The sequence below is a fragment of the Kitasatospora sp. NPDC101108 genome (assembly GCF_055584725.1).
The window spans coordinates 173,014-337,550 of record NZ_JBVJLM010000004.1; the positions used below are offsets into that span (position 1 = coordinate 173,014).

At 71.4% G+C, this 164,537-nt stretch carries 139 protein-coding genes, 1 tRNA gene and 8 pseudogenes; 63 read left to right on the top strand and 85 right to left on the bottom strand.

The genetic code is table 11. The annotated features are described in order from the left end of the window. Nucleotides 1-276: 276 nt before the first annotated feature. Genes ACZ6Z8_RS11640 through ACZ6Z8_RS11650 form a run of 3 tightly spaced genes read left to right on the top strand, consistent with a single transcriptional unit; the run spans nucleotide 277 to nucleotide 1,405 of the window. On the top strand, nucleotides 277-648 hold the full coding sequence (locus tag ACZ6Z8_RS11640; protein ID WP_465608579.1) for a phage holin family protein: 372 nt from the start codon (nucleotides 277-279) through the stop codon (nucleotides 646-648). Further along, on the top strand, nucleotides 645-1,133 hold the full coding sequence (locus tag ACZ6Z8_RS11645) for a DUF3618 domain-containing protein (RefSeq protein ID WP_465608581.1): 489 nt from the start codon (nucleotides 645-647) through the stop codon (nucleotides 1,131-1,133). Before ACZ6Z8_RS11640 ends, ACZ6Z8_RS11645 begins: the two co-directional genes overlap by 4 nt. A gap of 5 nt (nucleotides 1,134-1,138) precedes the next feature. Further along, a complete protein-coding gene (locus ACZ6Z8_RS11650) occupies nucleotides 1,139-1,405 on the top strand; it encodes a DUF4235 domain-containing protein (protein WP_465608583.1) in 267 nt (88 codons plus the stop codon). A gap of 130 nt (nucleotides 1,406-1,535) precedes the next feature. Here ACZ6Z8_RS11650 and ACZ6Z8_RS11655 read toward each other — a convergent pair whose 3' ends face one another. The 3 genes from ACZ6Z8_RS11655 to ACZ6Z8_RS11665 form a co-directional block, all read right to left on the bottom strand. Then, nucleotides 1,536-2,252 (bottom strand): hypothetical protein, encoded by a 717-nt coding sequence (locus ACZ6Z8_RS11655; RefSeq protein WP_465608585.1) that lies wholly within the window; start codon nucleotides 2,250-2,252, stop codon nucleotides 1,536-1,538. After that, nucleotides 2,249-4,483: a hypothetical protein gene (locus ACZ6Z8_RS11660; RefSeq protein ID WP_465608587.1), complete on the bottom strand. Its 2,235-nt coding sequence runs from the start codon at nucleotides 4,481-4,483 to the stop codon at nucleotides 2,249-2,251. The genes ACZ6Z8_RS11655 and ACZ6Z8_RS11660 overlap by 4 nt, the downstream gene beginning before the upstream one ends. A gap of 97 nt (nucleotides 4,484-4,580) precedes the next feature. Further along, entirely contained in the window at nucleotides 4,581-5,042 is a 462-nt protein-coding gene (locus ACZ6Z8_RS11665) for a hypothetical protein (protein ID WP_465608589.1), read from the bottom strand. Between the two features lie 318 nt (nucleotides 5,043-5,360). On the opposite strand from ACZ6Z8_RS11665, the gene ACZ6Z8_RS11670 reads away from it, so the two are divergent. Together ACZ6Z8_RS11670 and ACZ6Z8_RS11675 are read left to right on the top strand one after the other, a co-directional pair. Then, nucleotides 5,361-5,825, top strand: coding sequence for a hypothetical protein (locus ACZ6Z8_RS11670; RefSeq protein WP_465608591.1), 465 nt, complete (start codon nucleotides 5,361-5,363; stop codon nucleotides 5,823-5,825). Nucleotides 5,826-6,191: 366 nt separating this feature from the next. Further along, nucleotides 6,192-6,947 (top strand): hypothetical protein, encoded by a 756-nt coding sequence (locus tag ACZ6Z8_RS11675; RefSeq protein WP_465608593.1) that lies wholly within the window; start codon nucleotides 6,192-6,194, stop codon nucleotides 6,945-6,947. A 144-nt stretch (nucleotides 6,948-7,091) separates the two neighbouring features. Here the strand turns inward: ACZ6Z8_RS11675 and ACZ6Z8_RS11680 are convergent, their stop codons facing one another. Beyond that, nucleotides 7,092-7,655 (bottom strand): TetR/AcrR family transcriptional regulator, encoded by a 564-nt coding sequence (locus ACZ6Z8_RS11680; RefSeq protein ID WP_465608595.1) that lies wholly within the window; start codon nucleotides 7,653-7,655, stop codon nucleotides 7,092-7,094. Nucleotides 7,656-7,738: 83 nt separating this feature from the next. Between ACZ6Z8_RS11680 and ACZ6Z8_RS11685 the strand changes: the two genes are divergently transcribed. Together ACZ6Z8_RS11685 and ACZ6Z8_RS11690 are read left to right on the top strand one after the other, a co-directional pair. Beyond that, complete coding sequence (locus ACZ6Z8_RS11685; RefSeq protein WP_465608597.1) at nucleotides 7,739-8,623, top strand: NAD(P)H-binding protein; 885 nt, start codon at nucleotides 7,739-7,741, stop codon at nucleotides 8,621-8,623. 1,046 nt (nucleotides 8,624-9,669) lie between these two features. Then, the gene (locus tag ACZ6Z8_RS11690) at nucleotides 9,670-14,247 is read left to right on the top strand and encodes an HAD-IC family P-type ATPase (protein WP_465608599.1); all 4,578 of its coding nucleotides are present in this window, start codon (nucleotides 9,670-9,672) and stop codon (nucleotides 14,245-14,247) included. Between the two features lie 572 nt (nucleotides 14,248-14,819). On the opposite strand, the gene ACZ6Z8_RS11695 is transcribed toward ACZ6Z8_RS11690, so the two are convergent. Both ACZ6Z8_RS11695 and ACZ6Z8_RS11700 read right to left on the bottom strand, forming a co-directional pair. Then, nucleotides 14,820-15,143 (bottom strand): hypothetical protein, encoded by a 324-nt coding sequence (locus ACZ6Z8_RS11695; RefSeq protein WP_465608601.1) that lies wholly within the window; start codon nucleotides 15,141-15,143, stop codon nucleotides 14,820-14,822. A gap of 129 nt (nucleotides 15,144-15,272) precedes the next feature. Beyond that, entirely contained in the window at nucleotides 15,273-16,004 is a 732-nt protein-coding gene (locus ACZ6Z8_RS11700; protein WP_465608603.1) for a DedA family protein, read from the bottom strand. Nucleotides 16,005-16,751: 747 nt separating this feature from the next. Here ACZ6Z8_RS11700 and ACZ6Z8_RS11705 point away from each other — a divergent pair. Continuing rightward, on the top strand, nucleotides 16,752-17,015 hold the full coding sequence (locus ACZ6Z8_RS11705; RefSeq protein ID WP_465608605.1) for a hypothetical protein: 264 nt from the start codon (nucleotides 16,752-16,754) through the stop codon (nucleotides 17,013-17,015). A gap of 39 nt (nucleotides 17,016-17,054) precedes the next feature. Here the strand turns inward: ACZ6Z8_RS11705 and ACZ6Z8_RS11710 are convergent, their stop codons facing one another. After that, nucleotides 17,055-17,327, bottom strand: coding sequence for a hypothetical protein (locus tag ACZ6Z8_RS11710; RefSeq protein ID WP_465608607.1), 273 nt, complete (start codon nucleotides 17,325-17,327; stop codon nucleotides 17,055-17,057). A 150-nt stretch (nucleotides 17,328-17,477) separates the two neighbouring features. After that, complete coding sequence (locus ACZ6Z8_RS11715; RefSeq protein WP_465608608.1) at nucleotides 17,478-18,344, bottom strand: hypothetical protein; 867 nt, start codon at nucleotides 18,342-18,344, stop codon at nucleotides 17,478-17,480. A gap of 670 nt (nucleotides 18,345-19,014) precedes the next feature. Here ACZ6Z8_RS11715 and ACZ6Z8_RS11720 point away from each other — a divergent pair. Next, nucleotides 19,015-19,140, top strand: a complete 126-nt coding sequence (locus ACZ6Z8_RS11720) for a hypothetical protein (protein WP_465608610.1) — start codon at nucleotides 19,015-19,017, stop codon at nucleotides 19,138-19,140. A 70-nt stretch (nucleotides 19,141-19,210) separates the two neighbouring features. After that, nucleotides 19,211-19,333 carry a hypothetical protein gene (locus ACZ6Z8_RS11725; RefSeq protein ID WP_465608611.1) on the top strand — a complete coding sequence of 41 codons (123 nt, stop codon included), beginning with the start codon at nucleotides 19,211-19,213 and terminating at the stop codon, nucleotides 19,331-19,333. Nucleotides 19,334-19,421: 88 nt separating this feature from the next. Here the strand turns inward: ACZ6Z8_RS11725 and ACZ6Z8_RS11730 are convergent, their stop codons facing one another. The 3 genes from ACZ6Z8_RS11730 to ACZ6Z8_RS11740 all read right to left on the bottom strand — a co-directional run bounded on the left by ACZ6Z8_RS11730 (nucleotide 19,422) and on the right by ACZ6Z8_RS11740 (nucleotide 21,401). Next, nucleotides 19,422-20,288 (bottom strand): NmrA family NAD(P)-binding protein, encoded by an 867-nt coding sequence (locus ACZ6Z8_RS11730; protein ID WP_465608613.1) that lies wholly within the window; start codon nucleotides 20,286-20,288, stop codon nucleotides 19,422-19,424. Nucleotides 20,289-20,319: 31 nt separating this feature from the next. After that, nucleotides 20,320-20,763 (bottom strand): hypothetical protein, encoded by a 444-nt coding sequence (locus ACZ6Z8_RS11735; RefSeq protein ID WP_465608615.1) that lies wholly within the window; start codon nucleotides 20,761-20,763, stop codon nucleotides 20,320-20,322. A gap of 119 nt (nucleotides 20,764-20,882) precedes the next feature. Then, nucleotides 20,883-21,401: a MarR family winged helix-turn-helix transcriptional regulator gene (locus ACZ6Z8_RS11740; protein ID WP_465608617.1), complete on the bottom strand. Its 519-nt coding sequence runs from the start codon at nucleotides 21,399-21,401 to the stop codon at nucleotides 20,883-20,885. 177 nt (nucleotides 21,402-21,578) lie between these two features. Between ACZ6Z8_RS11740 and ACZ6Z8_RS11745 the strand changes: the two genes are divergently transcribed. Next, entirely contained in the window at nucleotides 21,579-21,842 is a 264-nt protein-coding gene (locus tag ACZ6Z8_RS11745; protein WP_465609150.1) for a hypothetical protein, read from the top strand. Between the two features lie 155 nt (nucleotides 21,843-21,997). Here the strand turns inward: ACZ6Z8_RS11745 and ACZ6Z8_RS11750 are convergent, their stop codons facing one another. The 3 genes from ACZ6Z8_RS11750 to ACZ6Z8_RS11760 form a co-directional block, all read right to left on the bottom strand. Beyond that, entirely contained in the window at nucleotides 21,998-22,375 is a 378-nt protein-coding gene (locus ACZ6Z8_RS11750) for an STAS domain-containing protein (protein WP_465608618.1), read from the bottom strand. A 1,404-nt stretch (nucleotides 22,376-23,779) separates the two neighbouring features. Then, the gene (locus ACZ6Z8_RS11755; RefSeq protein ID WP_465608620.1) at nucleotides 23,780-24,241 is read right to left on the bottom strand and encodes a hypothetical protein; all 462 of its coding nucleotides are present in this window, start codon (nucleotides 24,239-24,241) and stop codon (nucleotides 23,780-23,782) included. 549 nt (nucleotides 24,242-24,790) lie between these two features. Next, complete coding sequence (locus ACZ6Z8_RS11760; RefSeq protein WP_465608621.1) at nucleotides 24,791-25,795, bottom strand: AraC family transcriptional regulator ligand-binding domain-containing protein; 1,005 nt, start codon at nucleotides 25,793-25,795, stop codon at nucleotides 24,791-24,793. A 184-nt stretch (nucleotides 25,796-25,979) separates the two neighbouring features. Here ACZ6Z8_RS11760 and ACZ6Z8_RS11765 point away from each other — a divergent pair, with 184 nt between their 5' ends. Continuing rightward, a complete protein-coding gene (locus tag ACZ6Z8_RS11765; RefSeq protein ID WP_465608623.1) occupies nucleotides 25,980-26,810 on the top strand; it encodes an oxidoreductase in 831 nt (276 codons plus the stop codon). 139 nt (nucleotides 26,811-26,949) lie between these two features. Here ACZ6Z8_RS11765 and ACZ6Z8_RS11770 read toward each other — a convergent pair whose 3' ends face one another. Next, nucleotides 26,950-28,203: a low temperature requirement protein A gene (locus tag ACZ6Z8_RS11770; protein ID WP_465608624.1), complete on the bottom strand. Its 1,254-nt coding sequence runs from the start codon at nucleotides 28,201-28,203 to the stop codon at nucleotides 26,950-26,952. A 309-nt stretch (nucleotides 28,204-28,512) separates the two neighbouring features. Here ACZ6Z8_RS11770 and ACZ6Z8_RS11775 point away from each other — a divergent pair, with 309 nt between their 5' ends. After that, entirely contained in the window at nucleotides 28,513-29,154 is a 642-nt protein-coding gene (locus ACZ6Z8_RS11775; RefSeq protein ID WP_465608626.1) for a hypothetical protein, read from the top strand. A gap of 113 nt (nucleotides 29,155-29,267) precedes the next feature. Here the strand turns inward: ACZ6Z8_RS11775 and ACZ6Z8_RS11780 are convergent, their stop codons facing one another. The 4 genes and pseudogenes from ACZ6Z8_RS11780 to ACZ6Z8_RS11795 all read right to left on the bottom strand — a co-directional run bounded on the left by ACZ6Z8_RS11780 (nucleotide 29,268) and on the right by ACZ6Z8_RS11795 (nucleotide 31,595). Continuing rightward, nucleotides 29,268-29,543 carry an HU family DNA-binding protein gene (locus tag ACZ6Z8_RS11780; RefSeq protein WP_465608628.1) on the bottom strand — a complete coding sequence of 92 codons (276 nt, stop codon included), beginning with the start codon at nucleotides 29,541-29,543 and terminating at the stop codon, nucleotides 29,268-29,270. Nucleotides 29,544-29,742: 199 nt separating this feature from the next. Beyond that, the gene (locus ACZ6Z8_RS11785; RefSeq protein ID WP_465608630.1) at nucleotides 29,743-30,162 is read right to left on the bottom strand and encodes a DUF8189 domain-containing protein; all 420 of its coding nucleotides are present in this window, start codon (nucleotides 30,160-30,162) and stop codon (nucleotides 29,743-29,745) included. A gap of 35 nt (nucleotides 30,163-30,197) precedes the next feature. Next, nucleotides 30,198-30,728 (bottom strand): annotated as a pseudogene (locus tag ACZ6Z8_RS11790) (AfsR/SARP family transcriptional regulator); the annotation flags it as partial. 156 nt (nucleotides 30,729-30,884) lie between these two features. Then, entirely contained in the window at nucleotides 30,885-31,595 is a 711-nt protein-coding gene (locus ACZ6Z8_RS11795) for a TetR/AcrR family transcriptional regulator C-terminal domain-containing protein (RefSeq protein ID WP_465608632.1), read from the bottom strand. A gap of 169 nt (nucleotides 31,596-31,764) precedes the next feature. Here ACZ6Z8_RS11795 and ACZ6Z8_RS11800 point away from each other — a divergent pair, with 169 nt between their 5' ends. Then, nucleotides 31,765-32,448, top strand: a complete 684-nt coding sequence (locus ACZ6Z8_RS11800) for a DUF4386 domain-containing protein (RefSeq protein WP_465608634.1) — start codon at nucleotides 31,765-31,767, stop codon at nucleotides 32,446-32,448. A gap of 558 nt (nucleotides 32,449-33,006) precedes the next feature. Continuing rightward, entirely contained in the window at nucleotides 33,007-33,606 is a 600-nt protein-coding gene (locus tag ACZ6Z8_RS11805; protein WP_465608636.1) for a hypothetical protein, read from the top strand. Nucleotides 33,607-33,777: 171 nt separating this feature from the next. Here ACZ6Z8_RS11805 and ACZ6Z8_RS11810 read toward each other — a convergent pair whose 3' ends face one another. Together ACZ6Z8_RS11810 and ACZ6Z8_RS11815 are read right to left on the bottom strand one after the other, a co-directional pair. Further along, nucleotides 33,778-34,737 (bottom strand): M56 family metallopeptidase, encoded by a 960-nt coding sequence (locus ACZ6Z8_RS11810; RefSeq protein WP_465608638.1) that lies wholly within the window; start codon nucleotides 34,735-34,737, stop codon nucleotides 33,778-33,780. A 10-nt stretch (nucleotides 34,738-34,747) separates the two neighbouring features. Continuing rightward, nucleotides 34,748-35,152: a BlaI/MecI/CopY family transcriptional regulator gene (locus tag ACZ6Z8_RS11815; protein ID WP_465609152.1), complete on the bottom strand. Its 405-nt coding sequence runs from the start codon at nucleotides 35,150-35,152 to the stop codon at nucleotides 34,748-34,750. Between the two features lie 121 nt (nucleotides 35,153-35,273). Here ACZ6Z8_RS11815 and ACZ6Z8_RS11820 point away from each other — a divergent pair, with 121 nt between their 5' ends. Beyond that, complete coding sequence (locus tag ACZ6Z8_RS11820; protein ID WP_465608640.1) at nucleotides 35,274-36,047, top strand: ABC transporter ATP-binding protein; 774 nt, start codon at nucleotides 35,274-35,276, stop codon at nucleotides 36,045-36,047. 2 nt (nucleotides 36,048-36,049) lie between these two features. After that, the gene (locus tag ACZ6Z8_RS11825) at nucleotides 36,050-38,602 is read left to right on the top strand and encodes an ABC transporter permease (RefSeq protein WP_465608642.1); all 2,553 of its coding nucleotides are present in this window, start codon (nucleotides 36,050-36,052) and stop codon (nucleotides 38,600-38,602) included. 168 nt (nucleotides 38,603-38,770) lie between these two features. Here ACZ6Z8_RS11825 and ACZ6Z8_RS11830 read toward each other — a convergent pair whose 3' ends face one another. Then, entirely contained in the window at nucleotides 38,771-40,303 is a 1,533-nt protein-coding gene (locus ACZ6Z8_RS11830) for an endonuclease/exonuclease/phosphatase family protein (RefSeq protein WP_465608644.1), read from the bottom strand. A gap of 405 nt (nucleotides 40,304-40,708) precedes the next feature. Then, complete coding sequence (locus ACZ6Z8_RS11835; RefSeq protein WP_465608646.1) at nucleotides 40,709-41,077, bottom strand: carboxymuconolactone decarboxylase family protein; 369 nt, start codon at nucleotides 41,075-41,077, stop codon at nucleotides 40,709-40,711. A gap of 132 nt (nucleotides 41,078-41,209) precedes the next feature. Between ACZ6Z8_RS11835 and ACZ6Z8_RS11840 the strand changes: the two genes are divergently transcribed. Next, nucleotides 41,210-42,160, top strand: a complete 951-nt coding sequence (locus ACZ6Z8_RS11840; RefSeq protein WP_465608648.1) for a LysR family transcriptional regulator — start codon at nucleotides 41,210-41,212, stop codon at nucleotides 42,158-42,160. A 686-nt stretch (nucleotides 42,161-42,846) separates the two neighbouring features. On the opposite strand, the gene ACZ6Z8_RS11845 is transcribed toward ACZ6Z8_RS11840, so the two are convergent. From ACZ6Z8_RS11845 to ACZ6Z8_RS11855, 3 genes are read right to left on the bottom strand one after another with little or no spacing between them, the layout of a single operon-like run. After that, entirely contained in the window at nucleotides 42,847-43,719 is an 873-nt protein-coding gene (locus tag ACZ6Z8_RS11845) for a haloalkane dehalogenase (RefSeq protein ID WP_465608650.1), read from the bottom strand. A gap of 34 nt (nucleotides 43,720-43,753) precedes the next feature. Beyond that, nucleotides 43,754-44,158: a pyridoxamine 5'-phosphate oxidase family protein gene (locus tag ACZ6Z8_RS11850; RefSeq protein WP_465608652.1), complete on the bottom strand. Its 405-nt coding sequence runs from the start codon at nucleotides 44,156-44,158 to the stop codon at nucleotides 43,754-43,756. Continuing rightward, complete coding sequence (locus ACZ6Z8_RS11855) at nucleotides 44,155-44,847, bottom strand: NAD(P)-dependent oxidoreductase (RefSeq protein ID WP_465608654.1); 693 nt, start codon at nucleotides 44,845-44,847, stop codon at nucleotides 44,155-44,157. The genes ACZ6Z8_RS11850 and ACZ6Z8_RS11855 overlap by 4 nt, the downstream gene beginning before the upstream one ends. A gap of 77 nt (nucleotides 44,848-44,924) precedes the next feature. On the opposite strand from ACZ6Z8_RS11855, the gene ACZ6Z8_RS11860 reads away from it, so the two are divergent. Then, nucleotides 44,925-45,551: a TetR/AcrR family transcriptional regulator gene (locus tag ACZ6Z8_RS11860; protein WP_465608656.1), complete on the top strand. Its 627-nt coding sequence runs from the start codon at nucleotides 44,925-44,927 to the stop codon at nucleotides 45,549-45,551. 174 nt (nucleotides 45,552-45,725) lie between these two features. On the opposite strand, the gene ACZ6Z8_RS11865 is transcribed toward ACZ6Z8_RS11860, so the two are convergent. Next, a complete protein-coding gene (locus ACZ6Z8_RS11865) occupies nucleotides 45,726-46,322 on the bottom strand; it encodes a hypothetical protein (RefSeq protein ID WP_465608658.1) in 597 nt (198 codons plus the stop codon). 48 nt (nucleotides 46,323-46,370) lie between these two features. Continuing rightward, complete coding sequence (locus tag ACZ6Z8_RS11870; protein WP_465608660.1) at nucleotides 46,371-47,042, bottom strand: FadR/GntR family transcriptional regulator; 672 nt, start codon at nucleotides 47,040-47,042, stop codon at nucleotides 46,371-46,373. Between the two features lie 97 nt (nucleotides 47,043-47,139). Between ACZ6Z8_RS11870 and ACZ6Z8_RS11875 the strand changes: the two genes are divergently transcribed. Next, complete coding sequence (locus ACZ6Z8_RS11875) at nucleotides 47,140-47,577, top strand: RidA family protein (protein ID WP_465608662.1); 438 nt, start codon at nucleotides 47,140-47,142, stop codon at nucleotides 47,575-47,577. Between the two features lie 115 nt (nucleotides 47,578-47,692). Then, nucleotides 47,693-48,193: a cupin domain-containing protein gene (locus ACZ6Z8_RS11880; protein ID WP_465608664.1), complete on the top strand. Its 501-nt coding sequence runs from the start codon at nucleotides 47,693-47,695 to the stop codon at nucleotides 48,191-48,193. Between the two features lie 539 nt (nucleotides 48,194-48,732). Here ACZ6Z8_RS11880 and ACZ6Z8_RS11885 read toward each other — a convergent pair. The 8 genes and pseudogenes from ACZ6Z8_RS11885 to ACZ6Z8_RS11920 form a co-directional block, all read right to left on the bottom strand. Further along, nucleotides 48,733-49,641, bottom strand: coding sequence for a class I SAM-dependent methyltransferase (locus ACZ6Z8_RS11885; protein ID WP_465608666.1), 909 nt, complete (start codon nucleotides 49,639-49,641; stop codon nucleotides 48,733-48,735). Nucleotides 49,642-49,803: 162 nt separating this feature from the next. Then, complete coding sequence (locus ACZ6Z8_RS11890; RefSeq protein ID WP_465608668.1) at nucleotides 49,804-50,943, bottom strand: hypothetical protein; 1,140 nt, start codon at nucleotides 50,941-50,943, stop codon at nucleotides 49,804-49,806. 5 nt (nucleotides 50,944-50,948) lie between these two features. Further along, entirely contained in the window at nucleotides 50,949-53,039 is a 2,091-nt protein-coding gene (gene fxlM, locus ACZ6Z8_RS11895; RefSeq protein ID WP_465608670.1) for a methyltransferase, FxLD system, read from the bottom strand. A gap of 23 nt (nucleotides 53,040-53,062) precedes the next feature. Beyond that, nucleotides 53,063-54,322: a lanthionine synthetase C family protein gene (locus ACZ6Z8_RS11900; RefSeq protein ID WP_465608672.1), complete on the bottom strand. Its 1,260-nt coding sequence runs from the start codon at nucleotides 54,320-54,322 to the stop codon at nucleotides 53,063-53,065. After that, nucleotides 54,319-56,259, bottom strand: coding sequence for a lantibiotic dehydratase (locus ACZ6Z8_RS11905; RefSeq protein ID WP_465608674.1), 1,941 nt, complete (start codon nucleotides 56,257-56,259; stop codon nucleotides 54,319-54,321). The genes ACZ6Z8_RS11900 and ACZ6Z8_RS11905 overlap by 4 nt, the downstream gene beginning before the upstream one ends. Before the next feature lie 70 nt (nucleotides 56,260-56,329). Continuing rightward, nucleotides 56,330-57,316: pseudogene (locus ACZ6Z8_RS11910) on the bottom strand (lantibiotic dehydratase); the annotation flags it as partial. A gap of 90 nt (nucleotides 57,317-57,406) precedes the next feature. Continuing rightward, entirely contained in the window at nucleotides 57,407-57,577 is a 171-nt protein-coding gene (locus ACZ6Z8_RS11915; protein WP_465608676.1) for an FxLD family lanthipeptide, read from the bottom strand. A gap of 64 nt (nucleotides 57,578-57,641) precedes the next feature. After that, the gene (locus ACZ6Z8_RS11920) at nucleotides 57,642-58,490 is read right to left on the bottom strand and encodes a TauD/TfdA family dioxygenase (RefSeq protein ID WP_465609154.1); all 849 of its coding nucleotides are present in this window, start codon (nucleotides 58,488-58,490) and stop codon (nucleotides 57,642-57,644) included. Between ACZ6Z8_RS11920 and ACZ6Z8_RS11925 the strand changes: the two genes are divergently transcribed. Beyond that, nucleotides 58,410-59,213: a hypothetical protein gene (locus ACZ6Z8_RS11925; RefSeq protein WP_465609170.1), complete on the top strand. Its 804-nt coding sequence runs from the start codon at nucleotides 58,410-58,412 to the stop codon at nucleotides 59,211-59,213. The two genes, ACZ6Z8_RS11920 and ACZ6Z8_RS11925, sit on opposite strands and share 81 nt — an antisense overlap. A gap of 147 nt (nucleotides 59,214-59,360) precedes the next feature. On the opposite strand, the gene ACZ6Z8_RS11930 is transcribed toward ACZ6Z8_RS11925, so the two are convergent. The 9 genes and pseudogenes from ACZ6Z8_RS11930 to ACZ6Z8_RS11970 all read right to left on the bottom strand — a co-directional run bounded on the left by ACZ6Z8_RS11930 (nucleotide 59,361) and on the right by ACZ6Z8_RS11970 (nucleotide 65,556). After that, nucleotides 59,361-59,795 carry an ATP-binding protein gene (locus ACZ6Z8_RS11930; RefSeq protein ID WP_465608678.1) on the bottom strand — a complete coding sequence of 145 codons (435 nt, stop codon included), beginning with the start codon at nucleotides 59,793-59,795 and terminating at the stop codon, nucleotides 59,361-59,363. Between the two features lie 37 nt (nucleotides 59,796-59,832). After that, complete coding sequence (locus tag ACZ6Z8_RS11935) at nucleotides 59,833-60,339, bottom strand: hypothetical protein (RefSeq protein ID WP_465608680.1); 507 nt, start codon at nucleotides 60,337-60,339, stop codon at nucleotides 59,833-59,835. Nucleotides 60,340-60,521: 182 nt separating this feature from the next. Next, the gene (locus tag ACZ6Z8_RS11940) at nucleotides 60,522-61,730 is read right to left on the bottom strand and encodes a helix-turn-helix domain-containing protein (protein WP_465608682.1); all 1,209 of its coding nucleotides are present in this window, start codon (nucleotides 61,728-61,730) and stop codon (nucleotides 60,522-60,524) included. A 125-nt stretch (nucleotides 61,731-61,855) separates the two neighbouring features. Then, nucleotides 61,856-62,512, bottom strand: a complete 657-nt coding sequence (locus tag ACZ6Z8_RS11945; protein ID WP_465608684.1) for an HAD family hydrolase — start codon at nucleotides 62,510-62,512, stop codon at nucleotides 61,856-61,858. Between the two features lie 182 nt (nucleotides 62,513-62,694). After that, complete coding sequence (locus tag ACZ6Z8_RS11950; protein ID WP_465608686.1) at nucleotides 62,695-62,877, bottom strand: hypothetical protein; 183 nt, start codon at nucleotides 62,875-62,877, stop codon at nucleotides 62,695-62,697. A 14-nt stretch (nucleotides 62,878-62,891) separates the two neighbouring features. After that, nucleotides 62,892-63,515, bottom strand: coding sequence for a helix-turn-helix domain-containing protein (locus tag ACZ6Z8_RS11955; protein WP_465608688.1), 624 nt, complete (start codon nucleotides 63,513-63,515; stop codon nucleotides 62,892-62,894). Between the two features lie 512 nt (nucleotides 63,516-64,027). Next, nucleotides 64,028-64,300 carry a hypothetical protein gene (locus ACZ6Z8_RS11960; protein ID WP_465608690.1) on the bottom strand — a complete coding sequence of 91 codons (273 nt, stop codon included), beginning with the start codon at nucleotides 64,298-64,300 and terminating at the stop codon, nucleotides 64,028-64,030. Further along, a pseudogene (locus ACZ6Z8_RS11965) lies at nucleotides 64,297-64,886 on the bottom strand (DUF4913 domain-containing protein). The gene ACZ6Z8_RS11960 and the pseudogene ACZ6Z8_RS11965 overlap by 4 nt, the downstream one beginning before the upstream one ends. A gap of 58 nt (nucleotides 64,887-64,944) precedes the next feature. Next, entirely contained in the window at nucleotides 64,945-65,556 is a 612-nt protein-coding gene (locus ACZ6Z8_RS11970; protein ID WP_465608692.1) for a hypothetical protein, read from the bottom strand. 596 nt (nucleotides 65,557-66,152) lie between these two features. Here ACZ6Z8_RS11970 and ACZ6Z8_RS11975 point away from each other — a divergent pair. The 7 genes from ACZ6Z8_RS11975 (at nucleotide 66,153) to ACZ6Z8_RS12005 (ending at nucleotide 73,356) form a co-directional block, all read left to right on the top strand. After that, the gene (locus tag ACZ6Z8_RS11975) at nucleotides 66,153-66,716 is read left to right on the top strand and encodes a hypothetical protein (RefSeq protein WP_465608694.1); all 564 of its coding nucleotides are present in this window, start codon (nucleotides 66,153-66,155) and stop codon (nucleotides 66,714-66,716) included. 283 nt (nucleotides 66,717-66,999) lie between these two features. Next, a complete protein-coding gene (locus ACZ6Z8_RS11980) occupies nucleotides 67,000-67,173 on the top strand; it encodes a hypothetical protein (protein WP_465608696.1) in 174 nt (57 codons plus the stop codon). Between the two features lie 601 nt (nucleotides 67,174-67,774). After that, on the top strand, nucleotides 67,775-69,712 hold the full coding sequence (locus tag ACZ6Z8_RS11985) for a GMC family oxidoreductase (RefSeq protein ID WP_465608698.1): 1,938 nt from the start codon (nucleotides 67,775-67,777) through the stop codon (nucleotides 69,710-69,712). A 91-nt stretch (nucleotides 69,713-69,803) separates the two neighbouring features. Next, on the top strand, nucleotides 69,804-70,910 hold the full coding sequence (locus tag ACZ6Z8_RS11990) for a ferritin-like domain-containing protein (protein ID WP_465608700.1): 1,107 nt from the start codon (nucleotides 69,804-69,806) through the stop codon (nucleotides 70,908-70,910). Nucleotides 70,911-70,928: 18 nt separating this feature from the next. After that, nucleotides 70,929-71,450: a hypothetical protein gene (locus ACZ6Z8_RS11995; RefSeq protein ID WP_465608702.1), complete on the top strand. Its 522-nt coding sequence runs from the start codon at nucleotides 70,929-70,931 to the stop codon at nucleotides 71,448-71,450. Next, a complete protein-coding gene (gene iolE / locus ACZ6Z8_RS12000) occupies nucleotides 71,447-72,364 on the top strand; it encodes a myo-inosose-2 dehydratase (RefSeq protein WP_465608704.1) in 918 nt (305 codons plus the stop codon). The genes ACZ6Z8_RS11995 and iolE overlap by 4 nt, the downstream gene beginning before the upstream one ends. After that, nucleotides 72,364-73,356, top strand: coding sequence for a sugar phosphate isomerase/epimerase family protein (locus ACZ6Z8_RS12005; RefSeq protein WP_465608706.1), 993 nt, complete (start codon nucleotides 72,364-72,366; stop codon nucleotides 73,354-73,356). The genes iolE and ACZ6Z8_RS12005 overlap by 1 nt, the downstream gene beginning before the upstream one ends. A 255-nt stretch (nucleotides 73,357-73,611) precedes the next feature. Here ACZ6Z8_RS12005 and ACZ6Z8_RS12010 read toward each other — a convergent pair whose 3' ends face one another. After that, complete coding sequence (locus tag ACZ6Z8_RS12010; protein WP_465608708.1) at nucleotides 73,612-74,334, bottom strand: TNT domain-containing protein; 723 nt, start codon at nucleotides 74,332-74,334, stop codon at nucleotides 73,612-73,614. Between the two features lie 629 nt (nucleotides 74,335-74,963). Between ACZ6Z8_RS12010 and ACZ6Z8_RS12015 the strand changes: the two genes are divergently transcribed. Then, a complete protein-coding gene (locus ACZ6Z8_RS12015) occupies nucleotides 74,964-75,398 on the top strand; it encodes a cupin domain-containing protein (protein ID WP_465608710.1) in 435 nt (144 codons plus the stop codon). 418 nt (nucleotides 75,399-75,816) lie between these two features. Then, the gene (locus ACZ6Z8_RS12020; RefSeq protein ID WP_465608712.1) at nucleotides 75,817-76,365 is read left to right on the top strand and encodes a hypothetical protein; all 549 of its coding nucleotides are present in this window, start codon (nucleotides 75,817-75,819) and stop codon (nucleotides 76,363-76,365) included. On the opposite strand, the gene ACZ6Z8_RS12025 is transcribed toward ACZ6Z8_RS12020, so the two are convergent. Then, a complete protein-coding gene (locus ACZ6Z8_RS12025; protein ID WP_465608714.1) occupies nucleotides 76,355-77,458 on the bottom strand; it encodes a hypothetical protein in 1,104 nt (367 codons plus the stop codon). The genes ACZ6Z8_RS12020 and ACZ6Z8_RS12025 overlap by 11 nt on opposite strands. Before the next feature lie 323 nt (nucleotides 77,459-77,781). Between ACZ6Z8_RS12025 and ACZ6Z8_RS12030 the strand changes: the two genes are divergently transcribed. Next, nucleotides 77,782-78,087: a hypothetical protein gene (locus ACZ6Z8_RS12030; RefSeq protein WP_465608716.1), complete on the top strand. Its 306-nt coding sequence runs from the start codon at nucleotides 77,782-77,784 to the stop codon at nucleotides 78,085-78,087. A 328-nt stretch (nucleotides 78,088-78,415) separates the two neighbouring features. Further along, nucleotides 78,416-78,523, top strand: coding sequence for a carboxymuconolactone decarboxylase family protein (locus ACZ6Z8_RS12035; protein WP_465608718.1), 108 nt, complete (start codon nucleotides 78,416-78,418; stop codon nucleotides 78,521-78,523). Between the two features lie 418 nt (nucleotides 78,524-78,941). On the opposite strand, the gene ACZ6Z8_RS12040 is transcribed toward ACZ6Z8_RS12035, so the two are convergent. The 4 genes from ACZ6Z8_RS12040 to ACZ6Z8_RS12055 are packed head-to-tail and all read right to left on the bottom strand — an operon-like array spanning nucleotide 78,942 to nucleotide 90,531. After that, the gene (locus tag ACZ6Z8_RS12040; RefSeq protein ID WP_465608720.1) at nucleotides 78,942-80,114 is read right to left on the bottom strand and encodes a hypothetical protein; all 1,173 of its coding nucleotides are present in this window, start codon (nucleotides 80,112-80,114) and stop codon (nucleotides 78,942-78,944) included. Between the two features lie 22 nt (nucleotides 80,115-80,136). Continuing rightward, nucleotides 80,137-83,841 (bottom strand): hypothetical protein, encoded by a 3,705-nt coding sequence (locus tag ACZ6Z8_RS12045; protein WP_465608722.1) that lies wholly within the window; start codon nucleotides 83,839-83,841, stop codon nucleotides 80,137-80,139. A gap of 46 nt (nucleotides 83,842-83,887) precedes the next feature. Further along, complete coding sequence (locus ACZ6Z8_RS12050; RefSeq protein ID WP_465608724.1) at nucleotides 83,888-86,167, bottom strand: hypothetical protein; 2,280 nt, start codon at nucleotides 86,165-86,167, stop codon at nucleotides 83,888-83,890. Then, complete coding sequence (locus ACZ6Z8_RS12055) at nucleotides 86,164-90,531, bottom strand: DUF6603 domain-containing protein (RefSeq protein ID WP_465608725.1); 4,368 nt, start codon at nucleotides 90,529-90,531, stop codon at nucleotides 86,164-86,166. Before ACZ6Z8_RS12055 ends, ACZ6Z8_RS12050 begins: the two co-directional genes overlap by 4 nt. A 1,135-nt stretch (nucleotides 90,532-91,666) precedes the next feature. Between ACZ6Z8_RS12055 and ACZ6Z8_RS12060 the strand changes: the two genes are divergently transcribed. After that, nucleotides 91,667-92,959: a DUF4241 domain-containing protein gene (locus ACZ6Z8_RS12060; RefSeq protein ID WP_465608727.1), complete on the top strand. Its 1,293-nt coding sequence runs from the start codon at nucleotides 91,667-91,669 to the stop codon at nucleotides 92,957-92,959. Between the two features lie 332 nt (nucleotides 92,960-93,291). On the opposite strand, the gene ACZ6Z8_RS12065 is transcribed toward ACZ6Z8_RS12060, so the two are convergent. The 3 genes from ACZ6Z8_RS12065 to ACZ6Z8_RS12075 all read right to left on the bottom strand — a co-directional run bounded on the left by ACZ6Z8_RS12065 (nucleotide 93,292) and on the right by ACZ6Z8_RS12075 (nucleotide 96,236). Further along, a complete protein-coding gene (locus tag ACZ6Z8_RS12065) occupies nucleotides 93,292-93,552 on the bottom strand; it encodes a hypothetical protein (RefSeq protein WP_465608728.1) in 261 nt (86 codons plus the stop codon). Between the two features lie 240 nt (nucleotides 93,553-93,792). Beyond that, a complete protein-coding gene (locus tag ACZ6Z8_RS12070; RefSeq protein ID WP_465608730.1) occupies nucleotides 93,793-95,577 on the bottom strand; it encodes a hypothetical protein in 1,785 nt (594 codons plus the stop codon). 260 nt (nucleotides 95,578-95,837) lie between these two features. Next, nucleotides 95,838-96,236, bottom strand: a complete 399-nt coding sequence (locus ACZ6Z8_RS12075) for a nuclear transport factor 2 family protein (protein ID WP_465608731.1) — start codon at nucleotides 96,234-96,236, stop codon at nucleotides 95,838-95,840. A gap of 618 nt (nucleotides 96,237-96,854) precedes the next feature. Here ACZ6Z8_RS12075 and ACZ6Z8_RS12080 point away from each other — a divergent pair. Continuing rightward, a complete protein-coding gene (locus tag ACZ6Z8_RS12080; protein WP_465608732.1) occupies nucleotides 96,855-97,328 on the top strand; it encodes a hypothetical protein in 474 nt (157 codons plus the stop codon). On the opposite strand, the gene ACZ6Z8_RS12085 is transcribed toward ACZ6Z8_RS12080, so the two are convergent. Both ACZ6Z8_RS12085 and ACZ6Z8_RS12090 read right to left on the bottom strand, forming a co-directional pair. Next, a complete protein-coding gene (locus tag ACZ6Z8_RS12085; protein WP_465608734.1) occupies nucleotides 97,252-97,995 on the bottom strand; it encodes a hypothetical protein in 744 nt (247 codons plus the stop codon). The two genes, ACZ6Z8_RS12080 and ACZ6Z8_RS12085, sit on opposite strands and share 77 nt — an antisense overlap. Further along, entirely contained in the window at nucleotides 97,996-98,583 is a 588-nt protein-coding gene (locus tag ACZ6Z8_RS12090; RefSeq protein WP_465608736.1) for an RNA polymerase sigma factor, read from the bottom strand. Nucleotides 98,584-98,905: 322 nt separating this feature from the next. Between ACZ6Z8_RS12090 and ACZ6Z8_RS12095 the strand changes: the two genes are divergently transcribed. Both ACZ6Z8_RS12095 and ACZ6Z8_RS12100 read left to right on the top strand, forming a co-directional pair. Next, nucleotides 98,906-99,511 (top strand): GNAT family N-acetyltransferase, encoded by a 606-nt coding sequence (locus ACZ6Z8_RS12095; protein ID WP_465608737.1) that lies wholly within the window; start codon nucleotides 98,906-98,908, stop codon nucleotides 99,509-99,511. Nucleotides 99,512-99,885: 374 nt separating this feature from the next. Next, nucleotides 99,886-101,079, top strand: coding sequence for a zinc-ribbon domain-containing protein (locus tag ACZ6Z8_RS12100; RefSeq protein ID WP_465608738.1), 1,194 nt, complete (start codon nucleotides 99,886-99,888; stop codon nucleotides 101,077-101,079). A gap of 162 nt (nucleotides 101,080-101,241) precedes the next feature. Here the strand turns inward: ACZ6Z8_RS12100 and ACZ6Z8_RS12105 are convergent, their stop codons facing one another. Then, entirely contained in the window at nucleotides 101,242-102,174 is a 933-nt protein-coding gene (locus ACZ6Z8_RS12105) for an NAD(P)H-binding protein (protein ID WP_465608740.1), read from the bottom strand. 366 nt (nucleotides 102,175-102,540) lie between these two features. Between ACZ6Z8_RS12105 and ACZ6Z8_RS12110 the strand changes: the two genes are divergently transcribed. Then, nucleotides 102,541-103,452, top strand: coding sequence for a helix-turn-helix domain-containing protein (locus tag ACZ6Z8_RS12110; protein WP_465608742.1), 912 nt, complete (start codon nucleotides 102,541-102,543; stop codon nucleotides 103,450-103,452). Between the two features lie 98 nt (nucleotides 103,453-103,550). On the opposite strand, the gene ACZ6Z8_RS12115 is transcribed toward ACZ6Z8_RS12110, so the two are convergent. After that, on the bottom strand, nucleotides 103,551-104,045 hold the full coding sequence (locus tag ACZ6Z8_RS12115) for a hypothetical protein (protein ID WP_465608744.1): 495 nt from the start codon (nucleotides 104,043-104,045) through the stop codon (nucleotides 103,551-103,553). A gap of 462 nt (nucleotides 104,046-104,507) precedes the next feature. Between ACZ6Z8_RS12115 and ACZ6Z8_RS12120 the strand changes: the two genes are divergently transcribed. Beyond that, nucleotides 104,508-104,626 (top strand) — tRNA-Arg (locus ACZ6Z8_RS12120). Between the two features lie 175 nt (nucleotides 104,627-104,801). Here the strand turns inward: ACZ6Z8_RS12120 and ACZ6Z8_RS12125 are convergent. Next, a complete protein-coding gene (locus tag ACZ6Z8_RS12125) occupies nucleotides 104,802-105,296 on the bottom strand; it encodes a hypothetical protein (protein ID WP_465608745.1) in 495 nt (164 codons plus the stop codon). A gap of 276 nt (nucleotides 105,297-105,572) precedes the next feature. Here ACZ6Z8_RS12125 and ACZ6Z8_RS12130 point away from each other — a divergent pair, with 276 nt between their 5' ends. Both ACZ6Z8_RS12130 and ACZ6Z8_RS12135 read left to right on the top strand, forming a co-directional pair. Continuing rightward, nucleotides 105,573-105,905, top strand: a complete 333-nt coding sequence (locus ACZ6Z8_RS12130) for a metalloregulator ArsR/SmtB family transcription factor (RefSeq protein ID WP_399867651.1) — start codon at nucleotides 105,573-105,575, stop codon at nucleotides 105,903-105,905. Further along, the gene (locus ACZ6Z8_RS12135) at nucleotides 105,902-106,648 is read left to right on the top strand and encodes a DUF2071 domain-containing protein (protein WP_465608747.1); all 747 of its coding nucleotides are present in this window, start codon (nucleotides 105,902-105,904) and stop codon (nucleotides 106,646-106,648) included. The genes ACZ6Z8_RS12130 and ACZ6Z8_RS12135 overlap by 4 nt, the downstream gene beginning before the upstream one ends. Nucleotides 106,649-106,676: 28 nt before the next feature. Here the strand turns inward: ACZ6Z8_RS12135 and ACZ6Z8_RS12140 are convergent, their stop codons facing one another. Both ACZ6Z8_RS12140 and ACZ6Z8_RS12145 read right to left on the bottom strand, forming a co-directional pair. Next, nucleotides 106,677-107,840: an alpha/beta hydrolase family protein gene (locus tag ACZ6Z8_RS12140; protein WP_465608748.1), complete on the bottom strand. Its 1,164-nt coding sequence runs from the start codon at nucleotides 107,838-107,840 to the stop codon at nucleotides 106,677-106,679. Between the two features lie 401 nt (nucleotides 107,841-108,241). Beyond that, the gene (locus tag ACZ6Z8_RS12145; RefSeq protein ID WP_465608750.1) at nucleotides 108,242-109,192 is read right to left on the bottom strand and encodes a GntR family transcriptional regulator; all 951 of its coding nucleotides are present in this window, start codon (nucleotides 109,190-109,192) and stop codon (nucleotides 108,242-108,244) included. Between the two features lie 172 nt (nucleotides 109,193-109,364). Here ACZ6Z8_RS12145 and ACZ6Z8_RS12150 point away from each other — a divergent pair, with 172 nt between their 5' ends. From ACZ6Z8_RS12150 to ACZ6Z8_RS12165, 4 genes and pseudogenes are all read left to right on the top strand, one after another. Further along, a complete protein-coding gene (locus ACZ6Z8_RS12150) occupies nucleotides 109,365-110,930 on the top strand; it encodes an MFS transporter (RefSeq protein WP_465608752.1) in 1,566 nt (521 codons plus the stop codon). Nucleotides 110,931-111,454: 524 nt separating this feature from the next. Beyond that, nucleotides 111,455-113,098 (top strand): transaldolase, encoded by a 1,644-nt coding sequence (gene tal, locus ACZ6Z8_RS12155; protein WP_465608754.1) that lies wholly within the window; start codon nucleotides 111,455-111,457, stop codon nucleotides 113,096-113,098. Between the two features lie 193 nt (nucleotides 113,099-113,291). Continuing rightward, nucleotides 113,292-115,520, top strand: coding sequence for a transketolase (gene tkt / locus ACZ6Z8_RS12160; protein ID WP_465608755.1), 2,229 nt, complete (start codon nucleotides 113,292-113,294; stop codon nucleotides 115,518-115,520). Nucleotides 115,521-115,771: 251 nt separating this feature from the next. After that, nucleotides 115,772-115,912, top strand: a pseudogene (locus tag ACZ6Z8_RS12165) (undecaprenyl diphosphate synthase family protein); the annotation flags it as partial. A 299-nt stretch (nucleotides 115,913-116,211) separates the two neighbouring features. On the opposite strand, the gene ACZ6Z8_RS12170 reads toward ACZ6Z8_RS12165, so the two are convergent. Together ACZ6Z8_RS12170 and ACZ6Z8_RS12175 are read right to left on the bottom strand one after the other, a co-directional pair. Next, entirely contained in the window at nucleotides 116,212-117,216 is a 1,005-nt protein-coding gene (locus ACZ6Z8_RS12170; RefSeq protein WP_465608757.1) for an AI-2E family transporter, read from the bottom strand. 248 nt (nucleotides 117,217-117,464) lie between these two features. Further along, nucleotides 117,465-117,635 (bottom strand): hydrophobic protein, encoded by a 171-nt coding sequence (locus ACZ6Z8_RS12175; RefSeq protein WP_465608759.1) that lies wholly within the window; start codon nucleotides 117,633-117,635, stop codon nucleotides 117,465-117,467. A 136-nt stretch (nucleotides 117,636-117,771) separates the two neighbouring features. Between ACZ6Z8_RS12175 and ACZ6Z8_RS12180 the strand changes: the two genes are divergently transcribed. Further along, complete coding sequence (locus tag ACZ6Z8_RS12180) at nucleotides 117,772-117,945, top strand: CsbD family protein (protein WP_465608761.1); 174 nt, start codon at nucleotides 117,772-117,774, stop codon at nucleotides 117,943-117,945. A gap of 322 nt (nucleotides 117,946-118,267) precedes the next feature. Here the strand turns inward: ACZ6Z8_RS12180 and ACZ6Z8_RS12185 are convergent. From ACZ6Z8_RS12185 to ACZ6Z8_RS12200, 4 genes and pseudogenes are all read right to left on the bottom strand, one after another. Then, nucleotides 118,268-118,447 (bottom strand): annotated as a pseudogene (locus ACZ6Z8_RS12185) (peptide ligase PGM1-related protein); the annotation flags it as partial. A 9-nt stretch (nucleotides 118,448-118,456) separates the two neighbouring features. Next, a pseudogene (locus ACZ6Z8_RS12190) lies at nucleotides 118,457-118,723 on the bottom strand (epoxide hydrolase family protein); the annotation flags it as partial. 31 nt (nucleotides 118,724-118,754) lie between these two features. Further along, nucleotides 118,755-118,964 carry a tautomerase family protein gene (locus ACZ6Z8_RS12195; protein ID WP_465608762.1) on the bottom strand — a complete coding sequence of 70 codons (210 nt, stop codon included), beginning with the start codon at nucleotides 118,962-118,964 and terminating at the stop codon, nucleotides 118,755-118,757. A gap of 86 nt (nucleotides 118,965-119,050) precedes the next feature. Then, nucleotides 119,051-119,818, bottom strand: a complete 768-nt coding sequence (locus ACZ6Z8_RS12200; protein ID WP_465608764.1) for an SDR family oxidoreductase — start codon at nucleotides 119,816-119,818, stop codon at nucleotides 119,051-119,053. An 86-nt stretch (nucleotides 119,819-119,904) separates the two neighbouring features. Here ACZ6Z8_RS12200 and ACZ6Z8_RS12205 point away from each other — a divergent pair, with 86 nt between their 5' ends. The 3 genes from ACZ6Z8_RS12205 (at nucleotide 119,905) to ACZ6Z8_RS12215 (ending at nucleotide 123,704) form a co-directional block, all read left to right on the top strand. After that, nucleotides 119,905-120,765, top strand: a complete 861-nt coding sequence (locus ACZ6Z8_RS12205; protein WP_465608766.1) for a helix-turn-helix transcriptional regulator — start codon at nucleotides 119,905-119,907, stop codon at nucleotides 120,763-120,765. A 281-nt stretch (nucleotides 120,766-121,046) separates the two neighbouring features. Beyond that, nucleotides 121,047-121,634 (top strand): signal peptidase II, encoded by a 588-nt coding sequence (lspA, locus tag ACZ6Z8_RS12210; RefSeq protein ID WP_465608768.1) that lies wholly within the window; start codon nucleotides 121,047-121,049, stop codon nucleotides 121,632-121,634. Nucleotides 121,635-121,964: 330 nt separating this feature from the next. Next, complete coding sequence (locus ACZ6Z8_RS12215) at nucleotides 121,965-123,704, top strand: LPXTG cell wall anchor domain-containing protein (RefSeq protein WP_465608770.1); 1,740 nt, start codon at nucleotides 121,965-121,967, stop codon at nucleotides 123,702-123,704. A gap of 286 nt (nucleotides 123,705-123,990) precedes the next feature. Here ACZ6Z8_RS12215 and ACZ6Z8_RS12220 read toward each other — a convergent pair whose 3' ends face one another. Continuing rightward, nucleotides 123,991-124,356 (bottom strand): hypothetical protein, encoded by a 366-nt coding sequence (locus tag ACZ6Z8_RS12220; RefSeq protein ID WP_465608772.1) that lies wholly within the window; start codon nucleotides 124,354-124,356, stop codon nucleotides 123,991-123,993. A gap of 332 nt (nucleotides 124,357-124,688) precedes the next feature. On the opposite strand from ACZ6Z8_RS12220, the gene ACZ6Z8_RS12225 reads away from it, so the two are divergent. Continuing rightward, a complete protein-coding gene (locus ACZ6Z8_RS12225) occupies nucleotides 124,689-125,567 on the top strand; it encodes a hypothetical protein (protein ID WP_465608774.1) in 879 nt (292 codons plus the stop codon). Between the two features lie 90 nt (nucleotides 125,568-125,657). After that, on the top strand, nucleotides 125,658-129,887 hold the full coding sequence (locus ACZ6Z8_RS12230) for an AAA family ATPase (RefSeq protein WP_465608775.1): 4,230 nt from the start codon (nucleotides 125,658-125,660) through the stop codon (nucleotides 129,885-129,887). A gap of 154 nt (nucleotides 129,888-130,041) precedes the next feature. On the opposite strand, the gene ACZ6Z8_RS12235 is transcribed toward ACZ6Z8_RS12230, so the two are convergent. After that, complete coding sequence (locus ACZ6Z8_RS12235; protein ID WP_465608777.1) at nucleotides 130,042-131,310, bottom strand: YncE family protein; 1,269 nt, start codon at nucleotides 131,308-131,310, stop codon at nucleotides 130,042-130,044. Between the two features lie 227 nt (nucleotides 131,311-131,537). Here ACZ6Z8_RS12235 and ACZ6Z8_RS12240 point away from each other — a divergent pair, with 227 nt between their 5' ends. Continuing rightward, nucleotides 131,538-132,110 (top strand): hypothetical protein, encoded by a 573-nt coding sequence (locus tag ACZ6Z8_RS12240; RefSeq protein WP_465608779.1) that lies wholly within the window; start codon nucleotides 131,538-131,540, stop codon nucleotides 132,108-132,110. Nucleotides 132,111-132,308: 198 nt separating this feature from the next. Here ACZ6Z8_RS12240 and ACZ6Z8_RS12245 read toward each other — a convergent pair whose 3' ends face one another. Continuing rightward, nucleotides 132,309-135,911, bottom strand: a complete 3,603-nt coding sequence (locus tag ACZ6Z8_RS12245) for a WD40 repeat domain-containing serine/threonine protein kinase (RefSeq protein WP_465608781.1) — start codon at nucleotides 135,909-135,911, stop codon at nucleotides 132,309-132,311. Nucleotides 135,912-136,181: 270 nt separating this feature from the next. Further along, nucleotides 136,182-137,060 (bottom strand): GNAT family N-acetyltransferase, encoded by an 879-nt coding sequence (locus ACZ6Z8_RS12250; RefSeq protein WP_465608782.1) that lies wholly within the window; start codon nucleotides 137,058-137,060, stop codon nucleotides 136,182-136,184. A gap of 510 nt (nucleotides 137,061-137,570) precedes the next feature. Here ACZ6Z8_RS12250 and ACZ6Z8_RS12255 point away from each other — a divergent pair. Further along, on the top strand, nucleotides 137,571-138,545 hold the full coding sequence (locus ACZ6Z8_RS12255; RefSeq protein ID WP_465608784.1) for an alpha/beta hydrolase: 975 nt from the start codon (nucleotides 137,571-137,573) through the stop codon (nucleotides 138,543-138,545). A gap of 689 nt (nucleotides 138,546-139,234) precedes the next feature. Here the strand turns inward: ACZ6Z8_RS12255 and ACZ6Z8_RS12260 are convergent. The 3 genes from ACZ6Z8_RS12260 to ACZ6Z8_RS12270 form a co-directional block, all read right to left on the bottom strand. Further along, complete coding sequence (locus ACZ6Z8_RS12260; RefSeq protein WP_465608786.1) at nucleotides 139,235-139,528, bottom strand: hypothetical protein; 294 nt, start codon at nucleotides 139,526-139,528, stop codon at nucleotides 139,235-139,237. A 302-nt stretch (nucleotides 139,529-139,830) separates the two neighbouring features. Beyond that, nucleotides 139,831-144,459 (bottom strand): caspase, EACC1-associated type, encoded by a 4,629-nt coding sequence (locus ACZ6Z8_RS12265; RefSeq protein WP_465608788.1) that lies wholly within the window; start codon nucleotides 144,457-144,459, stop codon nucleotides 139,831-139,833. A gap of 35 nt (nucleotides 144,460-144,494) precedes the next feature. Then, entirely contained in the window at nucleotides 144,495-144,899 is a 405-nt protein-coding gene (locus ACZ6Z8_RS12270) for an effector-associated constant component EACC1 (RefSeq protein ID WP_465608789.1), read from the bottom strand. Between the two features lie 417 nt (nucleotides 144,900-145,316). Here ACZ6Z8_RS12270 and ACZ6Z8_RS12275 point away from each other — a divergent pair, with 417 nt between their 5' ends. Beyond that, nucleotides 145,317-145,748 carry an alpha/beta fold hydrolase gene (locus tag ACZ6Z8_RS12275; RefSeq protein WP_465608791.1) on the top strand — a complete coding sequence of 144 codons (432 nt, stop codon included), beginning with the start codon at nucleotides 145,317-145,319 and terminating at the stop codon, nucleotides 145,746-145,748. A 103-nt stretch (nucleotides 145,749-145,851) separates the two neighbouring features. Further along, the gene (locus ACZ6Z8_RS12280) at nucleotides 145,852-146,949 is read left to right on the top strand and encodes a hypothetical protein (protein WP_465608793.1); all 1,098 of its coding nucleotides are present in this window, start codon (nucleotides 145,852-145,854) and stop codon (nucleotides 146,947-146,949) included. 53 nt (nucleotides 146,950-147,002) lie between these two features. On the opposite strand, the gene ACZ6Z8_RS12285 is transcribed toward ACZ6Z8_RS12280, so the two are convergent. Further along, nucleotides 147,003-147,536 (bottom strand): CbrC family protein, encoded by a 534-nt coding sequence (locus ACZ6Z8_RS12285; RefSeq protein ID WP_465609156.1) that lies wholly within the window; start codon nucleotides 147,534-147,536, stop codon nucleotides 147,003-147,005. A gap of 33 nt (nucleotides 147,537-147,569) precedes the next feature. Next, nucleotides 147,570-147,782: pseudogene (locus ACZ6Z8_RS12290) on the bottom strand (hypothetical protein); the annotation flags it as partial. A gap of 142 nt (nucleotides 147,783-147,924) precedes the next feature. Here ACZ6Z8_RS12290 and ACZ6Z8_RS12295 point away from each other — a divergent pair. Next, on the top strand, nucleotides 147,925-148,209 hold the full coding sequence (locus ACZ6Z8_RS12295; protein ID WP_465608795.1) for a DUF6221 family protein: 285 nt from the start codon (nucleotides 147,925-147,927) through the stop codon (nucleotides 148,207-148,209). 639 nt (nucleotides 148,210-148,848) lie between these two features. Then, complete coding sequence (locus ACZ6Z8_RS12300; protein ID WP_465608797.1) at nucleotides 148,849-148,998, top strand: hypothetical protein; 150 nt, start codon at nucleotides 148,849-148,851, stop codon at nucleotides 148,996-148,998. 381 nt (nucleotides 148,999-149,379) lie between these two features. Here ACZ6Z8_RS12300 and ACZ6Z8_RS12305 read toward each other — a convergent pair whose 3' ends face one another. Next, nucleotides 149,380-149,604: a hypothetical protein gene (locus ACZ6Z8_RS12305; RefSeq protein ID WP_465608799.1), complete on the bottom strand. Its 225-nt coding sequence runs from the start codon at nucleotides 149,602-149,604 to the stop codon at nucleotides 149,380-149,382. A 318-nt stretch (nucleotides 149,605-149,922) separates the two neighbouring features. Then, the gene (locus tag ACZ6Z8_RS12310) at nucleotides 149,923-150,315 is read right to left on the bottom strand and encodes a hypothetical protein (protein ID WP_465608801.1); all 393 of its coding nucleotides are present in this window, start codon (nucleotides 150,313-150,315) and stop codon (nucleotides 149,923-149,925) included. A 1,043-nt stretch (nucleotides 150,316-151,358) separates the two neighbouring features. Between ACZ6Z8_RS12310 and ACZ6Z8_RS12315 the strand changes: the two genes are divergently transcribed. Then, a complete protein-coding gene (locus tag ACZ6Z8_RS12315; protein WP_465608803.1) occupies nucleotides 151,359-152,306 on the top strand; it encodes a S41 family peptidase in 948 nt (315 codons plus the stop codon). A 542-nt stretch (nucleotides 152,307-152,848) separates the two neighbouring features. Further along, a complete protein-coding gene (locus tag ACZ6Z8_RS12320) occupies nucleotides 152,849-152,989 on the top strand; it encodes a hypothetical protein (protein WP_465608805.1) in 141 nt (46 codons plus the stop codon). Nucleotides 152,990-153,641: 652 nt separating this feature from the next. On the opposite strand, the gene ACZ6Z8_RS12325 is transcribed toward ACZ6Z8_RS12320, so the two are convergent. Both ACZ6Z8_RS12325 and ACZ6Z8_RS12330 read right to left on the bottom strand, forming a co-directional pair. After that, nucleotides 153,642-154,127: a hypothetical protein gene (locus tag ACZ6Z8_RS12325; RefSeq protein ID WP_465608807.1), complete on the bottom strand. Its 486-nt coding sequence runs from the start codon at nucleotides 154,125-154,127 to the stop codon at nucleotides 153,642-153,644. A gap of 186 nt (nucleotides 154,128-154,313) precedes the next feature. Then, nucleotides 154,314-155,132 carry an AraC family transcriptional regulator gene (locus ACZ6Z8_RS12330; protein WP_465608809.1) on the bottom strand — a complete coding sequence of 273 codons (819 nt, stop codon included), beginning with the start codon at nucleotides 155,130-155,132 and terminating at the stop codon, nucleotides 154,314-154,316. A gap of 104 nt (nucleotides 155,133-155,236) precedes the next feature. On the opposite strand from ACZ6Z8_RS12330, the gene ACZ6Z8_RS12335 reads away from it, so the two are divergent. Both ACZ6Z8_RS12335 and ACZ6Z8_RS12340 read left to right on the top strand, forming a co-directional pair. Further along, complete coding sequence (locus ACZ6Z8_RS12335; RefSeq protein ID WP_465608810.1) at nucleotides 155,237-155,971, top strand: alpha/beta fold hydrolase; 735 nt, start codon at nucleotides 155,237-155,239, stop codon at nucleotides 155,969-155,971. 96 nt (nucleotides 155,972-156,067) lie between these two features. Further along, nucleotides 156,068-156,336 (top strand): annotated as a pseudogene (locus ACZ6Z8_RS12340) (hypothetical protein); the annotation flags it as partial. 159 nt (nucleotides 156,337-156,495) lie between these two features. Here the strand turns inward: ACZ6Z8_RS12340 and ACZ6Z8_RS12345 are convergent. Beyond that, complete coding sequence (locus ACZ6Z8_RS12345) at nucleotides 156,496-156,924, bottom strand: hypothetical protein (RefSeq protein WP_465608812.1); 429 nt, start codon at nucleotides 156,922-156,924, stop codon at nucleotides 156,496-156,498. Between the two features lie 228 nt (nucleotides 156,925-157,152). On the opposite strand from ACZ6Z8_RS12345, the gene ACZ6Z8_RS12350 reads away from it, so the two are divergent. Next, on the top strand, nucleotides 157,153-157,575 hold the full coding sequence (locus ACZ6Z8_RS12350) for a hypothetical protein (protein WP_465608814.1): 423 nt from the start codon (nucleotides 157,153-157,155) through the stop codon (nucleotides 157,573-157,575). Nucleotides 157,576-157,722: 147 nt separating this feature from the next. Beyond that, entirely contained in the window at nucleotides 157,723-157,866 is a 144-nt protein-coding gene (locus tag ACZ6Z8_RS12355) for a hypothetical protein (protein WP_465608816.1), read from the top strand. A gap of 313 nt (nucleotides 157,867-158,179) precedes the next feature. Here ACZ6Z8_RS12355 and ACZ6Z8_RS12360 read toward each other — a convergent pair whose 3' ends face one another. The 4 genes from ACZ6Z8_RS12360 to ACZ6Z8_RS12375 all read right to left on the bottom strand — a co-directional run bounded on the left by ACZ6Z8_RS12360 (nucleotide 158,180) and on the right by ACZ6Z8_RS12375 (nucleotide 163,899). Then, complete coding sequence (locus tag ACZ6Z8_RS12360; RefSeq protein ID WP_465608818.1) at nucleotides 158,180-159,550, bottom strand: outer membrane protein assembly factor BamB family protein; 1,371 nt, start codon at nucleotides 159,548-159,550, stop codon at nucleotides 158,180-158,182. Between the two features lie 718 nt (nucleotides 159,551-160,268). Beyond that, nucleotides 160,269-160,766 carry a hypothetical protein gene (locus ACZ6Z8_RS12365; RefSeq protein ID WP_465608820.1) on the bottom strand — a complete coding sequence of 166 codons (498 nt, stop codon included), beginning with the start codon at nucleotides 160,764-160,766 and terminating at the stop codon, nucleotides 160,269-160,271. 694 nt (nucleotides 160,767-161,460) lie between these two features. Next, a complete protein-coding gene (locus ACZ6Z8_RS12370) occupies nucleotides 161,461-161,673 on the bottom strand; it encodes a hypothetical protein (protein ID WP_465608821.1) in 213 nt (70 codons plus the stop codon). 369 nt (nucleotides 161,674-162,042) lie between these two features. Next, nucleotides 162,043-163,899: a hypothetical protein gene (locus ACZ6Z8_RS12375; protein WP_465608823.1), complete on the bottom strand. Its 1,857-nt coding sequence runs from the start codon at nucleotides 163,897-163,899 to the stop codon at nucleotides 162,043-162,045. Nucleotides 163,900-164,537: the final 638 nt, after the last annotated feature.

A 164,537-nucleotide genomic window follows, 5' to 3' on the forward strand; every position in this document is an offset into this window, starting at 1 on the left:
CGGGGGGAGCGCCGACCAGGCGCTTCGGCCTGGTGACACTGCGGGAGCACCGTACCGGGGCAGGTGCGGCCGCGAAGATACCGGTCACAGGCCGGCCTGAACTCGCGCGGGCGGGGTACTCGCGCCCTTGGCGGGGGGTCGGGCGAGTGACGCAGCCCGATCCACGCCGTCCGATCCGGTAGGGATCCACAGGGACGGGAGGTGAGCGCCGTGTCGAGCACGCGGCAGCAGCATGCCGGGTCCGCTCCGAGCGTGGACCGTCGGGGCCAGGAGCCGGTGGGTGAGCTGGTACAGCGGGCCTCGCAGCAGCTGACCGAGCTGGTGCGGGCCGAACTGCGCCTGGCGCAGGCGGAGATGAAGGAGAAGGGCAAGCGCTACGGCAAGGGCGGAGGCCTGCTCGGCGGCGCCGGCGTGGTCGGCTTCCTGATGGCGCAGGCGCTGGTCGCCACCGTGATCGCCGCCCTGGCGTTGGCGCTGCCGGTCTGGGCGGCCGGGCTGATCGTCACAGCGGTGCTGGGTGCGATCGCCGCGGTGATGGCCATGAGTGGAAAGAAGCAGGTCGACCGGGCCGGGACACCCGCGCCCGAGCTGGCCGTCGAGAACGTGAAGGCCGACGTGGCCGAGATCAAGGAGAGGGCACACCGATGACCCAGCCGCCTCACGACGAACCCATCGCCTCCAGCACGGAGGAACTGCGCGAACAGGCCGAGCGGACCCGGGCCCAACTCGGGGAGACGGTCCAGGCGCTGTCGGCCAGGACCGATGTCAGGGCGCGCGCCCAGGAGAAGGCGGCCGAGGTCAAGGAGCAGGCCGCCGCGAAGGCCGGCGAGCTGAAGGAGCAGGCCTCCCTCAAGGGCGGGGAACTGAAGGCGAAGGCCGCCGACCTGGCCCACCAGGCGCAGGACCGGCTGGCCGATCCGGTCAAGGACAGGGCCGCCCAGGTCGCGGAGCAGGCCCGGGCCATGGCCTCCGAGGTCGGTGACCTGTGGGAGGAGAAGGCGCCCGAGCCGGTGCGGGAGAAGACCGCCCGGGGGGCGCAGCTGGTCCGGGACAACCGCACGGTGGTGGTGGCGGCGGCAGCAGCGGGGCTGGCCCTCGTGGTGTGGCTGGCGTGCCGCCGCCGGAAGGGGTGAGCCGGGTGAAGGCATCGAAGGTCGCCTACAAGCCGGTCGGTCTTGCGCTCGGCGCCCTCAGCGGCCTGGCCGCGGGAGTGCTGTTCCAGCAGGCGTGGAAGGCGCTCGGTCACGACGACGAGGCCCCGGACGCCACCGACGAAGACCGTTCCTGGCGGGAGGTGCTGCTCGCGGCCACGCTCCAGGGCGCGATCTTCGCCGGGGTCAAGGCGGCCGTCGACCGCGCCGGCGCCACCGCCGTCCGCCGCTTGACCGGAACCTGGCCCGGCTGACGCGGACGAGTCGGCGGAAGGCCTGGTAGGACACGAACATCCGGCGAACTCGCGGGCCATGTTCGACGGAGCGGCCGACGCGGTGGACGCTCCGTCGAACGCGCCCGGAACTCGTCACCCTCCGGTCCGGTCAGGAACCGGTGATGGCGGGGACAGGTGGCGGATCGGCCGGGAGTGTGACGCCGGTGCACGGGTACTGCTGGGCGAACGCCTTCGCCAGCTTGAGCACGATCCGGGCGTCGGCCTGGCGCACCTCGGCGGGCGGCGGTGCGGGCGGGAAGCTGGGGTTGCCGGCTGCGCCGATGGAGATCCGGGCGTAGCCGGTGGCGGACTGCCCGGTGTAGGGGTCGCGGAAGCCGCAGGGGATGGCCAGGTCGAGTGAGTAGCCTTCGGCCGCTTGCCAGGCGGTGTTTCCGCTGCCGAAGGAGAGCGGCCGCACCGCGCCGCGGCTCGCGTCCAGCGCGCGGGCCTCGGTCAGCTGGCTCTCCGTGTGGAGCGCGATGGTGGGGCCGTTGCCCAGGTAGGTCGGTGCCGGGCCGCCGTGCCAGGCCAGCTCGCAGTGGTAGCCGGCACCGCCGGCCGACTGCGCCGGTTGCAGCGTGCGGGTGGTGGTCGCGGCGGTCAGGGTGCCGTTCCCGCCGCCCGCCAGGGGGCGGAGGTCGTCGGCGTCCAGCACTCCCCAGCAGGCCTGGGCGGGCAGGCGGGTGACGGGCTGCCAGGGCTGGCGGACCAGCAGTGTGACGCCGACGGCGACCAGCACCGCCGCCGCCGCGATGCCGGTCCGCGCCCGGAACCGCGCCCGGAACCGCGCCCGACCGGGCCGGAGCCCGGCGGACGCGCCGCTCACTTGCCCGCCTGGTGGTAGGAGCTGTCCACGGCCAGTCCGCTGTTGTAGGCCTGCTGGGCCTGGGTGGCGGCGTTCAGGGCGGTGTTCCCGTTCGGGTCGAGACCGGCGTTGCCGAGCGCCTGCTGGACCGCCTGACCGACCGCCTTGTGGCCCTGGTCGACGAGCGCGATGTTCGCGGTGACGCTGGTCTGGGTGCTGTCGTGCTGGTACTGCGTGCCGATGTTCGTGATCATGTTGCTGACCTGGTCGTTCGCGATGTCACCGAGGAGCGGGACCTTGCCGACCACGCTGCCGAGCGTCTGGCTGTAGATCGTCTTGGCGATGTCGGTGTTGCTGGAGATCGACTGGTTGTAGGCGGCGTCCGCCGCCCAACCGGCCTGCGAGACCGCGTTGGCGCGCGCGTTGCTGAGGATGCCGCTGACCGTGCCGGTCTGGGCGGCGACACGGTTGAGGTTGGCGCCGAGCTGGTCGGAGGTCTGCCCCGGCTGGTGCACCTGGGTCTCCAGCTGGGCGGCCAGGTAGCCGTTCTGGGCCTGCTGGAGGGTGCCGTAGGCGCCCGGGTCCCGGGCCAGGGTGTCCAGCAGGTGGTTGGCGTTGTCGGCGTTGAGGTTCGCCGGGGTGCCGAAGACGCTGAGCTGGTTGCCGACCGGCGCGTTGACGGCCTGGTTGACGTCGCCGATGTAGGAGGCGGTCATGTTCGCCACACTGCCGTTCATGCTGGAGAGCGGGCCCTGCAGCAGGCTCGGGTCCTTGCCGAAGGTGTTGACCACCTGGTTCATCACGTCGTCGGTGGCGGCGGTGTGCGGCGGCAGCGGGGTGCCGTTCGGCGCGTCCCACGGGACGCCTGTGGTGGCGGCCTGGAGCGCGTGGCCCAGCGCCGTCGGCTCGTAGGTGAGGGTCGCCTTGTAGTTGGGGTCCGTGACGCCGGTGTCGGACAGGATCGGGTTCTTGCTGCCGTCGGTGAGGAAGCCCAGGTAGCCGTTGGGCGCCGTGCGGCCGGTCGGGGCGCCGTCGGCGTTGTAGAGCGTCTCCGGGTTGTGGAAGAAGTCCGTCGCCGCCGCCGGGCTGTGTCCCAGCGCCTCCAGCACGCCCGTCATGGGGTTGAAGCCGGTGCCGTTGCCGAGGAAGTTGGTCTTCAGGACGCCGTTCGACACGGGCTGCGGTCCGGCCTGCCGCCACATGTCGGGGTTCTGCTGCGTCAGCTGGGTGACGTGTTCCGCGATCGGGTTCAGGAAGTGCGGGTCGTAGTTCCCGGTCTGCAGGATGCTGGCCAGGAACTGGTAGCCGTACGGCTGCAGGCTCAACGGCCCTGAGCTGACCACCTGGATCCGCTGGGCGCCCGCCGCGCGCAGCTGGGCCTCCCACTGGTCGGAGAGGTGCGGCTGGTTCCGGGTGTTGGTCGCGCTGGCCAGCGTGGTGCCCAGTTGTCCCTGTAGGTCCTTCAGGATGGCGAGGCGGGCCGGGTCCGGCGGCTGGGCCCGGCTGGACAGCACGGAGAGCTGGCCCCAGAACTTCAGCGTCTCCTGCGGGCCGAGGTCGTTGTAGAAGGCCGTGGCGAACGACGGGTCGTTGCCGTGCGCCTTCAGCAGCGCGTTCAGCTGGGCGAGCTGGGTGTTGGAGAGGTTGTTGCCCTGGGCGGCGAGGGCTGCCGCCTGGGCCGCCTCCTGCTCCGAGATCCCGCCGATCGGCGTGGCGTTGAACGACTGCTGGTCGGTGCCGGTGTCGGCCGCCAGCGCGGCCGCCGCGGCCTGGTCGGCCTCGGTGGCCTGCTGCAGTACGGAGGTGAGCCGGGCGCTGATCGCTTTCGCCGCCTCATCCATGGACTGCTGGTAGTCCTGGCGGATCCCGGCGTTGCGCGGGAGGTTCGCCGGGGTGCTCCAGGTGACCTGGCTGCCGTCGGCGGAGATGGTCAGGCCCTGGGTCTGCGCGTCCGTCTGGATCTGCCGCAGCGTGTTCTGGAAGGAGACGAACTGGTCATGGGCGGAGCGCAGCGCCTTGGCGAGCGCGCTGGTCTCCTCGAAGGCCGCGTCGATCTGGGTGCGCGCCTGGTTGAGCCGGCCCGCGGCGGCCTGCGAGGCGGGACCGGACCAACCGCTGGCGGCCAGTGGGGTGACCACCCCGCTCTGGAAGTCGGATTCGTACTCCCACCTGCGGACCAGTTGCTCGACGTCGGTGGCGGCCGTGTCCAGCGCCGACAGGTTGGTGTTGGCGAGCTCGTCGTACGTGACCATGGCGGTTTTCCGCTTCCCCGTTCCCCGTTGGTCTTTCGCGTGCTGATGCCGTGCTGATGCCGTGTGCCGTGCCGTGCCGAACCGGTGCCGTGCCGTGTCAGCTTCCAGAGGCCCGGAAATGACCCCGGTTGGCGTTCTCGGTGCCGGTGTAGCCGTTGGCGTTGTCCTGCAGGCTCTGCCCGATGTTGATCAGGTTCCCGCCGAGGGTGAGGAACTGCAGCTCCCAGGTCTGGTGCGCCGTGGTGATCGCACCGCCGATCGCCCAGCCGGTCATCGCCGTCGCCGCGGCGAACATGGCGTTGCCGGCCGGGTTCTGGCAGTCGGCGGTCATCTTGCTGCCCAGCTGGGAGGCGTTCTGCCCGGCGGTCCGCAACGCCTCGGGGTGCACCACCAGTTGCTGCCCGCTCGCACCGGCGGGCGCCGTCGCGCTCCCGCCGGTGGTGATCGGGGCCGGCGTGCCGGCGAGGTCCGGGAACTGCTTCAGCGCCTCGGGCGTGAGATTCCCGGAGCTGTCGTACATCCACGGATTCAGCTCGCGGTTGAGATCCCGGTCGGCCATGGTCTCGCTCTCCCCCTGCCGGACACCGGGGTCCTGCGAGAACCCGTCACCGGTGCCCGTCCTGTGGACACGGGACGATACCTCGCCCGACGGCACAGCCACAGCCCCTGGGACGTAAGGGAATTCCGGAGGTTCGGGGTGCGACTCCCGACGTCGGCGGCGGGCCGTCGGCCCCGTCCCTTCTCCTCCCACCGCTCGTCGTCCGAGAACCTTCGCCGTCCCACCGAGAACCAGGGCGAAGGCCCGGGTGCGGCACTACGATCAACTTCGTGTGCCGAACACCGGTACGACACGTGAACACAGCAGGGGGGAACCACGATGAAGCGGGCGAAGACGCGGGCGCTCACCGCAGCGGCCGGAATGCTCGGGGTGACGCTGGCGTTCGCCGGGACGGCATCGGCGCAACCGGCCGATCCGGCACCGGCCTCGGACGAGCCCTTCGGTCATCCGGGGACCGGCCAGATCCTGCCGCCGGCCCCGGACGAGGACACCATGTTCTCGATTCCCGACTGGGTCGGGAACGGCAGCGCGGTGACGGCGTCGGTGACCGAGACGCTGCCGATCGCGGTCACCGTCGGCTGTCAGGGCGGCGGTTCGGTGCAGGTGCACGTCGGCGGTCTGGCGCCGGCCGACTTCACGGTGCAGTGCCCGGTGGACTCCGTCGGCGTCGGGTCGGTGGACATCCCCGCCCGCCCCGGCCGGGACTTCCAGTTCACCGTGCACACCTCGGACCCGTCTATCCACTGGGGCATCAACGCCCTCCAGGTCCGCCCTGCCCACTGATCCGGCCCCCGGGCCCCGCTCGGCCCCGGACGCTCGGGGCCGGTGACGGCCGCACCCGACGCGCCCGGCCCGACGCGCCTGGCCGGGCGCGCAGTTCGCGATCGGCGGTGACCACCACGCGGGCCCGCGCCGGATCCTTGGCGCGGGCCCGCGGACCGGCTCCCGCAGGTGCTCGCGTCCGTGCCGCACTTGCCGGCTCGCCCGCACCCGGCGCCGGGGGCAAGGGGCCCGCCTGGTTCGCCGCCGGGAAGATGGCCCTGACGGCGCATCGGCTGTCTGGTGGGGTTCTTGTTGGCGGACGCGGGAACGGGGTAGAGATCGCACAGCCCCTGCGACAGATCGCGTGGGCGGAGGAGACGAGGAACCGTGGCAGAAGACCGTTTCAGTGACACCATCGCCCAGCTGGAGGCGGAACTTCCCGGCATCGAGGCGCGACGGCGGCGCCTGGAGGACGAGCTGACCGCCGCCGTGGCCCGTGAGAACGCCGTACGCGGCGCCATCCAGAGCCTGCAGGCCCTGGCCGGACTGCCGGCCTCGCAGGACACCGCACCGGTGGGCAGTGTCCGGGCGCAGGCGGACGCCATCGTCGGCGACCAGCTGCAGCAGATCGAGGCCGAAGTCGGGGCGGCGCCGGACCGAGGCGGGGAGCAGGCCGAGAAGACCACCACGGCCACGGACGCGGCCACGAAGACGGCGAAGAAGGCCACCGCCAAGAAGGCGGCGCCCGCCAAGAAGGCGGCCTCCGCGAAGAAGGCGTCGCCCGCGAAGAAGACCACGGCGAAGAAGACCACCGACGGCGCGCGGCGGCGCACCCCGGCGAAGAAGACGGCCGCAGCCCCGGGCACCGAGCCGGTGCGGACCGGCGCCGCACCGGCCACCGGGGAGAGCGAGAAGGCCGCGCCCGCGCCCGGGCGGCGAACGACGGGTTCCACCTCCGAAAACGTGCTGGCCGTGCTGGCCGACGCCCAGGGACCGCTGCGCGCCCGGGAAGTGACCGCCCGGCTGGGGATCGAGGAGTCGGCGGACAAGGTGAACGCCGTGCGCACCGCGCTGGAGCGCCTGGCCAAGGCCGGCCGGGCGCAGCGCTCGGGCCGTGGCCTGTACGCGAAGCTGGACCGCTGACCCGCGGGCCCAGCCCTGCCGACGGCCGGCTCGCGAATCCAGGATGCCGGGAGGCCGCCACCTGTGGGTGGCGGCCTCGTGGTACCGGCGCCCCTTCAGCATCACCTTCGGCGGGTGGAATTCCTCCGACACCGCTCTGACGGGTCAGGGGTCGTGGCGGCGTATGCCGTCGAGGAAAAGTGCTACGTGCCTGCGCCAGTCGCCGGTTCCCGTCATGTTGGCCATGGCGCCACGGGTGATGAGGACGAAGTCACCTGGGTGGAAGTCGGCACGCAGGCGACCGGCGTCCACGGCGCGCCGCACGATGCGTTCGGTGATCGCCGAGAACTCCGTCTTCTCGGCGGCGATGTCGCGCCAGCGTGGCTCCTCCGGGCCGAGGAGTGCGAAACGGAACGCGGCGTCGGCCTCAACCGATTCCAGGTAGCCGTAGAGCAGCGTCTCGAACGCCGTCCAGGGATCCCCGGCCTCGTCGGCGGCGCGGGCGAGGGCCGTCATCGCCTCGAACCGGCGGCCGATGATGGCCGCCAGCAGCGCCTGCTTGTCGACGAAGTGCCGGTACAGGGTGCCGACGCCCAGACCGGCGAGCTCGGCGATCTCGTCCATCTGTACGGCGTCGCCCCGCTGGGCGAAGAGCGCGCCGGCGGCGTCGAGGACGGCCTCGCGGTTACGCCGGGCGTCGGCGCGCAGCGGACGTTCGGGTGCGGTCATGGTCATCCCACTCTAGTTGACGATGCGAGGAGGCCGGATCTACATTCGGAACCGGAGTTCAGGTTCAGGTTACGGAGGAATCGATGATCGTCGTCACCACCCCGACCGGGCAGATCGGCAGCCGGCTGGTCCGCCGGTTGCTCGGCCAGGACCGGGAAGTCCGGGTCATCGTCCGGGACGCCTCGCGCCTGGACGACTCCGTCCGTGAGCAGGTCGAGACCGTCGTCGGCTCCCACGACGATCCGGCCGTGCTCGACCAGGCACTGCCCGGGGCCGAAGCGCTGTTCTGGCTCGTCCCGCCGAACCCGCAGGCACCGAGCGCCCAGGCGCACTACGTCCACTTCGCACGCGTGGGCGCCGCCGCCGTCGCCCGTCACGGCGTCGGCCACGTCGTCGGGGTCTCCAGCGCCGGCCACGACTGGCCGGTCCCGGCCGGCGTCCTGTCGGCGGCCTTCGCGATGGACGCCGAACTGAGCGCGTCCGGTGCGGCGTACCGGGCGCTGTCCATGCCCTTCTACATGGAGAACCTCCTGCGACAGCTCGACGCCATCTGCGGTCAGGGCGCCTTCTCCCTGACCTGCGCGGGCGACCGGCCGCTGGCCTCGATCGCCACGCGGGACATCGCCGACACCGCCGCCGGCCTCCTCGCCCACCCGTCCTGGACCGGACAGGAGAACCTGCCGGTGTTCGGCCCCGACCGGCTGACCCCCGACGACATGGCCGAAGTGATCAGCCAGGAACTCGGGCGCCCGGTCGCCTACCGCCGCATGGGCGTCGACGACTACGCCTCGCTGCTGCGTTCCCAGGGCGCCGGCGACCAGGCCGTCAAGGACCTGACCGAGGCTTTCGCCGCGCAGGACCAGGGCATCTACGACGCGGACTGGGCGACGGCCAAGCCCACACGGACGGACTTCCGCACCTGGTGCAGGGACGTCCTCAAGCCGGCCGCGGACGCCCACACCTCATGACCCGACCAGGACCCGGACCGGCGCAGCGCCGCACGCGCTGCGCCCACGGTCGGTCATAGCCGGTCATAAGCGCGACATCGGGCTGGTCACTGCCGCGTCGTGACCGGTCCAGCGCAGCCACACCGAGCCGCGCACCAGTCGGGAGGCGAGGACCGGGCGGCCAAGGTCCCGGCCGGCCGTCCCGTAGCGGCGGTCGGCTACCGTCCACCTGCCACCTGCCACCTGCCACCTGCCACCTGCCACCGCGGCGCGCGGCCAGGACCGCAGAGATCTCCGGGCTTGCCGCAGCGGCGCCCGCAGCCGCAGCCGCAGCCGCAGTCCCAGCCCCAGCCGGAGCCGGCGGCCGCGCGCGGCCTGTCGGTCTGCCGCGTCCCGCATGTGGGCGCAAGTTTTTGCGCGGATGGAGTATTCGGCGGATTTCGGGGGAGCCGAAGAGGACAAGTCGGACGGGTCGGTTGATGGCCGAGGCGGGTGGAGGAGCCAGGTGAGTCAGGGGAACGATCGGTCCTTGTCGGTGTTGGGACGGCCTGTGGCCTCGGTGTCGTCGGTTCTCAGTCAGATGCCCGGTGCCGGGGTGGCCAGGCAGGTGGTGGGCGGCGCGCTGGACAGGGTCGGCTCCGTGTCGCCCCAGGCGCGTCGGGTGGCGGTGTATGTCGGCGCCGGTGTGCTGGGGGTCGCGGGTGTGGTCGAGTGGCCGGTCGCCGTCGCGGGGGCTGCCGCGGTCTGGCTGACCCGCCCACGGCCTGAGGCCGCCACCGATTCAGCGACGCCACCGGCTGAGCAGGGGGACTCGGCACCTGTGCCGCCCGCGCCCGAGCCACACGGCCGGAGCAGGAGGGCGGCGAAGGACTCCTCATCTGCCAGAGCCCGTGGCCGAGCCACTTCTGCGGCCGACGCGCCGCCGGCGAAGAAGGCACACCCCCGTCGCCGCGCCGACGGCTGATCCGCGCCGCGCCGCCGAGGGGCTTATCGGCCCGCAACTCGGCTGCGCGGTCGGCTCACATTCCCCCGGTCCCACCACACCGCACGGAGAGTTGGACGCACCCATGCAGTTGTTGACACGCTTGCCGTTGGCCGGGCTGGGCTCGGCGCTCGCCATTCCGCTGCGCGCCGCGCGCGGGGCCTGCGTGGTGGCGGAGGCGGGGCTCGAGGCGGCGGGTGCGGCCGTGGACGCGGCGGTGAAGGGAGCCGGCGCGCTCAGTGAGACGGCGGTGCGCGTGACGCGGGTCGCCCGCAGCACCGTGACGCCTGGGCCGGGTTGGCAGGCCGGCGAGCGCGCCCATATCGCGCTGCGCCCGGCCGCCGGGGCGCGCAGGTCAGCGATGGAGGCCGCGGCCAAGAAGGTCGCCCGCACCTTGCTGGATCATCCCGATGTGCTGCTCGCCTACTGGGACAGTGGACTGTCGAGGCTGGTGGTCGAGGCGAGCGCGGAGGCGGCCATCGACCGGGTGGCGGCCAAGGCCGCGGCGGTGGCCGCTCGCCACGGCTTGCTCACCGACGGCGATCCGGTCGGGGACGAGCTGACGCACCCGGGGGATGCCACCGCGGTACGCACCGTGGCGGCGGCACTCGCCCTGGATACGCTCGGCATCGCGGTCGCGGTGGCGGGCCGGGTGACACGACAACGGCGCACACCCGAATGGGCCACCGCCGCCGTCACGCTGCTGCGGGAGGATCCGCGGGTGCGCGCGACAGCCCGCAGGCACCTCGGCAGGCCGGGCGCCGATCTGCTGCTCGCCGCGGCCAACGCGGCCGTCCACGCTCTGGGCCAGTCGCCGACCTCCCTTGCCCTGGACGCGGGCTTGCGGGCCGGCCAGCTGGTGGAGGCCGTGGCGCGGGCAGCCGCCTTCGACGCCGCCCACGACCTGCTGTGTTCCCCGGATCGCCTCAGCGTGGGGACGGGTACGGCTGTTCCGCGGCCCCAGCGCCGGTATCCGGCCGACGACTACGCCAACTCGGCGGCCACCGGCAGTCTGATCGGCGCCGCCGCCACCCTTGTGTTCAAACAGAACGCCCGGGAGGCAGCCCATGCGGTGCTGGCCGGCTCGCCGAAAGCCGCCCGCTACGGCCCGGTGGCTTATGCGAGTGCGGTGGGAAGCGTGCTGGCCCGTACCGGCGTCCTGGTGCGTGATGGGGACCGGCTCCGGCACCTGGAGATCGTGGACACCGTGCTGCTGCACCCCAGTGCCCTGCGCGGCACGCGCCGCGTCGTCCTCGAAGTGAACGCCAACGTGGCCGACTGGGACTGCGACCGACTGTGGAAGGCCGCCTGCGCAGCCCTCCGGACGTCGGACGACGCCCTGCCGCCAGGCCCCCCAGCAGAGCTTCAGTTGCGCCCGGTGCCCGGCCAGGAGTCAGCGCCAACGGGGCTGATGGTCGCCGCCAGCCACGGCCGGGACGTCGGCACGGTCCTGGTCGGATGGGAACTCGACCCGCTGGCCGAGGCAGTCCTGGACGCGGCACGCCAGGCAGACCTGCACGTCGCCATGGTGGACGACCCCGCGTTCGGTGACTTCACCGCGCTGGCGGACGAAGTCGTCGACGCGCAAACGCCGTTGGCCGACTTCGTGCGGGACCGACAGGCCAAGAACCATGTCGTGCTCACCATCGCCCGCCTGGGCGGCGATCGCAGCGCCGGCGAGGGCCTCACCGAAGCCGACCGCGAGGTCCTCGACGGCCTGCTGCGCAGCGATCTGGCCGTCTCGGTCACCGACGAGGGCAGCGCCGTGGTGTGGAGCGCCGACCTGCTGGCGCTGAACGGCCTGGAGGGCGTGTGCCGCCTGCTGGCCGCCGTACCCGGCGCGCAGGCGGTCGGCCGGAAGTCCAAGGTCCTGGCCCAGTCCGGTGCGGCCCTGTCCGGTCTGCTGGTGGCCACCCGGCGCTCCAAGCGCCGCACCAGTCCTCTCGCGCTCGGATTCCAGCTCGGGCCGGTCAACGCGGCAGCCGCAGCAGCCCTGTTGATCGGGTGGCAGGCGTCGCTGAAGCTGGCCGCGACCGGTGCGCCGCAGCCACGGTCGCGGGTTGCCTGGCACGCCCTGGAGCCGGACGAGGCGCTGGCGCGCCTGGCTCGCGCTCACCACCGGGCGCCGACAGCGCTGGCCACCGCGAGGCAGTACATTCGTGACGCCCTCCACTCGGCCTCCGACCTGTCGCTCTTCGCCCCGCTGCGGATGTCGACGCGGCTGGCGAGCGCGGTGATGGCCGAACTCGACGATCCACTCACGCCCGTCCTGGCGGTCGGCGCGGCCGCTTCCGCGATCGTGGGATCCGGCGTCGACGCCCTCCTCGTGACGGGGGCGATGGGCATGAATGCCGTAGTGGGCGGAGTGCAGCGGCTGCGGTCGGAACGCGCCCTCGCAGCACTGGCGGCAGGTCAGAAGCAGAAGGCCCGTTTGGTCCCCGACACGCCCCCGGACGTGGACGTGGACGCGGTCGCACCGCCCACCGTGGACGCGGCACGCCTGGTCGTGGGTGACGTGATCGAGCTGGGCACCGGTGACGTGGTGCCGGCCGACGCACGCCTGATCGAACTCGACAGCCTGGAAGTGGACGAGTCGTCGCTGACCGGGGAGTCCCTGCCAGTCAGCAAGCAGCTCGACGCCACACCGGGGGCGGCGGCCGCGGACCGGCTGTGCATGGTCTTCGAGGGCAGCACGGTGGTGTCCGGCCACGCAAGGGCCGTGGTGGTGGGCACCGGCGAACAGACCGAAGCCGGACGGGCCATCGCGCTGGCCTCCCGCAGCACTCCCGCCGCCGGGGTACAGGTACGCCTGCAGGAACTGACCCGCAAGGCGCTGCCGCTCACCCTCGCCGGCGGCGCCGCGGTGACGGCGTTGACCCTGCTGCGGGGACACTCGATCCGGCAGGCCATCAGCGGTGGTGTGTCGGTTGCGGTGGCCGCCGTGCCCGAAGGCCTGCCGCTGGTGGCGACGGTCGCCCAGATGGCCGCAGCGCGCCGGCTCACCCGACGGGGGGTCCTGGTACGCACCCCGCGCACCCTCGAAGCCCTGGGCCGGGTCGACACCATCTGCTTCGACAAGACGGGCACCCTGACCGAGAACCGCCTGCGGGTCGCCCGCCTCACCACCGCCGACGGCGTTGTCCACGAGCCGGACAGCCACGACGGCGCCGCCATCCTGCAGCTGGCCGCTCGGGCGTGTCCGCTCGCCGACGACGAACACGCCGGCCACGCCCATGCCACGGACGAGGCCGTCCTGGCCGCCGGCGACCCAGGAGCGGACTGGACACAGACGGAGGGCCAGCCCTTCGAAGCCAGCCGCGGATACGCGGCCGCCACCGGCCACACCGCCGACGGGGCGCACATGTTGGTCGTCAAGGGCGCCCCGGAGGTGGTCCTGCCCCACTGCGACCACCTGCCGCCGAACACCGACCGCACCGGACAGGACCTGGCGGCCCAGGGACTACGCGTCCTGGCAGTCGCCCGCCGCCCGCTGACGCCAGGTCAGGAAACGGACGCCCTGAGCCAGCCACTGGAGGCGCTGGAGTTCGTCGGGTTCGTCGCGCTCGCGGACACCCCGCGCGCCAGTTCCGCCGCGCTGGTGGCCGGTTTGCGTGAGGCAGGGGTGAAACCGGTCATGCTCACCGGCGACCACCCGCAGACCGCGCTCGCGGTAGCCCTCGCACTGGGATGGCCCGAGGAAACGACGGTCGTCACCGGGGACCAGTTCGCGTCCCTGGACAAGAAGGGCCGCGCCCGCTTGGTGCGCGACGCGGCAGTGGTGGCCCGCGTCGCACCCGAGCAGAAGCTACAGGTGGTGCAGGCACTGCGGGCCGCAGGACGGGTCGTGGCCATGGTCGGGGACGGCGCGAACGACGCAGCCGCGATCCGCGCCGCCGACGTGGGCATCGGCATCGCCACCCGCGGTTCGGCCGCGGCTCGCAACGCCGCCGACCTCGTCCTCACCCATGACAATCTGGCCGTCCTGGTGGACGCGTTGGCCGAAGGCCGGGCCCTGTGGCGCAGCGTGGCGGACGCGATCAGCATCCTCATCGGCGGCAACGCCGGCGAGGTCGGCTTCACAGTGCTGGGCACACTGCTGTCGGGCGCCTCGCCGCTTTCGACCCGTCAGCTGCTGCTGGTCAACCTCCTGACCGACATGTTCCCCGCCATGGCCGTGGCGGTCACCCCGAGCGAGGAAGGGGCCCGCCAGGGGTCCGAGGCGGCGGACGACACCCCGGCGGGCACCGCGGCCCTCGGATCCCCCCTGACGCGCCAGATCCGCCAACGGGGCGTCCTCACCGGCCTCGGCGCGACCACCGCATGGCTCATCGGCTCCCTCACCCCCGGCAGCGCACGACGTACCAGCACCATGGCCCTGTGCGGAGTGGTCGGCGCCCAACTCACCCAGACCCTCGCCGGCAGAGAACACAGCCCGCTGGTCCTGGCCACCACCGTAGGCTCTGCGGCCGCCCTTGTGGGTATCGTCCAGACTCCGCTGCTCAGTCACTTCTTCGGCTGCACCCCACTGGGGCCGGTCGCCTGGACCGGCGTCAGTGCAGCCGTCGCCGTTGCCGCGCTGGGCCCTTGGATCTGGGATACCGCCGAACAGTTCCTGCCCGATGTCATGGCGAGGCTGCGCTCCGACGTCCGGACGACCACTTGACCGTAGTGGCACCGGACAGACGGACGGGTACGCGCTCGCTGAGCTCGGCCGCGGTGGGGCCCGCTGGTGCGGGAGAAAGCCGGTGGAGGACCGCACGGGGGCGGACACGCTGTCGGTCGGACGGCGCGGGTGACTTCGCGGGCGGTGGGGTCCGAATCGTCGCGCTGCCAGGCGGTCGGTGCGGCGGCCACCGCGAAGCCGCCGCACCCGTCGCCGGGACGGCTCTGCTATCGCACCGCGAACGGGCGGCCATCCACCAGGCGAGGCGAAGCCATCGACGAGTACCGGCTCGACGCCTGGATCACCGCTCACCGGGCAGACGCTCACCGTCCAGTACCCGAACCGGGCGAAGAGGAGTCTGCGATGCCATGGGGTCATGTCCGCCATCCCGCCCACGCGCCCGAGCACCATCACCCCGTCTACCGGACGGCTGGGCGCCTGCTCCGCTTCCTGCCCTGGGTGGGGCCGGCTCTCAGGGTGCGGCGCGCGCTCAGGCGCGGGCACTCCCACTGAACACGACCGCTCCCCGCGCCGCCGGCCCGAAGTGCCTTCCGGGGGGCGGAGGTCCTGAGTCAGGGCCGGCTGTCAGTGTGGCCGCACACCCAGGCCAGCGCGTCGTGGACACCCTGGTTGTAGTCACGGGGCACGGTACGTTCCACCTGGTTCTCCAGGGCCACGTTCGCCGCGTCCACCTCCGCGGTCAACACTTCGTTGCCGGGCAGACCCTCGGTCCGCACACCGGTGACCGGCCCGCCGTCACCGCGGCCCAACGCCCACAGGTAACCGGCCAGGGCGCCCCTGGACCACTGCGTCCGACGACGGTCCGTCCCCGCGCCCGCCTCCAGTTCGGCGAAGGCCCGCTCCACCTCGGCGGCCTTCCGCACTCCCACTGTCACCCCGGAATCCGCGGGTCGGCTATCAGTCATGGAGGGCGTATAACCGCTCGACGGCCTGGACATGCCCGGCCGCCACACAAAGCACCCTGCATTGGCAAGACCGCGCGGCCGGCTGCACCGGCCGGCCCGTCAGCCGGTACCCGGGTGACGGTGGTGCCCGCCGCTGGGGCGACTGCCGGCGTCAGCTGCCCGCCCCCGGCGTTCGGGGCGCCGCGAAGTCGCGGGGTCGTCGACCGCCCGCCGCCGGCGTCGTCGCCACAGTGTGTGGAGACCGAATCCTCCAGCGAGCAGCGCCGCGGCGGGCAGGAGCAGGAGCTGGTAGCGCACGGCCTGGTGATAGAGCGGGCCGATATCGGTCCCGGCGCCGTAGCCGAGCGCGGCCCACACTGCGGTCCAGACAGCAGCACCCACCACGTTGGCCGCGCAGAAGCGGGTGTGGGGCAGACGATTGGCGCCGGCGAGCAGACCGTTGGTCTGGCGCAGCACGTCGAAGAACCGGGCGGCGAAGACGATCGGCAGGCCGCGGCGGCGGTAGAAGTCCTCCGCGCGCTCGTATCGCCGCGGGGTGAGGCCCACGTAGCGCCCGAAGCGCTCGACAAGTGCACTGCCCTGGTGGAGACCGAGCAGGTAGGCACCTTCAGCGCCCGCGGTGGCGGCTGCCCAGGCGACCAGAGCGACGACCACCACATTCATCCGGCCGCTGCCCGCATACACCGCGGCCACAATCAGCACCGTCTGCCCGGGGACCGGCACGAGTGCGTTGTCCAGGCCCACCAGCAGTGCCAGGGCGGCGTACCCGCCCCGGTCCAGCAACGGCTCGAGATGCGCCAGGGCCCCCGGCAGACCGGGACCGGCGCTCACCGCCGGCCCGCCGCTTCCACCCGCGGGCTTCCAGCCGCACTCCGGCCGCCAGCCAGACGCCACCCGCACGTCCGCCCAGGCGCGTGAAGGGCCAGCGGCGCCGCGAGCCCCACCGACACCAGCGGCACACTCATGGTCATGGTCATGGTCACTACGAAAGGCTCCCAGAGAATCGTGGCCGGACATCGTGCCTCAGCGCTTGCCCGATCAGTTCGGACACACGCCGCTGCCGACCGGGCGAGCGGAGTCGGGAAGGCCGCGGCCAACAGTGTCTGTGGGTTCTGGCCAAAGGCCCTGCCGCCGCCCATGCCCAGGTGAAGACCCGCACCGCGTCGTAGCGCCCACCGGCCCCGTGGTGGGCGAAGCCCGAGGGCGACCGGGCCGCGGGGGGCCGCAACCGACCCCCCGGGCCGGCGCGCAGACCACGGCGCATCTGCGCGATCCAGCACGCGACGGACCCCGCGGTGACGTGGCTCCCCCCGAAGAACCCGCATCCCGGCTGGTGATATGCGGTGCCCGCCGAGCGCCGCCCGGCAAACCCGGCGCTCGCTCCACCCATCCGATCGCGCACCGGCACCCCGACTCCGTCTGAGCCGGGCGTTTCAGCGCGAGGTCCGGGCGTGGCGCGGCCCGCGGACCCGGTCGGGTCGGACGATGGCGGCTCGCAATCGGCGACCATGACGGGCGGACGAGGGAGCGGTCGCCATCAGGACCATCGAGAGCGCGATCGGGACCACCAGCAGGACCATGGATACGGGCATCATTCACGCCTCCAGGAATCATCGGCATTCGGCTCTGGTACGCAACGCCTGCCCCGCATCACCGGGCTCATTCAGCTTCTCAGCGGTACTGATCGCCGTCCGCGCGCTCTCCACCCCTCCTCTGACCCGCGAACGCTGCATCAAGCGCCTGAAGAACTGGCGCGGCCTGGCCACGCGCTACGAGCAGACCGCCACCGTCTACCGAGCCGGACTCCAGATCGCCGGCATCTACATCTGGTCCGCCCACTGATCCGACAGAAAGGGCCAGCCGCAACCAAACCCGGCTCGGTCACCGGGGCCGGTGGTGGTCCCAGGTGCTCATGACGCACTCGTACAGGTAGGCGCAGGCCTCATCCTCGGCGTCGAAGACCGCGAGATCGCGCTGCTCACCGCGCTCGAAGCACTCGATGTACCAGAGGCCGTCGAGCGCCTGGGTCAGCACCGGCACCGATTCCGGGATGAACACGAAGGACTTCAGATCCCGGGTGTTTATGCCGTACCAGCGATCGGGGACCCCGGCTTCCCGCAGGGCCGCCAGAAGCTGGTGACGATTCATGTGCACGCCGTTCCGTCCTCGTCGAGGAGACGCCCGCCGTGCAGACCCCTCAATTTGCTCGTCGCGATGCTACATGCGCCCGCGTCGTGGCCCACGGTCCACCCGTAGCGATTGAACAGCCCGGTCCGCACCCGAAGTCGGCCCCTCCAATGGGGGCTACCGGGTACCCGGTAGCAGTTCGACGCGGAGGTCGGCGCTTTCCTGGAGGACGTAGACCGGGTCGTAGTCGTGCTGCCAGTCCAGTGGGAGCAGGTCGTAGCGGCCTCCACGCGTGACCAGCAGGCGCAGTCCCTCGTACCGACAGTGGTAGAGGGTGTCGATCTCAGCGCCAAGGCACTGCTCGTGGAGTGATCGGTGGGGGCTGAGCTTGAGGCTCTTGGTGCTGAATACCACCACTGCCGTCCGATCCTCGATGGTGCGGGCGTCGGCCTCGGCGTCGCTGTGGCCGATCCGGGCCGCAATCAGGGCGACTGCCCAGAGCAGGAAGAGGCCTGCCGCGAACACCGGGACGGCGTGGCGAAGCATCCCCTTGGGCCGGTGGCCGCCGTTGGCGGACCTGGTCTGGCCGAGCACGAGCCCGACCGCGATGGTGGTCGGGGCGACCCAGCCCCAGCCGCGCAGTTGGAGCGGCCGCCAGGCGAGCAGCAGGAGCACGCCGAGCAGCAGCACCATGACGTGCCGACGTGCGATGGCGTTGAGCGAGCTGTGAGCGATCCGCTGCGTGGGCCTCGGCAGTCGGGGCAGCAGGTCCGGGACCTGTAACACGAGCAGGGTGACGGAGAGCAGGATGAGCAGCGGAAGGGCCAGCAGTCGCAGGCTTTGGATCACCAGCTCGGGGAAGGTGAACCCGATGGAGATCGGCGAGAGGTGGAAGTAGCCGTAGTAAGCGCTGTCATAGAGCACGCCGGCGTAGAACATCAGCGCCGCGACGAAGGATGCCTGGGCGGCCACCGCCTTGAGGAGCCCTGCCGGCGTCGCAGCCTGGTCGGTGGTGCCCGGCTTCCGGACGGGCGGCTTGGTCACGGGGTGTGGGACGACGGTCCGCTGCCTTCCGGGGGGCTGGCGGTCGTGGGGCACGTCAAGTGGCCCGGAGACGGGGACGGGCAGTTGGGGGGCGGGTAAGCCGTGGACGGGGTGAGGCCATTTCCGGGGGTGTGCGAATTGGTCTTCGTGCTGGGTGATTGCAGCGGTGAGAACTCGCTCCCACCGCCCCCACCGCTCGGCGAGGCCGAGGCGGACGGTGAGAGCTCGCCCCCTCCGCCGCCCCCTCCGCCGCCGCCCGCGCCGCTCGGCGAGGCCGAGGCGGACGGTGAGAAGTTGCCCCCTCCGCCGCCCCCGCCGTTGGGGGAGGCCGAGGTGGTCTGCTGGTGGGCCGGGCTCGAACTCGTCCCACATCCGGTCAACGCCAGCCCCAGCCCCAACAAAGCCGCAACCACCCTGGTCCGTTCGAATCCGCGCCCTCGCATGCGCACCCCTCTCAGCCTGCGAGGACATTAGCGCCGCACACGAACGGCCACCCGAAGGCTCGCCCCCGAGTCCCCCGAACGCGAAGGCCAACAGCCCCGTGGTCCCGGACGACCAGGTCGGTAGAGAGCGCGAAGCACGACGAAAGGGTCAGGCGGCTCACCGCGGCCGGTCGGCGAGCTATGCGTCGGGGCAGGCCGACCCGGGTCACCGCCCGGCCCTCACCAGCGTGTTGGACGCTGCCGCGCTCAGGGTGACCCCCGGCGCCGGCGCCAGCCACGGTTCGCACCTGCTCGCCGACCCCGCACACGACCTCGCCGGCCCCGCCCAGCGCTGGACCCAGGTCCTGCAGTGACTGGAGCAGGTCACCCGCGGTCGTGCCGTGCCGTCGTGGGCGCGGAGGAAATCGGCATCGCGAGCGGGCGGTGGGCGGTCGTGATCAGCGGTCCGGTCTCCTCGACGCGGCCGGCCACGGCGTGGACTTCGCCGATCCCCGGGTGCGTGACCCGTTCACCGCGTTCCTGCTCACCGGCCGGCTGCCCGGCTGACCCGGAGCCTCGGCGGACGGGCGGGGGCGGGGACCGGAGCAGCGTCCGGTTCCCGCCCCCGCCCGGCCTGGGCCGCACGCGTCCGGGCTCAGCGGAAGGCGTCGAGGTGTTCGCGCAGGAACGCCTCCAGGGTGCGCGGCGCACGCCCGGTCAGCCGGGTGGTGGTGTCGTCCGGGCTCTCCGGGCGGAGCACCGCGAGCTGCTGGATCTCCACCACATGGGCGGCCAGCCAGGTGGGCATCCCGGCCCGCTCCACCAGGTGCGCGTGGAACAGGGCCGGCGGCAGGTCGAGGTAGTTGACCGGTCGGCCGATCAACTCACTCAGCAACGAGGTGAGTTCGGGGTAGCTGTACGCCCTTCCACCGGTCAGCGGGTACGTGCCGCCGGCGAGTTCGGGGCGGGTGAGGACGGCTGCCGCCGCGTCGCCGATGTCGCGGCAGTCGATGTAGTTGCAGGGCGCGTCGCCCATCGCTCCGTGTACCAGGCCGGCGTGGGCGACGCCGGGCGCCAGTAGGAGCAGCTTCTGCATGAACGCGTAGGGCCGCAGGACCGTCGCGGTGACGCCGGATGCCCGCAGGTACCGCTCGATGCGGTGGTGGCCGCGCGAGACGGCGACGGGAGAGTCCGGTTCGGCGGCCGGGGCGGACACCTTGACGATGTGGTCGATGCCTGCCGCCAGCGCCTGGTCGACGACGCGCAGCTCGTGCTCGACCTGGTGGGGGCCGTTGGCCATGGTGAGGAAGAGCTGCCTCGCGCCGTGGAACGCCGCGCGCAGGGATACGGGGTCGCCCGCGTCGGCGGGCACCGCCTCCACGAGGTGGCGGGTGCGCCCGTCCAGGCCTCCGAGCAGGCGGTCCGGGTCGCGGCTGAGCGCCCGTGCCGGAACGCCGAGGCCGGTCAGACTGCGCAGGGTGGCACCGCCGGTGGCACCGGATGCTCCCATGATGACGATCATGTCGTGTTCCTCTCGGATGGGTGGGGGTTCGTCAGGGGTGACGGCGGGTGCCGCGCCAGCGCCAGGTGATCATGGTCGCGGCGATGGTGGCGGAGATCGGCAGGTCGAGGCGGAGCCGGGCGGGCCAGGGGCTGCCGGCCAGCGCCGGAACGTCCGGCAGCCAGCGTGCGCCCGCCCAGCCGAGCAGGGACGCGAGCACGGCGGCACCGAGTCCCGCCCCGGCCGCCAGCAGCAGGCGTGGCGCGCGGGCCGCCCAGGAGTCGTCCGGACGGCGCCGCAATCTGGCGCCGAGGGCGCCGGCGACCACGGCCGACGTGCCGGCGATGGTGGTGAGCGCCGCGATCACCAGCTGCGGCTGACCGCTGGCCACTCCGCCGGCCGCGGCCATGACGGCCGGCATGGCGTAGGCGACCAGCACCTCGCGCCACAGGACGAACGGGCGTGGTGGGCCGGCTGATCGGGATTTCGTGGGCATGGGTCCTCCAAAGTGATTAGGTAGCTAACTATTAATGCTTAGGCGCCTAACTTTATGGCCGTGAAAAAGGCGGCGGGCGGCACCCGGGAGAAGCGTGCCGACCCGCCGTGGGGCGTGCCTCAGTCGGCGGTCAGCGCGTCCATGCCGTCGACCAGCCTGGCGAGCAGGCCGAGGAACACCGCCCGCTCCTCGGGCGAGAGTCCGCCGACCATCGCCTGCATCCGCCGGTAGTGCTCGGGGGCCAGGTCGCGCAGACGCTGGGCACCGCGCGCGGTCAGGATGACCACGTTGCCCCGCCCGTCCTCGACCGCCGGGCGGCGGGCGACCAGACCCTCGCGCTCCAGGCCGTCGACCAACCCGGTCACGGTCGCCCGCGAGACGCCGAGACTGGCGGCCAGCTGGGAGGGCGACTTCTCGCCGCCGTGGTCCTCCAGGTCGGCCAGTAGCCGGTAGCGCCCGGTGGACAGGCCGAATCGCGCGAAGTGCGCTTCCCCCGCCTGGCCGAGCCGGGCACCCGCGGCCATGAGCCGCGCCGCCACCAGGACCGCCTGCGGATCGGCCGTGAGGCCGTACCGGGCGATCTGCCGGCGGGCCTGGTCGAGACTGGGGGCGCCGTGCGCCGCGTCCTGCTGTGCCATGCAAGTAATATGGCGCCTAATCAGTTTCCTGTCAAACGTCTTCCGTGAGGCCGTCCGCCGGCCGGTTCCGCCGAGCAGCCGGGGCCCGGCCGGCGGCCCGGACGTGTCACCGTGCGCGGCGCCCGCGCGGGCCGTGGACCTCCGCGGCTGCCGCCGGCCTTCATCGACGTGGGCCAGGTGGAGACCTTCCGGGGCGAGGCGCTGACGTACGCGATGCGGCTCGCCCAAGCCGGGGCGCCGGTGGAGCTGCACATGTGGCCGGGCGAGCGGCACGAGGCGGCACCGCAGGCGGCCGGTCTTCCGGCTCGCCATCACCGCCCGGTTCGCCTATCTGCGGCGGGTCCTGGGCTGAGGCCGTGGGCGTGCGGTCGGTGCGGTCGGTCTCGTCCGCAAGCCGGACGGGGCGCCGCCGCGAGCACGGTCGGGTGCCGGCCCCGATGACGTCGCCGACCCGGTCGCGGCCCGCTCCGCCGTCCTGGCGCCGAAGCGTTCCGGGGGTCCGTCGCGGGTCGGCCGTTCGGCCTGTGCGGCGAGGGCCTGGGCCTACGCGGGCATGCTCCCGCGTGCCGGTCCGGGGTGGCGGGCGCCGGGAGTGGTCATGCGCGTCCTTCCGCGAAGTCGGCCTCGTCGGCGCAGGGCAGGGGCCGGGCGGGCAGGACGTCGAAGACGGTGTCGGTGTCGGTGATGTCCAGCAGGCGGGCCACCTGGAAGCTGGGCGCGGCCAGGCGGAAGGCGATACCGGCCCCGGTGGCGGCGAGGCGGGCGCGCAGGAGTTCGTTGAGGCCGGAGGAGGAGCAGAAGCCCAGGGCCGAGCAGTCGATCACCAGCGTCCGCGGCAGGGGCGGGTCGGTCAGGGCGCCGTCGAGGGCTGCGGCGAGGACGGGGGCGGTGTCCAAGTCGGCCTGTCCGGCCAGCGCGAGGACACGGGTGCCCGCAGGTGCCGGGCAGCGGCGGGTGGTCAGCGTGGTCGGCATGTCCGTGCTCCTTCCGGCATCGGAACGTCGCCGTGGCGGTGGTTCTGCATCGACCGTGGGCCCTTCGAGTGTCCTCCCGCAGCCCGGAAAGCGAAAACGCTTCCGGCCGGGCACCCCGGAAGCGGAGCCCGTCGTGCCGACCGGTGCGGGGCGTACGGCCCGGCCCTACGCGCCAACACGCTCGGCAGCGGCCCCTCGTTTCCGGGCACCCGGCGCAGTCGCTCAAGCGGCGGGAGGTGTACACCGTGGACGCCGAGGCACAGGCGGCGCTTGCGTCCCAGGGCAAGATCAGTTCCTGTTCGTTCTACTTCCCGGGCCGCCGGCGGCGTTCTCGGGCGGGCGCGACTCCTTGTGTCCGCCGCAGGGTGACCAGAGCGACCACCGCTGTGACCATGGCGGCCACGCCGGACAGGAGCCCACCGACCGCCGTGACGAGCCCCGCGATCTGGCTGGTCTGATTCGTCGGTGCCGCAGGTGCCGATGCCGGAGGCGACTGAGCGGGTACTGATTCGGCGCCTGATGGCGATGCCTGGCCGGTGGGTGCCGGCGTAGCGGGTGTCGGAGCGGTGGGTGCCGGAGACGCCGTTGGCGTACCGCCTGGTTCTGGAACCACGGCCTCGTGCGCGAGCAGAGTGAGCCCGATGGCCAACAGGAGGGCGGCCAGGAACGCAAGACCCGCCGCGATTGTCAACCGCCGGGTGAACCACCGGGGACGCCGGCGTGCTGCTGGCGGTTGGGACCAGCGCTCAGACCTCGGTGGTTTCATTCGATCACCGTAGCGACGCGTGGTCCCACTGGTGCTGTACGACGCGGATGCTGCCCAGGCGGGACGGCTGGTAGCCCTCGGTCGGCCCTACAGGGGTAAGGGAGGTCGGGTGGCCGGTGGTGGCCGTTGAACGGGCCGGGTCGCGACCGTTCCGCTGGGACAGGACGCCTGCGAGAAGCCGTGAACCCCGGGCTCGACCGTGACGCTCTCTCCTGGATACATGGTGACAATGGGCCTGGTCGCTGACGGGACGGCAGCTGCGGATGCGCTGCCGATCGGGGGCTACGCACACCGTCAAGGTCGCGCCGGTCACTGCCCGGACCCTTCCATGCCGATCTCACTGCTACGCCTTGGAGTTGGGCCCCTGGGCCGACCCAACCAGCCACCGGCCAGGGCAGCACTTTCCTCAGGCAGTGAGGTGATCCGGCCGACGGCACGGCCGCGGCGGCCTGCGGGCCAGCCGGTGTCAAGGGCGGCGTGGGGCGGCTCGCACACCGCTGATCGGGCGTCCGGGCGGCGCGTCCGGACGCCACGGCGGCGTCCGTCGTGGCGTCCAGGGTGGGCAGCGCGCGCTCCGGCTCGCCGAGTACCGAGCCCGGGTCGTTGCCGGTTCCCGGGCTCGGCCGCCGCGAGGCGCGTCAGCAGTTCACCGGCAGTTCCAGGGTGACCGGGACCGGACCTCGATAGGCGCCCGACACCGCGAAGGAGGCGTGCACGACCGAGCCGCACGGCACCGTGGCAGCGATGCCGTCCACCCGCACGGTGCTGACCGTGAACACGGTGCGCCCGGACACCGCGCCGAGTGATCCCCCACCGCTGGTCTCCGCCGACAGCCCGGTGATCAGTTGCTGCGGTGCCGGCGGCCACGGCGTCCCCGGCGAGGGCGGGCCCGCCAGCCCGATCTGGCCGTACACCACGACGCGGTCGCCGGTCACCTCCGCGCACACCCTGGTGGACAGACCGGCCTGCAGGCCGGACCAGCCGCAGGTGGTTGTGGTGGTGGCAGGGGCCTGCGGCGCGTCGGCGAGCGCCGGAACGGGGGTGGCAAGGAGCGCGGCGGCACCGGTCGCGGCGGCCGCGATACGCGAGACGGGGTTCATGGGCTTCTTCCTTCGAGAGCTGGGAGGCGTTCGCGAACTTTGATGATGTGGCACATGTGATATTTCATTCGCGCCACGACAAGAACTTTGGCAGATGATTCGAAGGGCGAATGCCACTTTTGCCTTGGAAGTATAGCTATGGCCAAAACTAAGCCTTTGATGGCGTGTTCCCACCTGGACAGGCGAACGCCCATCGCACCCCGGGCGTCGCCTCGTTGAACCCGGGATGAACCGCCTCCGCGCCACCGGGACGGATCCGCCGCCCTTCGTCCGCCACCCGTACCGGCCGGCGGACGAAGGGATCAGCGCGTCCCGCCGCGCAGCCCGGCTGGCCCACCCGGCCTGTGGTTCCTTCCGTGGGACACGTCCGTGGGACACGCCTGTTGGCACCTATCGGTCAGGCTTCTTGCAACCAACCGTGAACCGTCAGTCTTCTCGCCCCGGTCACCGCGCGCACAGCCGGCCCAGGGACGCGCGGCTCTCCTCGTCCGCGGCGCGGTAGACCAGCAGGCGCATGCCCCCGGGGCGGATGGGGGCCGTCGGCGGCCGTCATGCGTGGGTGAGGTGGGTGTCGGTGCGGGCGGCTTCGGGGGTGGTTCCGGTCCAGCGGCGGAAGGCGCGGTAGAAGGAGTTGGTGTCGTCGTAGGCGAGGAGGTAGGCGACCTGGGAGGTGGGCAGGGAGCGGTCGGCGAGGTAGCGGCGGGCGAGCTTCTCGCGGGTGTCGCCGAGGACGGCCTGGTAGCTGGTGCCCTCCGTCTGGAGTTGTCGCTGGAGGGTGCGGGGGCTGGTCAGGAGCTGGGCGGCGACGGCGTTGATGGAGCGCCGGCCCGCGGGCAGCAGTTCGTGGAGTGCGGCGCGCACCCGGTCGGTCGTGGTGGCGGACGCTTCGAGTGCGGAGAGGCGGCGGCGCAGTTCCGGCGCGAAGAAGGTCCACATCGACTCGTCCTCGGTCAGGAAGGGCAGCACGGCGTCCTCGGGCGAGAAGGTGACGGAGTCGGTGCTCCCTTCACGGATCGGCGTGCCGAAGTAGGCGGTCGTCTCGGGGGCGGGCTGCGGGGGCCGGCGCATGGTGACGCGGGTCGGGTGGACCTCGTGCCGGGTGCCGATACGGGCCAGGGCCGCCCAGAAGGCGAGTTCGACGCCGGTCAGCAGCGGTGGCGGAGGCGGGCCGTCGGGCCAGTGGACGGCGATCGTCAACCCGTCGGCCCCGCCGGCGGTGACGTCCAGCTCGACCGGGCCGATGAGTGGTTTGAAGGCGGCGATGCGCTCGGCCGCGGTGCGCAGGTCGGCGCTGCACAGCGCTGCGAAGATCGGCGGGTTGAACGCCTCGACGGACAGTGCCCGTCCGATCCGCACCGCGAGGGCGGGATCCGCCGCCTCGGCGTCCAGTGCGTCCCAGAACCGGTAGTACTCCTCGGTCGTCATCGTGACCGGGCCGTGCGCGAAGACGCCGGCGGGCAGCTGCGCCCGCCGGAGTACCCGGGCGAGGGATATCCCGATGTCGCGCAGGAGCGCACGGGTCCCCGGGTCGAGGGTGAACCGCTCAGAGGCCATGTCCTCAGGGTAGGCCTCCGTAGTCGGTGGGAGGCATGCCGCGCGCGCCGTTGCGCATGCGGAAGACGCCACCGCCTGGTGGCGTGAACGGCAAGAAGAAGGGCGTTGTCGGCTAGTTCCCCGGCGGGGGCGGCCCCCTACCGTGGACACCACGAACTCCGCCCCCCTTCAAGGATGAGATCCCATGACCACCAAGACCGCCCTCGTGACCGGTGCCTCCTCCGGCATCGGCGAGGCGACCGCCCTCAAGCTGATCGGCCTCGGCTACACCGTCTACGGAGCCGCCCGCCGCACCGACCGCCTCCAGAAGCTCGCCGAGCGCGGCGTGCGCCCGCTGGAGATGGACGTCACCGACGACGACTCCCTGCGCGCCGGGGTCGAGCGCGTCATCGCCGAGACCGGCCGCATCGACGTCCTGGTCAACAACGCCGGGTACGGCTCGTACGGCGCGCTGGAGGACGTCCCGCAGGAGGAGGCGCGCCGCCAGTTCGACGTCAACGTCTTCGGTGCCGTGCGCCTGACCCAGCTCGTCCTGCCCCACATGCGGGCCCGGCGCAGCGGGACGGTCGTCAACGTCACCTCGATGGGCGGGAAGATCCACACTCCGCTCGGCGGCTGGTACCACGGCTCCAAGTTCGCCCTGGAGGGCCTCAGCGACTGCCTGCGGGTCGAGGTCAAGCCGTTCGGGATCGACGTCGTCGTCATCGAGCCCGGCGGCATCGCCACCGAGTGGTCCGGCATCGCCGCCGACCAGTTGGAGAAGTCCTCCGCCGGCGGTGCCTATGCCGGCCTGTCCACCGCAGTCGCGGCCTCGATGCGCTCCGAGACGATGGCCAGGCGCATGTCCCAGCCCAGCGTGATCGCCGACGCCATCGGCAAGGCCGTCACGGCCCGCCGGCCCAGGACCCGCTACGCCACCGGTTTCGGCGCCCGCCCCCTGATCGCCCTGCGGCGCCTGCTGCCCGACCGCGCCTTCGACACCCTGATCTCCCGGTCCATGGGCCTTCCGCGCTGACGCCGCGGGAAAGGGCCGCCACGAGCGGCCCTTCGTGCGGCCCGGTGCCCAGCTGCTCCGCTCCCTCGACACGCACCGAGAACGACCTGCGGGTGCTGCCCACGACCGCCTACGTGTTCCGCCCCGGGGCCGATCGGTGTCAGTCGGTCGGCCGCTCGTTGATCAGGGAGCCTTCGCGCAGCCATCGGAGGAACGCGAAGACCCAGGTCGCCAGCAGGAGGAGCGCCAGGGTGAGCGCGAGGAGCCAGGGGGCGGGGCGCGACCATCCGGCGATGAGGGCGACGGCGGCGGCCAGGACGAGCGCGGCCCGCACCGCCCGGTAGGCGCGGGCGTAGCGGTGGTAGTCCGTCAGGGTGGGCAGGAGGATCACGGTGGTGAGCAGCATGACGGCCACTGACCCGGCGGTCAGCCAGCTCACCGGGACGGGTGTGCGGTGGTCGGCGGCGTGTTCGACGAGTGCGACCATGCCCGCGCCGGAGGCCGCCACGGCCATGGTCAGCGGGAGGTGGGCGAAGATCCACGTCGCCAGGCTCCGGCCGGTCTCGCGGGGCTTCCGCCCGGCCACGAGGTCGGCGTGGTTCCACCAGAAGCCGAAGCCGATCGTGAGCCCGAGCAGCCCCGTAGCCGCCGCGCGTGTGCCGCGTTCGGTGCCGGTCAGGCCGTCCACGACGCCGATGACGACCTCGCCGAGGACGATGATGATGAACAGCCCGAACCGCTCGACCATCGGGTCGGTCACGACGTCGTAGCTCGGTCCCCTGCGCCACACCGCGATGACGGCGCACGCCACGGCGCACCACCCGACCACGAACACCGCCCACGCGACGAGCCGGCCGCCGGGCGACATCGGAGCCGACCCCGCGATCACGACGATGCCCGCGGCCACGGCGGCCAGGTAGCGTCGGGGCGTCGCACGCAGCTCCGGCGGGTCCTGCCGGTACACCGAGAACCACTGGTAGCCCAGCAGGGCCAGCAGCACCGCGTACAGCACCGCCAGGGTGCGGCCGTCCCCGCCACCGGCGTGGCCGGTGTAGACCGCCATCAGCGCCAGCAGCAGCATCTGCACGAACACCAGCGAGCGGGTGTGCCCGTCCTCGCGGCCGTGCATCTCGTAGAACAGCGACCCGTTCAGCCACGCGATCCACACCAGCCCGAACACCACCGCGAACGTCCCCGCACCCCGCCAGGAGACGTCCTGCGCGAGCGCGTGCGCCGCCTGACCGACCAGCACCACGTAGACGAGGTCGTAGAACAGCTCCAGAAAGCTGACGCTGCGCCCGGCGTCGACCTCGCCGTGGCGCCGGGGTGGACGGAAGAGCCACCGCCGGGTCCCGGCTCCCAGGGGAACAGCCGCCGGGCCGGCCGGGCGCGACTTCGGTTCACGGTCTGGCATCTGGGTCTCCCTGCGCGAGGCGGCCGGACACGGGGGAAGCGATGGTGACGCCCGTGCCGTCCCGCCGGCGGCGGGCACGCCGCGAAGTCGACGGGGCCGGCTTCCCGCGAGCGCGGGCGGGGCCGGTTCCTCCCGTCAAGGGCGGGATTGCGGGCATCCGACGCGCAGTTCCGGACAACATGGTGATGTGTCCATGCCGTGAACAAATCGGCCGCGTCGGCCCCGGTTAGGGTCGCGGCAGCTCCACAATCCGGCACCGTACGGCCGTCGTGCGGTGCCGCACGGACCTGCTGATGGGAGTGGTGTGACGTGATCAGAAGACATCACCGACTGCTGGACCGTTCGTCCTGGGCTGCCCTCGGGGGCCGGCTCGCCGCCGTGGCGGGGGTGGTCGCGCTGCTGGCGGCCGTCCTCACCGGCACCGCGGCGGGCACGGCGAGCGCCGCGCCCGCCGCGGTGCCACCCGCTGCCTCCGCCTCCTCCGCCCCGTCCGCCCAACTGGCCGGCATCGGCTGGATCTGCCGGGGGACGCCCGTGCCGCCCGGCCACGTCATCACCGCGTACGACGCCACCCGCTGCAGCGGAGCCGGCGGCTCCTACGTGCAGCCCCCGCAGGACCCGCTGTGGATCTGCGCCAGCTCGCCGATCCCGGCGGGCTACGTGCTCACCGACCACAACCCCAGCAGCAACACCTGTCTCGGGGACGCCTGGCTCATGCGAGTGGTCACGGACGGCGTCTGGACCTGCGCGGGCTCGCCGATCCCGGCCGGGTACGTCATGACCGGCCACTCCAGCACCGGTTGCCGCGGCATCGGCTCCTGGTTCCAGCAGCTGGCTGCGCCCGGGCTGTCGATCTGCCCCGGCAACACGGTCCCGGCCGGCTACCACCTGGGCACCTACAACCGTGCGGGCTGCGCGGGCCTGGGCTCCTGGGTCCTGCTCCGCAACTGACCCGGATCGGCGGCGCCGCCCCGGGATCCGCATGTTCTGCCTCGATCCGGCGCAGTGCGGGATTCCGCCGACCGCGGCCCGGGGCCTTCTGGGCACCCGGGCCGCGGCTGCCGCTACTTCACGGCTTCCTTGAGCTTGGAGCCGGCCGTGGCCTTGACGCTGTAGCCGGCCGGAATCTCGATCGGCTCCCCGGTCTGCGGGTTGCGGGCCTTACGGGCAGCGCGGTGGGTGCGCTCCAGCGTCAGGAAGCCGGGGATCAGCAGCTTCTCGTCGCCTTTGAAGACGATCTCTCCGGCGATCTCCGCGAACGCCGAGAGGACGGCGTCGGCGTCCTTCTTGGGAAGGCCGACCCGCTCGGAGATGGCTGCCACGAGTTCGGTGCGGTTCATCGTGCCTGCTTTCGATCACGGTACTGGTCCCACCGCATGCTGCCAGATGCTCCGGGCAGACCGGTCAGCAAGACGAAGCGGCGCGCCGTGCCGTCGAAGAGGACACCGGCGCGCCGCGCTGATCGCGGTCACCGTTTTCCGGCCCTGCCGGCTGTCACGGACGGCCGCCGGCCTGCCCGCGCGGCCGCGCCGCGGCAGGTCAGTTGCCGGCCAACTGCCAAGCGCCGAACGGCTTGTCCGTCCCGGCCGCGGTCTGCCTGCTGACGTGCAGAGCGGCGTCGCGACCGAGGGCCAGGACCGTCTCGCGGTCGGCGCCGTCGAGGGTGACCGAAGGCGCTCCGACGATCACGTTTCCGAGATCCGGCCAGGTGCTCGCGAAGCCCGTGTCGGCCGCGGTCTGCGAGGTCGTGCTGACCCCGCCACCGCCGTTGCGGGTGGCCACCGTCATCCGGCCGTCGCCACCGGTGACCACGGACACGCCCTCCGCGCTGACCGGTCCGCCCATCGGGCTGGGCGAGGTCGTCCAGGTGCCGTCGGACTGCACGTACTGCGTCGCCACCTGCGCCGTGCCGCCCTGGTCGTAGAAGATCTCCAGCCGGCCGTCGGCGTTCTTGCCCACCGTGATCGGACCGGCCGGCGCGGGGCCGAGGGCGCCGTTTCGGCGTGCCGCCCCAGGTGCAGCTCGGCCTCGAAGTGCCATTCCAGCGTCTGGAGACGGCCCTGGCCCAGGTCCCGCACCTCCGCGGCCAGCCCATGGAGTACCGGCAGGTCCGACAGCGGCTCGCCCCGCCACAGCGCCAGCGCGGCCCCGGTCCGCTGACTGACGGTCCGCCAGTCGCGCCTGGTTCGGGCGTCCTGGGCCTGAGCTGTCAGATCGGCGAACTCCTGGACGTCCGACTCCCCCTCGGCCACACGAAGCAACACGCCCCTGGGTGTGGATGTCAGCCGTGACGGCCCTTCGGCGCCCAGCGTCGACCGGAGCCGCGCCAGGTGGTTGCGCAGCGAGTCGGCTGCGGTCGCGGGCGGCTCCTCACCCCAGAGGGCGTCCTGCAGGTCGCGTTGGGACACCACGCGATTGGCCTGGAACGCCAACGCGGCCAGCAGCGCGCGCCGCTTGGCACCACCCAGCGCGAGCACCCGCCCGTCCTGCCTGACAGCCAACGGGCCGAGCAAACTGAACTGCATGCATCCCCCCAGCACACACCGTACGAACCGCCCAGCGGGCGGCAAAGGCGGATGCTATACGGGAGGACCGGCCTGGCACCGGCCGAGGTGTGCCGGCGGCATCAGAGCGGTGGGGGGAGGACTGTTGCACTCCAACCGGCAGATACTGCCGGCGCGTCAGAGTCGCTCGGCGGACGTCCAGCCCTGCCGGTGGAGTCGTTCGAAGCCGTCCAGCAGGAGGTCCAGGGCGAACTCGAACTCGAACTGGTCGTCACAGCCCTGGCCCACGACCGATTCGCTGTCGTGCGGGCGAGCCAGCACGATCTCGACGATGTGCGGGTACCGGGCGGCCATCTCACCGAGCAGGGCCGCCTGCGCCTGCGGGTCGGCGTCGGCCGGAGCCGGGCTCGGCGAGGCCGGGAACAGTTCCTGGGTGAACCCCCAGACGCGGCTTCCCAGGGCATGCATCGCGTGGTGGGTGAGGTCGGCGGACAGCCCCCCGGCCCGGAACATGCCGATGACCGAGTTCAGGTAGTCGAGTACGCCGGGGGTCGGGCTGGTTCGGGACTCGATGACGCGCGAGGCCCAGAGATGGCGCAGTAGTGCTCGTCGTGCCGAGAGGATGCGACGGCGGATCGCGCTCTTCCAGTCCGTGTCGGCGGCCGGGGGCTCGATCTCGCCGACGATGACATCCACCATGCCGTCGAGGAGCTGCTCCTTGTTGGCCACATGCTTGTAGAGCGCCATCGGCACGACGTCCAGCTCGTGCGCCAGGCTGCGCATGCTCAACGCCTCGATGCCGGCGCGGTCGGCGAGTGCGACGGCGGCACGCAGCACACGCTCCCGGTTGAGGGGCGTCCGGCGTGCCGCCGCTGTCTGCTGGGCCATCTGCTGACCACCTCCCGTTCGACCGGTCGTCGCCGATCCATCCTTGACAGGTGTACGCGGTACACCCTACCTTGGCGCACAGGTGTACGGCGTACACCTGAGTGGCGCGTTCCACCTCACCCAAGGAGTCCCGGTGGCCTCACCAAGGAAGCTCGCGACAGCGGCGGGCGTGTGCTACCTCGTCACCCACGTCACCTCGATCGGCGGGCTCATCCTGTACGGCCCGGTGCTGCACAACGCCGACTACATCGCCGGCCGCGGCGCGGACACCCGGGTGCTTCTGGGCGCCCTGTTCGAGGTGGTTCTCGCCATCGCGATCGTCGGCACCGCGTTCACGCTGTTCCCCGTCGCCCGGCGGCACAGCGAAGGCCTCGCCGTCGGTTACGTCGCCCTTCGCACCCTGGAGGCCGCCGTCATCACCGTCGGCATTGTCAGCCTCCTCGCGGTCGTGACGCTTCGTCAGAGTCCGCCGCAGGGTGCGGATCCGGCCTCGCTCCTCGTCACAGGCAGAGCGCTGGTCGCCGTCCATGACTGGACATTCCTGCTCGGGCCCAACTTCGTCTGCGGAGCCAACACGGTGGTGATGGCCTGTCTGATGTACCGCTCGCAGCTCGTGCCGCGCTTCATCGCCGTGCTGGGGCTGATCGGCGGCCCGCTGATCTTCGCCTCCGCGATAGCCGAGTTGTTCGGCCTCTACCCGCAGGTCTCGGGGGTGGGATCGCTCACCGCGATCCCGGTGTTCGCCTGGGAGTTGACCCTGGCCATCTGGCTCATCACCAGGGGATTCAAACCTTCTGCCGGCGCGATCGACGCCACCACCACCCCTTCGCCGGCGGGCAGTGAGCGCCGCTGACGGGCTCGTGGGCTCGCGTGTTCAACTGTCGCCGGCGGTGGACGGGGACGACGAGGCGCGCTGAACGCCAGAACCAGGCCAGGGCGCTGATCAGCCTCCGACTGCCGGCGACCCGCTCGGCGCGCCGTCGCTTCCCGGAGCGACTGAACTTCCTGCTGTGACGCTTCTGCTCCTCGGCCCCGACGGCGAGCCGCGCTGCACCCGGAGCGCGGCCGCTCCGGACCGGGGGTGAAGGTCACTCTCGGCCGCGCAGCTGACGTTCCCTCGGCGGTGCGGGGGAGGGCCCTGGGGCTGCGAGCCGTCGGCCGCCTGGGGCTGCGAGCCGTCGGCCGAGACCGCGCTCGACAGCTGCGAGCTCCGGTCGCCGGCCGGCGTGGCGGAGTGTGGGCCAAAGGGAGGCGCTGGGCCGGGAAGGTGAAACTGATCATCCGAAGACAGACTGTTCCCTCGCACGGGTTACATGACGGTGGTGCGGAGAAGCCGCGGCGGGCCGCCGGTCCGACACGCTCCGCAGCTGTCCAGGGGACGCCCGCGTGGCGTCCGGAAGGAGATGGACCCGTGCAGAACCCGCGCCAGGCCCGAACAGCCGGCCGACGTACCCGCAACCTCTCGCCGCGAGCCCGGACCGTCGTGGTGGCCGCCGGTGCCGCGCTGCTCCTCGCGACCGGCCCGGCGGCCTCGGCATCGACGCCCCACACCCGTGCGGCAGTCATCGACGCCGCGTGCAACGCCTCGGGTGCCGTGAGGTTCGATCCTCCGGTGACCGACTCCCCGCACGAGGTCAGAACCGTCGGACACGCCGCCTGGACCGGCTGCAAGGACGGCAACAACCAGGACACGGCAACGGGCGACGGCTCCGTCCGGCTGGTCGGTACGGAGATCGTGAGCTGCAACTCGGCGGACACCGGCAGTGGCTCCGTCACCTTCGAAGTGTCCTGGAGCAACGGGGAGAAGAGCCGCATCACCGCCAGGCCGAGCCTCGACAGCCGCCAGGACGGCGAAGCCCTGATCAGGGAGCAGGGCACCGTGGAGTCCGGTGCCTTCGCGGGCGACCACTTCCTCGCGACCGTCGAGGGCGGCACCACCAGCCCCGAGAGGTGCGAACGCTCGGGTCTGACGGGTCTGCGGGGCGGGGGCACGGTCGTCTTCTGGCGCTGATCCCGGCCACGGGGCGGACCGGTGCCGTGTGGGGCGGGCGTCGAGCGTGGTGCTCGGCGCCCGCCCCACACGCGCACGCGGGTACCTGCAGCCCGCCGCGACGGCCGTCCTTCTTCGGACTGCGGTGGGTCTCGGAGCCAGCGGTTTGCCGCCCTGGCGGGCGGTGTCGCATCAGCTGGCGCGTGCAGCTGCGTGCTTGGCCAGTTCGAGGAGGGTTTCGAGGTCGTGGGCGGCTTCCGTGGCGCACAGGACGGTGGCCGTGACGAGGCCGGCGAGGGCGAGGGCGGACCAGGCGTGGTGGCGCGGGGCGGGGGCGAGCAGGGCGGTGACGCGGCGGGGGACGGGGCCGAGGCGGCTGGGCCGCAGGCGGCCGAGCAGGCCGAGGGCCGCGGCGGGGATGCGGCTGCGGGCGCGGGTGCTGCGGGCGGCGAGGGCGGCTTTGCCGATGGTGCGGGCGACCTGCTCGCGGTCGCTGATGGTGGTGGCGGCGTCCTCGTCGGCCCAGCGTTCGATGGTGAAGGTGACGGTGCTGGCCAGTGGGCGCAGGAGGGGGTTGGCGGCGGCGGCGAGTTGGGCGAGGGCGACGAACAGGTAGTGGTGGTGGGTGAGGTGTGCGCGTTCGTGGGCGAGCAGGATCCGGTGCTCGGCCGGGTCGAGGGCGTCCAGCATGCCGGTGGAGACGACGATACGGCCGGGGCGTCCGGGGATGGCGTAGGCCTCGGCGGCCGGATCGTCGACGATGACGAGCTGGTCGCGGCCGGGCAGGCAGGCGGCCTCGCGCGCGGCCTGGACGAGAGTGCGGGTCCGGTGCCAGAGCATGCGGCCGGCCGTAGCGGCGAGGGCGGACAGCAGCGTGCCGGCGAGGACGGCCGCGGAGAAGGACGCGGGGTCGTGGTGCTGGGCCGCGGTCGGTGACCAGTGGTCCTGGGCGAGCCGGGCGAGGAGGGGGATGCGGATCAGGCCGGTGATCGCGAGCATGCCGAGTGCCGCCGTGCTGCCGGCGGCCAGCACCAGGGCGCCGACGGTGAGCAGCCAGGTCGCCTGGCGGGGTGGCAGCTTCTCTCCGGCCGGCCGGGCGAGCAGGGCGGCCAGGAGTGGGAAGAGCAGCGGCAGGTAGACGGCGACGCGCATCGGGTCGGACCTACTTCCCGCTGTCCAGGAGCCGGCGGAGGAAGTCCTCGTCGGCGTCGGACAGTTCGTCGACGAAACGGGTCAGGACGGCTTCGCGGTCGCTCCCGCCCTCCAGGACCCGGCGCATCTTGCGGGCGGCGAGGCCGGTGTCGTCGTCGTCGGCGGCGGCGTAGGCGAACGCCCGGCCGCGCTTGGCCCGGTTCAGCCGGCCCTTGTCGTGCATGCGGGTCAGGGCGGTGACGACGGTGGTGTAGGCGAGCTTGGGGTCGACGCGTTCGAGGACCTCACCGGGCGTCAGGGCGTCGGGGGCCGCCCGGCGCAGAGCCGCGAGGATCTCCGCCTCCAGCTCGCCCCGGCCCCGCCCCGTGGCTGCGGTGGGTTCGTGTACGCCCACGGACTTGGTCACCTCCGGCATCATCTTCTACATTCCACGTAGAAGTTCTACGTTCTCTCGTAGAAGTTACTTCCTTCCCCCAGCAGTCTGCCATGCCCGCGTGCGCCCCCTGCGGGCGGCGAACCCCAGGAGGACGTGCCCCGTGAGCACAGCAACGGCGACCGGTGCCCCGCCCCGGACCATCGCGGCCCGCGCCGAGGACCTGACCAAGGCCTACGGTTCCGGCGAGACACGGGTCGTCGCCCTGGACGCGGTCGGCGTGACCGTGCCGCGCGGCGAGTTCCTCGCGATCATGGGCCCCTCCGGCTCCGGCAAGTCCACTCTCATGCACTGCCTGGCCGGCCTCGACACCGCCACCGGCGGGCACGTCTTCATCGGCGACACCGAGATGACCGGACTGAAGGACAAGAAGCTCACCCAGCTGCGCCGGGACAAGATCGGCTTCATCTTCCAGGCCTTCAACCTGCTTCCCACCCTCACCGCGTTGGAGAACATCACGCTGCCGATGGACATCGCCGGCCGCAGGCCCGAACAGGCGTGGGTGGACCGGGTGATCGACACCGTCGGCCTCACCGGGCGGCTGAAGCACCGGCCCGCCGAGCTGTCCGGCGGCCAGCAGCAGCGCGTCGCCTGCGCCCGCGCCCTGGCGGGCAAGCCGGAGATCATCTTCGCGGACGAGCCCACCGGCAACCTGGACTCCCGGGCCGGAGCCGAGATCCTCTCCTTCCTGCGCAGCTCGGTGGACGACCTCGGGCAGACCATCGTGATGGTCACCCACGACCCGGTCGCCGCCTCCTACGCCGACCGTGTCCTGTTCCTCGCGGACGGCCGGATCGTCGACGAACTGTCCGACCCCACGGCGGACTCGGTGCTCGACCGGATGCACGAGTTCGACGGCGCCGGACGGACCAGCTGACGATGATCAAGGCAAGCATCCGCACCTTCCTCGCCCACAAGGCCCGGATGGCGCTGTCCACCCTCGCCGTCCTGCTCGGCGTCGCCTTCGTCTGCGGCACCCTGGTGTTCTCCGACACCATCAACGTCGCCTTCACCAACATCGCCGGCTCGACCGCCGCCGATGTCACCGTCAAGCCCAGGCAGGCCTTCACCCCCGAGGTCGAGGACCGCGGACTGTCCGGCGAGACCCCCACCCTCCCCGCGAGCGCCGTGGCCAAGGCCGCCGCCGTCCCCGGTGTCAAGGCCGCGCACGGCCAGGTGAGCCTGCAGAACCTCACCGTCGTCGACAAGGACGACAAGCCCGTCGGCCCCACCACCGGCGCCCCGACGTTCGGCCAGAACTGGTACGACGACCCCCAGATCCACCTCGCGCAGGGCCACGCCCCCACCAAGGCCGGCGAGATCGTCCTCGACCAGGCCAGCACCCTGCACAAGAACATCCACCTCGGCGACCCGCTGCACATCCTCACCCCCACCGGCTCCGTGCCGGGCACCCTGGTCGGCATCGTCACCTACCGGACCGGCAACCCCGGCGTGACCATGGCCTACGTCGACACCGCCACCGCGCAGAAGCAACTGCTCGGCAAGCCCGACCAGTTCACCGGCATCACCGTCGACACCGCCCCCGGCACCAGCCACACCACCGCCCAGACCGCGATCAAGGCCGCCCTCGGCGACGGCTACTCGGTGGCCACCAAGGAACAGCAGGCCACCACCGCCGCCCAGCAGATCAGCTCCTTCCTCGGCGTCGTCACCACGGCCCTGCTCGGCTTCGCCGGACTCGCCGTCCTGGTCGGCATCTTCCTGATCCTCAACACCTTCTCCATGCTCGTCGCCCAGCGCACCCGCGAACTCGGCCTCCTGCGCGCCCTCGGCGCCGGACGCGGCCAAGTGCTGCGCTCGGTCCTCACCGAGGCGCTGCTCCTCGGCGTCATCGGCTCCACCCTCGGCCTCGGCACCGGCATCGCCCTGGCCGCCGGCCTCACATCGCTGATCTCCGGCTTCGGCGTCGACCTGTCCGGCACCGCCCTGGTCATCAACCCCGTCACCCCGGCCGCCGCTTACGCCGTCGGCGTGCTCGTCACGCTGCTCGCCGCCTACCTCCCGGCCCGGCGCGCCGCCCGGATCTCCCCGATGGCCGCCCTGCGCGAGGCCGCCACCCCGCCCGCCCCGAAGCTCGGCCGCCGCACGGCGCTCGGCGCAGTGCTGCTCGCGGCCGGCGGAGGCCTGCTGTACGGCGCTGCCACCCACCACGCCACCATCATCACGGCGGGCGCCCTGCTCGGCAGCGGCATCGTCACCTCGCTCCTCGCCCTGGTCGTGCTCGGCCCGGCGCTCTCCCGCGTGATCGTCCACGGGCTCGGAGCGCCGTACCCGGCACTCTTCGGCGCGGTCGGCCGGATGAGCCGCCTCAACGCCGTCCGCAACCCCCGCCGCACCGGCGCCACCGCCGGCGCGCTGATGATCAGCCTGTCCCTGGTCGGAGCCGTGGCCGTCCTCGCCGCCTCGCTCACCACCTCCGTGGACAAGGACGTCGACAACACCTTCGGCGCCGACTACGTCCTCTCCGGCAACGGCGCCACCCCGATCGGCCACGAGGTCACCGACAAGGTCAAGGCCATCCCCGGCGTCCAGGCCGTCACCCGACAGCGGTATGCGGTGGCCCATCTGAACGGCTTCCAGCTCGTCGTCTCCGGTGTGGACGTCGCCACCGTCGACCAGGCCGTCAAGCCGCAGTACGTCCAGGGCTCCACCGCCGACGTCGCGGCCGGCAAGGTGATGGTCGACCAGACCACCGCCGCCGCCGACCACCTCTCGGTCGGCTCACAGGTCGAACTCCACTTCCTCAACGGCAACGTGGGCACCCTGACCGTCGGCGCCATCTCCAAGCCCCCGGCGGGCGCGGGCAAGGACGGCGGCAGCTGGGAGGTGTCCCTCGACACCCTCACCAAGTACGCGCCCGAGGCCCAGGACTTCACCCTCTACCTCAACACCGCACCCGGCGCAGACCACTCGAAGGTCCAGGCCGCGCTGGACAGCGCGCTCGCGAGCCACCCCCAGGTGACCGTGCAGAGCCAGGCCGACTACAAGAAGTCGATCACCGGCCAGGTCGACACCGTCCTCTACCTGGTCTACGGCCTGCTCGGCCTCGCGATCGTCATCGCCGTCCTCGGCGTCGTCAACACCCTCGCCCTGTCGGTGATCGAACGCACCCGCGAGATCGGCCTGCTGCGCGCGGTTGGCACCTCCCGGGGTCAGGTCGGCCGGATGGTCCGCCTGGAATCCGTCCTGATCGCCGTGCACGGCGCCCTGCTGGGCCTGGGCCTCGGCCTGGCCTGGGGCATCGCCGGACAGAAGGTCCTGACCCTCTACGGGATCACCGCGCTCAGTATCCCGTGGACCACGATCCTGGCCGTGCTCGTCGGCGCGGCCCTGGCCGGCCTGGCGGCGGCCGTCCTGCCCGCAGCGAAGGCGGCCCGCACCCGGGTCCTGACCGCCATCGCCGGCTCCTGAGGGCCGGGGCGGGGGGAGTCAGCGGGCGCGGACCGGCCTCGCCCTCCGTGCGAGGCCGGTCCGCCTCAGGCCGGGCCTCGACCCCGAGACGGGCGCACGCCTCCAGGGGCCCGGCGATCGCCCCCCGGTCGTCGCCGCGACGGGCGACCGCCCACGGAGCCCGCGGCTTCAGTCGTGGTCGATCCGGTACGTGGTGATGACGGCGGCGTGGTCGGAGGGCCAGTCGTTGAAGTGGAAGCGCGGCGGCTGCTTCCAGGAAGGGTGTTCCACCGCCGGGACGTTGTGACCGGTCACCCAGGCGCGGGAGGCCAGGGCCCGGAGCTTGCGGCCGCGGTGGAAGATGAAGTCGATGCGGTCCTGTGGTTCGACGCGGTCCAGGGCCGTGCGCCACAGGGCGGTGGGGGACCAGGTGAGGCCGGGGTGCGCGTCGGCGTCGGGGTGGACGGCGCGGTACGAGTCCTCGAAGCCCGCCGACTGCAGCAGGTAGGTGGCCGGCCAGCCGACCCGGGGCACGTCCGCCATGTCGGGGGTCCAGTCCAGGTGGGACGGGCAGTTGAAGTCGCCCAGGAGGATGACGGGGCTCTCGTCGGCGTCCGTGATCCAGTCGTGCAGCTTGCCGAGGATCTTCTCCATCTCGTCCTGGCGCTTGGACTCCAGCTCCATGTCGTCGACTTCCCGGGTGTAGCGGCGCTTGCCGATCGGCGCCGCGTCCGGGCCGTACGACTGGTAGTCCAGGTGCACGGTGCACACCTGGACGGTCAGGTCGCCGATCCGGACGACGGAGCGCAGGAACTCGGTGTCGTGACCGCTGCCGACCAGGTCGATGGGGTAGCGGCTGATCAGGGCCACGTCCTTGTCGTCCCCGGGGTCGTCGTGGATGCGCGGGTACTCGTGGACGTACCAGCCCAGCGCCTCGGCGAGCCGCCGGGCCGTACCCGGTTCCTGGTAGCGGTGCACCTCCTGGAAGGCCACCAGGTCGACGTCCTGTTCGAGCAGGAAGCGCAGCACCTTGTCCTCGCCGTTCCAGACCTGCGTCGCGTCGTACCACAGGTTCCAGGTGGCGACCCGCAGTTGGTCGGCTCTCGGGGCCCAGGCGGCGCGCACGGGGACGGTGACGGCGACGCTCGTGGTGCGGGGCGGTTCGGCGTCGTCGCGTGCCGTGACCACGATGTGCCCGGCTCGCCCCGCGGCCGTCACCGGCGGGTCGGCCGTGACGGTCCCGGAGACGGCGTCGACGGCCAGCCAGTCGTCCCCGCTGTGCTTCTCGTACCTGACGGTGCGCTGGAAGGTCTTCAGGAGGCGCCCCACGGGGACCGTGCACCGTTCGCCGACGACGGTGTTGGCGGTGGTGAGGGAGTCCACCAGGAAGTGGGGGCTGTCGAGCAGTTCGAACTCCGCCTCCGGCACCGGCAGCGGTGGCACCGCCGCCGGTTCGCCGTCCACGGGGTGGGCCAACAGCCTGACCACGTAGGAACCCGGTGCGATCGACTCCCCCGGGGAGTCGGTGGACGTGCCGGAGAACCGGACGGTACCGGCCCGGTCGGGCGCGGGCTGGTAGGTGAGGAAGTCGGACAGCGACCCTGTGCCCTTCGGATACAGCGCGACCCGGTGCTGACCCGGCACGTCCGTCTCGTAGTACACCAGGATGTCCTCGCCCGGCCGCAACGGCTCACTGGAGTACAGGCACACTCTGTTCGGCACCGCTGCTCCCATCCACGGACGCCACCGCGCGTCTCGTCGTGCTCGTTCCCCGGCACGGAGGTCCTCCACGGGGCCGGGCAGGTGAGGGACAGACTGGCAGGCGGCGCCCGCCACGGAGCGTTCATCTGGTGTGTATACGGATCGCCGGCCCGGATCTCACCCGAACGTCCCATGCCGTCGGCGACGGACCGATCGAAGCCGGCGCAACGAGCCCCCAGGAGGGAGGGAGGGCGCCGGCTCCTCGGGGGGCGGCGCCTTCGCCGTGCCGGCCGCGCCCGGTATTCGCGGCCGGCCCCTGGGCACTTCGACACACAACTCCGGACCACGCGCGCATCCCGGGCAGGGGCGTTCCGAAGCCCTGGTGATCACGTGGGTTCGCCGGTCAGAGGTGGTGCGTGGCATGGCCTACGAGGGTGACGACGTGACCGGGACCGAGTGGCCGTCGTAGAGCTTCATCGCCTGCAGGCCATGAGCCAGCGTCCCGCCGGCACGCACCGATGCGGCGACGAAGATGACCTCCGCGAGTTCCTCGGGGGTGACGCCGTGTCGGCGGGCCTGGGCGGTGTGCACGTCCAGGCAGTACGAGCACTGGGTGGTCAGTGCCACGGCGATCGCCACGAGTTCACGGTACTTGCGTGGCACGGAGCCGTCTCCGCGGTCGACGACCTCCTGGAACGACTGCCAGGCGGCGAACTCCTCGGGAGCGAGGCGACCGACCTGCCGGGCGCGTCGCAGGTCGGACGGCTCGGCGTAGCCGTGGCTGTGCTGGTGCATGCGAGTGCCTCCGTTGGTGAGCGGGAGTAGGGCGCGAACCGTTCGATCGCCCGGGACCAGCTCACCAGCGCACCCGTACGGCCGTCCAAGACTGTTTCGGTAGTCCTCGGACCGTCTCGATATGGTGCACGTATGGATCTTCGCCGCCTGCGGTATTTCGTCGCCGTGGCCGAGGAGTTGCACTTCGGTCGCGCGGCTGCGCGGCTGCACATGTCGCAGCCCCCGCTCAGTCAGCGCATACGTGAGCTTGAGAACGAGCTCGGCTGTCAGTTGTTCCAACGGTCCGCGCAGGGCGTACGGCTCACCGAGGCCGGTTCCGTTCTGCTGGGCGAGGCAAGGGAGTTGCTCGACGCTACGGAGCGGGCGCGGGAACGGGTACGGGAGACGGGCCGGCGGCGCACCATCGTGGTGGGCACCGTTGCCGGAGCCGGCCTCGAATTCGGCCCCCGCGCGGCCGCAGCCTTCCGCCGGACCCATCCCGACGCTCAAGTACGGCTGTGCGAGGCGGACATCAGCGACCCGACGGCGGGGCTGCGCTCCGGTCGGGTCGACGTCGCTCTGACTCGGCTCCCGTTCGACACCGCAGGCCTCACGGTCCGGCTGCTGGAGACCGAGCCACTGGTCGCGGCGGTTGCGGCGGACGACCCCGTGGCGCGGCGGTCCCGTCTGCGGGTCGACGACCTGCTGGGCCGACCGTGGATCCGCCTGCCCCAGGACGCCGACGCCGCCTGGCGGCGGTACTGGCTCGGCGAGGCCGACGGCGGCGAGGCGGTGGAGCGGTCTGCGGGCGCCGGCTCGGGGCCGGTGGTCCGCACCGTGTCGGAGTGCCTGCACGCCATCGTGTGGCAGGGTGCCGTCGGCATCCTCCCCGCCGGCGCGATCCACCGCCACCGAACCGAGGGCGTCGCCTTCGTCCCGCTGACCGACTACCCGCCGAGCCGAGTCGTGCTCGCCTGGCCGTCAGAGGTCCCCGACCCTGCGGTCCTCGCCTTCGTCGAGGCGGTCGGTGCGAGCACCGTTCCGGACACCGACGGAGCCCCAGCTACCGCCTACGACCTCCTCAACCGGCCGCCGGGCTGCTGATGATGCGGACCGTCCTGGTTCGGCCGTCCGAACATCGGCGGGCGGGGCAGCAGTCCGCTGATCGAGACGGGGACGCGCGCATGCGCCTCCCGGCGGTCACGCGTATGTCGGTGCCGGTGCCGGTGCCGGTGCCTTGCCGCTGATGCCGTGCGCCGAGTCAGGAGGCGGTGGTGACCTGCCGCAGGACGGCGAAGTCGCGGCCGGGTGTCACTTGATGAACACGCATGGGGGCGGGCTCCATCCTGTGACGGGAAGTCTCCGGTCTCTGCGTAGCCGAATGCTTACGCAATGAAATCATGAGGAGTGGTCTCGGCGGTGGTCACCGCCGGCTACGTGGCCACCGTCGCGGGCGCCGCTGCGGACCTCATCGCGGGTCACCCGTAAAACGATCACCCCATCGCCCCCATGCCCACCCCGGGCACGGGGGCGACGCGCGTTCTCGGGGTGCTTCTCCGTCACCGTCAGGGGCTGCTCGTCGCCGTGTCGATCATCCGGTGCGACGACGTCGCGCCGGCGCCCGCAGTTCCCCCGCGGATGGCCACCCACGACCGCCGGCGCGCCACCACGGGCCTGATCATCGCGGATCGGTAGGGGATCGGTAGGGGAGACGACCGACTCGACCGCACACCCGTGGGCGACAGCTCAGCCGCCCCGGGACGGCCGGCACCCGCCGTGGTCGAGGACACCTACCCGCGTACCAGCCCGTGGCGGTCCGCCCAGGCGTTGATCGACGCGGCCAGCTCCTTGGGGCGGTCCTCCGGGGAGTGGTGGCCGGCCGGGCCGTGGCGAGAGACCTCCAGGCCCGCGATGTTCTTCTCGCACCAGGCCACCGCACCCTGGTCGGTCATCGCGCCCGGGCCAGGCTCGAACGCGGCGAGCAGCTTGGGGACTTCGGGGCTGGTGGCCAGCCAGTCGTCGTAGTGCTCGACGCGGGCCACGACATCGGCGGGCTTGCCGTCCAGCGGCATCATGCGCGTCCACGCCAGCACCGGGCGGCGGCTCTGCGGGGTCGGGAAGGGGCGGCGGTAGACCTCCAGGTCTGCGGGGTCGAGCGGCGTGGCCAGCGTCTGCGGGAGCCCCTCGATGAACAGCGACTTCTCCAGGATCATCTCCTCGCCCACCCCGGGGGTGCGCAGGAGAGTGAACAACTCCCGTCCTGCCGCCGGGAACTCGTCGCCGACCAGCGGCTTGATGATCGTCTCGGTGAAAGCGAGGCCGCGGACACGGTCCGGGAGACGGGCGGCTCGGTCGAAGGCGAGCGCGCCGCCCCAGTCGTGGCCGACGAGGACGGCCTCGGCAAGGCCCAGGGCGTCGAACCAGGCGTCGAGGTAGCGGGCGTGGTCGTCGAAGGAGTAGGCGATGTCCGGCTTGCCGGAGTCGCCCATGCCGATGAGGTCGGGGGCCAGCAGGCGGCGGCCGGGTGCGGCCACACCGGGCAGGACGTTCCGCCACAGGTGGGAGGAGGTGGGGTTGCCGTGGAGGAAGACGAACGGAAGCCCGTCGGGATCGCCGGACTCGCGGTAGTGGAGGGTGGAGTCGAGGACGGGGATGGTGGGCATCGCGGGGTTCCACTTCGCTTTCGGTGCGGGGGATTCAGAGGTTGAGGCTCAGGACGCGGTCGACGGCGATCTCGATGACGACCAGGTCCGGTGGGGCCGGCGGGTCCGCGCGGTAGCGCGCGGTGTAGCGGCGGATCGCCTCGGCCAGGCACGCGGGATCGGTGGTGACGGCGGCCCGGCCTTCGAGGGTGACCCAGCGGAAGCCGTCCGCCTGACAGAGCGCGACGCGGGCCGCCGGGCTGCCCGCCGCCACGTTTCGGGCCTTGCGGGCTCGCGCCCGGGTGGTCACCCGGACCAGGCCGGTGGCCGCGTCGAAGGTGAAGCGGACCGGGGTGAGGTGCGGGGTGCCGTCGGGGCGCAAGGTGGTGAAGGTGGCCGTGTAGGGCCGATCGAGGAACGCCCTTGTGGCGGCCGAGAGTTCGGCGGTTGCCCGGCTCACTTCTTCTTCACTCCCTCGTGCCAGATCAGCTTGGCGATGTTCGGCTTCACGGCCGTGGTGATGACGCCCATGTGCGCACGGACGTACCTCCGTTCCTCCAGCTCGCGCAACATGCTCGCGGCGAGGTCGGCACGGGCGGTGAAGACACCGTCGGCGCTGGTCTCGGCGGTGTGGAAGTCCGTGACGACGGGGTGCTCGAAGAGGCCCGAGGGTCGGACGAGGGTCCAGTCGAGGTCCGTCTGACGGATCACGGCCTCCATGCGGCGCATGTCTTCGTGGAGGGTGCGGCCGAGGCGCCGGTTTACCAGCGGGTCGAGCACGTGGTTGAAGAAGTGCGCGCCGGTGGGACGCCAGTTCGGGTCGGCGATGCTGGAGCTGACGGCGAGCAGCCGCTTGACGCCGTGCCGGGTCATGGCCCCGGTGATGGCGGTGGCGCTCGCCGAGTACGTGGTGATGGTCTCCTTGCTGAAGCGCGCGCCCAGCGCGGACAGGACGGCGTCCGTCCCGGCGATCGCGGCGTCGACAGCCGCCGGATCGGTGGCGTCGGCGACCGCCACCGTGAGGCCGGGCCGCTCGGCGACGGAGCCGACGCGGCGGGTCACGGCGACGACCTCGTGGCCGGCCGAGAGAGCCTGGTCGGTGAGGTGGCGGCCGGTCGGTCCGGCGGCGCCGAAGACTGCGATGCGCATGGTGTTGGGCCATCCCTTCGTGTGGGTCCTGGAACGCCCTTGACTGTGCCAACCACGAAACGCAAGGCTCAACGCCGATGAATAACTCCGCCCGTACCCCCGCCCGCACCCGTGGCCGCCCCCGCGGCAACCCGCCGACCCGCGAGTCGATCGTCTCGGCGGCCCGCGCGTTGTTCCTGGAACGCGGCTATCGGCGCACCACCCTGCGCGCGGTGGCCGAGGCTGCCGGGGTCGACCCGGCGCTGATCGCGTACCACTTCGGGTCGAAAAAGGGCCTGTTCGCGGACGTGATGCAGTTCCAGTGCGCCAACGCGCTGGCGGTGGACGAGGTCCTCGGCGGCGAGCCGGCCACCCTCCCCGACCGTCTGATCGACGCGGTGACGGACCTGTGGGAAGACGCCGACTTCCGTCAACTCACCACCCAGGGCGACGAGGCTGCCGAAGTGCTCCGCGAATACCTGGAACACGAGCTGCTGGCCCGACTTGTTGAATTTCTCGGCGGCCGGGACGCTACTGCCCGTGCCACGGCCGTGGTGACGATCCTCGGCGGCCTCATCTACACCCGCTACCTCAACCCGCTGCCCACCCTCGCCACCCTCACCCCGGCCGAGACTCGTCACGTCCTCACCCCGGCGCTGCGCACGGCACTGGCCCCGAGGCCACGCACCGTGGCGACCACCGGAGCGGCCGGTCGGATCTCTTGAATGCGGTCGAACGGATTCTCCCCAGCCCCCTCGACGCGCTCCCGCGGCCGGCCCGCTCCTTCTCCGGCGGCGCCGCGGCGCGGTGCGGTGCGGTGCGCAGGGCGTCTCGATCGAGCTGGTCATGGTCATCCGCAGCCCGCACGGATTCCCAGCAGAGACGCTCTGGGTGGGGGCTCAGGCCACACGCTCGGCCAAGGCGTGGAAGGAGGCGCCGACCGGCTGCCACGGGAGGGTGACACTCCAGCCGTGGGCCGGCAGCACCTCGGCCGCGGCGCGCTCCGCCTTCGCGCGAACATCCTGCTCGTCGATGCGCACCCCGATGACGACCGGGCGTAGCGCGATGCCGGGTCCGAGGGACGTGATGACCACCGGGCCGTCGTCGCTCTGCCAGTAGTCGTGGAGCGTGTTCTCGGACACCATGACGTCGCAGTACTCGCCCCGCACGGTCTCGGCGGTGGTGGAGATGATGGCCGTGTGACCGACGACGGGGCGGACGCTCGTGTCCGCGAGGAGGACGGCCGCCACTTTGTCCGCGCGCCGCTGAAGCTCCGGCAGGTACTCCTCGATGATGTGGTCGGGGTGATCCGCGCCGTACCAGTGGAGCAGGTCGCCGCGGGTCGCGACGACTCTCTCCTGCGGCCAGTGGGCGGCGGCGGCATCCACCTCGACGCACGGGATGCAGGCGTGCCGTGACACGTACAGGGCCGTGTCCTCGTCCGAGGTGTCCAGGAGCCGCCGGACCTGGGACACGGTGATGTCGATACTCGGCATCGGATGCTCTCCTTGTTGCTGTCACTTGCCCGAGTGGAAGACCCTTGTTCAGCCCTGTGGCGGGGTGAGTGCCTTGAGGCTGGGGCGGATCGCTGCCGCGGCCGCGGCAGCCGCCGCGGCTTCATCTCCGGCCTCGATCGCCGCCAGCAGCGCGTCGTGGGGCTCGGCACCGCTCTCCTGGATCACGTCCTGGCTGCGCAGCGCGTGCAGGCTGTCGTGGAGCCGACCGACGAAGAAGCGGTAGCACTCCAACAGCACACTGTTGCCTGCCGCCTCCACCACGGCCAGGTGGAAGCCGGCGTCAGCACGGGCGAACTCCTCCGGCGTGACGGCGCGATGCCGGGCAGCCAGCAAGCTGCGCAGCCGCCGCAGGTCGGCTTCGGTGCGGCGGATGGCAGCGAGCTGGGCCGCCTGAACGTCGAAGCCGAGCTGAACCTCGAACACTTCGCGTACGTCGGCGGTTCCGAACCGGCGCAGCATGGGGGCGGGGTCGGCGGTGGAGACCACGTAGGTGCCGGCACCCTGCCGGGTCTCCAGTACGCCCAGGTGCACCAGGGCCCGTACTGCCTCTCGGATCACGGTACGGCTCACCCCCAGCTCCTCGGTGAGCCGCTGCTCGGTCGGCAGCCGGTCCCCGATCGCCCATGTGCCCTCTGCCAGAGCCTCGATGAGCTGTCCGACGACCTCGTCGACCGAGGACCTGCGGCCGATCATGCGCATGGGGGCTCCGTTTCCCGCCGGTTGCAATCTTCCGACCCCAGAGTATCCTGATCACCTGCTCATCATTCATCAGTCATCATACAAATTTGGAGCTGCAGTGAAGCAGTTCGTCACGCCCGAGTCCCTGGCCTGGGCCGCACAGTTGCGCGAGGACACGGGGGTGGATGCGATGCCGTTCGCCCCGGCGGTCGTCACCCGCGGCGACACCGTCTGGCTCTCGGGCGCCACCGCCTATCCGCTCGTACATCAGCACCCCCACGGGGAGGCCGAGCCGACAGTGCCCGACAGCATCGCGGAACAGACCCGGGCCTGCCTGGAGAACCTGCTCATCGCGTTGAAGGCGGCCGGCGGTGACCTCCAGGACATCGTCAAGGTCACCATTTTCAACACCGATATGGACGCCCAGAACGAGGTCAACCGGGTCTATGCGGAGTTCTTCGGCGAGCACAGGCCGGCACGCAGCCATATAGGTGTCAACCGGTTGGTCAGCCCTGAGCTGAAGATCGAGATCGAGGCCGTAGCAGTACTCGGCTGACAGTGCGCGGCCCCTGGCTGTGGCGTGTCGCCGGATCAGGGCGCGAGGGGGTCGCCACCGGAGCCGGCTCAGTGGCTCCTGCCTCTCGGCCAATCACATACTGCAGGAGCAAGTGATGTCTCTTTTCATCCCCGACTTCGACGGAACCGTCGTTGTGCGCTCTGCCGACGCCGAATTGGTAGGAAGGGGCGGCCCGGTAACCAACCAGTTGCTCGTCGACAGCTCCGCCACGGGCGGTGCACTCTCCAGCATGCGTGTCACCCTCGGCAAGGGTGCGGACGGCGCCCGCCCGCACCACCACGGCAAGTCCGCCGAGATGTTCTACGTCCTCGACGGCACCGCCCAGCTCCTGTCCGGCAGCCAAGTGGTCACCGCGGAGCGCGGGGACGTCGTCGTCGTACCGCCCGGTACGCAGCACGCCTTCGCCGCCGCACCCGGCGAGATCGCGGACATGCTGGTCATCATCACGCCCGGAGTGGAGCGCTTCGAGTACTTCCGCCACCTTGAGCGCATCCGCTACGGCAAGGTGCCGCCGGAGAGCCTCCTCGACGTCCAGGAACTCTACGACTCGTACTTCGGAACGAGTTCCGTCTGGAACGCCGCACGCGAACAGTAGTGCTCGGCGCAACAATGCCCGTGACGTGCGGATGCCGAGGCCTGTGACGTTCGGCGCGGAGAGGACCTCGCCGGGCGTCCGGTCGTCCAGGGCGAAGGCAGCGACCGGACGCTCCGAGCTACTTGTCACTCGCCGGCGCCTCGGGAGGGCTGGGCCTGGACGACGGTTGCCATGCTGACGCGACACCAGCCGCAGGAAGGTCCGCTTGCTGATCTGCTGCCCAGCGGGCGTCAACTCCGCGACCCTGGCGGCCTCGTGTTCCACCGGCGTCCGCCAGGCCGGGGCGTACTCCGGTCGCGGAGACGCGTCCTCTTCCGCGTCCGGCGGCAGGCCGGTCAAGTGAGACCGAACCGAACCACCCGAACGGGGCGAAGACCCCGCTGTCCCGTCTCAAAGGAGCCGGTCCGGGTCCGGGGCTGTGACCTGTGGCGATCAGACCGGTTGAGACGGAGAGCGAACTGAAATCTCCGTTGATCAGGTTCGGCGCGCGTGCATGGTCCTGCTCGTCCCGGTTGATCTGGTCCCGTACGGATCGATGCTCAGCTCTTCCCGGTAGCTTCCAGTTGGAAGTGCCACACGACCGCGATCGGGGAATCGTCCAAGGCCGCGGCCGACGCTTCCGGGCACCAGTGCAGCAGGTCCCAGGACACCTGGGTCGGGAGCGGGTCCGGGGCGGTGTCGGGGGCGAAGGAGTGGCGCGGGCGGCGGGGTTCCTCGCAGTGTCGGACCTGGAAGCCGAGCGGGAGGGCCGCGGCGAGGTAGGCGCTGAGCGGGCGGTGGTACTCGGTGAGGAGGGACGGGCGGCCGTCCGGGCCGGGACGGCGGGCCGTGGTTGGCCTGAGGTAGGACACCAGCAGGTGGGCGTCGGAGATGACGAGGTGTCCGCCGGGTCGTAGGACCCGCGCGAACTCCGCCAGCACGGGGGCGAGGTCGGGGACGTGGGTCAGAGCGAGCGCGCAGACGACGGTGTCGACGGCGTTGTCGGGAACCGGCAGCCGGTGCAGGTCGGCCTCGTGGAAGTCGACGTCCGGCAGGCGCCTGCGGGCCTGCGCGAGCATGTCAGGTGAGGTGTCGACGCCGATCACGCGGTGACCGAGTTCATGCAGGTAACCGGTGTGACGGCCGGTGCCGCAGGCCGCGTCCAGCGCCGAGCCGACGGGCAGACCGTCAAGGATTCGCCGGACGACCGGCTGCTCGACGTCGATCATCTGGTTGCCGGGGGCGTCGTAGTGCGGCGCCCAGGACCGGTAGACGTCGGCTGCGCTGATCGTGTCCTCACTCGCCGTCACGCCCTCGGCCTGCGCGAGGGCGGGTGTGTCCAGCAAGGCGCGGACCTCAGCGATCCGGGCCTCGACGAACGCCCGGTCGGCGCTTCCCTCCCGGAAGCCGCGCAACAGAGCGGCCCCCTCGACGCCCAGCAGATACCCCAACGGGCTCAGGTAGGTCACCCCAGGGACGGTACGGGCCCTGCTCCGACGGCTCCACCGGTTTTCCGGCGCTCCGGGCAGACGTCGTCGCCAGACCGGTCGAGAACTGCCGCGGTGCAGCCGCTGGGACGCCGCGGAGGAGGGCCGCACGGCCCGGACGGACTGGTGCGGATCGCCGATCCGCTACTGGCCGCCGGCCACTTCGCCTGGGCGCTCAAGCGGATTCCCTCTGGGCGAGCCGGGGTCGGGCGGGGACTTTTCGAGCACTCCGCGCGCGTGCTCCAACGCCTCCTCCAACCGGTTGCGCAGGGCGTCCGGCAGGGTGGCGGAGCCCAGTGCGCGGGCGGCGAGAGCCCGTTCGAGTGTGACGCCCTGGACTGGGTCGAGATGGCGTCGGACGCCCTCGTGGGTGAGAAGGTCGCGCAGCGCGTAGCCGTCGCCGGATTCATCCGTTCGGCTGGTCAGGTGGGCGAGGAGGTTTCGGGCGGCGGGTGTGTCGGGGTCGGCGGCGTCGAGGGCGGTCAGCGCGAGGCGGGTGGTGAAGACGGTCAGGCCCTTGTCCGGCTGGAAGGCGATGCAGTGGCCGATCGCTCGGTCGGCTGCCCGCTGGTCGCCGGGGCGGCACAGTGCGGTGAGCACGGCGGTGACCGCGTCCTCCCACGGGTCGCCGGGCTCGGTGTCCTCCAGCAGGGCGAGGGCGCCGGGCAGGTCGCCGGTGGTGGCGCGGGCGAGGACGGCGACCTGGCGGCCGTCGAGGATGCGCCGGCCGATGCCGCGTTGTTCCTCGATGTGGCGCAGGGCCTCGCTCCAGCGGCCGGCGGCGGTGAGGGCGCGGGTGCCGTCCGCGATCACGACCCGCCACAGCCATGCCCGCACCTCGGCGCGCTGCTGGTCGGTCTGGGTCAGGTCGGCCGGGACGGTGACGCCGTCGAGGACGGTCTCCGTGGCAGCGGTGACGGCGCGGTAGAGGTCGAGGAGGAACTGGTGGCCGCGCCGGTGGTGGCCGACGCGGATGTGGAGGCGGGCGAGGTTGACGATCGGCTCGAGTCCGCGGATGGCGCTCATCGCCGGTAGCGGTCCCCGGGGCAGGTAGAGGTCGGCGTGGCGGTGGCACAGCTCGCGGGCGTACTCGGGCAGGCCGAGATCGGAGGCGAGGAGCGCTGCCTGGTTGAAGACGGTGGATGCCTGGCCCGGATCTGCCTGCCGGGAGGCCGTGTCGGCCAGCTCGCGGAGCCGGCCGACACGGGCGTTCAGGGGCAGGCACACGGGCCGGATCCTGGCGACCAGCGGGAAGCGCTGGGCGACGGGTCCGGTCGGGTGCACGGCGGTTACTCCCAGGTGATGGTGATCGGGTGGTTCGGGCGCTCCAGGACGAAGTGGCCGGCCGCCGGGTCGGCGGCATCGGGGGTGTCGGGGAGGGCGATGCGCAGGGTGTGGTCGCGGAAGCCGGTGTTCCAGACGCGGATCTGCTCGGCGACGAGGCCGGCGAGCACGGCGCCGTCGGGGCCGTGGCCGATCACGCCGGTTTCGTAGGTCTTGCGGCCCTCGGCGGTGGGCTCGCCGGGGCGCAGGGTGAGGTAGGCGAGGGAGCCGTCCTGGACCGTGGCCATCGCGCCCCAGCCGAACATCGGGGTGGCGACGCCGCGCTCGCGTGCGGCTCCGGTGACGCTCATCCGCATCAAGGAGTTGGGCAGGGTCAGGGCCAGCCACAGGTCCTGGTACTCGTACGTGGTACCGGCGGGGATGGTCACCCCGGTCCAGGTCTCGTGGCGTCCGCTGTCGAGGACGCCGAGCAGCATGGAGGCGCCGACCGCCGCGTCCTGGTCCTTGTGGACCTGGAGGGTGACGTCGCCCTCACCGGTGAGCTGGACGGTGCGGCGGGCGTCGTCCATGCTGCCGCGCAGCGGCATGAAGACCGCGAGCTGGTCGTCAACCGACACCCAGCCGTCCTTGCCACGCTCGAAGGCGATCACCCGGCTGGCGGTGCCGCGAAGCCGCAGCGGCAGCACGATCCGGCCGGTGGGCTTGACCTGCTCCAGCCACGGGGTGGGCATCTCGCTGGTGCTGACGGTGGCGATCAGCCGGTCGAACGGGGCCGCGGTCGGGTGGCCGAGCGCGCCGTCGCCGAGGACCGCGTCGACATTGGTGATGCCGGCGTCGACGAGGTGCTTGCGGGCGCCCTCGACGAGGTCCTCGTCCACGTCCACCGCCACGACGTGCCCGTCCGGGCCGACGATGCGGCCCATGTAGGCGGCGTTGACGCCGGTGCCCGCTCCGGCCTCGAAGATCCTCTCGCCGGGCCGGCCGTCGAGCTGCTCCAGCATCAGGGCGACGATCGCGGGCTGGGAGGCGGCGCTGATCTGAGTGCCGGAGCCGTCAGCCTTGGTGTAGGTGGGATTGTCCGCGTACGCGGCCTCCAGGGGAAAGCCGGGCAGGAAGCGCTCGCGGGGCACGGTGCGGAAGGCGTTCTCCACCGCGGCGGTGCGGATGGCGCCCTGGGCGAGCAGCCGGTCGGTGAGAGCGGCGCGCAGCTCCTCAGCGGTCGGGGTGGCGGAAGCGGTGTCGCTGCTGAGCGTAGTCATGTGGGTGACCCTAGTAGTGGTGCGGAAGGTGGGCATCGAGGGCGCGGGGCCCTCATCGGAGTGGAAGACGGAGTCCAACGCCCGTGCGGCCATGGCGGCTTGGTGGTCGACCGGCAGGCCGGCGCGGTTGGCGTGGAAGAGGAGGTGGTGCGCGAGGACCGCCCGGAGCCCGCGGGTGAGGTGGCCGTCGCGGGCGAGGCGGGCGAGGTCCTGGCCGACCTGTTCGAAGGCGTGGACCCAGCCGCCGTGGTGGGCGAGCGGGTTGGTGTCGCGGGTGAGCGCCAAGGTGTCGAGGCGCATCAGGTGGCGCGTCGCGGAGGTAAGGGTGGCAGCCCGGTCGGGTGCGACGGGCTTCGGGGCGTCCCGGAGCATCGCGAACTGGGCCCAGACGTCGCCCTGTTCGTACCAGTCGAGTCCGGCCGCGCGGAGCATGGCGGAGATGAGGACGACGACGGTCTCGGTGCGGCCGAGGGCGGGCGGGTTCGGCTCGGCGGCGCGGGCCAGCAGGTGGCGGCTGTCGGCGTGGAAGAGGCGGTGGGCGATCTCCATGCCCTCGGGGCCGCCGAACGCCGCGGTCTCGGGTTCGTAGATCACGGTGGCCCAGCCCGCGAGAAGACCCTCCTCGGCGAGGGTGTCGAGCAGGGAGGTGAGGACGGGTACGGGGGCGGCGGCCCGGTAGCGCAGTCGCAGGCCCTTCTTGCGCATGTACCACCAGTCGTCCAGGTCTCCGTTGTCCTGGGCGAAGGTGAGGACGGGGGCCAGGTGGTGGGCGGCGGTCTGTTCGACGGTGGCGGGGTCGGCGAAGGTGAGGTCGTGCTGGATCCAGCCGGTGGTCATCGGAGCGGTCCTCGGTCGGGTGGTCAGGAGATGAGCAGGCATGCGTCCCAGTGGGTCGCGGGAGTGGTGCCGGTGGCGGGGGCGAGCAGGGCCAGGGCGGTGCCGGCGGCGCCTTCCAGGAAGGCCGGCCCCGCGCTCGTCAAAAGGTGGCGGGCCTGCTCGTCGGGGTCGGCGTGCGGCGGGTGGGTCGTGTCCAGGAGCAGGGCGGCGGCCGAGCGCAGCCGGCTGGCGTTGCGAGGGGAGGCGTCGGCGGCGGCGCGCTGGGCGATGTGGGCGAGGCCGGCGTAGCCGTGGCAGGCGGACAGGTCTGTGGTCGCCGCGAGGGCCTTCGGGTCCACCAGTGCGGTGGCCAGGGCGCTTTCGGCGTCGTGGCGCAGGTGCGGGCCGTCGAGGGCGACGGCGGCGAGCTGCAGGGCGCGGGCGATGCCGGCGGTGCCGTAGCACCAGCTCGGCCGCTGCGGCGGAAGAGGTCTGCGGTCCGGACCGGTCAGGTCTGCGGGGGTGATCCAGTACGGCCAGGCGTGGCCATCGCGCCAGCGCTCCAGCCAGGCCAGGACGGTGCGGATCGCCTCGCACTGGCCGTCGACCTCGATGCCGCGCCGCAGCGCGAGGGCGAGGATCGCGAGCGGCCCGGCGATCCCGTGCGCGAGACCGTTGTTGGCGTGCCCGCCGGGGAACCGTTCGTCCCTCGCGCCGGACGGGCCGGCGAGGGCCCACCAGCCCGGCAGGACGTCCCCCTCATGCTTGACGTCCTCGGTCAGGCGGACCAGGCAGGCCAGGACCTGCCGGACGGTCTCGCCGTCGGGGGAGCGGCGCAGGAGGATCGAGCCGATGCCGGCCAGCCCCCGGATCGTGTCGAACTCGGCGAGCCGGGGCAGGTCGCCGCGTTCGATCCGGGCCTTGGCCTGCTCGCAGCGGCGTACCGCGGCGGCGGACACGACCTGGTCGAGGTGGTCGAGGGCACGCTGGTAGGAGCCGGGGCGGGCCTGGGCGGCGCAGGTGAGGGCGTGGGCGAGCGCCGGGGCGCCGTAGTAGAGGTAGCTGTCCGCTCCGCTGGTGACCGGGACGCCGGCCGCGACTGACAGCCAGGCCCTCACCGGCTCCCACGGGCCGAGGCCCACGGCGGCGCGCTCGATGTGGAGCAGGGCGATGCCCGGGGCGCCGTGGGCGAGGGATTGCGCCCACTGTGGACGCGAGGACCAGGTGGCCGGCATGGTCGCCGGGGTCGCGAGGAGCGTGGCGATCCGGTCGGACAGCCGAAGCGCTGGGTGCGGGGTGTTCACACGTCACCGTTTCGGGAGAGGCGGGCGAGGGCGGCTGCGCGGGCCAGGTACAGGACCTGGGCCTCGTCGTCGAAGTCGATGCGGTGTGCGCGGACGGAGGAGCAGTGCAGCAGTGAGCCGAGGACGTCGTCCGCGTCCACCCCCTGGGTGTGGGGGCCTGGGAAGAAGCGGCGGTAGGCGTCGAGGGCCTGGTGGCGCTCCGCCCAGGCGTCGACGATGACGACGCCGCCCGGTTCGTCGCGCAGTGCGGTCCAGCCGTTGGCGGGATCCGCGAGGCGGACCGCCTCGGCGAACACCTGCCGGGCGACGGGCGTCGGGGGCTTGGCGGGGACGTTGGTGACCAGCCAGCGCAGCCCCGCGGTGGCCGAGCCGGTGAAGCCGGCCGCGATGGCGACCGTGTGCGCGGCAAGCAGCGCGCGCCGTCTGGGGAGCACGGGCTGGGACAGCTGGGCGAGCGCAGCGGTGGAGTCGGCGCGGAAGACCTGTTCGGCGGCGGCCCAGGCCGGACCTTCGCCCCACCGGCCGGTCTCCGCATAGGAGGTCGGGTAGACGACTTCCGACAGCAGCCCGGCCTGGTGGAGTTCGGCGGTCCAGGTGCTGATCACGGCGGCAGTGGGGCCGAAGGCGTCCGGGCCGGGCAGCGCGATGCGCAGCCGCAGGTGCTGGCGTGGGTCGCGGAAGCGGACGAACCACCACTTCGGCCGGCCGAGGCGCCGCAGGAGGTCGGGCAGGTGGTGGGCGAGCACGGTGTCCTGGCGTTCCAGGTCGCCGTAGAGGGAAGCGAGGAGCACCCGGGAGGTGCCAGGGGCGTCGCCGTGGCCGCGCCGCAGGATCCGGGCCGGGGTGGGCTTGGGCAGGCGCGGCCAGGCCGGGGGCCGGGTGGCCGTGACCGGGATGGCGATCTCGTGAGCCCGGCCGCCGGCCCAGCCCAGATCGGCCGGGTCGGGGTCCTCGACGAGGATGGCATGCGGGGTGGAGCGTAGATGTTCGCGCAGCAGGACGCGGTGACCGGGATGGTCGAGGTCCAGGGGCAGGCCCTGGCTGTCGGCGGCCAGCGTGACGTGCCGGGCGACGCGCCGCCGCACGAGCCACGCCGAGAGCGCCTTGTCCCACTCGGCGAACCCGGCAGAGCGAGCGGGGAGTTCGGTGGCGGTCAGCCGCCAGGAAGCCGCGGAGATGATGACGCGGCCGTGCCGCAGCCGGGGCCGGAACGGCAGCGAGCCGAGGCTCCCCCATGAGAAGCGGGTGACCTGGGCGGCATGGGCGCGGGACAGCTCGGTGATCAGCCGGGCCAGCGGCGGGGTGTGGGTACGCAGGTTCAGGGCGTGGGTCGCGGCGGCCTCGATCCGCACCCCGAGCACCGGAGCGGCCAGGTACATGCGCCGCCCGTCGCAGCCCACCGCCAGGTCCTCGGGACTGAGGACGCCCTCGGCCGCGCGGCGGTGTTCGGCGAGGCTGATCACCAGCTGACCGGTCGCCACGCTGCGGGCGACGTGCCCGCTCGCCCCGTCCAGCGGCGGGTACGAGAGCTGCGCGGTGACGGCGTGTTCGTCCATGGTCGGCAGATTCGCCAGCAGATTGGTGAACGCTGTGCGATGCGCGGGGTCGAGGAGGTGGAGGAAGCGGCCGACCGAGACCCCAGCGGCGCGGGACGCGGAGACGACCTCCAAGCGGAAGGCGCCACGGTCGAGTGCCTGCCGGGTGGGGGCGTGGATGCGGCCGAGGATCTCCAGGTGCGGGGGCCAGCGCGGATCGTCCGGGCCGAGATCGAGCGAGGCCACAGCGGCGTCATCGAGCAGGACCTCGCGCTGGCCGTCGAGCGCTGCTTGCTGGGCGAGGGCAGCGAGCCGCTCGTCGCGTTCGTCGAAGCGCGGCCGGTCGGCCGCCCGGGCGCCCGGGTAGCCGTCGGGCCAGCCGATCCCGCTGTCGGCCACCATGTCGAGCAGCGGGCACCAGCGCGCCGCGGCCGTACCGCTCGTAGAAGCGCTGGTGGTAGGCGCGCCAGGCTGCGGTTCCCGTGGGAGCAGGGCTGAGGCGGGTCAGGAGGTGGGCGGCGCGGGCGGCCTCGTCGGCGACGGCCTGCGGGAGGACGATGTCGGCGTCCAGTCGCAAGTCGACGGCCGATCCCGCGGGATCGGTGCCCGTGGTGCGCAGGTTGTCCAGGATCGCGGCGACGCCCGGCAGTTCGCCGGCAGCCGCGCCGTCCAGGGCGGCGCGCAGATGTGTGACAGGATCCGGGTCGGTGGCCGGCGCGTGCAGGCTGGTGATCAGCGCGCGGTGGACGACGAGTTCGGTCAGGACGTTCGCGACCTGCTCGGCGGATGCGGCGGAGAACGCGGCGTGGACCTTGTCGGCGAGGTCGCGGAAGCGGACCGGGTGGCGGGCGGCATCCAGGGCGAGTGCGACGGGGCGGGTGCGGCGCAGGGTCGTCTCGGCGGCTGCCGTGCCCAGGCCGGGCCGGGAGAGCGGGCGGTGCGGAACGACGAGGCGCTCGCCGCGTACCTGGACGGTGTTGTTCGCGGCCACGTCCAGGAGGTTCAGCAAGCCGGGGAGATGCTCCAGCTGTCCGATCGCCTTGACGAGTCGGGCCGCTGAGACCGTGCGTGCAGCGCGGTGTCCGTGGCCCCATCGCACGGTGGATGCCGGGGCGAAGGAAGCGCCTTGCACGCCGGCGAAGTAGCCGTACGGGGTGGGGCGGCCTGCCGCGCGCAGCACGTAGCGGGCGGTGGAGAGTGCGGCGCGACGCACTTCGCGGGGTGCGGGGTTGACGGCGGCGGTGAGCTGGCGGACCTGCTGCGCGAGGACAGGGCTGGCCTGTTCGAGGGCTGCGGCGAAGCTCTCGTCCGCCCATACCTCGCGCAGCCACTGCTGCTGACGGGCGGGCAGGCCCGCCTCGTCGAGGTCCGGCCAGGCGGGCACCGAGGGGGCGGGGTGCGCGACGGCGCGCACGAGGGCCACACCGGCGGCGCGGTACGGGGAAGCGGCTGGGCGCATGAGTGGCGGACCTCGGGTCGGGTGGGTGGATGAGGACGGGATGGCGGCCGGTGCCGCGGCGGTGCTTACGCGCGGCACCGGCCGGGTGGGTCAGTGCAGGCCGGTGGTGCAGGCGCCGCAGGTGCTGCCGCAGCCGTCGTCGGTGAGGACCTGCAGGCTCGCCGCGTCGGCGGTCTCGACGGTGCGGACGTCGAGGTCGAACTCGTCGCCGACGGCGTCGGGCGTGGTGGCCCTGAACTCGGCCGTGATCTTCCGGGTCATGGTTTCTCTTCCTTGAGGGTTTCCCTTGCGGGACCTGGGGCCGGGGTGCGGGATGCACCTCGCGTCACCAGGAGACGGTGGGGCGGCCGAGCCGCCCGTCGGCGTTCGGCTCTGCTGCGGTGGGGAGTTGGTCGCTCAGGCTGCCCGTGGGCTGGACGTTCGTGCGCGCGACAGCTGGGTGCGACGCGGACCACGGCGCGGGGAAGCCGGGGCCGAGACCGAGCTCGGGGTGTGGTTCGCCGAGCGCACGGAGCATCAGCCGCTCGCCCGAGAAGGCGGTGCGGCCGTGCAACAAGCGGTGGTTGTCCAGCACGACGCCCTGCCCGGGGGCGAGGCGCAACCGCTGGGTGTTCCGGTCGAGGGTTTGGCGCAGGGCGGCCAGGTGCGCTTCGGCGTCGGGCGAGAAGCGGGCGAGGTCGTCCTGCCGCAGCCGCAACTGCCAGCGGCCGTCGGGTAGCCGCTGGAGGACCGGCGCGAAGAGGCCGCCCGATCCGCCGAAGTAGGCGGCCCTGTCCGCGGCGAGCGCCTCGATGACGGCCGGGTGATGCGCAGCCAGCTCGGCCAGGACGGCTTGGCCGTCCACCAGCAGGGTCTCGCCGCCCGCATCGCCGGCCCGCGCGCACGCCAGCAGGAGCAGCCGGGGTGGAGCCGGGTGCTGTGCGCACTCGGTGTGCAGGGCCAGGGCTTCGCGTCCCAGCCCGGCGAAGCCCGGCCGTCCGTCATGGCGGCCGGTGTCGCGGATCACGGTCAACCCGTCGGGGTCGGCATCCCGATGCTGCCATAGCGAGGACATCAGCCGACCGGCCGCGAGGAGTACCTCGTCGCACCCGAGATGTCGGGACAGGCCACCACCGCGGTCGCCGAGCTGTGGCCGCTGGTCGCCCGCCTGGAGGCCCGAACCGCCGACGGCCACGTCGACGTCGACACCCTGCGCCTGCTCGCGAGGGCCCGCGTCGGCCTCGGCGTCGCGCTCGGACACGTGCTTCCGGAAGAGCGCCTGGCCGTCGCGGCCCGTTGGACCGGCAAGGGACTGAGCGTCGCCCGGCGCCTCGGTGATCCGGGCCTGCACGCCCACGCACTGCGCCACCACGGCAATGAACTTCGCAAGTCCGGGCTGCACCTTCGTGCGCTGGACCGGCTCGGGCAGCCACGTGACACCGCCCGTACCGCCACCGAACGCGCCGAGGCCATCGTCCTGCTCGCCCGCGCCGCCGGAGCCGCCGGGAACACTGCTGTCTTCGACGCCGCCTTCGATGAGGGGCGCCGGCTGCTGGACGATGTGGCGCCTACCGCGTTGTTCTCCGAGTTCACCCTCCACGAGGTACGCCTCCGCGGCCTCCTGGGCACCGGCCGGGTCGCCGAAGCGGTCCGGCAGCTCGACCAGGCGCCGGCCGCCGGTCTCACAGCGACGTCCCAGTGGCGGATCATCGCGGCGATCACGGCCGGTGAGGTGCTGCTGCGGAAGGGAGACCCGACGGGCGCCGCGCACCAGCTCCGCGCCGCGGTCGACGGCGCAACCCTCCACCGCCTGCCCCACCAGCTCCAGCGCGTTCTCCGGGCCGGCCGCCGTCTGCCCGAAGTCAGGGAACGGGCGGACGGTGCCCTGGAACGGCTGAGAGCCGAGATAGCCGCCTGATCCCCATCGCGGTGGAACAACGATGAACACGGCGGATCACATCCCTTGAACAGGCGGGCGACTCGCTTTGAGCGAGCAGCGAGCAGCGAGGCGTGGGCGGTGGGGGTACCGTTCGGTCTGCGGACCGCGGCCCCATTCGGAGCGCCGTCAGACGTGGGTGGTGGGCAGGTCAGCGTGGACGACCTTGCCTCGGGGCCAGAGCTGAACGCCCCACTTGGCGTTGGTGAGCGTGTGAACCAGGTCGAGACCGCGTCCGGACTCGGCGTCGGGACCGGCATCGATCCGCACCGGCAGGGACGCCGACCCGTCGGAGACCAGCAGCCGTACGGTGCGGTCGGTCGGACGTCGGATGGCGACGACCATGTGCGTCTGACAGCCGGTGCCAACCGCGTTGGCAACCAGCTCGGAGACGATCAGCAGGGCGTCGTCGATCAGGTCGGGCAGCTCCCACTCGGTGAGCTTGGCGCGGACGAGGCGGCGGGCCGCTGCGGCCGACTGCGCGACGTACGGCAGGCGCACGGTCGCCGGGCCCGGCACCGCCACGACGGCGGCCTCTGCGACGAGTTCCAGCGTGGTGGTCATCGCCGAGTCCGCGCGGGTCGTCCGACGCCCGTCCAGGTCAGCATCCGATGGCCCTCGGATCGGCACCGAGTCCGGCTGCGCGGCGCGGGGTGAACAAGCCGGCGGCCGAAGACGTGAGCTCGCGGCGTCGCCAGCGTTCTCCCGGAGACCGGCGCGACGGAATCGCGCCGGTGGAGACAGCAGGGCGGGCGGCAACGGTGAGGAACGCGCCGCGCTCGCGCAGGACGGCACCCAGCCGGTCAAAGGCAGCGGCATGCTGGGTGGGAGCCGCCGCGGGGTCGTCGTGGACCATGCCGTGCGTCCAGGTGACGATGCCGGCCACGACGTGCTCGGACAGCGCGTCGGTAACGGCCTGCCACCCGGGCCGCGAAACGAGGGGCTGCGCGGGGGCGCTGTCCACGGCGAGCAGGGCCACGCTCCACTGACGGGCTTCGACGAAGACACGCACGTGGGCAGCGATGAGGTCGGCGGCGGGTGCGTCCTCGACGCAGAGGTAGAGGGCGACGGGAACGCGGCCGATCAGTCGTTGGTGATCGTTGGTCATGCAGACCACTGTCACGGCGGAATCACCCTCAGTGAAGACGCGGGGCGTGGTAGCGGGCGAAGTCGCAGGTGCCCGACTACCACGGTCCGTGGTACCCGTTCGGATAGCGCCTGCCGGGTGCCACGGACCGTGGTTGCCACATGTTTCCGCTGCTCACGGGGCACCACGCCCCGACGCGGTCCCTACCTGATGACCAGCGGTACCCCGGCGGCCTGCGCGGCACTGCGCGCCATCGACACCGACACGTCGGCGATCCGGTCCGTGATCACGCCGGGAAGGGCCTGGTGCCGAACCCACGCAGGGGCCATCCGGCACGCTTCCTTCAAGGCTGCCGCAGCGGCGTCCCACTGCCGTGTCTCCGTACGCGTCAGCGCCACGTCAAGGTGGAACCGCGCCCGGGTCGCCAACGGCATCTCCGGGTCGAGGCGGGTAGTCTGGATCAGCCGCAGTGCGGCGGAGGTGTCGCCGAGTGCCATCGCCACCGACAGGGCCTGCGTGGCCGCGTAGGACGGCCCGAACGGCTGACCTTGGTCGCCTCGGGCATGTTCGCAGCCGATCCGCGCAGCGACGGCGTGGGCCTGGCTCAGGTAGTCGCGGGCGGAGTCCGCCCCCGCTCCGCCCCGTGACGCGGCGACGGCTGCGTTGGTGACGAGCTGCCCGTACACGCTGAGCCGGTCGGGGTCGCTGTCGGACATCCTCGGTTCCACCTTGGCCGCAGCGCGCTCCGCGACCTGAACGCCCTTGGCCGTGTGTCCGTCCCGGAGGCAGATCCACGACAGCGAGGCCATCAGGTGGGCCGACCGCAGGTCGTCGCCGATTCGCTCTGCGACGTTGCGCCCGTGGGTGATCGCCGTGTAGCCGAGGTCGCGGGCACCGAGGACGTTGGCCATGACGGCGGCGGTCTGGAAGGCGTCGGCCAGCACCCCGCCGGCGGCTGCGCGCCGGTCGGGCTCGGCGGCGTCGTAGAGGGCCCACGCCTCGGGCAACAGCCGGGAGAGGATCGCGCCGAGCTCCACGTACCGGGCGCTCCAGAACGCGGCGTCCGCCCGCCGCGCGGCGTCCCGCAGATCGTCCAGGCTGCCGGGCTCCACGTCGGTGCTGATGCCGAGGCCGGTGTCGTGCACGGCCGCCGAGACCGCCCGGAGGGCGGCGCGTTCGTCCAGCTCCATACCCCGCCGGGGAGACTGCTGACCGAGGATCACCGACACGTCCGTGCCGAGGCCGACGGCCACCTTCAGCAGCGACGGCAGCGACAGGGTGCCGCCCTGTTCCAGCTTCCGGATCGTGCCGAGGGACACCCCCGACTTCTCCGCCAGGGCCTCCTGCGTCACGGCTCTGCCGCGCAGGATCTTGACTCGTTCCGCCGTGGTGCGTTCTGCCCAGAGGGTCATAGGCTGACTCCGTCTCAGGTTGTGGCCTTCCCGGGACGGTACCCCCGCAGGGTGGGGGTGTGACAGAGAACGGTCACGCCCCGTACGTCAGTTGACGTGCGGGGCGCGGCCGGCCCGGCAAGTGCTCAGACACGGGCGCCGATGCCGAGCAGGGCCGCCACCCGGGCAGCGGTGCCGGGCTGCCCGTCGGCGAGCACCGTCGTGATGCCGAGCGCTTCGGCCGGCGGAAGGTTCACCCGGTGGTCGTCGACGAACACGCACGCTTCGCCGGGAAGTCCCATGCGGTCGAGCGTCAGCTGGTAGATCGCCGGGTCCGGCTTCGCGAGGCCCTCCCGCTCGGACACCACCGTGACGTCGAACAGTTCCCACACCCCGCAGGCGGCGTACGGGTCGTACGGGTCGAGGCCGAAGCTGTTCGACAGCATCGCAACCATGTATCCGGCCTCGCGCGCGGCCTTGGCAAGCGCCACCATGTCGGCCGCCGGCTGGACGTCGGCCCACGCCCGGCCCATCAAGTTCTCGTGATCGCTCAGCCCTAGATACGGTGCCGCCTGCCGGTTCCACTCCGCCTGGCTGAGGGCTCCCCGCTCAAGGTCGACATACAACTGCCGGACCACCGGGTGCGTGTTCAGTGTGCGCCGCCACGCCTCGGGGTCGAGTCCCTGGCGGACACACCACTCCCGGTGCACCTGGAGCGCATCCGTGGTCAGAACCCCGGCGAAGTCCAGGATCAGGCCCCGATACGTGGACGGAGGCGTATCAGTGTCACTTGACTGCGCCATGATGAATCCCTTCTCGGTGCGTCGCTGTACCGCGAAGGTACCCGCCGTCCGACGCGGTGGGACACGGCCCGGTGTTCTCAGATCCGCGGGGCACCGGGCCGTCGCGGAGCACTCTGCAAGGAATGTGAGCTCCAGCCGTTCGACCGGGTGACATCGCCCGGTTCATGGGGCCAGTGGTTGGCCTATATCGCGGCCGGGAGAGGTCGCGCGGTCAGCTCGCTGAGGTACTCGGCGGCCTTGCGCGTGTGGTAGATCAACGGGCGCAGGTCGGCCGGCATTTCCGTGGACCGCTTGAGCAGGAGGACGGCGCCCATGATGGAGTCGTGCCAGTGGACCGGTGCGGCGACGGAGTCCCAGCCGGTCATGCACTCCTGACGGCTCACCCCGAAGCCCAGCTGTCGGATCTCGTCGAGGGTGGCCGCGAGTGCGTGTTGTCACGGATGACGCCGGGGCCTGCGGTGGGCGGCACTTCCTCGGCAAGAACGAGGTCCTGGATGGTCTGTGGGAGGTAGGCGAGGATGACGCGTCCGGAGGCCCCGGTACGAAGGGAACGGGAGACCGAGACGACGTCGGCAGCCGACATCCCGACCTCGGCGGGGTCCATGTCGCCGATGACGTAGTCGGTGCAGAGCCGCTTCGCGCCGCCGAAGGGCGCGAGGACGTACAGCAGGGCGAGGCCACCGGTGGTCTGGTGGAGGTGTTCGAGGATGCCGTGCGTCGAGGCGGCACTGGGCGAGTGGGCCATCGCCTGGACGCCGGCGCGGGCAGTCCCAGTGCCGAGTCGGTAGCGTCCTCGGCCGACCTGCTCGAAGACGCCGTCGTTGACCCCGGTCTGCAGGATGCGGTGGGTGGTGGCGTCGTCGAGGCCGGCGGCGCCCGCGATGGCCCGGAGCGAGTGCACGTCGCTGGGGAGGCGGGTGAATGCCTGCTGGACGGCGAAGGCGCGGGCCGCGAGCGAGGAGGGTGGCTTGCTCGGCGCGGTGTCCTGGCGCTGCGCGGGCACGGTGCCGGACGCGGGCCGTCGGCCGCAGGCGCCGCACGCACATGTCGGGTCGTACGGCCCGGAGCGTGCGGGGTACGGGCCGGAGGAGAAGTAGTCGGTGCGGCGGAAACTTCCTTGGGCCGCCGGTTCGAAGGCGGAGACGATCAGGTCACCGGAGCGAACCCCGTCGGGGGGGGACGACTCGAAGGGCTGGGCTCGCGAGGATGCGGCGGGAAGCGCGGTGCCTGGTGCTGGTGGTGACGATGACCGGGTGGAAGTCGACGCGATGGGTACTCCTCGTGGTGCCCCTTCCGATGGGTGGGCCTCGAGCGGTGGGCAGGCCGGGGTCGGGCAGGTGGCCTTGCCCGTCGTTGACCTGCGGTTTCGGCTACATGAGTACGTTGGCATGCGCTGCGCCGGAGGTCGTAGTCGTTTCCGGCCGTCGGCGGTCTGCCGTGGGCGAACTGGTCGGCGGGGCGGGGGATATCGAAGACCGGTGCGAGCGCGTTCGGCGGGCAGCCGCGGTTGATGAGCTAGTGCTGCGCGAACGCGAAGGTGGCGTGCTGCTCCCGGTGCATGCTGAACAGGCCTCGGCTGCTGTCGCGGTCGATGTCGAAGGAGACGATGTTGGCCTTGTTGGGGTAGTCCCAGGTCGCCGTCTTGTCGAAGGCGATGGTGAAGCTGCGCTCGCCCACGTCGTGGTGGGAGATGAGCTGGAAGTCGTTCTCCCAGGGGTAGTTGTGCGCATGGCCGGGTGACTCGTCGGCGGGCGTGAGGCCGTCGAGGTGGAGGCCGAGGGTGTTCATGCGGCGAGTCCCAGCTGATCGGGGGTGGACAGGAGGCGGTGGGCCAGCCGGGACGGGCTGGTGGTGCAGGCGGCGAACGGGCCGTCCGGGGAGCGAAGTTGGGCGATGGCGTGGTCGAGGTGGTCGCGGTGCCAGGTCGAGGGACCGCTCTGGCCGGCTTCGGCGGCGGTCAGCTGCTGCCAGGCCAGCCACAGCGCGTGGAGGCGGGCGACGGCCTCGGGGTGCTCGTGCCACTTCGCGCACCAGGGGCGGGTGGAGCCGATCTCCGGCCGTAGACGGGCAGCAGGATGTGGGTGACCCAGAACGAGAGCTCGGCCAGCTCGGCGGCGTACTGCGCGCCACCCATCGCGAGGATGAACAGCGAGGGGGCGGCTGTCGGCGTGTCCTCGCTGGCGGGGCCCGGCTCGGCGCGGCCGGGCCCACGGGTGTCCTCGGCTTCGGAGCCGAGTCGGTCGAGGATGACTCCGTGCTGGCGGACCTCGGCCATGGTGCGGTTCAGGGCGCTGACGAGGTCGTCGAGGTCCTCGTCGGGGATGCGGATCGGCTCGGGTTCGGCGGCGCCTGGCATCGGGGCGGACTGGGACATGGCACATCCAGGGGGTGCGGATGGACGGGGACGATGAGGGCGGAAGGCGTTCTTCTGGTCATGGCCGGGCCAGCATCAGCGCCGCCGCCGTCCGCAGATCGTCGGCGTGCCAGAAGGTGGGGCTGCAGGCGTCGAGCAGTGTCTGCGTCCGCTCCACCAGCGCGAGGACCACGTCCACGTCGGCGGTCTCAGCAGCCGCCTCCAGCACGTCGACCATGACTGCGGGGCAGAGGGGCGATATGCCCGGACGGCGCAGGAGCGCGTCGAGCCGGTCCAGGTCGCCACGGACGACCTCGGGGACCAGGATCGCCGTCAGCGGCCGCGGCCCGCCCCGGTCGTACCCCGGAGCGTGGGGTCCGTGGAGCGGGGCGAGGTCCTCCAGACGGTCGACGAGGTCACCGGCCCGGACATGGTCGCCGGCCGCGGTGGCCACCTCCAGAAGGAGGGCGAGCACCCGTGAGGACGCACTGCCCGCGGCCCGGTCGGCGAAGTCGAGCGCGCCGCGGAAGTCCCCGGTGTCCGCCAGCGCTTTCGCCAGGAGGGCCCAGATGATGCTCCAGTTGTGCGGATAGCGGACCCGCTCCGCCAGCGCGAGGGCCCGGTCGAGTTCACCGGCCCTGGCCCACGCCGGCACCAGCGCGACCAGGGCAAGATCGTGGCAGTCCCTCACACGGATCGACCAGCGCCAGCAGCGCTTCGCCCTGCTTGGGCTCGTCGCTGATCGTGAACGCCAGCTCGGCCGCACGCGCGAGGTGACCGGTCCGGGCGAGTGCACTCAGATGCCACAACGGAACGGGCTCGCGGGCACCATCCGCGTCCCGTGCTGCCAGCAACCGGAACAGGGTCACCAAACAGGGTGTGAATCCGCCCGGAGGACGCCCTTTCCGGCATCACCCTCCCGAGCGAGGCCGTAGCGCCGCTCACGCCACCGCTCCATGAACAGCTCGTAGCCCCACTCGGCCATGCCCTTCTGCATACTCACCTCGCCCCCGGTCGCGTCCTGCCGCTGGCCCGTAGCGTAGAGCCTGCTTCTCTTTCGGGCCCGCGGCCGGGGCCGATCTTCGCGGGGGTCACGAGGGTTCCAGGAGGAGATCCGTGGGCCGCTGATCCACTCCCCCATGCGTTGGAACATGACGGTGGAGGCATCCGCCTCCGCGGCGGGACGCGTCACGTCCGTCGCGGAACCCCCACGCGTTCCCCATCGTCTCCCCAGGGGAGGGCGGGACCCCGCACGACGGGGGCGGGCCGTGGAGGCGGGGAGGGCGCGTGAGCGAACACGAGGCGGCGCTGGCGGTGGGAGCTGCCGGCGGCCTGGGCCCATACCGGAGCTTCGCCGTTCCGCAGTCCACGGTCGGCGACGGGTTCTTCATGATGACGGGCCTGTTGTTCCTCGGGTTCTCCAGCCGCGCGCTGGTCCTCGGTGCCCCGCTCTGGCCTGACGGGGTACTCCTCACCTGTTGTCTGTTCATGGGATTGGGCATGGTCGGCCTCGCCCTGTGGCCCTGTTTCGAGCGACGCCGAGGAGGCCGCCTGGAGCGCGTCTACTGCTTCGAAGATGGCCTCGTGATCGGCAGTGGCCACACCATGCGCCCCATCCGCTGGTCGGACGTCACCATCACCAGTGAGGACTGGGAGTCGGGGAGCGGCGAGTACCGTCATTCGGGCACGAGCCGCACCCTCACCACACCCGACGGCACCGTGGTCGCACGGTTCACCGGTCGGGAACCCGAGCGGGTCGGCGGCTTCCAGGTGATGCTCCTCCACCAGGCCGCCACCGAACGTGAAGCCGTCCACCCGACGCCGAGTGACGCCCGACCCACCGAAGCCTGAGCGAGCAGTCACGCACCGACCGCGGAGCCGACATCGACTCCGCTCGGCTGACAATTGGCGAGAGCCGGGATGCATCCGAGCGGCAAGGGCGTTTCAAAGGCCGGTGATCACGTGAGTCCGTAGGTGGCGGCGGTCCAAGGGGGTGGTCAGGCCGTCACAAACGCAACGAAGCTCCGGTTGGACGGGGTGACCTTCCCAAGTCGCCTCGTACCGCCGGAGCTTCGATGTGTCGTCAGTCTGCCACCGTCTGTCTGGTCAAGTGACCCGCTCTGGAGGGCACCAGATGCCCGCGGCCCACCTCACAGCAACCGGCGCGCCCGAAGGCGGCCTGCTGGAGGAGCCGGTCGGCGACGCCGACCTGGACGAGGGAAGTGTCCTCGCGGCTGACGAGGACGGCTTGCTGGGCGCGGCCGGCGAGGTTGCCGGGTTCGGCGGGCTCGTCCGACGTGGGGGCTGATTCGACCAGGCGGCCGTACGAGACCAGCACGTGTCTCCGGCATGCACAGCTCCAACAGCCGTCACGGTGAGCACCATTGCGGTGCTGAGCGCGGTGACCGTCATCGTCAAGGTCGGCCGGCCTCACCATGGAGGGGCAACCCCGAGAATGGTCACTTCTGACTGCACACGAACGGTGGATTTACCGAAAGTCCCCCGCCGTGGCAGGGTGGAACGGTTGCGCCACATGAAAGCCTTGCACTGAGCCTCCCTCCGTGATTTCTGGTGGATCGCAGAGGGGTGTTCGGCATGCTCGATCGCCAAGCTGAGTTCCCTCTTATATTACGTATGCGAATGATTGGACAATGCAGTGAGCGGCCGCAGTTGGCGACACATTGCCCGGGACTGCGGGAAACGTCTCGGTGGTTCATCGGCCGGCGTGGCGACAGGTGCTTTCACGTCTCCAGCTTGAATCCCATCCCGGGTTTTTCTTTCGTGCCGGTGGCAGTGGCGTGCCCTCGAGAATCATTCGATCGCCATCTGTGCCGGTGGATGGTGAGATCTGTTACCGGGCTTTCTGCCCGTCATCGGGGTGAGTCCACCCCAGACGCGAAGGGGTATCAATGGCGTTTTACGACGATACAGAATCGGTGATCTTCCCGGCCGGTGCCGCGACACGGACCAGCGCCGCAGAGGCTGCGCAAAACGAGTGGGACGCCGTAGTCGTCGGTGGTGGCATGTCGGGTTCCATCATCGCCGAGCAGCTGGGCCAGGCGGGCTACAAGGTGGTGATCCTCGAAGCCGGCCCGGGCAAGGATCTGGACCTTGCCGAGTACGAGTCGTACCTGTCGCGGTTCTACGGCGCGATCGTCAAGGACAACCAGTCCCCGTACCCCTTCAACCCGAATGCGCGGATGCCCAGGAGCACCGACACCATGCCGGTGAATCCCAGCACACCCCGGGACGACTTCTACCTCGTGCAAGAGGACAAGTACTGCACGGACACCACCTTCACCCGGGTTCTCGGCGGCACCTCCATGCATTGGGAGGGGAAGGCGCTGCGCATGCTTCCCGAGGACTTCGACCTGCGGACCAAGTACGGCCAGGGCCTGAACTGGCCACTCAGCTACGACGACCTGGAACCCTACTACCGACGGGCAGAGGCCGAACTGGGCGTAGCCGCCGAAGTCGAGGACCAGGCGTATCTGGGAATGCATTTCCCGGAGGGGTACGTGTACCCGATGCACCGCATGCCACCGTCCTATCTGGACCAGGTGGTCGCCAAAGGCGTCGACAAAATGCAGGTCACCCTGGGAGAGGACAAGTACGAGCTCCAGGTGCGGAGCTTTCCGCAGGCCCGTAACGGGGTGCCGAACGCCGCGTACGACGGCGGCAAGGGCTTCGTCCCGGTCGGCGCGGTGAGCACGAGCCAGGTGAACGAGGGCGAGCGGTGCCAGGGCAACACCAACTGCGTCCCGCTCTGCCCAGTGCAGGCCAAATACCACTCGGGGAAGACGCTGGCGAAGGCGCTCAGCAGGGGAAATGTCACGGTCGTGACGCAAGCCGTCGCGTCCGAAATCGAGATCGACGACTTTGACCAGCGGGTGACCGGGATCACCGTCAAGAACTACGAGTCGCTCAATTCCCCTGAGTACGAGGAGTACACGGTGAGGGGCACCGTCTACATCCTCTGCGCGCACGCCATCGAGAACGCCCGGCTCATGCTGGCCTCCGACATGCAGCGGATGAGCCGAAGCCAGCTGATCGGCCGCAACCTGATGGACCACGCGTACCTGCTGACCTGGGGCCTGCTGCCCAAGCCGGCCGGCACGATGCGGGGCACGGTCTGCACCAGCGGGATCACCGACCTGCGCGGCGGGCGGTTCCGCGGGAACCAGGCCGGATTCGGCGTGGACATCCACAACGACGGCTGGGGTTGGGCGACCGGTTCGCCCTACACGGACCTGGTCGAACTCGTGGACCGGCAAGACCTGTTCGGGCCGGAGTTGCGCAGAAAGCTCGGCGACCGGATCTCCCGGCAGCTTCTGCTGGCCTTCATGATCGACCTGCTGCCCGACCGGAACAACAGGGTCACCGTGGACGAGCAGTACAAGGACGCCCTCGGCAACATGAAGCCGGTCGTGTCGCTCAAGATCCCGCCCTACACCATGCGGGGCGCCGCGTTCGCCCGCAAGCTCGCGACCGACATCTTCAAGGAGCTCGGTGCCGAGGACAGGACCACGTACGACAGGAACCGCTACAGCGCCGTCGAGCACGACGGCCAGTGGTACAACATCCTGGGCGGCAACCACCTGGCGGGCACTCACATCATGGGGACCGACCCGACGAACTCCGTGGTCGACCACACCCAGCACTCGTGGGACCACGACAACCTCTACCTCGTCGGGCCCGGCAGCATGCCCACGATCGGGACGTCCAACATCAGTCTGACCATGGCGGCGCTCGCCTTCCGCAGCGCGTCCCACATCGTCAAGTACCTGCGGACCGCGAAGGCGCCGGCCGTCATCAGCAGGTCGACGGCTCACGGATCGGCGGGTTGAACGCCACCCCGCCCACCACCCACCGCCACCACCCACTGCCCATGATTGGGGGAACATGTCCGTTCCGGAATCAGGTCCCGCGCACGACCCCATGATCCAGACCATCGATGACCTATACACATACCTCCAGAACGGGCTCCAGTTGGAGCATGCGACGCTGCCGCCCTACCTGACCGCGCTCTACTCGCTCCATCCGGGGAAGAACTCGGATGCCTGGCACGTCATCAGGGTCGTGGCCGTCGAGGAGATGCTGCACCTCACCCTGGTCGCGAACGTCCTGAACGCCGTGGGCGGGAAGCCGGACCTCATCAGGTCGAAGTTCGTGCCGAATTACCCGACCAAGCTGCCGTGCGGCCCCGACTACTTCGAGGTGCATCTGCGGCCGTTCTCGCCCGCGGCTCTCGAAACGTTCCTGAACATCGAGAGGCCCGCCCCGGCGGTGATCGATGCGGACAGGGTCGTGCCGATGGACTGGGCGGCCGTCGGGCTGACCTCCAACGGCGCGGCGCCGTCGCCGGAGGAACTCGCGGAACTCGAGAAGTCCGGGACGATCCTCGGCCTCGTCCCCGGAGACCCCTCCCTGCGTTTCAACAGCATCGGTGAGTTCTACGAGGAGATCATCCGGGGCATCAACCACCTGGAGGACCAGGCCCGCGAGGCGGGAAAAACGATTTTCACCGGCGATCGCGCTCGCCAGGTGACCCCCGAATACTTCTACTCCGGTGGCGGTGAGGTGATCAAGGTGACCGGCCGCGACACCGCGGTCGAGGCGCTCACCCTGGTCGCGGAGCAGGGCGAAGGGCTGTACGGCGGCATCTTCGACAGCAAGGACGAACTCGCCCACTACTACCGGTTCCAGCAGTTGGAGAAGGGGCGGTACTACCAGAAGGGCGATGAGCCGGACGATCCTACCGGCCCGGATCTGCACGTCGACTGGAACGCCGTCTATCCGGTGAAGCAGGACATCAAGCTGGCGGACCTCGGGAAGGACCCGGAAATCCTGGCAGCGGCCAAGGAGTTCAACCAGTTCTACGCCACCTTCCTGAGGGAAATCCATCGGGCTTACAACGGTGAGCCCGACCTTCTGCTCAGTGCGGTCTGGGAGATGTTCCGCGTGCGCGACAGCATGAACCGGCTCATCCGCAACCCGCTGACGGGGCATCCCGGGGCGAACGCCGGCCCGACATTCGAGATCTAGACCGTCGAAGGAGGCGGCATGACGCCAGCAACGACCACAGATGAGAATCTGCGCGAATTCGTGAAGTACTCCGCCGGGGTGACCGGATTCAGCGAGTTCGACCTGTGGGGGACCGGCCACGCGGAGGAGTACTACGAAACGGTCGTGAAGGGAGCAGGGCCGGATGCGATCCAGGAGGCGGTCTCTTCCGATCATTCTGCCCTCTCCGCCATTCCACTCGTGAAAAGCATCATCAAGCTCTGGTACGTCGGTGTCTGGTACGGCCCGGAGCTGGTGGGCCGCGAGGACGTGGCGGCCTGGTCGGCGCCCGGACGGAGCGGGGCGAAGCCCGCCGTCTCGGACGACAGCCAGCCCGAGGAAGGCCGCGAGCGCGGCTGGGACGAACGCACGTCCCCGTTCGTCGTCTCCCCCGACGCCTACACCGAGGGCCTGTTGTGGCGGGCGATCGGCGCTCACCCGTCCGGCGCCAAGGCGCCGGGCTACGGATCGTGGGCCAGTCCACCCGTACTCGAAGAATTCCAAGAGGAGGAAGTGCAATGAGCGGCGCTGTTACGAGCCTGGGTCCCGACAAGGTGTCACTCGGCGTGACGCCGACGCTGTGGTGGAACGACGACTTTCCGCAGATCGACATCGGGATCCCGTTCGAGCAATGCGTGAGCGAGATGGCGCTCGCGGGATTCCAGGGCTGCAGCATCGGCCACAAGTACCCGACCGACCCCGCCGTGCTCAAGAAGGCCCTCGAGCTGCGCGGCCTGAAGGTGTCCGAGCCCTGGGTGAGTACCTACTTCACCATCGGCGAAAAGGACCGGACCATCGAGAACTTCAAGCGGCAGCTGGAGTTCCTCGAGGCCGTGGGCGGCCGGGACATCGTGGTCGCGGAATTCGGACTGTCGTCGCATTTGCAGCCCATCCCGGTCTTCGAGCACCGGCCCGTGTTCACCGACACCGAATGGGACCTCCTCGCCCGGGGGCTCAACGAAATCGGCGAGCTCGCCGCGCTCAAGGGGATGCGGCTCTGCTACCACCACCACATGGGCACCGGCGTACAGACGGCCGAGGACGTCGACAGGCTGATGGAGAACACCGACTTGGAGTTCGTGTATCTGCTGCTCGACACCGGGCATCTCCGGTTCGCGGGCGACGACCCGCTCGCGACCGCGGAAAAGCACGGCAGGCGCATCAAGCACGTTCACCTCAAGAACGTCCGCCAGCCCGTGGTCGACAAGGTGAAGAGCGACCACCTGTCCTTCCAGGAGGGAATCCTGCAGGGCGTCTTCACGGTGCCAGGCGACTCGGAAGGGGCGATCGACTTCAAGCCCGTCCTCTCGGCGCTGGGACGAGTCGACTACGAGGGATGGCTGGTCGTCGAGGCCGAACAGGACCCGGCGGCGGCGCACCCGCTGACATACGCGAAGATGGCCCGCCGCTACCTCGCCGAAGTCCTGGGGTGGTGATGATGAAGACGCACGACATCTATCTCAGCTTCTTCATGTTCACCCTCGACCTGCGCCCGGACGACCCCGTGTACACCCAGGTCATCGTCAGGCACATGAAGGAGCTGCGGGAGATCGGGTACGCGGGTTTCGACCTGCCCGTTCTCCCGCCCACGTCGGGCGACCCCCACGCGGACGTACCTCGCTACGAGAAGCTCAGGAAGGCTCTCGACGCAGCCGGCTTGGAGGACGTGGGGCTGACCACCAACGTGGCCACGACACCGGCCTTCAACCCCACCTCGATGGTCCCTGAGGAACGCGAGGCGGCCCTGGCCTACCTCAAGTCCAGGGTGGACATCACAGCGGCCCTGCGCAGCACCATCATGGCCGGCCCCGTCCTGTTCCCCTACAACGTGTTCCCCACCCACAACGGCCAACCGCTGTGGAGCGACGCCCTGCAGGACTGGCTGCAGCCCCGGTACCGCATCGCGCAGCCGCTCTTCGAGCAGCTCGGCGACTACGCGGCGGAGAAGGGCGTCCAGGTCGCCATCGAACCCGTGGACCACTGGGAGACCCCAGCCCCGAACATGGTGCGCGACGTGCTCGACTTCCTCGCCGGCGTGAGCACCCCGCACGTCGGCGTGTGCGTGGACAGCTCCCACGTCGTCCTCGGCAGCAGCGGCCCGGAGGCGTACCTCCGCGACATCCAGGACGCCGCCGCCCAACGGCGCCTGCACTACGTGCAGGTGTCCCCGCCGGACCGCGGCGAGGTCGCGGACAGCTGGATCCCCTGGCGCGAGTTCCTCGAGCCCGTCCTGCCCGAGTACGACGGACCGCTGCTGATCGAAGTCTTCAACGCCATCCCGGCGTTCCTCTCGTCATTGCGGCTGACCCGGCGGAAGTTCTGGATCCCCGGGGAGGACGAGCCGGTTCCGGGCGTGCCGAGCGCTTACGACGTCGCCGAGGACGGGATCAAGAAACTGCGCGGCGAGTTGGGGCCGCTCTGCACCTGACGTGATCCGGGCCGCCCATCGGCGGGGCCCTGGCCGTCTTCGGGTGCTCGGGGATCGGGCCCCGGCTGTGCTTGCCGTGCTTTCGCGGCAAGCGTCGCCTCACCTCCGCCGCGGGCGCCGCGGCTCCCCCGACCGGCTGCTGTTCTCGGGTCCTGGTCGGAGGAGGGAGCCGCGGCGCCCTGCGGCGCTCTTCTTCGGGGCGCGAGAAGCCGACAGCATCCTCGGCCTGCGCTCGTGCCCGTAGCGGACGGGGCGTCAGGCGCCGGTGGGCGTCACCGTGCACTGGTCGTCGGGAACGACCTCGAGGTACTTCTCGGCGATGAGGACGTCGATCTTGTAGTCGCCCTTGAGCTCCTTGGGCTTGAGCGTCCTGTCCAGCCACTCCTGGATGCCGCCGCCGGGCATGTTGAAGAAGGCGGCGGTGTGCCCGCGTTGGACGTCGAACGGTTTGAGGGCGTTCAGGCAGTGGTAGGGCTCGCCGTCCTGGTCGGCGTTGAGTGCGTCCGGGGTGAGCGAGCGCTGGGTGAACGGGGTGCCGGGGTCGGAGAGGTAACCGCCCTTGAGCGGGCCGAAGCGGTCCAGCTTGGTGCCGACCGGGACGGTCCACTTAGTCATGTCGACCTTGCCGTTGAGCTTCTGGAAGCCGCGATCGGGGGCGTACTGCCACTGGCCGTTCTCCGTGCCGTACAGCTTGACGAAGTGGGTGGCGCTGAGGCCGCCGAAGCGCTGGTAGCCCCGGAGCAGGGTGGCGACAGGCTCAGTGTTGGGCAGCTCGGCGGGGCCGAGTCGGGGGTCGTCGCAGTAGTACCCCGGGAGTAGGTTCGGCGGGCCCGGCCAGGTCGGGCAGTCGTCGGGAAGGGCGGCCCGGACGGCCCCGGGGACCGCTGCGGGGCGGGCGACGGCGTCCCCTACGGCCGCGACGCCGGTGAGTGGCAGGGCGCAGGCCAAGGAGGTGGTGAGCATCAGGCGAAGGCGCATACGGCGCTCCGTTCTGTGTGAGAAAGGGCCATGACGAAACGTAGTGGAATGTGTGCGAATTATTTCAGCGACACGGCCGCGCTCCGATTGGCCTGCACTCTGGTGGGGTCGGCGGTGGGCGCATGAGATAGGGCGCGCGGCAATGTCTCCAGACGCGCGGCGCGCGACGGTCGGGCGGTCGGCCATCTCAAGCCCTCGCTCTCCGTTCGAGCGTGGAGCTCCCTGGCGCTGCGACTGGTGCCGGAGCAAGAAGTCCTGCTGGGGGCGGGACAAATGCCCCCGTTGTGTCGTCGGCGGGAATGTCGGCGGCAGGGCGGGCGAAAGCATGCTTCACCCCGCACCGGGCCGCCATTCGGCTCAGTCCCCGCGTGGCGACGAAGATGACGCCCCGGGCGGCGCGACCATGACAGATCCGCATGCGAACCCGTCTGGTGGGGGCAAGCGAGGAAGGCATATCCCCATGGGGTTGCATGACAAATTGGACAAAGCTCTTTGCTGACCACGGCGCCCAGCGCAAGGCCCTGGAGCCGGCTGTCATCCCACTAAAAAGGTAAGGATTGCTCCAACTGGCTTTGTGCGTCTCGCATTACCGCCGCGGTAATCCTTCACTGCACCGGGAGATTCCCCCCATGAACACTGCCCTGCGTACGGCGGTCACCGTAGTGGTGACCACCGCTACCGTCCTCATCTGCGCGCCCGCGCACGCCACACCGCCGGGGCCTGGCATCTCTTCCCGGCTCATCGCTCAATGGACGGTCGGGGACACCGATTACATCGTGCGGGAGGCAACGATCCCGCACGGCCAGGCCACCGGCTGGCACTACCACGACGGCCCCCTCTACGCCGTGGTGAAGCAGGGCACGCTCAGCCACTTCGACTCCCACTGCGCCTCCGACGGCGTGTACCCCCAGGGCAGCCTCTTGCAGGAGCCTGCGGGATCCAACCACGTGCACATCGGCCGCAACCTCGGCGACACCGATCTCGTCCTCGACGTGCTCTATGTGCTGCCGCACGGCGCGCCGTTGTCCGAGGACGCTCCCAACCCTGGCTGCTCCTTCCAGTGATCACGCCGGGGGCAGGGTCTGTTCGGCCCAGATGGTGTTGCCCCGCCTGGTCTGGCGGCTGTCCCAGCGCTGGGTGAGCTGGGCGGCCAGAAGCCGCCCTCGTCGAAGGCGTGGGCCCGGCGCAGTTGCGGTGAGTGGCTGTTGTCGTTCCGATCTGGAGGGGTGCTGGTCGAACGCGATTCTCGATCGGGTGAGTTCTGCGGTGGCCGTGCATGAAAGCAGGGCCTCTTGGTAGCTCGAAGGGTGTGACAGCCTGTCCGACGGGCCGAGTCAGGCCTGTGGCTGTCCGGGGCCGCCCATGAGGCGGGCGCGGAGGAGGGCGGCAACCCGATGTCAGGCCGGCATGCCACCATCACACCACCACGAGGAGAGAAGGGGAGCCACCGTGAGCTTCTTGGGGATGTGGTGCCTGATACCCATGCACGCCGACACCGTCGCGCACTACAGGACACAACTGGCCCCGGCCATCGAGGCCCACGCCGCACTTCCCGAATCCAGGGACCTCCTTCAACGGTGGAACCAGGCGGGCAGCGCGGAAACGTTCATGCATCAGTTCATCGACGCCGCCGGCCCGTCCGCACTGGACGAGAGGATCTGCCTCGTCTACGAGGCCTGGGAACGCGGCTACGACAAGGCCCTGCCCCACCTCGCGGTTTCCGTCCGCAAGGGCTACCCGGCAACCGCCATGGCCTTCGCCCTCGGACCTGAGCGCAATGCTGAACTACCCGGCTGGTTCGGAGACCTCATCCTCGCCCCCGAACAAGTCCTCCAAACCCTCCCCGCCGTCGAACGAGCCTTCACCTGGACCACCGAGACCCGACGCCGGGCCGAGCGGCTCCTCGCCGCCGCCCTCTACCCGGAAGGCGACCGGGAAGACATCGACGCCCTTCTCGACGGCGTACCCCCGATCTGGCGCGCCGCAGCACGCGCCGGCCACGGCCTACTCGGAGCGCACTTCATTCCCTGACCGCGCCAGCCGTCCGAGCCGTACCTCCCCTGAACCAACCGCACCCGACTCGGCCCGGCCAGCCCGGGCCAGCCCCGGCCAGCGCCACCACCCCAACGCACCGCACGTCGGAGACGACGATGACCCGCACGACCCCGCAACGCCCCGTGAACGTGGAGCAGCTCTTCCCCGAACTGGCGCCGCTGCGCCGCGACGCCGTACGCCTCCACCCGCGCGCCGGCAGCCCGTCCCCGGCCGAGAGCTCGGTCGGCGGGCCGCTGCTGTGGCCAGCAGATGAGCCGTGGCCGCTCTGTCCGAGCACCAGCCACCCGGGGGCGTGGGGACAGCCCGCGACGGAGGGGCCGGTGCCGATGGTGTCCGTCGTCCAGATCCACCGACGGGACGTGCCCCAACTCGACTTCCCCGCCGGGACGGACCTGCTCCAGGTGCTCTGGTGCCCGTTCATCGTCGACCTCTGCCCGGAGCCGACGCCGCGGGTGGTGTGGCGAGTTGGGTCGGCCCGGTTCATGGAGCTGTAGCGGGCGACGGAGAAGAACGCGGGCCGGTCGGTCCTTCCCAGTCCCAGGGGATTCTTGGCGCCGACGACTCCCGGGGCGGCCTGGTCGGCCCAGTTGCTGTGGGCGTAGAAGTCCTTGATCCGGTACCAAGCGCGGCCCAGGTTCTCCAGCACCTCGCACCTCGCCCGTCCCGGTCGGTCGTTCCACGTGCAGGCGGGGGAGATGGAGGTCTGGGCGGTGATGACGTGCCCGTTCGCGTCGACCAGCCGGTCCGCGGCGGCGAGGGTCCTCCTGACGTGATCGACGGAGCCCTCGACGCAGTCGATGATCTCGGCATCGGCCTGCGCACGGGTGCGGGGGTAGCGGCTGTCGTACCGGGGGTCGAGGTAGTCGGCGTTGCCGCAGTGGAGCTTGCCGATGCCGAAGTACTCGCCGTGGTCGTTGGCGACGATGGTGCCCGAGTTCCCGTCCGCCATCCCCGTCAGCGAGTTGGGGTGCCAGCCCTCGGGTCCCAGGGCGGCCCGGGTGACTTTCTCGTGGCTTCCCCCGCTGAAGGCCTGCGCCGGTGTCGCGGCGCCGAGGGTTACGGAACACAACGCGAATTGCCACAGAACGTGCGGCCCGCGCCAAGCCGCCTGGCCGTCGCGTCCTCGACCGGCACGTCCCGGTCCACCGCGACGACCTGGCCGGCTACCTCATCGACCTCGGCCGCATCGACGACGCCGTGGCCGTCCTCCAGCAGCAGTCGAACCGGCGTTTGCGCCAAGATCGCGGTGCGGCAGTCCGAGCTGCCGCCTCAGTCCTTCGACGACCAGGAGCCTGTATGTCGGTCGAGCTCGACATCCCGGAGTTTCCCCATGAGGAGCCTCCTGGCGGAATCACGTGCCGGCACAAGCCCTGGCACGGTGTCCTCGTCAGAGTGGACCGGATCCCTTTCAAGGCCGGAGACAAGCTCACCTTCGAGGTCACGGTCTGCAGCGATTCTTCCGGGCAGAGCCCGGCCGTGACGATCGAGGGCGTCGTGGGCGTCACCGCTGACACCACCACGGTCGACTACACCATCCCGTGGGACGGCGTCCTGGACGCCGTTGACGAGGGTTCCATCACGGTCTTCTACAGCCTTGCCCCTGCCGACGGCGGCGAGCCATCGACCTCCGAGGGCGCCATGGTCCGGTACTCCCGCCGACTGCCCAGCGGCGCCGTCTGCGGCCCGGACCACAGCTGAACAATCACCGGACTCCAGGTACGGGGCCTGCTGACGTGCCGTGACCGAGGGGGCGGGTCGTGCCTGCTCGGACCCCGGTGCCGCGGGTCAGCCGGACTCGTTCCCATGTGATTGTTCAGCTGAGGGAGCCAGCTCCGCTCTCTCCCTGCTCGGCCGTGCCGTGCCGGCTGAACACCCTGGAATCAGAACCACTTCGCAGCAGCGATCGTCAGCCGTCGTTCTGCGACTTCGTGTGTCTCGTGAGACACGTCTCAGCGAGCGTCTCGCCGCAGAGGCAGGCGCAGCCATGCGGGGCGCCCATAGCCCTGTACCGCGGTTACCGCCCCGATTGCCGCAGACCCAGTGCTCGAACTGCCTCGACGTACACACCGCCCAGGCCCGCCGGCACGGCGTCACCGCCGAGGAACTCGCGGAGGCCATCACGCACCACCTCTGACCGGCGGACCCACATGATCCCCGAGACTTCGGAACGCCCCTGCCCGGGATGCGCGCGTGGTCCCCGGAGTTGTGTGCAGAAGTGCCCAGGGGGCTGGGGAGGCCGAGGATGATGTCGGCGGCGCGGCCGGTGGCAGGTGACTTTCCCCCGATCGTCGGCACCCAGTCTCCCGGTCCACGGTACTGGAAGCCCGAGGGATGCTTGCAGATCGCGATGACTCGACTGAGTTCGTCCTGTTCTCCGGCCGTGCGCTGGAGAGCACGCCGGGGGCGGCAGCGGTCATTTCGGCCGACCTGACGGCACGTACGGCGGCGCAAGATGCCGCGCGGCCGCTCCCCGGACGCTCCGGGCGCTCGGGAAGTGGGGCTTGGAGCCTGTACCGTGCGACCTGCTGCCCGGTCAGTGGCACAGCGCCCGCTCAGACCGTGCCCTTCTTGAGCTGTTGCTGGGTCTCGTAACCGAGGGTACCGACGTTGAGCTCGCCCCGGACGAACGTCCAGCCCGTCTGGTCCTCTCCCTTGATGATCTCCACGATGCCTTTGCTGAGGCGGATCTTGGAACTGGGGTGGAGGAGCCCGGAGTGCACCAGATCGGTGTCCACGCTCTGGACGCGGAGGCGTGCCTCCCCCGGGGTGCCGTTCGAGTCCGGCCCGGTACTGATTCCGACGACGGTGTTGTCGAGCTCAATCCGGGTCGAGTAGAGGTAGCTGCAGACCTTTCCGGTTTTGACGAGCTGGGTGGCTGTGACCTGCTCGTACTCCGGGTTGGTGGCGGTGAGGGAGAGGGTGGCGTACTCGACGACGGTGTGGGCGTGGGAGCCGCCCGGGTCGACGGCGGAGGCGAGGAGGGTGAGGGTGGTGTCCCGGGTGACCGGAGCGGCGAGTTCGTGGGTCGTCTGGTCGCCCTCCCACAGGATGTCCCCGGTGCTGTCGTGGAGGCGGAAGAAGGTGCCGTTGCTCTCCCAGGTGAGGCGGACCTTCTCGTCCCGGCCGAACCGGGTCTTGGGTACCAGTTCGCGCTTGGTGTCGGTGGCGATGAAGTTGCTCAGGTAGAGCGTCGGCGAGCTGACCGGGAGGTGCATGGTGCGTCGGCGCTTGTCCCGGTCTCCCTGCTGCTGCGGGCCGGAGTGTTCCTGGATCGCGTATTCGAGCCGCCCTTCGGTGTGGTGCAGCGGGCCGTGGAGGAGGACGGTCACCGGCATGCCGAAGGGGGTGTTGGCGCCCTTCTTGCGGGTCAGGACGTAGCGCCAGTACGTGTGGCCGGTCGCCTGCGAGGTTTCCAGGGTGGGGGGCGTGATGCTCCAGTCGTCGTTGCTGACGGAGCTGTCGGGTTTGGTGGTGAAGTAGGCGCGGCCGTCGCCTCCGCTGCCGGCGACGGAGAGGTCGATCTGGTCGCAGTACACGGTGTCCTTCTTGGCGGGCAGCATGATGCTGAGGGAGAGGCGGTTGTAGGTCGGGATGGTGGGCCCGACGCTCGCCTGGAGGGGGGAGGGACCGCTCGCCGGTAGGTAGCGCAGCAGCAGTGGCTGGTCGGAGGTGCCGGCGGCGACGGGGGTGGGTGTGGGGGCGGGTGCGGGGGTGGGGGCGGACATGGTGTGGCCTCTCGACGGGGTGTCAGGACTTCGGGCGGGGGGCGGTGACGTGCAGGACGCCGTCTCTGAGCGTGGGGACCGCGTCGGGGAATTCGGCGTCGGGCGGTGCCTGGGTGAGGGCGTGGTGCACCCATGACGGCGTGGCGCGTTCGGACCACGTCCAGGTGGTGTGCTTGGTGTCGGGGTGCGGGACGGGAAGGGCCTTGGTGGCGGCGACGGCCTTCGGCTGGGCGAGCAGCGGGCCGAACGTGAAGGTGGCCTGGAACTGTGGGAAGGCGGTGTCGAGGACCTCGGCCGGCACGCGCAGTTCGGTGGTGGGGGTGAGGCCGGCGGTGGCGTGGACGGGGGCACGGGGGTCGACCAGGAGGAGGAGAGGGGTGGGGCGGGGGTCGGCGAACGCCAGGCTCGGGTAGTTGCCGTGCAGGCTGGTCTGGCCGAGGGGACCGATGGGGACGACGTAGCCGCCGGCCGTCCGGGGCGTGCCGACGCTGTGGAAGCGCTGGAGGTTCCAGTCGGTGCCGGTGTGGGTGTAGTAGCCGATCAGACCGTCGTCGCGGGCGGCCCGGTCGCCCAGGCGCACCGGGAAGCGGTAGCGGGCGAACGGCGGCGTCGGCCGCTTGGCCTGGTCCGTCTCGGGGAGGGTGGTCTTCCAGCCGGCGTCGTACAGCGGCGGGCCCTGGAGGGTGAGACGGAGATGGGCGGGGACGAGGGCGAGCGGGCGGCCGAGGAGCACCGAGAGGTTCTGGTCGGCGCGGTGGCCGAGCGGGTCGTTGGTCCACAGGGTGGAGTCGATGGCGTCGAGGAAGGCGGTGAAGCTGCTCGCCGTTTGCAGGGCTGGGGAGTTGACCAGGGCGGCCAGCAGCGGTGCGCGCCGTGCCACGTGGTCGAGGGTGGTGATCGGGCCGGTCGGCGGTGCCTGCCAGGCGGCCTGGTCGGTGGCGGTGCGTCGGACGCTGCCGAGGGGGGAGCCGTCGGGTGCGTGCAGCAGCAGGCTGTGGTCGAGGTGGTTGGGCAGCAGCCAGCCGGCGAGGGGTGTGGCGGGAGACGCGGGGGTGAGGTCGAGACGGGCGGGCTGGAGGGCGCGCGGGGGGAACTGCGCGACCGCGGCGACGCGGTCGTTGAGGCGGCGGCCGGCCGGGGTGGCGAGGGGAGTGTCGATGACCAGGGGGAACTTGTCGGCGTCGTGCAGGCCGCCTGCCTCAGGGGTGATGACGGACAGAACGCGGCCGAACTTGTCGTAGACGGTGAGGCTGGTGAAGTACGTCTGACCGGAGCGCATCGCGACGAAGGGCGCCGAGTTGCCGGCGTCGAGGTACGCGGTGGTGCTGACCGCGCCTCGGTAGCGGGCGGGGACGGGGCCGTCGGCGCTGCCCTCCGGGTAGCCGACGAGGTCGGCGATGCGCGCGTCCTGGTGTGCGCCGGGGCGGCGGAAGGTCCGGGTGTCGCGGGCGGTGAGGCGTTCGTTGAAGCCGGTGAGTTCCTGGGTGAGGTAGCCCCAGCGCGAGATGTCCTTCAGCCAGGTCTCCAGCGGGTGCTGCCCGCCGGTGTGGTAGCGGGTGACCGCGTCGCGGAGACGGGCGCCGAAGAGGGAGCGGGCGTGCGGCCCCAGGGGGGTGATGCCGTCCACGGGCACGGTGACGAGGTCCTGGGGGCGCGGGTTGCCGGTGTAGTGGTAGTCGGTGCCGTCGAACGTCCAGTACGGATCGCCCGTGCCGTCGGGGGTGTGCGGGATGTGCTGGTAGACGGCCTTCCATTCGAGGAGGAAGGGCTGCCAGGGCTGGGACCACAGGGTCAGACCGAGAGCGGGGAGTGTGCCCTTGTAGGCGCTGCGGGAGGCGATGGCCTCCCGGATGGCCTTCTCGGTGACGGTGGTGTGGGCCGTGGCCAGGGCGGGCGCGTTGCCCGGGTCGAGGAGGAAGTGCTCCTCCAACAGGCCGCAGGTGGGTTCGGGCGTGGCGGGGTGGAGGGTGGTGCTGGGCATGCCGCCCCCACCGGTGCACTTCACGCTGACCGTGGCGGTGCCGACGGCGAGTTGCCGGATCAGGGGAGTGGAGGTGTCGGAGACCAGGCGGACGGGGAGGGGCTGGTCGTCGACGGTGGTGTCCGGGGGCGGCTGGAGCCCGGCCAGGGCGATGACGGGGTTGGTGGGGAGCCAGTAGGGCTGCCGGGGGACGGCCTTGAGGGTGGCTCCCGTGGGCAGCCCCTTGGCCTTGGCGAAAGCCGCGATGCCGGCGCGCAGCGCGTCGTTGCGGTCGGGACGGCCCGGCAGCGGCTGGGGCACTTTGGCGGCCAGCTCCCGGACCTTCGCGCAGAGGTCGGCGAGTTGCTTGACCATGGTGGTGCCGGTCTCGGTGTAGAGCTGCTTCTCCATGACCGCCGAATGGGGAATGCCCTCCTCGTCCGGGACGGGGAAGAGGTGGGGCAGCAAGTGGTACTTGTGCCACAGGGAGTTGACCAGCCACTGGTGGGTGTGCAGTTCCGCGAGGGCGGCGTCCAGGGCCTCCTGGTCGTCGTTGAGGTCGGCGAGCCAGGGCAGCGGCGCCAGGGCCTCCGCGGGCGTCTCGGCGGCGGGCGGCGGGTCGACGACCCAGCGGTCTCCTCCGCCGAGCGCGGTGAACGTGGCGTGGTGGAGGCGCCGGGCCACACGGGCGTCGCCGCCCGGCTCGTCGGCCGTGGGCAGCAGATCGTGGAGGAAGGTGCGCAGCAGCTGGAGTTCGGTGACGGTCGGTGGTTCCTTGGCCGAGTGCAGGGCGCGCGCGGCCAGGGCGTGGAACGCGTCCTCGGTGGTGTTCCCGAGGGCCACGTCCAGGTGGGCGTCACGCTTCACCTCCGCCAGCGGATCGGGGCTCGGCGGGCTTCCGGTCGGATCCCACGGGAGGGACAGGGCGTTGCCCGCGTACACGCTGCGGACGGCGCGGGTGCTCGCGCCGGTGCTCCAGCCGAGGCGGGCCAGCAGCTGCGGGTAGTCCTTGTCGGAGGTGCGGCCGGGCGCCAGGACGTCGGCGGCGGGGTTGGCGTACCAGCCGATCAGGCTGTAGCCGAGGGTGTCGGCGGAGGTGATGTCGGTGAGGTCGTCGTAGAACGAGAAGACGTTGCCGTTGTGCGGGACGTAGGTGGCGAAGTAGGGGTTGGCGGGGCCGACGGCGGTGAGGAACTGCGGCAGGGTCGGGACGCGTTCCGCCCATGACTCCGCGCGGAAGGCGCGGCCCACGGAGACGAGGTTCGCGTCCTTCACGTCGTTTCCGTCGCGGTCCGTGACCCCGCCGGGCTCCACGTTCCGGCGGTACGGGTCCTTGCTGTCGCGCCAGCCGGTGACGACGGCGTCGGGCACCAGGAAGGGACTGGACCGGTCGGGGGAGTCGTCGCCCACCTTCTCGGCGTAGGGGCAGTCGCTCTCGACGACCCAGGACCGAACCCGGCGGGTCGAGCCGCCGCTGAAGCGGGTGAGCAGCCAGCGGTTGGGCACCAGGGGGAAGTCCACGGTGCCGGTGGCGGGGTCCTGGACGCCGTGGCGCAGGCCGGCGGGCAGAGTCCAGTGCAGGTGGACCCCCGTGCCCCGGTGCGCCTCGTCCTCGCTCCCGGCCTGGCCGGCCTGGGGTTCCGGGCTGCCGTACCACTCAAGCGACTGGTACGTGGGCTGCCAGGCACGGAAGGCGTCCCGCTTGCGCAGCTGGGCGTTGACGACGAGGGCGTCGAGGGAGAGCGGGACGACGAGTGTCGGCTTCATGCAACGACCCTTTCTGGGACGGCTCCCGCGGCGGAGCCGGTCGCGGTCACGGGCGGACGAAGGTGAGCGATTCGGGGGAGCGGACCAACTGGCACGCCAGGTCCGCCGCGTCGACGGTGATGGCGGTCTTGTCGTGCAGGCGCGAAAGCTCGTCGGCCAGGTGCTTGCGCAGCGCCGTGACGTCGAGGACCCCGGAGGAGCCGGCGGACCGGCGCAGGTGGTCGGTGACCCGCACCCACACGTCGGTGGCCTTGCCGACCTCTGTCTTCGGCAGCAGGCGGCGCAGCACGACCGACCCGGTGTCGTCGGTGCCGAAGCGGAAGCCGTCCGCCGGCTCCGCGAACTGGACGCTGTGCGGGGTGCCGTGGAAGAGGCAGAGCAGAACGGTGGGCGAGAGGTGGGCCATCCGCAGGACGGGCAGCGTCGCCTTGCGTCCGGCGTCCTTGAAGGCACGGACGGCGAGGTGGGGCCAGCCGGAGACGAGATCGGAGCGCAGCAGCAGCCCGGTGATCGAGCCGAGGTCCTTGAGCGGCGGGGTCTGCTCGGCGACCCCGCGTTCCTCGCTGCGGTGAGCGGTGGCGGCCGTCAGCGCGGCGTCGCGGATGACGTCGTTGACGGTCTCGGCCTGCAGGGTGTCGCGGCTGGATTGGGTGCCCAGACTGAGTGCTCCGCTGACGAGCGCGTGGGCCCAGTTGGCGTCGTACCGGAAGAACCGCAGGGAAGCGACGGGGAGCATGGCGGGATCCGGCACCAGGTAGCCGAACGGCACCGGGTGCAGGAGGAGCAGCCGGGCGATCCACCGTGCCGGCGGGATGAGCGCGGCGCCCAGCGCCTCCTTGATGGCCCGCCTGGTCGTCTCCTTGGCCAGGAAGTCCGCGAGGGACAGGGAGGACGGCCGGGGTGCGGGCGGCGACCAGCTCTGCGTCGGCTTGACGGGCCGGCCACCGACCGTGGCCAGCAGTCTGCGCTTCTCCAGGAGGGTGAAGAAGGCCGCCTGGGTGCTCGTCGGCCGGACGCCGTCCGTGGTGGGGAAGTGGACGCTGACCTCCCGGTGGTACAGCTCGTCGGCGATCGCGCGGGCACGGCGTTTGAGGTCGAGGAGGCGCTGGGCGAAGGCGGTGTCCGCCAGTGCCAGGACCCGGCCGGCCTCGAAGGCCGCGGCCAGGGACAGGTCGAAGGTGCCCCAGGCGGGCTCGTAGGCGGCCAGCGCGTCCGCGGTCCGTGCCGTCCTGGCCCGTTCGACGGTGGCCGGGGCGACCGGTGTGAGCGGTCCGCGGTACCACGCGAAGGTGCTCTCGCCGGAGCGTGCGTGGTAGGGCAGCGGGACGAACCCGTCCACCAGCCGCTTGCGTACCTGCTGGTGCTCGGGCTCGGCGCGGGTCGCGGGCAGGGGCAGGCGCAGCAGCATCCGTTCGCGGGTGTTCCTGGTCCCGTCCGGTTGGCGGGTGAGTTCTTCGGCCAGCGTGCGGAACGCCTCCCGGTCGTCCGGGCCGGACCAGAACGTCCAGGAGTGCAGCGAGAGCAGGGCCACCGCGGTGTACGCGCCCAGGTCGGGCTTGTCGACGAGGTAGGTCTTGTAGCCCTCCAGGGACACCAGGTGCGCGATGTTCTTCACCGCCGCCGCGCCGTCCGCGGTGCGGGGCGTGCTGGGGAAGCGGTTGGCCGTGACCACGGAGAACAGGCCGTCCTCCCGCAGGCCGAGGATCGGGCGGTCGCCGGTGTTGGCGGCGCGGCAGTGGGTGAGGAGGGCCACCTCCTCGGCGCGCGGCAGCAGACGGGCGAAGTGCGCGGTGGGTACCTGGATGTAGCCGCACGGGTCGGTGTCCCGCACTCCCTTGGCCTTCCTGAGGCCGACGGGTCTGAGCACCGTGGAGCCCGCCTGTGAGAGGAAGGCGCCGACGGTGCTGGAGAGCGTCCGCGTGGGGGACTGTTCGCCGCCGAGCAGCTCGTCGTCGGTGAGGACCAGCAGTGCCAGCCACGGACGGTCGCGGCTGGAGTCGCCGGGCGCCATCGCGCGCTCCCAGGGCAGTATGGGGTCGGCCAGCACGGCGTGCGGCAGGACGTGGCCGTAGCGGCCGCGGCTGTTGGCCGGGGGCGAGGTGGCGAGCACGCTTGCGGCGTCCAGGGAGAACTGGGCGCCCCGGACCTCGATCTCCTGGACGCTGGTGTACCGGTCGGAGACGGCCGTGCCGTTCTCCTCCAGGACGTGGGAGGCCGTCACGCGCCAGGTGCCGGACTGCAGCGCCGGTGTGTAGTGCGGGTGCAGTTCGAGGTCTCCCGGCGCGATGCCGTCGCTCGCGGCATGCCGGAGGGCGTCGGTCGTCACAGGCTGCTCGCCTTCTGGATCAGGGGCTGGTCGTGGAACAGCTGCCCGGCCTCGGCGGCCATCTTCCGCATGCCGTCGTCGGGCAGGACGTGCCGCACCGCGCTCTCCGCGGCGTTCCGGAGCTCCCTGCGGTCGGTGCTCACCTTGGTGCTCGCGATGGTGTTGCCGATCGTCTTCACCGCGTCCTGGGAGGCGGTGGGGAGGAAGGCGCTGCTGGCGGTGGTGGGGAGCGGCAGCAGCGCGCTGTCCGCCAGCGGTGCGTCCGCGTATGCGCTGATCCTGAACTCCCCGCGTGACGCGGCCAGTTGGGGTCGAGGTGCGCGCAGCTCGTAGCCCGTGTACCGGCGGGGCACGCGCTCCGCGCCGGGCCCGGCGGGGGTGTGGGTGAAGGGCTTCGGGGGCTTGCCCCACAGCGCTGCGGGGAGGTCCTGGTGCTGGGGGCGGACCGTCCAGCCGTCGTCGGCCGGGCGGCCGTCGTGGTGGACGGTCACGCGGTGCACGCCGACCAGTCCCGTGCGGTCCATCGGCCGGACGTCGACCAGCTCCTGGGTGAACGTCCGCTTGAGGGGGTCGTCCTTGTCCTTGGTGTCCACGGACGTCGTGCCGATGCGGAGGTGGCTGGCGGGGATGGCCGACTGGGTGGTCAGCCGGAGGTCCCGGGCCCGCACGTACCAGGTTCCGGTGGCGTCGTCCTTGTGTTCCAGGCCGCTGAGCGGCGTGATCGTCACCACCGTGGGCTTCTTCGGCAGCATGCCGGCGATCTCGGTCCACTTCAGCGCCTCGGCGGGCAGGGCCGTGGGGCCGGCGCCGAAGGAGATGGTCTTGGAGAACGGGCCGAAGTGCGCGGTGACCGTCCCGCCGGTCGGTGGTCCCCACAACCGCAGGTCGGCGTCGGCGGAGACCTTGATCGTCTTGTGCGTGATTCCCAGGTCCATCCGGTAGGAGGCGCCGACACTCACCGTGATCTTCGCGGCGAACGCGAACGGCTGCCAGGACATCAGCACGTCCGCCCGGGCGCTGAACCAGGCCCGCACGTCCCCCGAGTGGAAGGAGACGTCCAGGCACATCCCGGCCATCGCGCACGACGGTGTGATCGCCAGGTACGCCTGGGCGGTCACCGACACCGTGTCGCTGACCGCCCAGTCGATCCCCAGCCGGGGTACCGCCGGATAGTGGGCCGGCGCCCTGAACGCCGGGTGGTAGCCCCCGAGGGACACCACGAAGTCCCCGGCGTGCGGGCTCGTCCCGAACCACGCCCCGCACGCGAAGCCGCCGGTCAGATGGCACTCCGGGGTGAGCAGGTAGGAGGTCGGGGACAGCTGTGCCGCCAGGGTGAACACCCCCTCGGTCGGCCGGCACACCCCCTCGATGCCGAGCTCGGCGAACACGTAGGGGCGTGTCGCGGGCAAACCCTCTGCCTTGAGGGGGAGTTGGAGCGTGGAGACGCCGAGGAGCGACAGCACCACCTCGTTGCCGAACTCGGCCGCCACCAGCAGCCGGGAGTTCATGATCTTGAACGAGGTGAACTCCACGCCGACCGCCAGCCAGTAGCTGCCCTGCCGCGGTGCGATCCAGGGGCGTGCCCGGCCACCATCGACGGCCGGCTTGCGGCCCGCGAGCACGTCCAGGACGTCGGAGGGCTTGTGCGCGGTGCCCCGGCCCAGCGCGAGCAGCGGAAAGCCGGTCACCTCCTCGACCGTGGGCAGCGTCAGCGTCCGGTTGAAGCCGAAGCCCGCCATCAGCCCGGTCACGTAAGCGAAGGGCGGCCCGCCCAGCGGGCGGTTCAGCTGGGCGAAGACGAACAGCGAGGGCTCACCCGAGGTCAGCTGCGCGTACGAGCCCACCGCGGCCAGTGCGAACGACGGGGCGCTCAGGGTGGCCGCTCCGTCGAACTGGAACTCCACGTTCTCGCGGAGCGCGTCCTGCGGCAGCCGCAGCAGCGCGCCGCCGATCTTCACGGGCGGCGCCTGGTAGGACAGCCCCAGCCCGGCCAGGTCGAAGGCGGGCCGGAACCGGTCCAGTCGCGAGCCCACCGCCAGCCCGTCCAGCGAGAACTCCAGCGGGCCCATCGACAGCGCGGCGTCCAGCGCGAACAGCAGCGCGCCCTTCTGGTACAGCAGCCCGACGCGGTTCAGCTGGACCATGCCCAGCTTGCGGTTCACCGTCGCCCACGCCGCCGCCGAGGACCCGCTGGTCACGTCGGTGGGGGAGGCGATGGCGGGGGAGACGACGCGGCCCTCCAGCACCTCTCCGGTCGCCTCGCCGGGGGCCGGGTCGCGCCGCGCCGGAGCGGCCAGGGTCGGCGCCGGAGGGACGCCGGCCGTCAGCGGGACGGTTCTGCTCTCCACCCTCAAGGTCGCACTGGCCGCCAACCCCTTCGCGACCCCCGTGCGGGGCAGTCCCGGCGCGGAGGCCTCCGCCAGGGCTGCGTTGACCACTTTCGCCGCGGGCGCCGTGATCGTGCCGGAGCTGTACAGGATCTGGACGTCCTCCAGTCCCAACGCGTCGCCGGCGGGCAGGAGATCACCGACGAGCGGGAGGGCGGACAGGCCGAGACGCCCGGTCACGTCCACACCGAGGCAGGTGGTGCGCGTCGAGTCGGCGACCACCCGGACCACCTTCAGTCCGAAGGGCTCGATGGTCAGGTCGGCGGGGATCCGGGCGGCCGCGTCCGGAGCGAGGGCGTGCACCAGGTCACGGAGCGAGACCTCGCCGCCCCGGCTCGCCATGCGGTACGTCCCCACCAGCACCGAGGTCGTGCCCTCGCTGCGGTGACGCACCTCAAGCGAGAAGTCCCCCACCTGGAGGGTGCCGCCGTAGGTGACCGTCGAGCCCCGCTTGACCGCGGAGAGCACGGCATCCGCCGTCATGCCCGGTGCCAACTCCAGCGATCCGTGACAGCGGACGGCCATCTCGCTCCTGCCGTGGGTGAACGACAGGGCTTTCGCTTTCAACGACCGCAGCGGCTCCGGGAAGTCCTTCACCTCGACCCCGAGCGCCTCGGCGGCAGCCACCAGCAGTTCCCCGCCCGTTCCGGTGACGACGCCGGAGAACTCCCAACCACCCTCCTGGCCACTGGTGTGCCAGGCGCTCACCTCCATGATGAGCGGCTTCTTGCGGCCGATGGCCACGGTGCCGCCGAACCGCGCGGAGACCCGGTTCCCCTCCCGGACCACGAGCAGCTCCAGTGCCTTGACGGTGGGTCCGCCGCTCAGGCTCCAGGTGCCGCCGAGCCGCACCGACAGGCTCTGGGTGCCCCCCAGGCCGGCGGTGAATTCCAGGCCGCTGACGGTCAGCCCCTCGGGAATTCCGTCGCGCGGGGCCCCCAGGCCCTCCAGGAGTTGGCCGAGGGTGAGCGTGCTGAGGAGGGAACCGGTCACTTCCAGGTCCGCGACCCGTACCGCCCCCTCGAAGGCCATGGTGTGCGAGCTCTTCGGCAGGGCGAAGGTCAGCTGGAGGGCGATGTCCGCCCAGGCCACGGAGAACGTCGTCCGGTCGCCCGACTTCTTCCTCAGGCCGTAGCTGAAGCCGGTGATGCCGGTGGCCTTGTACACCTTGAGGAGTTCGTCCCGAGCGGTCTGGTCGAGCGATGCGCCCCCGGGAAGCTTGGTCGCCAGGTCCGCGAGTGCGAAGGCGTCCTTGGCGGAACGCACCGTCACCTCCCACAGGAGGGGGCCCAGTGCCGCCGCGGCCATGGTGACCGCAACGCCCGCGAACGAACTGCCGGTGAAACGGAGCGAGGCGTCGCCCGCCGCCGTCACGGTGAAGGTGACCTCGGAAACGGTCGGTCTGTGCGCCAACTCGGAGGGCGTCACGGACGGCCACGCCTGGGACTGCAGGATCAGCCGCAGGGTCAGCGTGGTGCCCTCGATCCGTGCCGGGCCGGACCCCGCTCGGCCCTGTGCCTGCTCCTGCTCGAACGTGGCCAGCAGATCGCGCAGCCGCGGCGGCAGCCGGGTGTCCGACGCCTTCAGCGTCGGGGGCGACCCGAGCGTGTTGTTGATGTGCTCCTGGAGCTGCTTGAGGTCCACCGACTCCTGGGCCGGCGCACCCGCCACCGGCTGTCCTTCGCCGCCGTGGACGGCGATCGCGCCGGTCGTTCCGCCGGACCGCTTCTCGTACAGGCAGCCGTCACGAATGATCTTCTGCGCGGCAGGACGCGGGAATGGTTTGTCCTCGTAGAGGTACTTGCCCCCCTGGTGAGCCGTGGTGACGTCGTTCCATTTCCTGAAGATACGGTCGAAAGTCGGCGGCGGAACCTCGAACAAGTGCGCACCGAGATTTGCCCCGATCTGCTCGGTCTGCTCGATCCCGTCCCCCCAGGATCTCCTCTGCAGTTCATGGAACCCGTCGAATCGGGCCATCTCGGAGGTCATTCTCATCAAGAGGTGGGCCGGCAGCTCCGCTGCCGCGGTTTCCGCGATACCGGCCGTTCCGTTCAGCACCGCGTCGCGGTACCGCACCAGGACGCCGAGCCATTCGTCCAGGAGGCCGGGGGCGAGCTCCGCGCGGCCACAGTGTTCCACATACCGTTTGGCGAACCAGCGATGCTCGGGCGGTACTTTCGTGCCCTCCGGATGGCGTGGATTCGATGTCGCTTTTCCGTCGGCACTCTTGTCCACGAAAGGAACATAGGGATCACTGTCATCGACCGTGTAACCGGCGCCGTAAAGACTCCGAGTGTCCCAGTAGATCTCGACCGTTCGGCGGCGGCTGCCCGAGACCTCGAACACGACCCTGCAGAGTTCCTCGTCCTCCCTGCCTTTCGTCGGAACCCGCCAGTTCCTGTACCTTTCGCGCAACCACTTGATCAGGTCGTCGTACCGCGCGAAACGCGGGATTCCGGCGGGGATCGAACGGATGACCGCTTCATTTTCCGCCTGCCGGCCAGCCTGGTATTTTTGAACATTTTCTTTCCCCATGAAAGGTACTCATCTCCCTCTTCTGGCGAATCGTCACGGGCCGGTGTCCGCGGAGCGGAACGTCCGGCATGGGGGCGGTCAGGGGAGGCGAGGCTCCGGTCGCCGGCGGCCGAGGACGAGCGGCCGGATGCGAGCCGGACGAGACGGCTGGTCCGAGGCCTGTGAGGACCACTCCCCGGGAGCAGGCCGTACGGCGCCCGTGGGGAAGACCTGCCCAGCGCTCCGGGGCCGGAGGCCCGGTACGGCGCAGGATCACCCGACCAGCGGCGACTGAGCGCCTGGACGGCGTGGTCCTCGCCGCCGCCGACCGGGTCCCTGGGCAGGGCGCTGGGCTGAGCTCCTGGGCAGGGCCGTGCCACCGTGCTCCCGGGACGCGCCCCGGGTGTCGGCTCCGGCGCGCCGTGCCCCTCGCTGGGCGGGTCGGTCCGGTGCAGCCGGTCGTGAGCAGGCCCGCCACGAGGGCGCGGAGTCCGGAATCGCCATCGGGCTGTCCCGCCCGGCTCGCGGCCGGCAGCGACTCCGTCGGACCCGGTCTCTATGGTGATCCACGGAGCAGGTGGCTCGATGGAAGGCAGTGATGACTGAGGTGCACAACGACATGCTCGTCGAGGCGTTCTACTGCGACGGGTGGGATGCCCTGAACCGTTCGACGGTCCGGCCGATCCCCCGCGAGGAGGCCGCCCGTCGGGACGCGGCAGGCGAGCCGTACGCGGTCATGCTCGCCGCCCTCGGGCAGGAGCTTCCCGTCGCGGTGCTGCATGTCGCGTGGAGCGAGCACTACCTGGGCCTGTGGCGGTTCGACTCCTTGGGCCGCCGCGTGTTCGAAGCCGACCTGCGCAGGCTGGAACCGACACGGCTGTTCCTGCGCCACCTGGCCGAGTGGCGATACGAGCAGCAGGATCTCCCCGACCTCTCGGACGAAGCCTGGAGGCGGACCATCGATCTGTACCCGGACGGGAAGAACAGCCAGGGGCTGTACCCACGCGGCCGGCTCGGGGGCTCGACGCGTACCCTGGTCGACCTGCCGCGCGACCTGTGGTGGCTGCAGGTCCCGGAATTCGGGCGCTGGGAAAACCTGCTGACAGCACCCCAGTTCGGGCTGCAGGGAACGTTCACGCTCGTCGAGGAGACCGCGGACATCGCACCGCAGCCGGCCACTGGTGTGGCGGAGCCTTTCGGCTGGCGGCCGCCGGTGCCGGCGGCCGCGCCCTGGCTCGATGAGTTGTTCACTCCTGGGTTCAGGTTCACGCACCGACACCGGTCGAAGCCGCTCACCATCGAGCCGGTGAGAACGGTGACCGAGATCGCTCTGCCGACAGGGCAGCTGGCGGTCTGTGACCCCTCGTACCTGCCCGACGGCATGGAGGGTGACCCGCTGGTGGTCGAAGTTCCGTCCGGCGTCTACCCGGTGCAGGAGACCGGCGCCAGCTACGAGGACGAAATGTTCGGCGACCGCTTCACGGCCCGCGACACATTTGCCGTGCGTCTGCTGGTGAGCGAGAAGCCGACAGCCAGCTGGACGATGGCAGTCCCGCCGGGCAAGGACCTGAGGCTGCTGCGTGACGGCCAGTACTTCGGCTTCGGTGTCGACTCCGCCACGGGCTGCTTCGTCGAAACCACCGCTCGAACCGAACTGGGCCGCCGCTACATGCGGGCCCTTACCTCCGGCGGCGGCGAAGGCGTCCACGACACCGAAGACGGCTACAGCAGGGTGACCGACGACGCTACCGGGGCAGAGCTGGTCACCTTCGTGCTGGGCGGAGACGGCGTCTACCCGGTCTGGGTGGGACGCGACGACGCGGGTGAGGTCACGGCGGTCGTAGTGGCGGACAGCTTCGAAGTCGGCTGTCTGGAACCGTTGGCCCCATGAGCAGGGGTACCAAGCTGCGAGTACGTGGCCCCGATCCGACCAGGTAACCGAGCTCCGGCAGATGCACACCCGGCTGGCGCGTCGGGCCGCTGTCCGCCGCGCCCGGACACGACCCAGGGCCGCCTGTCGGCCTATGGATCGTGCCCGGCCCGACAGAAAGTCCGTCAGCCGACGGTCCGGGCGCTTTCTGCCGCTCGGGCAACAGCTCGGCTCTCACCGGGCACCCAGGCCCAGCCGGCCTCGGCGTAGGCACGGACGAGCTCTTCCAGACCGTCGCCGGCCTTGGGCAGCGGGGCGTGCAGCACGACGACGATCCCCGGCTCCCGGTCGTCTCAGACCGGTTGAGGGTAGTGCTCGACCACCCGGACGGTGTGGAACGGGTAGCCGCCCTTCGCCGGCGTGATGTACGGCCTCTCGTGGATCGGCCCCACCAGCAGGCTGACCAACGACAAGGAGTCGCCGACGGCGGGCACCGCCAGCGCCGTGAATCCGTTCTCCTTCACCGCCGAGCAGATGTAGCCCTTCGACTCCCCGCCCGGCCCGGGGGCGGGCTGCTCCCAGAAATCGACGCGCACACCGATTGTTACCGTCATGGCCGCCATCCTGCCGCCGCGGTGCCCGCCGTGGGGCCGAAATGCCCGAGGCTTCACGCCGGACCGAGGCGGCATGCGCCGGAGACCGGTGGGTGCGACGGCAGTTGCGGACCGCCTCCGCCCGGGCGGGCGGCAGGGATCTGCTCGCCGGCCCGAGCGGCCGTCCGGTGCAGGTGCTGTGCGGCTGGCCGCTCGGGAGATGGCTGCCCTGGTCCGCCGCCGACGGCCCGCAGCCGCTTCTCATCGGCCACGAGCCGCACCGCACCCCCGGATGCCGCCCTGGGTCTGTGCAGCTTCGGGCCCGCTCGTCAGGTCTTGCTGTTGGTGAGGTGGCGCCCGATCAGACCGACCAGGATCTTGCCCGTCGGACCGGCGGTGTCGTCGTAGAAGTGGATGCGGGGGGGAGATGGAGCCGCGGACATCGAGTTTGATGTGGGCCTCCATCAGAATCGAGCCTTCGGAGCGGACCTGTCTGGGCACAGGTAGGACTCGTTCGTCGGCCCACTGGTTGAGGGTTTCCTCGGACTCGACCATGGCGACGGTGTTGCCCGAGATCACGACGGCGCCGCGGGGGCTGCGCAGGCAGAACTCCCGGAAGTTGCCCTTGAACCCTTCGTCGGTGGAGATCTCCGCGTAGCTGCTGAGGGCCTGGAGGGCCAGCCAGGCCTTTCGGGCCCAGCCCGGGACCTTGCGGGTGTCGGTGTCATCGAGGAGCAGGGTGCGGGAACGGTCGCCCGTGAACTGGACGCCCGGGAGTGAGGCGATGCGGTCGAGGACTTCCTCGAAGGTTCGGGGTGCGTCTTCGGTGTCCTGCTGGGCGTAGGCCTCGTTGCCCGCACCGAGCGACATGAGGAGGATCCGCAGCCGGCTGATCTCGCGGTTGGCCCGGTCCAGGAGGTCGAGCGAGTCGAGGTGCTGGGCGAGTTCGCTGTCGTTGTTGGCCTCGGAGGCGGTGAGTTTGGCGTTGGCGTCGTTGAGCTGGTGCTGGAGGCTGAGCTGCATGCGCTGCTGGCGGGCGATCTCCTCGTCGCGGGCGGACACCATGGCGGTCAGGCGGCTGACTTCGCTGCGCGCCTCGGCGGGGTCGAGGTGGGCCGGTGACGGCTCCGCCCGCCGCTGGTGGGGCAGCGGTACCGGGCTGGTGTTCAGCAGGACGAGCCCGGCGAGGCGCTCCGGAACGGGCGAGTCGAGCGTGTGCTCCTGGACCCCGCTGGCGATGTGTCTCCACGCCTCGTCCCGCCGGTCGTTCAGGCGCTGGTAGGTCAGGAACCGGTGGCGGTACCCGTCGGCGGCCCAGGCCGGATCGACGCCGGGCAGGTAGGTGCGCACGGCGCCGGGGGCGACCCAGTGGTCCGGTCCGATCTCGCGCCGGAACGCTTGGACGGCGGCCTGGTCGGTGAGCAGGAAGAGCGAGGCGAAACCGGCAGCGCGGTCCCAGGCCTTGTCGGTACGCCGGGTCCAGTGTTCCGACGGCTGGTGGGGGCGGGCGGCGACGATGACCGGGCGGCGGCGGTCCTGGTGGGTGAGGACCTCCAGGAGGTGGTCGACGTCGCCGGTTCCTATGTGCTGAGGGGAGGCCGTCAGCCGCGTCACCGGCGCCCAGCCGCCGTCGGCCTCGGGGGCCAGGCCGTCGATGACGGGAAGCGCGGCGACGAGCTCCCGGATGATCCGGGGCGGCCCGCTCGCCGGCAGGCTCCCACCGCTGTGGCATTCGAGGTCGATCGCCACCAGACCGGTCCCGCCGCCGTCGGGACCGACGGCGGTGAGCGTGGTCGTCCACCGCTGGGCCCGCTGCTCGATGAACTGCAGGCGCAGGCCCACTTCGTCACCGTCGGGGCTGTAGGAGCCGACGACGTCGAGGGTGGTGCTGGCGTCGAGCTGATGCTGACCGGAGGAGCCGAGGGCTTCAGTGCCGTAGCCCTTGCTGTCCAGCCAGGCGGCGGCGTTCCCGCGGACGGTCTTGAAGATGTCCGGCCGCTCCTCGGTGTCGGTGCAGTCGATGGTCAGGGTGGTTCTGTACAGCATGGTGCTGCGGAACACGGGCAACTCCGGCGATGCGGGGACTCGGGTGCGTCCGGAGCGTAGCGTCAGCGCGTGATTCCCGTAGCTGGTTCGGGAGTTGGCGTGATTCGGCGGCTTCCGGCCGGCTCGCCGGCCGCGGTCGCGGTGCCACCGATGACGGCGGCCGCTCGCTGAGGCGGCCGCGCGGCTTCCGCGAAGTCACCCGGCCCGTGCCGCGGTGGCCGGCAAGCCGTGACCTCGCGGAGGCCGTGCCTTGAGCCGGGTCACATCACGGAGTCGGTCTGCAGTGGGCCCGCAGTGACACGGAGCGTCCGGATGCGCACCGGCTCTTCCTGGTCGAGGTAGAAGATGTGCATGAAGGGGGCGCGCACCACCCGCTCCGGTTCGGTCCTCCTGGCCATGACCGCCTCACCGCGCAGCAGGCGGACGCCGTCGCCCGCGGTCCAGAACTCCAGGACCTCATGGCTGATGACCAGCGGTGCGTCGATCTTGACGAAGAACTCCTTGATGGCCTCGACGCCGTGGATGTGCGCGGTGCCGAAGTACATGTCGGTGTCGTCGGTCAGTGGCGCGAAGCCCTTGCCGAACTCCAGGGTGTCGATGGCGTCCATGAACTGCAGGACCCAGCCGGGGACGGTTGTCGCTCGTGCGGTGTCTGCCATGGTGCGGACTTCCTGATCGGACTGCGGCGCACGGCCCTTGCCCACCGTGCCTTCCCCACTCCCGGCGATCTGAACGCCGCCTTCCGGCGGGGACGTCACTCGCCGAACGCCGCCCTTCCCTACTATCGTCGTACGCCTGTTCCGGTCCCGCCCTGCCCGGCGACCTCGTCGCCGAGGCCCGCTGCTTCCAGAACACCTGACAGGGGCAGGGCGCGCGCCGGCCCGGTCGGGTGCGGCGCGTGCACCATCGGGAATCGGCTATTCGCGCAGTCGTTGCCCAGGGCATGGCGAAGATCATCACGCTCGGCGCGCTCTCCCTGTCCCTGACCGCCCTCGCCGCCCCGGCCCCCGGCCCCCGGCCCCCGGGCTAGCATGGCGCGGCAGCGGACCGAGGGGGGAGCGGATGGTCGAGTGGGACGGCGTGGCGGAGCGGGGCGTCTACAAGGACGTCTATCTGGCCGAGCGGGACCAGCTGTCCGATGCGGCGCACAGGGGCGACTGGCCGGCCGTGCTGGCGCCGTCGCGAAGTCGCCCGGCCTGGCCAACACCCGTCGTGTCGGCGGCCGCAGCGGCTGGGCGCCGCTGCACCAAGCCGCCTGGCACAACGCCCCGGCCGAGGTGGTCCAGCAGCTGTTGGACGCCGGCGCCTGGCGTACCCTGCGCTCGACGGAGGGGGAGCGCCCCGCCGACGTCGCCGTCCGGCTCGGCCGCGACGCCCTGCTGCCGCTGCTGGAACCGGCGCCCCTGCACCAGGTGCCGGAGCCGGACCTGCGGGCGATGGAGCACTTCCTGCACGCGCTGATCCGGGTCCGCACCGAGTACTACGCCGTCACGACGGCGCTGGTCCTCCCGCAGGTCTGCGTCCTGACCGAACTGCCCGACGCCGAGCTGTGGTTCAGCGTGCCCGGCATGTACGGCGGCTTCGGCATCCGCCTGGAGGAAGCCGAAGCCGCGCCCCGCCTCACGGCCGCTGCCGGCCCCGCCGTGAGACGACCGTGGTGGCACAGGCATGGCTCTACTGGAAGTGAACCGTGCCGGGCGGCGGGGCCGGCAGGCAGTCCGGACCCGACCCGTCCAGCAGACCTGCCGTGATCACGCCGTAGGCGTGGGAGGGGTCGGTCTTGGCGAGGGGGAAGCCCACCATGAGCAGCTTGCCGGCGGGGATCTTGCTGGGGCGGATGTAGAGAACGGTCTTGCCGTCCTCCCCACCGATGTCCCAGCCGTCGGCCGGCAGGCTGGTGCCGCCGGGGGAGGGGTGCGCCGAACCGGGCGGGGCCGAGCGCGGCGTTTCGCCGCGGGGCGGCGCCGCGTTCGGGGAGGCGTTCGGGGACGAGGACGGGCTGGCGGACGGGGACGAGGACGGGCTGGGGGACGCGGTCGGGGCGTGACCGCCCCACGGGGTGGCGCAGTCGGGGTCACCGGCCAGCACACGGCTGTGAGCGCCGATGCGGTCCAGGTCCTTCTGCAGCCTGCCCAGGTCGATCTTCCCGGCCGGGTTGACGATGGTGAGTTTGACGAGGTCGTTCCCGTCGTTCTGCAGGGTGTAGGCGGCCGCGGGCTGGCTCGGCAGCACGGTCAGGGCGACGCCTGCCACGGCGGCGGCCAGGCCCGAGGCCAAACCGACCGGGACCCAGCGCACGCGGACACCACGGCGGGGTCGGGCCGTGGCCGACCGGTCGGGGTGCGGGCTTTCCGCCCGCTGCTGGACATGGTTCTTGAGCTCGTGCATCAACCGCTCCTCGAAGCGTTCGGCGTTCATTCAGGCCTCCACAAGGGACGAGGGGGACGGAGAGGATTCGGGATTGGCGCCGGGCTGCTGGAGGGCCTTGCGAGCCCGGTGCAGCCGGACCCTGGCAGCCACGGTGCTGATACCGAGTGCCTTGGCGGCCTCGGAGACGCTCAGACCGTCAACCGCCACCAGTTCCAGCACCTCCCGCAGCCCGCGCGGCAGCAGAGTGATGCGTTCCAGCAGCTGTCGCGAGGCGCGCTCGGCGTCGATGCGCTCCTCCAGCCGTGCGATGTCATCGCCGTCCAGCAGTCGGTGGCCGGCTATTCGGCCCTCGGCCGCCCAGACCCGCGCCGCGCGCCGTTCCTGGGACGCGGCCACGTTGCGGGCGATGCCGTGCAGCCAGGCGATCGGCGTGCCCAGCTGCGGCCGGTACCCGCCGGCGGCGGAGATCGCCGCGAGGAAGACCTCGGTGACCAGGTCGGCCGCAGCGTGCGGGTCCCGGGCCCGCCGGGTCGCGTACCGCAGCACCGCTTGCACGTGCTCCCGATAGAAGGCCTCGAACGCCTCCGGATCCTCACCGATCCGCGCGACCAGACCGCTGTCCGGCGGTTTCCTCACATCGACTCCCTTGTCCGTCCGTCCCCCACATCTCCTCTTGGCGACGCACGACAGGAGCGTTACATCCGAACCAGACCGACTTCGAGGCCCAGGACTCGGGGGGCCGGCATGTGAGGCGATGTCATGTCTGTCGGCATCGGACCGGGCCGCGCGAACGATTTCGCCGATGCCGCCTTGGCGGTCGACTTCCACGACCGGCACGCCTTGCCGAGCGGGGGAGGCGACAGTGCACAGGGATCGCGGCGGCGTGGGCGGGCGCCCGTTCGCGCGGGCGAGCGGAAAACAGTTGCCGCCGGCCGGGCGGGCTGCTCGAATCGCCGCCGTGGACACCTACATGGAAACCGAGCGGATGACGCTCCGCCGCTTCACCGGGGCGGACGTCGACGCCCTGGCCGCCTTGCACGGTCACCCCGACGTCATGCGGTACATCGACGACGGCCGCCCGGTGCCCAGGGCCGTCGTCGAGCAGCAGCAACTGCCGCGCATCCTCCGCGAGTACGCCGACCTTCCGAGCGGTCAGGGCTGCTTCGCCGCAGAAGAGAAGTCATCCGGGGCGTTCCTGGGGTGGCTCTCGCTCCGGCCCGCGAGCAGCGTCGGCCTGAATGGCGGATCGGAGCTGGGATATCGCCTGCTGCCATCCGTCTGGGGCCTGGGCCATGCCACCGAAGGCGCGCGGGCACTGGTGCGATACGCGTTCACCGAGCTGGCGGTGGACCGGATCGTGGCCACCACGATGACGGTCAATACTGCCTCAAGGCGGGTCATGGAGAAGGCCGGCTTGTCCTTCATCCGCACCTTCTTCGAGGAGTGGCCTGAGCCAATCGGGGGAGCAGAGCACGGCGATGTGGAGTACGCGGCCACACGCGAGACCTGGGTCCGGCAGCACGGCGACCGGTTTCAACCAGGGCCACACATCCACAGGTCTTGACAATTGCCTGTAGTCGGCTCCGGAAGTCCGGGGGCTAATCTCTGATAATACGTCAAAAAGCTGATCGACAAGCTTGTATAGACTGTGCACGACGGGCGTGGAGGACACGCTCGCCGCAATAGTCAAGCGCTTGCAGCAAGTCCAGGACGGCAAGCGAGCCACGGCCACTGCGGCGGACGAAGCGGCCAAGGCCGGCGCGAAGTAGACAGACGGCACCTCACCGACACGGTCATGGAGGCCGGCGGCGGGGCGTCTGGTCTCACGGGCCGGTACGTCGGGAGAGCGCGGGGAGGGCGTGGGGACGCGGGAGTCGGCGTTCCTACGGAACCGGCCGGCAGCCCAAGAAGAATGGTCGCAATCAGGGAGGGACAGGTATGGCGCGTTCGTTGGGTGTGTCACTGGCTGAGGCGTATCCGCAGGTCGCCGCGATGTGGCTCCAGGAGCGCAACGGCGGGCTGACGCCGCAGAACGCGACTCCGAAGATGCAGGTCGCGGTGTGGTGGCGGTGCACGGCCGGGCACGAGTGGGAGGAGAACATCTCCAACCGCACCGCGCTGCCGAAGTGGAAGAACGGCGACGTCGCGGCCTGCCGGGAGTGTGTCGGCTACCGGGTCTCCTACGCGTACCCCGTGTGCGGGCACACCGCGATGGTCACCCCGGAGGCGGCGGCGAAGAAGCACGGCCGGTGCTGGAAGTGCCAGCAGGAATGGTGGCGGGAGAGCGAGCCGCGGATGAAGGCCGAGCTGTCGGCTGCGGCGAAGGCCGCCGCCGGCCGGGCGGCCGAGCTGCTGGACGCCGTTGCCCCGGCGCCGGATGTCCCGGCACCGCTGGCGACCGAGTGGCGATGGTGGGCGGCCAAGTACCTCCAGGGCGCCATCGCCGCCGAGGAGGTCATGGGCAAGGACGGCGAACGCGACCGGGTACTGGCGAAGGTGACGGCCGCCGCCGCGAACCTGCTGCCCTCCACGGCGGACGCCGGACGGGCCGCGGCCCAGGAGGGCGTGCTGCGGATTCTCGACCAGGCGCACTGGGCCCAGGGCTGGCTCCACCAGCTCACCGGACGCGGGCCCCGCCGCGCACCGCAGGACCACTTGGAGAACCTGGCCTGGCTGCTGGGCGAGGTCCTGGCCGACTGGTCACAGAGCGCCGCCGACGCGGTCGCCGCGAACCGGGCGGACGGCCACGCCCCGCCCACCACCGCCGAACTCACCCGGAGCCTGACCCGGGCGGTACTGTCCCTGAAGGACGAGTTCGTCCGCGACAGCCCGCTGGAGCATCTCGCGCGCGCCTACAAGGAACTGCGGGTGCCCGTGGTCCCGGACGGCAAGGGCCGGTACGGCCGCCTGGACGTGACGATCTGGACGCCGGGCGGCACGGACATCGTGGTGGAGATCGACTCCGCGCCGAACGCGGCCTCCGCGCAGAAGCTCGCCTTCGCCCGCGATGCCGGAGCCTTCCCGCTGTGGGTCCGCTTCGGCTCCGGCGGCATCGAGAAGATCGACGGTGTGATGGTCCTGGACATCCGCGACGCCGTACGCGGCGTGTGCGCGGCAGGAAGCGGCGGCTGAACACGCGGGCCGGGCGCGCGGCGGGGCTGCCTCCCGGCGCCCGGCCCGCGGCCTGACGGCGTGATGATCAAGGCGGACCGTGCGATCCTCGGCGCCACCGGCTACTGACCGGGATCTCACACCAGCACCTGGCCGAGCTCATCACCGAGCTCATCACCGAGCTCATCGCCGAGCTCGCGTCCGGCTGGCCGGCAGGCCGGGGGCCGGCGGCATGCCGCCCGTGGACGAGCGCGTCAACGGGCTTCCGGTGAATTCGCCTGCGTGTTCCTCGCACCACTGGCGGAAGGTGCGGGGTGCGATGCCGGTGAGGTTGGTGATGTCGTCGGTGATGACTCCGGCGCGTCCGGCGCGGAAGAGCTCGTTGAGGTCCTGCACGGCTGCGGCCATCTCGGGCGGGGTGCCCTGCTCGATGCTGTGCTGGGCGAACTGTTCGGGGGTGAGCGGCACGAACTCGATGGTCCGTCCCAGGACGTCGGCGAGGATCTCGACCTGCTCGCGGGCGGTGAGCGCCTGCGGGCCGTTCAGGATGTAGGCGCGGCCGGCGTGGCCGTCCCGGGTGAGGGCAGCGGCGGCGACGCGGGCGATGTCGTAGGTGTCGACGGGCACGGTCCTGCCGGGATCGCTGGCGTCGTAGACACGGCCCTCGTCGCGGATCGTGGGCAGCCACCACGTCGCGTTCGACATCAGGGCGTTGGCGCGCAGGTAGGTGACGTCGAGCCCGGAGGCGCGGAAGACCTGGTCGCGGCCGGCGATCCTGGCTCCGATCACGGGCAGCGGTTCCAGGACGGTACCGATGGAGGACAGCACCACGATCCTGCGCACTCCGGCGGTGCGGGCGGCCTTGATCATGTTCTCGGCCTGTGCGGGCAGCGGGGCGAGCTGCATGAAGAAGACGCCGTCGACGCCGCGGGCGGCCGCGGTCAGGCTCTCGGCGTCGTCCAGGTCGCCGACGGCGATGTCGATGCCTGCCGGGATCAGTTCGGCGCGAGAGGCACTGCGGACCAGGGCCCGCACGTGATGGCCCTGCTCGTGGAGCTGGGTGATCAGGGAGCCGCCGACGTTTCCGGTGGCTCCGATGACGAGGAAGGAGGACATGACGGATCCTTTCGGGATCGATGTGTCTGCTTGACGGTCTCGGCGGCGCGGTCGACGGACTCCTGTGAGGTCACGTCCACCGCCGGGAAGTGTGCGCCGATGCGCTCGGCGGCGGGCTTGCCCAGGTCGGGCTTGCGGGCGGCCGAGGTGGACGCGGTACCCCGCCTCCACCGGACGGCGTGCCGTCTCCAGGCCGACGCCCTTGTTGCCGCCTGTGACCAGGGCGACCGGCGCGTCCGTGGCCGAAGTGTTCATCTCCGGCTTCCCTTTCGCTCGGCCCGGATCGAGTCTGGCCTGCGGGAGCCGGGGCAGGGTGGCCCAGATTGGGCCACCCAAGGAACCGGGCAGCGCGTCGACAATCAGACCATGAGCACCGAGAATGCAGCTGTGAGCGAGGGACCGGATCTGGCAACGATGTTGCGCTCCTGGCGCGCCCGGGTCCGCCCGGAAGACGTCGGCTCCCCCTTCGCCCGAGGCACCCGCCGCACCCCGGGGCTGCGCCGCGAGGAGGTCGGCTGGCTGGCCGGTGTCTCACCCGACTACGTCAAACGCCTCGAACAGGGCCGCGCGCACCCCAGCGCCGACGTCCTGCGGGCTCTCTCCCGCGCACTGCGACTCACCGACGCCGAGTTCAAAATGGCCTGCCGACTCGCCGGCCACGCCGCTGAGCTCGACGGGACCGTCCCCCAACTGATCGGCCCCAGCGTGCAAAGGCTGCTCAGTCGGCTCTCCGACGTGCCGATAGCGGTCTTCGACGCGGCCTGGACCCTGCTGGAGCACAACGACCTGTGGGCGGCCCTGCACGGCGAGACGCGACGCCGCGCCGGCCGCGAGACCAACCTGGTCTGGCGCACCTTCCACAACGACCCCGGCAGGATCCGGCACCCCTCCCCGGAGGACCACCGGGCCTCCCTGGTCGCCGACCTGCGCGACGTCGCCTCCCGCTACCCGGCCGACCGCCAGCTGGCCGCCATGATCAGCGACCTGCGCCGGTCGAACACCGACTTCGCCCGACTGTGGGACGGCTCCGCCGTCGCGCACCACGTCAGCCAACGCAAGACCGTCGACCACCCCCAGGTCGGCGCGATCGAACTCGACTGCGACGTGCTCTCCCTCCACGGCGCGGACCTGCGCATCATCGTCTTCACCGCCGCCCCCGACAGCGAAGCCGCCGAAAGACTCCGGCTCCTGACCGTCATCGGCCTCCAGGACATGACCTCGCCAACCCCCAGCTCACCCGCCCACGCGAAGGACCGCGGCGGCCTGGGAACCGCCTGAGCCCTGGACACCGCCTCACCAGCGAGGGGTGGGGAGCCAAGCCCGGCAGATCGACGAACTGCGCACCTTCTACGAGGACATCGCCAACGAACTGCGCCTCACACGCGCCCCCCGTCCAGGACTCGCAACGCGGTTCGTGCCGCCTGTCCGTCGTCGGTTCGTGCCAGTTCCTCCAACGCCCGACGATCGGCCCACCCGAACACCTCCCGCAGTTCGGGAGTGAGATCGAATCCGATCTCTTGAGCAACCCAGTCCGCGATCACCGGGGCGTCCGCGACGACCGCCGGATCAGTGGCGATCTCCGGCCCGAGGAGTGAGAGACCTCCGTCGTTGGCTCCGTAAGCGAGCGCCAGCGCCACCAGGGCCCAGCGGGCCGTCCGGTCAGCGGGATCACGGGCCAACCGTGCGCCGGCGTAGTCGTGCAGCTTGTGGATCGTCACGTGATCGTTCGCCCAGCCACGCCAGAACCCATCGTCGCGTGGCAGTGCTTCCAGAGCCGATAGGCCGTCACGCAGAGCCCACACCATGCGCTCAGCGAACTCGGCATGGCCAGTGTCGAATCCGGACTGTCGTAGCTGCTCGTCGATGTCCACTTGGTCCCGGTCTTGCTCGGTGCTGTCCTGCTCGCCGCTGTCCGGGCCGCGCGTCGGTGTCCGCCTGGCCCTGGTCCTCCTCGGTGCTGTCCTCGCTGCCTCGCCCCTGCTGCATTCTGCCTCTGTCGGCCCGCTCCGGGGCCGCCGCGCCCGCCGGACCGGGGCGCCGCCGTGCGGCGCTGCGCATCGGCCTCGCTTCCGCCCGCCGTCCGGTGCGGCGCCGGGGGCCGGGTCTGGGTCGGGCTGTGGGGCGATCCTTCTGCGGTCTCGGAGGCCGATCGGCCCGGGAAGCCCGAACTCGCGGACAAATGCTGCCCCTGGAAAGGCTGCCCCTGGAAGGGCTCTGGCACAACTTCTGTGGACCTACTGCAACGGTTGCCGACACTGGATAAGGGCTCGCTGCGCAGAGGGCGGTCCTCTATCGTGAGCCGGAGCGGGATGGCGCGCAATCTCGCGGGCTGCGGTGCCGTGGCAGAGCGGCCCATTGCGATCGACGTGGGCGAGGTCCCGCTCACGGCGACTGACGGGGACGGGGCGGGCCTGCCCCTATCTGTCCGCGGGTTCGAATCCCGTCGGTACCGCAGCCGACCTGCGAGCTTGTCCAGCACACGCCCTGCGGCGCCGCTCCAGGTCCCTGCACACGCCACTGGGGATCCGGTGGAGGAGCCACGCTGAGGCCGCGTTCGGGATCTGACTTTGTGGCCTCTGCCGGGCCGGTGCTACCGGCTCCCGGTCGAGGACGGGGTATCGGCCCGCTCAGCCGAAGCCGACCTCGGTGAAGCAGCAACCTCCGCGCTCGGCGGCGGAGAGGACCTGGACGGGCGTGAGCTGCGGGGCACGGCGGAAGTACTGGCGGAAGCCCGATGCGCGGAACTCCAGGTCGAATGCGTGGCCTTGGATGTGCCATTGCGGCCAGTCCTGCTTGCCGTCGTCCGGAGCCAGCTGGTGCACCTCGTCGATCTCCAGCTCCGGGTGCATGCCTTTGAAACCGAGGTCGCCCTCAAGGTCCCAGACCTCCTCGAAGACGAGCGTCGCAGGGGCGATCCAGAAGGAGAAGTTCCCGGCCGGCTTGACCGGGTGGACCCAGCGGACGATGTAGTCGAGATCGAGCAGAAGCCGCGGCAGGATGTCATCCGTCTGCTGCACGTACAGGCCGTGGATGGTGGCGTCGTGCCAGCCCATCTCCTTGAAGTCGGCATCGCTCCAGACGCTCTTCGCGAGACCTGATTCCTGGTGGCTGCCGCTGTTCATGCCGGCATCCAACCAGACCGTGCATCTCCAGCTCCCACCGGGTGACGGTGTGTGTCGTCGTCAAGCGCGGACCAGGCCGTGAGGCCGGTCGGCCCCGGGTGAGTCGACGGACCATGATGCCGATCACCTCCCGGCGGATCATGGTCTCGGAGCGGGCCGGGCTGGTCTCGTAGGCCCGGGCGAGGTGGCGGTGGGCGGCGAGCGGTGAGCCCGGCCGAGGGCGAAGGGCTGCGGGAACCCTTGTTAGATACTTAGCCAAGATGCTAAATATGAGGTATGACAGAAGCTCAGGATGAAGCGGGAGCCTTCCGTGCTCTCGCCGATCCGACGAGGCGCCAGATCCTTGAGGACCTCAGGGGCGGTGAGCTCGCGGCCGGCGAGATCGCCGCCAGGTTCGCGATCAGCGCGCCCTCCATCTCACGACATCTCGGCGTGCTCAAGGGAGCCGGACTGGTCACCGAGCGTCGGGAAGGCAACCGGATCTTCTACGCGCTGGCCGAGGATCGCCTGGCCACGTGCATCGGTCGGTTCCTCAGCGCCGTCTGCCCCGAGCAGATCGTGCTTCGCCACACCAAATGGCGCCCCGGGGCGCAGAGCGAGGGGTCATGAGGCAGCCGAGAGTGGCCAGCGTCGTCGAACGACGGCTACTGGTGAACTACCGAGTCGCCCCGGATGTCGCGGCACGCCTGCTCCCCGGGCCACTGCGCCCGCAACTGGTGCACGGCCACGCGGTCGCCGGCATCTGCCTGCTGCGCCTGGGGGGTGTCCGGCCCACCTGGGCGCCCAAGGCGTTCGGACTGCGGAGCGAGAACGCGGCACATCGGATCGCCGTCGAATGGGACGGACCGGACGGCGTCGAGACCGGCGTCTACATCCCACGGCGCGACACCGCCTCGCGGCTCAACGCCTGGGCCGGAGGCCGCATCTTCCCCGGTGAACACGGCCGCGCCGACTTCGAGGTGCACGAGACGCCTGGTCAGATGCGCGTCGCACTGGCGACACGGGACGGCGACACCCGGGTGGATGTCACCGTCGAGCTGTCCGACGAACTGCGAGGCAGCGAGCTCTTCGCCGATCTCGCCGAGGCTTCCCGTTTCTTCCGGGCCGGGACGAAGGGCTTCTCGGCCACCAGCTCCGGCCGTCACCTGGACGGTATGGAACTGCGGACCGACGTCTGGCACGTGGAAGCCGGCCGGGTGCGCTCCGCCGCGTCGTCCTTCTTCGACGACCCGGACCGCTTCCCCTCGGGGAGTGCGACCCTGGACTGCGCTCTGGTCATGCGCGACATCCCCGCCCAGTGGCGGCCACTCCCGGCCATGGCTTCCGGGCGAGATGCCCAACTCGCCGACTGAGGTGGTCAATCACCCTGAAGCGTGTCTGCTAAGGGAGTTGGACGGTGACCTCCGGCTCTTCCGGCGACGGTCCGTCGAACAGCGGCTCACACATCCCCTTCAACTGCTCGTCGAAGAAGGCACCGAGGTAGGTGCGGGTGATCGCCAGGCCGCGTGTCGGGTCGATCGCTCCGGGGGCGCTCGGCATGCCCACGGCCCGGGCAAGCAGCGGGAGGTCGCTGAAGGTGCCGTGGTCGGCTCCGGCGACGGTGAGGCGGCGCTTCCAGCCGTTCAGGTTGGTCCAGGCGTCGTCCCAGGTGGTGTCCGTCTCGTCGTGCTGGGCGCCGAACAGCAGGAAGGGGCGCCCGCCGAGCCCGGTGGTCGGGACCGGCGCGAAGAAGGTGCCGTCCATGTTCACGCCCGCCCGGACCCGGGTGTCGGCGGCCATGGTGGTGGCGGCGGCGTCACCGCCGATGGAGTGGCCGGCCATGCCGATCCGGTGGCGGTCGATCAGGCGGGCACGCTGCCACGGCGAGCGTTCGGACGTCAGCTGGTCGATGACGAACGAGGCGTCCTTGGCGCGGCTCTCGGCGATGGCCGGCAGCCCGCCCGCCGGCGGCTGGCGGCAGATGGCGCAGGCGAGCGTGTGGCCGTCCGGGAAGGTGACGCCCGCGGACTCGTAGGTGTGGTCGATCAGCGCGACCACGTAGCCCTGGCTGCTCAGGTCTTCGGCGATGCTGGTGAACAGGGCGCGCGGGAAACCGAGTCCGGGCGAGAGCAGCACCAGCGGGAACCGGCCGCCCGCCGGGCGGGCGTCCGCCCGGGCCCAGGTGCCGACGGCAGCCAGTGCCTCGGGCGGCACCACGCGGTTGGGGGTCTTCCACGCCAGCAGCAGGCGGGCCTCCTCGGTGGTCATGTAGGGCACGGGTGTCCCGCTGCCGGGCCGCGCCGGGTAGTACATCGACACCATCAACTGCCGTGCGCCGGCGGACGGAACCCACGGGTCCTGCCGGTGCTGGTCGACGAGGTGCAGCAGGTCGCGCCCGACGGCGTACGGTCCGGTGGGGTGGGGCAGGGTGGCCATCGGCGCGGCCGAGACGGCCGCGGCGGGTGGTGCGGCGGGTGCGGCGAAGGCGGGGGCCGCGGCGACGATCGGCAGCGGCAGGACGAAGGCGAGTGCGGCGGTCACGGCCGCGCGGCGGAAGCTGTACATGACTCGAACCTAGGCTTCGGGCAAGGTAATTGACGTCAGCTCGGGGAATGACCGCAGCATCCGCTTCCGGGTGGACCGGGCTCCTCCCACGGGCGGACGGCGCCTCTGCTCCACCCAGCCACAGCCCGGCCGCCACCGCGCACTTCCGCACCTGCGGCGCAGGGGAGCTCGCTTGGTGATCTGCTCCACCAGCGCGGCCCATTGCGAGCCGGCCTCGCGGATCCCGCAGCCACCGTTGCTCGCGCCGCGCCCGGAGGGCGAGGAGGCCCCCGCAGCGGAAGGCCCGCTGCGGGGTCTGTGGGGACGCCTCACGGGAAAGGGCCGTTGAGGCTTCAGAAGCGCTCGCTTCGGCGCCCGGCCCTGGTCCTGTGCCCGGCCGTTTGCGCTGGTCGGGCGCGTGCTCAGGCCCGGCCCTCGATGAAGACGCCGAGCCCGTCCAGGGTCCGGGCCAGCGAGAAGGTGAAGAGCTGGTCGAGGTCGTAGTCGAAGCCCTCGCCGTCCAGCTCGCCGAGCACCTTGGCGAAGGACGGGAACTCGCCGCCGGCGAAGACTGCGGCCAGCCGGCCCTCCTGGGTGGCCATCCACTCCTCGTCGGTGAGCTGGTCGCCGCGCCGGTCGGCGGCCTGGAGGTCCAGGTTGACGGCCATGCCGCGGACGAAGGCGAACATCAGGATGTGGATGTAGAGCTTGGCGGCGGCGTCCAGCCGGCAGCCGTCGAGCGAGGCGACCACCCACTCGCCGTGCCTCAGCGCGTTGGGCAGCGGCGTCGGGCGGGTCAGCGAGATGGTGCCGCTGAGCCAGGGGTGCCGGCGGAAGATCTCCCACTGGCGCATCGCCAGTGCCTCCAGCCGCGGCCGCCAGCCGGTCAGCGAGTCGGGCGGCATCGGGTATTCGCCGAGCACCTGGTCCGCCATCAGGTCACCCAGCTCCTCCTTGCCGGCCACGTGCCGGTAGAGCGCCATCGGGGCCGCGCCCAGCTCGGTGGCGAGCCGGCGCATGGTGACGGCGGCCAGGCCCTCGGCGTCGGCGACGGTGATCGCGGCCCGGACGATCCGCTGCCGGGAGAGCGCGGCGGAGGAGGGGGGAGCGGGTGCGGGCGGGGTGCGGTCCGCCTGCGCGGGCGCCGGATCCCCCGCCACCACCGTGCCCGAGCCGGGCCGGGGCCGAACCAGCCCCTCCTGGCGCAGCGCCGCCAGTGCCTTGGTGGCGGTGGCCATCGCCACGCCGTACTCCTTGGTCAGCTGCCGGGTGGAGGGCACCCGGTCGCCCGGGCGCAGCGCGCCCGTGGTGATCCGCCGCCGCAGCTCGGCGGCGATGGTGAGGTAGGGCGGCAGCTCCGGCTGGATCGTCATGCCGACGAGTGTACTAGTGCATCGCAGACGGGATATCTCGAACTTCCGGTTGCTGCGCCTAGTGCGCCGCGCGTACTCTGTACGCATCGCCAAGCGTACTAAGTACGCGGGCCAAGCGGACCGCACGCCCTGCGGTGCCCGCCCGTATCCGGCGTCCTCTGGGGGGACCGTAATGACCGCTCGACACACCACCGCCCGCCGGCCCTGGCTGGCGCTGACGGTGCTGATGCTTCCGCTGCTGCTGGTCTCGATGGACGTGTCGGTGCTCTACTTCGCCGTCCCGTTCATCAGCCAGGACCTGCACCCGAGCAGCACCCAGCAGCTCTGGATCTTCGACATGTACGGCTTCGTGCTGGCCGGCCTGCTGCTCACCATGGGGGCGCTGGGAGACCGGATCGGCCGCCGTCGGCTGCTGCTGGTCGGCGCGCTCGGCTTCGGCGCCGCCTCCACCCTGGCCGCCTACTCGACCAGCGCGGCCACCCTGATCGCGGCCCGCGCCGTACTCGGCGTGGCCGGGGCCACCCTGATGCCGAGCACCCTGGGCATGATCCGCAACCTGTTCGCCGACGAGCGCGAGCGCGGCAAGGCGATCGCCGTCTGGACGGCGGTGACCAGCGGCGGCATCGCGGTCGGACCGGTGCTCAGCGGCGTGCTGCTGGAGCACTTCTGGTGGGGCTCGGTCTTCCTGATCAACCTGCCCGCGATGGTGCTGCTGCTGGTGCTCGGCCCGGTGCTGCTGCCGGAGACCCCGCAGCTGCGCGGCGGCCGGTTCGACCTGCCCGGCGCGCTGCTCTCGCTGGCCACCGTGCTGCCGCTGATCTACGGCATCAAGGAGCTGGCCCGCAACGGCTTCGCCGCGCTGCCCGCCGCCGCGATCGGCGTCGGCCTGCTGGTCGGCCTGGTCTTCGTCCGCCGCCAACTGACCCACCCGCACGCGCTGATCGACCTCGCCCTGGTGCGCAGCCGCGGGTTCTCCGCCTCGATCGCGATGAACGTGCTGGGCATGTTCGGGATCGTCGGGATGGCCATCTTCGTCACCCAGTACCTGCAGCTGGTGCGCGGCATGAGCCCGTTGACCGCCGCGCTGTGGAGCGTGCTGCCGAGCGTGGCGGTCGGCGGGGTGGCGCCGCTGGCAGCGGTGCTGGGCCGCAGGTTCGGCAAGGCCGTGGTGATCGCCGGCGGGTTCCTGCTGATGGCCGCCGGCTTCGCTCTGCTGGCCACGGCCGGCGCGCACTCGCCGCTCTGGCTGGTGCTGGTCGCGGCGAGCGTCTACGCCAGCGGCGGGGTCGGGCTGATGTCGCAGGTCAGCGAGGTGGTGATGGCCGCCGCGCCGACCGAGCGGGCCGGCACCGCCTCGGCCCTCCTGGAGTCCGGCACCGAGCTGGGCGGGGCGCTCGGGATGGCGGTGCTGGGCAGCGTGGGAACCGCGCTCTACCGCTCGCGGATCGACGGGCAGCTGCCCGCCGACCTGCCCGCCACGGCCCGCGGCGCGGTACGCGACTCGCTCGGCGGCACCGAGGGCGTGCTCGCCCAGCTGCCGGAGGCCGTGCGCGGTCCGGTGCTGGCGGCGGCCCGGAACGCCTTCTGCGGCGGGATGCAGGGCGCGTCCATCGCGACGGCGGTGCTGATGGTGCTCGGTGCGGTGGCGGCACTGGGGCTGCGCCGGGCGCTGGCGGTCGGCGCGGCGGGCGGCGGTGGCCCGAAGGAGCAGGAGCCGCAGGACCACGTGCTGGTCTGAGCGGGAGCGGGGCCGTCCGGTGGACGGCCCCGCTGCCCGAGCCGGGGAGGAAAGAACAGCTGGCAGCGACACCCAGATGGTGCCGGCCGGCCGTGTCCTCATCAGGACTTATCGGCGCGTCGGGCTGGGAGGGACCGAGGGGGCCGAGCGGTGCATGAGGTGGGTTGGCGGGGGTAGCCGGAGGTCGCGGGCGGAACGAGGCGCGCGGGTCACCCCCGGACTTCCGCGCGCCGCCTCTCCCGCGTCCGTGACCACGGACCTGCGGTGGCTGCTCGCCGGTGGCTGCGTCGGTGCGTCGGTGCGGCCCTCTTCACCGCAGCCGGGGCCCTGGGCGGCGTACGCCAGCGGTGTACGCCAACCTCTGGGGTCGGTGCGGCCGGGCCGAGCAGTGAGTGAGGAGAGCGAATGGGGAGACACGCGAGATAGCGGGTGCCATTGCCATGAGTCCGTTCACCGGGCGGGGAGCATCTGCAAGACGTACGGCTTTCCGACCTGGCAGCACCGCTCCACCTGGAGGTTCTCGCATGTCTGTTTCCGCTTCGTCCGATCCTCTCGCCGAACTGTACGCCGCAGGCGTGTCGGTGTGGCTGGACGACCTGTCCCGCGAGCTGCTGGCCGGCGGGGAACTGAAGAAGCTGATCGCCGGCAAGCACGTGGTCGGGGTCACCACGAATCCCACGATCTTCGCCTCGGCGCTGTCGAAGGGCGACCGGTACGACGACCAGCTGGCGCGCCTCGGCGCGCAAGGAGCGGAGGTCGATGACGCCGTCTTCGCGCTGACCACCGACGACGTGCGCGAGGGCTGCCGGGCGTTCCGGGAGGTCTACCGGAGCAGCGGCGGGGTGGACGGGCGGGTCTCGATCGAGGTCGATCCGCGGCTGGCCCGCGACGCCGATGCCACGGTCGCGCAGGCGGTCAAGCTGTGGGAGACGGTAGCCGAACCGAACCTGTTCGTGAAGATCCCGGCGACGAGCGAGGGACTGGACGCGATCACCGCTGCCATCGCCCGGGGGATCAGCGTCAACGTCACGCTGATCTTCTCCCTGGACCGGTACCGGAAGGTGATGGACGCCTACCAGACCGGTCTGGAGCAGGCGCTGGCGGCGGGGCTCGACCTGTCGGGCATCCACTCGGTCGCCTCCTTCTTCGTCTCGCGCGTCGACACCGAGGTCGACCGCCGCCTCGACGCCCTGGACAGCCCGCAGGCCCGGGCGCTCAAGGGCAAGGCCGCGGTCGCCAACGCACGGCTGGCGTACCGGGCGTACGAGCAGGTGGTGGCCGAGGCGCGCTGGCAGCGCCTGGCCGCGGCCGGGGCGAACGTCCAGCGCCCGTTGTGGGCGTCCACCGGAGTCAAGAATCCGGACTACCCGGACACCATGTACGTCCAGGAGCTGGTCATCGCCGGTACGGTCAACACCATGCCCGGCGCCACGCTGGCCGCGTTCGCCGACCACGGCACCGTGCCGGCCCACGCACTGACCGCCGAGGACTACGCCGCCGCCGAGGCCCACCTGGCGTCGCTGGCGGACGCCGGTGTCGACTTCGCGGACGTGACCGACGCCCTTGAGCGTGAGGGGCTGGAGAAGTTCCAGGTCAGCTGGGCGGAACTCGGGGCCTCAGTGGGCCAGGGGATGCGCTCCGCCACCGCGTCCACGGACAGTGGTCCGAACGGTGCCGGCCTGCTGGCGATCTACCTCAACGACCACTACGCCGGTGCGACCGGTGGCCTGGAGCTCTTCCAGCGCGCCGCCGGGGCCAGGAAGGACAAGGAGGAGAAAGCGGTCCTGACGGAGCTGGCACGCCAGGTGGAGGAGGACCGGGCCGCGCTGGCGCGGATCATGGCCGACCTCGACGTGTCCGTCGACCGAACCAGGGTCGCCCTGGGCTGGATCGCGGAGAAGGCCGGGCGCCTGAAGACCAACGGTCACCTCTTCTCCCGCTCCCCGCTCAGCGACGTCCTGGAAGCGGAGGCCATGCTCCTGGGCGTCCTGGGCAAGGCATCCGGCTGGCGCACCCTGCGCGTCCTGGCCGACACCGACCGGCGCCTGGACGCCTCCCAGCTGGACACCCTGCTGGAACGCGCCGAGCACCAGAGCACGGCCCTGGAAGAGCTGCGGGTCGCGGCAGCCAACCGCGCGCTCACCCCCCGCACCGCGCCCAGCAGCTGATCGCCCCCGCGACGGTCCCGCACCTGCGCCATGGCGGGGGGCCGTCACGCCACACCCGCAGGTCGACGCACCACACGCGGACGGCAGCGGACACGAAGCCCCTGAGCGGACACGAAGTCCCTGAGCGGACACGAAATCCCTGATACGGGCGCCGCTGCTCGGCGCCCACCGGCTTGACGAAGGAGCAACGGCAATGGCGAACGAACAGACCGGCGGCACAGCACGACGCGACGGGTCCCTGGCGCTCCCGGTAGCGGAACGGGCCGGCTGGGACGAGGTGGACGTGCGGGCGGTGGACACCGTGCGGCTGCTGGCGGCGGACGCGGTGCAGAAGGTCGGCAACGGCCACCCGGGCACCGCGATGAGCCTGGCCCCGCTGGCCCACCTGTTGTTCCAGAACGTCATGCGGCACGACCCGGCCGATGACCAGTGGCTGGGGCGGGACCGGTTCGTGCTGTCCTGCGGTCACTCCAGCCTCACCCTGTACATCCAGCTCTACCTGGCCGGCTACGGCCTGGAGCTGTCCGACCTGAAGGCGTACCGGACCTGGGGTTCGGCCACCCCCGGCCACCCCGAGCACCGGCACACCCCCGGTGTGGAGATCACCACCGGGCCGCTCGGCCAGGGCCTGGCCGGCGCCGTCGGCATGGCGCTGGCCGCCCGCCGCGAACGCGGCCTGCTGGACCCGGACGCGGAGCCGGGCACCAGCCCCTTCGACCACCACGTGTACGTCATCGCCTCCGACGGCGACCTGATGGAGGGCGTCACCGCCGAGGCCGCCTCGCTGGCCGGGCACCAGGAACTCGGCGACCTCATCGTCTTCTACGACTCCAACCACATCTCGATCGAGGACGACACCGATGTCGCCTTCAGCGAGGACGTGGCCGCCCGCTTCGCCGCCTACGGCTGGCACGTCCAGACCGTCGACTGGACGGCGACCGGCAGCTACGTCGAGGACGTCGACGCCCTGCTCGCCGCGACCGAGGCGGCCCGGAAGGAGACCGGCCGCCCCTCGCTGATCGTGCTGCGCACCCTGATCGGCTGGCCGGCCCCGACCAAGCAGAACACCGGTAAGGCCCACGGCTCCGCGCTGGGCGAGGACGAGGTCGCCGCCACGAAGAATCTGCTGGGCTTCGACCCGGAGGCGCACTTCACCGTCGAGGACGAGGTGCTGGCCCGCACCCGGCGGGCGGTTGAGCGCGGCCGGCGGGCGCACGCCGCCTGGGACGAGACGTTCGCGGCCTGGCAGAAGGCCAACCCCGAGCGCGCCGAACTGCTGGACCGGCTGCAAAAGCAGCAACTGCCCGACGGCTGGACCGACGCCCTCCCGGTCTTCCCCGCCGACGCCAAGGGCATGGCCACCCGCGCCGCGTCCGGCAAGGTCCTCACCGCGCTCGCGCCGGTGCTGCCGGAGCTGTGGGGCGGCTCGGCCGACCTCGCCTCCAGCAACAACACCACCATGGACGGCGAGCCGTCCTTCATCCCCGCCGACCGCCAGACCAAGGAATGGAAGGGCGGCCCCTACGGGCGGACCCTGCACTTCGGCATCCGCGAGCACGCCATGGGCGCCATCCTCAACGGCATCGCCCTGCAGAGCCTGACCCGCCCCTACGGCGGCACCTTCCTCACCTTCTCCGACTACATGCGCCCCGCCGTCCGCCTGGCCGCCCTGATGCAGCTGCCCGCCATCTACGTCTGGACCCACGACTCCATCGGCCTCGGCGAGGACGGACCCACCCACCAGCCGGTCGAACACCTGGCGGCGCTGCGCGCCATCCCCGGCCTCGACGTCGTCCGGCCCGCTGACGCCAACGAGACCACCGTCTGCTGGCGCACCATCCTGGAGCACGGCGACCGCCCCGCCGGGCTGATCCTGTCCCGGCAGAACCTGCCGGTCCTGGACCGCGACAGCGGCCGGTACGCCCCCGCCGGCGGAGCGGCCCGCGGCGGATACGTCCTGGCCGACGCAGCGGATGACGCGACACCGGACGTCATCCTGATCGCGACCGGCTCCGAGGTCCAGATCGCCCTGGACGCCCGCGACCTGCTGACCGCGGACGGCCTCGCGGTGCGGGTGGTGTCGATGCCGTGCCGGGAGTGGTTCGCCGCCCAGCCGACGACGTACCAGGACGAGGTCCTGCCGCCGGCCGTGCGCGCCCGGGTCAGCGTCGAGGCCGCCGTCGGGCAGGGCTGGCGCGAAGTCGTCGGCGACGCCGGGCGCGTCGTCAGCCTGGAACACTACGGCGCCTCCGCCGCCTACCAGCGCCTCTACACCGAGTTCGGCATCACCCCGCAGGCGGTCGCCGCGGCCGCCCGCGACAGCATCCATGACACCCGGCAGGCGCCCCGCCCCGGCGGCCACCAGCAAAGCGCCGCACCCACCAGCGGCGGCACCGGCGACCGCCTCCAGCCCTCCCACTGACCCCCCAGCCGGTCAGGTGCGGGGCGGCGGCATCCCGGCAGACGCCCGCAGGGGAGTCGATACGGGGCCTCGCCGACTCCCAAGCCCGCTCCTACGAGCGCCGCCCCGGAATCGGCGGAGAACGTGACCGCGGTCCGCACCGCGCTGGAGCGCCTGACCAAGGCCGACCGGGCGCAGCGCCCGGGCCGGCCTGTACGCGAGACCGGACGGCTGACCCGCGGGGCCAGCCTGCCGGCGGCTGGTTCCGGTAGCTGCCTCGGCGCCTCTCCCGTGCCAAGGCCAACCCGAGCCTCGGCCACAAGGTGGGTGCCGAGCACGTCGAGGAGGTGCTCTCCTGGTGCGAGGCCCTGGGGATCAAGCACCTCACCGTCTTCGTTTGCTCGACCGAGAACCTCCAGCGCCGCGGCGACACTCGTGTGGTGCCTTCCGGTGCCACAGCCCACGGGGTCGCCGGGATGCAGGCCGAGGAGACCGGGAGCGCGGGCGGCCGCGAAGCCCTGGCCGCGGAACGTGACCTTCCTTCACCGCACCGCCGGACACCTGTCGGAGACCGGTACCGAAACCGCCGCCGCCCCCGGCGGCGGGCAGTGTTGGATCCGCCGCCGACCAGGCCGCCGGTCCGGGGACGAGCGTCCGGCCGTGCGCCGTTGTCGTTCGTGCCCGGCTCTCAGGCGCCGTCCGTGCGGAACCCTCAGGCGCCGTCCATGCGGGGAAAGACGTACTCGTCCAGGACCAGGCCCAGCGCGACTGCCGCCGGGACCGCGACCAGGGCCCCGACGAGGCCCAGGAGGGCGCCGCCCAGCAGGACCGCGACCACCGTCACGATCGGGTGCACGTCGACCACGAACTTCATCGCCCGAGGCATGATCAGGTAGTCCTCCAGGAGCCGGAAGGCGATGTAGAAGCCGGCGGTGGCCAGGGCGATCGGCAGGGACACCGACAGGGCGACCAGGCTGACGACGACGCCTCCGATCGTCGAACCGACCATGGGGACCAAGTCCATGAGGGCGACGAAGACTCCGAGCGCCCCCGAGTAGGGAACGCCGGTGGCCGCGCACCAGGCGAAGGTCGCCAGGCCCGCGACGGCGGAGGTCAGCACGTTGCCCAGCATGTAGCGGCCGGTCCGGCTGAGGATCTCCTCGGTGATCTCCTCGACCCCCGGGCGACGGCTGCGCGGGACGAACCGGTAGCAGAACGCCTTGATGTCGGGCAGCGCCGCCATGACGTAGAGGGTGACGCTGATGACGATCACCGCGCCGGTCACGGTACTCAGCAGGAGTCGGCCCGCGCCGAGCACGCCACCGAAGAGGCCGGAGGCCGAACCGCCGGACCCCAGCTGCGCCTTGGCCCGCTCGATCAGGTGGTAGTGGTCCTCGATCCGGCCGAGCGTCGACTGATGGTCGTGCAGTTGCTGGAGCCAGCCGGGGACGGCGTCGACCAGCGCGCTCACCTCCTCGCTGACCGGCGGGATGACCACCGCGAGCAGGGCCGCCAGCACCGCCGCCAGCCCGAGGACCACGACCGCCACCGACCGGCCCCGGCGCAGGCCGCGGTGCTGCAGCCACGCAACCACGGGTTCCAGGCTGACCGCGATGAACACGGCGAGGAGCAGCAGCGTGAGCAGGGAGGTGAGCTGGACGACGGCGTCCACCGCGTGCCACGCCAGCAGCGCCCCCGTGCTGAGCGCGAAACCCACCCGGAACCACGACCTCACCCGCGGTGGTCTGCGCCCGGTGGTCCGGATCCGGGCCCGTGGTCCGCCCGCGCGCCTGGCCGGCGGCAGATCCCGGGGGTTGACGCCTGCGGGCGCCTCGTCCACGGCTGCTCCTCGGTCGCTGGTTCGGTCAGCCGTCGGGCTGACCACTGGTCGTCGTGTGCGCGTGGCGACGTGGCATGCACGCCGGTGCGCATGCCACGTCGTCCTCCCCGGGGTTCGTCCGGGACCTACCAGCGGTACCAGCGGCTGCGGTTGCCCGATGCGCCGGTGCCACGGGCCACGAAGCCCAGCAGCCAGACCACCAGAACCAGGACCGCCACCCACCAGAGGGCCTTCAGCGCGAAGCCCGCACCGAACAGGAGCAGAGCCAGCAGCAGTACCAGCAGAAGGGGAACCATGTCGACCTCCGTAGTCAGCGTCAGCGAACCGCTTGCCCCGCGCCACGGAACACATTCGCAGGAATATTCCCACCGGACGGGGGCAGTCGGCTGACCGACGAAGTTCCGACGAAGTTCCGACGAAGCGGAGGCCGGGATGAGTGCCAGCGACAAGGTCGAGAACGCCGCCGAGAAGGCCAAGGGTGCGGTCAAGGAAGGCGTCGGCAAGGTGACCGGTAACGAGCGCCTGCAGGCCGAGGGCAAGGCGGACAAGGCCAAGGGCGACATCAAGCAGGCGGGCGAACACGTCAAGGACGCCATCAAGGAGTGACCCTCCACGGTCTGCGGCGGTGGTCCACCCGGAAGACGGGTGGACCACCGCCGCAGCCGTACCGGCCCCGCCGTCCGGACAGGTCACGGGATGCCGGCCGGGGTTTCAGTCCCAGCGGACGGGCAGCGCGCTGACGCCGTAGGCCTGGGCGTCGTAGCAGAACGGGACGTCGGAGGCGGGGATCGCGAGTCCGAGGCCACCGGGGGCTGAAGGGGTAGCTGCGTTCGACGGCGGGAAGGTGATCGTGGCGGTGGTCTTTCGAGGCGGTCATCGTCGGACTCCTACGGGAGCGGGTCGCGGCACCGGCGGTACGGGCTGAGGGTCACGGGCCCGGGAGCGCCCGGTCGGTGGCGCGCCTCGCCACCAGCTCCCGCACCCGCGCGAGGAGGGACCGGCACTGGGTCAGGTCACGGCCCACCGCTACGGCGCCGAACTTCCCGTAGCGGGTCAGGGCACTGAGGAGGTGAACGACGACTCCGCTGCGGTCGGCGTGGGAGTAGTGGAGGTCCGCGGTCGTCGATGGCTTGTCACTCCAGCCGTACCCGGGCAAGGACGGCGCGACCACGCGGAACGCGTCCGCCGGGTCACCGCCGTGCGCACGCGGGTCGGTCAGCGGGCCGATGACGTCCAGGAACTCGAGCACCGGACCCGGCCACCCGTGCGTGAGCACGAGCGGGAACGCGTCCGGTTCCGGCGAGCGGACGTGCAGGAAGTGGATTCCCGGCCCGTCGATCGTGTCGCGGTAGTGCGGGAAGACGTTCAGCCGCTCGGCGAACCCGACGGTGCGGGCCGGCCCCGCATGGTCGCCGTCAGGCGTCGCCGTTGAGCACGGCGGCGGTCAGGACGTGGCCGGCGACGCCCCAGCCGCCGTCGACGACCTCGTCGACGAGGACGACCGTGGTGGCACGGGCCCGCTCCCCGTAGATCTCCGCGTACAGCTCGGTGGTGCGCTCGACGATCTTCTTCTTGTCCTCGGCGGTGACGGTGCCGGCGGGAACCCTGAAGTTGGCGAAAGGCATGGGGTCGTACTCCTTCGAGTGGGTTTCTTCGACGGGATCGGAAGTCCGGGTGTGCGGGCCGACGGGCTCGGCCGCGGGCCGGGTGGTCAGACCATGCCGCCGTTGGCCCGCAGGATCTGGCCGTTGAGCCAGTGCCCTTCCGGGCTGGTGAGGAACGCGACCACCTCGGCGATGTCCTCGGGGGTGCCGAGGCGCTCCAGCGGGGAGCTCCCGGCGAGTCGGTCGATCTGCTCGGGGGTCTTGCCGTCGAGGAACAGGTCCGTCGCGGTGGGCCCGGGGGCGACGGTGTTCACAGTGACGTCCCGTCCGCGCAGTTCGCGGGCGAGAATCAGCGTGATCGCCTCGACGGCTCCCTTGCTCGCCGCGTACGCGCCGTAGGTGGGGAACTGCGTCCCGACCACGGAGGTCGAGAACCCCACGAAGGAACCGCCCGGCCGCAGCCGCCGGGCCGCCTGCTGGGCGACGACGAAGGTGCCGCGGATGTTGGTGCGGTGCACGGCGTCGAGCACGGCGAGGTCGAGGTCGGCGATCGGCGACAGGGCGAGCCGGCCGGCGGCGTTCACCACGACGTCCACGCCGCCGAACTCCCGCTCCGCGCGGTCGAACAGGGCCGCCACGGCGGTCTCGTCCGCCACGTCCGCCCGCACTGCGACCGCGCGCCCGCCGTCCGCGACGATCGCCGCCACCGTCTGCTGGGCGGCGCCCTCGTCGGCGGCGTAGTTCACCACGACGTCCAGGCCGTTCCGGGCGAGCCTGCGGGCGACCGAGCGGCCGATGCCGCGCGATCCCCCGGTGACGACGGCGACCCGGGCGGCCGCCGGTGGAGGGGTTCGAGTGCTGTGGTTCGTGGTCATGGCGTCCACGATGCGCGGCTCCGACCGGCGGAACCAGGGGACGTCATCCCCTGGGTCGGCGGCCCGGCCGAGCCCAGAATGGGGGCATGACTGCTGCGAGACACCGCGAGTTGGGAGCCTTCCTGCGTTCACGGCGCGAGCGCATCCGCCCGGCCGACGTGGGTCTCCCGGCCGGGCCCCGGCGCCGGGTACCCGGGCTGCGCCGCGAGGAGGTCGCCCAGCTGGCCGGCGCGTCCGTGGACTACTACAACGAGCTCGAACGGGGAGCCGGGTCCCAGCCGTCCGAGCAGATGATCGCCTCGCTGGCCCGGGCCCTGCGCCTGAGCGCCGACGAACGCGACTACCTGTTCCGCCTGGCGGACCGCCCGGTGCCCGTCCAGGGCGGTCCGGCCTCGCACGTGCACCCCGGCATGCTCGACCTCCTCGACCGGCTGGCCTCGACACCGGCGCAGGTCATCACCGACCTGCACGTCACGCTCGTGCAGAACCCGCTCGCGGTGGCCCTGCTCGGCGACCATTCCGGCTTCCGAGGACCTCGGGCCAGCTTCGTCCACCGGTGGTTCACCGAACCCGACGCCCGGCGGCTCTACCCCGAATCCGATCACGAGGCCCAGTCCCGGGCCTTCGTCGCGGACCTGCGGGCCGCTTCCGCCCGCCGGAACGCGAAGGACACCGAGGCAGCCTCGATGATCCGCTCACTGCTCGGCACCTCCCCCGAGTTCGCCGCGCTCTGGGTCGACCACGACGTCGCATTCCGGCGGGACGACCGCAAGCGCCTGATCCACCCCACGCTCGGCCTGATCGAGGTCAACTGCCTCAACCTCTTCAGCGAGGACGGCCGGCAGCGCCTGCTGTGGTTCACCCCCGTGGCCGGGACCGACAGCTCCGGCCTGCTCGACCTGCTCGCGGTCGTCGGCACGCAGAACGTCGTCGAGCCGACACCCTGACGGGGCGTCGACCCGGACAGGCGACCTGGAAGGTCGGCTCCTGATCCCCAACGGCCGCCGCAGTGAGGTCAGTTGCCGGTCACCTGTCCGTACGGCAGGGACGGGTCGCCGGCCGAGAGCGGCCCGCGGCCGCCGCACACCGCCGCTGACGCCATGTTGCGTCGACCCGCGCCGCGTTGACGCGGATCGCGTCGGCCCGCAGTCCCCGTATACAGAACAGTTGGCCGCCAACCACCCGGCCCGGGTTGTAACGTGGCCTCGTCCCGGGCGGCTCGGCATCCATGGAGCGGATCATCACTACCCACAATGCCTCGCAATCCCAGCCCGAGACCGCGACGCGGGCGGTTGGCAAGCGCACACTGGCTCTGGCCGTTCTGATGACGGCGGCCGTTCTCACCTATGCCGTCGATCTCGGCAGCAAGCTGGTGGCCGTCTCGCGGTTGGAAGGCCAAGAGCCCATTGCCATAGCGGGCCACGTGCTCACGCTGCAGGTGTTCCGTAACTCGGGTGCGGCTTTCAGCAGCGGTCAGGCCTTCACCGTTGTGTTCACGGCGATCGCGGTCGCGGTTGTCGTGATCATCACGCGTGCCGCGCGTAGGCTTCAGAGCCTTCCCTGGGCTGTCGCCCTGGGCCTGCTGCTCGGGGGCGCGCTCGGCAACCTCACTGACCGGACCTTCCGAGCGCCCGCGGCCTTTCGCGGGCACGTCGTCGACTTCATCTCCGTCGAGCACTTCGCGGTGTTCAACCTCGCGGATTCGGGCATTGTCTGCGGCGGTGCCCTGATGGTCCTCATGACGATCCGGGGCACTTCTCTGGACGGCTCAACTCCCCAGGATCGGCAGGGCCCGAGCGTTCTCTCCCCGCGGTGAGATCCTCGAACGGTCCGCCTCGGCCTGCACCGTACGGTCACCCCGGCTCGCTCCGGACGACGGTGGGCGAGAGCCGGCCCGAGCAACGGGGACGGGGCTCAGCGACCGGGTAACGGCTGGATGACGGAATGTCCAAGGGCGGCAAAAATCTTCACGGGGAATGAGTGTGCTTTTCGGACATTCCTTGCCCGATCCACCACATCTGAGAAGGCGTCACGCCGACTGGAATTGCGGACCCCACCACCGGTCGAGTAGATGTTCCCGTCGGCATGCCCCGTCCTGGCAGATCCGCCCCGGCATGCCCGTCACGACTCCAGGGGGACCTTCCACATGCGCAACTCGCGCAGACGCGCGCTCTACGCGCCCTTCACCATCGCCGCCGTCGTCCTCGGGGCGACTGCCGTCCCGGCGCACGCGGACGATCTGAAGCTCACCTTCACCGGAGTCTCGAACTCCACCGTCCAGATCCCGACCAAGCCTGCGCAGCCGGCTCGGGGCAGCCAGAACCTGAACATCGAGATCGGCCGGATCGGCTCGGGCACCGCGCACGACACGAAGGTCGTGTTCGACACCACCGACCTGGCCGGCGTTGCGGACCTGACCGTTCCCGGTTGCGCGACCGCGGGCAAAACCATCACGTGCGACGAGCACGAGCTGAACTTCGACCGGATCAACCTCCTGTACAACCCCTGGCTCAGTGCTGTGCCGGGGGCGACCCCGGGCAGCCACGGAGTGCTGCACCTGAAGCTGACGGCGTCCAACGCGCAGAGCGCGAGCCGGGACATCCGGGTCGACGTCGGCGGGCCCGACTTCAAGGCCAAGCAGCTCGCCGACCGGAACAACGTCAAGCCCGGCACCGTGCTGACGCCGTCGGTGGAGTTCGCCAACGTCGGTGACCTGCCGGCCGGCAAGGTCGTGGTGGCCCTCGACGCCATCTCCGGCATCGACTTCAAGCAGCGCCCGTCGAACTGCGAGTTCGCCTCCGAGCCGGACGGCAGCTGGGGCGACAAGACCTGGCCCGGTGACTCCGTCGCGATCTGCACCGTGGACACCACGGTCGCGCCCGGTCAGGTGGTCGCCCTGGACCCCCTGCAGCTCGGCGTCACCGACAGCGCCTGGTACACCTTCGCGGACATCACCGTGTACCCGGCCGAGGACGCCCAGTTCTCCGAGATCCCGGACTGGCGCAAGCGGCTGACCTTCCAGCGCGGCACCGGCCCGGCCCTGACCGTGAAGCCGGCCAACGACCCCGGCCTGCTCAGCGCCCCCCGCACGAGCTACGACAACCACGTCGAGCAGAACGTGCTGGCCACGAACACCGCCGATTTCTCTGCGCTGGGCTCCTGGAAGCCCAACGGCGACAAGCAGGGCACGCTGTCGGTCGGCTTCCGCAACAGCGGCCCGGCCTCGATCTTCTACCGCAGCGGCGACGCGGTCGTGACCGTCCAGGCCGCGATCCCCGCCGGCGTCACCGTGACCAAGGTCCCGAACGGCTGCCGACCCAAGACCTCGGAGAACGGCAAGCAGGTCGCCCACCCGGACAAGTACCTGTGCGAGTCCCCGATCTGGGTGGCGAGCGGGCTGGAGAAGGTGTTCCCGTTCGGGCTGTCGGTCGATGCCGGCACCACGGCGCCGACCGTCCAGGTGACGCTCCAGGACCAGGAGAGCCTGTACGGCACCGGTGCCACGGTCGCCAAGCTGTCGTTCGAACCGGACCCGTCGCACGAGTCGGTCTCGGTCCAGCTGGGCGCCCAGGCGAGCGGCTCGATCCCCGGCCCCGTCCCGACCTCGGAGCCCTCGCAGGGCCCGACGCCGAGTAGCCGCCCGACCTCCGCCCCGCCGATCGCGCGGCCGACCGCCACGCCCTCGACGCCGGGCCAGGCCCCGAGCACGACCGCCCCGGCCGCGAGCACCGCCGCCTCCCCCAGCGCCGGCGCGCTGAGCGGCGACCTCGCCCACACCGGTAGCGACGGCACGCTCCTGATCGCGGGCACCGGCGCGGCGGCCATCGCCGTCGGCGGCGCGCTGTTCGTGGTCGCACGCCGCCGCAAGGCCGCGACCCACCGCTGAGGCCCGACGAGGGCGGGGACCGAGTACGGGTCCCCGCCCTCGTGCGCGTTCGGCGCCGCCCTGTGCAGCTTCACCGGGACCCAGCCCCACCGGCTCCTCGGTGGCCCGACCGTTCCCTACCCCGAACAGGCCGCCCTTCGGATCTGGGCAGGCCGCGCCCCAGCCCCGTTCGAACTCAGGTAGACCGGTCCTTTCGAGCCACCCCGCACCCCTGAGAACGGCAGCGGCGGATGAGCCCTTGCCCACGGGCCACCCTGGCGGGCATGTCCGGTCAACTGCCGGTTCCCTACTGGTCGGGCTCCTGCGGGTCGACGCCCGTGCGGGCCTTCTGGGAGTAGCTGCCGGCCGGACGGCCGGACGGGCCCTTGGTCCCGTGGTCCCGCCGGTGTTCCGAGGGGCCCTGCTCCTCGCCACGCGGGCCTTCGCTCTCCACGGTCTGCCCGGGCACCCCCTGCTCCTCCTCCTTCGAGTGCTCGCGCCCCGGGCCGGGGCCCGGCGCGTACTTCTCGGGACGGAACGAACGATGCGCACTGTCGTTGGGCCGCTGTTCCTCCGCGTCGATGTCGCCGGACCAGCCGTGCTGCTCACCGCTGAAACGGCTGGCCTGACCCTCGTCCATGGACTTGTGCCCAGCAGTCTCCCTGGAAGTCATCACCGTCCTCCTTCACGTGCGGGTACCTCTGCTGGGAGCCTGTCCAGCTTTCGGCACACGACACATCGGTCCGGGCGGCGTGCGCGAACGCCGCTGCCCGTCGCCGCGAACGTGCTCGGCCACGGGCTCCTCGATGCGTCCCGAAGACCGGGAAGCCGATGCCGGAGCTGTACTGCACCGCCGCCGCCCGCGCCGTGGGCCGCGTGGAGAAGAGTCGCCGCGCCTGGTAGGTACGCCGACGGAAAGCCCGGAAGTGGATGCGCCGCGGCCTCGGGGCGGGTAGAGGTGGGGCAGGGGCCGGGAGAGCCGGTCGGGGCAGGTGGGGGTGGGCAGTGGAGCCGGTCGTGCTGGTGCACGGGATCTGGAACCTGCAGAGCGGGTTGACGCCGGAGGAAGCCGCGGCAGGGTTGGCCGAGCGTGCGCGCCCGCACCTCGGGCTGGGGTTGGTGGCCGCAGGGCTGGGGCACATGCCGGTGCCGGAAGTGGTCATGGCCTACTACGCGCATGTGCTCCTGTCCGGTCCGGCGGAGTCGCAGGCCGACGGTGCGCCGATGGACAGGCTGTCGGAGGCGGAGCTGGCAGAGGCGTGGGAGTGGTTGGTGGTGGCCGGGGTTCCGCAACCTGCAGAGTCGCAGGCCGTACTGCTGGCGCCGCTGCGACAGGCGGTGGGGCGTCTGGTGCACCACCGTACGGGTGCCGGTCCGGTCTCGCGGCTCCGTGAGGCGGCGGTGGACCGGGTGTCCCGTCTCGTGGTCGGGGTGCTGAGGGAGGTGAACGCCTACCTGACCCGCCCGGAGGCCCGGCAGGCGGCCCGGGACGTGGTCGCGGACGCGATCCGGCTTCACCGGCCGAGGGTGGTGGTCGCGCATTCGCTGGGCTCGGTGGTGACCTACGAGGCATTGCACGCCTTCCCGGAGCTGGAGGTGGAGCTCCTGGTGACGCTCGGCTCGCCGCTGGGGCTGCCGTTCGTCACGCGGAAGCTGGAGCCCGGGCCGCGAGCCGGGCGCGCCCCCAGGCCGTCCGGTGTCGGGCGGTGGGTCAACATCGCCGACGTCGGCGATCTGGTCGCTCTGCCCCCGGAACTCGGGGGAGTCTTTCCCGTCGACCAGCACGGGACGACGAACATCGGAGCGGTGAACTTCCACACCCTGGGCGGCTATCTGGCGAACGGCCTGCCGGCTGCGGCCCTCGCGCCCTATCTTCTGTCCTGACGGATCGCCAGATGACGTCGGTCGGGTCGTCAGGTGACGTCGGTCGGGTCGTCAGGGCCGGCCGGGTGGCGATGAGGGGGAGGACGGCGCGTGCCGGTTCGTTCGCTGGTGATCGGGGTGGGCGGGTTCCCGAAGCAGGTGGTCTCGGAGGAGGACCGGGCGAACGGCACAACGCCCTTCGCACCTCTGCCCAGTGTGGCCGGGACCGTCGAAAGGGTGGCCCGCGCCCTCGGTCGGGCCGGGGTGCCAGCGGGCGAGCCCCTGCACGACCCCGACGTCGAGACGGCCAGATCGACCCTGGCACGCCTCTGGCAGACGGAGGACCCCCTGGTCGTCCACTTCTGCGGCCATGGCGCGATCGAAGGTGACGACCTCTACCTCGTCGCACGCGACAGCGATGTGGACGATCTGCCCGCCACGGCTCTGAGCAGCAGCGAACTCATCCGCAGGGTCGAGCACTCCCGGCGCGTCGGACCCACCCTGTTCCTGCTGGACGTCTGCGGCGGCGGCCAGGCGTTGGCCGCGCAGAGCGCGCTCAGGCTGTCCGGGGTGCGACGCAAGGCGTGGGTCATCGCGGCCTGCGCGGCCGACGAAGCCGCGTACGGTGCCCGGTTCAGCGGCGCCGCAGCCACGGTGCTGGAGCGGCTCGCCAAGGGCCTGCTGGACCTGTCGCCGGAGCTGGAGTACGTGCCGGTGGACACCCTGGCCGTGGAGATCGACCGTGAACTCCGGCGCACGGCCGGGACCGGCGACAGCGGGCAGACCGTGGTGCGCACCCCGCACGACGAGGCAGTGCTGCAGCCGCCGGCGTTCTTCCTGAACCCGAGGTACTCGGAGGACCTCGCCGACCGATTCCTCACCCGCACCGACGCCGCGCTGCGCCAGTTCGCGGTCGACAGCGATCCTGGCCTGGACGTGCTGCACTTCGTCTCCCGGGCGGTCGGTACGACGCGTGCCGGCGGCTGCCTCTTCAGCGGGCGCGGCGAACAGCTCATCCGCATCGAGACCTGGCTGAACGACGTCGACGACGACCAGGGCCGGCTGCTGGTGGTCACCGGTGGGCCCGGCTCGGGGAAGTCGGCCCTGCTCGGAGTCGCCGTCTGTCTCACCCACCCGGCGCTCGCGGCGGTGCGGGAGCGCGTCCTGTCGCGGGTGCACGGCTTCCGGCCGCGTCCGGAGGCGCGGGTCTTGGCCGTCCACGCCCGTCAACTCACCACCCGGCAGGTTGTGGAGTCGCTGCTGGGCCAACTGGACGGTCCGACGGCGGACGGTGCGGGGGAGACCCGGAGCACCAGGGGACTCGTCGAGTGGCTGAGGTCGGCCGGTCCGGTCGTCCTGGTCCTCGACGCGCTCGACGAGGCCGCCGACCCCCGAGGTCTCGTGCGCGAACTGTTGCTGCCCCTGTCCGGGTTCGGCCCGGACGACAACGCCCCAGCGTGCCGGGTGGTGATCGGCACGCGTCCCTGGTGGGACCTCCTGGCCGAACTGAGGGACGCCGCGACCGGGGCAGGCGGGACCCTCCTCGATCTCGACGCCCAAAGCCGCGACGACCTCGCCAGGGACCTGGGACAGTACCTGACGGACCTCCTCTACCCCCGGCACTCGCCCGCCACCGCGTCGGCCGCAGCCCATCGCCTGGCCCACGGGGCCGAGCACGGCGCGTTCCTGATCGCCGCCCTCTACGCCGACCACCTCCTGAGCGCGCCGCCGGACACCCCGGCCGACGCCGGCGACCGGCCGGGCATCGCGGAGCCGCCGTGCGAGCTCACCGAGATGTTCGACCTCCACGTCGCACGCCTGGCCGCCACCACCCCGTGGATCGGCCGAGTGCTGGCCGCGCTCGGCCACGCCCAGGGCCAGGGCATGCCTCTCGACCTCATCCATGCCGTGGCCTCGGCCCTCGCCCGGGCCGACGGCGACCCCGTCCGGCCTTCGGGCGTCCAGGACACCAGGGAGGCCCTGACACAGGCCGCGTTCTACCTCCGTACCGCGACGGACTCCGACGGGCTACTGCTGTACCGGTACTTCCACCAGGCACTGACCGACCACACGGCTCGGCCGGAGCACGCCGTGACCGTGCACCGCGCGCTGCTTGACACCGTCCCGCCCGGCGCCGAGGACACCCCCGACTGGGGTCTCGCATCCCCGTACCTGCTGCGTCACCTGGCCACCCACGCTGCCGCAGCGGGCCGGATCGACGAGCTCCTGCCGGACACCGAATTCGTCGTCCGGGCCCACCCGGACGCGCTGCTCCCGGCGCTGAACACCGCCCGGGCCGATCACGGCCGTCTGGTCCGCGCCGTGTACCTCGCGTCGGCCGACCGCCATCGGGACGGTCCGGTCGACGAGCGCCGGTTCCTGCTGGCGCTCGATGCGCTCCGCTACCGGGCCGAGTCCCTGCACCGGGAGGTCTGCCACGGGCTGGCCTGGCGTCCCCGTTGGGCCACCGGCATGCAGACCAGTCCCCAGCTGGAGGCGAGCCTGGGCCACCCGGTCGGGTTGGACTCGGTGGCGACCACTGTCGTCGACGGGCGCCCGGTGGCCATCAGCGCGGGCTGGGACGGCTCCCTGCGGGTGTGGGACCTGGCCACGGACCGGCAACGTGTTCTGCCCGAGGGGCACAGGACCATCGTGCCGGCGATCGCGTGCGCGGACGTGGACGGTCGGCCGGTGGCCGTCACCGCCGGCTGGGACAACAAGGTGCGGATCTGGGATCTGAGCACCTGTACCGAGCGCGCCGTCCTGACGGGCCACACCAACTGGGTGGTGACGGTGGCGTGCACGGTGGTCGACGGCCGGCCGATCGCCGTCACCGGGAGCTGGGACAGGTGGGTGAGGATGTGGGACCTGTCCACGGGCAAGCGGCTTGCCCGGATCAGGGCGGCGGCCCAGTACGGCCACGTGGTCGCGGTCGCCTGCGTCGAGATCGACGGCGAGCCCTTCGCCGTCATCGCGCCCTATCACGAGCGCATGCTGATGTGGGATCTGACCACCAGGGAGGTCCGGCCCTTCGGCCCGGACGACCCCAGGGTCAGTGCGTTGGCGTGCACGGTGGTGGACGGCCGACCCGTCGCGGTGACGGGGGCCTGGTTCGGCGACGTATGGGTGTGGGATCTGGAGACGGGCGAACCACGGGCCCTGCTCAGCGGTCACACCGACCATGTGGAGGCGGTGGCGTGCACCACCGTCGACGGTACTCCGATCGCGGTGACCGGGAGCCATGACGGGTCCGTGCGGGTGTGGGACCTTGCGGCCTGCGAGCAGCGGGTCGAATTGGGCGGTCACAACGACGACGTCGGAGGGGTGGCGTTCGCCGTGATGGACGGGTTGCCCGTCGCTGTCACCGCGAGCCGGGACCGGGCGCTGCGGGTGTGGGACCTGACGTCCCGGGCGGAACCGACCGGTCAGCGAGGTCACAGCGACACGGTGCGGGCGACCGTGCTCTCCGAGATCGAGGGCGTCCCCGTCGTCGTGTCGGGCGGTTCGGACGGCACCGTGCGCGTGTGGGACCTGGCGACGGGCGCGCAACGGGCCGTCCTCGGGGGTCAGGAGACGCCGCTGTGGGCACTGGCGTGCGCGGTCGTCGACGGGCGGACGATTGCGGTCAGCGGGGGCATCGTCGGTGACGCGTGGTCGTGGGACCTGGCCTCCGGGACCCGCCGCGCGGTCCTGCCCAGACCGGCGAGAGGAATGGTCGATGCCGCCGCGTGCACCACGATCGACGGGCGGGCGATCGTGGTCATGGGCAGCAGGGACGGCTGGCTGACCGCGTGGGACCTGAGAACCGGAGAGCCGGTGGTCGACTTCCCGGAGCACAGTCAACGGGTGGACGCCGTGGCCTGCACGGTCCTCGACGGCCGACCGGTGGCGGTCACCTGCAGCGTCGACGGAGACCTCCGGATCTGTGGTCTCGTCACCGCTGAGCATTCGATCATCGCCAATGAAGTCGGCTGGCTGCGCTCGGTCGCATGCGTCGACCTCGACGGCCGTCCGATGGCCGTGACCGCCGGGCCGAACGGGACGGCCCGCGTCTGGGACCTGGGCACCCGCACCGAACGGGCCCTGCTGGTGGGCCACACCGGTCGGGTCACCGCAGTGGCGTGCACCGTGGTGGCCGGCCGGCCGGTCGCCGTGACCGGCAGCTCGGACCGGACCGTCCGGGTGTGGGACCTCACCACCTGCGAAACCGTCGCGATGCTTCCCCAGCCCGCGGACGTCGAGTCCGTCGCCATCGCTCCCGACGGCACGGTCGTGGTCGGGAGCGGGTGGGAGGTGATCGTGGTCGATCCTCGTGAGCACTGGTTCGCGAGTAGTCGCTGACAGTACGACAGTGGTCCGGTCGGTCTGCGAGGCCGCTTCCTCGGAAGCGGCCGCTGGCCGTGGTGCATGGCTGCCCCGCCCGGGTTCACCGGGGCCCGGGACGAACGCGCCGCCACGCCGGGGAGGACCGACGCTCCGCCCCGGGCTCGGCGCGCTACGGCCTCGTGGGCCCGGTCCAGCCGGTGGGGACGTGGCCGAGGCGGACCCGCTGGGGGTGGCGGCCGACGGCGACCGAGGCGGTCTTGCGGCCGGTCGCGAAGTCGATGGCGGTGACCTGGTCCGCGCCGCTCTCCGAGATCAGGCAGGACTTGCCGTCCCCGCTCACCGTCGCCCAGTACGGTTTGGACGCGGGCACCAGCGGCCCCTCCTGGAGGGTGGCGCGGTCGACCACCGTCGCGTAGTCGTCCACGGTGCCCGCGACGCAGATCCGGTCGCCCGACGGGCTCATCGACAGGCCGTGGTGGCGGGAGTCGTTGGGCCAGGTGGTGCGGTCGGTACTGGCGGCCGGGTCGACCGGGAGGGTCTTCACCCGGGTGATCCGGTCGGCGGCCACGTCGTACTCCAGGAAGCCGTTGAAGAAGGACACCTGGAAGTAGAGCCGGGTGCCGTCCGGGGAGAAGACGGCGGGCCGGACGGCGTTGGAGAGGCCGCCGAGACCGGCGTCGTCGAGGCGCTTGCGCATGTCGATCTCGCGGATCGGGGTGAGGGTGGCCGCGTCGACGACGGTGATGTGCCGGTCGCCCTTCGTCCAGTCCAGCCAGGGCGCGTCCAGGGCGGTTTCGACGTTGCCGATGGACATGTTCCACAGCTGCCGGCCGCCGTCGGTGAAGATGTTCTCGTGCGGCTTGTCCCCGGTGTGGAACGAGCCGAGTTCGGCGCCGGTGCGGACGTCCAGGACGTGCACGGTGTTGGCGGTGGAGGCGGAGACCGCCACCCGGGTGCCGTCGGGCGAGAGCGCCATGTGGTCGGCGCGGTAACCCGCCACGGGGAAGCGCCAGTTGACCCGCCCGGTGGCGAGGTCGAGGGAGACCACGTCGGCGAAGCTGGGCCGGGAGACGACCACGGCGGTGCCGTCCGGCGTGCTGTACATGTCGTCGACGAACTGGTCGTGGCCCTCACCGGGGCCGAGCCTGATGCCGAGGAAGTAGCCGAGCTTGACGGGGTCGAGGTAGATCTCGGCGAGCCGCTGGTCCTTGTCGGGGATGACGTCGATCCGTCCCACCTTGCTGAGGGCGCCGGAGGATTCGATCACGTCGGCGGTGCCGTCCCAGTTGTTGCCGACGAACATCACCTCCCGCAGCGCCGGGGTGGCTCCGGGGGCGGCGCTGCTGGTGGCGGCGGCCGGGGCGAGCAGGCCGAGCGCGACCGCGAGGGTGCAGAGGGATCGGACGCCGAGTCGGCGCCGGGGACCTGTCCTGGACATCGTCGCTCCTTCGTGGGGGTGGCACGACGGGTTGTGAGACGGTCTGTCAGCTTGTGCCATTCGACGGTAGGGAAGGGGCCGGTCCGCTGGCAAGACGTCGGCGGCGGACGCGTTCGCGGCGGGACCGTCCGCCCGTCGCCGCCGACCGGTCCGCCGGTCTCCCGCCCACCGTACGGAAACCGTGAAACCCCCTGGTCCGGACCTGGGCCCAGGCGTAGTGTGCGCCTGTGAACGAACTGATCTTCCGGGGGAAAGACCTGTTCCGGCCCTCGTGGTCGAACTTCCTCCCGCTCCTCCTCGTGCTCACGGCCCAGCTCGTCCTCGGCGGGATGAAACTCGGCGCCTGGCCCACGTTCTGGATGGTCCTCGTGACCGTCGCGCTCTGCGCGCCGGCCGCCGTCCTGAGCTGGCGCTCCTGGAGCCGGGTCGGCGCCGACGGCGTCACCGTCTGCTGGGGTTTCGGGCGCGGCCGGACGTACTCGTGGCAGGAGATCCGCTGGGTCGACGTGCGGGAGACCAAGAGCAACGGCTCGGTGGCGTACGCGGCGCGGGTCTTCCTGACCGGCGGGCGGCGCCGCTCGCTGCCGGGCCTCCAGACCAGCCGGCTGTACCCGTCCGCGGACTTCGACACGGACTTCCAGCGACTGGTGAACTGGTGGGAGTACAGCACGCACCCGACGCAGCGGGTGAAGCCGGCGAAGCAGCTCCGGGACCGGGTGACGCCCACCGTGGCGGGCGTTCTGCTCGGATTCCTGATCTCCGCGGTGATCCTCGTCGTCGTCATCCTGCGGCAGCCGTAGCGGACTTGACCGCTCGCTGAGCCGCAGAATCGATTCGGCCCCGTCCCCCCCACGAGGGGAGCCGGGGCCGAGGTGCGTCCGGGCCGCCCACCGCCGGGACCGTCGGGTCACTGCCCCGGGTAGCCCGGCCGGCCGCCGTAGGGCGTCCCTGCGGCGCCGTGGCAGTTCACGTGGGCACCACGCCCTCGGAGAAGGACGCTACCGGCCGTCCTCAGCCCGGAGCTCCCAGTCCAGCTCCCACTGCCGCAGGGTCCCGGTGCCGTCGGCCGTCAGGACGACGTTCGTGTCGGGCGTCACCGCGAGGGCCCCGATATTCTTCTGATGCCCGCTCAGGGTCCGCAGACAGCGCCCGGTGGCGAGCTCCCACAGACGGACCCCGCCCTCGGCGACCGAGGCCAGGGCGTACCGCCCGTCAGCGCTGAAAGTCAGCTCGCCGCAGTTCCGCGAGTCCGCCTCGAAGGTCCGCACCCGGCCGCCCGTCGCGGTGTCCCAGAGGTGGAGACGCGCCAGGATCGATTCGTGATCGCGCGCGTGCGGGGTGGCCGGGTCGCGGTATGCCTCCCAGGAGAGCGCGCGGGCGCCGTCGGGGCTCAGCGTCGCGGAGGCGAAGGTCAGCGAGGGCGTCTCGAAGGCTTGGACGCAGCGGCCGGAGGGCAAGTCCCAGAGCCGGATCACCTTCTCGTCGCCGCAGGTGAGAGCCGTGCGCCCGTCCGTGCTGAGGGAGACGGAGGTGATCATCCGTTCGGGGACCGTGATCCGCTGGAGTTCCCGGTATTCGGTCAGGTCCCACAGGGACAACGTCCCGGGCCGCTCGGAGACGAAGGCGAACCGGGCGTCCGGGCTGAACGCGACCTTGAGGTGGCCCCGGAGGCGCAGGGTGCCCAAGCACTCGCCGGTCTCCACCGACCAGGTCTGGAGCGTGCCGCGCCCGGCGTGGCCCTGGCTGATGACCTGCTGCTGGTCCTGGGTGAACCGCATCCGGGCGACGGACCAGTGCCCGGTCTCGATGACGCGTCGGCGCCGCCCCTCGTCGAGGTCCCAGAGCTGGATCTGCCCGTCGAATCCGGCGCAGCCGCCCAGGCGCGCGTCGGGGGTCAGCGCTACGGTCAGAATCTTGGCCGCCTTCCTGGCCTCCACGGGGACCGTCCGGAGCGTCCGGGCGGCCCAGGCGCCACGGACACCGGTGCGCACGGCCCGGGTGCCCAGCGAGCGCAGCGCGGTGAGGACCTCCGGCGCGCGTTCGGCACCGGGCAGGGCGCGGGCCAGGTCGAGCCGATCGAGGGCCTCGCCCACCCGGCCCTGCGCCGCCGCCACGTGGGCCTGCGCGACCAGTGCCTGCAACTTCTGCTCGGTGTCCAGGAGTTCCGCGTGCCGCCGGGGACGGCTCACCTGCGTGGGCGCCAGGAAGCCGCCGGGACGGCGCCACAGCCGTACCGCGTCGTCGTAACCGATGGAGTAGCAGTGCCCGTCGGCGGTGAAGCCGACCCCGCGCACTCTGTCCCGGTGGCCCCGGAAGGTGCGCAGCAGTCGCCCGGAGGTCAGGTCCCAGTACTGGAGCTGCCCCTGGAAGCCACCGACGAGCAGCACCCGCCCGTCCGCGCTCAGCGCCGCGCAGGTGACGTCGATGCCCGGTTCCAGCCGCAGGGTCCGTACGCAGCGGCCCTCCCGCAGGTCCCAGATCTGCGGGCACCCGTCTCCCAGCACCACCGCCACGTTCCCGGCGGGGCCGAACCAGACCTCCGAGACACCGGCCGGTTCCTCGACCCGCCAGAGGCACTCCCCGGTGTCCACCCGCCACAGCTGCAGCACGGACGGCTCGCCGTTGGCAGCGGACAGCAGCAGCCGTCCGTCCCCGTCGAGCGCGACCATGTCGGTGTGCTCGGCTGCGTCCAGCGTTCCGAGGTGCCGACCGCCCGGCAGGTCCCAGAGCTGGATCCGGCCGTCGGGCTCGGACCAGGCCGCCACACTGCCGTCGGCGTTCACGCACACGGGCGAACTCGCGGTCTGGTAGAGGGAGCTGTCGGGGTGGGGCCGGTGGAACACGGCCACCTCCTCGCCCACGGCCTCTGCCGCCGCGTCCTCCCGACGGCGGCGTTCCCGCTGTGCCGGGCCCCTGCCCTCGCGCCAGGGGGTGATCCCGACGCTGCGGACCGTCCGGCCGTCGGCGAGGTCCCACAGCCGTACCGTCCGGTCCCAGCTCGCCGTGACGGCATACCGTCCGTCCGCGCTCATCGCCGCCGACCGGACCGAGTCGGTGTGCCCGTCGAGCCTCCTGAGCTGCCTGCCCGCGCGGACGTCCCACAGCGCCAGGTTGTGCTCGCCGTCGCAGGTGAGGGCCAACCCGAGGTCCGGGGTGACGTCGATCGTGCAACTCGGGGTGATCCAGTCCGGGAAGGACGTGCGCCACGGCACCTGCCACCGCGTCACGCAGCGCGCGTCGGCGGCCGCCCCGGAGCTGAGTGCGGCGCGGGTGCGCCGCACCTCGGGCTCGTCGCGGGCGTCCTCGGGCATGCCGCGCAGCACCCGGTCGGCGGCCTCCAGGTCGCCGCGCTCCAGCTGGATCAGGGCGGTCAGATGATCGGCCTCCCACGAGTCGGGCAGATCCTGACGCGCCGCCGCGAGCTGGGCCAGCAGGCCCTCGTCGCTCAGCGAACCGTCGCGCCAGCGCAGCAGCCCGGCGTTGTAGACGGCTTGCGGATGCCGGGCGTCGAGGCTCAGCGCCTCGGTGAACGCCTCCTCCGCCGCCGCCCGCCGTCCCAGGTCGAGCAGGGACAGGGCGCGGTTGTTGAGCTCATCGGCCCGCAGGTCCGCCAGGACGGGCGCGCGGCGCGGGTAGCGGCGGCCCGTGACCTCCTGGTGGATCCCGGCCAGCCGGTCGGCGACCTCGGCCATCGAGCCCGGACGGGCAGCCGGGTCGTCGTCCAGGCAGCGTCCGAGCAGCTCCGCAACCTGGCGGGGCATCGGCGGACGTCCGTCCCGGCTCGGCTGCTGCGATTCGTACGCCCGCAGGGCGGCCCGGGCGGCGACTCCGGCCACCCAGGTGACCCCGCCGTTGAACATCTCCAGCACCGAGACGGCGAAACTGAACACATCGCTGCGTCGCCCCACCCGCCGCCCCAGCGCCTGCTCCGGTGAGGCGTAGGCCGGAGTCAGCCCGCCGTTGGTGACAAGGACAGACAGCTGGTCGGCGGCCGTCGGGCCGCTGCACCACAACCCGTGGGTCCGGGCCTGGGCCTGCTTGGCCCGGGCGAGCCCGAAGTCGGTGACTTTCGCCACCACGTCCAGCCCGTCCGCGCCAGTGTTCACGGGATCGAGCAGGACGTTGGCCGGCTTGACGTCCTGGTGCACCAGGCCCCGCGTGTGGGCGTGCTCCAGACCCCAGGCCACCTGGACCGAGAAGTCCAGGATGCGGGCCAGGGAGCGCACTTCTCCTCCCTCGTAGAGCCGCCCGTCATGGATCCAGTCGGAGAGGCTGCCGCCGGTGATGTACTCGGCGAAGACCCGGGGCAGACCGTCCACCATCCGGACGTAGTGGCAGCTGCAGACGTGCGGGTGCAGTCCCAGCGAGACCCAGTGCTCGGCCTCCTCCACGAACCGCTCGCGCGCCCGGTCGTCACGCAGCAGCTCCGGGCGCGGGCTCTTGACCGCGAGATCGATGCCCCAGGCGAGGTGCCGCACCCGGTGGACCAGCCCCATACCGCCCTGCTGGTGCACCTTCAACACTTCGTACCGGCCCTCGATGACGTCACCGACCCGCCACAACGACGCCCGCACAGCAGCCTGCCCGCCAGAATCCCGCACCTACGTCTCCCCGGCACTCGTGCCCGCGCGTCTCCACGCAGGACCCGCCCAGACATCGACGTCGGGCCGACCGTGCCGGTTCCCCCTGAAGCCACGGGAGTTCAGCCCGTGCGCGGTCGAGTGGCAGCGCATGCACGCCGTCGCGGCCAGGTTCCACATCGAGCACGGAGGTCCAAGCACGCGAACGCCTGGGCACGCGGCTATGGCGCGCATCGAAAGCGCGGACAGGCCGGGCGGGGTGATGCCCCGGTCCGGCCCGTCCGCTCTCCGCTAGAGGTCGAGCTGGTGCTGGTGTGTCGTGTGCGTGGGTGTGTAGCCGAGACCGTCGTTGATCCGTCGCATGTGCGCGTTGCTGTCGGCGGTGTCGGTCAGGAGGCCGTCGAGGTCCGGATAGTCCCTGTGGGCTTGTCGGATCGACTCAGCCTTCATCCATCGGCCGAGGCCGTGACCACGGTGCTCGGGCAGCACGCCCGTGCCGTAGTGCTGGCCGTTACCTGCGCCGTTGCCGGGGACGACGAGTTCGGTGAACCCGGCGATCGAGCCGTTGGAGGCATCGATGGCGACGACGGTGTGCAGGTGGTCGCCGCGCTGTTCGACGGCCTTCGCCGTGGCCCGTACGCGGTCCACGTCCCAGGCCACGGTGCCGTGGTCGGCGTCGTCCATGGGCATGTCGTCCATGGCGCGGCGTGAGGCGGCGAACGTCCGGGCGAGGTCGTCGGGGACGGTTCCCTGCCATGACGTCAGCCGGTAGCCGGGATGCGGACGCCCGACGATCCCGGCGAGGACGGATGTGTCCACGTCGGCCATCGCCAGGCGGGTGTACCTGAAGGTGAGGACCTTCCGGAAGCCGCGCGCTGCCAGGAAGTGGTCGCCGGGCGATCCGGCTTGTGCCTGCGCGACGACGCGGCGTCGGGCGTTGTCCCGGGCGGTGGCCACGGCGGTGTCGAGGAGCAGGGAGCCGACGCCCTTGCGGCGCTCCGCGGGATGAACGCGGAGGTCGAGCTCGGCGAGGTGCTCCTGTCCGCCGTCGAGCAGGCGCAGGAAGGCGGTCCCGGCAGGAATGGAGTCCGCGTCCGACGCCAGCCAGGCAAGACGCCGGCCGTGCGGCCCGTGAGCGGGGTCGGTCAGTGGGGTGATGCGAAGGGACAAGGTGTCTCCGTCGAGAGGAGGTGGCAAGGGTCAGTACGCGAGCTCAACTCCTGGGCACTCGTGCGCATGTGCTCCACACCTCCTGGTCGACAGCGCCGGCCTGCACCGATGCGGGCGGCTGGGTGAACCTAGCTGGCCGATCGACCCCTGGGCAACGGGTTATCGAGCAGGCGGTGCGCGTGTGTCGTCCCAGCCACTCGTTGCTGGCCGCGACGAGGACGGTCGCCTGACAGCGGACCGGGAGCTTGTCGCATCCCGTGGCCGTGGCGCGTGTGTCCTGGCTGTACACGCACGCCCTACCCGCCGGCCGGCTCAGCCTGCCCGCATGAGGGTGGTGCCGCACGCGGGGCCGGGTGGGCCCGGCCGGTGACGCGCCGTGTCTCCTTCCCGGCGGCGGGGCCATGGCGGGTTGCGCATGACGGGCGGGGGCCCACGATGGAGAGGGGCCGAGAGGCCTTGGGGGTCCAGGGGGCGGGTACACGTGTGCCACGACATACCAGGGAGTGACCGATGACTGATCTTCCTCCGCCGATCACGCCGTACCTCGAACCTGCTGCGAAGCAGTTGTGCGAGGCGACCGATCCGCATCCGCGAATCTACGAGGTGCCGCCCGAGCAGGGCCGTGACATCCTCCTGGGCCTGCAGACCGGGCCGGATGTGCCGCGACCGGAGGTCGACGAGGAGTGGGTCGAGGTGGATGCCGGCGAATGGGGCACCGTCCGCACCCGCATCATCCGCCCCAAGGGGGCAGACGGCGCACTGCCCGTCGTGTTCTACATCCACGGCGCCGGCTGGGTGTTCGGCGACGACGTGACGCACGACCGGCTCTTCCGCGAGCTCGCCGTCGGCGCGGGTGCCGCAGGCGTCTTCCCCGTCTACGACCGCGCGCCGGAGGCGAAGTACCCCACCCAGGTCGAGCAGAACTACGCGGTCGGCCAGTGGGTGACGAAGCACGGCGCGGAGCACGGTCTCGACACCTCCCGGATCGCCGTGACCGGTGAATCGGTCGGCGGCTGCATGTCCGCGGTCTTCGCGCTGATGAACAGGGAGCGCGGCGGTATCGACCTCAAGGCCCAGGTGCTGCTCTACCCGGTGACCAACGCGGACTTCGACACCCCGTCCTACCTGCAGTTCGCCGAGGGCTACTACCTCACCCGCGACGGCATGAAGTGGTTCTGGGACGCCTACACCACCGATGCGGCCCAGCGCACCGAGCACCACGCCTCCCCCTTGCAGGCCACCTTGGAACAGCTCGACGGACTGCCGACCACCCTCGTCATCACCGACGAGGCCGACGTCCTGCGCGACGAAGGCGAGCAGTACGCCAACAAGCTCCGCGAAGCCGGTGTCGACGTCACCTCCGTCCGCGTGGCAGGTATGGTCCATGACTTCCTCCTCCTGGACAGCCTCCGCGACACCCGCGCCGCCAACGTCGCCCGCAAGCTCGCCGTGGACGCCCTCAGGACGGCGCTCCACGACACCTGACCCGCCCAGGTCGGTGCGTGCACACGCAGCTGGGGCCGGATTCGCCGCGGGGTCGCGCATCCCGCGGCGTCGGCAGTCGCGCAGCAGGTCGGCCCACGACTCGGTTGCTCCCGCGCAGGCCCTCGGCGTAGGGCGGTGTGCAGTGTCACGGAAACATCCTTCATCCGGTATCCCCCGGATCCAGGGGCCAACGTCAGAACACCGCGACCCGTCTGTCTCCAACAGGGTTCGCGCACACGAATCACCCGGCCAGGGCCTCGGTCGTTGTGCGGACCTCGTACTTGCCCCAGGCGCGGCGGCCGGGAAGGTAGGACTGGTCGAGTCGCTTGAACACCAGGCCCTCATGACCGGCCGCGGTCCAGCCCAGCCACTGGCCGGGCCCATGGACTCGCCAAGGAAGGAGCCCGGAGCTCGACCATTGAAGATCCGCCACCTTCGAACGTTGGTGACTCGCGGGAGCCTGCGGCCTCCCGGTCGGCCCAGCGGCCCGCTCAGGGGCGTCGCGGCGGCGGTCGGCGTTGCGGGCGGCGACGGCGGTGACGGCCGCCGCGGTGACCGATCCCTCACTGAGGCCGGGCAGGCCGGCCACGCGTGCCCCGGGCCCATCTGGCACAGCGATTCAGGAGAGCCATGCGACAAGGGGCGGAGGACATCCACCCGCATGCCCTCCGCCCCTGCTGATGCCTGGCCTACTGGCGTTCCGCTACCGGAGGCCAGAGCTGCGACCCGGTGTCACCGGGCGCCGCCGACTCGATGTAGGACTGCAGCTCGTACACCAGGACCACCCAGTACCGCTTGGTGTCCGCGAGGCGGCGCACGACGCTGCGTGCGACGGCCAGCTGCCGCTCCATGTTCCTGTCGACGTCTCGCACCTCCATCACGGCCTGGAACCGTTCGAAGGGGATGCCCTGGTCCTCCTCGAATGGATGGGAGAGCTCCAGTTCGAGGCGCGTCTTGCCGTCGACCGTCGCGACATAGTCCATGTACTCGTCAGCGACTCGTCGCAGTTCCCTTCCGCAGGCGACAGAGAGGTCGGTAACGATGTCCGCATCTGGGTCGGCGGGTTGGACGAAGATATGGTGCAGGGCACTCACAATGCGACTCCTGGTACCAGCGTGACGGCGTGATCTCGCGCCGGGGGCCGGGTGGGAGCGGGAACAGCCACCGCGTGATCATCGGGGGTTCAGAGTAGGGCTCAGTCCGGGCCCTGCCCTCGGAGACGGACCGTTGCATCCCGAGTGCCCTGGCGAGGACAGCTGGCGGTAGGGAATGGCCCTGCCCGCCGTCACCTGCACGGCGGGCGGTACGACGTGCCGGGGAAGTAGCGGTGCCACTGGTCGGCGGTGATGGTGCCGCCGACCAGGTCGCAGAGGCGGGTGGTGACCCGGTCGATGTCGGGGTCGATGAGGTAGGCCCGGCCCTTCTCGCCGCTGTTGAGGTCATGGGCCTTGTCGATGAGGAGCGTCTGCCCGTCGGGGCTGAACTCGGCGGCTTCGATGACACCGGGGAGGGTCAGCGCGCCTGTTTCGGTGGCGGTGCGCGGATCCTCCACCCGCCACAGGTGGAACTGGCCGACGAGGGGATCGGTGCGCCGCAGCGCCTTGGCGAAGCTGACGAGCAGACGGCCGTCGGGGCTGAACCCGATCGCGCCCGGCCGTTCGGCGGTGAGTGCGTTGGTCTTCGCGGGGTGGTGGATGTCGGAGACGTCCCACAGGTCGATGGTCTTGTCGGTCGTCACCGCCAGGGTCCGTCCGTCGGGGCTGAGCGTCAGGTCGTTCACGATGCCGTTGAGAAGTTCGGCGTGGTCGGGATGGCCGGAGTCGGCGAGGTTCCACAGTTGGATGGACTTCGGGTTCTGGGACTCGCTGCCGGTGGCGACGGCGAGCAGGTCCGATGACCTGCTCTCGAACGCGACGCTGTCACCGATCGGGAGTGAGGGCGAGGCAACGGGCCGGCTGGGATCGCTGAGGTCCCAGACATCGATGGTCCGGCGGTCCTGCCGTTGGTCGATGGACACCAGTTTCCGCTTGTCGAGGAGGAGGCGGCCGGGCGGCTGCGGGGACTGGACGGTGGACAGCGGCTTCGCGGCGTTCGGGTCGCCGACGTCCCACAGGTGGATCAGCCCGTCGCTTCCGTTGAGGGCGAGGAGTCCGCCTTCCAGGGCCACGTGGGGGTCCAGATGGCCTTCGCCGCTGTGGAGGACGAACTCGGCGACCTGGTTGAGCATGCTCCCCGGCACCGGGTGGTCGGGGTCGGTGATGTCCCAGAGCTGTGCCGGTCCGCCCTCGACGTACGAGAGCAGGGTGCGCTCGTTGACCAGCAGGACGTTCGGAGCCTTCAGTGTGCCGGCCGGGCGGACGTCGTAGGACCCGGTGGTCCGCCACAGCCGGTACGTCTGCGTGTGGTCGTTGAGGATGTGGGAGTCGGTGGCCCAGACCAGGACATGGCCCTCCGGGGAGTAGTGGCCGTCCGTGCGGGTGTTGGGCAGGGTGGAGTCGATGGGAGGGTACCAGTGCCGGATGTCCGGTTCGGCGCCTGCGCTGAACAGGGACCCGCGATCGCCGATCTGGACCGAGGTGAGTATCCCGGGGGTGGGGAAGTCGGCCAGGACGGCCGGCTGGTGCGGGTCGGTGATGTCGACGGTCTCGGCACGGCCGAGCTGGTAGCCGTCGTCGTTGGAGGCCCCGAGGGCCAGGGTCCGGCCGTCCGGGGAGAACACGACCGTCCCCACGAGCTGACCGGTCGCGATCTCCACGGGGTCGGTCGAGTAGGGCGGATCCGCGGTGTAGTTCGGTGTGGTGACCGGAGCGGGCCTGGCCGGGTCGGTGGTGTCCCACAGCCGCACGCCGTTGAGGGTGGTACCGACCGCGAGCAGCGGCCCGCGCGGGCTGAAGGCCAGTGAGAGGGCGTGACTGTCGTCGAGCACCGCGGTGCGCGCGGGGTTGGCGAGGTCGGCGACGTTCCACAGCTCGGCCGCGTAGCTCTTGTCGGCCGCGTTGACGGCGAAGGCGAGAAGGCGCCCGTCCGAGCTGAACGCGACGCACTGGACTCTACCGGTGCCTGGGGGGATGCTACCCGCCCGGACCGGCTGCCGGGGATCGGTGAGGTCCCACAGCTCGGACCGGTCCTCGGCTACGGCTGCCAGCGCGTGGCCGTTCGGGCTGAAGGCCAGGGAGCCGTGGGTGTTCGCCAGGGTGGCGACGGCACCGGGGTGGGCGGGGTCGGAGACGTCCCACAGTTGGACGGAGTCGTCGGTGTTCGCGGTGGCCAGGAGCCGACCGTCGCTGCTCAGGGCGAGCGTGGCGTCGTTTGTGCCGATCAGGCCCACGGGCCGGGGTCGGCGGGAATCGGAGAGGTCCCAGAGCCGGACGGTGTGATCGCGGCCGCCGCTGACGAGCAGGTGCCGGTCGGCGTTGAAGGCGAGCTTCCGGACGGTGTCGGTGTGTCCCTTGACCGGCGTGTAGTACGGGGCGAGTGCGGCGCTGTAGATGCTGCTGCGGGCCTCCGGTGTGTCGGCGATGTGGCGTGCGGAGAGGGCGAGTTGGAGGGCGAGGGTGGGGTCGGTCGCCCGGAGGCGGTCGGCTGCCTGGGCAGCGACCTTGGAGGCCAGGAGGTCGCGCTGTTCGCCGGCGACCCGGTTCTGCCAGACGGCCGCTCCCACGCCGGTGACGGCGACCAGGAGCAGCACGGCGAGGGTGGCGGCCAGGGCGCGCAGGCGGGTGGTGCGGCGGCGGGCGGCGCGCTGTTCGGCGCTCTGCCGGGCCAGGCTCGCCGTCACGAACTCCCGGGCCACCGGGATGGTGCCGTGCCGTTCGGCGGACTCCTCGATCCACTGGCGGGCGGCGGCGAGCCGCACGCCCCGGTAGAGCGCTCCCTCGTCGCGGCCGTCCTGCTCCCATGCCCTCGCGGCGTCGTGGAGGCGTTGACGGACCACCAGGCCGGCGCGGTCCTCCCGAATCCAGTCGGCCAGCCGTTTCCAGGCGCGCAGCACGGCCTCGTGGACGAGTTCGGCGTGGCCGTCGTCCACGACGACCAGCCGGGCCCGGACGAGCGCGTCGAGGGCGGCGGGGGCAGCCGGATCGGTGTCGAGGCCGAGGTCGGCCAGCGAGGCGCGGCGGCGGGTGTCCTCCGCGCCGTCGACGACGTGCACCAGTTGCAGCAGGATCTGCTGGGCGGCCCGCTGCTCCTCAGGGGCGAGGGCTCGGTAGGTGTCCTCGGCGGTCTGCCGGACGGCGTGCCAGATGCCGCCCGACGCCTGGTAACCGGCCAAGGTGAGGACCCGGCCGGTGCGTTTCTGCCAGGTGGCCAGCAGGGCGTGCGACAGCAGGGGGAGCGCGGTCACGGTGTCGCGCCGCTCGTCGTTCCTGGTGCGGAGGTCCTGGAGGAGCAGGTCCACCAGGCCCTGTTCCACGCGCAGTCCGGCGAGACGGGCGGGCTTCTCGACGGCGTCGCGCAGTTCCTCCGGGAGCATCGGGCCGACCAGGACCTGGCTGGCCTTCAGCGCGGTGTGCAGCGCTGGGTAGGCCGCGCAGTGCCCGTAGAAGTCGGCGCGCAGTCCGAGCAGGACCACGGCCCGCGGGGCGCGGCTCCGCTCGGTGCGCGAGCAGAGGGCGGACAGCGCGCGGATGAACGCCTCCCGCTCCTGCTCGTCCTTGCAGGCGGTGAACAGCTCCTCGAACTGGTCCACCACCAGGACCAGGCGGGACCCGTCCGTCGGCAGGCCGGTGATCGACTCCGGGTGCGCGGTCAGGGCGTCGAGGAGGGCTTCGGGGTGAGTGCCCGGGGCGCCGGGAAGCAGGCCGGCGAGGACGTCGGCGAGCCGGGCGAGCGGGTGCTCACCCGGGGTGAGCACCGCGCGAGGCCAGCGCCAGGCCTCCTCGGCGCCGGGCAGCCCGCGGTCGAGGGCGGGCAGCAAGCCGGCGCGCAGCAGGGAGGACTTGCCGGCGCCGGAGGGGCCGACAAGCACGATCGGGCCGTCGAGCGAGAGCTTGGCGGACACCCGGGCGACGAGTTCGGCGGTCAGCCGTTCGCGGCCGAAGAAGAACCGGGCATCCTCCGAGCCGAACGGTGCCAGGCCCCGGTACGGACAGGTGTCCAGCTCGGGAGTGGCGCCGGGCTCCTCGTCCGGCCCGGCTGGCGGTGACGGCTCCGGCGGGGAGGAGTAGGCCGGGTTGGCGGTCAGCACCAGGTCGCCGGCCCGGCCTTCGGAGTGGCAGTACGGCTCGGGGAAGCCCCGGCCGGGGAGCGTCCGGGCCAGGTGTCGGTGGATGTGGCCCAGCGTCAGCTGCGGCGGGCCGGCCGGGTCGCCCTCCCGCAGCAGGCGCACCAGTTCGCCGCTGAAGGCGGTGTAGCGGGAGCCGACCGGGGCCAGCGCGAGTTCCTCCGGGGCGGCCGAGGCCAGCATGAACCCGCCGCCGGGGTACGAGGCCTCGAACAGGCCGGCCGCGCCGGCGACGGGGACGGCCCGGCCGGAGTAGCAGCAGTCGAGGACGAGGACGATCGTGCGCGCCCGGGAGGAGGCCAGGGCCTCGCGCAGCGCGGAGTACCGCAGGGCCCGGAAGGCCAGGCCGCGGGTCAGGTGGTCGGTGGTGCGGGTCGCCAGGTGGAGTTCGCCGTCCAGCCCGACCAGGCCGTGGCCGACGTAGTACACCAGGAGCACCGATTCGGCTGCTTCGGCGGTGGCCGTCAGCGCCTCGCCGAGGACGACCGGGTCCTCGGGGTCGATCACGGTGCGCACGTGGTCGGGGTCGAGGCCGCACCGGGTGACGAGCTCCTCGCTGATCGCGCGGACGGTCCCGGCGGCCGCGGGGACGTCGGGCAGGACGGATCCGGGGACGTGGGTGCCGGTTCCGATGATCAGGGCCCGCGAGCCGGGCAGGCTCAGGGGCAGGCTGCCGGGGCCGGCCGGTGTCACCAGGGGCCTCCGGTGTCACTCGTCGCCATCTGGCGTCACTCGTGGTCGGCCGATGGGGCGGCGGCCGACTCAGGCCGGACGGCGAGCGAGGCTCCGACCTCGCGGGCGAGGATGGCGAGGCCATCCGGATCGAGACCGTGGACGGCCGTCGCCCGCAGCTCGATCGAGCTGCCGTCCGAGCGCGTCACGTGGATGACCGTGTCGCCGCTTCGCCGGCGGATCCACGCGATCAGGGCGCTGGTCAGGCCGGAGGCGACCCCGCCGGCACCGAGGGCGACCGTGAGCACGTCCGCGAGGGTGCCCAGGGAACCGGGGCGCGGAGCCGTCCCGACCGGTTCGACGCGCCCGCGCAGGATGGGCTCGGCCCGGAGCCAGGCCAGCAGGGATCCGACCGTGGTGGTGTCGGCGTCGTCCACCCGGATGAGCACCTTCTCGTCCAACGTTCCCCCAAGTCGCGTTGTCCGAATGCGTGTTGGCATAGCGTCAGTGCTGTGAAGGGCTCAGGTCAAGCGCCTGGGGTAGGGAGGCTGCGGCGCCGTGACGGACGGGGAAGGAGGGGTGGGTGGGTGTCTGCTGGCGGGGGGAAGGTGGTGAGGGAAGTCCGTGCCGCATCAGGCAACGTCTGCCCTGGGAACTTCACCCGGCGCTGACCCCCAGCGGCCCCGGAACCCTCACACGCCCCCACCGCCGGAAGGCCGCCACCCGCAGGTGACGGCCTGCCAATGCTTTTCTCAGGGCCTCGGGCCTACCGCTGGCCAACGAACCCCACCCCGGGGTGGCCCCTCGCTGGAGTTCGCCGCGAGCGATGGGAAGAGGCCCTGCTCCATCCACCAGTCGCGGCCCGACCCGCTGGCTTTGTGCACGAGATCGTCGGACAGTGGTTGTTCAGCACTCCGACAGCACCCTGGCGGGGCGCCGATTCGAACGTCCGGCGTCGGGTCATCGGGGAGTGGTCGTCGGGAGAGGCCGCCGAGCACGATGTGGTGGGTGGCGAGGGGTCGGAGCGCTGTCCGATCCGGCGCCGCCTGGGCGCCCTGCCCAGCCCGGTGCTGCTCCTCGCGGGCGAGGTGGACCTGTGGCCCACCGCCAAGGCCGCCGCCGATGCCGCGTCACTCTTCCCCGAGGCGAAGCTCGTCATCCAGCCGGGCGCCGGTCACTACCCGTGGCTGGACGACCCGCAGGCGTTCACGGCGACGGTGGAGCGCTTCCTTCCCCATGCAATCGAGCTTGAAAGCGTGATGTCGGTCAGTCGGAGGCCACGCCAGGGGAACAGCGAGCCAGTCTGTTGAGATGATCATGTCGCAGTACTGGTCTGCCGGGTGACGTCGCCGTTCCCCCGTAGGGTGGGACGTAAGGCTCTCGCATCATTCGTCGTCTGTGGCTGGAAAAACTGTGACCGTCGCTGCTCGTCTCGTCACCACCATCGCCTCTCCCATGGACCCGGCGTCCTCGGAGGCTCCGCGGGTCCTGCACTGGCCCGACCACAGGCTTCTCGTGCAACGTGGTGACACCGAAGTGGTGGCCCTCGACATAGACGTGTCCCCCGCCGGTCGAGCCGGCGAAGTCCGCTTCCCGGCGCCCTGGCCGCGCCGCTTCGGATCGGTGGCGGTGTCGCCGGAGCGGGATGCCGCGGTGTTCGCCGGCGTGCACGCGGTGCGTTCTGTGGATGCGACCGGCGCGACGCGCTGGGAAGTGCAGCATGGCTGCTGGTACGGCGGCTGCGCCCTCGTGCACTCGTCCTTCGACGAATACGCGCACGACAAGGACCACCTCCGTGCCGATAGCGGCTCGGTCGCCGTCAGTGCGGACGGCAGGCTTGTCTGGGCCCACGTCCGCGCTCCGTTGGGCGGCGACGCGGACATGGAGGACGACCAGGAACTGTGGGCAGTCCTGGACGCCACGAACGGAAGGGTCCTGGGGCGCGTGAACACCATGACCGTGGCCTCCAACTCCGAGCACACGCCACACCTCGACCCGGCGCAGATGGGGCTGAGCGTCGGCGAAGGCGAGGAAGGGTCGCCCGCGCTGTGGGGACGCTGGGACGGGCAGCAACTGACCGCCGTGCAGATCGGGACCGAACTGGTCCTCCTGGCAGTGAGCCCATCCGGCCTGAATCTCCTGACCGTCGACGTCGGGCAATGGTCGCTTTCCCTCCACCGGGCGGAAGACGGCTCGCTTCTGCGAGAACTGGACGCCCAGGGCACGGTGCCGTCGCACCCGCGAAGCACCGGCGAGGACAGGGTGTACTGGGACTACGACGCGGCCTTCGTGGATGAGGACACCATCGTTGCGGGGACATCCGAGTGCGACGCCCGGTACGGCACGGCCCGCCACTGGCTGATCGACCCGCATGGGATGACCCTCCGTGGCGAAATCTCCTACCCCTTCCTTGTCTCCGGGCCCGCCCGCCCTGCGGGAGACGGCACGTGGTACACGGTCTCCAAGGACCGGATGTCTCTGCATCTGTGGAAGCTGGCCGACGAGAACTGACTTGGGTGCAGTTCCTTTGAAGGGAAAGGCACGTGCTGCTGGGCTGGGCCTGGTTACGAAGCGTCGGCGTAGGCGAGGTGGGTGCCGCAGACGGTGCAGCGGAAGAGCATGGCGCTTGCGCCCTGACCGAGGTGAGTCAGGAAGTTTCCGAGCTGGGATGCGTCGTGCCAACCGCTCATCCGTAGATCGGTTCGAAGCTGGTCGAGTGCGTCGGCGTGGGCGGCGAGTTCGGTGTATCCGACCTCGCCGATGAAGGCGGCGGCGTCGTTGCAGTGGACGAGCCAGTGCGGGTCCTGCCAGGCGTGGAAGCCAGGGGTGCGGCGGGTGACCCGCTCCAGAGTCTCCTCGCTGACGCCGTCGAGCCCGTATGAGTCGGTGAAGTCGCCTTCGAATCGTTCGGCGGCTCTGCCGTCGGCGATACACCAGGGGCAGAACCGCCCGTTGACGTCCTGGGCTGTGTAGAAGGTCGCGGTGTAGATCCATCCGGTGCTGCGTTCGCAGCATGCGCAGGTCTCGGCACTCTCGCGGATGGATCCGCTTGCGACGGGTTCCGGGTGGTAGCGGAAGAAGGGGAGGCTGGTGCTCACCGGTGGGCCTGCCTGTGCAGGAAGGAGGAGGCCGAGTAGACGCGGGTGGTCGGCGCGTCGGTGGGCATGCCTGTGAACCTCATGGGTCGCAGTCTGTCCGCAAGCAGTCCCGTGATCAAGCGGCGAGATCCAGACGCCGAGAGTCAGGACGACCCACGGCCGCAGGTGCTTGGGGTCGCGGGCTTCGGCCTGATCGAAGGCGTCGGCGATGACCTGCTCGGGCGGGCGGACCAGGGAGGCGGTGCACTCCACGTAACTTTTAAGCTACTCAAACGCGCCGGCTATATGGCCGGGCCAAGCCAGACCTCCTCCGCACCCGTATCCTCCTGCGGTCTTGAGCCAGATAGGAGCCTCGCCGGCATCCCCAAGAGTGGAGGAAAATCATTTCGTGGACGACCTTCTGAAGTTCCTTCACGCCCGCAATGAGGCGGACAACCATGCCTATGCCTACGTGGCCCACTGCTTCGGAGGTGACGCCCTCCTCGACAGTCACCTGCCGATGCTCGACCTGGTCGACATGCTGGCGCGCGACTACGAGGCGATGGATCCCTCCGATACCCGCTTCGCCGGGCTCAGGTATGCACTCCGCGTGCTCGCACAGTCGTACGCCGAACACCCCGACTATCGCGAGGCGTGGCGACCCGAGACATCTGAGCCATCAGAAGGACCCTGAGCGTCACAAGATCAGCGACAGAGCCGATGAAGTGCTCAAGCGAGATGGCCGCTAGGTGTTCTGTCCCGTGAGGTTGTGAGCAGCCTTCGGGTTCTGTCCTCATCCGGGGGGCGGAACCCGGTACGACTGAGGGATGGACAATGGCACAACATGGGCCAGGACGCCCCGAGCCTATGGGAGCCGTAGCGTGAGTGACGACCAGTCCGCCACAGTCACCGCGATGGCGAGCATCGGAGAAGTGCTGTCGTGCATCGGGCCCACCTGCGGGGACACTGTCGACTGGAGTGCGGCGGAGAGGGGCTACGGAACGTCATTCCCAGCCGACTACCGGGCCTTCGTCGCAGCCTTCGGCAGTGGTTCAATCGAGGAGATGGTCGGCGTTCACATCCCGCCGTCACTTCGAACGAGCTGCAGGTAATCACGGTCTCAAGGCTCTCGGAGGCAGCGCTCGCGGACTTCGCGGTGAACCGGTGGGCTCCCGCGGACAGGGGCCGGCACCGGCTGGAGGACCTGCTCATCTGGGGGGAGACAGCCGCGGCCGACACCCTGTGCTGGATCACGACGGATCCGGACCCGGACCGATGGCCGGTCGCGGTGTACTCGCGCCTTGACCTCGAATGGTCGGTGTACCCGTGCGGTATGGCCGAGTTCCTGCTCAAGCTGCTGCGCGACGAGTGGCAGCAGTGCCCGATCAGCGACTCCTCGCTCCAGGGCATGGCGGACCCGCGGTTCCTGCACAGCAAGGACGAGGCGGCGGGATGGGAGTCGGGCAACAATCCCTGGGAGTAGCTGATCCGTTCGGTGACATCCCCTTCGGGGTGGGATGTTGAACAAGGCCGGGCCTGTTGGGGCGGTGGCCCCGGTCCGTATCTGCCGATCGCCAGATACGGACCAACGAACCGTGCTGCCAGCGGGGCGTCGAAGTCGCTGTTCAGGGCCTACTTCCGGTCTGTTCTGCGGCAGACTCGGAGGCTGCATTGGCGTAACGGAGGCCGGCCCCGGCGCTGAGTGCGAAGACGTGGGCGAGGTGCGGCCCTCGCGCGGGCGGCGAGCAGCAGGGCCACGGCTGTCAGTGGCGACGTGACGCTTGCGGCCCTTGAGCTTCAGTTCTCGGACAGGGCTCTCATCAACGCTTTTGCTGATTTTCATCGAGGAGAACTGAGGAGAACTTCAGGCCGAAGGCAGCACATCCAGCACCTCCACGTCGTCACGCCGTACGTCCGCAGCAGCCAGCAGGATTTCCGCCGCCTCGGTGCGGACGTCCAGCACGTACCGGCCGCTGCGGTGCGCGTTGACCAGGCCGGCGGAGCGGAGGGCGGTCAGGTGCTGGGAGACTCCGCCGGCGGCTCGCTCGCGGGCCTGTGCGGCCCGTGCCGGCGTCGCGCGGCTCGCCACGGCGGATGGCGCAGGCCGCCCGAGGCAGTCGGCGCATGGCAGGGGGTGGTGCTGTGCGTGCCGCCGAGGACCGGGGGCCTGCCGCGCCACTCACCACGCCGGACCCGCCAGGCGGACCCGCTACCGGCCGGCCGACGGTGCGCCCGGCCGGGGCGGTGGAGTAGGCCGGGCGCACCGCCGATCCCGCCACCCCGGGCCAGGCGGCCCCGGGCGTGGCCCGGCGCTGGCGACGGGCAGCGGAGCCAGGCATCGGCATCCGGAAGAGCGGGAAGCAGCGGTGACGGACCAACAGGAGCCCGGCTGGCGGTACCGATGGTGTCAGTACGAGTTGCTACAGGCGCCGACGTGGGTGACGGCGTCGTACAGGCACACCTCGGTCAGGTGACCCGGCGGATCCCAGTGGAAGCCGGTCTGCTTGGCCTGGTTCCTCACCCAGTACGGCTTGCTCACCGGGTGCCAGGTGCTGCCGCCGTCGTCGGAGCGGGCCAGTTCCATACGGCAGTAGTCACCCCACGACTGCACCAGACCCTGCGTCTCGTAGCTGGAGCCGGAGCCCCGCTCGTTCATCCACGCCTTGCAGCTGCCGACGACGACGTCGGAGCCGTGGATGTACCCGGTGGGGCTTTGAGCGCTGGCCTGCGCCGGACCGGCGCTCAGTGCGAGCGTGGCGGCGACACCCACCACTGCGGCTATCGCACGGATCTTGTTCACGGCTTTCTCCCCTCGGCCGCCTGGTGCGGCCCTGCCTTGAGTGGTGTTGTCTCTGCGCGAGTGCTGGGCCGCCGTGTCCGGTACCACGGGCCGGCCTATCCGCGCTTTCCAGCGTGCCGCGAGTGTGGTTGGGGCACGTCAACCCCTGGTTTGAGTTGGTGTAAACCTATGCGGTACGCCTTCGGCGCCTTCGGTGGCCTCGCCCTCGGCCGGCTTGGCCGTGGTGGTGTGCGCGGGCCGACGACACTGCCGTTGTCCATCCCTTTCCCCGGCTTGCTGGTAGGTGGAGGGGCGGTGGTGGGTGACGGTCCGGCCGGCAGGGGTCTGCACCCCTGCCGGGCCGTGGTGATGGTGAGCGCCCGGCGAAGGCCGGACACGGCCCTCGGCTCCCGCTGGCCCGGGTGTCGATGCTCGACCGGATCCCGGCAGTGCTCGTGCCCGACCGATGCCCACTGACGGCCCCTGGCGGCGGGCACCGTGCCCTGACGCGCTGTCCGGCCCCGGGAGTGCGGCCCGGGCCCCGCGCGGTCCGAGAACGGCCGTTCCCGGGCCGCCTGATGTGGCTCCCGATGTGACTCCTGATGTAGCTCCTGATGCCAGCACCCCCGCCTGGGGCGCGGGCGGCATTTCTGCAGGTCAGAGGGCGACCGAGGTGGCCGGAAAATCCGATAGCCCTTCTGCGCGCCCCTGTTCTCCTGGTGGTGGTGGGGGTGGGGCGATGGTGGCCTGCGGCGCTTGCTGGCGGGCCCTGGCGGGCGGCTGTGACGCTGCCCGGCTGTTCGGCCGGGAGTTCGGTTCGTGCTTCGCTGCAAGGGGCTGGGTGGGGTTCGGTCTGTCGGGACGGTGAGGTTGTCCAGCACTGGGCCCGGCTGCCCGCCCGGTCCTACAGTGGTGCACGCCCCGCGACGCCGTGGGGCGATGCCGGGGGGAATCGCATGACATGGAAGCGCTTGCTGCGCCTGGCTGCCCTGGGGGCGGCTGTGGGGGTCCTGCTGCCGGTGACCGGGTCCGCGAGCGGACTGTCGCAGGCCCAGGACGACGCCATGTCGCCTGCAGCCCGGACCTATCTGACGACGGTGCTGGACCTGATGGAGCAGCACTCCGTCATGCGCCACGAGGTGAACTGGGCCCTACTGCGACGGCGGGCGATGGAGCAGGCGCACGGAGCGCGGACGGCGGCCGACACGTACGGGGTCATCGCCTGGGCGCTGAACTCCCTGGGCGACGGCCACAGCTTCTTCCTCGATCCGCAGCAGTCCGGGGCGAGGTTGGGAGCCACCACGTTCTCGTTCGACGGCCTGACGGGTCGCGCTCTGGAGGACGGCCTGGGCTACGTCTCGCTGCCGCAGGTCCAGGGGACACAGCAGACGTACGACGCGTACGTGCGACAGGGCCGGGCGGCGGTCGCGACGGCCGACGGCGCGGGCGCCTGCGGCTGGATCGTGGACCTGCGCGACGACCGCGGAGGCAACATGTGGCCGATGCTGGCGGTCCTGGGGCCGGTGCTGGGCGACGGGCCGGCGGGGGGCTTCGTGGACGCCGACGGCAACCGCTCGACGTGGTCCATCCAGCACGGCAACGCCTACGCGGACGGCGAGCCCGTGGGCTGGACGGACAGCGAACCGATCACCCGCAGCGCCCCGCCCGTGGCCGTGTTGACCGGCCACCGGACCGGCAGTTCCGGCGAGGCGGTCGCGGTCGCCTTCCGTGGCCGTGCCGACACCCGTTTCTTCGGTGAGCCGACCTACGGCGTTCCCACCGGGAACATGGTCGTCCGCCTGTCCGACGGAGCGGCCATGGGCCTTACCACCGTTGATGACGTCGACCGTGCCGGCCGCACGTACAACGCTCCGATCCCACCTGACGAAGAGGTGGTCAACGAGCCCACCGCGGCCGTGGGCGGTGATCGGGACCGGGTGCTGGCGGCCGCCCGGGCGTGGCTTCACCAGCAGCCGGGCTGCCAGCGGAGCCGGGGCAGTCAGGCAGGGTAGCCCGGGCTGGGCGGGCACGGCGTGGACGGGTTCGGGTTCGGCCGGGTGGAGTGCGCGCGGACGTTGCTGATGTCCCGGGCGCCGGCCCGTCTGGGGCGTGTCGGCGGCTCCGGGCGCGTGTGCGACTTGCGGCGCGCTCGCCGAGCAATCTCTGACGTCGGTGCCCGCTCGAAGGCGTCGGCGGTCGGCCGGTGGATACGTGAAGTGGGCGAGCGATGAAGGGAAGCTCTCCTGGCCGTGTACTGGCTGTGCCTGCGCGACGGCAACGACGCGCCGGCGTGCTGCCCCGAACCCACCGGGCTCGGCGGCCAGTGGACCCGCCGTCCCGGGTGGCCACTGCCGGCCCTGCCACCAGGAACGCAAGGAACGACTGGATCGGGAGGCCGAAGAACTGCTGGAAGCCGGAGGCGAACGCCTCGCTGCTTCCGTGTTGGACGTGCCGCGGCTCGATCGGCGGGAAGGAGGGCTCGAAGCTGGAGCTACGGGAGAAGGCCGGACCCGGCCGGTTGGAGTGCCCGCCGCGCGAACAGGACCGCTCTGCAATGGAGTTGGACCCGCTGCTGCTGCCCGCGCCGACCAAGCGAGAGCTGGTGGCCGCGCTGGTCTGCGCTCCGGTTGATCCGTGGTGGGAGGCGCGGGTGCTCCACGCGAAGCTCTACCCGGCGAAGGGCCCCAGAGTGTGACCCTGGGCGGGCTCGGCCGGAGAGCGGGCATGAGCCGATCGGCTGTCCGTCGGCGAAGGCGCCATCGCCGCGCTGCGCCACGTTCGCATCCCGGCCGTCGTGCGCCCTCCACCTCGCCCGGGCCCTCCTGGAGCAGCCCCACGCCGACCCGCTCCTCCTGGAAGCCGTCGAGGGGCTGGCCGCCGTGATCCCCCAGTACCTCCCAGCATCCCGGCCCTTCGGCACCGACGCCGCCGCCCGCCCGCCCACCCGCCCGGCTGCGGAGGACGGCCAGTCGCCGCCCTCCACAGCCGTGTCACGTCACTTGGCGATGCGGCCGAAAATCATCTTCCCGGGGCGTCCGGGTCCGGGCGTCGCAGGAGGCCCAACGCCTACCCGGGGCCCGGCTGAGCCGGTTTGGGCGGTGAACGTGCGGCTCAGTCGCGCTCGGGTGCGCCTGGTGCGCCTGGTGCGCCTGGAGCGTCGGTGGGGTGGGGGATCTCCAAGTAGGCGGCGGCCTCTCTGGGAACGGGCGGCGACACGGCCCTCGCCGGACAGCGTCGCCCAGTGCTCGTCGACCCACGCGGCGTGGGAGGCCTGCCGCTCGGCCTCCGCCAGCCGGGCTGACTCGGCCTGCTGCTCCTCGCTCAGGCCCTGCCGCGCGGCCTCCACGTCACCGTTCCACGACGGCAGCGCGGCCAGGTAGGCGCGCCGCTTGGCCTGCACGGCCGTCAGCCGTTGCCGGTGCCGCGATCTCCCGAACGCTGAAGGTGAGCACCGCGCAGGTGAACGCGATCAGCGGGGCACTCCAGCCCCACGGGGCGAATGCGATCACCGGTAGTACGGCCACCACGTGGACCACGGAGACGGCGAACGCCGCCCGTGCCCAACCCGCGCCGTGCCCCGGACGGCGCCCGGCCACCCGGTGGCGCCACCAGAGCGAGGCGGCCACCGCCGCGACGGCGGCCATCATGCCGGCGCCCAGCCGGGCCAGCGCGGCATCGGTCGCGCCGTCAGGGTCGAACGCCGGATCGGGTGAGTGCACGCTCAGCGCGATCACGCTCCAGCCGACGGCTGCGGCACCCAGCAGGAGAGTCAGAACTTCCACCCCCCGAGGTCTGGCCCAAGTCGTGGCAGCACGTGTGATGTTCGATTCCATGCCTCATCGTAGCCACCACCCGCCCACAGCCGGGGCCTTGCCGTCCGACCGGCGAACCGTTCGCGCGGGGCGGTCTCAAAAACGTGCAACTTCGCTGAAGCGGTGAGCTGCAGGTTTGCAGATTGGCTGAGGCGCTGGTTCTGGGGATGAACAGACATGGGCACCACGCCGTTCTGTGAGCTCCTCTTATCCGCCGGCCCGGTAGCGGCCCGGGGTCGTGCCGACGAGGTCGGTGAACGCCGCGATGAAGCCGCTGGGGTTGGCCCAGCCGCAGGCGTGGGCGGTGTGCGTGGTGTCGTGGCCCTCGGCCAGGAGCACAAGCGCGTGGTGCACTCGCAACTGGGTGCGCCACTCGTAGAACGTCATGCCGAGCTCGTCGCGCAACAGTCGGCTCAGGGTGCGGGCACTGGCCCCGACCTGCCGGCCGAGCCCGGCCAGTGTGGTGGCGTCGGCCGGCGTCCGGGACAAGATCCGCTCGATCGCCCGCAGCCGGTCGTCGCGCGGGTGCGGCAGGTGCAAGGGCTGTTCGTCGGCCTCGCGCAGCTCCTCGACCAGCACCCGCAACAGACGCTCACGCGCGGCGCGGCTGTAACCGGGCACCGCCCCGCCCCCGCCGCCTGCGCCGTCGTGGCCGTTGCCGCGCGGCTCGGTCAGGGCGAGCAGGACCTCCCGCGCCAGGCCGGAGACGCGGAACACCGCCGGACGCCCCGGCACCAGCCGGGCGAGGGACGGCGGCAGGAAGACGATCCGCATGTCCGTGTCCCCGTGGGCACGGTGGCGGTGCGTGAACCCGGCCGGCGTCCACGCGACCCGGTTGGCCGGAACGATCGACGTCCCGCTCTCGGTGTGCAGGACCAGGACGCCCCTGGCGGCGTAAACCAGGTGCCCGCGCGCGTGCGTCCGCGTCTCGCTGCTGCTGCCGGAGGGCCACAGGTGGCGCCCGCCGGAGGGCCATGTCAGCGACGTGGCACCGGCGTCCGGGCGGGCTTGGCGGTGAACGGGCATCGGTTGGCATCCTATCGGTAGCACGCCATGATGCGCGCCGAAGAGACTTTCCGTCATGAGCGGTGGCCCCCGGTGCCACGGCCGAGCAAATGAGGGGAAGCCCCATGGCGACGTTCGTTCTCGTACCCGGCGGTTGGCACGGCTCCTGGGCGTTCGAGGCGGTGGTCCCGCTGCTGGAGCGGGCCGGCCACACCGTCCACACCCTGACCCTGACCGGCCTGCGCCCCCACGACGACCCCGCTACGATCGCCGCCGCCAACCTCGACACCCACGCCGACGACGTGTTGAGCCTGCTGGAGCGCGCTCAGCTCGACGACGTGACGCTGGTCGGCCACAGCTACGGCGGGATGGTCATCACCGCCGCCGCAGACCGCGCCGACGGCCGGATCTGCCGCCTGGTGTACTTGGACGCCTGCGTGCCGCGCGACGGCGAGTCGTGCTGGTCCATCATGAACGAGGGCTACCGGCAGTCGTTCGTCGCCGGCGCCGCCACCACCGGCTACGCCGTCCAACCCCCGTGGCGGCCGGACGGCGACCCGCGCCGCCGCCCCCACCCACTCGCCGCCTTCCTGCAGACGGTCCGCCTCACGGGCGCCCACGCCGACGTTCCCCGCCGCGAGTTCGTCTACTGCTCGGGATGGGAGGACCGCACACCGTTCGCCGACCAGCGCACCCGGCTGCTCGCCGACCCGGGATGGACCGTCCACGACCTGCCGACCGCCCACAACCCGATGCGCGAGGACCCGCGGGCAGTCGCCGCGCTCCTGCTCGACGAAGCAGACGAACCCGGCGAAAACGCCGCCCTCGCCCCGGGGCGGATGGCCCAGTTGGGGTCGTAACATGCCCGGATAGCCTGGGCGACATGATCACCAGCTAGCGCTTGTTGCAGCAGGTCCAGGCCGCAGCGGATGCCACGGGTGACACCGACCGGGATGTTTGTTGCGGTCGATTCGACGAGCGTGCGCGCGCACCAGCACGCGGCCGGTGCCCGCAAGTGCTCGCTGCCCGTGCCCAAGGGGGACGAGGCGGTAGAACGCCAGGTCGAACCCCCGTGGCAGAGCCTCGTCGGCCAGCTGGCGGAGGTGGTGCAGGAGGCGAAGGACTCGGCCGCTCGCGGGGCGGCTTCACCAGCAAGATCCACCTGAGCGCGGATGGGCGCTGCCGCCCGCTGTCCCTGATCATCACCCCGGGACAGCGGGCCGACCGACGAGGACCGCTACAAGAAGCGCAACACCGTCGAACGGGCCGTCAACAAGCCCAAGAACCACCGGGCGGTGGCAACCCGCTACGACCAGCGCGGCTACGTCTTCCTCGGCACCGTCACCGCAGTGACCCTCGTCATCTGGCTCCGCACCTGATCACGTCACCAGGCCGGAGGCCGGGACTGGTCACCGCCCTCGATCTCCTCCGGCCAATCGACGGGCCCGCAGTCCGTCCGGCTCAGGATTCCGGGGTCAGGCGCGTAGCCCTCCTTCGGCGGCCCGGACCACCAGGCCCGTCGGGTGCGCGGAAGGGGTACCTCCAGCAGCCTGCCGTCGTGGATCATCCACAGGCCGAAGCAATCGTCCTCCTCGTCGTGGATCAGCACCTGTACCGTCTCCGGACGAGGCCACGGCAAGGACTCCAAGTGCTTCAACAGCCCAGATCTCCAGCTCATGTGCTCGAATTCCGCACCCCAGCCGAAACCCCAGTCACCGCCCGGGCGCATCTCGGAGAAGCAGCCCACCCAGGTACGACCAGGGTCGGGCCGCGTCAGCGGCTTCATCACCTCGTCCGCGTCCTGGGCCAGCACGATGACCTCAGCAATTCTGCTCATGTCTCGGAGTATCGCCGCCAATCAGGGGCCTGATGCAACTGGATTCAGCTGCTGGGCATCGCGATAGTCGGACAGCACCCCGGCCTGGCGCCGACTCTTGGCAATGATCGGCCGGACAAGGCTGCGCCGGTCAGCGGCGTACGGCGGGGGCGAGGCGGGTATCCCTTCCGGGGGAGCGCGGAGTCCGGTGAACCGGGGGGCGGGATGGACGCGGGAGGTTCCGGCCGACGATTCGGCCCGCAGGAGGTCTGGACGGGACTGGCCTCGATCGTGCTGCTAATTGGCGGGCTTGCGGTGTTGGCTCTGCACTCGCCGCCCGGCGAGTACAGCTGTGACAACTCCAACTACCCGACCAGCGGGTGCACACGCATCCAGCACGAGCCGGCTCCGACGGGCTCGACCGTCCCGTGCCCGACCGACTGGTGGGAGTACCGCAGCCTCGGCCGGTCGGCCGCCGCGGGCTGTGCGATGACCCGGCCGAGTCCGCTGCCGTGCCCGACCACGCCGGACACCTACTGGCTGGCGAAGGGCGAGGACGCGCTTCCGCCGGGCTGCTCCTACCCGCGGACAGCGGTGACGTCGCCGTCCGCGTCGCCGCCGTCGCGCTCGTCGCCCGGCTCGCCGTGACCTGCCGGCCAGGCCTCGATACAGGCCGTCAACGAGGTCAAGGACACTGCCGACGCCGTCCCGGCTTGGGATCGGGGGCGTTCCCTCCTCGGGTCATCGGTGGGACGCTGTCAGCCGAAGCCAGGTGTCGAGAGCAGAGGTTGGGCCATGACGAAGCGCCAATCGTGGACGGCTAAAGACGTGCTCATCCTCATCATGGTCCTCGCGGTGTCAGTTGTGGTCGTCATCGTGGGGATCTGGGCGCTCATCCACGTGGGGGATGGTCAATGCCCGGCGCACGACTTGTGCTGACAGCGCGCCCATCGGCAGTCACCAGCCACTGCCGCTCCGTCCGCAGGCCTTCAGCGCGATCTCGCTGCCTTGCCCGCCCTGCTGCGCCCTGGCCGTCATCCTGGTCGCCCTCCGCCGTCGTCCTGGCCGTCCGGGTCGTTTGGGTCGCTTGGGTCGCTGGACGCGTGGACTGCCCGCGGAATCGGCGGCAGCCTGGCCCACTCTCATCGATCGCACCCGCCTGCCTTCGGCCAACCATCGTTCCCATTCGCTCTATTGGCTTGTGGATGTTGCCGCCCCGCGCCCGCCCGGCGCTGGCCGGCGGCGGGTGCGGTCAGGCTCCGTCGAAGGCCGTGACGCCGGTGGTGGTGCCGAGCAGGATCCGGCTGCCGGTCAGCACCGGGGAGGCGAAGTGCGGGAGCGGGTCGGTGACGGTCTGCTGGAGGATCCGGCCGGTGGCCGGATCGAGGGCGTAGAGCCGCCCGAGCCCGTAGTCGGCGACCCAGACCGCGCCGCCGCCGATGACCGGCGAGCCGGCGGCGCCCAGGGGTACCCGCCAGCCGGAGTGCAGCGAGCCGTCGCCGGCGACGGTGAGCTGGGCGAGCGCGGTGTCGCACGGGACGTACACCGTGCTGCCGGCCACGGCCGCGCCCCCGTACGCCGGGCAGAGCGGGGCCTCGGCGAGCCGGCCGCCGATGCCGCCGAGGTGCTCGGCGTCCAAGGTGTAGGCCGTGCCGCGCTTGCCGACGGCGAGCACGAAGCGGCCGACTCGCACCGGGGCGAGCGCGCCGAGGTCGAGGTCGTCGGCGTTGTCGGCGGCCCAGTCGGCGGGAGCGAAGAAGTCGGTGCGCTCCAGCCGCGGGGAGAGCGCGAGCACCGAGTCGGAGCCGTCGTACGGCCCGCCGGTGGCCGCGCCGTTGCCCACTGAGACGTACAGCTGCTTCCCGTCCACCACCGGTCCGCCGGAGGCCCAGCTGCCGCCTTGGCGGGTGGTCGGCACGGCGTAGGACAGGATCGGGCCGGTCCCCGTGACGGGGACCGACAGCACGCTGCCGACGTAGTTGCCGCAGTCGCCGAACAGACCGCCGTACGCGATCACCACCCGGCCCTGCCACAGCGCGAGGGCCGAGCGCTGTTGGTGGGCGATCGGGTCGCCGCGCGGCGGATCGGCCTCCCGCTGGAGTCGCAGGTCGCCGGTCACCGCGTCCAGCCCGGCAAGCAGGTGCCGGCCGCCGGTGAGTTCGGCGACGGCGAGGAGCAGGCCGGTGGCGGGGTCGTACACCGGCGTGCCGGTGATGCCGAGCGGGTCGATGTTGCCGCACGGCAGCTCGGCGGACCGGGCGGGCTCGCCCAGGTGACGGCTCCACAGCACCGCGCCGGTCGCCAGGGCGAGGGCGTACACGGTGTTGTTCTGGGTGGCCGCCAGCACCCGGTCGCCGACCACCAGCGGCTGGCCGTACACCGCGCCGTCCAGCCGGGCCGACCAGGCCCGGCTCAGCGGCCCGGCCGGCGGTACGCCGGGGGCGACGCCGGTGTGCAGCGCGTCGCGGTGGTACATCGGCCAGTCGCCGTCGCGCAGTTGGGTGGGCGTACCGGCGGTACCGGACGGGACCAGCACGGTGGGGGCCACCGGGCCGGGGTGCCCGCCGGGCGCGCAGCCCGGGAGCAGGGCCAGCAGTGCGACGAGGGCGGGCCAACGAGGCATGGTCCGACAGTGCCCGGTCCGCGCGCCGGTCGTGGGGATTTGTCAGCTGTCCGAGGGCGTTTCCTTGGTTCGGCTCGCATTCCGCAGCCCTGCCGATTCCATCACCCGAGCGAGCGCACCGGCGCTTACCGTGTCGGCTTCGACGACCTGGTCGTCGCCGAGGACGGCCGCCTTTTGGGGGCACCGCGCGCCGACACCACCCGCGCCGACCCGGCCCGCCCTGCCGCCCGCGCCCGCCGACCGGGACCTGGGCCGTCCGTCCCTCGACTCCCCGCCGGTGCGCGGGTCGATGTGGCTGCGCTGGAGCGGCCACGACGGCATCCGCACTCTCCACCACGGCGCCGGCCTGGCCCGCGACTGGGTGGAGAAATACGTCGACGGCCTGGACGGCTGGGGGGCCCTGGTCGAGGGCCGGATCGTCCGCAGCGCCCGCCCGGGCCTCGCCGTGCCGGAGCCCGTCGTGCACGCCCAGGCGTGCGAGGCTCCTCACCCGCGGTCCCGCAACGCAGGAACCCCCCACCTTCGGATTGCGACCGCCGCTTCCAACGCGGCGCCGACGGCGATGGCACGGCCGTCGATGGTGGCGGTGACGCCAGTGCCGGGAGCGGAAGGAGACCGCTCTTCACGGCGGAGCCCGAGGAGGAGCGGGCAGCGGAGTCGGCCGCGATCCCCAAGCCCGAACTGCGCACCCACTCCCCACGGTTTTCGCGTTGTCGGACTACTGGGGGTTCTCGAAGATCTCGATCTCCCTGCCGCACTGTCCCCCGACGGCATTACCGCCGACACAGAACCTGACCACGACGCTCTTTCCGTGGGTGGGGCTGAAATATCCCGTACCGACCACAGTTCCGTCCACCCGGCGGAACTTCCCACCGGAGGGGTCGTTCGCTCCCGGGTATACGTAGGAGGTGCGCCTGATTTCGCTCCGGCCACCGCCGTATTCGCGAGACCAGTGTTCGAGGTAGCCGTAGGTGGCGTCCTGCGTATAGAGCAACTCCACGTCTGCAGTGACCAGGTAGCTGCCGTTCTCGAACTGGACCTCGCCCCCGTTCCCCTGGGTACTGAGGCAGGCGGGAAAGATCCAACCGTTGCAGTGGGACCCGTCGAAACGTCGCACGGTGTCGGCGTACGCGGAGGTCGGCGTCGTCACGGAAAGCATCAGAGCGGCCCCCACGAAACCAGTGGTGCTGCACATTTTGCGGAACGTTCTCTTCATATGCTCCCACGCCTTCTTGCGGGACCGTCAGGTCCATTCCCCGTCGAAGGTGGTATGCCCATGAAAGCGCTGGACAAAGCTTCTCCTGGTAAGTGAACATGAGGAGCAATTAAGTAATCTTTTATTACCTCACCTCGTGTTCGGTGGAGCATGAAAGTCCCGCCAACGACCGCGGCCGGTAAATCGTCTGTTTCATCAAGACCCCGGCCGGCTACAGCAGGACCATCACGGCCGACGAGGTTGTCGGTGCTACCGGGAAGAGCTGTGTTGCCCTGCTTCAGCTCAGGCCGCTCCTCTTCGGACAGCCTGGAAGATCCTTGATCTCTTCGCCGAGAAGGCCTTCGCAGAGGCCGGCGAGCAGCCTGATCAGAGCCGCGGGTTCTCCATCAGGAAGAGGCGGGCCCTCGCGCGGGCTCTGGTGGGCGCTCCCGCGTTCCCCAACGACGACCTGCCGGAGTGGTGGTACGAGGTGCAGCGCCGGGCCCGCAACCGCGAGCGGTGCCTCAGCAAGGGCCCGCCCGGTCTGCGTCCGTGACGCCGTCCGTTGGCCGCCGGGATCCGGACGAGCTGTCCGCCGACGCGTAGAGGGACGGCTACACGGCCCTCGTATGGACTGGTGACCCCAAGCGAAGGCGTGACAAGGGCATCGGCCGGGACAGTTCGCTGTCCCGGCCGGCGCCTTCCTGGCGGGTGGTCAGCTGTCGGCGGCCGGGGTGGCCAGGCCGCCGGGTCCCAGCTGGCGGTGGGTGTCGGGGACAGCCCTTGGGGCCGGTGCCTCTGCGGGTTCGAGGAAGGGGGCCCGCTCGACCGCGGTGAGCCGGGCCGCGGGGGACGCTTGGACGGCGGCCGGGTCGGCGGGGGACTCGGAGAAGGGACGCCACAACGGGCGCCGTTCGGAGTTCGTCATGATCACCATTGTGGCAGTCAAGGGGTGACGGCGGGAGGCCCTGGACGCCGAAGGGTCCACAGGGAAGTAGTCGGCGGACTCACACCCCTTTCGGCCGCGGGAAGGGCCGCCAGCGCCGCTCGCACGCCCGACCCCGGGCGCCCGGGCCCGACTGCTCCCACAGGGCGGGCAGGCCGCCAGCTGCGCCGCGGTCTCCTCGGCGCCGACGCCGGGGCGGTGCCGTTCGACGAACGCCGGCAGCGCTGGCAGCACCAGGACGTGGACCCGCCGGGCGAGGGGGTGGCGCGCCCGAGTGACATCCCGCACCGCATCCGCACCGCATCCGCAGCGCGGACAGAGACGCTCTCTCGTGGACAAGCGGACAGAGAGTCACAGCTCGGCCATCTCGGTGTCCCCGTCGTAGTCGACCGGCGCGGGGTCGCCGGTCGTGCGCCGTAGCGCGTCCAGGAGCTTCTTGCCCTTGCGGTTGATGGCCTTGCGAAGGTTGTCGCCGTTCTCGCCGGTGTACAGGAACTGCGACATGCTCGGCACGTCGTAGCCGGGGTTTTCCCGCAACTCGGTTGCTTTCACGAGCAGTTCGTTGGGCATCTTGATGAGTTTGAGGTCGGGCCCGGTCCCTGCGTCATGGCGCTGCTTCCAGTCCTGGCACCAGGAGTTCAGGGGCAGGAGCCGCTCGATGACAGCCGTGAGTGCGGCCTTGCCGTCATCGTCGATCTTTTTGCCCTGGATGAACTGCTTGTCCTCTGCCGCCGCTTTCACCCGCTTTCGTGGCCGGCTCTCGATCTTGCTGGACCTCGTCGGCACGTGCCGCTGGGGGCCCTCCTTGAGGTGCTTGGCGATCTTGCTGCCGAACTTCTCCGGATGCCTCTCGACCACGCCGCCCAGGTACTCGTACGTCATGCCCTGCTGCGTGTGGTAGTGCGCGGCGAGGTCCAGTGCCCGGTGCCAGTCGGCCTCGGTCGGGGTCCGACCGTCGGAGCCGAGGTTCCACAAGTCGTGGAGTTCCCGGGCCTGTTCCGGGGACAGGGTCTCGCCGGTGCGGCGCCAGGTGGTCTGTGCCGCGCCCGTGCCGATGCCGATGTGGGCCGTCTCCTGCTCCCAGGACCGCTCCAGCCGCCGCTCAGGGATCCGCCGGTACGGCATGTCCTCCGGGCCGTCCTCCGCGTCACTGTTCGGGGGCGTGTTGTCGGCCTGCCGTGACGCGTACTTTCCAGGCACCCGGAGCGTGGGACCGCCCCGTCGTTCCTCGGCCCCCTCGGGCGCCCCCTCGTTCCATCCCGCCGGGGTGCTCGTGACCTCCTCCTCGACCATGTGCCGGATGAACCCGAGGTAGTGCTCGTCGATCATGTGCCGGTGGTGCTCGTACAGGCTGTTCACGGAACTCTGGAAAAAATGCCCGTAGTTGGGGTTGAAGCTCAACTGCCCGAATCCCAGCCGCTCCCTGTAGTACATGAGCGCCGCGGCGCAGCCCATGCAGGGGCGGTACTTGCCGCTGATCGCCAGGGGGCCGCGCACATCGTGCTGCGGGCGGATACCGGCGGCGCTCAGGGCCAGGAGGAGCTTCTGCTCGGCGTGGACAGACCTGTCCGGCCTCCCTTGTTTCGCCCCGCCGGGCCCGCTGCCGAAGCGGAGCAGGAACACCCTGCCCTCGTGGGCGGTGTCGGTGAGCATCTCCCGCAGGTTCTCGCTGTGCAGATCCAGGACGATGACCGGCCGGCTCAGCTTGGCGCGCAGGGCCTGCGCCGCGGGATCGTTGCCACGGCCCTGTTCGCCACCGGGGGTGCCGCGCTGTCCGTCGATGATCGCCTTGTTCTTGCGCCGGTAGCTCGCCAGCTTCTCACCCATGTTCCGCTGCTCGTGATTGCGCAGGCCCTTGGAGCGGCTTTCCTCGCTCTGCTCGATCGCCAGCAGCTGCTCGACGGTCGGGGCAGCTCCCGCCTCCTCGCTGCCGACCTGCACGAGGGTGTCGACTGACGCGTCGAAGTTCGACGCGAAGACCAGGCGGTCGTTGATCAGCATGCCCTGGACCTCGCGGTCGTCGCCCTCTTCCTCGACCTCCGGGTCCTGCACCCTGGCCCGCTCCTGGGCACCCTTCATGCTGTCGAAGAGGAGGACACTGGTCTCGGTGAGCGTCTGCTGGGCTTCCTGACCCTCCTTGGAACGCGGAAACCGCATGTCCATCTCGGCGTGCGCCCGCCCCTGCCGCAGGCCGCCGTAGTCCTTCATGAGCGGTTCGTCGGCCCCCTCGGGGACCTTCTTGATCTGGCTCTTGATCTCCTTCATGATCTCGCCCGGAGCCCTGCCCACCGACGAACTCCCCGCGCCCGAACCGTCCTGGGGCATCCGCTGGACGACCGGCCCGCGGCAGGCCCCGGACCGGATCATCTGCCCGACGGCCGTGTTGCCCACCGACCTTTGCATGGCCAGAAGAGTCATGGGGGCGCCCGGTACGGATACCGGGACACCGGTCGGCCGACTGTCCTGCCCCCGACCGCGGTCCTGCTGCTCCTCGCCCCGTACCGTCACCTGCCGGTGCCGCTGCCGCATGCGCCCTGACCTCCTGATCCAGCGGGTAGCCACCACGATCTCCCGGTCGTGGTGCGCGGCACATGTCCGGCGGGCTGCATCCAGGGGCAGAGATCCTTGCCCACGCGGCCTCCCTGCAGGGTCAGGACCCGTGTTCGACCGCGAGGGCAACCAGCTCTGCGTCGAGTGCAGCTACGCCCCACGCTTCGCCTGATGGGCCGCGAGGGTGGTCTCGCGGGGGGGGCCCCACCCCCGACCCCCCACCCCCCGCTGACCCGGGGCGGGGGGGGGGGTTGAGCCGCGGGGCGGGGGGGTTGAGTTTGGCATAACAGCCCGCC

Excerpts from the sequence above, each read along its gene's own strand:
- ACZ6Z8_RS11645 (WP_465608581.1), top strand. The coding sequence starts at position 645 with ATGACCCAGCCGCCTCACGACGAACCCATCGCCTCCAGCACGGAGGAA.
- ACZ6Z8_RS11660 (WP_465608587.1), bottom strand. The coding sequence starts at position 4,483 with ATGGTCACGTACGACGAGCTCGCCAACACCAACCTGTCGGCGCTGGAC.
- ACZ6Z8_RS11665 (WP_465608589.1), bottom strand. The coding sequence starts at position 5,042 with ATGGCCGACCGGGATCTCAACCGCGAGCTGAATCCGTGGATGTACGAC.
- ACZ6Z8_RS11670 (WP_465608591.1), top strand. The coding sequence starts at position 5,361 with ATGAAGCGGGCGAAGACGCGGGCGCTCACCGCAGCGGCCGGAATGCTC.
- ACZ6Z8_RS11680 (WP_465608595.1), bottom strand. The coding sequence starts at position 7,655 with ATGACCGCACCCGAACGTCCGCTGCGCGCCGACGCCCGGCGTAACCGC.
- ACZ6Z8_RS11685 (WP_465608597.1), top strand. The coding sequence starts at position 7,739 with ATGATCGTCGTCACCACCCCGACCGGGCAGATCGGCAGCCGGCTGGTC.
- ACZ6Z8_RS11690 (WP_465608599.1), top strand. The coding sequence starts at position 9,670 with ATGCAGTTGTTGACACGCTTGCCGTTGGCCGGGCTGGGCTCGGCGCTC.
- ACZ6Z8_RS11705 (WP_465608605.1), top strand. The coding sequence starts at position 16,752 with ATGGATACGGGCATCATTCACGCCTCCAGGAATCATCGGCATTCGGCT.
- ACZ6Z8_RS11730 (WP_465608613.1), bottom strand. The coding sequence starts at position 20,288 with ATGATCGTCATCATGGGAGCATCCGGTGCCACCGGCGGTGCCACCCTG.
- ACZ6Z8_RS11735 (WP_465608615.1), bottom strand. The coding sequence starts at position 20,763 with ATGCCCACGAAATCCCGATCAGCCGGCCCACCACGCCCGTTCGTCCTG.
- ACZ6Z8_RS11740 (WP_465608617.1), bottom strand. The coding sequence starts at position 21,401 with ATGGCACAGCAGGACGCGGCGCACGGCGCCCCCAGTCTCGACCAGGCC.
- ACZ6Z8_RS11750 (WP_465608618.1), bottom strand. The coding sequence starts at position 22,375 with ATGCCGACCACGCTGACCACCCGCCGCTGCCCGGCACCTGCGGGCACC.
- ACZ6Z8_RS11755 (WP_465608620.1), bottom strand. The coding sequence starts at position 24,241 with ATGAACCCCGTCTCGCGTATCGCGGCCGCCGCGACCGGTGCCGCCGCG.
- ACZ6Z8_RS11760 (WP_465608621.1), bottom strand. The coding sequence starts at position 25,795 with ATGGCCTCTGAGCGGTTCACCCTCGACCCGGGGACCCGTGCGCTCCTG.
- ACZ6Z8_RS11765 (WP_465608623.1), top strand. The coding sequence starts at position 25,980 with ATGACCACCAAGACCGCCCTCGTGACCGGTGCCTCCTCCGGCATCGGC.
- ACZ6Z8_RS11770 (WP_465608624.1), bottom strand. The coding sequence starts at position 28,203 with ATGCCAGACCGTGAACCGAAGTCGCGCCCGGCCGGCCCGGCGGCTGTT.
- ACZ6Z8_RS11780 (WP_465608628.1), bottom strand. The coding sequence starts at position 29,543 with ATGAACCGCACCGAACTCGTGGCAGCCATCTCCGAGCGGGTCGGCCTT.
- ACZ6Z8_RS11795 (WP_465608632.1), bottom strand. The coding sequence starts at position 31,595 with ATGGCCCAGCAGACAGCGGCGGCACGCCGGACGCCCCTCAACCGGGAG.
- ACZ6Z8_RS11810 (WP_465608638.1), bottom strand. The coding sequence starts at position 34,737 with ATGCGCGTCGCCGTCTACCTGCCGCTGCTCTTCCCACTCCTGGCCGCC.
- ACZ6Z8_RS11815 (WP_465609152.1), bottom strand. The coding sequence starts at position 35,152 with ATGCCGGAGGTGACCAAGTCCGTGGGCGTACACGAACCCACCGCAGCC.
- ACZ6Z8_RS11825 (WP_465608642.1), top strand. The coding sequence starts at position 36,050 with ATGATCAAGGCAAGCATCCGCACCTTCCTCGCCCACAAGGCCCGGATG.
- ACZ6Z8_RS11835 (WP_465608646.1), bottom strand. The coding sequence starts at position 41,077 with ATGCACCAGCACAGCCACGGCTACGCCGAGCCGTCCGACCTGCGACGC.
- ACZ6Z8_RS11840 (WP_465608648.1), top strand. The coding sequence starts at position 41,210 with ATGGATCTTCGCCGCCTGCGGTATTTCGTCGCCGTGGCCGAGGAGTTG.
- ACZ6Z8_RS11845 (WP_465608650.1), bottom strand. The coding sequence starts at position 43,719 with ATGCCCACCATCCCCGTCCTCGACTCCACCCTCCACTACCGCGAGTCC.
- ACZ6Z8_RS11855 (WP_465608654.1), bottom strand. The coding sequence starts at position 44,847 with ATGCGCATCGCAGTCTTCGGCGCCGCCGGACCGACCGGCCGCCACCTC.
- ACZ6Z8_RS11860 (WP_465608656.1), top strand. The coding sequence starts at position 44,925 with ATGAATAACTCCGCCCGTACCCCCGCCCGCACCCGTGGCCGCCCCCGC.
- ACZ6Z8_RS11865 (WP_465608658.1), bottom strand. The coding sequence starts at position 46,322 with ATGCCGAGTATCGACATCACCGTGTCCCAGGTCCGGCGGCTCCTGGAC.
- ACZ6Z8_RS11870 (WP_465608660.1), bottom strand. The coding sequence starts at position 47,042 with ATGCGCATGATCGGCCGCAGGTCCTCGGTCGACGAGGTCGTCGGACAG.
- ACZ6Z8_RS11880 (WP_465608664.1), top strand. The coding sequence starts at position 47,693 with ATGTCTCTTTTCATCCCCGACTTCGACGGAACCGTCGTTGTGCGCTCT.
- fxlM (WP_465608670.1), bottom strand. The coding sequence starts at position 53,039 with ATGACCACCGGCTGGATCCAGCACGACCTCACCTTCGCCGACCCCGCC.
- ACZ6Z8_RS11905 (WP_465608674.1), bottom strand. The coding sequence starts at position 56,259 with ATGGTGGCCGACAGCGGGATCGGCTGGCCCGACGGCTACCCGGGCGCC.
- ACZ6Z8_RS11915 (WP_465608676.1), bottom strand. The coding sequence starts at position 57,577 with ATGACCCGGAAGATCACGGCCGAGTTCAGGGCCACCACGCCCGACGCC.
- ACZ6Z8_RS11925 (WP_465609170.1), top strand. The coding sequence starts at position 58,410 with ATGTCGGGACAGGCCACCACCGCGGTCGCCGAGCTGTGGCCGCTGGTC.
- ACZ6Z8_RS11930 (WP_465608678.1), bottom strand. The coding sequence starts at position 59,795 with ATGACCACCACGCTGGAACTCGTCGCAGAGGCCGCCGTCGTGGCGGTG.
- ACZ6Z8_RS11935 (WP_465608680.1), bottom strand. The coding sequence starts at position 60,339 with ATGACCAACGATCACCAACGACTGATCGGCCGCGTTCCCGTCGCCCTC.
- ACZ6Z8_RS11940 (WP_465608682.1), bottom strand. The coding sequence starts at position 61,730 with ATGACCCTCTGGGCAGAACGCACCACGGCGGAACGAGTCAAGATCCTG.
- ACZ6Z8_RS11945 (WP_465608684.1), bottom strand. The coding sequence starts at position 62,512 with ATGGCGCAGTCAAGTGACACTGATACGCCTCCGTCCACGTATCGGGGC.
- ACZ6Z8_RS11950 (WP_465608686.1), bottom strand. The coding sequence starts at position 62,877 with ATGACCGGCTGGGACTCCGTCGCCGCACCGGTCCACTGGCACGACTCC.
- ACZ6Z8_RS11960 (WP_465608690.1), bottom strand. The coding sequence starts at position 64,300 with ATGAACACCCTCGGCCTCCACCTCGACGGCCTCACGCCCGCCGACGAG.
- ACZ6Z8_RS11980 (WP_465608696.1), top strand. The coding sequence starts at position 67,000 with ATGCCCGCGGCCCACCTCACAGCAACCGGCGCGCCCGAAGGCGGCCTG.
- ACZ6Z8_RS11985 (WP_465608698.1), top strand. The coding sequence starts at position 67,775 with ATGGCGTTTTACGACGATACAGAATCGGTGATCTTCCCGGCCGGTGCC.
- ACZ6Z8_RS11990 (WP_465608700.1), top strand. The coding sequence starts at position 69,804 with ATGATCCAGACCATCGATGACCTATACACATACCTCCAGAACGGGCTC.
- ACZ6Z8_RS11995 (WP_465608702.1), top strand. The coding sequence starts at position 70,929 with ATGACGCCAGCAACGACCACAGATGAGAATCTGCGCGAATTCGTGAAG.
- iolE (WP_465608704.1), top strand. The coding sequence starts at position 71,447 with ATGAGCGGCGCTGTTACGAGCCTGGGTCCCGACAAGGTGTCACTCGGC.
- ACZ6Z8_RS12005 (WP_465608706.1), top strand. The coding sequence starts at position 72,364 with ATGATGAAGACGCACGACATCTATCTCAGCTTCTTCATGTTCACCCTC.
- ACZ6Z8_RS12010 (WP_465608708.1), bottom strand. The coding sequence starts at position 74,334 with ATGCGCCTTCGCCTGATGCTCACCACCTCCTTGGCCTGCGCCCTGCCA.
- ACZ6Z8_RS12015 (WP_465608710.1), top strand. The coding sequence starts at position 74,964 with ATGAACACTGCCCTGCGTACGGCGGTCACCGTAGTGGTGACCACCGCT.
- ACZ6Z8_RS12020 (WP_465608712.1), top strand. The coding sequence starts at position 75,817 with ATGCACGCCGACACCGTCGCGCACTACAGGACACAACTGGCCCCGGCC.
- ACZ6Z8_RS12040 (WP_465608720.1), bottom strand. The coding sequence starts at position 80,114 with ATGTCCGCCCCCACCCCCGCACCCGCCCCCACACCCACCCCCGTCGCC.
- ACZ6Z8_RS12045 (WP_465608722.1), bottom strand. The coding sequence starts at position 83,841 with ATGAAGCCGACACTCGTCGTCCCGCTCTCCCTCGACGCCCTCGTCGTC.
- ACZ6Z8_RS12055 (WP_465608725.1), bottom strand. The coding sequence starts at position 90,531 with ATGGCCCGATTCGACGGGTTCCATGAACTGCAGAGGAGATCCTGGGGG.
- ACZ6Z8_RS12060 (WP_465608727.1), top strand. The coding sequence starts at position 91,667 with ATGACTGAGGTGCACAACGACATGCTCGTCGAGGCGTTCTACTGCGAC.
- ACZ6Z8_RS12065 (WP_465608728.1), bottom strand. The coding sequence starts at position 93,552 with ATGACGGTAACAATCGGTGTGCGCGTCGATTTCTGGGAGCAGCCCGCC.
- ACZ6Z8_RS12070 (WP_465608730.1), bottom strand. The coding sequence starts at position 95,577 with ATGCTGTACAGAACCACCCTGACCATCGACTGCACCGACACCGAGGAG.
- ACZ6Z8_RS12075 (WP_465608731.1), bottom strand. The coding sequence starts at position 96,236 with ATGGCAGACACCGCACGAGCGACAACCGTCCCCGGCTGGGTCCTGCAG.
- ACZ6Z8_RS12085 (WP_465608734.1), bottom strand. The coding sequence starts at position 97,995 with ATGAACGCCGAACGCTTCGAGGAGCGGTTGATGCACGAGCTCAAGAAC.
- ACZ6Z8_RS12100 (WP_465608738.1), top strand. The coding sequence starts at position 99,886 with ATGGCGCGTTCGTTGGGTGTGTCACTGGCTGAGGCGTATCCGCAGGTC.
- ACZ6Z8_RS12105 (WP_465608740.1), bottom strand. The coding sequence starts at position 102,174 with ATGTCCTCCTTCCTCGTCATCGGAGCCACCGGAAACGTCGGCGGCTCC.
- ACZ6Z8_RS12110 (WP_465608742.1), top strand. The coding sequence starts at position 102,541 with ATGAGCACCGAGAATGCAGCTGTGAGCGAGGGACCGGATCTGGCAACG.
- ACZ6Z8_RS12125 (WP_465608745.1), bottom strand. The coding sequence starts at position 105,296 with ATGAACAGCGGCAGCCACCAGGAATCAGGTCTCGCGAAGAGCGTCTGG.
- ACZ6Z8_RS12130 (WP_399867651.1), top strand. The coding sequence starts at position 105,573 with ATGACAGAAGCTCAGGATGAAGCGGGAGCCTTCCGTGCTCTCGCCGAT.
- ACZ6Z8_RS12135 (WP_465608747.1), top strand. The coding sequence starts at position 105,902 with ATGAGGCAGCCGAGAGTGGCCAGCGTCGTCGAACGACGGCTACTGGTG.
- ACZ6Z8_RS12140 (WP_465608748.1), bottom strand. The coding sequence starts at position 107,840 with ATGTACAGCTTCCGCCGCGCGGCCGTGACCGCCGCACTCGCCTTCGTC.
- ACZ6Z8_RS12145 (WP_465608750.1), bottom strand. The coding sequence starts at position 109,192 with ATGACGATCCAGCCGGAGCTGCCGCCCTACCTCACCATCGCCGCCGAG.
- ACZ6Z8_RS12150 (WP_465608752.1), top strand. The coding sequence starts at position 109,365 with ATGACCGCTCGACACACCACCGCCCGCCGGCCCTGGCTGGCGCTGACG.
- tal (WP_465608754.1), top strand. The coding sequence starts at position 111,455 with ATGTCTGTTTCCGCTTCGTCCGATCCTCTCGCCGAACTGTACGCCGCA.
- tkt (WP_465608755.1), top strand. The coding sequence starts at position 113,292 with ATGGCGAACGAACAGACCGGCGGCACAGCACGACGCGACGGGTCCCTG.
- ACZ6Z8_RS12175 (WP_465608759.1), bottom strand. The coding sequence starts at position 117,635 with ATGGTTCCCCTTCTGCTGGTACTGCTGCTGGCTCTGCTCCTGTTCGGT.
- ACZ6Z8_RS12180 (WP_465608761.1), top strand. The coding sequence starts at position 117,772 with ATGAGTGCCAGCGACAAGGTCGAGAACGCCGCCGAGAAGGCCAAGGGT.
- ACZ6Z8_RS12195 (WP_465608762.1), bottom strand. The coding sequence starts at position 118,964 with ATGCCTTTCGCCAACTTCAGGGTTCCCGCCGGCACCGTCACCGCCGAG.
- ACZ6Z8_RS12200 (WP_465608764.1), bottom strand. The coding sequence starts at position 119,818 with ATGACCACGAACCACAGCACTCGAACCCCTCCACCGGCGGCCGCCCGG.
- ACZ6Z8_RS12205 (WP_465608766.1), top strand. The coding sequence starts at position 119,905 with ATGACTGCTGCGAGACACCGCGAGTTGGGAGCCTTCCTGCGTTCACGG.
- lspA (WP_465608768.1), top strand. The coding sequence starts at position 121,047 with ATGGAGCGGATCATCACTACCCACAATGCCTCGCAATCCCAGCCCGAG.
- ACZ6Z8_RS12215 (WP_465608770.1), top strand. The coding sequence starts at position 121,965 with ATGCGCAACTCGCGCAGACGCGCGCTCTACGCGCCCTTCACCATCGCC.
- ACZ6Z8_RS12220 (WP_465608772.1), bottom strand. The coding sequence starts at position 124,356 with ATGACTTCCAGGGAGACTGCTGGGCACAAGTCCATGGACGAGGGTCAG.
- ACZ6Z8_RS12235 (WP_465608777.1), bottom strand. The coding sequence starts at position 131,310 with ATGTCCAGGACAGGTCCCCGGCGCCGACTCGGCGTCCGATCCCTCTGC.
- ACZ6Z8_RS12255 (WP_465608784.1), top strand. The coding sequence starts at position 137,571 with ATGACTGATCTTCCTCCGCCGATCACGCCGTACCTCGAACCTGCTGCG.
- ACZ6Z8_RS12260 (WP_465608786.1), bottom strand. The coding sequence starts at position 139,528 with ATGGACTATGTCGCGACGGTCGACGGCAAGACGCGCCTCGAACTGGAG.
- ACZ6Z8_RS12300 (WP_465608797.1), top strand. The coding sequence starts at position 148,849 with ATGGCCGAGTTCCTGCTCAAGCTGCTGCGCGACGAGTGGCAGCAGTGC.
- ACZ6Z8_RS12315 (WP_465608803.1), top strand. The coding sequence starts at position 151,359 with ATGTCGCCTGCAGCCCGGACCTATCTGACGACGGTGCTGGACCTGATG.
- ACZ6Z8_RS12320 (WP_465608805.1), top strand. The coding sequence starts at position 152,849 with ATGGAGTTGGACCCGCTGCTGCTGCCCGCGCCGACCAAGCGAGAGCTG.
- ACZ6Z8_RS12325 (WP_465608807.1), bottom strand. The coding sequence starts at position 154,127 with ATGGAATCGAACATCACACGTGCTGCCACGACTTGGGCCAGACCTCGG.
- ACZ6Z8_RS12330 (WP_465608809.1), bottom strand. The coding sequence starts at position 155,132 with ATGCCCGTTCACCGCCAAGCCCGCCCGGACGCCGGTGCCACGTCGCTG.
- ACZ6Z8_RS12335 (WP_465608810.1), top strand. The coding sequence starts at position 155,237 with ATGGCGACGTTCGTTCTCGTACCCGGCGGTTGGCACGGCTCCTGGGCG.
- ACZ6Z8_RS12350 (WP_465608814.1), top strand. The coding sequence starts at position 157,153 with ATGGACGCGGGAGGTTCCGGCCGACGATTCGGCCCGCAGGAGGTCTGG.
- ACZ6Z8_RS12355 (WP_465608816.1), top strand. The coding sequence starts at position 157,723 with ATGACGAAGCGCCAATCGTGGACGGCTAAAGACGTGCTCATCCTCATC.
- ACZ6Z8_RS12360 (WP_465608818.1), bottom strand. The coding sequence starts at position 159,550 with ATGCCTCGTTGGCCCGCCCTCGTCGCACTGCTGGCCCTGCTCCCGGGC.
- ACZ6Z8_RS12365 (WP_465608820.1), bottom strand. The coding sequence starts at position 160,766 with ATGAAGAGAACGTTCCGCAAAATGTGCAGCACCACTGGTTTCGTGGGG.
- ACZ6Z8_RS12370 (WP_465608821.1), bottom strand. The coding sequence starts at position 161,673 with ATGACGAACTCCGAACGGCGCCCGTTGTGGCGTCCCTTCTCCGAGTCC.
- ACZ6Z8_RS12375 (WP_465608823.1), bottom strand. The coding sequence starts at position 163,899 with ATGAAGGACTACGGCGGCCTGCGGCAGGGGCGGGCGCACGCCGAGATG.